Source organism: Azospirillum sp. Sh1 (genome assembly GCF_008365135.1).
GTDB classification, from domain to species: domain Bacteria; phylum Pseudomonadota; class Alphaproteobacteria; order Azospirillales; family Azospirillaceae; genus Azospirillum; species Azospirillum oryzae.
Genome location: NZ_VTTK01000001.1, coordinates 337,482 through 518,268, shown reverse-complemented (window position 1 = coordinate 518,268; position 180,787 = coordinate 337,482). Strand labels below are relative to the sequence as shown.

The window sequence follows — 180,787 nt, the reverse complement described above, 5'->3', positions numbered from 1 at the left end:
GGGCGCATAGCTCAGTTGGTAGAGCAGCTGACTCTTAATCAGCGGGTCCAAGGTTCGAGTCCTTGTGCGCCCACCATCTCTTGAACATTTCCTACGGATGGGCGCATAGCTCAGTTGGTAGAGCAGCTGACTCTTAATCAGCGGGTCCAAGGTTCGAGTCCTTGTGCGCCCACCATCCATAAGGGGCTGGAACCGAGCAGGTTCCGGCCCCTTTCCATTTCCGGGGTTCTGTTGGGGGCGAGATGCCCCCTCCTCACCTCTCTGCCTGGGCCAGGAAATCCGCGGTCACCCGGTCCATCGTCGCCAGATGGGTGTGGAACCAGTCGGGGAAGTGCTCGGTCACATACAGGCGGGCGCGGGCCTCATTGCCCTCCTCCAGTTCGGCTTCCAGGGTTGCGACCACCTTCAGGACGCGGGCGTGCTCGTCCTTGTGGCAATGCAGGGCGAAAAAGCCGTGCTGGGTCATCAGCGCGTTCTCGCGGGCGAAATGCTCGCGCAGATGCTTGGCGAAGGCGGCGAAGGGGGCCTGAAGCTGGCCGGCCGGCGCGTCGCAGGCCGCCTGAAGCAGGGCGACCGAATCGACATGGTCGCGGTCCATGACCTCATAGCCGAGCATGGGGACATTGGCAGTGGGGGCGGCAGTGGGGGCGGCAGTAGGGGCGGCGGGCGTGGTCGTCGCAAGCATGATGTTCGCTTCCAAAAAAGATGGCCTTCGGAGACGACGCTCCGAAGGCCACCATACCCGCACGCCGGTCAGGGTTTCTTGACGGCGGTCAAGACACCCGAATCGTCAGCTTTTCGCCTCGCCGGCCTCAAGCTCGTCGATGAAGCCGCGGATGACGCCGAGCCCCTTCTGCCAGAAGGCGGGGTCGGAGGCGTCGAGGCCGAAGGGGGCCAGCAGCTCCTTGTGGCGCAGCGTGCCGCCGGCCGACAGCATGGCCAGATACTTCTCGGCGAAGCCCTGCTCGGCATCCTGATAGACCGCGTAGAGCGAGTTCACCAGGCAGTCGCCGAAGGCATAGGCGTAGACGTAGAAGGGCGAGTGGATGAAGTGGGGGATGTAGGACCAGTAATGCCGGTATCCCTCGTCGAAACGCAACGCCGGGCCCAGGCTTTCGATCTGCACCGCCATCCAGATTTCGCCGATCCGTTCCGGCGTCAGTTCGCCCTCGCGCCGTTCGGTGTGGACACGGCGTTCGAAATCGAAGAAGGCGATCTGGCGAACCACCGTGTTCAGCATGTCCTCGACCTTGCCGGCCAGCATGATGCGGCGGCGTTTCGGGTCGGACTCCGCCGCCAGCAGGGCGCGGAAGGTCAGCATCTCGCCGAACACCGACGCGGTTTCCGCCAGCGTCAGCGGGGTATCGGACAGGAAGTGACCTTGGCGGCCGGCCAGGATCTGGTGGACGCCGTGCCCCAGCTCATGGGCCAGCGTCATCACATCGCGCGTCTTGCCCTGGTAATTGACCAGCAGATAGGGATGGACGCTGGGCACGGTCGGGTGGGCGAAGGCGCCCGGTGCCTTGCCGGGCCGGACCGGGGCGTCGATCCAGGGGTTGTCGAAGAAGCGTTTTCCTAAGCTGGCGAGGTCGGGGGAGAAGCGGCCATAGGCGCCCAGCACGATGTCGCGCGCCTCGTCCCAGGGGATGCTGCGGTCGGCATCTTCCGGCAGGGGGGCGTTGCGGTCCCAGTAATCCAGATGGTCCTGGCCGAACCATTTCGCCTTCATCGCGTAATAGCGGTGCGACAGCTCCGGATAGGCGCCCTTGACGGCGGAGACCAGCGCGTCGACGACTTCATCCTCGACCCGGTTTGACAGGTTACGGGCGGAGGTCGGCGTCGGATAGTTGCGCCAGTCGTCCTCGATCTCCTTGTCCTTGGCCAGCGTGTTGGTGATCAGCGAGAACAGCCGCGCATTCTCGCCCAGCACCTTGCCCACCGCTTCGCCGGCCTCGCGGCGGACGGCGGGATTGCGGTCGGACAAACGGTTCAGCGCCTCCGCACAGGTGAGGTCCTTGCCGCCCATGGGAAAGCGCAGGCTGGCGATGGTCTCGTCGAACAGGCGGTTCCAGGCGGCGCGGCCGACCACGTGCTTTTCGTGCAGCAGCCGCTCGATCTCGTCGGACAGCTGGTGGTCGCGGTAAAGGCGGACGTCGCGCAGCCACGGCTCGTAATGGCGCAGCGCCGCCGAAGCCTTGTGCTTGGCCGCCAGATCCTTTTCGTCCAGCCGGTTGATCTCCAGCGTGAAGAAGATCAGGTGGGCGGAGATGTCGTTCACCCGCTCCTGCGCCGACTGGTAGAACTTGGCGATGGCCGGGTCGATCATGTTGCCGTTGTAGACCAGCCCGGCATAGGACATGACGCGCGACAGCGTCTCGTCGATGTCCTCATAGGTGTGGATCGCCGCGGCCAGATCGTCGCCGTTCAGCGCCGCCAGCTTGCCGGCATAGCGCTCGCGGAAAGCCTTGCACTCCCGCTCCATCCGGTCGAGGTCGGTCTTCAGCTCCGGCGACTCGGTGCCGGGATAGAGGTCGCTCAGGTCCCAGGTGGGAAGCGCACCCAGATCGGGGGTGTCGTTTGCGGCCGTGGCGGCGCTGCTGGTCATCGAGTCCCTCCAGAGATTGGTTGGATCCATATAAGCGCGCACTCGGCGCGGGCAAAGCCTTCATCAGGCGGGCGGGCATCAGGCGGGCGGGCTTCCTGCCACGCCGCCGATGGGTTGCAGGGCTCGCCGTCCGGCATTCAGGACCGCGCGCGACAGCTCGGCCAGCGCGGTGCCGGCGATGCGGCTCTGTTGCCAATAGAGCGGCACGTCCAGCGGCCGGTCTGGCACCAGCTCCACCAGACGGCCGGCCGCCAGATGGTCGGCCACCAGCGGGTCGGGGTTCATTCCCCATCCCAGCCCGGCCAGCGCCCCGTCGACAAAGGCGTGGGTGGAGGGCAGCCAATGGGTGGGCGGGGTGGGCACCGGCGCCGACCCGTGATCGCTCAGCACCAGACGCAGCCACTGTGCCTGCAACTGGTCCTTGCGGTTGAAGGTCAGGCAGGGTGCGGTGGCGAGGTTTTCTGCCGTCACCCCGTCGGCGAAATGGCGGCGCAGATACTCCGGGCTGGCGGTGGCGCGGTAGCGGAGTGCGCCGAGCGGATGGCTGTTGCAGCCGGGGACCGGCGTCGCGCTGGCGGTGACGGCGGCCAGCACCTCGCCCTTGCGCAGCCATTCGGCGCTGTGGTCCTGGTCGTCCAGCACCAGATCGAACAGGCAGCCGGGCGTTTCCTCCATCGCCGCGACGAACCATGTGGCGAGGCTGTCGGCATTCACCGCGATTCGCAAGGTGACCGGACCATCCGCCGGGCTCAGCCCCGGCAGGGTGCCGCGCAGTTCGCTTTCCAGCAGCGCCACCTGCTCCACATGCTGACACAGGCGCTGGCCGGCGGCGGTGCCGGTGCAGGGCTGGCCGCGCACGACCAGGATGGTGCCCAGCCGTTCCTCCAGCAGCTTCACCCGCTGCGACACCGCCGATGGGGTGACGTGCAGCTGCCGGGCGGCTCGCTCGAAGCTGCCGGTGCGGATCACGGCGGCCAGCGCCATCAGCAGCGGGTAGTCCAACATGATTTAGTCCTGCTTAATCACGGCAAGAAGGATTAAGTACGGCAAAGGAGCGCGAGGTGGTAGCGGATTGACATCCGCCGACTCCGGAGCCGCCGAGATGACCGACTTTTCCCCCGCCGCCCTGATGCCTGCCTTCCTGCCGGGCCTGTTCCTGGGTTTCAGCCTGATCGTCGCCATCGGGGCGCAGAACGCCTTCGTGCTGCGTCAGGGCCTGCGCAACGAGCATGTGCTGGTGATCTGCGCCACCTGTGCGCTGTCCGACGCCGTGCTGATCCTGGCGGGGGTGAGCGGATTCGCCACCGTCGCGGCGCGCTGGCCCTGGCTGGAACCGCTGATGCGCTATGCCGGCGCCGCCTTCCTGCTGGTCTATGGCCTGCGCAGCGCACGGTCGGCATGGGCCGGCGGCAGCGGGCTGAACCCGGCCGATCGCGAGCCGGGCGGGCTGTTGCCGGCACTGCTGACCTGTCTGGCGCTGACCTGGCTGAACCCGCATGTCTATCTGGACACGGTGGTTCTGGTCGGCTCCGTTTCCGCCCGCTTCGCCGAGGCAAGGGGCGCCTTCGCGCTGGGGGCGATGACGGCCTCCTTCCTGTTCTTCTTCGCGCTCGGCTATGGCGCCCGGCTGCTGCGCCCTCTGTTCGCCCGGCCCGCCGCCTGGCGGGTAATGGACGGCGTCATCGCCCTGGTGATGTGGGCGATCGCGGCGGGCCTGCTGATCGGTTAGGAGCGGGCGAACAAGGCGTCGTCCTCACAGAACAGCAGCGACCGGTGCAGCGCCGTTCCGGCGATCGTGCCGGCGCCGACGGCCAGCGCCACCGATCCCGCGGCCCGTGCCGCATCGCCGCAGGCGAAGACGCCGGGGATGCTGGTTTCCTGCATCGCATCGACACGGATATGAGTGCCGAGCGGCCCGTCTTCGGTCGCACACCCGAGCTGTGCGGCCAGCGGGCTTGCAACGCGGCTTCGCGGCAGCACGAACAGTCCGGCGAAAGGCAGTGTGCGTCCGTCGGCGAGCGAGATCTCCGGTGGATCCCCGTCGATCCCGCTGATGAGTGCGGTCTCGACGGTCACCCCGCGCCGGGCCAGATGGGCCGACTGATCGGCGTCGGGTTCGAACGCCGCGTTCAGGAGCAGTGTCGTCGGCCCCCAATCCGGCAGCATCAGCGCGTGGTGCATGGATTGCCCGGACACGGCGACGACGCCGATACGGCCTTGCATCAGCTCATAGCCGTGGCAGTAGGGACAATGGAAGACGGACCGTCCCCAACCTTCAGCCAGACCGGGAATCGCCGGCAGCTCGTCGACCACGCCGACGGCGATCAGCAGCCGGCGCCCTCTGTAGGCGATGCCGTCCTGGTCGATGATTTGAAATCCCTCGCCCGTCCTGGCGGCCTCTCCGGCCCGGCCGGTCATCCAGGTGACGGTCGGATAGCGCATCAACTGGTCGCGGGCTTCCGAGGCGATTTCTCCCGGCGGACGGCCATCCTGACCGAGGAAGCCATGCGAGTGGCTGGCGAAGCGGTTGCGCCGCAGTCCCTCATCCACCACCAGCACCCGGCGTCGGGCACGGGCCAGCTGCAGCGCGGCGGCGATGCCGGCATAGCTGCCGCCGACGATGATGGCGTCATAGGTCGTCGTGTCGTATCCGTTCATACCTGTGCCTTTCCACGGATTGACCGGGCGCGCCGTTCGTGTCCGATCACGACACACGATAAGTTACATGAAAGGGGATGGTCAATGTGCCATGTAACTTATGAAGTGGCCTGAGTCGGCCGTCCGCCCGGCGTCACACCGAAGGAACCGATCACCGATGAGACAGGACAGCCGCCTTTCCCGCATGCTGCATGTGCTGCTCCACATGGACCGGCATGACGGCGCGCTGACGTCGGATGCGATCGCCGAGATGCTGAACACGAATCCGGTGGTCATCCGCCGGACCATGGCGGGGCTGCGCGAGGCCGGCCATGTGCGGTCGGAAAAGGGCCATGGCGGCGGCTGGCGGCTGGCACGGCCGCTCGACGGGATCACCCTGCTGGACATTCACCGCGCATTGGGGGAACCGGGAATCTTCGCCATCGGTCCAACGGCGGACGAGCCGAGTTGCCTGGTGGAGCAGGCCGTCAATGCCGCCCTCGACGGGGCATTGCGTGAGGCGGAGGCGGTGCTTGTCCGCCATCTCGGCCAAGTGACGCTCGCCGATCTCGCGGCCGATTTCGATCGGCGCATGAGGGCACTGGGGAAGTGCTGAGCGCGGAGTCTAGCCCGCTTTGGGCGTCTCCCCCTCCTGCGCCCGCCGGATCGCCGCTTCCACGCATTGCAGATGCAGCTTCTTGCGGGCGAGCTGGCGGGCGCGGCGCTCCTCCAGGTCGGTGGTCGCCATCGCCTCGATGATGCAGCCGCGCCAGCCGTTGGCGTCCAGGGCGCGGGCGACCTCGGCATAGCCGAAATAGCCCTTGTCCGGCTGTTCCCAGGGCGCACGGAAATCGGCGCGGCGCAGGACGAAGCGGTTGGACTGGCTGCCGCCGCCCAGATTGGTGAGACGGGCCACGATCAGGCGCTCGCCGTTGCCGTGAACGACGGTCAGGATCGGGCGAATCCCGGTGATGGGTGGATCGACGGCCATGTTCCATGCATAACGGTCCAGGGGCGTCCTGACCAGAGCGTCGCTGATCGCACTGCCGACGCTTCCTCTCGCGCCCGAATGGAGAATCGCCCATGCGTCTCTTCAACCGTCCCGTCCTGCATCATGGTCCCGGCCTGTCGTCCGCCGTCCTTTCGCTCCTTCTGCTGACCGGCCCCGCCGCGGCCCAGCTGGCGCCCGCGCCGGCGGCGTCGCCGACGGTGTGCGAGGCCTATGCGGCCGGCGCGATGATCGAGGCGCAATTGTTCTTCGGACGCAACATCGGCAACGAGCTTGGCGTCAGCGATCGCGAATGGACCGACTTTCTCGACCGGGAGGTGACGCCGCGCTTTCCCAACGGGCTGACCGTCGTCGATGCCTCCGGCCACTGGCGCGACATCCAGACCGGCCATCTGGTGCGGGAGCCCAGCAAAATCCTCACGCTGCTGGCCGATGGCGACCCGGCGACGCTACGGCTGATCCACGAAATCGTCGATCTGTACAAGGACCGCTTCCACCAACAGTCGGTCGGTCTGGCCATCCGGCCGGTGTGCGTTTCCTTCTGAAGCGGCAGGGCTATTCCAATTCCCGGAACTTCGTTTCACGAATGGGGAATGCGACAGCTCGCCGCACCCCCGACCTTCAGACATTTGCCTGCACTTATGCTTTTGTCGCAGATTGTGGAGGCTGCGTAGCGGATCGTTTCGCGGCCAAGAGGAAATACGCACCGAATAGTACTAAAATAGAACGAGGGACGCCCTGCCATGAGCGCGATCGCCAGCACCGCCACTGCCGAGCTTTTCGACCAGATGCATGCCCGCTCCTTGTCGGACCCGGCCGGGTTCTGGGGAGAGGCGGCGAAGGACATCTCCTGGTACAAGCCATGGGACAAGGTGCTGGACGACAGCAACGCGCCCTTCTACCGCTGGTTCACCGGCGGGGAGCTGAACACCTGCTACAACGCGGTGGACCGCCATGTGGAAGGCGGGCGCGGCGCCCAGGCCGCGATCATCTATGACAGCCCGGTCACCCAGACCGTCCAGACCATCACCTATGCCGAGTTGCAGGAGCAGGTCGCCCGCTTCGCCGGCGCGCTGCGCGCCCAGGGTGTGGAGAAGGGCGACCGCGTCCTCCTCTACATGCCGATGATCCCGCAGTCGCTGGTCGCCATGCTGGCCTGCGCCCGTCTGGGCGCGGTGCATTCGGTGGTGTTCGGCGGCTTCGCCCCGCACGAGCTGGCGACCCGCATCGACGACGCCAAGCCGAAGGCCATCGTTTCGGCCTCCTGCGGCATCGAGCCGAACCGCGTCGTCAAGTACAAGCCGATGCTGGACGCCGCCATCGAGCAGTCGGCCCACAAGCCGGCCAGCGTCATCGTCTGGCAGCGCCCGCAGGAAACCGCCACGCTGATCGAAGGCCGCGACGTCGACTGGGCCGAGGCGGTGGCGAAGGCCGAACCGGCGGAATGCGTGCCCGTCAAGGCGACCGACCCGCTCTATATCCTCTACACCTCCGGCACGACCGGCCAGCCCAAGGGCGTGGTTCGCGACAACGGCGGCCATGCGGTGGCCCTGCGCTGGACCATGACCAACATCTACAACGTCAAGCCGGGCGAGGTGTATTGGGCGGCCTCGGACGTGGGTTGGGTCGTCGGCCACTCCTACATCGTCTATGCGCCGCTGCTGACCGGCTGCACCACCGTGGTGTTCGAGGGCAAGCCGGTCGGCACCCCCGATCCGGGCACCTTCTGGCGCGTGATCGAGCAGCACAAGGTCGGCACGCTGTTCACCGCCCCCACCGCCTTCCGCGCCATCAAGCGCGAGGATCCGGACGCCAATTACCTGAAGAAGTACGACCTGTCGCACTTCCGCGCCCTGTTCCTGGCCGGCGAGCGCTCCGATCCCGACACGCTGCATTGGGCCGAGGACAATCTGCACGTCCCGGTGATCGACCACTGGTGGCAGACCGAGACCGGCTGGGCGATCTCCGGCAACCCGCTGGGCGTCCACCTGTTCCCGATCAAGTACGGCTCCGCCACCCGGCCGATGCCGGGCTGGGACGTGCGGGTGCTGAACGCCGAACTGAAGGAGGTTCCGCGCGGCGACATCGGCGCCATCTGCGTCAAGCTGCCGCTGCCTCCCGGCACGCTGCCGACGCTGTGGAATGCCGACGAGCGCTTCAAGAAGTCCTACCTCGCCGATTACCCCGGCTACTACCAGACCGGCGATGCCGGCTTCGTCGACGATGACGGCTATGTCTATGTCATGGCCCGCACCGACGACATCATCAACGTCGCCGGCCACCGCCTGTCGACCGGCGCCATGGAAGAGGTGCTGTCGAGCCACAAGGACGTCGCCGAATGCGCGGTGATCGGCGTCGCCGACGACCTGAAGGGGCAGGTGCCGCTGGGCTTCGTCTGCCTGAAGGCCGGCGTCACCCGTCCGCATGAGGAGATCGTCAAGGAGGTCGTCCAGCTGGTGCGCGAGCAGATCGGCCCGGTCGCCGACTTCAAGCGCGCCCTGGTGGTCGATCGTCTGCCGAAGACGCGGTCGGGCAAGATCCTGCGCGGCACCATGCAGAAGATTGCCGACAGCCAGGACTACAAGATGCCGGCGACCATCGACGATCCGGGCATCCTGCCGGAGATCGCCGACGCGCTGAAGACGCTGGGCTACGCCAAAGCCAGCAATACGCCGGCCTGACGCGCTTCATGAGAGGGGCGGCCTTCGGGCCGCCCTCTTTCATTTCGGGACCGGGATCAGCATGAGACGACCGACAGGTTTTCCGGCTCCTCGCTGCCGAGGTCGAGCAGCGGCAGGAAGCTCGCGGGTTCCTGCGCGCCGGACAGCGCGTAACGGCGATTGAAGATATAGCAGGGCACCGCCTGCAGCCCCATCTGGCGGGCCAGCGTATCGGCGGCAAGGACCGACGCCGATTCGGCATCGGTGGACAACTGGCGCCGTGTCTCGACGAAGTCCATCCCCAGACCGGCGGCGACGCTGGCCAGCGCGTCCGGGTCGCCGATGTCCACGCCCTCGACGAAATAGGCGGCGAACAGCGCATCGGCCATGGCATTGCCCAGCCCCAGGCGGCCGGCGATGCGGACCAGACGGTGCGCGTCGAAGCTGTTGGGCGTGCGCTGGATGCGGTCGAGCGCCAGCGGCAATCCGTCGCGTGCCGCCGTATCCTCCACCACCCGGTGAATCTGCCGGGCCCGCTCGGCCCCGCCGAACTTGGCGGCGAGATAGTCGTCGCGCGACATCCCGCCGCGCGGCATGTCCGGATTCAGCTGGAACGGCTGCCAACGGATTTCCGGGCGCAGGTTCGGCCGCTGCATCAGCGCCCGGTCGAGCCGGCGCTTGCCGATGTAGCACCAGGGGCAGATCAGGTCGGCGAAGGTTTCGATCAGCATGCCGCCACTATCCGCGCCTCTTCCAAATGGAGCAACCGCTTCTTCCGTCTCATCCCGCGGGCCGGAAGGGACCCGCAACCGTTTGTTAACCGAGTTGGCCCAACAGTCCTGAATAGTCCCGCCGATACTTGCAAGGTCGGCGGACACATCCCGGTGGGCGATTCCCGATGAGCAATTCCTACGTCGACGGCAAGGTGCGCGAAGCGATCCTGGCGGCCAAGGGCAGCCGGATGAATGCGCAGAAGATCCTGATGGCCTGGGCCGTCGAGGATCCCGACCTGCTGCGCGGCATCGCCCAGCCCTTCCTGAAGGCCATCGCCGCCGCCGCCATCGAACGCGCCGGCCGTCCGGCCAGCAGCAGGCCGGCCGCGCGTCCGGCCGCCGCCGGGGCGGGGGGCGGGCGTCCGTCGGCCTCCGGCCTCAGCCGCGATGCGCTCGAGAACCTGCTGAACCAGTTGGGCCGGGAGCCGGACGAACAGCCGGCTCCGCAGCGCGCAACGCCTGCCGGCAAGTCCGCGCCTGCGGGGAAGGGCGCCACCATTCACAATGCACCGGCCGGCGGGCCGAATCATGAGAAGGCGATGATGGCGATCGCCAAGGCCTTCGTCGCCAAGAAGGTGCGCTGACGCCTTACGACCCGTTGTTGGCCGTATAGGGCGTGGCGTCGTCGAACCAGCTCCGCTTGCGCGGCAGCGTACGGACGTCCGGCGGCGGACTGGCCAGCGCGGTGTTGCCGTTGCGGTAGGGATCCGGGATGTGGTGGCATTCGACGTCGGCCAGCGTGCGGTAGCAATAGACCCGCGACCGGTCGACCTCGACCTTGTCGGGGCAGTAATCGCCGTCCTTCTCGAAGCTGAGGATCGAGCAATCGCGCCCGGTGGCTGCCGACACGATATGGTCGCCTATGGTCTTCTTGGTCGCATTCAGCGTCACGACATCGGCACCCGCCGCCGCCAGCCCGAGCGGGGAGGTGCAGCCGGTCAGCGCCCACGCCGAAATCGCCAGCGACAGGACAAGCCGGGCCCGCCTGGACCCCGTTCGCGCCGCATCCCTACCTGCGCCCACCATCCTGCGATTCCTCTTGCCAAGCCCTCTTGTCTAGCAGGGGCCACCCGATCCTGCACATTGCGCGTGCCCCCGGTTAACGACCGGTGAATTCGCCGATGGGGCGTGCCTCAACGAAGCAGGGTGCAGATGCGCGCCCGGCACAGCACGACGACGAAGGCGTCCTTATCCTCGGTGCAGCCGACCTTGAAGGTTGTCGATCCTTCCCGCCCGACGGTGTAGCGAAGCACCTCGACCTTCGCCGGTGTGCAGTTGCCCATCGACTTGGCGATCTCCTTCGCTTCGGCCTGGGCGGCCGACACGTTGGCAGCCGCCATGGCGGGGCCCGCCGCCGCGAAAACGGCGACGGCCGGAAGAACGGCGACGAGACGGAAGAGAGGCGAATCGCGGAACGTCATGGCCGGACTATCGCACGGGGTAGGGCGGTTCCGGAAGGGCTGCCTCCGAAATGTCGCAGCGATGCGAATCCCGCCGCGCAGGAATGACGAAGCTGCTATTCTCGCCCGGAAATGCAAACGGGAGGGCGCCTCGCCACCCGTTGCCTGATCTGGGTGGGGAAACGCATGACCTTGAACGAACGGCGGCTCGGCGACCGCATCCTTGCCGCGCTGGAGCTGGCGCTGGAACAGAAGCATCTCGACGTTGCCGAACATCTGGCCCGCGCGCTGGAAGAGACGCTGACCCGCTTCGGCGGACCGGATGCGGTCGACCACCGCGAACTGTCCGCCGGCATGCTGCAGGCGTTCGACCGGCTGGAGGCCCTGCGTCGCGATGCCCACCGTCTGCCCTGATCGGGCGGGCGGGACATCCCGATACCGCCGGCTCCACCTTCAAAGATTTTTTTGCAATTTGGTGATTGACAGGCGGCGGCCGGGGCGACTACAAACCGCCCACCGAACGACGGGGGCCTTCAACGGTTCCGGTGAAAAACACTAAGCGGTTCAAGCCTTTGGCTGTGTGACGGCGTGGTGTTCTGAAACAAGTCGCTCTGCGCGGGTGTAGCTCAGTTGGTTAGAGCGCCGGCCTGTCACGCCGGAGGCCGCGGGTTCAAGTCCCGTCACTCGCGCCACTTCCTTTTTCAAATTGCGCGTAACGCGCCAGTATGTGCAAAGGACTCGCAAACCGCGGGTCCTTTTTCGCATGCGTATTGTCTTTCCTTTTCCCCGTTTTAAAAACGTGGTATTACCAAGCTCTCGCGCGGGGACCGGCTTGTCCTTCCGCGTGGTGAAAAGCGATTCAAAGCGCTTTCCTTGCCCACGGTCTCGGCATATATTCCGGCCCGTCTGATGGGCTAATCCAAGGCATGGCTGCCACGGCTTTGCGCTTCCGCCGATTTCCCGGCCGGAACGGCGCCCGTGGTCGTGGGCTTATGGGAGGAACGCGGTGTCGACTCCGCTGATCATTGAGTATCTTCCGATCCTGGTGTTTCTGCTGATCGGCATCGCGCTGGCGGCGGTGATGGTTGGGGCATCCTACATCATCAGCCCGAAGAACCCGGACGCCGAGAAGGTCTCCCCCTACGAATGCGGCTTCGAGCCGTTCGAGGACGCGCGCACCAAGTTCGACGTGCGGTTCTACCTGGTCTCGATCCTGTTCATCATCTTCGACCTGGAAGTCGCCTTCCTGTTCCCGTGGGCGGTTGCGCTCGGCGACATTGGGCTGTTCGGCTTCTGGTCGATGATGCTGTTCCTGGGCATCCTGACCATCGGCTTCATTTATGAGTGGAAGAAAGGAGCTCTGGAATGGGAGTAGAGGTCGCCAAGCCGCTGGCGCCGATTCCGCCCGGACCGGAACAGGACGCCTACATCCGCGCGGTCTCGGACGAGATCCAGGACAAGGGCTTCGTGCTGGCGAAGTACGAGGATCTGCTGGCCTGGGCCCGGACCGGCTCGCTGTGGCCGATGACCTTCGGTCTGGCCTGCTGCGCGGTGGAGATGATCCACGCCTACATGAGCCGGTATGACCTGGACCGTTTCGGCGTGATTCCGCGTCCCAGCCCGCGCCAGTCCGACTGCATGATCGTCGCCGGCACCCTGACCAACAAGATGGCCCCGGCGCTCCGCAAGGTCTACGACCAGATGCCGGAGCCGCGCTGGGTCATCTCGATGGGCTCCTGCGCCAACGGCGGCGGCTACTACCACTATTCCTACGCGGTGGTGCGTGGCTGCGACCGGATCGTGCCGGTGGACATCTATGTGCCCGGCTGCCCGCCGACGGCGGAGGCGCTGATTTACGGCATCCTCCAGCTCCAGAAGAAGATCAAGCGCGGCAACCGCATCGCCCGCTGATCCCAGCGGACCGGACCGGCCGGGGCCGACAAGGCTCCGGACCCGCGGACGGAAGAGAAGCGCGCTGAAGACAAGTAGGAAGGCAGGGTCCCACCCATGTCCGAACAGGCGTTGAAGGAACTCGGGGACGTCATCGCCGCCAAGATCGGCGGCGACGTCCTAAAGGTCGAGGTGAGGCTCGGCGAATTGATGGTGACGGTCAAACGGCCGGCCATCCTGGCGGTGCTGACCGCGCTGCGCGACGACCCGGCCACCCGGTTCGAGCAGCTGACCGACATCACCGCGGTCGATTACCCGGACCGCGCGGAGCGGTTCGAGGTCGTCTACCAGCTGCTCAGCTACACCCACAACCGGCGCATGCGCGTGAAGCTGGCCACCGACGAGGACACGCCCGTCCCGTCGGCCGTTGCCGTCTTCAGCGCCGCGAACTGGTTCGAGCGCGAGGTGTGGGACCTGTTCGGCATCTTCTTCGAGAACCATCCGGACCTGCGCCGCATCCTCACCGACTACGGGTTCGAGGGTCACCCCTTCCGCAAGGACTTCCCGCTGACCGGCTACGTCGAAGCCCGCTACGACGAGGACCAGAAGCGCGTGATCTACGAGCCGGTCCGTCTGACCCAGGATTTCCGCGCCTTCGACTTCCTCAGCCCGTGGGAAGGCATGACCAACGTCATGCTGCCCGGCGATGAGAAGGCGGCCCTCCAGGACGGGAGCAAGAAGCCGTGAGCATGACCGTTTCGACCGAATCGGCGACCGGCGTCGTCTCGACTGGTCCGGCTATGACTGGTCTGGGCGGGGCGATCAGCGCCTCCGGTCCGGAGACCAAGACGCAGATCAAGCCCTACACGATGAATTTCGGGCCGCAGCACCCGGCCGCCCACGGCGTGCTCCGTCTGGTGATGGAGCTGAACGGCGAGGTGGTGGAGCGTTGCGATCCGCACATCGGCCTGCTGCACCGCGGCACCGAAAAGCTGATCGAGTACAAGACCTACATCCAGGCCGTGCCGTATTTCGACCGTCTGGACTATGTCAGCCCGATGTGCATGGAGCACGCCTATGTGCTCGGCATCGAGAACCTGCTGCAGATCAAGGCGCCGCTGCGTGCCCAGTACATCCGCGTGCTGTTCTCGGAAATCACGCGCATCCTGAACCACATCCTGTCGATCACGACCGGTGCGCTGGACGTCGGCGCGATCACCCCGGCGCTGTGGGGCTTCGAGGAACGCGAAATCCTCATGGAGTTCTACGAGCGCGTGTCGGGTGCCCGTCTGCACGCCAACTATTTCCGGCCGGGCGGCGTCGCCTGGGACATCCCGGACGGCCTGCTGGACGACATCTGGGCCTTCACCGAGCGTTTTCCGAAGTTCATGGACGACCTCGAAGGCCTGCTGACCGAGAACCGCATCTTCAAGCAGCGCACGGTCGACATCGGCATCGTCACCAAGGAGCAGGCGCTCGACTGGGCTTTCACCGGCCCGATGCTGCGCGGCTCCGGCGTCGCCTGGGACCTGCGCAAGTCGCAGCCCTACGAGGTCTATGACCGCATGGAGTTCGACGTCCCGGTCGGCCTGACCGGCGACTGCTGGGCGCGCTATCTGGTCCGCATGGAGGAGATGAAGCAGTCGCTGCGCATCATCCGCCAGTGCTGCAAGGAGATGCCGGCCGGTCCCTACAAGATCGAGGACCGCAAGGTGTCCCCGCCGCCGCGCGGCGAGATGAAGCGCTCGATGGAAGCGCTGATCCACCACTTCAAGCTCTTCACTGAGGGCTTCCACGTTCCCGCCGGCGAGACCTACACCGCCATCGAGGCGCCCAAGGGCGAGTTCGGCGTGTATCTGGTGTCCGACGGCACCAACAAGCCCTACCGCTGCAAGATCCGCGCGCCGGGCTTCGCCCATCTTCAGGGCCTGGACTTCATGTCGAAGGGTCACATGCTGGCCGACGCCGTCGCCAACATCGCCTCGATGGACATCGTTTTCGGAGAAATCGATCGATGAGCGCGCCCGCTTCCGATCACGGCCACGCCGAGCCGACCAGCTTCACCTTCACTCCGGAAAACCTGGAGCTGGCGAAGCGAATCATCGCCAAGTACCCGCAGGGCAAGCAGGCCAGCGCCTGCATGCCGCTGCTGGACGTGGCCCAGCGCCAGAACGGCGGCTGGCTGCCGCGCGTCGCCATGGACGCCGTTGCCGACCTGCTGGGCATGCCGCGCATCCGCGTGTACGAGGTCGCGACCTTCTACACGATGTACAACAAGAATCCGGTCGGCAAGCACCACATCCAGGTGTGCACCACCACCCCCTGCTGGCTGCGCGGGTCGGACGACATCGTCCACACCTGCAAGAAGAAGCTCGGCATCGAGGTGGGCGAGACCACGGCCGACGGCCAGTTCACGCTGGGCGAGGTCGAATGCTCGGGCGCCTGCGTCAACGCGCCGGTTGTGCAGATCGGTGATGATTACTACGAAGACGTGGCCCCGGAGCATATGGAGCGCATCCTCGACGCGTTGGCGCGCGGCGAGACGCCCAAGCCCGGTTCGCAGATCGGCCGTCAGTCCTCGGAGCCGGTCGGCGGCCCGACGACGCTGAAGGCCTTTACCACCGCGCAAGCGGACGATTGAGGGGGAGGGGACAGCGATGCTTCGCGATGAGGACCGCATCTTCACCAACCTCTACGGCTACCAGGACTTCGGTCTCGAGGCGGCCCGCAAGCGCGGTGACTGGGACAACACGGCGTCCTTCCTGGCAAACGGCCGGGACTGGATCATCGATCAGGTGAAGGAATCGGGGCTGCGCGGCCGTGGCGGCGCCGGCTTCTCGACCGGCATGAAGTGGTCCTTCATGCCGAAGAACGTGACCGACAAGCCCGTCTACCTCGTCATCAACGCCGACGAGGGCGAGCCCGGCACCTGCAAGGACCGCGACATCCTGCGCCACGATCCGCACAAGCTGATCGAAGGCTGCCTGATCGCCGGTTTCGCCATCGGTGCCAGCGCCTGCTACATCTACATCCGCGGCGAGTTCTACAACGAGGGCTCCAACGTCCAACGCGCGATCGACGAGGCGTACGCGGCGGGGCTGATCGGCAAGAACGCCTGCGGCACCGGCTACAGCTACGACGTCTACATCCACCGGGGTGCGGGCGCGTATATCTGTGGCGAGGAAACCGCGCTCATCGAGTCGATCGAGGGCAAGAAGGGGCAGCCGCGCAACAAGCCGCCGTTCCCCGCCCAGGCCGGTCTCTATTCCTGCCCGACCACGGTGAACAACGTCGAATCCATCGCGGTTGTTCCCACCATCCTGCGTCGCGGCGCTTCCTGGTTCGCCGGCCTCGGCCGTCCGAAGAACTCGGGCACCAAGCTCTTCTGCATCTCCGGGCACGTCAACAATCCGTGCAACGTGGAAGAGGAGATGGGCATCCCGCTGAAGGAACTGATCGAGAAGCATGCCGGCGGCGTGCGCGGCGGCTGGGACAACCTTCTGGGCATCATCCCCGGCGGTTCGTCGGTCCCGGTCCTGCCGAAGTCGATCTGCGACACCGTCCTGATGGATTTCGACTCCTTGCGCGAAGTGCAGTCGGGCCTCGGCACCGCCGCGGTGATCGTGATGGACAAGTCCACCGACATCGTGAAGGCCATCGCCCGCCTGTCGCAGTTCTATGCGCATGAATCCTGCGGCCAGTGCACGCCGTGCCGCGAAGGCACCGGCTGGATGAGCCGCGTCATGCAGCGCATGGTCACCGGCAACGCGCGCATGGAAGAGATCGACATGCTGCTGCAGGTCACCAAGCAGGTCGAAGGCCACACCATCTGCGCGCTCGGCGACGCTGCCGCCTGGCCGATCCAGGGCCTGTTCCGCCACTTCCGCCCGGAAGTGGAACGGCGCATCCAGGCCTACCGCAACAGCGCCCCGCTGGCGGCCGAGTAAGGAGTTCCCGTTCCCATGCCGAAACTGACCATCGACGGGATCGAGATCGAGGTCGAGCCGGGCACCTCGATCCTACAGGCTTGCGAGCAGCTGGGGATCGAGATTCCGCGCTTCTGCTACCATGAGCGCCTCAGCGTGCCGGCCAACTGCCGCATGTGCCTGGTGGAGATGGAGCGCGCGCCCAAGCCGGTCGCGTCCTGCGCCATGCCCTGCGGCGACGGAATGGTCGTCCGCACCAACAGCGAGACCGTCCTGAAGGCCCGCAAGGGCGTCATGGAATTCCTGCTGATCAACCACCCGCTGGATTGCCCGATCTGCGATCAGGGCGGCGAGTGCGATCTGCAGGACCAGGCCATGGCCTATGGCTTCGACCGCGGCCGCTACGGCGAGAACAAGCGGGCGGTCAAGGACAAGTATATGGGTCCGGTCATCAAGACCATCATGACCCGTTGCATCCATTGCACCCGTTGCATCCGCTTCATCAACGAAGTGGCCGGTGTTCCCGATGTCGGCGCCGTCTATCGCGGCGAGCACATGGAGATCACCACCTTCGTCGAGAAGGCGATCGGGTCGGAGCTGTCGGGCAACCTCGCCGACGTCTGCCCGGTCGGTGCGCTGACCCACAAGCCCTACGCCTTCACGGCCCGTCCGTGGGAACTGCGCAAGACCGAGACGATCGACGTCCTCGACGCCGTCGGCTCGAACATCCGCGTCGACGCCCGCGGCGCCGAGGTGATGCGCGTCCTGCCGCGCGTCAACGACGACATCAACGAGGAGTGGCTGAACGACAAGAGCCGCTACTCCTACGACGGTCTGAAGCGTCAGCGCCTCGACCGCCCCTACATCCGCCAGAACGGCAAGCTGGTCCCGGCCAGTTGGGCCGAGGCCTTCACCGCCATCGCGGCGCGCCTGAAGGGCCTGTCCGGCAACCGCATCGCCGCCATCGCCGGCGATCTGGTCGATGTCGAGGCTCAGTTCGCGCTGAAGGAGCTGCTGTCGCGGCTCGGCTCGGCCAACCTGGATTGCCGCCAGGACGGTGCGCGGTTCGACACCTCGGTGCGCGCCGGCTACCTGTTCAACTCGGGCATCGCCGGCATCGAGAAGGCCGACGTCATCCTGCTGGTCGGCACCAACCCGCGCTGGGAAGGCACGCTGGTCAACGCCCGCATCCGCAAGCGCTATCTGGCCGGCGGCGTCACCATCGCCTCCATTGGCGAGCAGCGTGACCTGACCTATCCCTACAGCGTGATCGGCGCCGGTCCGGACACGCTGCAGCAGCTGGTCGACGGCAGCCACCCGTTCTCCGAGACGCTGCGCGCCGCCAAGAACCCGATGATCATCGTCGGCATGGGCGCCTTCCAGCGCGCCGACGGTCTCGCGGTACAGGCCGCCGCCCGTCTGGTCGGCGAGGCCTACGGCATGTTCCGCGACGACTGGAACGGCTTCAACGTCCTGCACACCGCCGCGGCGCGTGTCGGCGGCATCGAGGCCGGCTTCCTGCCGGGCGAGGGTGGTCGCGACACCCACGGCATCCTCGACGGCGCGTCGAAGGGCGAGATCGACTTCGTCTACCTGCTGGGCGCCGACGAGATCGACATGGCCAAGCTCGGCAATGCCTTCGTCGTGTACCAGGGCCACCATGGCGATGCCGGCGCCCACCGCGCCGACATCATCCTGCCGGGCGCCGCCTACACCGAGAAGAACGCGGTATACGTCAACACCGAAGGCCGTCCGCAGCTCGCCCGCCTCGCGGTCTTCCCGCCGGGCGAGGCTCGCGAGGACTGGAAGATCATCCGCGCCCTGTCGGAAGTCCTGGGCACCACGCTGCCCTTCGATACCCATGGCCAGCTGCGCCAGCGGCTGATGGCGGCGAACCCGATCTTCGGTGCGGTGGGCGAGATGACCCCGGCCAGCTGGGCGCCCTTCGGCGCGCAGGGCCCGGTCGACGCCGCCCCCTTCGTGACGCCGATCACCAACTTCTACATGACCGACCCGATCAGCCGGGCCTCGGTGACGATGGCCAACTGCACGGAAGCGCTGGTGGGCCCTGCTCAGGAGAGGACTGGCACCCATGGCTGAGTTCTGGAGCGGCTTCCTCCTGCCGCTGATCATTATGGTTCTGGAGATCCTGGCGATCACCGTGCCGCTGCTGGTGGCCGTCGCCTTCATGACCTATGCCGAGCGCAAGATCATGGGCGCGATGCAGCTGCGCCAGGGCCCGGCGATCGTCGGTCCCTTCGGCCTGATGCAGCCCTTCGCCGACGGCCTCAAGCTGTTCGCCAAGGAGCAGATCCTGCCGGAAGGCGCCAACCGCGTCGTGTTCTACATCGCGCCGATGCTGACCTTCTTCCTGGCGCTGATCGCCTGGGCGGTCATCCCGTTCGACTACGGGGTGGTGCTGTCCAACATCAACGTCGGCGTGCTGTACCTGTTCGCGATCTCCTCGCTGGGCGTGTATGGCATCGTGATGGCCGGCTGGGCCTCGAACTCGCGCTATGCCTTCCTCGGTGCGCTCCGCTCCGCGGCGCAGATGGTGTCCTACGAGGTCTCGATGGGCCTCATCATCATCACCGTGCTGCTGTGCGTCGGTTCGCTGAACCTGACCGACATCGTGCGGGCCCAGGAGACGGTCTGGTTCTGCATCCCGCTGCTGCCGATGTTCGTGATGTTCTTCATCTCGGCGCTCGCGGAAACCAACCGCGCCCCCTTCGACCTGCCGGAAGGCGAGTCGGAACTGGTCGCCGGCTTCATGGTCGAGTACAGCTCGGCTCCCTTCGCGCTCTTCTTCCTTGGCGAATACGCCAACATGATCCTGATGAGCGCGATGACGAGCATCCTGTTCCTCGGCGGCTGGCTGCCCCCGCTGCCCTTCGCGCCCTTCACCTGGGTGCCGGGCATCGTGTGGTTCGCCCTGAAGATCGCGTTCTGCCTGTTCACCTATGTCTGGGTTCGCGCCACCGTGCCGCGCTACCGCTACGACCAGCTGATGCGGCTGGGTTGGAAGGTCTTCCTGCCCCTTTCGCTGTTCTGGGTCGTGCTGACCGCCGGCGTCCTGGTGACCTTCGGCTGGCTGCCGAAGTAAACGACGGCGAAAGCCGGCAAACGAACCCACCATCGACATGTCGATTTGAGTGCCGGCGAGCCGCCCGACCAATGGGCGGCCACCGGCGAGGAAGGAGACGAAGAGGCCATGGCGTTCCTCGACCGCGCGGCGCGCAGCCTGTTCCTGACCGAGCTGCTGGGCGGCATGGCGCTGACCTTGCGCTACATGTTCAAGCCCAAGGTCACGATCAACTACCCCTATGAGAAGGGCCCCATCAGCTCCCGCTTCCGCGGCGAGCATGTGCTCCGCCGTTATGCGAACGGCGAGGAGCGCTGCATCGCGTGCAAGCTGTGCGAAGCGGTGTGCCCGGCTCTCGCCATCACCATCGAGGCCGAACCGCGTGACGACGGCAGCCGCCGCACGACGCGCTACGACATCGACATGACCAAGTGCATCTACTGCGGCCTGTGCCAGGAAGCCTGCCCGGTCGATGCGGTGGTCATGGGGCCGAACTTCGAGTTCTCCACCGAATCCCGTGAAGAGCTCTTCTACAACAAGCAGAAGCTGCTGGCGAACGGCGACCGCTGGGAGGCGGAAATCGCCCAGAACCTCGCGGCCGAGGCTCCTTACCGGTAAGCGGAAGCGAGAAAAACGATGATACTCCAAGGCATCGCCTTCTACGTGTTCGCCGCGCTGCTGGTGGCCTCCGGTGTGATGGTCATCTCGGCGCGGAACCCCGTTCATTCTGTCCTTTTCCTGATCCTCGCCTTTTTCCAGGCAGCCGGTCTTTGCCTCCTGATGGGGGCAGAGTTCATCGCGATGATCCTCGTCATCGTCTATGTCGGCGCCGTCGCCGTGCTGTTCCTGTTCGTGGTCATGATGCTCGACATCAACTTCCGCGAGCTGCGCAAGGGTGCGATGGAAGCGCTGCCGCTGGGTGCGCTGGTCGGGCTGATCCTGCTGGCCGAACTGGCCGCCGTGCTCGGCGGCTGGATCGTGGCTCCCAACGTGGCGGCCATCGCCGGCGCGCCGACCCCGGCCTTCGATCAGGTGTCGAACACCCAGGCGCTGGGCCGGCTGATGTACACGCAGTACGTCTACCTGTTCCAGGCGTCGGGCATCGTCCTGCTGATCGCCATGATCGGCGCGATCGTCCTGACGCTGCGGCACCGTCCGGGCGTGCGCAAACAGAATGTCGGCGCTCAGATTTCCCGTCGCCGGGAAGACGTGGTCGTCATTCGCAAGGTTACGACCGGGGAGGGCGTGTGATCATGGAGATCGGTCTCGGACATTACCTGACGGTCTCGGCAATCATCTTCACGCTGGGTGTGCTGGGCATCTTCCTGAACCGGAAGAACGTCATCATCATCCTGATGTCGATCGAGATGATGCTGCTGGCGGTGAACCTGAACCTCGTCGCCTTCTCGACCTTCCTGCACGATCTGGTCGGCCAGATCTTCGCCATGATCATCCTGACCGTCGCCGCCGCCGAGGCGGCCATCGGCCTCGCCATCCTGGTGGTCTACTTCCGCAACCGCGGCTCGATCCGAGTCGAAGACATCAACATGATGAAGGGCTGAGGCGGCGCCATGGAAGTGCTAGTCGTATTCCTTCCGCTCCTGGCGTTCCTCGTCGCCGGATCGATCGCGCTGTTCGGCGGGCCGAAGGCCGAGCCGGCAGCCGCGGGTCACGGAAGCCACGGTCATGACCATGACGATCACGGGCACGCCCGGATCGCCCATGCCCATGACGATCATGCCCACCACATCTCGCACGACGAGCTGGACCACGCGCACGACGACGCCCACGACGACCACCATGTCGTCGCCGGCCCGCCGACCGTGGGCGACCGCGTCTCGCAGTTCGTGACCGCGGGCGCCGTCATCGTCTCGGCAATCCTCTCCTGGATCCTGTTCTTCGACGTCGCCGTGCACGGCAATCCGCGCACGATCGAGCTGATGACCTGGATCCAGAGCGGCACGCTGGACGTGAAGTGGGCGCTGCGCGTCGACCAGCTCACTGCGGTGATGCTGATCGTCGTCAACACCGTCTCGGCCTGCGTGCACGTCTATTCCATCGGCTACATGGCCGAGGACCCGCAGAAGCCGCGTTTCATGGGCTACCTGTCGCTGTTCACCTTCGCCATGCTGATGCTGGTGACGGCCGACAATCTGGTCCAGCTGTTCTTCGGCTGGGAGGGCGTCGGTCTGGCCTCCTACCTGCTGATCAACTTCTGGTACGAGAAGCCGTCGGCGAATGCCGCCGCCATGAAGGCCTTCCTGGTCAACCGCGTCGGCGACTTCGGCTTCGCGCTCGGCATCTTCGCGATCTTCGTGCTGACCGGCTCGGTCCAGTTCGACACGATCTTCGCCAAGGCCCCGACGCTGACCGGTCAGACGCTGCATTTCCTCAGCTGGGACTTCAATGGCCTGACCATCGCCTGCCTGCTGCTGTTCATGGGCGCGATGGGCAAGTCGGCGCAGCTCGGCCTGCACACCTGGCTGCCGGACGCGATGGAAGGCCCGACCCCGGTGTCGGCACTCATCCACGCGGCCACCATGGTCACCGCCGGCGTCTTCATGGTCTGCCGCCTGTCGCCCGTCTTCGAATACGCCCCGACGGCGCTCGAGGTGGTGACGGTGGTCGGCGGCCTGACCGCCTTCGTCGCGGCGACCATCGGCTTCACCCAGTTCGACATCAAGCGCGTCATCGCCTATTCGACGATGTCGCAGCTCGGCTATATGTTCTTCGCCGCCGGTGTCTCCGCCTACGGCGCGGCCATGTTCCACCTGTTCACGCACGCCTTCTTCAAGGCCCTGCTGTTCCTCGGTGCCGGCTCGGTCATCCATGCCCTGCACCATGAGCAGGACATGCGGAAGATGGGCGGCGTCTGGCGCAAGATTCCCTTCACCTATGCGGTGATGTGGATCGGCAATCTGGCGCTCGCCGGTCTGCCCTTCTTCGCCGGCTACTATTCCAAGGACATGATCCTGGAGGCGGCCTTCGCGTCGGGCAGCGGGGTCGGGCGCTTCGCCTTCGCTCTCGGCATCGCCGCGGCGCTGCTGACCGCCTTCTACTCCTGGCGCCTGCTGTTCATGACCTTCCACGGCACGCCGCGGATGGACAAGGAAGTGTACGACCACGCTCACGAATCGCCCGTCGTCATGCTGATCCCGCTGGCGGTCCTGACGCTTGGCGCGCTGTTCGCCGGCTTCGGCTTCCACCAGTGGTTCATCGGCCACGACCGGATGGAGTTCTGGGGCAAGGCCATCATGACCCTGCACGAGCATGACGCCATCGAGGCCGCGCACCACCACACCCCGGGCTGGGTCGCCGTCGCCCCGCTGGTGGTCGGCCTGATCGGTATCGCCATGGCCTACATCGGCTATGTGATGATGCCGCGGCTGCCGGGCCGGATCGCCTCCACCTTCCGCGGCATCCACCAGTTCCTCTACAACAAGTGGTATTTCGACGAGCTGTACGATGCGCTGTTCACCCGTCCGGCCAAGGCCCTGGGCTACGGCCTGTGGAAGTCGGGCGACGGGGCGGTGATCGACGGCGTGGGTCCGGACGGCATCGCCGCCGCCACCCGCGACGTCGCGGCACGCGCCAGCCGGCTGCAGTCGGGGTACGTCTATCACTACGCCTTTGCCATGGTGATCGGGGTCGTCCTGCTCGTCGCCTGGCTGTCGGTCTTCGGCTGAGCGGTTTCGAAGGAGAACAACAACAATGGCTAGCTGGCCGATCCTGTCGTTCGCGACCTTCCTGCCGCTCGTGGGCGTCGCGCTGATCCTGCTGTTCTGCCGGGGCAATTCCCCGGACGTGCTGCGGAACGTGCGGTATATCTCGCTGTGGACGACCCTCGTCACCTTCGTCCTGACCCTGCTGGTCTGGGCCAACTTCGATCCGCGCAATCCCGGCTACCAGATGGTCGAGAAGGCGGGCTGGATCCCCGAGTTCGGCATCAACTACCACATGGGGGTCGACGGCATTTCCGTGCTGTTCGTCGTCCTCGCCGGTTTCCTGATGCCGCTGTGCATCCTGGCGAGCTGGGAGTCGGTGCAGGTCCGCCTGAAGGAATACATGATCGCCTTCCTCGCGCTGGAAACCCTGATGATCGGGATGTTCTGCGCGCTGGACTTCGTTCTGTTCTACATGTTCTTCGAAGGCGTCCTGATCCCGATGTTCCTGATCATCGGCATCTGGGGCGGTCCGCGCCGTGTCTATGCCGCCTTCAAGTTCTTCCTCTACACGCTGCTCGGCTCGGTCCTGATGCTGCTGGCGATCCTGGCCATGTACTATGTGGCCGGCACCACCGACATCCCGACCATCACCGCCACCCAGTTCCCGCGCAACATGCAGCTGTGGCTGTGGCTGGCCTTCTTCGCCTCGTTCGCGGTGAAGGTGCCGATGTGGCCGGTCCACACCTGGCTGCCGGATGCCCACGTCGAGGCGCCGACCGCCGGTTCGGTGATCCTGGCCGGCGTGCTGCTGAAGATGGGCGGGTACGGCTTCCTGCGCTTCAACATTCCGATCCTGCCGGAAGCGACCGAGTATTTCGCGCCGCTGATCTACACCCTGTCGGTCGTCGCCGTGATCTACACCTCGCTGGTCGCTCTCGCCCAGGAGGACATGAAGAAGCTGATCGCCTACTCGTCGGTCGCCCACATGGGCTTCGTCACCATCGGCATGTTCGCGCTGAACCAGCAGGGCATCGAGGGTTCGGTGTTCCAGATGCTGTCCCACGGCGTGGTGTCGGGTGCGCTGTTCCTGTGCGTCGGCGTCGTCTATGACCGGCTGCACACCCGCGAGATCGCCCGTTACGGCGGCCTCGTGAAGAACATGCCGAAATACGCGGTGGTCTTCCTGTTCATGACCATGGCCTCTGTCGGCCTGCCGGGCACCGCCGGCTTCGTCGGCGAGTTCCTGGTGCTGATGGGCGTCTTCCGCGACAACACCTGGGTTGCCGCCCTCGCCGCCACCGGCATGGTTCTCGGCGCCGCCTATGCGCTGTGGCTGTACCGCCGCGTTGTCTACGGCAAGCTGACCAAGCCGGACGTCAAGGCGATGTTCGACATAACCCCGCGCGAAATCGCGGTGTTCGTGCCGCTGATCGTTGTCGTCCTGTGGATGGGCGTCTATCCCAGCAGCTTCCTGAACGTCACCTCGGCGTCGGTCGAGCAGCTGATCCAGACCTACCAGACCAAGCTGGCCGCGTCGCACGCCGCGTCCGGTGTCTCGGTCGCCGCTCGGTAAGGGGTTCTTCGACATGACCGCAGTGTTTCCCGACATCTGGCCGGCCCTGCCGGAGATCTTCCTGGCACTCTCGGGCGTCGCCCTGCTGATGCTGGGCGTGTTCCGCGGCGACGGTTTCACCCGTCCCGTCTCCTACCTGGCGATCGTCTGCATGCTGCTCGCCGCCGTCCTGGCGATGGGCTATGGCAGCGGCCGCGTCGTCACCTTCAACGGCATGTTCGTGATGGATGCCTTCGGCGTCTTCATGAAGGTGCTGGTGCTGGTGTCTGCGGCCTTCGCGGTCATCCTCTCGCTCGGCTTCAACGAGCGGGAGCAGATGGCCCGCTTCGAGTTCCCGGTGCTGATGCTGTTCGCCACGCTCGGCATGCTGATGATGATTTCGGCGAACGATTTCATCTCGCTGTATGTCGGCCTGGAGACCCAGAGCCTGGCGCTTTACGTCATCGCGGCCTTCCGCCGCGACAGCGGCAAGTCGTCGGAAGCCGGCCTGAAGTATTTCGTTCTCGGCTCGCTGTCCTCGGGCATGCTGCTGTACGGCGCCTCGCTGGTCTACGGCTTCGCCGGCACGACGTCGTTCGACAAGGTGGCGGCGCTGTTCGCCGGCGGCGCGCATGTGTCGCCGGGTCTGGTGATCGGCCTGGTGTTCGTGATGGCCGGTCTGGCCTTCAAGATCTCGGCCGCTCCGTTCCACATGTGGACGCCGGACGTGTATGAGGGTGCGCCGACCCCGGTGACCGCCTTCTTCGCGGCGGCGCCGAAGGTGGCGGCCATCGCCCTGCTGACCCGCGTGGTGATGGAACCGTTCGGCCACCTCGCCGCCCAGTGGCATCAGGTGCTGGTGGCGACCGCCATCCTGTCGATGGTGATCGGTTCCTTCGTCGCCATCATGCAGACCAACATCAAGCGTCTGATGGCCTACAGCTCCATCGGCCATGTCGGTTACGCGCTGGTCGGCCTGACCACCGGGACCCAGGACGGCGTGCGCGGCGTGCTGATCTACATGGCGCTCTACATCGCCATGAACATCGGTGCCTTCGCCGTCATCCTCAGCATGAAGGCCAAGGGCCGGATGCTGGAGGAGATCAAGGACTTCTCCGGCCTGTCCAAGACCAATCCGATGCTGGCCGCGACCATGGCGATCTTCATGTTCTCCATGGCCGGCATCCCGCCGATGGCGGGCTTCTTCGGCAAGCTCTATGTCTTCCTGGCCGCCGTCGCCGCGCAGGAATACACGCTGGCCGTCGTTGGTGTGCTGACCAGCGTCGTGGGTGCCTTCTACTATCTGCGCATCATCAAGATCATGTATTTCGATGAGCCCGCGGTGGTGGTCGACAAGGTCGACGACGACGGCATGACCGGCGTCCTGGTGCTGACCAGCCTGTTCACCCTGCTGTTCTTCGTCGCTCCGGCGCCGATCCTGAACGGTGCGGCTGCTGCTGCCGCGGCCCTGTTCGCCGGGTGACATCCGACCGATGACGCTATCGCTCGAAGCGGAGGCGGCGCGTCTGCGCCTGCCTCCGGGCTTCCAGGTCAAGGCCTTCGACTCCGTCGGCAGTACGAACGACGAAGCGAAGGCCTTGTCGCGTTCCGGGGCGGCCGAGGGCACCATCGTCTGGGCGCGCCGGCAGGACAGCGGTCGTGGACGCCGTGGTCGCGCCTGGACTTCCCCCGAGGGCAACCTCTACAGCACGACCATCCTGCGGCCCGGCCTGCCACCGGCGGAGGCGGCACAGATCTCCTTCGTCGCGGCGCTCGCCATCGCGGAAACAGCCGAGTCGGTCCTGCCTGACCCGATCGGCGTTCGCTGCAAATGGCCCAACGACGTTCTGGTGCATGACCGCAAGCTGTCGGGCATCCTGCTCGAGTCGGAGCCGGCAGCCGACGGCAGGATCGCCTGGGTGGTGCTGGGGGTCGGCATCAACCTGCGGCATTTTCCCGCGACCGCCGATTACGGCGCCACCTCCCTGATCGCCGAGGGCGCTCCGCCGATGGGACCGGGCGCGCTGCTCGAGGTCTATGCGGACCATCTGGCGACTTGGTATGGCCGCTGGCGCGCCCATGGTTTCGCGCCTGTGCGCGAGGCGTGGCTGGCGCGGGCCAAGGGGTTGGGGGGGCCGATCCTGGTCAGGCTGGCCGATCGGACGATCCCCGGGACTTTCGCCGATCTGGACAGCGACGGCGTTCTGTTGCTTGATCCAACGGACGGCGGCCCGCGGCAGCGGATCGCCGCCGGCGATGTGTTCTTCGCCCCGCCTCCAGCGGGCTGAGTTCGCCAGCCGAGTTCAAACGTCCATCGCCTTCAGGACCTTGCCATGCTGCTTGCCATCGACGCCGGAAACACGAATGTGGTGTTCGCCATCTATGACGGCGACCGCCAGCGCGGCATCTGGCGCACGGCAACCGATCCCAAACGCACCTCCGACGAATACATGGTGTGGCTGACCCACCTGATGGCGTTGAGGGGGCTGAAGCCGGTCGACATCCATGGCGCCATCATCGCCAGCGTGGTGCCCGGGGCCACCTTCAACCTGAAGCGGCTGTGCAAGGATCATTTCGGCTGCGAGCCGGTGATCGTCGGCCAGCCCGGAGTCGATCTCGGTGCCAAGGCTCTGGTCGACCGGCCGGAGGAGGTGGGTGCCGATCGTCTGGTCAACACGGTGGCCGCCGCGGCGACCTACAAGACCCCGCTGATCGTCATCGATTTCGGCACGGCGACCACCTTCGACGTGGTGGATGCCGACGGCAATTACTGCGGCGGCGTGATCGCGCCGGGGCTGAACCTGTCGCTGGAAGCGCTGCAGATGGCCGCGTCCAAGCTCCCGCGCGTCGAAATCCAGCCGCCCGCCGAGGTGATCGGCAAGAACACCATCGCCTGTATGCAGTCGGGCATCTTCTGGGGGTATGTCGGGCTGATCGAGGGGCTGGTCTCCCGCATCCGTGCGGAGTACGGCGAACCGATGCGGGTGGTCGCCACCGGCGGATTGGCTGTTCTTTTCGCCAAGGCTACCCATGTGATCGAACACACCGACAACGAGCTGACGCTCCGCGGTCTCCTCCTGATCCACAAGCGCAACACGGTCCAATGACACAATCCTCCAAGACAGCCGCCGGAACGTCCGAAGCCCCGGCGGACACCTTCGTTCCGGAGGATGGCGCACTGTATTTCGTCCCGCTCGGCGGTTCCGGCGAGATCGGGATGAACCTCAATCTCTACGGCCATCGGGGCAAGTGGTTGATGGTCGATCTCGGCATTTCGTTTGCCGACGACACCATGCCCGGGCTTGACGTGATCATGCCGGACCCGACCTTCATCGCCGAGCGTCGCGACGATCTGGTCGGTCTGGTGCTGACCCATGCGCATGAGGACCATCTGGGCGCGGTGCAGTATCTGTGGCCGGAACTGCGCTGTCCCGTCTATTGCACGCCCTTCACCGCTGCCTTCCTGCGCGCCAAGCTGCATGAGAAGGGCCTGAGCAGCACGGTGCCGATCCACGAGATCCCGCTGGGCGGCACGGTGGAGGCCGGTCCCTTCTCCGTCGAGTACGTCACCATGACGCATTCGATTCCGGAACCGAACGCGCTCGCGATCCGTACCTCGGCCGGGACCATCCTGCACACCGGCGACTGGAAGCTGGACCCCGAGCCGCTGGTCGGCGAGACGGCCGACGAGGAGCGGCTGCGCGCCATCGGCGATGAAGGGGTGCTGGCGCTGGTCGGCGACAGCACCAACGCGTTGGTGCCGGGTGCCGCCGGGTCGGAGGCGACCGTCCGTGCCGCCTTGATGGAGTTGTTCGGCCGCTACCGCGACCGCCGTATCGCCGTCAGTTGCTTCGCCACTAATGTGGCGCGGCTGGAGAGCATCGCCGCCGCCGCCGCCGCGCATGACCGCCATGTGGCGCTGGTCGGCCGGTCGCTGTGGCGCATCAACGAGGCGGCGCGGGCCACCGGCTATCTCGCCGACGTGCCGAAATTCCTGTCGGAGCATGACGCCAGCTACCTGCCGCGCGAGAAGCTGGTGCTGATCTGCACCGGCAGTCAGGGCGAACCGCGGTCAGCCCTTGCCCGCATCGCCGCCAACGATCATCCGCAGATCACGCTGTCGCGCGGCGACGTGGTGATCTTCTCCTCCCGTGAAATTCCCGGCAACGAGCGCGCCATCGGCCGCATGCAGAACCAGCTGGTCGCCCAGGGCGTCGAGCTGGTGACGGCGGACGAGGCGCCGGTCCATGTCTCCGGCCACCCGGCACGGGACGAACTGGTGCGCATGTACCAGTGGGTGCGTCCGCGCATCGCCGTGCCCGTCCATGGCGAGCAGCGCCACCAGCAGGCCCATGCCGCCCTCGCGGAGGACTGTCAGGTCGCCCACAGCATCGTTCCGGCCAACGGCGAAGTCCTCCGGCTCGACGGGCCGGAGGGCGCGCGGGTGGTGGCCACTGTGCGGGCGGGACGCATGGCGGTGGACGGCAAGCGTCTGGTACCGCTCGACACCGGCATGATGCGCGCGCGCAACCGCATGGTGAACAACGGCGCCGCCGTGGTGACGCTGGTGATGACCGGAACGGGCGAACTGATGACGGCGCCGCAGCTGGCGGTGATGGGGCTGATCGACGAGGCGACGGACCGCGACCTGCTGCTGGACGTGGTGGATGCGGTGCGCGAATCGGTGGCGATGCTGCCAAAATCGGCGCGGGCCGACGACGCCCAGGTGAAGGAGGCGGCGCGGATCGCCGTCCGCCGCTGCTTCAACGCGACCCACGGCAAGAAGCCGGTGACAGAGGTCCATCTGGTCCGCGTCTGAGCGAATCCAAGAACCGAAATGATGTATAACCGGCTTATCAGAGCCCGCTAACGGGCCAGCGACAGCCAGCGAGAGGACACGCATGATCGGGAAGCTCAACCACGTCGCCATCGTCGTTCCGGACCTTCCGGCGGCGACGGCGCTCTATCGCGACACGCTGGGCGCCGCGGTGTCGCAGCCGGTGGATCTGCCGCCGCACGGCGTCACCGTCGTCTTCGTCACCCTGCCCAACACCAAGATCGAACTGCTGCATCCGTTCGGCGAGAAGTCGCCGATCGCCGGCTTCCTGGAAAAGAACCCCTCCGGCGGCATCCACCACATCTGCTATGAGGTGGAGGACATCCTGGCGGCCCGCGACCGGTTGAAGGAGCAGGGCGCCCGCGTGCTGGGCGACGGCGAGCCGAAGATCGGCGCCCATGACAAGCCGGTCCTGTTCCTGCACCCGAAGGATTTCTGCGGGACGCTGGTGGAACTGGAGCAGGCCTGAACGGCTGAAACGCGGAGGGGACGATGGACAACTGGGTGACTGGAGCCTTCGTTTACGTCGTCGTCTGGTGGGTGGTGCTGTTCGCGGTGCTGCCCTGGGGCGTCCGGACGCCGGAGAGCCCGGAGCCTGGCATGGCCTCCTCTGCGCCGGTCGAGCCGCGCATCCTGCGCAAGTTCATGATCACGTCGCTGGTCGCCCTGCTGGTGTGGCTGGTGATCTTCGGGATCGAGCGGTCCGGCATCATCTCCTTCCGGGACATGGCGCGGGACATGTTCTGACGCCAGATTGGCCAGACCATCGAGAGGAGCGAGGCGGGTGAGCCTGACCTATTGCGCGGCCGCACCCGGCCATCCCCATCACGGCCCCTACCACGACGGCGAGTACGGCTTTCCCAGCAGCGACGACCGCGTGCTGTTCGAGCGTCTGGTGCTGGAGATCAATCAGGCGGGCCTGTCCTGGCTGACCATCCTGAAGAAGCGTGACGCTTTCCGCGCCGCCTTCGACGGGTTCGACATCGACCGGGTGGCCGCCTATGGCGAGGCCGAGCGGTCGCGGCTGCTTGCGGACGCCGGCATCATCCGCAACCGCCTGAAGGTGGACGCGGTGATCGAGAACGCCCGCCGCATCGTCGCGCTGCGGGAAACCCACGGCTCCTTCGATGGTTGGCTGCGCGCCCATCATCCGCTGACCAAAGCGGAGTGGGTGAAGCTGTTCGGCCGGACCTTCCGTTTCACCGGTGGCGAGATCGTCGGGGAATTCCTGATGAGCCTGGGCTATCTGCCGGGCGCCCATCAGTCCGACTGCCCGGTTCAGGCCACCGTGCTTGCCCAGAGTCCGCCTTGGAAGGGGGCGGTGGACGCCGGGTATCGTGGATACGCGCCCATGGAATAGGCAAACCGTCGCCCAGAACGACGGCAATCGCCGAAAAGCCGGGCAGAAATGCAAAAACTTTGTGCATGAAGTGTCTCTGCCTTTGTTTTGGGCTTGCTATGGCCGTGGCTCGGGTTCACTCTTTGGGAGTGATGAGGGAGGATATTCCTCCCTTTCCGACGCCTGGTGGCGATTCCTCCCTAAACTCGACAGGCCGCGCCGCTTCTGCCGCGCGGCCTTTCTTTATCCGGCGGGCGGGAGGAGACCGGGCAGGCGCGCGGACAGAAAATTTCCGCGCTGCTCCAGAAAACGTTAACGGTTTACTTGGTAGCGTTGCTTGGCTTAGCTCGCATCGGAGATTTCCCCAATCAGGGCTATGAGCCGGGCTGCGAGATCGTCACCGGGGGGCACACCGCCGGGGCGAATCCGCTTTGCCCACTTTTCATTTGGGCCTTTGCCCGCTTCGGCGGGTGGCAGGAAAAAAGGACGACAGTCGAGGCGCCGATGGCCGCGAATGAAAACGAACGGTTCGATCAGTTCGCCGCGGTTCTGTCGACCGAACTGTTGGAGCGGACCAAGAAAAGCATGGAGTTGCTGGCGCCGGAGCTTCAGCCATGCTCGGTCTTGCCCTTCATCCAGACACCGTCCTTCGTCGAGTTCTATCAGGAGTTGGTGCGCGTCGGCATCCTGCCGGTGGTGCTCAGCCGCCGTCCGGTGCGCGCGATCGTCGGCGACGTCGATTGGGCGCGGGAGGGGCGCGAATATCTGCTGACGGTCCTCGACGACCGCTCCAACGCTGTCTTCACCGCCTGGGAATATGCCTGGGACTCGCTGTGGGACGAACGCAAGGTCGGGCAGGACAGCAGTGGCGGGACTCAGGCCAAACCGAAGAAAGGGTTCTTCAGCGCGCTGTTCGGCCGCAAGCGCGAGGAGAAGGCGGACAGAGCCGGCAGCGAGGGCGGCGAGGGCGGCGTCATGGCCGGCCTGCATACCATGCTGACCGAACTGGCGGAAAAGCGGGGTTTCCTGCCGCTGTTCCATGACGATGTCCGCATCCTGAAGGCGCTGCCGCGCCTGAAGCCCGGCCGCGTGGCGCAGGCGTGGAAGGAGATCTCGCAGTATCACCACCAGGAATTCTACCTGCCCGAACCCGAACAGGCGAAGCCGGGTGTGACCTCCGACTGCCTGCAGAAATGGCATTACAATCTGCCGGACAAGATCGGCGAGTTCCTGGTGCTGAAGGCCGCGGTGGACCTTGAGCATGTGAACAAGCCCTTCATCGGCAAATACATCCGCCAGTCGGCGCGGACCCAGGAGGAGGCGGAAAAAGGAATGCCCTACCTGTCGCTCTACTGGAAAGCCATGCGCAACCCGGCCCCGGTGGCCGAGCGGCACACGCTGTGAGCGCGCGCGGCACCCTGCACGCCGGTCTGGCGGCTGCGGCATTTTTCCTGGCGGCCTTGCCGGCATCGGCGCAAACCCAGCAGCCGCGTCCCGGGCCGATCCCGCTGACCCCTGATGCCGCCCGCGACCGGCCGGTGGTGGATCTGTCGCTGTGCCAGCGGCTGACCCGTCATGTGCCGGCCGCCGACGTGGAATACCGGCCGGGCGTGGATGTGCATGGCCGCGCGGTCGCCCCGGCCGACTTGGCCGGCAGCGCGGGCGCGCAGCCGCCGATCCCCATCGACCTGCCGCTGTCGGTCGATCTTGCCCGGCGCATGGGAATTGCCCTGCCGTCGGTGCCGTTTCTGCCCGACGATGTCACCGCGGTGTGGCTGACCGTCGTCGGGAACCAACTCTATCTGAACGGCCAACCGATCGATCCGGGCGCCGAGGAACGCCTTTACCTCTACTGCCGCTCCCGGTAGCCGGCGGCCAAGCGGGGGGCTTACAGTGGACAAGTGCGGGCGACCTTCCTAAAGTCGCTCACCCGCCGCGCCCGTGTCCGTTCCTGTCCGCAGGGGCCATGCGCGTGCGGCCTTGTCGAACACCTCGCACACGAGAGCAGAGCCATGCGGCTGTCCAGCTTCTTCATGCCGACCCTCAAGGAGACCCCGACCGAGGCGCAGATCGTCTCGCACCGCCTGATGCTGCGGGCCGGGATGATCCGCCAGACCAGCGCCGGCATCTATGCCTGGCTGCCGCTGGGCTATCGGGTTCTGCGCAAGATCGAGCAGATCGTCCGCGAGGAGCAGGACGCAGCCGGCGCGCAGGAACTGCTGATGCCGACCATCCAGTCGGCCGATCTGTGGCGCGAGAGCGGCCGTTACGACGATTACGGCAAGGAGATGCTGCGCATCACCGACCGTCACGACCGCGAGATGCTGTTCGGCCCGACGAACGAGGAGATGATCACCGACATCTTCCGCTCTTTCGTCAAGAGCTACCGCCAGCTGCCGCTGAACCTCTACCACATCCAGTGGAAGTTCCGTGACGAGATCCGCCCGCGGTTCGGCGTGATGCGCGGCCGCGAATTCCTGATGAAGGATGCCTATTCCTTCGACATCGACGCGGACAGCGCGCGCCGTTCGTACCAGAGAATGTTCCTGGCCTATCTCCGCACCTTCGCCCGCATGGGGCTGAAGGCGATCCCGATGCGCGCCGATACCGGCCCGATCGGCGGCGACCTGAGCCACGAGTTCATCATCCTGGCCGAGACCGGCGAGAGTGGCGTCTTTTGCCACAAGGATTGGATGAACCTGGACGTGCTGAAGGACGCCCCCGGCATCGAGGACGACCTGCAGCCTTTCTTCGACCGAGTCACCGCCATCTACGCCGCGACCGACGAGAAGCACGATCCGGCCAACAGCCCGGTGCCGGAGTCGGAACTGGTGTCGGCCCGCGGCATCGAGGTCGGCCACATCTTCAACTTCGGCACCAAATATTCCAAGCCGATGAACGCCGTGGTCGCCGGCCCGAACGGCGAGTCGATCCCGGTGGAGATGGGCAGCTACGGCATCGGCGTGTCGCGCCTGATGGGTGCGATCATCGAGGCCAGCCACGACGACAACGGCATCATCTGGCCGGACGCCGTCGCCCCCTTCAACGTCGGCCTGATCAACCTGAAGTCCGGCGACGCCGAGACCGACCGCGTTTGCGCCGAGCTGTATGCGAAGCTGGAATCGGCCGGCCTTGAAGTCGCCTATGACGACCGCGACGAGCGCCCCGGCGCCAAGTTCGCCGACATGGACCTGATCGGCGTTCCGTGGCAGCTGGTCGTCGGCCCGCGCGGCCTGAAGAACGGCGTCGTCGAGCTGAAGCGCCGCGCGACGGGCGAGAAGGAAGAGCTTCCGGTCGAGGCGGCGCTGGCGAAGCTGCTGGGCTGATCGGCTTAGCTCGAACAGGAAGCCCGGATCGCCCAAGTCGGCGATCCGGGCTTTGCCCTTTTCCCGCCATGCTCACGTTCTTATGTAGGGCATCGTTTCCGCCCACCTGCATGCCCTCGTCACAGGACCCCCGCCTCATGATCTTCAACGCCTTCGAACGCATGGTCGCGATGCGTTACCTTCGGGCGCGCCGCCAGGAAGGGTTCATCTCGGTCATCGCGGGGTTCTCGCTGCTGGGCATCGCGCTCGGCGTGGCGACGCTCATCATCGTGATGGCGGTGATGAACGGCTTCCGGGCGGAGCTGCTGGGCCGGGTGCTCGGCCTCAACGGGCATCTCAACGTCTACAACATGCGCGGCGGACCGCTGCCGGACTTCGACATCCTGGCCGGCAAGCTGCGCAACACGCCGGGCGTGGTCAACGTCACCCCGACCGTGGAGGGGCAGGCGCTGGTGTCGGTGCGCGGCGTCGCATCGGGCGCCGTCATCCGCGGCGTGCGGCCGGAGGATTTCCGGGTGCGCCCGACGCTCGCCAACAACATCATCCGCGGTTCGGCGGACGAGTTCGGCGAGGACCGCGTCGCCATCGGCGTGCGCATGGCCCAGCGGCTGGGCCTGAGCATCGGCGACCAGATCACGCTGATCGCGCCGCAGGGCAATGTCACCGCCTTCGGTACCGTGCCGCGGATGCGCAGCTATCCCATCGGCGCGATCTTCGACGTCGGCATGTTCGAATACGACAACAGCTTCATCTTCCTGCCGCTGGAGGAGGCGCAGGCCTTCTTCCGCACCGGCGACGCCGTGACCTCGCTTGAGGTCTTCGTGAGCGACCCGATGCAGATCGCCTCCGCCCGTGCCGCCGTCCAGTCGGTGGTGGCGGGGGAGGGCAGAGTGGTCGACTGGCAGCAGTCGAACGCCAGCTTCTTCACTGCGCTGCAGGTCGAACGCAACGTGATGTTCCTGATCCTGTCGCTGATCATCATGGTCGCCGCCTTCAACATCATCTCCAGCCTGATCATGCTGGTGAAGGACAAGGGGCGCGACATCGCGATCCTGCGCACCATGGGGGCGACGCGCGGCATGATTATGCGCATCTTCTTCCTGTCCGGCGCCAGCGTCGGGGTGACGGGGACCTTGCTGGGACTTGCGCTCGGCGTGTCCTTCGCGCTGAACATCGAGAGCATCCGACAGGTCATCCAGGGGCTGACCGGCACCAACCTGTTCAATGCCGAGATTTACTTCCTGTCCCACCTGCCGGCGAAGATCGACTGGAGCGAGGTCATTCAGGTGACGCTGATGGCGCTGGGCCTGTCCTTCGCCGCCACCATCTATCCGTCCTGGCGTGCCGCCCGGCTCGATCCGGTGGAGGCCCTGCGCTATGAGTGACGTGGTTATGCAGCCGATGCTGGAACTGAAGGGGATCGTCCGCCGCTTCGAACAGGCGGGAGAGACGCTGGAGGTGCTGCGCGGGGTCGACCTGACCGTCGGCGCCGGGGAACTGGTGGCGCTGGTCGGCCCGTCGGGTGCCGGCAAATCGACGCTGCTGCACATCGCCGGACTGCTGGAGCGGCCGACCGACGGCGTCGTGCGCATCGCCGGCACCGACGTGTCCAACCTGGACGACGGCAAACGGACCGAGGTGCGGCGGCGCTCCATCGGCTTCGTCTACCAGTTCCACCACCTGCTGCCGGAATTCTCGGCGCGGGAAAACATCGTCCTGCCGCAGATGATCGCCGGCGTGTCGAAGTCGGTCGCCCGCCAGCGCGCGGACGAGCTTCTGCGCATGGTCGGGCTGGAGCAGCGCGGCACCCACCGCCCGGCCCGCCTGTCCGGCGGCGAGCAGCAGCGCGTCGCCATCGCCCGCGCGCTGGCCAACGCCCCGTCGCTGCTGATCGCCGACGAGCCGACCGGCAACCTCGACCCGCACACGGCGGAGCACGTCTTCGCCATGTTGTCGGCCATCGTCCGGCAGGCCAAGGTCGGCGCCCTGGTGGCGACCCACAACCTGGACCTCGCCCGCCGCATGGACCGGGTTCTGGAGATGCGCGACGGGCATCTGGTGGAGTATCAGCCGTCGGAACTGGTTCCGCTGAGCGAGGTAGCGCCGGAAGCCTCATAAGCAGCGTCATAGGCCGAAAGCGGATCCGCACCCCCGGTTGCCAAGCCGGCGCGGTGCCCCCACTCTCAAGCGCGACCGCACCGGCTGAGTTGCGGAACCGAAAAGACAGGGGGCATGCGGGGATGGACCAGCGGATCATCGATCTCTACGACGAATACACCCATGCGCCGCTGCCGCGCCGGGTCTTCCTGGAACGGTTGGCGGCGCTGGCCGGCAGTGCGGCAGCCATTCCGGCGATTCTGTCGGCGATCGAGCCGAACTATGCCCGTGCCGCCGTGGTCGGCGAGAACGACACCCGTCTGGCGGCGGAAAAGGTGTCCTTCCAGGGGGCGACCGGCGACGTGTCCGGCTATCTTGCCCGGCCAAAGCTGATCGACAAGGCTCCGGCGGTCGTCGTCATCCACGAGAACCGGGGCCTGAACGCCTATGTCGAGGACGTCGCCCGCCGCCTTGCCACCGAAGGCTTCGTGGCGCTGGCGCCGGACCTGCTGTCGCCGCTGGGCGGCACGCCGCAGGACGCCGACAAGGCCCGCGACATGATCGGCCAGCTCGACCCCGACAAGACGGTCAACAATCTGATCGCGGCAATGAGCTACCTGATGGCCTACCGCTATTCCTCGGCGAAGGTCGGGGCGGTCGGCTTCTGCTGGGGCGGCGGCATGATCAACCGGCTGGCGATCAAGGCGCCCGATCTGAAGGCGGGCGTCGCCTTCTACGGCCCGACCCCCGACCCGGCGCTGGTCGGTACGGTGAAGTCGCCGCTGCTGCTGCACTATGCCGGGCTGGACCAGCGCGTGAACGCCGGCATCCCCGCCTATGACGAGGCGCTGAAGAATGCCGGCGTCGAGCATCAGATTTATGTGTACGAGGGCGTCAACCACGCCTTCCACAACGACACCTCGGCCGAGCGCTACAACAAGGAGGCCGCCGATCTGGCCTGGAAGCGCACGGTGGAGTTCCTGAAGGCGAAGCTGGCGTAGGGTGGGGGCAATCAGCCCAACAGCTCCGCGGTGTCCACGACCTTTGCATACTCCCCGTCCATGTTGGCGAGCGACAGGTCGTGGACCTCGTCCGCCGTCCACAGCCGCCCCGACCGGTCTTTCCTGGCGAAGGTGAAGCAGGCGTCGGCCACCAGGCGCACGTCGTAGCCGAGGTTGCCGGCCATCCGCACCGTCGCCTCGACGCTGTTGTTGGTGATGACGCCGGCCACCACCAGCGTGGCGATGCCGCGGGCGCGCAGCCAGTCGTCCAGGCCGGTGCCGATGAAGGCGCTGTTCACCCGCTTGCTGATAACCGTCTCGGCCGGAAACGGTATCGCCTCGTCCTTGAAGGCGTGGCCGGGGCCGCCGGGGCGGTAGCTGGAGTCGGGCTCCACCGAATCGTGGCGGACATGGACGATGGGCCGTCCGTCCCGCCGCCAAGCGGCCAGCAAGGCGGCGACGTTGGCCTCCGCCTGCGGGTTGTTGCGCGGGCCGACCCGGCTCCAGCGTGGGTCGTCGATGGCTTTCTGCAGGTCGATGACCAGCAATGCGGCGTTGGAGGAGAGGGTTTCCATGCCGACGATCCTGCCGCGATAGTCCATCGCGTGACAAGTCCGCCGGTTTCTGGCTCTAATCCGGCGCTCGACCCTCGTTTCCCGTTTCAAGCGCTCGTCCGGAGGCGCCGTGCTCGCATCCCCCCTGTCATTGCTCGCCGTCGCCGCCGGAGGTGCCGCCGGATCGGTGGCGCGTTACCTGGCGCTGCTGCTGGTCGCACAATGGATCGGCACCCGCTTTCCGGTGGGGACGATCATCGTCAATGTGATCGGCTGCACGGTGATGGGGGTGCTGTCGGAACTGGCGGTGCTGACATGGTCGCCGTCGCCGGAACTTCGAGCCTTCCTTCTGGTGGGCATCCTGGGCGGCTTCACCACCTTCTCCTCCTTCACGCTGGACATCGGCGTCCTCGTCGCCCGTGACGAGATCGCTACGGCGGCGGGTTACTTCCTCGCCTCGACGCTGTTCAGCGTGGTGGGCTTCTTTGCCGGCCTGTGGGCCGTGCGTTCTCTTGTTTCGGTGTCCATCTGATGACTGACTCTCCCAAGCCCACTGCCGATCACGCCGATACCACGTCGACTGAAGCCAAAAGCGACAGCAAGGTCGAAATCCGCACCGTGACGGCCGACGAGGCCGACATGCGGCTCGACCGCTGGTTCAAGCGGCATTTCCCCGACGTGAACCACAGCTACCTGCAGAAGCTGCTGCGCACCGGTCAGGTCCGCATCGACGGCAAGCGGGCGGAGACGTCGTCGCGGCTGGCGGCCGGGCAGGGCGTGCGCATCCCGCCGCTGGCCGCCTGGGCCGCGCCGGTCAGGGGGCCGAGTCCGGGAGCCAGCAAGCCCAAGGGCATGTCGGACAAGCAGATCGCCGAACTGCAGGCGCTGGTGCTCTACCGCGACGCCGACGTCATCGCCATCAACAAGCCGGCCGGTCTGGCGGTGCAGGGCGGCACCGGCACCTCCAAGCATCTCGACGCCATGCTGGACGCCCTGCGCTTCGACGGCAACGAGCGGCCGAAGCTGGTCCACCGGCTGGACAAGGACACCTCGGGCGTGCTGCTGCTGGCCCGCACCACCTTCGCCGCCAGCAAGCTGACGGAGCTGTTCCGCGGCAGCGCGGTGCGCAAGATCTACTGGGCCGTCACCGTCGGCGTACCGACGCCCTACCAGGGCAAGATCGACCTCGCGCTGGCCAAGGAAGGCGGCCCCCAGGGCGAGCGGGTGGCGGAGAACAAGGAAGAGGGCAAGCGCGCCGTCACCGTCTATTCGGTGCAGGAGAATGTCGGCAAGCAGGCGGCCTTCGTCGCCATGTGGCCGCTGACCGGCCGCACCCACCAGCTGCGCGTCCACATGGCCGCCGTCGGCACGCCGATCCTGGGCGACGGCAAATATGCCGGGCAGGGCGCCTTCCTGGCCGGGGCGGAGGTGGCGAAGAAGCTGCATCTGCATGCCCGCCGGCTGATCCTGCCGCACCCGCGCGGCGGGAAGACCATCGACGTCACTGCGCCGCTGCCCGACCACATGCAGGCGACCTGGAAGTATTTCGGTTTCAGCCCCAACCTGCGCGACGACCCGTTCGAGGATTTCGAATGATGGCCTCCTCGGGGAAAGCACCGCTGCGATTGGCCCTGTTCGACTGCGACGGCACCCTGGTCGACAGCCAGTTCGCCATCATCGACGCCATGACCCAGGCCTGGGCAGAGCATGGGCTGGGCGAACCCGACGCTGCCGATGTCCGCCGCATGGTCGGGCTGTCGCTGGTGGAGGCGGTGGCCCTGCTGCTGCCGAAGCGCGACGCGGACCTGCATATCGCGGTGGCGGAGAGCTACAAGCGGGCCTTCTCCAGCGCCCGCAGCCGCGGCGAGGTGGACGAGCCGCTGTTCCCCGGCATTGTCGACACGCTGGCGGCGCTGGAGGCGGCGGGCGTGCTGCTGGGCGTCGCCACCGGCAAGTCGCGGCGCGGGTTGGACGCGGTGCTGAAGGGCCACGGGCTGACCGGTCGCTTCGTCACCTTGCAGACCGCCGATGTCGGCCCCGGAAAGCCCAATCCGCACATGGTGCAGCGTGCGCTGGCGGAGACCGGTGCGGACGAGGCGGCGACGGTTGTGATCGGCGATACGACCTACGACATACAAATGGCCCGCAACGCGCGGGTGCGGTCGGTCGGCGTTTCCTGGGGGTATCATGCGGTGCCGGAGCTGGAGCGGGCCGGGGCCGACCGCATCGTTCACCGCGGGCGTGACGTCGCCACCGCGGTGCTGGAGCTTTTGGAAGGGTAAGCGATGAAGCGTTTCTACAAGGCGGCGGACGTCGGCGAGACCGAAGGCGGCTTTCAGGTCGAGTTGGATGGCCGTCCGGTGCGCAGCCCGGCCAAGGCGCCGCTGGTCTTCCCCAGCCGGCCGCTGGCCCAGGGCGTGGCGGATGAATGGTCGGCGCAGGGCGATCGGATCGACGCCCATTCGATGCCGCTGATGCAGCTGTCGAGCACCGCGATCGACCTGATCCCGGCCAAGCGGCCGGACATTGTCCAGGCCATCAGCGCCTATGCCGGCACCGACCTGCTTTGCTACCGCGCCGAACATCCCCAACCGCTGGTGGAGCGGCAGGCGCAGCATTGGCAGCCGCTGCTGGATTGGGCGGCGCTGGCCTATGATGCGCCGCTGCATGTGTGCGCCGGACTGATGCCGCAGCCGCAGCCGGAGGAGGCGCTGGGCGCCCTGCGCCGGGTGGTGGAGCGGACCGACGACTGGTATCTGTCGGCGCTGCAGACAGCGACCGGTGTCTGCGGGTCGATCATCGTGGCGCTGGCGCTGCTGGAAGGCCGCCTCAGCGCCGAAGAGGCGTTCGAGGTCTCGCAGCTGGACGAAACCTATCAGATCGAGCAATGGGGCGAAGACGCCGAGGCCACGAAACGCCGCGCCAACGTGCGCGCGGAGATCGTGGCCTGCCGGCGGTTCGTGGATCTGCTGCGGGGGTGAGGTGTGGGGGAGACAGACCCCCACACCGTCAGGAACCCCTTACTTCGTGGTGGTGGTGCCGGTGGAACCGCTGGTGGGGGCGGCGCCCGGCGCCACCTTCTCGGTCTCGGCCGGCTTCCGGTTCTTGTTCAGCGAAGTCATGGTGTCGTCGTACTTGAACTCCGGCATCGACTTCACGTCGTCGCGGCTCATGCCGGCCAGGTTCAGGCGGTTGTTCTGCGAATCCCAGTTGGCGGCGCTGTAATCGACGGCGACCTGCTTCTCCCCGATGCCGAGGAAGCCGCCGGAGCTGATGACCAACTGCTTGGCCTTGCCGCTGGCGTCGAGGATGACGTCGTCGACTTCACCGATCTTGTTGTTGTCGCGGCCATAGACGTTCTTGCCGATCAGTTCGTCGGCGCTGGCCAGCTGGCCGGCCAGGCCGCCGGACGTGGCCGCGCTGCCGGACGTCATGCTGTCCGACTTGGTGGCATCGGACTTCATCGTATCCGACTTCACCGTGCCGGTCTTGGTGCCGTCCGGGGCCGCGGAGTTGGACATGCTGGAGGTGGAGGAAGACGGGCTGCCCACGGTCGGCGAAGTGGTCTGTGCGACGGCGGCGCCGGTCATGAGAGCCAGCGAAGCGGCGGTAGCGATCAGGATGCGACGCATGGGGGTGGCTCCTTTGTCGTTGTGTCGAGGACACGGGGTTCGTGTGTCGAGAGACATCGGAACAACAGCGACGGAGCCCGTTTTATTGCACCTTCCGGGAATTCTTTTGGTGAGGGACTACCCCTTTGAGGTGTGATCCCAGTCCGGTTCGTGCGGAATCAGCGCCACCGGACCGGCATGGAAGGTCAGTCCGCTTTCGGCCGCGCGCTGCACGTCTTCCAGTCGCAGCAGGGCAAGTGCGGCACCATCGCGGGCGCTGCGCACCTCGCCGGCATCCTTGCCGTCCAGTGTCACCGGTGTGCCCGCTTCCGGCGCTGCGCCTTCGAAGGTGACGGGGAACAGCTTCTTCTTGATGAGGGCGCGGTATTTGGTGCGGGCGGTCAGTTCCTGCCCCATGTAGCAGCCCTTGTCCCAGGAGATGGCGTTCAGGGCGTCCATCCGGCTTTCCAGCGGGATCGACTTTTCCGGGATCAGGTCCAGCGTGCCGTCCGGCACGCCGAGCGACAGGCGCAGCCGGTCGTAGTCCGCCACGTCCCGCCGCGCCAATCCGGCCGACTCCAGTGCGGCGACCCCATCGGCCGGCAGGAACAGACGGGCGCCCAAAGCCGGCAGCCGCGGATCGGTGAAGGCGACTCCGCCGGCGAAGGGCCGCGCCGCGCCCGGTTCGGCCGGCAGCCCGAGCGCCTCAAGCGCGCCGACCCCGAAGGCGACGGCCACGCACAGCCGGTCCGCCCGGTCTTCCAGGGCGATCTTCGACCGCAGCTTGTACAACTTCAGCCGCCGCAGCAGGTCGGCGCGCCGGTCCGTTTCCGGATCCAGCAGCAGGACGGCGTCCTCGCCGCTGTCCGACTCGACGATGCTGAAATCATGCAGGAACTTGCCCTGCGGGGTCAGGAACAGGGCGTAGGCGGCATGGTCGGGCGTGACCCGCAGCATGTCGTTGGACACCAGCCCCTGCAGGAAGGCCTTGCGGTCCTCCCCCGAAACCGCCACCACGCTCCGCTGGTCCAGCACTGCGTAACCCGCCGACATCCTAGCCTCCCAATCACTCGATAGCCTGAAGTGTTGGGCCGAACGAGCCCGCTGGCAAGAGTCTGCCGCGTTGCAGAAGGCTGGGTTGCGGGTGCCGACTGTGGCATGATGACCAAAGCGGCAGATGCATCACCGTTGGGCAGAGGATCGGCTGTTGACGGCCGGTGGTGCCGCCGGATTACTCTGTTGGTAGCGGTGGCACGGCTTTGGCAATGCCATGCAGGTTTGACCTTTTCCCGGATTGCTCCTCCTTGCCTTCGCCCGCCGAGACCTTACCCCCGGACGCTCCGCCGCCCCGACTGGAGCTGCGCGGCATCACCAAGCGATTCCCCGGCTGCCTGGCCAACGACCATGTCGACCTCGTGCTGCAGCCGGGCGAGATCCATGCGCTGCTGGGCGAGAACGGGGCCGGCAAGTCCACCCTGGTCAAGATGATCTACGGGGTGCTGCACCCGGATTCCGGAACCATGCTGTGGCAGGGGGCGGAGACGACGGTGCCCGATCCGGCCGGTGCCCGCCGGCTCGGCATCGGCATGGTGTTCCAGCATTTCTCGCTGTTCGACACGCTGACGGTGACGGAGAACATCGCCCTCGGCCTCGACGATGCCGGGCCGATGGACCAGCTCGCCGACCGCATCCGCACGGTGTCGGAACGCTATGGGCTGGCGCTGGACCCCGGCCGCCACGTCTTCCACCTGTCGGTGGGCGAGCGGCAGCGGGTGGAGATCGTGCGCTGCCTGTTGCAGGACCCGAAGCTGCTGATCATGGACGAGCCGACCTCCGTCCTGACGCCGCAGGAGGCGGCCAAGCTGTTCGAGACGCTGCGCGTCCTGGCGGCGGAGGGCTGCACGATCCTCTACATTTCGCACAAGCTGGAGGAAATCCGCGCCCTGTGCAGCCGCGCCACCGTGCTGCGCGCCGGCAAGGTGGTGGGTGCCGCCGACCCGCGGCAGGAGACGGCACGCAGCCTTGCCGAGATGATGATGGGGGCGGAGCTGTCCACCCCCGAACGGCCGCCGCAGGGCGCCGCCGGGGCCGCCCGCCTGACGGTGCGCCATCTGTCGACGACCTCCGACAATCCATTCGCCACCAACCTGAAGGACGTCAGTTTCGAGGTGCGGGCGGGCGAGATCCTGGGCATCGCCGGTGTCGCCGGCAATGGTCAGGCGGAACTGATGGCGGCGCTGAGCGGCGAGGTGCTGCTGGCCGACGCCGACGCCGTGGTGATCGAGGGCAGGTCGGCCGGACATCTGGGACCGCGGGCGCGCCGGGAACTCGGCCTCGCCTTCGTGCCGGAGGAGCGGCTGGGCCGCGGCGCCGTGCCGGAACTGAGCCTGTCGGAGAATGCGCTGCTCTCGGGCTATGCCCGCGAGCCGCTGGTGCGTGGCGGCATGGTCCATTTCGCCCGCGCCCGCGCCTATGCCGAGACCATCATCCGCGGCTTCAACGTGGTCGCCCATGGCCATCGGGCGGAGGCGCGGTCGCTGTCCGGCGGCAATCTGCAGAAATTCATCATCGGCCGCGAAATCCTGCAAAAGCCCAAGCTTTTGGTCGTCGGCCAGCCGACCTGGGGCGTCGATGCCGGTGCCGCCGCCGCCATCCACAAGGCGCTGATCGATCTGGCGCGGTCGGGTGCGGCGGTGCTGGTCATCAGCCAGGATCTGGACGAGCTGTTCGTGCTGAGCGACCGGATTTCCGTGCTGTTCCACGGCCGCCTGTCCGACAGCCGGCCGACGCACGAGACGACGGTGGAACGCATCGGCCTGCTGATGGGCGGCCTGTTCGGCACGCCGCCGGACGAAGACGGGGAGATCACGCGTGCGGTCTGATGGGTATCTGAGCGCCGGAGACGCCGCATGAGCTTCATTCGTCTCGAGCCGCGCGGGCAGGCGTCGAAGACCATGGTCTATGCCACGCCGCTGCTGGCGGTGGCGCTGACCCTGCTCAGCGGCTTCATCCTGTTCATGGCGATGGGCTTCGACCCGCTTAAGGCGCTCTATTCCTTCTTCGTCGCACCGCTGACCTCCGTGCGTGGGTTGGGCGAGCTGGTGGTGAAGGCGACGCCGCTGGTGCTCTGCGCCGTCGGGCTCGCCATCGGCTTCCGCGCCAATGTCTGGAACATCGGCGCCGAAGGGCAGCTGACGCTGGGCGCCATCACCGGCGGCGGGCTGGCGCTGGCCTTCTATGGCGAGGGCGGCTGGTGGCTGCTGCCGATGATGGTGATCGGCGGGGCGATCGGCGGGGCGGTGTGGGCGGCGGTGCCGGCCTATCTGCGGCTGCGCTTCAACGCCAGCGAGATCCTGACCAGCCTGATGCTGAATTACGTGGCTCTGCTGCTGCTGAACTATCTGGTCCATGGCCCCTTCCGCGACCCGGACGGCTTCGCCTTCCCCGAATCGCGGCTGTTCGAGGCCGATGCGACGCTGCCGATCCTGTGGGCGGGGACCCGTGTCCATCTGGGGGCTCTGTTCGCGCTGGCGGCGGTGGCGGGCGGCTGGCTGCTGATCGCGCGCACCTTCATCGGCTTCCAGATCAAGGTGATCGGCCTGACCCCGGCCGCCGCCGGCTATGCCGGTTTCGACCAGAAGCGCATCGTCTGGCTGACGCTGCTGCTGTCCGGCGCGCTGGCCGGCATCGCCGGCATGGGCGAGATCGCCGGCCCCATCGGCCAGATCACCGCCAGCATCTCGCCCGGTTACGGCTATACCGCCATCATCGTCGCCTTCCTGGGCCGGCTGCATCCGGTCGGGATCCTGCTGGCCGCGCTGCTGATGGCGCTGTCCTTCATCGGCGGCGAGGCGGCACAGATCGCCATGGGCCTGCCCAAGGCCATCACCGGAGTGTTCCAGGGCATGCTTCTGTTCTTCCTGCTGGCGAGCGACGTGCTGATCCGCTACCGGGTCCGCTTCGGAGCGCGGAGGGCCGCGGCATGAACGACCTCGCCCTGATCGGCCCGATCCTGGCCGCCATGTTCGCCGCCGCGACGCCGCTGCTGTTCGCCGCCCTGGGCGAACTGGTGGTCGAGAAGTCGGGCGTCCTCAACCTCGGTGTGGAAGGGATGATGCTGGTCGGTGCCGTCTGCGGCTTCGCCGTGACGGTGCAGACCGGCAGCGCCACCGCCGGATTTCTCGTCGCCGCGCTGGCCGGTGCCGCCACCGCCTCGCTGTTCGCCGTGCTGACCCTGTTCCTGCTGGCCAATCAGGTGGCGACCGGGCTGGCGCTCACCCTGTTCGGCGTCGGCCTGTCGGCGCTGATCGGCCAGGGCTTCGTCGGCATCCCGCTGGACGGGCTGCCGAAGCTGTATATCCCCGGCCTGACCGACCTGCCGGTGGTTGGTCAGGCGCTGTTCGGCCAGGACATCATGGTCTATCTGGCGGTCGCCGCCGTGCCGCTGGTCCATCTGTTCCTCTATCGCACCCGCGCCGGTCTCGTCCTGCGCGCGGTGGGAGAGAACCACACGGCCGCCCATGCGCTGGGCTACAAGGTCCTGCGCATCCGCTTCCTCGCCGTGCTGTTCGGCGGCGCCATGGCCGGGCTGGGCGGCGCCTTCCTGTCGATGGACTACACGCCGATGTGGGCGGAGAACATGACGTCGGGCCGCGGTTGGATCGCGCTGGCACTGGTGGTCTTCGCCACCTGGAAGCCGGCCCGTGCCATGCTCGGCGCCTGGCTGTTCGGCGGCGTCACCATCCTGCAGCTGCATGTCCAGGGGCTGGGCATCGACGTGCCGTCGCAGCTCTTGTCGATGCTGCCGTATCTGGCTACCGTTCTGGTTCTGGTGCTGATTTCGCGGGACGTCGCCCGCATCCGCCTGAACGCGCCGGCCTGTCTGGGAAAACTGTTTCATCCCGATGCTTGACGCGTCGTTTTGAAATCGAAACAAAGCCCATATCTAAAGACACTGAAGAACAAGGAGCGTCGACGTGAACAGAAGGACGATGGGCAAGGCGGTGCTGGGCCTGGCCGGTGCCGCGGTCGCGCTGAGCGTGGGCATGGGCGCCGGTATGGGGTCCGCCTTCGCGCAGGAGAATCTGAAGGTCGGATTCGTCTATGTCGGCCCGGTCAGCGACCACGGCTACAGCTACCAGCACGATCAGGGCCGTCTGGCCGTGGAGAAGGCGCTGGGCGACAAGGTCACCACCACCTTCGTCGAGAATGTGCCGGAAGGCGCCGACGCGGAGCGCGTGATCGAGCAGCTGGCCTCCAGCGGCCACAAGCTGATCTTCACCACGTCCTTCGGCTTCATGAACCCGACGCTGAAGGTGGCCAAGCGCCATCCCGACGTGAAGTTCGAGCATGCCACCGGCTACAAGCGCGCCGAGAACGTCGCGACCTACTCCGGCCGCTTCTACGAGGCCCGCACCGTGGTCGGCGCCATCGCCGGCAAGATGACCAAGTCGAACATCATCGGCTACATCGGCTCCTACCCGATTCCCGAGGTGGTCGGCGGCATCAACGCCTTCACCATCGCGCTGCGCGAGCAGAACCCGAAGGCCGAGGTCCGCGTGGTCTGGGTCAACAGCTGGTACGACCCCGGCAAGGAGGCCGAGGCCGCCAAGGCGCTGATCGACCAGGGTGCCGACGTGATCGTCCAGCACACCGACAGCCCGGCCCCGATCCAGACCGCTCAGGAGCGTGGGCTGTGGTCGGTCGGCCAGTCGTCGGACATGACCCGCTTCGGTCCGAAGTCGCACCTGACCGCGATCGTCGAGGACTGGAACGGCTACTATGTCGACCGCGTCAAGGCGGTGCTGGACGGCACCTGGAAGCCGATCGACACCTGGGGCGGCATCAGCACCGGCATGGTCGAGCTGGCCCCCTACAATCCGGCCATCCCGGCCGACGTCGTGAAGCTGGCCGAGCAGATCAAGGCCGACATCGTGTCGGGCAAGCGCCACTCCTTCCAGGGCCCGGTCAAGGACCAGTCCGGCAAGGTCGTGATTCCGGAAGGCAAGCATGCCACCGACGAGCAGATCCTGAAGATGGACTGGTACGTCGAAGGCGTGCAGGGCAAGGTTCCGAAGTAAGCGCAGCGATCCCATGCGGCGGACCGGGGAAGAGTGCTTCCGGTCCGCCCGTGCGGATCGGCGATGTGGGGAGGTGGCGATGGACGGAAGCAGCCTCTACGACCGCGATTTCTACGCCTGGGCGAACGAACAGGCGGCTCTCCTGCGGGCCGGCAAGCTCGACGCGGCGGACATCGAGCACATCGCCGAGGAGATCGAGAGCATGGGCAAGACCGAGAAGCGGGAACTGGTCAGCCGGCTGCGCGTGCTCCTGCATCATCTGCTGAAATTGAAGCATCAACCGGCCCGCCGCGGCAACTCCTGGCGTCTTTCGGTCGCCAACAGCCGCGACGAAATCGAAACGCATCTGCGTGACAATCCAAGCCTGAAGTCGAAGCTGGGCGAATCGATCGCCGACGCCTACCGGTTGGCGCGGCGCGATGCCGCTGCCGAAACCGGCATCGACGAGGCGGCGTTCTCCGTCCAGTGCCCGTGGAGTTTCGCCGAGATCATGGATGAGGGGTTCTGGCCGGAAGGCTGAAGAGTTCCAGCCGTTCCGCCTTACAGATATTCGCCCAGCAGGCGCAGGAACGGACGCGCTTCCTGCAGGACCAGAATGGTCTGGTGGAACAGGTCCTCGGGCGACGCGTGGTGTTCCAGGCGGATTTCCGAGAACAGGATGATCTTCTGCCCGCCCTGGACGATGAAGCGGACATGCGGCAGCCCCTCGATTCCGCGCAGGACAGCCAGCAGGGCGCGCCGGCGCTCCGGCGCCTGGGCGGTGTAGGGGACATGGCCGACATCGGCCCAAATCTGGCAGATCGACCCGCCGCCTTCCTCCGGCCCCTCGTGCCGGACGGCGACGTTGAAGGGCAGGCCGTCGGCCATGAAGGTCAGCTTGCAGGGGCGGGGCGGCTTGGCGATGCCCAGCACGCCTTCCGGCGTCACCTCGATCGAACCGGGATTGATCGGCAGGGCGCCGTCCGGCACTTCGGCCAGCGATTGAATGGTCTTCAGATCGGGAACGGACAAGGCGGCACGCTCGGCTTCTGGGTCGACGGAGACGACAGCATGGGCGCTGGCCGCTAAAATTCTGTAAAGGCTCGGAACGCACAGCTAGAATGGCTGTTCGCTGTGGTCTGAAAATACGAAGAAAGCAGGCGATGTCCGCCATCGATACCGTCGTCGTCCCCATCCACCGTGCCGGCTGGCCCTTCATCGCCGGATTCGCCGTGGTTTCCCTGATCCTCGGTCTCGCCGTCTGGGCGCCGCTCGGTTGGATCGGCCTGGTGCTCACCTTGTGGTGCGCCTATTTCTTCCGCGATCCCGACCGGGTGACGCCGACGCGGCCCGGCCTGCTGGTCAGTCCGGCCGACGGGCGCGTCACCATGATCGTCCAGGCCGTGCCGCCGAAGGAGTTGGGCATGGGCGACAAGGCGCTGACCCGGATCAGCGTCTTCCTCAACGTCTTCAACGTCCACGTCAACCGCGTGCCGGCCGACGGCACCATCGTGGCGGCCGAATACCACAAGGGCACCTTCGTCAATGCCGCGCTGGACAAGGCGAGCGACGAGAATGAACGGATGGCTTTCCGCCACCGTCTGCCGGACGGGCGCGAGATCGCCTATGTCCAGATCGCCGGGCTGGTGGCGCGCCGCATCCTGTGGTGGGTGAAGGCCGGGCAGGAGGTGAAGGCGGGCGAGCGCTTCGGCCTGATCCGCTTCGGCAGCCGCACCGACATCTATCTTCCCGACGGCGTCGCCCCGCTGGTCTGCGTCGGCCAGACCGCCATCGGCGGCGAGACGATCCTGGCCGATCTGAACGGCACCGAACCGCAGCGGCAGGGGGACGTGCGGCGATGAAACGACCGCCCGTCTTCCGCCAGCAAATCTTCCGCCCGCACCGGGCCCGCCGTCCCGGCCGGCCGCACCCGCGGCTGAAAGGGCTGTCGATCAACCACCTGTTGCCGAACGTCCTGACGGTGCTGGCGCTCTGCTCCGGCCTGACGGCGATCCGATTCGCCATGCAGGGGCGGTGGGAGCCGGCGGTCATCGCCATCGTCATCGCCGCGATCCTGGACGCGCTGGACGGCCGCATCGCCCGTCTGCTGAACGGGCAGAGCAAGTTCGGCGCGGAGTTGGACAGCCTGTCGGACGCCATCAGCTTCGGCGTGGCGCCGGCCTTCATGATGTATCTGTGGGGGCTGAACGGGGCGGGCAGCCTGGGCTGGATCGCCGCCATGGCCTATGCCGTGTGCTGTGCCCTGCGTCTGGCCCGCTTCAACTCGCGACTCGGTGTCGTCGACCTGCCGCCCTGGGCCTACAACTACTTCACCGGCGTGCCGGCGCCGGCCGGTGCCGGCCTCGTGCTGCTGCCGATGATCCTGGGGTTCGAGATCGGGCCGCAATATCCCGGCCACCCGGCGGTCATCGTGCCCTGGACGCTGCTGATCGGCGGGCTGATGGTCAGCACCCTGCCGACCTTCTCCTTCAAGGGCGCGCGGGTTCCGGCCCAGTGGGTGGTCCCGGCGCTGGCCGGTGTCGGCCTGCTGGCGGCGATGATGGTCAGCCAGCCCTGGTGGACGCTGTCGATCGTCGGCACCGCCTATATGGTCACCCTGCCATTCTCCATCGTCCAGTTCCGCAAGCTGCAGCGCGCCGCGGAACTGATGCGCACGGAGATCGTCGAGACCTCGGCGGAGGGCGGAGTGGATGCCGATCCCGCTACGGACATGGACAAGGCGGATGGGACCGCCACCGTGCCGGAAGGGCCGGCCGGCGACAGGGAACCATCCAGGCCGGCCTGACTGGCGACTGGCCTGGATTGCGACCGGGCGACGGTTACGGCCGGCGGTTACTCCGCCGCAGCCAGCAGAGCGGCGGAGTCCGCGGTGATTTCCGTCACCGTGACCCGTGCGACCATGGGGATCTGGCTTAGACAGCGGCAGATGTGATCGGTTTCCGGCTGCGGCAGGTCGCCGACCTTCATTTCGATCGCCAGGCTATCGCCGATGCAATCGCTGCGCAGCGACAGGGGGACGTGGCCACGCTTGGCGACCAGTTCCAGGATGCGGGGCAGGGTGCCGGGATCGGCATCGGCCAGCAGGGAGAATGCGACCTGGCGGCCGGGGGCCGTGGGACGGGCGTCCGGCGCGGACACAGGAGTCGCGGCGGTGGAAAGCGTGTTCAGGAGGGTGGACATGACGCGGTCAGGCCTTCAATCGGGTCTGCGGAATGGGCGTGGAAAATCCCCGGCTCTCAAAGGAGAGCCGGGCCACTAATTCGCAGAATGCCGTCGAGACGAAGCGCGTTCATGCCCGCCACCCTACGGTGTTGCCGCCGGCCGGTCAACCTCGCCGGAGACGGCCCGTTTACAAAGACAGCTTGTCCAAGCCGGCGGCCACCGCGCTCTTGTTTTCGCCGGCTCGGCTGTTGCAGGGTGAGGGCGCGCCGCCGGCAACGAACTCCAGCAGGTCGTCGGGCAGTTCGTCCTCGATCGATTCGGAGGGCTGCGGCAGCACGACATGGATTTCCGACGGCCCGTCGGCGAAGATCACCGGCTGGTGGCCGGGGGGCAGGTCGACGTCGTTGCCGGTCAGGTCGAAGAACATGCGGCGCGGATCGGCCTCGGCCTGCCGCAGCAGTGCGGGGCTGCGTTCCGCCATTTCGAACAGCATGTTCTCGAAGAATTGGCGGCGGGTCCTGGCTTCCGGCACTGCGCCGCCCTGGCCCGGCGCCGGCAGGGCGAAATACATTGCGCCGGCCGGTTCCTCGTGCAGGCGGATGCCGACGTCGCCGAGCGGACGACCGAGAATCCGCTCCATGCTGTTGCGCGGGTCGCTGAGCAGGCTGGAGCGCACCGCGGGATCGGCGGCTGCATCTTCGATATGGCGCTTGTCGGCGATGCTGAGGAATGCGGTCATGATGGTCGTCTCGCGTAGCGGCTGCCTGTGTTGGAGAGCATACAATTTGCAATCCAATGATTAGCAAGTGGAACCTGCGGCCTCCCGCTCCGATACGATTGTCCAGCCAATGACCGACCCGTCCGCCGCCAACCCTCCGCTCGCGGCCTTTCCCAATCTCCGAATCGCGGCATTGGAGGGTGACGGCAACGCCTTCGCCCGGCTGACCTACCCGGCTTACCGCAGTTTCCTGGCGCCTGTCGACATGGGCACCGTCGCGATCGGCGCCTGGATCGGCGACATCCCCGCCGGATTGATCCTGGCGCGCAGCCTGGAGGAGGGCACGGCACTGCTGTCGGTATCGGTCGCTTCCGGCTGGCGGCGGTGCGGGGTCGGGGGGCGGCTGATGGAGGCGCTGGCCGCCGAGGTTCCTGCCGGGGAACGGCTGACCGCCACCTACTCCTCCCGCCTGCCGGCGCGGGCGGCATTCGAAGGGCTGTTGCGCCGGCAGGGCTGGGGCGAGCCGGTATTGCAATCTATGCGGGCGGCCGGCACGCCGCGGGCGGTCCTGGAGTGGGCGGAGGCACATTCTCCGGCGCTGCGGGTTTTGCGCGGTTACGGCCTGGTGCTCTGGCGCGACGCGACGCCGGACGATCGGGCGGAGGTGGAGCGGCTGATCGCAGCCGGGGCCATCGATGCCGACTTCAGCCCCTTTGCAATGGCCGCACAGTTCGAACATTGGTCCGACAACAGCTGGATGGTGCGTCGGGACGGAGTCGTCGTGGGCTGGATGTTCGCCCGGCTGGAGCCCCCTGACACCGTCTGGTACCACGGTGCCGCGGTACGCCGGGATATCGAGCATATCGGCCCGCTGCTGCTGATGTTCCATCGCGTCCATCAGGTCGCCGCTGAGCGGCTGGGCCCGGACAGCACATGGCGGATCGACAGCTTCCCGCGCACCCCCGCCATGCTCGCCTTCATGCGCCGCCGGATCGCGACCTTCGCCAGCTTTGTCGACGAGCTGTACCGGGTGGATCGGCCGCCGGGGTGAGCCCTCCCGCAGCCGGCATTCCGAAAGGTCGGGCATATCGCGTTCGGGGAGCGCCGGAGGTGCCGCATCCTCCCTTGGTGGTGGCGGAGGGTCACGTTCGAGCCGGACAGGAACAATCCTCTCCGAGACCTGTTCAGGTTCCGCTTGCCCGTTATGAAAGCTCTACCGGAAGGGAGAAGGCCATGCTCGGCACGATTCTGCTCATCATCCTGATTCTGCTGCTTCTCGGTGCCGTTCCGGCCTGGCCGCACAGCCGTGGCTGGGGCTATGGTCCCAGCGGCATCCTAGGCGTGCTTCTGATCGTCCTGATCGTTCTGCTGCTGATGGGCCGGATCTGATCTCCAGCCAATCTGCCTGATGCTATCTGCCGGATGCGCGGCGGGGCCGGCGGAGTGCGAACATCAGCCATCCGACCGGTCCCAGCATCAGCACCATCACCAGCCAGCCGGCGCGCGGCCCGAAGGGGCAGCGCGACCCGGCCGGCGGGCGCCATCCGCCGCCGCGGCGCGACAGCGCCACATGCAGCAGTGGCAGCCCGTAAAGGGCGAACAGCACCAGCCAGGGGATCGCGGCCCCAGGGATCCAGGCGGAAAGATCGGTATTCATCGCCTGACGATATCATCATTCCCAGACCCGTCGCGACCGATCGTCACGTCATAGTACGGGCGCATGCAGTCTCGGTTGCGCTCCGCACAGAGCAACGAGGTTGAAGCCGGCAGGGACTTTCGGCTAGGGTCGTCGGCGAGTTCGTCCGAAGGGCCTAGCCATGGCACTGGAAATCGAGCGGCGCTTTCTGGTCCGCAAGGATGTCCGGCATCTCTGCCGGGATGGCGTCCGAATCCTCCAGGGATACCTGCGATCCGACGGCGCCAGCACGGTCCGCGTCCGCATTGCGGAGGACCGCGCCACACTGACCATCAAATCGCTGAAACGGGGCGCTTGCCGGGACGAAGTGGAACACCCGCTTGCACTGGATTTCGCCTGCCAACTCCTGTTGCATGGCTGCGAAGGGCGGGTGATCGAAAAGACGCGCTACCGCCACCGCCAGGACGGGCTGTGCTGGGAGATCGACGTCTTCCACGGCGATAATGCCGGGCTCGTCATTGCGGAGGTCGAGTTGGATTCTCCCGACCAGATGGTGCCGCTGCCGGACTGGATCGGTGCGGAGGTCACCACCCTGCGCGCCTACGGCAACTCTGCCCTCTCCCGCGCGCCGATCCGGCGTTGGTCCGCCGCTGCGGCCTGACGGTGCGGAGGTCGGGCGTGCGGCTCCGCTGCCGCACGCCACTTCAAATAGTCAGGCTCTAAACGTCAGGCTGTCCGTACCTTGTTCAGGAAGCCCTGGACCTCGCCGCGCAGGCGGTCGGCCTGGGTGGCGAGCGTGCGGCTGGCGGTCAGGACCGCATCGGCGGCGCCGCCGGTCTTGGTGGCGGCGGTGGTCACCTCGGCGATGTTGCGCATCACCTGCTGGGTGCCTTCGGCCGCCTGCTGGACATTCTGGGCGATCTCGCGGGTTGCGCTGCCCTGCTGCTCCATCTCATGGGCGATGTCGGTAACGGTGCCGCTGATGGCGGTGACGGCTTCGGAGATGGTGCGGATGGCGTCCACCGCACTGGTGGTGGCGGTCTGCATCTCCGCGACCTGGGCGGAGATCTCCTCGGTCGCCTTGGCGGTCTGGCCGGCGAGGTTCTTCACCTCGGTCGCCACCACGGCGAAACCCTTGCCGGCTTCACCGGCGCGGGCGGCTTCGATGGTCGCGTTGAGCGCCAGCAGGTTGGTCTGCTCGGCGATCTCGCCGATCAGGCCGACGACCTGACCGATCCGCTCGGCGGCGAGCGACAGACCCTCGACGATGCTGTTGGTCTGCACCGCCTTGTCGGCGGCACCGGAGGCGGTGGCCGAACTGGCGTTGAGCTGTCGGGAAATTTCGGCGATGGAAGCCGACAGTTCCTCGGCCGCCGCCGCGACCGTCTGCACGTTGGCGGTGGCCTGCTGCGAGGCCGTGGCGACGGCGGTTGACTTGGCGGTGGTCAGCGCCGCGTCCGACGACATCTCCTGCGCATCCCGGCCCAGCGAGTTGGCCGACTCGGTCAGCGACATGACCACGCCCGACACCGCCTGTTCGAAGCCGTTGGCGAACTCGTTCATCGTGCGGCGGCGGTCGGCATCGATCTGGATGCGCATCTCCTCCCGCTCGCGTTCCATCCGCTGCATCTCCAGGGCGTTGTCCTTGAAGATGGTCATGGCTGCGGCCATGTTGCGCAGTTCGTCCTTGCGGTCGCTGCCGGGGATGTCGACCGTCAGGTCTCCTTCGGCCAGCCGGCCCATGGCGCCGGTCATGGCGTGCAGCGGGTGGGTGATGGCACGGTCGATGATCCAGGCCATCAGCATGCCAAGGATCAGCGCCACGGCGGCCCCCACGGCGATCACCATTCCGGCGCTGGCGCGCCCGGCTTCGCGGTCGTCGCGCTGCAGGGTGACCAGCCGGCCGACCTGGCCGCTGACCGTGGCGGACGCGTTGGCCATCGCCGCCGATGCCTCGTGCTGCTTGGCCACGGCGGACGACAGCGAGGCGAATTCCGAGTCGAAGGCCCGTGCGGCCTCGGTGATGGCAGCGATCAGAGCGCGCCCTTCCTGGTCGACCAGCACGGCGCCGGCCTGTTCGGCAAGCCCCAGGATCTCCTTCACCGCGGCGTCGGCCATGGCCTTGGCGTCGGCCGCGCCGGTCAGCAGGAAATCGCGCTGGCCGAGCATCGCGGATTGGGCGCCCTGCACCAGCCGCATCGCCAGACCGCGCAGCATCACCGCCTCGTTCACCTCGCTCTGGGCGTATTTGGAGGCCTCGCTCAGGGCCTCGGTCACCATCGCCTGATTCTGCTGCAACTCCACCGCGCGCTCCTGCACGCCGCGCGCGGCTTCGTCGAGCCCGATGGCCACCCCCGCCTCGGTGAGCGCGGCGACGCCCTTGCCGCGCAGGGACTTGACGGTATCGTGATAGGCGCGGGAATCGCCGGCGATCCGGGCGGCGAGTTCCTCGTCATTGGTGCCGACGAGGTCCTTGGCGACGGTGTCGGTGGTCTGCACCAATTCGTCCAGCGCCGCCACGATGCGGTCGGCCAGCGCCTCGTCCGCGTTGCGGCGGAGTTCGCTCTGCTGGCGCCGAACTTCCAGAACCCGTTCGATCACACGGTTCGCGCGCTCCGCCGTGTCCATGCTGTGGCGCAACTCGGCATCGGCGTCGCGCTTGCTGGTCATGTTCAGGTCATAGCGCTCGGACTGCTGCTTGCCGATCTTCTCGGCGATCTCGCGCAGCGCGCGGGCGCGCGTTTCCATACTGGCGGTGCGGGCGTGCGCCTCGCCGTCCTGTGCGACGAAATTGGCGAAGGCGGCGCGGTAGCCGTCGATGCCCGACAGAACCTCGTCCAGCAGACGCCGGCCCTCGCCCTCGGTCAGGGCGGCGCGGGTTTCCTGCGCTTCGGTCTGCAGGGCATCCAGCATTCCCGGAACATTGGTCGCAGCCTTGGCGTCGCGTTCGGTGACGAAGCGCGCCTCCTCCAGCCGGACCGACTTCAGCCGGGTGTCGAGGTCGGCGGTGTGGGACGCCAAATCGACCCGTTCGGCATAGGTGCTCAGGCTGTTCCAGCCGACGAACGCCACGCCCACGGTCAGCAGCAGCACGGCGGCGAAGCCAAGCGCGATCCGGGTTCCGATCGTCATGGATTTTGGACTCCCCGATGGCATCGCCTGTGCGGCGACCCTTTTCTCCCAATCATTGGGACGATTGAACCACAGCTCGGTTAACGTCCGGTTTGATTCAGGTCAGGAAACCCACATATTTCAGAAGCGGTCGGGCATCCACGAGGGTGCGCCGCAAAATATGCGGTGCAAACGGTCGATCATCTTTTCTTCACCATGAAGCAAACCGGCTCTCCACAATGAACGAGCGCTTGCATGCCCTGTGAACAGACTGGCGAAGGCGGAGACACCCAGGCGGATCGGCGGTTCGATGACTTGCCCCAATTCGGAGATGTTGCCCTTGGATTGAGCAACCTCAAGGTGATAGTTCCCGGAGTTACCGTGGATTAAGCGATCTTTTATCTCAAAAGTGGCAGACTCCAGCAAGCCGGCCGGATAGCCGCGTGCCTTCAGCGACAGTGCTATGTTGAGCGGGCGGATCAGCCACTCCTCGCGCAGATCCAGCGTCACGCCGTCTCCGCCCATCAGCGCCAACGTGTCGTCCGGGCCGCCGCGCCACGTAACCCGGTCGACCTGAGCGCGGAAGCCGGCCAGCAGGGCCATGGCGGGCTCCAGCGCCCGTGGCGAGGGCAGACAGGCATCCGCGACGGCAAGACGCCGCTCTTGCGGCGGTGTCACCGCAATATAGCCGTCGTCGTTGCGGAAGAGGTCGGCCGGTTCGCCATCGGGGCAGAGGGCGAGCGTCCACAGCGCCTCCGTCCGTTCCGGCAGTCCGTTCTGTTCCGCCAGCACCGGCCGCCGGAGCATCGCCAGCGGCGTGGCATCGAGCGGATCCGCGGGCAAAAGGGAGGCTGCTGTCGCTCTGGCCCGCGCGAAGGCCATCGGCGGAGCGCTCCAGCGGCAGGTGACGCCGCCGCGGCCGAAGCCGAGTCGCTGGTAAAAGGGCAGGGTGGCCGGGCAGAGGACCGAAAGCGCCGCCCCGGCATTCCGCCCCTCCATCATCAGGGCCCGCATCAGCGCACTGCCATGGCCGGCGCCGCGCAGGGCCGGGTCGACCGCCACCATGGCGATGGCCTGCACCGGAACCGGGCGTCCGCCGAACCACTGGTCCATCATCCAGTGCGCGGCGCAGGCAGCCAATACGGTGCCCGTGGCCTGTGGAACTCTCAGGACGCGGATGCTGTCGATGCCGAACAGCCCGGCATAGCGGTCGAACAGATCGCGGGACAGCCCGAATCCGAGCCGCGCAAGACGTGCGACGTCGCTCAGCTCGTCCGGAAGGGCCGGGCCGTACCCGTGATGTGGAGCGGGGAGGGAGACGGCTGGCCTCCGCTCATTCGGCGGCGGGCGGGACCGCGGCGACGCGGGTCGGGATCAGCGCGGCGAGGATGCGTGACTGCTCGTCCAGGCGGCCTTCCATCCGGCTGATGCGTTCGCCCTGATTGTGGACGGTGACCTGCAGGTCTTTGAGGCGGTGGTCGATGCCGTCCAGGCGCTGGTCCATACTGTCCAAGCGCTGGTCCATGCCGTCCAAACGCTGTTCGACCCTATCGAGCCGATGCCCGAACTGGTCGAGCTTCCGGTCGAAGTGGGTCTTCATATCCAGAATCGCGTTCAGAATTTCGGCATCGTTCGACATGCACGCCTCCGATGGAATGATAGCGCAACAGCGCGGGCGCCGACAAGTTAAGCGGGGAGTGCCGTCAGGTTGAAGAAATGCCGCTCATGCGTGTTCATTTGTCGCGCCACTCAACCTTGCCATGGCCCAGCCGGCCGCCTCGCGCACCGCGTCGCTTGCATCCTGGCGCAGAGCCTCGGCAACCGGGCGCAGCGCCGGATCGCCGCTGTTGCCGATGGCGACCAGCACGTTGCGGACGAAGCGGTCGCGGCCGATGCGCTTGATGGGGGAGCCGCTGAACACCTGGCGGAAGCCGGCATCGTCCAACTGTGCCAGATCGGCCAGCCGCGGCGCCGTCAGTTCGGCGCGCGGCAGGAAGGCGGGTTCGCTGGTCGCGCGGGCGAACTTGTTCCAGGGGCAGGCGGCCAGACAATCGTCGCAGCCATAGATGCGGTTGCCCATCAACGGCTTGAGTTCGTCGGGGATCGGCCCCTTGTGCTCGATGGTCAGATAGCTGATGCAGCGCCGGGCGTCGATCTGGTAGGGCGCCGGAAAGGCGGCGGTCGGACAGGCCACCTGACAGCGGTCGCAGGAGCCGCAGCGGTCGTGTGCCGGCGGGTCGGGCGGCAATTCCAGCGTCGTGTAGATCTCGCCGAGGAACAGCCAGGAGCCATGGTCGCGCGACACCAGATTGGTGTGCTTGCCCTGCCAGCCCAGCCCGGCCTGCGCCGCCAGCGGCTTTTCCATCACCGGAGCGGTGTCGACGAACACCTTCACCCCGGCCTTGGTCTGGTGGGCCAGCCATTGGGCCAGCGTCTTCAGCCGCCCCTTGATCAGGTCGTGATAGTCGCGGTTGCGGGCATAGACGGAGACGACGCCGCGGTCCGGATGCTCCGCCAGCCGGCGCGGGTCGTCGTGGGGGGCGTAGCTGGTGCCGAGGGCGATGACGGTGCGCGCCTCGTCCCACAGGGATTGCGGATGGCTGCGCTGGTCGCTGCGCTCGGCCATCCAGCCCATGTCGCCGTGCCGCCCCTCGGCGACGAAGCGGGCGAGACGCTCGCGCGCCTCTGGCCCCAGAGCGGCGGGGGCGAATCCCACCGCGTCGAATCCCACCGCCAGCGCGCGGTCGCGGATGGCGTCCCGCAGCCGCGCCGGGTCGGCGGAGGCCAGCGGAGCGGGTTTAGCCGCGGCCACGGTAGGTCGGAACGTCCTGCGACGGGATCCAGACGCCCTTCGGCGGCTCTCCGGTCTGGAAGAAGACGTCGATGGGGATGCCGCCGCGCGGATACCAATAGCCGCCGATGCGCAGCCAGACCGGCGAAAGCTCGCCCACCAGCCGCTTGCCGATGCCGACGGTGCAGGCCTCGTGGAAGGCGCCGTGGTTGCGGAAGCTGGTCAGGTATAGCTTCAGCGACTTCGATTCGACCAGCCAGTCGCCGGGCACATAGTCGATGACCAGATGAGCGAAGTCCGGCTGGCCGGTGATCGGGCAGAGCGAGGTGAACTCCGGCGCGGTGAAGCGCACGCAATAGGGATCGCCGGGATTCGGGTTCGGCACCCGCTCCAGCACCGCCTCTTCCGGAGTCTTGGGCTGGACGGTGGAACCGCCGAGCTGGGTCAGGCCGGCATAGATGTTCTCAGTCATCGGTCTTTTCCTCCGCCACCCGCTCTGCCTTCGGCGGATCGCTGTCTTTGCCCGCCTTCGGTGGGCGGCCTTGCTTCGGCGGCTTGCCGGGCTTGGCGATGGGGTCCACGGTCGCCTCGATGTCGCCTTCGTTCATACGGGCTTCCATTGCGCTGGCAACTTCCTCGAAATTGCCGTCCTCGATGGCCTGCCGCATCGTCCGCATCACGTCCTGGTAGTAATGCAGGTTGTGCCAGGTCAGCAGCATCGGCCCCAGCATCTCGTCCGCCTTGAACAGATGATGCAGATAGCCCCGGCTGTAGCTTCGGCAAGTCGGGCAGCCGCATTCGGCGTCGAGCGGGCGCTCGTCATGGGCGTGGCGGGCGTTGCGGATGTTGATGGTGCCGCGGCGGACGAAGGCCTGTCCGGTGCGTCCGGAGCGGGTCGGCATCACGCAGTCGAACATGTCGACGCCGCGCCGCACCGCGCCGATCAGGTCGCTCGGCCGGCCGACGCCCATCAGGTAGCGCGGGCGGTCCTTGACCATCAGCGGTTCGGTGAAATCGAGCACGCGGAACATCGTCTCCTGCCCCTCGCCGACCGCCAGGCCGCCGATGGCGTAGCCGTCGAAGCCGATATCGCTCAGGGCGGCGACGCTCTCCGCCCGCAGCTCCGGATAGACGCTGCCCTGGACGATGCCGAACAGGCCGTAACCGGGCCGCTCGACGAAGGCGTCCTTGCTGCGCCGCGCCCAGCGCATCGACAGGCGCATGGAGGATTCCGCCTGCGCCTCGGTCGCCGGGAAGGGCGTGCACTCGTCCAGGCACATGGTGATGTTGCTGTCCAGCATGTGCTGGATCTGGATGGAGCGTTCCGGCGTCAGGTGGTGGCGGCTGCCGTCCAGGTGCGATTTGAAGGTGACGCCTTCCTCCGACATGGTGCGCAGGTCGGACAGGCTCATCACCTGGAAGCCGCCGCTGTCGGTCAGGATCGGCTTGTCCCAGTTCATGAAGCGGTGCAGGCCGCCCAGCTGCGCCACCCGTTCCGCCGTCGGACGCAGCATCAGGTGGTAGGTGTTGCCGAGCAGGATTTCCGCGCCCGTGGAGGCGACCGCGTCGGTGGTCATCGCCTTCACCGTCGCCGCGGTGCCGACCGGCATGAAGGCCGGCGTCTCGATGGTGCCGTGGGCGGTGGTCACGCGGCCGCGCCGCGCCCGCCCGTCGGTCGCCAGAAGGTCAAAGCCGATGCCGGTCATGATGGGTCCGTCCTGTGCAGCAGCGAGGCGTCGCCGTAGCTGAAGAAGCGATAGTTGCGGTCGATGGCGTGGCTATAGGCCGCCCGCATGCGGTCATAGCCGGCGAACGCGCAGACCAGCATGAACAAAGTGGATTTCGGCAAATGGAAGTTGGTCCACAGCAGATCGACGATGCGGAAACGGTAGCCGGGGGTGATGAAGATGTCGGTGTCGCCGCTGAAGGGAAGCAGCGTCCCGTCAGGCTGCCCGGCCGTCTCCAGGATGCGCAGCGCGGTGGTGCCGACCGAGACGATCCGGCCGCCGGCCTTGCGCGTCTCGTTCACCGCGGCGGCGGTGTCTGCTGAGATCTCGCCCCATTCGCTGTGCATCTTGTGGTCGGCGATGTCGTCGACCTTCACCGGCAGGAAGGTGCCGGCGCCGACATGCAGGGTGACCGGCACCCGCCGCACGCCACGCGCATCCAGTGCCGCCAGCAGGTCGGGCGTGAAGTGCAGCCCGGCGGTGGGGGCGGCGACGGCGCCTTCGCGCGCGGCGAAGACGGTCTGGTAATCGGCGTTGTCGCCCTCGTCCGCCTTGCGGCGGATGTAGGGGGGCAGCGGCATCCGGCCATGGCGGTGCAGCGCCTCCATAAGCTCCGCCCCGCCGGCGGAGAAGCGCAGCCGCACCTCCATCCCGTCCTTGGCGATCACCTCGGCGCTGAAATCCTCGGCAATGACGATGGTGTCGCCGGGCTTCAGCCGCTTGCCGGGCTTGGAGAAAGTCGCCCATTCCCGCTCGCCCAGCCGCTTGTGCAGCGTGATTTCCACCGCCACTTCGCCGCGCCGACCGTCGAGCCGGGCCGGGATGACGCGGGTGTCGTTGACGACCATCAGGTCGCCCGGCTGCAGCAGCGAGGGCAGGTCCCGCACGATGAAGTCGCGCAAGGTCGGGCCCACCTCCAGCAGGCGGGCGGCGTCACGCGGCCGGACGGGATGCTCGGCGATCCGGTCGGGCGGCAGGTCGAAGTCGAAATCGGCGGTCTTCATGGGAGGGGCAAGCTATAGACTGAACGGTGGGCGGATGGGAAGGGTCTGGGGGCAAGTCATTTGTTGGATCGCAGGCTTTTTGCCCCCACTTCCTCACTCCGCCTGCGGCAACCCCTGCGCCGCCAGCGCCGCGCTCTGCCGCGCCGCCAGTTCGTTCACGTCGAAGTCGCGGATCAGCCCCTGGAACATCTGGTACCAGTTCAGCTCTGCCTTCAGATGCAGGAACACCGAGCCCAGCCCCACCGCGGCGCGGTCCATGAAAACGAACTCGCGCGGAATCTCGACGCCGCCGACGCGGCGCAGCTCCGCGTGAACCTTGCCGGCGGTCTCTCGCCCGTAATGGCCGCCGTTGGTCTCCTCGATCTTGCGCTGGCGGTCCTCCATGATCGGGGCATAGACGAAGCGTGCCCAGATGTTCAGCACGTCGACCAGCTCGTTCGACGGGTTGACGAAGCCCCAGGTGCGGTAGGCCTCCACCGCCTGTTCGCGATTCTCCGTGCGCAGCGCGTTGTAGAGGTCGATCACGCCCTTGACGAAGCTGGGCTTGAAAACGCGGATGCAGCCGAAATCAAGCAGGTTGATCGACCGGTCGGGGCGGACCGTGTAGTTGCCCAGATGCGGGTCGCCGTGGATGACCCCGTAATTATAGAAGGGCACATACCAGGCGCGGAACATGTTCATCGCCAACTCGTCGCGCGCTTCCGGATGCTCGGCGACGAACTCCAGGATCTTGCGGCCATGCTCCCAGCCCATGGTCAGCAGCCGCTTGCTTGACAGCTCCGGCACCACGTCCGGCACATGGACGCCGGGCGTGTCGGCCAGCATCGACTGATACAGGCGGGTGTGCTTGGCCTCCCGTTCGTAATCCAGCTCCTCGCGCAGGCGGGCGCCGATCTCCTTCTGGATCTGGCGGGTGGAGATGGCGCTGTCGGTGCGCTCGAAGATCGCGAAGATCAGGCCCAACTGCCGCAGGTCGGCCTCAACCGCCGAGGCCATGTCGGGATATTGCAGCTTGCAGGCAAGCTCCCGACCGTCCAGGCCGATGGCCTTGTGGACCTGCCCCAGCGACGCGGCGGCGGCGGCCGTGTGCTCGAAGTTGCGGAACCGCGACTGCCAGTCGGGACCAAGCTCGCTCGCCATCCGCCGCTTGACGAAGGGCCAGCCCATCGACGGCGCGTCGGCTTGAAGCTGCGCCAGCTCCTGGGTGTATTCCTTCGGCAGGGCGTCGGGGATGGTGGACAGGATCTGCGCCACCTTCATCAGCGGCCCTTTCAGCCCGCCGAGCGCCACCCGCAGTTCGGCCGCGTGGCGTTCCCGCTCCACGCGGATTCCCAGCACGCGCTCGCCCGCCAGCCGCGCGGCCAGCCCGCCAACGGCGGTGCCGACCCGCGCATACCGCGCGACCCGTCCGCCCCATGTGTTTTCATCCTGTTCCGGCATAGCCCTCAAGGTGGTGCGCCCGCCGCAAAAGGCCAGCCCACCCCCAGACGGAGACTGCCGACGGAAGGCCTCCGTTTGGTGCTGCGCCGCAGCGTGCGATTTTCTTGACAGCTCTGTGAAAGGAGCGCAGGCTTCGTCTTACAGTAATCGACATCGAGGTGAAGTGAGCGAGCATCGGAAACGCCTTACCGTTCAAGCAGATGACTTGGGCGGAACAGTAGAGACCGATACCAGGGAGGGTGAGTAAGATCATGACTCCACCGGCGCTTACGTGATGATGCCGAACTATTCGGCCGATATAGCTCAGTTTTATTTCGCCTGATTGGCGACATCATTTGGGCCGTTGATGCCCGATGCGAAAGCCCTCGCCCCACTTCGGAGCGAGGGCTTTTGTTTTGCTCGGAGTCTTCCGATGCAAAGTCCGCAACGCTCCCGCCAATACGTTGCAAACGATACTGTTTGCGCATGAAACCAAATCCCGCTATCCACGGACTCGAACGGTGCGGCAGGACGCCGCAGGTCGGCGCACGCACCCGTTACGCAAAAACGGGGATGGGGAGGATCGCATGGGTTGGTTTCCAAGGCCTTTCACGCTGGCGGCCCTGCTCGCCAAAACGGCGCTGTCAGGGGTGGCGTTGTCGGCTGTGGCGCTTTCCGCACAGGCGCAGACCACCCAGCCGGTGCGTATCGGCGTGCTGGCGGATGAGGCGGGCTTCGCGTCGGACATCGGCGGCAAGGGCGCGGTGCTCGCCACCCGGATGGCGGTGGAGGATTTCGGCGGCAGCGTGCTCGGCCGGCCGGTGCAGGTGCTGTCCGCCGACATGCAGAACAAGCCGGACGTGGCGTCCAACATCGTCCGCAGCTGGTTCGACGTCGACGGCGTCGACATGGTGACCGACATCCCGGTCTCCTCCGTCGCGCTGGCGGTGCAGGCGGTCGCGCGCGAGAAGAAGAAGGTGCTGATGATCAGCGCCGCGACGACGACCGAACTGACCAACGCCCAATGCTCGCCCTACAGCATCCATTGGGCCGACGACACCGCGTCGCTGGCGGTCGGCACGACCAAGGCGGTGGTGCAGTCGGGCGGCACCAGCTGGTACTTCATCACCGCCGACTTCGCCTTCGGCTCGGCGATGGAGAAGGCGGCGACCGAGGCGATCAAACAGGCCGGCGGCACCGTGGTCGGCGGCGTGCGCCACCCGATGGGCACCAGCGATTTCGGGTCCTACCTGCTCAGCGCCCAGGGCAGCGGCGCCAAGGTGGTGGCGCTCGCCAATGTCGGCGCGGAGACCATCGGCACCATCAAGCAGGCGGGCGAGTTCGGCCTGACCGAATCGGGCCAGCGGCTGGTCGGCTACATCGTCTTCATCACCGACATCCACTCGCTGGGTCTCGACCTTGCCAAGGGGCTGTACGTCACCAGCGGCTTCTATTGGGACAAGAACGACCAGACCCGGGCCTGGGCGAAGCGCTTCTTCGACCGTCACGGCAAGATGCCGACCAAGGAACAGGCCAACACCTACCTCGCCACCCTGCATTGGCTGAAGGGGGTGAAGGCGGCAGGCACCACCGATGCCGAGGCGGTCACCGCCGCGATGAAGGCGATGCCGACCGATTATTTCGGCACCCCCGGCAGCATCCGCAAGGACGGCCGCGTGCTGTACGACCTCGAACTGTATCAGGTGAAGACCCCGGCGGAGAGCAAGGCGCCGTGGGATTATTACAAGCAGGTCCGCAGCATCCCGGCATCGGAGGCCTTCCTGCCGATCGAGTCGAGCACTTGCCCGTTCGTGAAGGCCAAATGAGGTTTGTGAAAGCCAAGTGATTGGCGCAGATGTGACCTGCGGGTCGCCGCCGGCGGAAACCGAGTCGAGAAGGGTTCCCGCCGGCCCGCGATCCGGGTTACACTCCGCTCTTTAGGCACAGCGGGGACGGTACGTGGATCTACAGGTGCAAAGCGAGCGGCAGAACGACACCGGACGGTTGCGTTCGTCGGCGCTGGTGCGCCCGGTCTTCGCCGCGCTGGACCTCGGCACCAACAATTGCCGTCTGCTGATCGCCAAATCGGCGCCGGGCGGCTTCCGCGTCATCGACGCCTTTTCCCGCATTGTCCGCCTAGGCGAAGGGCTGAGCCGCAACGACCATCTGTCGGAACCCGCGATGGAACGCACCATCGCGGCGCTCCGCGTTTGCGGCTCCAAGATCGAACGCCGAGGCTGCACCGCCGTGCGCGCCGTCGGGACGGAGGCCTGCCGCCGCGCCGCCAACGGCGCCGCCTTCGTCGAGGCGGTGGAGCGCGAGACCGGCATTCCCCTGGAAATCATCTCCAGCCAGGAGGAGGGGCGTCTGGCGCTGGCCGGCTGCGCCGCGCTGCTGGAGCCGACCCATCCCTATGCCATCGTCTTCGACATCGGCGGCGGCTCGACCGAGCTGATGTGGCTGCAGGTGGAGAAGGGCAGGGCGCCGCGCCTGCTCGACCAGACTTCGATCCGCTGCGGCGTCATCGGCCTGACCGAGGAATATGGCGGCCCCAACGTCACCCGCGCCAACTACACCCAGATGGTGGAGGCGGTGGCCGACGCCATCGCCCCGTTCGAGGCGCGAAACCGCATCCAGAGCCGCATCGCCGCCGGCAAGGTGCAGATGCTCGGCACCTCCGGCACGGTGACGACGTTGGCCGGCGTGCATCTGGGGCTGTGCCGCTATGACCGGCGGGCGGTGGACGGCAGCTATCTGCGGGTGGACCATGCCCGCGCCGTGATCGACCATCTGGTCGCCCAGGATTTCGACGGCCGCGCCCGCCATCCCTGCATCGGCCAGGACCGCGCCGATCTGGTGGTCGCCGGCTGCGCCGTGTTGGATGCGCTGTGCGACGTCTGGCCGGTGGAACGGCTGCGCATCGCCGACCGCGGCTTGCGCGAAGGGATTCTGGTGGACCTGATCGGGGCCGCCGGCGAATAAACCGGTCGAAGCGACCGGATAGATGATCGGACAGGAGGGGAACGGCTCCCCGCCTGCGCCGGATGACCGAGGAACTGCAGCGATCATGACCGAAAAGACTCCGTCGACGCGCCCGGGCGGGCGCCGTGCCACGGTCCGTGTGAAGACCGCCGGCAAGCGCACGGAATCCTCCAAGCGCTGGCTGGAGCGCCACCTGAACGACCCCTATGTGGCCGAGGCGACCAAGCGCGGCTACCGATCGCGCGCGGCGTTCAAGCTGTTGCAGCTGGACGAGAAGTTCCGTCTGCTCGGCCCCGGCAAGCGCGTGGTCGATCTGGGCGCCGCTCCCGGCGGCTGGACGCAGATCGCGGTGGAGAAGGTGCAGACCGCCAAGGATGGCTGGAAGGTGGTGGGGCTGGACATCCTGCCGATGGACCCGGTCCCCGGCGCCACCACCATGCAGGCCGACTTCCTGGAGGAAGGCGCCGCGGAGGCGCTGAAGGAAGCGCTGGGCGGCCCGGCCGATTTGGTGCTGAGCGACATGGCCGCCCCCACCACCGGCCATCAGCAGACCGACCACCTGCGCATCATGGGGCTGGCCGAGGCCGCCTATGATTTCGCGGAGGAGGTGCTGGCCCCCGGCGGCGCCTTCGTCGCCAAGCTGTTCCAGGGTGGGGCGGAACGCTCGCTTCTCGACCGGCTGCGGCGCGACTTCGCCGTGGTCAAGCACGCCAAGCCGCCGGCCAGCCGTGCGGAGTCGTCGGAGACCTACGTCGTCGCCACCGGCTTCCGCGGCGGCAACGTGAACGGCTGAGCAGGCTTCTTTTCGCACTTGCATGACAGATGCTGTGTGCGCACGGGTTCACAAGCCCATGGTCTTGTGTATAAGTGCGCCACGTTTATCTTCCGGGAGATTCACACATGGCGCGCGACACCAAAATCCGCGAAGCCCTGACCTTCGACGACGTGCTGCTGGTTCCGGCCGAAAGCTCGGTCCTGCCGAACGACGTGGACACCCGGACAAGATTGACGAAGACCATCGAGCTGGGCATCCCGCTGATGTCCTCGGCGATGGATACGGTGACCGAGAGCCGTCTCGCCATCGCCATGGCCCAGGCCGGCGGCATCGGCGTCGTCCACCGCAACCTGACCATCGAGCAGCAGGCCGAAGAGGTCCGCAAGGTCAAGCGGTTCGAATCGGGCATGGTCGTCAACCCGATCACTATCACGCCGAACGCCACGCTGGCCGACGCGCTGCAGCTGATGGCCGATTACCGCATTTCCGGCATCCCGGTGGTGGAAAGCCGCGACCAGCTCGGCAGCGGCAAGCTGGTCGGCATGCTGACCAACCGCGATGTCCGCTTCGCCACCGATCCCAAGCAGCCGGTCAGCGAACTGATGACCAAGGAGCTGGTGACCGTCCGCGAGGGCGTCAGCCAGGAGGAAGGCAAGCGCCTGCTCCACCAGCACCGCATCGAGAAGCTGCTGGTCGTCGACGAGGATTACCGCTGCATCGGCCTCGTCACCGTCAAGGACATCGAGAAGGCGCAGGCCTATCCGAACGCGTGCAAGGACAGCAAGGGCCGCCTGCGCGTCGCCGCCGCCACCGGCACCGGCAGTGACGGTCTGGCCCGTGCGGAGGCTCTGTTCGACGCCGGCGTCGATGTGTTGGTGGTCGACACCGCGCACGGCCACTCGGCCAAGGTGCTGGAGCAGGTCCGCGCCGCCCGCGCCATGTCCAGCTACACCCAGGTGATCGCCGGCAACGTCGCCACCGCCGAAGCGGCCAAGGCGCTGATCGACGCCGGTGCGGACGCCGTCAAGGTCGGCATCGGCCCCGGCTCCATCTGCACCACCCGCATCATCGCCGGTGTCGGCGTGCCGCAGCTGACCGCGGTCATGGATGTGGTGGACGAGTGCGAGAAGCATGGCATCCCGGTGATCGCCGACGGCGGCATCAAGTATTCGGGCGATCTGGCCAAGGCCATCGCCGGCGGCGCCAGCGTCGCCATGCTGGGCAGCCTGTTCGCCGGCACCGACGAGAGCCCGGGCGAGGTCATCCTGTTCCAGGGCCGCTCCTACAAGAGCTATCGCGGCATGGGTTCGGTCGGCGCCATGGCGCGCGGCTCGGCGGATCGTTACTTCCAACAGGAAGTTTCGACCATGAAGCTGGTGCCGGAGGGCGTCGAAGGCCGCGTCCCCTACAAGGGTCCGGTCTCCGCGGTCATCCACCAGCTGGTCGGCGGCCTGCGCGCGGCCATGGGCTACACCGGCAGCGCCTCCATCGCCGAGATGCGCGAAAAGTGCCAGTTCGTCCGCATCACCAACGCCGGCCTGCGCGAAAGCCACGTCCACGACATCACCATCACCAACGAGTCGCCGAATTACAGGCAGGGGTAATGGTGTTTTTGGGGGTGTCGTCGCCGGAAGTCACCCGGCGACGACACCCCCCTCCGCCACCATCTTCCAAGGCTGCCAGCCGCCCAGCCGCACGCCGACGGCGAGGCTGGTGAAGGGTATCCGCAGTTCGATGTCCCGCGGTTGGAAGAAGGTCAGCCGTTCCGGCTCGCCCTTCTCGTCGAACTCCAGCCGGGCGCCCTTCGGTTCGGGCGCGTATTCGTCGCTCATCACCTGCCAGATTTCCAGGTCGCCGCCGTGGTTGGTGATCTTGTACTGGCCGCAGCGCCAAGTCGCCGATTCGCCGACGCTGCCCTCCACCACCTTCTTGTCGCCCTCCATCCGCACGTCGCCGATCCCGGCGGCTTCGCCTTTCATGGACGGCCCCTGCCGCTCGGCGCGGAAGCCCAGCCGCAGCCATGCGGAGCGGCTGTGCGGGATCAGCCGGCGCACGGCGCGCGCGTCCTCGGCGGCAAAATGGTCGGGGTCGTCGTAGAGGATGCGGTCCAGCGCGGCGGCGACGATCATGCGGTCGTCGATGCGCAGGTCCGGCGGATAGGCTTTGCTCATCAGGCCAGCGGACTCCGAAGGGTGTGCCCATAGTATATAGGGACTTGGCCCGGCCGTCGCCGAGATGCGGTCCCACCCCCGACAGACTCCCGAAACCGGTTCCCAGGCGCTATCCTGCGCGGCCCTTCTCCGGAAGCCCCCGATTCGTCACGAGACGCGCCATGCAGGACCTGTTCGACACGCCGCCCGATCCCCGCAGCATCGCCGTCGATGCCCTGACGCCGGACCAGGCCGCGGCGGATCTGGCGGCGCTGGCCGCCGAGATCGCCCATCATGACCGGCTCTACCACCAGCAGGACCAGCCGGAAATCTCCGACGCCGACTATGACGCGCTGGTCCGCCGCAACCTCGCCATCGAGGCGCGCTTCCCCGATCTCCGCCGCGCCGATTCGCCAAGCCTGCGCGTCGGCGCCGCGCCGGCCGCCGGCTTCGGCAAGGTCCGTCACGCCATCCCGATGCTGTCGCTCGGCAACGCCTTCGCGCCCGAGGACGTGGCGGAGTTCGATGCGCGCGTCCGCCGCTTCCTCGGCCTGTCCGACGACGCCCCGCTGACCTTCGTGGCGGAGCCGAAGATCGACGGGCTGTCCTGTTCCCTGCGCTACGAGCGCGGCGAACTGGTGCTGGCCGCCACCCGCGGCGACGGGGCGGAGGGCGAGAACGTCACCGCCAATGTCCGCACCATCCGCGACGTGCCGCACCGGCTCCCGGCTCCCTTCCCCGAGGTGCTGGAGGTCCGTGGCGAGGTCTATATGAGCCGCGACGACTTCCTGGCGATGAACACCTCTCGCGCCGAGAAGGGCGAGCAACTGTTCGCCAACCCGCGCAATGCGGCGGCCGGCAGCCTGCGCCAGCTCGATCCCTCCATCACCGCGTCCCGGCCGCTCTGCTTCTTCGGCTATGCGCTGGGCGAGGTGTCGGAGCCGATCGCCGAGACCCAATGGGGCATCCGCGAGCGGTTGAAAGGCTGGGGCTTCCAGTTGAACCGGCCGGCGGAGCTTTGCGACGGCAAGGACAAGCTGCTGGCCTATTACGAGGGGATCGGCCGCCGCCGCGCCGGCCTGCCCTTCGACATCGACGGCGTCGTCTACAAGGTCGACAGCCTGGAACTTCAGCAGCGGCTTGGCTTCGTCAGCCGGGCGCCGCGCTGGGCCATCGCCCACAAGTTCCCGGCGGAGCAGGCGCAGACCCGGCTGAAAGCCATCACCATCCAGGTCGGTCGCACCGGCGCCCTGACCCCGGTGGCGGAGTTGGAGGACATCACCGTCGGCGGTGTCGTCGTCAGCCGCGCCACCCTGCACAATGAGGACGAGATCGCCCGCAAGGACATCCGCGTCGGCGACCTCGTGGTGGTCCAGCGCGCCGGCGACGTCATCCCGCAGGTGGTCGAGGTGGTGCTGTCGCAGCGCCCCGCCGACTCGGTTCCCTATGTCGCGCCGGAGACCTGCCCGGTCTGCGGCAGCCTTGCCATCCGCGAGGCGGGTGAGGTGGTGCGCCGCTGCACCGGCGGGCTGATCTGCGCTGCCCAGGCGAAGGAGCGGCTGCGCCATTTCGTTTCCCGCGACGCCTTCGACATCGAAGGGCTCGGCGAGAAGATCATCGAGGAATTCTGGGACGAGGGCTTCATCAAGTCGCCGGTCGACATTTTCACCCTGGAGGGCCGCGTCGAGCTGATCGGCCGGCCCGGCTGGAAGGAGAAGTCGGTCCAGAACCTGTTCAAGGCGATCGAGCAGCGCCGCAAGGGCATCGAGTTGCACCGGGTGATCTATGCGCTCGGCATCCGCCATGTCGGCGAGGTGACGGCCAAGTCGCTGGCCCGTCAGTACAAGACCATGCAGAGCTGGGTCGACGGCATGCTGGCGGCGGAACGGGCGATGCCCCGCCAGGACTGGCGCGACCTGCACGAGTTGAAGGGCGTCGGCCGGGCCACCGCCGACGCGATCATCGCCTGGTTCACCGATCCGGAGTGCGGGGCGAAGCTCGACTTCTATGCCGGCAACGATGCGGTGCGGCTTGAGACCGTCATCGCTTCGCTGGGCATCAAGGGCGTCAAGAAGCCGGCGGCACAGGCGCTGGCCGAACGCTACGGCACCTTGGCCGAGTGGCGGGCGGCGATGGAGCGTGCGGCCGGACAGGCGCCGGGTCAGCCATGGCTCGATCTGGTCGCCACCCCCGATGTTGGTGAGGTCGCGGCGGAGGAATTGGCAGGATTCTTCGCGGAAGAGCGCAACCTCGCCATCATCCACGGCCTGATGGAGCGGCTGGCCGTGCTGGAGGCCGAGGTGCCGAAGGCCAGCAACTCTCCCATCGCCGGCAAGACCGTGGTGTTCACCGGGACGCTGGAGCGGATGACCCGGTCGGAGGCGAAGGCGCGGGCCGAGTCGCTGGGCGCCAAGGTGGCGGGCTCCGTCTCCGGCAAGACCGACTATCTCGTAGCCGGGGCCGATGCCGGCAGCAAGGCGGCCAAGGCCAAGGAACTGGGCGTCGAAATCCTGACCGAGGACGAATGGCTGGCCAGGATCGGCGGCTGACCTGACACCGATTCCCACATTCGCCAAAATGTCGCATCTCCGTTCGGTCGGATTGACGGACGGGGGCGGTGGGAGTGAAATCAGACAACGCTTATAGGAAAAGCGAAACCAAGCCGGACAGGCGGCCCGACCCTCTAGCGGAGGGCGGCACCGACGGGCGGTCAACGCCCGCACCCGCCTGCCCAGCGCCAATCAGTTGGGGGACGAAGGAAACGCCATGGAGCCAATTCAGTGGTCGCGCTGGATGAGCGTGGGCAATGACGCGTTGGACGAGGATCACCGCGTCCTGATCGCCATCGTCAACAAGCTGTATGACGAGGCCAACCGCCAGGACCCCGCCCTCATCGAAGCCATCCTCAACGAACTGATCGCCTACACCCGCCATCATTTCGCGGAGGAGGAGGCGCAGATGGAGCGGCTGAACTACCCGACCTTCGCCGCGCACAAGGCCCTGCACGACCGGCTGACCCAGCAGGTCGAAAGCTACCGCGACGATTTCCGCGCCAATGGCGGCCGGATCAGTGGCGAGGAGGTGTTCCTGTTCTGCTCCGACTGGCTGGGCAAGCACATCCTGAAGGAGGACACCCGCTTCGGCGAATATGCCGGCAATGGCGCGGAACTGGTGGTGGCGGAGTAGGGGAGAATGACGTCTCCTCCTTCCTCCTGGAGTCTTGCATAAGGAAAATTACCTAAAATACTGAAATACTTAAGAAAATAGAAAATCACCCCGAATTACGCTTAGCGCCCGTTCCGAGAGGGGAGGGCGCTTTTCTTTTGCGTGACCCATCGCGACGGCAGGGGAGGGGAGTGCGCACAAAGAAAAAGCCCTCCCCGGTAGGGGAGGGCAGGGGCAAACCCAATCGAAAACCGGCCCAATCGAAAACCAGTGGAGATCAGGCGACCGCCAACTGCTCCAGGCCGCGACGCGCGACCGGCAGCGACACCGCCGTCTCGTAACGCCAGGCGCTGCGGTCGGCGAACAGAGCGCGCAGCAGCTGGTTGTTCAGCGCGTGGCCGGAACGCACGCCGTGGAAATGGCCGACGATCGGCGCGCCGGCCAGATACAGGTCGCCGACGGCGTCCAGGATCTTGTGGCGGACGAACTCGTCCTTGAAGCGCAGGCCCTCGGCGTTCATCACCGTGTCGCCGGAAATGACCACCGCGTTGTCCAGAGAGCCGCCGCGGGCGAGGCCCATCTTGCGCAGCCCCTCGACCTCATGCAGGAAACCGAAGGTGCGGGCGCGGCTGATCTCGTCCTTGAAGCTGTCCGGGTCGATCTCCAGCGCGCGGGCCTGACGGGAGATGGCGGCGCTGTCGAAGTCGATCTCGAAGCTGTAGCTGGTGGCGTCGTCGGGCGTGAAGGACGCGCTCTTGATGCCGTCGCCGATGACGACCGGCTTCAGGATGCGGATGATGCGGCGGGGCGACTTCTGCACGGCGATGCCGGCCTGCTCGATGGCGGCGACGAAGGGAGCGGCGCTGCCGTCCATGATCGGCACCTCGATGCCGTCCAGCGACACGATGGCGTTGTCGATGCCGCAGCCGGCCAGCGCGGACATCAGATGCTCGATCGTTCCGACGGTGGTGCCGTGGTCGTTGCCGATCACGGTGCACAGGCGCGTGTCCACCACCGTGTCCCAGCGCGCCGGAATGACGGCGGCAGCCCCACGGAGGTCGGTGCGCAGAAAGGTGATCCCGGAATTCGCATCGGCCGGCGAAATCGTCAGCGTGACGATGACGCCCGAATGCAGCCCGACGCCGGCGATGGTCACCGCCTTCTTCAGGGTCTGCTGGAACATTCCGTCCGCGTTGCTGCGATTGTTGGCCACGATGTCTTTTCCATCTTGGTCGTGAAGGAGAGGTTCCCAGCAATGCCGCGCCGCAAGATCTTGGAAGATCATCACGTCGGCGGCGTTCGCTTTCGACCATGCTGATAGGTAACACCCGAGGTCGGAAATCGGCAAATCACTCATTGTTACCGTTTGTTGCAGGGCAAAAGTGGTGCGCAATACAAGCAATCAGCTTGGCCCCGCATGAAAGAGGCAACAAAAAATCCCCGGAGACGCACGATGGCGCCGCCGGGGTCCGAAAGGTTCGGTCAGGTTGTGGAGCCGCCGGCGCCGCGATTAGGAGGCTGCGGCGACGGCGGTTATCTCCGGCTTTCGCCGGGATCGGCCGGCCGCCGGAAAGGGTCCGGCGGCCAAGATCGGTTCACGTCCGGGCGGGTCCGTCCGCTCAGTTGGCCTGGCGGCGCAGGAAGGCCGGGATGTCCAGTTCCTCCTGCTCACCCGGCTTGGCATCCACCCGCGGGGCCGGAGCCTGCGGCTGCGGAGCGGCCGGATAGCCCGGAGCCTGCTGCGGCGCGCTCTGCTGCGGCGGGTAGGCCGGCTGCGGCTGCGGGGCCGCGGGATACTGGCCCGCCGGGTAGCCCTGGTGGGGAGCCTGCGGCTGCTGCGGATAGGCCGGCTGCTGCTGCGGATAGCTCTGGGGCGCGGGCTGATAGGCCTGCGGAGCCTGCTGCGGCTGGTAGGCCTGGGGGGCCGGCTGATGCACGGGCTGGGGCGCCGGCGGGTGCGCCGGTTCGGACTTGCGGCCGAGGCCGGTCACCAGACCGAACAGGAAGTTGCCCTTGCGGGCCGGCGCCGGTTCCGGCGCGGGGGCCGGGGCCGGACCGACGGACAGGCCGCCGGGATGCTGCTGATGACCCTGCGGGGCATGGTGGTGTTGCGCCATCGGCGCGGGCTGCTGCGGCTGATGCTGATGCGGCTGCTGATGACCCTGCATCTGCGGCGCCTGGGGTGCGTGCTGCTGGGGAGCCGGCTGCTGCGGAGTCGACAGCGGCGCGGCGCCGACGGTCATCGGCTGGCGCGGGGCATCGGCCGGCTTGGGCGCGAAGAAGTGGCCGCCCTGGTTCTCGCCATGCAGCGGCCCGGCCGACGGCTTCGGCGCCTCCGCATGCTGCTGGGCTGCCTGCGGGTGGGCCGGCTGCTGCTGGGCCGGGTCGTGCTGGATGGCGGCGGCACCGGCGGTGACCGGCTGCGGCGTGCGCAGGCCGGCGGCGGCGCTCGGGATCGCCGAGGCCTGGGCGGCGGCCGGAGCCGGCGCGCCGGTCAGGTTGCCGGGAGCGGCCGGCTTCTTGGCGCGGTCGCCGGGGACCAGCGACAGGTTGACCGGGTGCAAGGTGCGCGGGTTGCTCATCGCCGCGGCGTCGATGCCGGTGGCGACGACCGACACGCGCATCACGCCGTCCAGCGAGCTGTCGAAGGTCGAGCCGAAGATGATGTTGGCGTCGGGATCGACCTCGTCACGGACGCGGTTGGCCGCCTCGTCGACCTCGAACAGGGTCATGTCGTAGCCGCCGGTGATGTTGATGAGGACGCCGCGGGCACCCTTCATCGACACGTCGTCCAGCAGCGGGTTGGAGATGGCGGCCTCGGCGGCTTCGATGGCGCGGCGTTCGCCGCCGGCCTCGCCGGTGCCCATCATCGCCTTGCCCATCTCGGTCATGACGGACCGGATGTCGGCGAAATCCAGGTTGATCAGGCCGGGCATCACCATCAGGTCGGTGACGCCGCGCACGCCCGAATGCAGAACGTCGTCGGCCATCTTGAAGGCGTCCGCGAAGGTCGTCTTCTCGTTGGCGATGCGGAACAGGTTCTGGTTCGGGATGATGATCAGGGTGTCGACATACTGCTGCAGTTCGGCGATGCCGCCTTCCGCCAGCCGCATGCGGTGACCGCCCTCGAAATGGAAGGGCTTGGTGACGACGCCGACGGTCAGGATGCCGCGCTCGCGGGCTGCGCGCGCGATGACCGGTGCCGCACCGGTGCCGGTGCCGCCGCCCATGCCGGCGGTGATGAACACCATGTTGGAGCCTTCGAGATACTGGACGATCTCGTCGATCTGCTCCTCGGCCGACGCACGGCCGACATCCGGCTTGGAGCCGGCGCCCAGGCCGCGGGTGGTGCCGGTGCCCAGCTGGATGCGCTTCTCGCACAAGGAACCCTTCAGCGCCTGCGCGTCGGTGTTGCCGACGACGAAGTCCACGCCTTCCAGGTTCGACTTGATCATGTTGTTGACGGCATTGCCGCCGGCGCCGCCGACGCCGAACACGGTGATGCGCGGCTTCAGCTCGGGCTCGATCTGGGGGATGGTCACGTTGATCATTCTATTCAGGCCTCCACAACCTGTTTTCGTTGGGTTTGATGTTTGATATGCCGCGACCGGCGCCCGGTTGTGTCCGGTGTCTGTCCGATCGGGAATCGGTGATTGGCGGCGGCGGGAAGAGTCATCTACAGATTCTCCCGCAGCCACAGGCCGACACGGCCGAGGAGCCCGGTTGACGCGACCGCCTCTTGGCCGGTCACCATCAGCTCCGTCGGGTTGCGGACGGCATGTAGGAGAAGGCCCGCCACGGTCGAGAAGGCCGGTCCGCCATGCGCCTCGTTGAGGCCGGCGATCCGGGTGGGGCGGGCGATGCGGACCTGTTTGTCCAGGATGGGGGCGGCCATGTCGCGCGTGTTGGGCAGTTGGCTGGCGCCGCCGGTCAGCACCACGCGCCGGCCGACCAGCTTGGAATGGCCCGACTGCTCGATGGCGCTGCGCACCTCTTCGAAGATCTCTTCCATCCGCGCCTGGATGATGCTGACCAGGAAGGAGCGCGGGTGGCTGGCGGTGCCGCTGCCGCTGCGCTCGTCCTCGCCGATCTGCGGCACCTCGATCATCTCGCGCTCGTCGGCCGGGTTCACCCGGGCGCTGCCGTAGAGCACCTTCAGCCGTTCGGCATGGGACAGCGGCGTGGTCAGGCCGTGGGCGATGTCGTTGGTGACGTGGCGTCCGCCGAGCGGCACGAAGCCGGTCCACACCAGATTGCCTTCGGCGAAGATCGAGATGGTGGTGCCGCCGCCGCCGATGTCGACGCAGGCTGCCCCCATCTCCATCTCGTCCTCCACCAGACAGGCGAGACCCGAGGCGAAGGGGCTGACCACGACGGACTCGATGTTCAGGTGGCAGCGGGCGACGCAGGCGCCCAGCGTGAGGATCGCGCCCTTGGCCGCCGTGACCACATGCAGCTGGGTCCCCAGCGTATGGCCGCTCATCCCCTTGGGATCGCGGATGCCGCGGATGCCGTCCAGGGTGAAGCTCAGCGGGATGGTGTGGATCAGCGCCTGATCGGGGCCGGCCTGCAGGGTGCGGGCATGGGCCATGGCGCGGCGGATGTCGCCCTCCGTCACCTCCTGGCCGGAAACGGGGACGGTGGCGGTGAAGGCGTGGGAGCGGGGGTTGCCCATCGACAGGTTGACGACGACATCGTGAACCGTCTCGCCGGCCATCTGTTCGGCGGCATGCACGGCGGCACCGATCGAGGTCTCCGCCGCCTCCATGTCGATGATGGTCCCGGCGCGGATGCCCGTGGCGATCTGGTGGCCGACGCCGATCACGCGGAGGGAGCCGGGCTCCTCCATCCGCGCGATGACGCAGCACACCTTCGTCGAGCCGACGTCCAGCGCCGTGACGATCCCGCCACGGGCCGGCCGCTTCGGCTTCTTGGCACCGTTGAATCCCATCCCGAACATGCCCCCCAAGACTTCCCTTCAACTCTTGTCTGCCGGCGATAAGCGCTTCCCCACAAGGGCTTGCCGCCGGCCGGCCTTATGATTTCTTGCCGTTCTTCTTCTTCGTATCGTCGTCCCAGCCCGGAAGCTGGGCGGTGGAGGAGGTCTGGATCGCGGCGCGGTCCTGCAGGCGCATGTCGATGGCGACGATGTCGCGGTCCAGCACCCGGCTGGCCGTCTGCATCTGCTCCAGCTGGCGCAGGGCGCGGCGCATGTCGGCGGTGCCTTCCGGCAGCTTCACCGTCACGCCGTTGCTGAGCTGCAGGTTCCAGCGGCGGTCGCTGATCCAGCTGGCCGAGGACAGCATCGGCGCGATGGTCGGCGCGCCGTCCAGCGCCGACAGCAGGGTGTGGACCTGCTGCGGGGCGTTGGCGCCGATGACCTGCGGCAGCGTTTCGATCCGCTGGTTGCCGCGGCGGGCCAGTTCCGCCGCGTCGGCCAGCGGGCGGCCGGCGCGGTCGATGACGGTGAACTGGCGGTCATGCTGCCAGATCGCCATCGGCTGGCGTTCGGACAGCTGGACATAGAGGAAGCCGGGCAGCCGCCGCTCGATCGAGGCCGACGACACCCAGGGCAACTCCTCCAGCCGCTGCTTGGCATCGGCCAGATCGATCGACAGGATCGGCTCGCCCCGGCGCACGCCCAGCGCGTCGAGCACGGCGTCGCGCTCCGTCTCGCTGCGGCCGACGACCAGGATTTCCGACAGGCGGAAGCCCATGTTGCCGGTCAGCCGGACGACGCTGTCCTGCGCCGCCTCCAGCGTGTCGGCCAGGGTGCCGCGCTTCCAGGCGGAACCGGCGGCGGCGGTCAGGCCCAGCACCGGCACCAGCAGCAGCGCCGCCTTGACGGCGGAGCGGGTCCAGCGCGGCCAGGCGCGCCGCCGCTTGCCTTTCTGCGCCGACGCGGCCATGGCGCGCGGCGGGGTCGGCATCTCGTCCCGGGCGCGCGCACCGGCTGCGGCGGCGCGGAAATCCGGGTTGGCCATCAGGCGAGCTGACATGCGGCGTTCTCCACGAGCCAGCCGACCAGCGCGCCGTAGGTGATCCCCACATGCGCGGCCTGTTCGGGCACCAGCGACAGGGGCGTCATGCCCGGCTGGTTGTTGATCTCCAGGAAATACAGACCGTCCGTTCCCGGCCGGCTGTCATCCCAGCGGAAGTCGCTGCGCGACACGCCCCGGCAGCCCAGGGTGTGGTGCGCAAGCACCGCCAGCCGCTTCGCCTCCTCCGCCACCGCCTCGGGAACCGCGGCGGGGATGGTGTGGACGGCGTGGCCGGCGCTGTATTTCGCGGTGTAGTCGTAGACCTGAGCCTGAAAGACGATCTCGGTCACCGCCAAAGCGCGGTCACCCATGACGCCCACGGTCAGTTCGCGACCGGGGATGAACTCCTCGACCAGCACGCGTTCGCCAAAGGTCCCCCCGAACGAACCGTCGTCGCCGACCGGGCTGTTCTGCCCCTCGCGGACCAGGGTTACGCCAACGGTCGAGCCTTCGTCCACAGGCTTGACGATATAGGGCGCCGGCATGGGGTGGGTACCGCCGGTGATCTCCCCGCGGGACAGGACCATGCCTTTGGGGGAACGGATGCCGACGGTGTCCAGCACCCGCTTGGTCATCGCCTTGTCCATGGCGATGGCGGCGGCCTGGACGCCCGAATGGGTGTAGGGCAGGCCCAGGAACTCCAGCACGCCCTGGATCGTCCCGTCCTCGCCGCCGCGGCCGTGCAGGGCGTTGAACACCACGTCGGGCCGCGGATTGGTCAGGGCATGCATCAGCCCGGCCAGGTCGCGCTGCACGTCGACGGCGGTGACGCGGTAGCCTTCCTCCTCCAGCGCCTTGGCGACGCCGGCCCCGCTGACCAGCGACACCTCGCGCTCGGCCGACCAGCCGCCCATCAGGACGGCGACATGCTTCTTATGGGCGTGGAGCAGGGCTTCGGTCATTGGGCGGCTCCTTCGGCGGCGGGAACGCCGATGCGCTTGATTTCCCAGTCCAGCATGACGCCGCTGGTCTCGAACACGCGGCGGCGGACCTCCTCGCCCAGCGCTTCCAGCTGGGCGGCGGTTGCCGTGCCGTTGTTGATCAGGAAGTTGCAGTGCTTTTCCGACACCTGCGCGTCGCCGATGGACAGGCCGCGGCAGCCGGCCCGGTCGATCAGCTCCCACGCCTTATAGCCGTCGGGGTTCTTGAAGGTCGAACCGCCGGTGCGGGAGCGGACCGGCTGGCTGTCGGCGCGCTTGTCTGAGATCTCGGCCATCCGCCGCGCGATCTCCAGCGGGTTGCCGGGCTCGCCGCGCAGCACCGCGCCGGTGAAGATGCAGTCTTCCGGCGCCGCGCTGTGGCGGTAGGTGAAGCCCATGCCGGCATGGCTGAACTCCAGCCGCCGGCCGTCGCGCGCCACCGCGGTGGCGGAGACCAGCACGTCGGCAAGCTCGCGGCCATAGGCGCCGCCGTTCATGCGCAGCGCGCCGCCGATGGTGCCGGGAATGCCCGACAGGAACTCCAGCCCCTCGATCCCGGCATCGCGGGCGACCATCGCGACGTTGAGGTCGAGCGCCGCCGCACCGGCGGTCAGCGTCATCCCATCCGCCAGGATGTCGGTGAAACCGCGGCCGAGCCGGATGGTGACGCCCGGCACGCCGCCGTCCCGCACCAGCAGGTTGGAGGCGACGCCGATCACCGTCACCGGCACCTCGGCCGGCAGGGCAGCCAGGAAGTCGGCAAGGTCGTCGGCGTCGGCCGGACGGAACATCACCTCGGCCGGGCCGCCGACGCGGAACCACGTCACCGGCGCCAGCGAAGCGTCGGCGGTCAGCCGGCCGCGCACCGCGGGCATCCGTTCGATCAGGTGGCCGTCGGGCAAATGGCCGTCTGCCGGGCTCATGCGGGGGGCCGCCGTCATCGCGCGGCGCCGTAGAGCGACGACAGCTCGCCCGGCAGGGCGTTCGCCCACTGGGTGATGTTGCCGGCACCCAGGCAGACGACGAAGTCGCCGGGCCGCGCCATCTCGCGCACGACCTGCGCCAGTTCCTGCGGGTTCTGCAGGGCCACGACATGGCGGTGGCCGTGCATGCGCAGGCCTTCCACCAGGCTGTCGCGGCTGACGCCCTCGATCGGCGCCTCACCGGCGGCATAGACGTCGGCGACGATCACGGCGTCGGCGTCGTTGAAGCAGGTGCAGAACTCCTCGAACAGGGCGGCGAGGCGGGAATAGCGGTGCGGCTGGACCACGGCGATGGTGCGGCCGGTGCCGGCGGTGCGCGCGGCCTTCAGCACCGCCGCGATCTCCACCGGGTGGTGGCCGTAATCGTCGATGACGGTGATGCCGTTGGCCTCGCCGGTCTTGGTGAAGCGGCGCTTCACGCCCTGGAACTTGGCCATGCTGTCGCGCATCACCACGTCGGGCAGCCCCATCTCGTTGCCGACCGCGAAGCAGGCCAGCGAGTTCTGGACGTTGTGCGGCCCGTACATCGGCAGGCGCACGCCGGCGATGGCGCGGCTCTCGCCGGTGTGGCGGTCGTAGATCAGCACGTCGTACTTGGCGCCGTCCGGACCCAGCTCCACGTTCACCGCGCGGATGTCGGCCTGCGGCGAGAAGCCGTAGGTGACGATGCGGCGGTCCGACACGCGGGGGATCATCGCCTGCACCTCGGGATGGTCGATGCAGAGCGCGGCGAAGCCGTAGAAGGGGATGTTCTGGACGAAGCTGTCGAAGGCGGCCCGCGCGTTGTCGAAGGTGCCGTAGAAGTCCAGATGCTCCGGATCCATGTTGGTGACGACGGCGATGCAGGCCGGCAGCTTCACGAAGGTGCCGTCGCTCTCGTCCGCCTCCACCACCATCCAGTCGCCGGTGCCGAGCCGGGTGTTGGAGCCGTAGGCGTTGATGATGCCGCCGTTGATGACGGTGGGGTCGAGGTTGGCATGCTCCAGCATATGGCCGACCATCGAGGTGGTCGTGGTCTTGCCATGGGTGCCGCCGATGGCGATGGCCCATTTCAGGCGCATCAGCTCGCCCAGCATCTCGGCGCGGCGGACCACCGGCACCAAGGCGGCGCGGGCGGCCACCACCTCCGGATTGTCGCGCTTGACGGCGGAGGAGACGACGACAACGGCGGCCCCGGCGATGTTCTCGCCGCGATGGCCGACGAACACCTTGATGCCCAGTTCGCGCAGGCGCTTGACGTTGGCGTTCTCGGCAAGGTCGGAGCCCTGGACGGTATAGCCCAGGTTCCGCAGCACCTCGGCGATGCCGCTCATGCCGATGCCGCCGATGCCGACGAAGTGGATGGTGCCGATCGAGAGGGGGAGGGCGCGCATGTCAGGCTTACTTTCCGCGGCGAAGCATCAGGCGAAGGGTGGCGTCGACCGCCGCATCGGACAGGTCGTCGGGGAGGGGTTGCGATCCGTGGATCATCGACAGGCGGTCACGCAGGAAGCCGCCTTCGGCGAGGAAGCGCGGCACCAGCGGACAGCCCGGACGGTTGTACCAGCCACCCTCGGTCCGCGTCATGTCCGCCGGCCAATCCTGCAGCGGACGGGGAGTCGGTCGGGTCAGAGCCCTGGCTTTGATCATTCCGCGGCCCCCTTGGCGCTGGCGCCGGCGGCGGACCGCCGGGCGTTGTGGGATTGGTCGTGGTCAGTCAGGTTTGGGTCGGCGTTGTAGGAATTGGCGCGGGTGGCCGGGCCACCGTCCAGCATCGCCAGCACGGCGTCTGCCAGTGCGGTGGCGGCGTCGGCGGTGCCCCAGTCGTGTGCGGCCCGCGCCGACGCGGCGAGCGCCTGCGGGTCGGCCAGCAGGGAGGACAGCCGCCCGGCCAGCGCCTGGGCGGTGAAGGAGGGCTGCGGCACCAGCCAGGCGGCGCCGGCCTCGGCCAGATGGCGGGCGTTGGCGGTCTGGTGGTCGTCGGTGGCGTGCGGGTACGGCACCAGGATCGCCGGACGGCCGACGCAGGTCAGTTCGGCGATGGTGGAGGCGCCGGCGCGGGTGACGGCAAGGTGACAGGCGGCCAGCCGCTCCGGCACGTCGCGGAAGAAGGTCTGCAACTCCAGCCGGGCGAGGCCCAGCGGCTCCAGCGCGTCGCGGGCGGCTTCCAGGTCTTCCGGGCGGCATTGCTGCGCCAGATGGATGCGGGCGCGCATCACCTCCGGCAGCAGGGCGAGCGCCGCCGGGATCACCTCGGAAAAGACGCGGGCGCCCTGGCTGCCGCCCATCACCAGCAGCCGGATCGGGCCGGTGGCGCCGGGCGCCTCATAGGGCGAAAGGCGGCGGGCGGCGACCTGCGGGCGCACCGGGTTGCCGGTGCGGACGATCTTGGCGCGCTGCGCCTCGCTCAGCTTCTCGATGTCGGAAAAGGCGACGGCGATGCGGCTGGCCCCGGCGACCAGCATCCGGTTGGCGCGGCCCAGAACGGCGTTCTGTTCGTGCAGCAGGGCCGGCAGCTTCGACTGGATGGCGGCATAGACGGTGGGCACGGACGGGTAGCCGCCGAAGCCGACGACCGCGGCGGGATCGAGCCGGCGCATCAGCGCCCGCGCCTCCAGCAGGCCCAGCCCCATCTGCAGGGCGGCCTTCAGCTTGCCGACGATGCCGGCGCCGGGCGAGGCGGCGCGGATGCGGTGGACCGGCACCTCCGGCAGATTCTCGCCGAAGGCGTGGCCGCGCTTGTCGGTGACCAGGGTCACGGCGCGGCCACGCGACAGCAACTCGCGCGCCAGGGCTTCGGCCGGGAACATGTGTCCGCCGGTGCCGCCCGCCGCCAGCACGATCACCTTGTTGGCGCTCGCGTCGTAGGTCGTCGCGCCCAAGTCCGTCGGCCTCCTCATTCCAGGGGGCCGAAGCGTTTGCGTGTCAAAGCCAATACCATGCCCATGCCGAACCCGAGAGCGAGCAGCGAGGAGCCGCCGTATGAGATGAACGGCAGGGTCATGCCCTTGGTCGGCATAAGATGCAAGGACGAACCCATGTTGATCGCCGCCTGAAGCCCGAACTGGATCAGAAGACCGGCGGCGGCGAGCAGGACGAAGTAGTTGTTGTCGTTGAAGATGCGGGCGAATCCACGCAGAACGACAAAGGCGAACAGCGTCACCAGGCCTAAGCAGAAAATCAGCCCCAGTTCTTCCCCGGCGACCGCGAAGATGAAGTCGGCGTGGCTGTCGGGGAGATAGAACTTCACCGTGCCCTGGCCGGGGCCGGTTCCCATCAGGCCGCCGTTGGCGAAGGCCTCCAGCGAGCGGTTGACCTGATAATTGTCGCCGGCATGCGGGTCGAGGAAGCGGTCGATGCGGCTGGTGACGTGCGGCAGCGTGTAATAGGCACCGACCAGCCCGACGACACCCAGCCCGCCGAGCCCCATCACCAGCACGAGGTTCAGTCCGGCCAGGAAGAATTGGGTGAACCAGACGGCGGAGACGACGAAGGTCATGCCGAGGTCGGGCTGCAGGATCAGCCCAACCATGGTGACGCCGTACAGCACCATCGACACCAACGCGCCGGGGAAGCCCGGATTGGTGCGCGACAGCGAGAACAGCCAGGCCGCGACCACGGCGAAGGCCGGCTTGATGAACTCGGACGGCTGGATCGACAGGCCGGGAACATGGATCCAGCGGCGGGCGCCCTTGATCTCCACGCCGACCACCAGCGTGGCGTAGACCAGCGCCACCGAAATCAGGAACACCCCCAGCGCCACCCGCCGCACGCCGCGCGGGCTGAGCAGCGAGACCCCGATCATGATGATGATCGCCGGGATCAGCATCATCACGTGGCGTTCGACGAAATAGAAGGTGTCCTGGATGCCGATGCGCTCGGCCACCGGCGGGCTGGCCGCGGTGATGAGGACGGTGCCGAGGAACATCAGCAGGGCGACGGCGCCCAACTGCCAACGGTCGACGGTCCACCACCAGCGGCCGAAGATCGACTGATCGGTGCGGTCGAAGGTGATCATGCAACGCCTCCGCTGGTGCCGTCCCCGGTGTTCCCATGCGCGTCGATGATGCCCGCGACATAGGCCGCGAAGGCGTCGCCGCGCTTCTCGAAATTGGCGAACTGGTCCCACGAGGCGCAGGCCGGCGACAGCAGCACGCAAGAGCCCTCCAGCCGCTCCGCCAGCGCCATCCCGGCCGCCTTCGCGGTCGCGACATCCAGCGTTCCGCAGCGGGTATAACCAACGCCCTGCGCATCGAGCCATGCGGCGAATTGTTCTTGCGCCTCGCCGATCAGGAAGGCGTGGCGCACGCGGCCCATATAGCCCTCCAGCCCGTTCAGCCCGGTGTCCTTGGCCTGTCCGCCCAGGATCCAGTAGATCGGGTCGAAGGTCGCCAGCGCCTTTTCCGTGGCGTCGGCATTGGTCGCCTTGCTGTCGTTGACGAAGCGCACGCCGTCGAGCGTGCCGACCAGCTGCTGACGGTGGGCGAGGCCGGGGAAGGTCGCCATCGCCGCGACGATGGCCGGCACCGGCAGGCCGGCGGCCTTGCAGGTGGCGAAGGCGGCGGCGGCATTCTGCCAGTTGTGGGCGCCCAGCAGGGTCGGCAGCGCCGACAGCTCCGCCACGCGCACCGCCTCGCCGTCGGTGTCGTCGACCAGCCAGCCGTCGGCGGCATAGACGCCGCCGGCGACCGGACCCTGCGCCGAGATCGGCCAGACGCGCTGGTCGCCGGCGGCGACGAGGTCGGCGTGGATCTTCCGGCAATGTTCGTCGTCCACCCCGATCACCGCGGTGCGCGGCCAGGTCTGGCGGTGGAAAATCAGCTTTTTCGCGGCGATGTAGCCATCCATCCCGCCATGGCGGGCGAGATGGTCGGGGGTGATGTTCAGCAGGACCGCGATGTCGAAGGTGATGGAGTGGGTCAGCTCCAGCTGGTAGCTCGACATCTCCAGGACGCAGGTGTTGCCCGATCCGATCGGATCGAAGGTCAGCACCGGCGTGCCGAGGTTGCCGCCCACGGCGGCCTTGCGCCCGGCGGCGGCCAGGATGTGGCCGACCAGCGTGGTGGTGGTCGATTTGCCGTTGGTGCCGGTGATGCCGATGAAGGCGCAGTCGCGCTCCGCCCGGCCCAGCAGTTCGATGTCGCAGATCAGTTCGATCCCCAGCGCGCGGGCACGCTCGGCCACCGGATGCGGCTTGGGGAAGGTGTGGGGGATGCCGGGCGACCAGACGATGGTGGTCAGGTCCGACAGGTCGGCGGTGGCGAGATCGACGACGGCGAAACCCTCCGCCTCCGCCGCGGCGCGGGAGGCGGGGTTGTCGTCCCACACCCGCACCTCGGCGCCGCTGTCGCGCAGCGCGCGGGCGGTGGCGAGGCCGGACTTGCCCAGCCCCATCACCGCGACGGGAAGTTCCTGCATATAGAACAGGTCGATCATCGCCGGTCCCCCCTCAGCGCAGCTTCAGCGTGGACAGGCCGACCAGCGCCAGGATCGAGGCGATGATCCAGAAGCGGATCACCACCGTCGGTTCGGCCCAGCCTTTTTTCTCGAAGTGATGGTGCAGCGGGGCCATGCGGAACACCCGCTTGCCGGTCAGCTTGAAGGAGGCGACCTGCACGATCACCGACACCGTCTCCAGCACGAACAGGCCGCCGATGATGGCGAGCACGATCTCGTGCTTGGTCACCACGCTGACCGCACCCAGCGCACCGCCCAGCGACAGCGACCCGGTGTCGCCCATGAAGACCATCGCCGGCGGGGCGTTGTACCAGAGGAAGCCGATGCCGGCGCCGATCAGCGCGCCGCAGAAGATCGTCAGCTCGCCGGACCCCGGCACATGATGGATCTGCAGGTAGTTGGCGAAGATGGCGTTGCCGGAGAGGTAGGAGATCAGGGCGAAGCAGCCGGCCGCGATCATCGTCGGCACGATGGCCAGCCCGTCCAGACCGTCGGTCAGGTTCACCGAGTTCGATGCGCCTACCATGATGAAGGCGCCGAAGGGCACGAAGAACCAGGACAGCTGGATCAGGAAATCCTTGACGAAGGGGACCGCGACGCCGCCCGACAGCGGCGGGGCCGACACCCACATGATGAGCGCCGACGCGACCAGCCCGATGGCGATCTCCCAACCCAGGCGGAAACGGCCGGACAGGCCCTTGGTGTTGCGCTTGGTCAGTTTCAGGTAATCGTCGCCGAAGCCGATCAGGCCGTAGCCGATGGTCACCAGCAGGACGATCCAGATGTAGGCGTTGGTCAGGTCGGCCCACAGCAGGGTGCTGACCGTCATCGCGATCAGGATCATCAGGCCGCCCATGGTGGGCGTGCCCTTCTTCTTGAAATGGGTCTCCGGGCCGTCGGCGCGGATGGGCTGGCCTTCGCCCTGCTTGCGCTTCAGCCAGGCGATCAGGCGCGGAAAGAAGACGAAGCTGATGACCAGCGACGTCAGCACGGCGCCGCCGGTCCGGAAGGTCAGATACCGGAACAGGTTGAACGGCGTGAAGACGTCGGCCAGACCGAAGAGGAGGTTGTAGAGCATTTGGGTCCGTCAGCCTCGCGGCGCCTGCGCGGACTGCGCCGCCGCCAGTGGCTGGTTGGTGGTTCGGGAGGCGGCTTTGTCCTCGCTTTCGCGTCCGCTGTCGAGTGCCGCGAGCGCATCGACGATCAGACCTGTACGACTGCCCAAGGACCCCTTGACCATGATAACGTCGCCGCCTTTTACGGTTCCGGTCACGATGGGGGCCAACTCCACGCTGGTCTCCGTCCAGGCGCCGCGCATCGTCGCCGGCAGGCGGTCGAACAGCGCCTTCATGTGCGGGCCGCAGGCGTAGACGGCGTCCACCTGCGCGGCGCGCAGCGGCTCGGCCAGCGCGATGTGCAGCGCGTCGGCGCGGTCGCCCAGTTCGCGCATGTCGCCCAGCACGGCGATGCGCCGGCCGCCGGCGCCTGGGTCGATCTTGCCCAGCACCTCCAGCGTCGCCGTCATCGCGGCCGGACTGGCGTTGTAGCTCTCGTCGATCAGGGTGAAGGCGCCCTGCGGCAGCTGGATGCGCTTGCGGGTGCCGCGGCCCTTGACCGGCTGCAGGCTGGACAGGGAACGGGCGGCGGCGGCAACGTCGGCGCCCAGCGCCTTCACCGCCAGCAGCACCGCCAGGCTGTTCATCACCCAGTGCTTGCCCGGCAGCGACAGGCAGTATTGCAGCCGCTCGCCGCGGATGACCGCGGTCACCGCGCTGCAGGTGGCGTGCAGCGAACAGTCGACCAGCCGGGCGTCGGCCTCCTCATGGGCGCCGAAGCTCCAGATGTCGGTCAGGCCGTGGCGGCGCGCGGCGGCGGCCAGCCGGGCATATTGCCCGTTGTCGCGGTTCAGCACGGCGACGCCGTCCGCGTCCAGTCCTTCGAAGATCTCGGCCTTGGCGTCGGCGATGGCCTCGACGCCGGAGAAGAATTCCAGATGCGCCGCCTCGACCGTGGTGATGATGGCGACATGCGGCTTGACCTGCCGGGACAGGGGGCCGAGTTCGCCGGCGTGGTTCATGCCCAGCTCGAACACGCCATAGGCGCAGTCGGCGGGCAGGCGGGCGAGCGACAGCGGCACGCCCCAATGGTTGTTCAGGCTGCCTTCGGTGGCATAGGTCGACCCTTGCGCCGACAGGACGTGGCGCAGGGTCTCCTTGGTGCCGGTCTTGCCGACCGAGCCGGTGACGCCGACGAAGCGCGCGCCGCAACGCGCCCGCGCGACCTTGCCCAGCGCCGCCATCGCCTCCAGCGTGTCGACCGGGACGATCAGCAGCGGCGCGTCCGCCGGCAAGCCATCCGGCAGATGATCGACCAGCGCCGCGGCGGCCCCGGCGGCGAGTGCGGCGCCGACGAAGGCGTGCCCGTCGAAATTCGGTCCGCGAATGGCCACGAACAGGTCGCCCGGCGCCACCTTGCGGCTGTCGATGGTGACGCCGGTGGCGGTCCAGGCGGACGGGCCGGCCAGACGCCCGCCGGTGGCGGCCGCCGCGTCCTCCGCAGTCCAGAGGACCGTCTTGTCCGTCATCTCCCCGCTCATGCTCCAATCTCCGCTACGGCTTTCCGGGCCTCGTCCGCATCGTCGAACGGACGCACCTCGGTGCCGATCGTTTGTCCCTGTTCATGGCCCTTGCCGGCGATGACCAGCACGTCGCCGGGCTGAAGCTGCCGCACCGCGGTGCGGATCGCCTCCGCCCGGTCGCCGATCTCCTCCAGCCGTCCGGCCAGTTCGCCGGTGGCGCCGGCCAGCACCTGGCTCCGCACGAAGGCGGGATCCTCGGTGCGCGGGTTGTCGTCGGTGACGATGGCGCGGTCGGCCAGCCTGGCCGCCAGCGCCCCCATCACCGGCCGCTTGCTGCGGTCGCGGTCGCCGCCGCAGCCGAACACCGTCACCAGATGGCGCACGGCATGCGGCTTCAGCGCCCGCAGCACCGTTTCCAGCGCGTCGGGCGTATGGGCGTAATCGACGTAGACCGTCGCCCCGTTGGGGTGGGTCGCGACATGCTGCAGCCGGCCCGGCACACCTTCCAGCGAGGGAAGGGCGGCGAGCGCCCGCTCGGCGTCGCCGCCTGATCCGATCACCAGACCCAGCGCGCAGAGCACGTTCCAGGCCTGGAAACGACCCGCCAGCGGCAGGTCCACCGTCACGTCGCGGCCGAGCACGGACAGGGCGAGGCGCTGGCCATGGGCCAGCGGCTCCACCCCGGTCACCCGAAGCTCGACGCCGGCCAGACCATAGGACAGGACGCGGTGACCACGGTGGTTACAAATGGTGGCAAAATGTTGAAATTCCGGAGAGTCGGCGTTCAGCACCGCGACGGCGCCCGGCGGCAGGACCCGGTCGAACAGCATCGCCTTGGCGTCGCGGTACGCCTCCATGGTGCCGTGATAGTCCAGATGGTCCAGCGTCAGGTTGGTGAAGCCGGCGGCCTTGATCGCCACGCCGTCCAGCCGGAACTGCTCCAGCCCGTGGCTCGACGCCTCCATCGCCAGATGGTCGATGCCGGCATCCTTGGCGGCGGCGAGGTCGCGGTGCAGCGACTCCGGGTCCGGAGTCGTCATCCCGCCATAACCGTGCAGGCCGGGGCCGAGCAGACCCAGCGTGCCCAGGCTGCCGGCGGGCAGGCCGAGCCGGGTCCAGATCTGCGCGGCGAACTGGACGGTGGAGGTCTTGCCGTTGGTGCCGGTCACCGCCACCACCGTCTCCGGCTGGCGCCCGCCATGGAAGGCGGCGGCCATGCGCGCGAAGGCGAGGCGTGGTTGCGGGTCGGTCAGCAGGACGGCGGCGGAGGCGGCGGGCAGTTCGGTGCCCTCGGGCGCCAGCACGGCGACGGCGCCCTTGGCGATCGCGTCGGCGATGAAGGCGCGCCCGTCGGCCTTCACGCCGGGCAGGGCGGCAAAGACAAAGCCGGGCCTGACCGCGCGGCTGTCGGCGGTCAGCCCGGCGATGTCGGGATCGGCGGCGCCGACGGTGGCGTCAGCGCGGTTTGGTCTGAGTTGGGAAAGACGCAACGGTGCTTCCCTTCGACGGGGGTGGAGCGGTGACGGAGGGCATGGTCTGCTGCCAGTTGGTGGAACCGGCGGCGTTCAGGAAGGTGGAGTTGAGGATTTCCGGCGCGTTCTCGTCCACCATCGGCACGTTCAGCAGCGGGCCGATCTGCTTGACGATGCGGCCAACCGCCGGGGCGGCGACCCAGCCGCCGGTGGCGTAGCCGTAGGTCTTGGCCGTGGCCTTGGGCTCGTCCACCAGCACATAGACGATGTAGCGCGGATCGTTCATCGGGAAGGCGCCCAGGAACGACGACATGCGCGAGTTCTTCTGGTAATGCCGCCCCTTCTGCTTGTCGGCGGTGCCGGTTTTTCCACCGACGACATAGCCCTTGACTTCCGCCGACTTGCCGGTTCCTTCGGTGACCACGAAGCGGAACATGCGCCGCATCATGTCGGAGGTAGAGCGCGACACCACCTGATCGGTCGGGATCTCGTCGCCCGCCTTGCGCTTCAGCAGCGTCGGCTTGTGGAAGAGGCCGCCGTTGATGACGGACGCCGCGGCGGCCACCGTGTGCATCGGGCTGACCGAGATGCCATGGCCGAAGGAGATGGTGTAGCTGTTGACCTCGCGCCACGGATTCGGCACCAGCGGCCAGCCGCTTTCCGGCAACTCCAGACCGGTGGGCTTGGTGAAGCCCATCTTGGTCATGAAGGCCTTCTGCGCCGCCACGCCCACCTGCTGCACCATCCGCACGGAACCGAGGTTGGAGGAGTGCTGGAACACTTCCGCCACTGTCAGGGCGCGGTGCAGGTTGTGGTAGTCGTTGATGGTGAAGCGGCCGATCTTGATCGGGTGGGCCGCGTCGAACATGTCCGACACCCGGATCTTGCCGCTGTCGAAGGCCAACGCGGAGTTGAAGATCTTGAAGGTCGATCCCATCTCGTAGACGCCGAGGGTCGCCCGGTTGAACAGCGTGTCGGGGTTCAGGCCGGTCGGGTCCTGCGGGTCGAAATCGGGCAGCGAAACCATCGCCAGCACTTCGCCGTTGCGCACGTCGAAGACGATGCCGGCGGCGCCGATGGCGCTGAACTCCTGCACCGTGGCGGCCAGTTCCTTCTTCAGGACATGCTGCAACCGCAGGTCGATAGAGAGCTGCAGCGGCGTTCCCGGATCCTCGGTCAGCCGCTTGTTGAAGCCCTGCTCCATGCCGGCAAGGCCGTTGTTGTCGATGCCGGTGAAGCCGACGACATGGGAGGTCAGCGGGCCGGCGGGGTAGAAGCGGCGCTCCTCCCGCTCGAAGGCGATGCCGGGAATGCCGAGCCGATGGACGGCGGCCTGCTGCTTCGGCGTCAGGTTGCGCTTCAGCCAGACGAACCGGCGGTCGCCGACCAGCTTGCCCAGGACTTCCTTGTAATCAAGCTCCGGCAGGACGCTGACCAGCTTCTGCGCCGCCTCTTCCGGGCGCGACACCAGCTTGGGGTCGGCATAGAGCGACTGGGTGACCAGCGAGGTCGCCAGCAGGTTGCCATTGCGGTCGAGGATATCGGCACGGTTGGTGGTGGTGTTGTCCACCTCCAGCGCCACATGCTGGCGCGGCTCGCCGCCGCCCGCGAACATGGTGGCCATCGCCAGCTTGACGCTGATCGCGGTGAAGACGGTCGTGACCACGGCAGCCGTCACCATCAGGCGGTAACGGCTCTGTTCCAGCGCAACCGCCAGCGAGGTCCGCGGCTTGGCGGACTGCTGCTGGGGCGACGGAGGAAAGGGCGAGGGCGCCGGCGGCGGCACGTAGGTGCTGCCGGTGCTGGCGCCGGGCTGGCCGTAGCCGGCCGAACCGCCGTGGTCGTGACCGTTCATCGATTGGCCCCCAGGCGCGCAACGAGCAGCCCGAGGCTGTCGGTCGGCTTGGGCTGGTAGGGTTGCTGGGCCGCAGGAGCGGCAGCCTTGGGCGCCGGTGCCGGCGGTGTCGGGCGTGCCGCCAGTTCGGTCGGGCGCGAGGTCGGCGCGTTGGGCGCCAGCTTGCCGGCGGCGCGGTCGGGCGCCTTCTCGGCCGGCGCGCGGGCGGAGCCGGGCACCAGGGCGGAGGGCTTGATCCGGGTGGCGCGCGACGGGTCGGCGAGACCGCCGGAGGAGGGCAGGGAGGCGGGCACGACGACCGGCGCGCGTTCCAGCGCCTTGTCCATCGGCAGCGGCTTCGCCAGGGCCGCACCGGCCGGCATGCTGACCGGAACGATACCGCCGGCGCCGCTGTTGTTGGGAGCGGCGGGGATGCGGGCGGTAGCGACCTGCGGGGCGCCGGTGCCGGGCGCGCGCACCATCGGCGGCAGCGGGGCGGGATTGGTCTGGGCGGGACCGATCTGGGCAGGCGGCTGGACGGCGTCGCCCGGACGCATGGGGATCATGTCCATCGCCATGTACTGGCGCGGTTCGCTGGGCTGCAGCGCCAGATAGGCCTGCGCCATCTGTTCCAGCTTGGTGGGGTCGTTCAGGTAGCTCCACTCGGCCTTCAGGATCTGGATGGACTCCTGTTCCTGAATGATCTTGCGGTTCAGCCCGGCGAGCTTCTCCTCAAGATCCTGGACGTCGTAGCTGGTCTGGAACAGCACGCCACCGGCGGCCGCGATCAGGCCGCCCCAGAACAGCCAGGTCTTGCCTTTCATGCTGCCTCCTTGCCGGGCGCCGGGAACGCGGGCGCCTCGGTACGTTCAGCCGCGCGCAGCCGGGCGGACCGGGCGCGGGGGTTGTTGCGGGCTTCGGCCTCGCTCGGGTCCACGGGTTTCCGGGAGAGCAGGCGGAAGGATGGGTGATGCGCCGCGACCGCGGTCACGGGCGTATGGCGGGACGGGGAGGGCGGCGGCGACGACCGTTCCCGCAGGAACGCCTTGACCTCGCGGTCCTCCAGCGAATGGAAGGAAACGACGGCCAGACGTCCGCCGGGCGCCAGCAGCGACTCGGCGGCGGACAGGCCGCGCCGCAACTCGCCCAATTCGTCGTTCACATGGATGCGCAGGGCCTGGAAGGTCCGGGTGGCCGGGTCGATCCCGTCGCCCTTCCCCTTCGGCACCACCGAGCGGATGATGTCGGCCAGCCGACCCGTGCGCTCGATCGGCGCATCGCGGCGGGCGGCGACGATGGCGCGGGCGACGCGGCGCGCCATCCGTTCCTCGCCCAGGTGGTAGATGATGTCGGCCAGTTCCGCCTCGTCGGCGCTGTTGACCACGTCGGCGGCGGTCGGCCCATCCCGTCCCATCCGCATGTCGAGCGGGCCGTCGAAGCGGAAGGAGAAACCGCGCTCCGGCTCGTCGATCTGGGGAGAGGAGACGCCGACGTCGAGCGCCACGCCGTCGACCTTGTCGACGCCATGGTCCGCCAGCAGCCTGTCCATATCGCCGAAACGGCCCTCGATCACCTCGAGCCGGCCGGGGAATTCCTGTGCCAGGACGCGGCCGCGCTCGATCGCCGCGGGGTCGCGGTCGATGCCGATCACGCGGCAGGAGACCGACCGCAGCAGGGCGCGGCTGTAGCCGCCGGCGCCGAAGGTGCCGTCGACATAGAGACCGCCGTCGCGCGGGGACAGCGCGGCGATCACCTCGTCCAGCAGGACGGGAATGTGGATGCGGGTGTCGGCCATCATGCGCCCTCCCCGCTCCGGCTGGCGGCGCCGCGGGAGGCCTTGGCGACGATCTGGCTGAGGGAGATGTCCTTGCGCACGACCTGCTCGCGAAGCGCGGCCTCGTGGGCCTTCAGCGCGTCGGGTTCCCAGATCTGGAAGGTCTTGCGGCGGCCGATGAAGGCGGCCTCCTCGGTGATGCCGGCGAACTCCGCCAGCTCCTTGGGCAGGACGATGCGGCCTTCGGCGTCGGAGGAGACGGGGATCAGCTTTCCGAAGATGAAGGTCTCGATCATGTCGCGCTCGTCGGCATCGAGGTCGGGGGATTCGAGGCTCTCGGAGAGGACGTCGAGATAGTCCTGGTCGGCGCCTTCCAGCGCCTGGTGGTTCAGCGAAGGCCAGAGGTAGACGGTGCTGGGAGCCGACGTCTTGGCAAGCGACTGCCTGAACTGTGCCGGGATGGACACACGCCCTTTCCTGTCAACTTTGTTGACGTATGTGGACAGGAAAACGGCCATAGGCCCGGTGGTCCCCCCTGCTATCCCCCATGCGCGGTCGGGTGCCCCGCGCTAGCCCCGCTTGGCCCATTCAGCCCCCGCCCCCCGGTGTTAACCAAAATGGGTAAGAGCCCCCCTTAAATGGGCATTCTTGGGATAGCATGGGACGGCATGGGCGTCAACGGCCCCCCGAGTATTCAGACGGGGGTGTCAAGACTTTTGGGTCAGCCTGTGGCATCCGCGCAAGTTGGTGTACGAATTTTCAGAATCTTCGCAGTATTTCGCTGGACTCCCGCGATGTGGATAAAGTTATCCACACGCGTTCGTTGAACGTTCCAAAGTTTTAAGAAAATGTGATCCATCCATGGTTTGTCATGCGGCCGAATCGACCCCCTCGGACGGCATAGAACCTTGGGTGGGATGGCCAGGTCCGGCATGGGACGGCATGGGAATTCGCCCCACAGTTATCCACCGGCTGTGGATTAGTCTGGGGAAAATGTGGATGGGACCGTGCACATCCTGGGGATGGCCGCGGAAAAGCCCGGAGAGCTGCGGGGGGAGCGTGGGGAGAAGGGGCGTCCGCCCTGTGGATGACGCGGACAGCTGCCCATGCCGTCCCAGGCCGAACCATCCGATCGGGCGGGGCGGGGGCAAACGGGTGCCACCATGGGGCGCCATGGGATCATGCGCCCGACCGGGGACTCCGGATTGGGATGAACTGGGCAAAGGGTAGGGGGAAAGCGCCAGATGGCCTGTAAGCCGGGTTCTGTATCCCGCCCCAAGGGGCAGGCGATGGCCATTCGTCTGGGACGCCGGTTGCCCGGACGCCTCGCGCGACCAACCCGAGCGGCGGCGCGGAAACGCGCTTGACCCACGCCCGTCCCATTGCGGGGACGGTGGTCGGGCCGCTCCTATTCGGTCTTGCTCCCGGTGGGGTTTACCGTGCCGTCCCCGTTGCCGGGTCCGCGGTGCGCTCTTACCGCACCCTTTCACCCTTACCTGCGTCGAAACGCCGGCGGTTTGCTTTCTGTGGCACTTTCCCTAGGGTCGCCCCCGCCGGCCGTTAGCCGGCACCGTGTTTCCGTGGAGCCCGGACTTTCCTCCCCCGGTCGAAACCGAAGGCGGCCATCCGGCCATCTGGCGCGGTCGTTCATATAGGGAAGCGGCCGTGGGGGCAAATCCCAAATATGGAAGCGCCTCGATCGGACCGACGGCTCATGTGAGACATCACCGCCCGATCAGCCGCAGCAGCGCGCGCAGACGCCGCACCGTTTCGGCATCCGGCACGCCGGTCAGGCATTCGGGGTGGAAGTGGCGCTGGAAGGCCAGCAGAGCCCGCGGTTCGGCCGGGTCGTACCCATAGCGTCCCAGCAGGGTGGCGACCTCCGCATCGGTGAAGGGCCCGTCGTCGGCCTGGGACGGCGTGGGCCAAATCCCCGTTCCCTGCGCGGCGAGGCCCGGCCAGTCGAACAGCTCGCCCGGATCCTCCTTGCGGTCGGGCGCCACGTCGCTATGGCCCAGCACGTCGGCGGCGGCGATCCCGTGGCGCTTCACGATGCCCTGGCACAGCTCGGCCACCGCCGCCATCTGCGCGGGCGGGAAGGGGCGATAGCCGAACTCGTGGCCCGGGTTGACGATCTCGACGCCGATGGAGCGGCTGTTGACGTCCTCCGCCCCGCGCCAGCACGACCGGCCGGCATGCCAGGCACGCCGGTCTTCCGGCACATGGGCGAAGATGGTGCCGTCCTCGTCCACCGTGTAATGGGCGCTGACCTGGGCCGCCGGGTCGCACAGCCGGTCCAGCGCATCGGCGGCGGTGGGCATGCCGGTATAGTGCAGAATCAGCAGCTCCACCCGCGAACCATCGGCCCGTGGGCCGTGGTTGGGGGAGGGGCGGTCGATCCGGCGGAAGGCGCTCATGTCGGATTCGTGACCGTCTGGTTGACCGCCTTCGGCCCACGCCGGACGATCACCGCGACTCCGCCGATGGTCAGCAAACCGCCGATGGCGAGGTTGATCGTCAGCGGATCACCCATCAGCAGTGCACCGCTGGCGACGCCGAAGACCGGCACGGTCAGCAGGTAGGGCATGGTCTGGTTGACGGAATAGCGCCCCAGCAGCGGATACCACAGCCCATAGGCGATGATGGTGACCGCGACCGCCATGTAGACGATCGACGCCCAGCCGACCCAGGTGGAGTTGGCGAGCGCCTCCATCTGTCCATGCTCCAGCAGCAGCGACAGGCCCAGCAACTGCGGCATGGCGAACAGCGCCATCCAGCCGTTGACGGCGAAGCCGTTCACCGACCCGATCAGCTTCATCTGCACGCTCGCCACCGCGAAGGCGAAGCTTGCCGCCAGGATCAGCAGCAGCGAATAGAGCGATTCGCCCAGCCGCGGCTCGCCGGCGATCACCGCCACGCCGGCGAAGGCGGCGGCCATGCCGATACCCCGGCGCCAGCCCAGCTTGTCCTTGAACACCAGCGCGGCCAGCAGGGAGGAAAAGGGCACCTGCGCCTGCGCCGCCAGCGACGCGGTGGCGGCGTCGATCCCCTGCAGCCCGGTGAACATCATCGGGAAATGGATGCTGCCGAGCGTCACCGACAACAGCGCGATCTTCCACAGCTTGTCGCGCGGCACGCGGAAGAAGGGGATGATCAGCACCGCCACCAGGGCAAAGCGCAGGAACATGACGAAGAGCGGCGGGAATTCGGCCAGCGCCCATTTCGCCACGACGAAGTTCAGCCCCCACAGCGCCATCACCACCAGCGCCTGGAGGGTGTGGGCGAAACTCATGCCCTGCCGCCTTCCAGCTCTTCGCGCATCGCTTCCAGCTCCAGCCAGCGCTCCTCCGCCGCGGCGAGCGCCGCCTGCCTGGCGTGCAGCTGCTCGCTGGTCTTCTGGAACTTGGCGGGATCGCGGGTGAACAGGTCGGGGTCGGCCAGCGTCTTCTCCAGCTTGGCGATCTCGGTGCCCAGCCCGTCCATGCGGGCCGGAAGCTCGTCCAATTCGCGCTGATCCTTGTAACTCAGCTTGCCGCGCGGCTTGGCTGCTGCGGCCGGCGCGGCGGCGGCCGGCTTCTGTTTTGCGGCAGCGGCGGGTGCCGCCTTGGCCGGGCGCTGCACCAGATAGTCGGAATAGCCGCCGGCATATTCGGTGGCGGTGCCGTCGCCCTCCAGCACGATGGTGGCGGTCACCAGCCGGTCGAGGAAGTCGCGGTCGTGGCTGACCAGCAGCAGCGTGCCCTGATAGTCGCCCAGCACGTCCTCCAGCAGGTCCAGCGTGTCCATGTCGAGGTCGTTGGTCGGCTCGTCTAGGATCATCATGTTGCTGGGCTTGGCGAACAGCCGGGCCAGCAGCAGCCGGTTGCGCTCGCCGCCCGACAGCGCCTTCACCGGGCTGTCCAGCTGCCGGGTGTCGAACAGGAAGTCCTTGATATAGCCGGCGACATGGCGCGACACGCCGTTGACCATCACCGCGTCGCCGCCGAAGGGGCACAGCACCTTGCGGATGGTGTCCTCCGGGTCCAGTCCCTCGCGCCGCTGGTCGAAATAGGCGGTGTCGAGGCTGGTGCCCAGCTTCACCGTGCCCTCATCGGGGTCCAGCTGGCCGGTCAGCATCTTCAGCAGCGTGGATTTGCCGGCGCCGTTCGGCCCGATCAGCCCCACCCGGTCGCCGCGCAGGATGCGGGTGGAGAAGTTCTTGACGATGGTCTTGCGCCCCTCGGGCGTGTCGAAACCCTTGGAGATGCCGGTCGCCTCGATCACCAGACGGCCGCCGCGCTCGGCCTCGGCGATGGCGAGCTTGGCCTGCTGGCCGCCCTTGATCTGCTCCGCGCGCCCGGCGCGCAGGTCCAGCAGGTTGCGGACGCGTCCCATGTTGCGGGTGCGCCGGGCGGAGATGCCCTCGCGCAGCCACTTCATCTCGCTTTCGATCTTGCGGTCCAGCTTGTGGGCCGCGGCCTCCTCCGCCTCGAACACTTCGGCCTGCCAGGTCTCGAAATCGGCAAAGCCGCGGTCGGTGGCGCGCACCGTGCCGCGGTCGAGCCACAGCGTCCGCTTCGCCAACCGGTTCAGGAAGGCACGGTCGTGGCTGATCAGCAGCAGTCCGCCGCGGAAGGACAGCAACTCCTCCTCCAGCCACTCGATGGTGGGGAGGTCGAGGTGGTTGGTCGGCTCGTCCAGCAGCATGACGTCCGGATTGCCGACCAGCGTGCGGGCCAGCGCCGTCCGGCGCGATTCGCCGCCCGACAGGGTGCGGGGGTCGCGATTGCCGTCCACCTGCAAGCGGTCGAGCACCGCATCGACGCGGTGCGCCTCGTCCTGCTCGTCGGCGGGAAGACCCTGCACGACATAGTCGTGGACCGTGGCGCAGCCGGTGAAGTCCGGTTCCTGCGGCAGATAGGCGAGGCGGGCGCCCGGCTGCACGAAGACGGTGCCGCCATCGGGGTGGATCATCCCGGCCAGCACCTTCATCAGCGTCGACTTGCCCGACCCGTTGCGCCCGACCAGACAGGCGCGGTCACCGCGGCCGATGGACAGGTCGATGCCGTCGAACAGCGGACGGCCGCCGAAGGTGACGGTGACGCCCTGGAGCGCCGTGATGGGTGCGGGAGGAGCCATGGACCGTTCGTACGCCGGAAAATCGAGGGGAGGGGATGGGTTATAGCGTGCCATCCCCCTCCGCCGCGACCCGGAAAAACGGTTGGGCGGGTTGCGTCCCCCGCGATTGCCGGCCTGTTACGCGGTCCCGGTCGGCGTCGGCACCTGCTGTTCCTGCATCTTGAAGCCGAAATAGGTGCCGTTGCTGATGCCGGTCAGCGCCAGCAGGTTGGCCGACAGCTCCGGCATGCCCAGCGTGCGGGTGACCTCGTAGAGGAAGGTGATGCCCAGCACGCCGGTCCAGGCCAGCAGTTGCAGGCGGTGGATGTTGTAGCCGGCGGCGTCGCTCAGCAGGTCGGGCAGCAACCCTTGGGACGGTGGATAGACCTCGGCCAGGCTGGCGGCCATCGCCGCCTGGTCGGGCGGGTTGGCCGCGGCGGCGGCGAGGTAGGCGGCGGCATGCTGGTGGCGCCGGGTGTCGTCGTCGCTCGGCCGGCGGTCCTGGAAGGCGGCCAGGACGGAGGTGCCGCCGACGATCCCCATCAGCGCCATGGTGCCGGTGGTGATGGTGTCCATCGACCCGGTGATGGTCAGGATGGCGACGTAGGAGGCGGTGACGATCCCGCTCCACCACAACAGCTGGAAGCGGGCGAGGCTGTAGGGCGCCCGGTAGTTGGCCGGCATCGGCACGCCGGCGATCGGCGTGATGGCGTCGGTGCGGCCGAAGTGGCGGAAGAAGGCGAACAGGAACAGCGCCGCCACCAGCGCGAACCAGATCGCGGCCAGCCCCAGGTCGCGGTCGCTGGCGCCCTGGATGGAGACCATCTTCGGTGCGGTGGTCATGCCGCCGGTGGCCGGGCCGAAGGCGACCGGCAGGGACTTGGCGCCGGCAAGGCTGAAGAAGCCGCTGAAGGCGGTCTGCCACGCCGCCCGCCGCTGGGCCGCGTCATCGCCGTTGCCGGCGATGGAGGTGGAAGCGGTGCCCACCAGTTCGCCCTTGGACGAGCAGCCGAAGCTGGCGCGGGCGCCGGGAATGGTCTGGCCGTTGGCGACCAGCACCAGGGCCTGCGCGTTCAGCGTCGCGGCCTGCGTGGCGCAGTCGGTGCCGGCCGGCGGCGCCCCCAGGTTCAGTGTCAGCGGCTGTCCCAGCACCACTGTCGTGTCGGCGGCTGCCGTCGGCATCTGCGCCTGCGCGGCGCCGCCCGCCGCAATCGTCGTTCCCAAAACCGCGGCGAAGATCGTCCGGATGATCGTGCGTCGCATCATCATGTCGTCCCCAAAGCGCGCGGGCAACCGATCGCCCGCCCCGCTGGGGACGATATGTCAGGAAACGGGATAAAGCCTACGACAAAGCAATTTCAAATGATCAAAAGCTGTGACGGGACGCGACAAGTCACGACAGCGCAGCGGCTCCCTCCCGTTGGCGGCGAATACGGTCGTAGGCTGCGTTGATCAGCGCGAGCTTCTGGGTGGCAAGATCGATGAATTCCTGCGGCATGCCCTGGGCGATCAGCCGGTCCGGGTGGTGTTCGCGCACCAGCGCCCGGTGGGCGGTCTTCACCGCATCGTCATCGGCGTGACGCGACACGCCCAGCACCGCGTATGGGTCCGATTCGGCCGGGCCGCCGGCCAGATGGTGGCCGGCGACGATGCGGCGGAAGTCGGCGTCGTCGAAGCCGAAGATCGTGGCGACGGTATGCAGATACTCCACCTCCGTCTCGTGCAGTTCGTCGTCGGCTTCGGCGATCATCAGCAGGCTGTCGAGCAGCTCCTCCAGCACCGCGTGCTTGTCCTCGAACAGCTTGGCGATCTGGCGGGCATACTCATCGAACCCGCGGGTGTCGCGGCGGGCAAGGTCGAAGACGCGACCGACATTGTCCAGTTCCTCCGCCGGGACGCGGAACAGCCGCTTGAAGGTGTCGACCTCCACCCGCTTCACCACGCCGTCGGCCCGCGCCATCTTGGCGGCCAGCGCGATCACGCCGATGGTGAAGGCGACGGTCTGCTTGGCCGCTTCGGCATCGGCGTCGCTCATGCCCCGGCGCGGCTGGTCGTCCGGGCCGCAGGGCGACCACAGGTCGACCGCATGCCCGGCCAGACCGCCCAGCAGGGCGCCGATCGGCCCGCCGGTGAACAGGCCGGCCGCGCCGCCCAGGATCTTGCCCCATATGCTCATACTACGCCCTTATGTCCGCAGGCTCCCCAACCAGGGGCAGCATAGCGACCGGAAGAAGGTGGGCCAACTGTGGCGTGCCGGCAACAGGCCAGCATTGTTCGCATTGCGAAGTTCTAATAAGCGCTTGCGATTCCCGTCGCCCACGCCATGTTGCAATGCAACAAAGAGTGCCGGTGAGAGCGCCGGCCACGACAATGACGGTGCCCTCCGGTGGCGGCGCCGGAGCCTGGGGAAAAACGTTCTGCGCGAATGCGTTTTCGGATTTCGAGAACCGTGAGCAGAGCCATGCCTGTCATCCGCAAGATCCTGCCGACCGAACTGCCCCAGTACCGGGCGCATCTTCTCCGCCTCGACCGGGCGGACCGCTATGCCCGCTTCACCGGCACCCTGTCGGACGAGGCGGTGGAGCGGCACTGCGCGGCCATCGACTGGGGCCGGACGGTCATTCTCGGCGCATTCGAGAACGGCGTGCTGCGCGGCGCGGTGGAACTCTGCGGCGACCGCATCCTCTGGCCGCAACAGGCGGAGTTCGGCATCAGCGTCGAATCGACCCTGCAGGGCAAGGGCGTCGGCAGCACGCTGGTCCGCCGCATCCTGACCGTCGCCCGCAACCGCGGCATCCGCCATGTCCACATGATGTGCCTGTCGGAGAATGTCCGCATGCGTGCGCTGGCCCGCCGTTTCGGCGGCCGGCTGGCGCTGGACAGCGGCGAGATCACCTCGCGCTTCGAGCTGCCGCCGCCCAACCAGTTCTCCCTCGCCCTGGAAGCATTGGAGGATGGGACCGGCGCCTTCAACAGCATCCTGTCCGGCAACGCCATTCTCGGCCGCCTGCCCACCCCGTCGCCGCAGCGGCTTGCCGCCTGAGCGGCGGGGCCCTTCATCGGTGATCCTGTGTTCTTTCCGCCGCTTCCCAACCTCCTGATGGGGACGGGCCACTCAAGCGGTTGAAATTCGCTGCCGGATCGCGAAACTCCGGCCCACGCGCGGTGCGGTTGCCGCGCATGGAATTCGGCGGGTGCGACGATGGGTGAGACGGAGAACGCGGCGGTGGCCGGAGGGACGGTGGCCGGAGCGGCGGAGACCAGGCCGGCCCGGTGGCAGTTCTGGGTGGATCGCGGCGGCACCTTCACCGACATCGTCGGCCGCCGGCCCGACGGGTCGGTCGTGACCCACAAGCTGCTGTCGGAAAATCCGGAGCGCTATGCCGACGCCGCCGTCCAGGGCATCCGCGACCTGCTGGGCCTGAAGCCGGGCCAGCCGATCCCGCCGGACATGGTGGAGGTGGTGAAGATGGGCACCACCGTCGCCACCAACGCCCTGCTGGAACGCAAGGGCGAGCCGACCGTCCTGCTCATCACCGAAGGGCTGGGCGACCAGCTGCGCATCGGCCATCAGGCCCGGCCGAAGATTTTCGCCCGCCACATCCATCTGCCCGACCAGCTCTATTCCCATGTGGTGGAGGTGCCGGAACGGGTGATGGCCGACGGCCGGGTGCTGAAGCCGGTCGACCTGCACGCCGTCCGCCGCGGGCTGGAGGAGGCCTACCGCCAGGGCTTCCGCGCCGCCGCCATCGCGCTGATGCACGGCTACCGCTATCCGGAGCATGAACGGCAGGTCGCCTCGCTGGCCCGCGCGGTCGGCTTCACCCAGGTCTCCGTCAGCCATCTCGTCAGCCCGCTGATGAAGCTGGTCGGCCGCGGCGACACCACGGTGGCCGACGCCTACCTCTCGCCGGTGCTGCGCCGCTATGTCGACCGGGTCGCCAATGACCTCAGCGTCGACGGCACGCCGGTGCCGCTGATGTTCATGCAGTCAAACGGCGGCCTGACCGACGCCCGCCGCTTCCAGGGCAAGGACGCCATCCTGTCCGGTCCCGCCGGCGGCGTGGTCGGCGCGGTGCGCACCGCCGGGATGGCCGGTTTCGACCGGGTCATCGGCTTCGACATGGGCGGCACCTCCACCGACGTGTCGCATTATGCCGGCGAGTATGAGCGCGCCTTCGACGCGGTGGTGGCCGGCGTGCGGGTGCGGGCGCCGATGATGCACATCCATACGGTGGCGGCCGGCGGCGGCTCGCTCTGCGTCTTCGACGGCACCCGCTTCCGTGTCGGGCCGGACAGTGCCGGCGCCAATCCGGGTCCTGCCTGCTACCGCCGCGGCGGGCCGCTGACCGTCACCGACTGCAACGTCATGGTCGGCAAGATCCAGCCGCGCTTCTTCCCCCATGTCTTCGGGCCCAACGGCGACCAACCGCTGGATGCCGACGTGGTGAAGGCCCGCTTCACCGAACTGGCCGCCACCGTCAACGCCAAGCTCGGCACGACGATGACCCCGCAGGAGGTCGCCGAAGGCTTCCTGCGCATTGCCGTCGACAACATGGCCAACGCCATCAAGAAGATTTCCGTCGAGCGCGGCTATGACGTCACCGGCTACACGCTGAACGGCTTCGGCGGGGCGGCGGGCCAGCATGTCTGCGCCGTCGCCGACGCGCTGGGCATGACGCGGGTCTTCCTGCACCCGCAGGCCGGCGTTCTGTCGGCCTACGGCATCGGGCTGGCCGACACCGTCGCCATCCGCGAGCGCGCGGTGGAAGGTCCGCTGAGCGACGCCGTGGTCGACCGGCTGACCATGCTGTTCACCGACCTGGAGACCGAAGGGCGGACGGAACTGACCCGCCAGGGCGTCGCCGCCGACCGGCAGGCGATCAACCGCCGCGTCCACCTGAAGGCCGCCGGTTCCGACACCACGCTGACCGTTGCCTTCGGCTCGAAGGTGGCGATGACCAAGTCCTTCGAGGAGGCGCACCGCCGCCGCTACGGTTTCCTCACCCCCGGCACCGCGCTGGAGGTGGAGTCGGTGACCCTGGAGGCCGTCGGCCTGACCGACGTTCTGGAGGATCCGGAGCTTCCCGCCACCACCGCGGTGCTGCCGCGCCGGCTCGCCACCGTTGCCGTCCACAGCGCAGGCCAGCGCCGCGAGGCGCCGCTCTACGACCGCCGCCAGCTTCAGCCCGGCAACCGCGTCGTCGGCCCGGCGATCCTTGCCGAAGCCGTCTCCACCACCGTGGTCGAGCCGGGCTGGATGGCGGAGGTCACCCGCAAGAACCATCTGGTGCTGACCCGGCTGGAGCCGGCGACCCAGCGTCAGGCCGCCGGCATCAAGGGCGGGGCGAAGGTCGATCCGGTGATGCTGGAGGTCTTCAACAACCTGTTCATGTCCATCGCCGAGCGGATGGGCGTGACGCTGGAGAAGACCGCCCGGTCGGTGAACATCAAGGAGCGGCTGGACTTCTCCTGCGCCCTGTTCGACCGCGAGGGCGGGCTGATCGCCAACGCCCCGCACATGCCGGTCCATCTGGGGTCGATGGGCGAGAGCGTGCGTGCCGTCATCGAACGGCGTGGCGGGAGCTTCACCGCGGGCGAATGCTTTGCGCTGAACGATCCCTACCATGGCGGCACCCATCTGCCGGACATCACCGTCGTCTCCCCGGTTTTCGACGAGGCGGGCAAGGACCTGCTGTTCTTCGTCGCCTCGCGCGGCCATCACGCCGACGTCGGCGGCATCACCCCCGGCTCCATGCCGCCGGACAGCAAGACCATCGCCGACGAGGGCGTGCTGCTGGACTGTGTGCAACTGGTGGAGAACGGCCAGTTCCGCGAGGAGGCCATGCTGGAGCTTCTGCGCTCCGGCCCGCATCCGGCGCGCAATCCGGCGCAGAACATCGGTGACCTGAAGGCGCAGGTGGCGGCCAACGAGCAGGGCACCCGCGAACTGCACCGCGTCGTCCGCCTGCACGGCCTGTCCACCGTCATCGCCTATATGCGCCACGTTCAGGACAATGCCGAGGAGCAGGTCCGCCGCGCCATCGGCGTGCTGAGCGACGGCGACTTCGCGGTGACGCTGGACAACGGCGCGGTCATCAAGCTGCGGGTGTCGATCGACCATGCCGCCCGCTCGGCGATCGTCGATTTCTCCGGGACCAGCACCCAGCTGACCAACAACTTCAACGCCCCCTCGGCGGTCTGCCGGGCGGCGGTGCTGTATGTCTTCCGCTGTCTGGTGGACGACGAGATCCCGATGAACGAGGGCTGCCTGCGCCCCATCGAGATCGTCATCCCGCCCGGTTCCATGCTGTCGCCCAACCCGCCCGCCGCGGTGGTGGCCGGCAACGTGGAGACCAGCCAGTGCATCGTCGACGCGCTGTTCGGCGCGCTGGGGGTGATGGCATCGGCCCAGGGGACGATGAACAACACCACCTTCGGCAACGAGTGGCACCAGTATTACGAGACGGTCTGCGGCGGCTCCGGCGCCGGCAACGGCTTCGACGGCACCGATGCGGTGCAGACCCACATGACCAACTCGCGCCTAACCGATCCGGAGGTGCTGGAATGGCGCTTCCCGGTGCTGGTGGAGAGCTTCCGCATCCGTCGAGGCTCGGGCGGGGCAGGGCGCTGGCGCGGCGGGGACGGCGTGATCCGCCGCCTGCGCTTCCTGGAGCCGATGACCGCCGCCATCCTCGCCAACCACCGCAAGATCGCCCCGTTCGGCCTGAAGGGCGGTGCCGACGGTGCGGTCGGCCGGACCTGGGTCCAGCGCACCGACGGCAGCGTTCAGGAACTGGCCTCGCAGGACAGCACCGCCATGCGGCCGGGCGACGCCCTGGTGGTGGAGACGCCGGGCGGCGGCGGGTTCGGGGCGGTGGGGTAAGGGGAGGGGTTGAGGGCGTGATGCCCCCTCCCTAACCCTCCCCCGCCTTCGGCGGGAGAGGGGACTGCCGCCACTCCTTTGCATCACTCCCGCAAAGCTCCTGCCCCCTCTCCCGCATAGCGGGGGAGGGATGGGGAGGGGGCAAACCCGCCGCAGAAGCCCCCTCACTCCGTCCGATGCGGCGCCACGATGCCGAAGCGGTGCATCTGCCGATGGACGGTGGAACGGTCGACCCCCATCGCCCGCGCCGTCGCCGACACGTTCCAGTGGTGCCGCCGCAAAGTCTCGCGTAGCCGGGTGGCCGGGTCCTCCTCCGCCTCGGGCTTTGCCGCCACTTCCGCCGGCCAGGCCTGGAACATGCCGCTGTGCTGCACCGGCTCCGGAATGTCGTCGAGGTCGATCAGCCCGCCGTCGCTGACCGCGCAGGCATAGTCCAGCGCATTCACCAGTTCCCGCACGTTCCCCGGCCAGCCGTGGCCGCGCAGAGCCGCCAGCGCCGCCGGGGTCAGCCGGTAGCCGACGCCGTCGCGCTCCGTCCGCTCGGTCAGCAGCCGTTCGATCAGCCACTCCAGGTCACCGCGCTGGCGGAGCGGCGGCACGGTGAAGACCGCGCCATTGAGACGAAAGTACAAGTCGTCGCGGAACTTGCCGGCCTTGACCAGTTCCACCAGATCGCGGTGAGTGGCGCCGATGACGCGGACATCCACCGAAACCGCCTTGGTCCGGCCGATCGGCGTCACCTCCCGCTCCGCCAGCACCCGCAGCAGGCGGGTCTGGGACGACAGCGGCATGTCGCCGATCTCGTCCAGGAACAGGGTGCCGCCGTCCGCCTCCAGGATCAGCCCCTTCTTGCCGCGCGCCGTCGCCCCGGTGAAGGACCCGGGCTCGTAACCGAACAGCTCGCTCTCGATCAGGTTTTCCGGAAGCGCGGCGCAGTTGATGGCGACGAAGGGCTTGTTGCGGCGGATACTGGCCTTGTGCAGCGCCTTGGCCAGATGTTCCTTGCCGGTGCCGGTCTCGCCATGGATCAGCAGGCTCATGCGGGTGTTGACCAGCTTCGCCGCCCGCGTCAGCACCGCCTTCAACGCCGGATCGCCGCCGGACACCACGCGCAACGGCTCCGGAAGCGTATCGCCGCCATGGTCCGGCACGTGGCTGCGCGGCAATGACACGGCGGGCGGCGGCATCGCCTGGGCGAACAGCGGCAGGCCGGTGCGGCGCAGGCGGAGCGTGCGTTGCTCGGTCGGCAGCGAGCGGACGAAATGAACCAGATCGTCCACCTCGCAGTCGAACAGTTCGGCGAAGGACCGGCCGAGCGGCGACATCCCATCCTCCACCAACAGGTCGCGGGCCTTGTGGTTGAAGCCGACCACCCGCCCGCCGCCGTCCAGCGCCAGCACGAAATCGGGATCGACCTCCGCGAACTCCTGCGACGCCGACAGCTTCACCACCCAGTCGCGGCGGAAGTTGTTGTAGAGATTGGCGGTTTCGATCTTGTGGACATAGGCCCGCACCATCTGCAGCGCCAGATACTGGCTGATCTTCGGCTCCGGCGAATGCAGGGCGGAGATGTCCAGCACGGCGGCCAGTTCGCCGCCGCTGTCGAAGACCGGGGCCGCCGTGCAGGTCAGCGGGATGTGGGTGGAGTCGAAATGGTCGGTCTGGTGCACGGTCAGCGCCTGGGTGGTGGCGATGCAGGTGCCGACCGCGCAGGTGCCGGCATGCCCCTCGTTCCAGTCAGCCCCCAAATACAGCCCGGCCCGGCGCAGATGGTTGTCGAAGGTCGGATCGCCGATGAAGTCCACCGTGACGCCGTTGCTGTCGGTCAGCAGCAGGACATAACCCATGCCGGCCACCTGCCGGTACAGCGCCTCCAGCCCGAAGCGGGCCATGCGCAGGAACTCGTCCATCGCGTCGCGATGCTCGCGCAGCCGCTCCTGCGGCAGGATGTGCGGCTCTCGCCCGACGGTGGGGTCCAGCTTGTGGTCGGCGACGCAGCGGCGCCAGGAGCTTTCGATGATCGGATCGCGGGCGGACCGCAAGCCGGCGGAGACACGGCCAGTGGAGACACGGACGAGTTCATCGATGTGGGCCGCGCGCGCGCTGTCCATGGTCGTGGCTCCCGCAGTCATCGTCCGCTTGTCCCGCGAACATATTTATATGGAACAGTACCAACCGGCCGACCCGATAGGCAACATGTGCAAAAGCATCAGACCGCCCCACCGGCGGGGCCACGCCATGCCCGTCGGCATACCTGCGTATGACCCCCCGCCTTTCGTTATCCTTCTGCGACATCACGTTAAGGACATTTGCACAACTCGGGTCTCATGCTCCATAAACGGGCAGGGATCGCCGGGAGCTTTCGATTTGCGGATTCTGATCGTCGACGATTCACCGCGCCACCTGACCATGATGGTGTATGAGCTGAACAAGCTCGGCTACGCCACCAGCGTGGTCCACAGCGGTACCGCCGCCATCGAAGCGGTGGCGAACGAGCGTTTCGACGTGGTGATGGCCGACATCCGTCTGGCCGACATGACCGGCATCGAGCTGTGCTGGCATCTGCGCACCGCCCAGGGGCTTCGCCACCTCTATCTGATCCTGATGATCCCCGGCAGCATGACCGACCAGTTCCATGAACTGGTGGAGGCCGGCGCCGACGAGTTCCTGCGCAAGCCGCTCGACTGGAAATGGACCGCGGCGCGTCTGCTGGCGGCCTCGCGTGTCGTGGCGATGCAGCGCGACCTGGAACGGCTGGCGACCACCGACGCCCTGACCGGCGCCATGAACCGCCGCCGCTTCCTGGAAAGGGGGGCTGAAGAGTTTACCCGCTCGCGACGATACGAGCGTCCGCTGTCGGTGGTGATGCTGGATATCGACCACTTCAAGCGCGTCAACGACACCCACGGCCACGCCACCGGCGACGAGGCGATCCGCAACACCGTGCGCGCCTGCAAGGACACCCTTCGGTCCTGCGACCTCATCGGCCGTCTGGGCGGCGAGGAGTTCGCCGTGGTGATGCCCGAAACCTCGCCGGTGAATGCCTTCGCCGCCGCCCAGCGCCTGCGGCAGGCGATCGCCGCCCGACCGGTGAAGCTGGAGGACGGCGGCGAACTGTATCTGACCGTCAGCCTTGGCCTGAGCTGGCTGACCGGGCCCGACACCGGCATCGAACCGCTTCTGGCCCGCGCCGACGCCGCCCTCTACCGCGCCAAGAACGCCGGCCGCAACCGCGTGGAGGTCGAACCGCAGATCGCACTGCCGAAGTCGATCACGGGGTAGAGGGGCGATCGACTCCCGCGTTCGCCACACCACAATCGATGCAGCGACAAACTGATGGTGTGCAAAGAAAAACCCCCTGACTTCCTTCCGGAAATCAGGGGGTTTTCTGTGATGGTAGCAGCGGAGGGATTTGAACCCCCGACCAAGGGATTATGATTCCCCTGCTCTACCACTGAGCTACGCTGCCATCGTGAGCGCCGTTGTTGGCGTTTCCGCCGCCGTTGGCTACCATCGTGTCCCGTCGTTGCCGCCGGGAGCCGCTATATAGGATAGGGCGACTTGGCCTGTCAACGCGGAATTTTCAGGGGGTGCGATTTTTTTCGGCCGGTCAGCGGAAAGCTGCCTAACCCCCTGATTCAGGCCACCGTTTCACCCGCCTCCATGGCCTCGGCCGCACCCCCGGCCGTGCCGGAAATCCAGCCGCCGCCCAGCACGCGGTCGCCCTGATAGACGACGCAGGCCTGACCGGGAGCGATGCCGTGCTGGGGCTCCAGCAACTCGACCCGCGCGGTGCCGTCGGGGCCGGCACGCCACCGGGCGGGGGCGGCCGGCTGGGCGGAGCGCAGCTTCACCGACACCTCGATGCCGGTACCCTCGGCCAGATCGGGACCCAGCCAGTTCACGTCGCGCACCATCACCAGCGAGCGGGCGAGGTCGCGGCGTGGGCCGACGACGACGCGGCGGCGGGCGGGCTCCAGGCGGACGACATAGAGCGCCTCCTCCTCCTGGCCGCGGATGCCGCCGATGCCCAGCCCCTTGCGCTGGCCGACGGTGTAGTGGACGACCCCCTTGTGGCGGCCCAGCACCCGGCCGTCGACATGGACGATGTCGCCGGGCTCGACGGAGCCGGGGCGCAGCTTCGCCACCACCTCGGCATAATTGCCGTTGGGGACGAAGCAGATGTCCTGGCTGTCGGGCTTGGCCGCAACCTCCAGCCCGTGGCGCTCGGCCAGCGCGCGGGTCTCCGGCTTGGTCAGGCCGCCCAGCGGGAAGCGCAGGAACTCCAACTGCTCGCGCGTGGTGGCGAACAGGAAATAGCTCTGGTCCTTGGCCGGATCGACGGCGCGGTGCAACTCGGCACCCTGCGGGCCGGCGATGCGGCGGACGTAATGGCCGGTGGCGAGCGCGTCGGCACCCAGGTCGCGGGCGGTGTTCAGCAGGTCGCGGAACTTGACGCGCTGGTTGCAGCGCACGCAGGGGATCGGCGTCTCGCCGCGCAGATAGCTGTCGGCGAAATCGTCCATCACGTCCTGGCTGAAGCGGCCCTCGTAATCCAGGACGTAATGCGGGATGCCGATGCGGTCGGCGACCTGACGGGCGTCGTAGATGTCCTGTCCGGCGCAGCAGGCGCCCGGCTTTTGCAGGGCAAGGCCGTGGTCGTAAAGCTGCAGCGTGATGCCGACGACGTCATAGCCCTCCTCCCGCAGAACGGCTGCGGTGACGGAGGAATCCACCCCGCCGGACATCGCGACAACGACGCGGGTGTCCTGGGGGCGCTTGGAAAGACCGAGGGAGTTCATGGCGCCCTATATAAGGCGGGCAGGCGCCCGGAAAAGGTAGGAAAGCAGGGCAGGGACAGGGGAACGGCAGGAAAAGAGGGCCGCCGGGCACCACATCGCGCGACGCGGACCCCGGCGGCCGGAACAGGGTTCCCCTGGACCGTCACTTCATCGCGTTGTTGCTGCCGCCCGGCAGGCGGACGATCAGACCGTCCAACTCTTCGGTCATGATGATCTGGCAGCCCAGGCGCGAGGTCTTGGTCAGGCCGAAGGCGAGGTCCAGCATGTCCTCCTCGTCCTCCTGCGCATCCGGCAGGACGTCGAACCATTCCGGCTCGATCACGACATGGCAGGTGGAGCAGGCCAGCGAGCCCTCGCAAGCGCCTTCCAGGTCCAGGCTGTTCTTGTGCGCGATCTCCAGCACGGACAGGCCGAGCGGGGCGTCCACCTCGCGGCGGGTGCCATCGGGCTCGATGAAGGTCATCTTGGGCATGGGGTCCTCGTTCCTTTAAGGTTGCCTAGCGGTTGTAAGGGGCGGTTGTAAGAGGCGATTGTCAGGGAAAAGCGGATCAGGGCCGCGGCGGTGTCAGGGCGGCGCGGCGGTCGCGGACGTCGGCGGCCAGCGCCTCCAGCCGTTCCAGCCGGGCCAGGATGCGGGCGGCACCGTCGGAGGCCGGCGGGCTTTCCGGGCCGGAGGCCGTCTGCGCCTTGCGGAAGGCGGGGGTGAGATACTTGATGCAGGCCTCGACCCGCTGGCTGAGGTCCGCCCCGATGCGGTCCAACTCCAGCGCGTCCTCGGCGCGGGACAGCCGGGTGGCGAGGTCGGCGATCTCTTCATCCCCATTGCCGTCCGCGTCGTCGACGGCCGGCGTGGCGCCCAGCAGGGTCAGCAGCGCATGGGCGCGGCGGATTGGATCGCGCAGCACGTCATAGGCGTCGCGCAGGGCCTCGACCTGGGCCTTGGCGTTGGCCTGCTGGCGCGGGCCGCGGGCGGCGAAGCGATCCGGGTCCATGGCGCGGGTGAAGCCGGCATGCTGCTTCGACAACTGCTCCAGATCGATGTCGAAGCGGCGTTCCAGCCCCAGCCGGGTGAAGGGGTCGAGCGGCCGCGGCGGCTGGGCCGCACCGCAGGCGTGGCAGAACAGGGCGCGCGGCGCCACCGAGCGGCCGCAGGTGCCGCAGGGCTCCAGATCGCCGGCGATGGCGCCGGAAATTCCGCCGCTGCTGTTGCCGGGCGGGCCGGATTTGGAACGGGTCATGCGCACAGTCCGTCAAAACGCCGAAAGGATCGGCCGATAGGATCGATACCCCGACATCAGGCCGCCACTGCAAGCCGGCGGGCCTTCCGCGGGGTCATACCCATAAGCCGCAGCCGGCGCAATGCGCGAATGCGGACTTTCCGGGCGGGGGACAGATGGTCGCGCGGGCATGGCGGGCGGCAGGCCGCCGACAGCGGAACTCAGCCATCCGCAGACGCGCTTCGCCGCGCCATCGCGGTCCAGGCCGTCAGGAAGCGGTCGACCGCCTCGTCGTCGCTGGTCCAGCCCAGGCTGACACGGATGGCGCTGGCCGCGGACCGGTCGTCCTCGCCCATCGCCGCCAACACATGGGACGGCTTCACCTTGCCGCTGGAACAGGCCGATCCGGCGCTGACCGCCACCCCAGCGAGGTCCAGCGTCATCACCTGGGTCTCGCCGGGCAGGCCGGGCAGCATCAGGCAGCTGGTGTTGGCGACCCGCGCTGCACCGGCCCCCATCACCTGGGCGCGCGGCACGGCGGCCAGCGCCTCGCGCTCCAGCCGGTCGCGCAGGGCCGCGAGGTCGGCGGCCTCCGCCAAACCCTCCCGCGCCAGCCTTGCGGCGGCGCCGAAACCGACGATGCCCAGCAGGTTCTCGGTGCCAGCCCGCTTCCGCCGTTCCTGTCCGCCGCCGCGGATCAGCGCGTCGGGCTCCAGCCCTTCGGCCAGGACCAGCGCGCCGACGCCGGTCGGGCCGCCCAGCTTGTGGGCCGACAGCGTCATCAGGTCGACGCCGAGGTCGGGCAGCGACAGCGGCAGCCGCCCGGCGGCCTGCACCGCGTCGCAATGGACCAGCGCGCCATGGGCATGGGCGATGCGGGCGGCCTCGGCCACCGGCTGGATCACTCCGGTCTCGTTGTTGACCAGCATCAGCGAGACCAGAGCCGGACCGTCCGCAGCGGCGAGCCGGCGCTCCAGCTCCTCCAGGTCGGCGACGCCGTCGCGGGTTACGCCGAAGCGCTCCGCATCGGGCCAAGCGGCCAGCACCGACTCATGCTCGATGGCGGAGGTCAGCAGCCGTCGGCCGGGGAAGCCGCGCAGCGCGAAGTTGTTCGCCTCCGTCCCGCTGCCGGTGAACAGCACCTGCGCCGGCTTCACGCCCGCCAGTGCCGCGACGGCGGCGCGCGCCTCCTCCACCGCCCGGCGGGCGCTGCGGCCGAAGGCGTGAACGGAGGACGGGTTGCCGACCAGATCCATCGCCTGACCCATCGCCGCCTTGACCTCCGGCTTCAGCGGAGCGGTGGCGTTATGGTCGAGATAGACACCGGTCCGCCGGAAGGGGGAAACGAACGGGACGGTCACTTTTCAGGCACGCTCAGCAGCGATGGCAAATCTCATTCGGCGGCGGCGACCGCGGTGCTGTCGGCGGCCGGGGCCGGACGCAGCAGGTTCAGGCCGCTGGTGCCGATGATCCGCCGCTCCACCACGTCGGCGACGGTGACCGAGCTGAGATACATATGGATCTGGTTGCCCAGTTCTTCCCACAGGTCATGGGTCAGGCAGCGCGAGCGGTTGGTGCGACAGCCCTGCGGCGTGCCGTTGGCGCAGCGGGTGGTGCGGATCGGCTCGTCCACCGCCAGGATGATGTCGGACACGCGGGTGGCGTCGGCCGGATGGGCCAGCAGATAGCCGCCGCCGGGGCCGCGCACGCTCTTGACCAGCCCGCCCTTGCGCAGCTTGGCGAACAGCTGTTCCAGATAGGACAGCGAGATTTCCTGCCGCTCCGCGATGTCCGCCAGCGCGACCGGGCTGCCCTGGCTGGTGGCGGCCAGATCGACCATCGCCATCACGGCATAGCGTCCCTTGGTGCTGAGTCTCATCGCGATTCTCCTTGTGCTTCGTGCATCCCGCCATTGTGGGACGCCACCGTCTCTAGCGGTGTGGGTGTTGAACGGGGGAGGGCGGCGGACGGGCGGTCCGCCTCCAGCTCGCCGACACGGGCCTGCAGCGCCGTCACCTGATCGAGCAGGCCGGTCAGCGCGCGGGCGACCGGGTCGGGGATCTCGCCGCAGGGGGTGCCGTAGGGCATGAATTTCCGGGTTTCCGCGCGGTCTCGCGGCACGACCGGCTTGGCCGGGATGCCGACCACCGCGGTGTCGGCGGGCACGTCGGCCACCACCACCGCGTTGGCGCCGATGCGCGCGCCGCGCCCGATGGAGATGGCGCCCAGGATCTTGGCGCCGGCGCCGACGATCACGCCGTCGCCCAGCGTCGGATGGCGCTTGCCGGGATTGAGGGAGGTGCCGCCCAGCGTCACCCCATGATAGAGCATGACGTCGTCGCCGATTTCCGCCGTTTCGCCGATCACCACGCCCATGCCATGGTCGATGAAGAAGCGCCGGCCGATGGTGGCGCCCGGATGGATTTCGATGCCGGTCAGGGAGCGGGCGATCTGGGAGATCAGCCGGGCGGTCGTGTGCCAGCCGGCGTCGCGGGCGCGCCGGGCGATGCGGTGGAGCACGATGGCATGCAAGCCGGGGTAGCAGAGCGCCACCTCCAGCCGGGACCGGGCGGCGGGGTCCCGCGCCATGATCCCATCGATCTCTTCGCGAAGATGCTTGAACACGCCATCACCCGCCGTGGTATAGTCCGCCGCTCTCATCGGCCGCCCGCGCCCGGCTTCGGCCTGTCGGACCCTCGCGGTTCAGGACCTTTCCGGTTCGTACCCATTCGGGTTCCGGCCGGCAGGGACCCGGACTTATCGATCGGTCCAGCCAGCGCAGGGGTCGATCGGGCGGGTCAGGCGGGTTGTCCCGGAGGACGTTACGACGCATATATGATGACCAAGCAAAACGGTCAAGAATTGTGTGCGGAAAACCCCACTCCAAGACGGGAAAATCCGTGACGGGCCCGAAAGGCCCGTGCGCCGGGGCGGTTGGCCGGATGAAGGTCCGGTCGGTCGCCATGGCGGTTCCAACAACCCTTTGTCCGCGTCAGGAACGTCGTTCCCATGCCTGAAGTGCTCTTCAACGGTCCCGCCGGTCGCCTGGAAGGCCGTTACACCCACGGCAAGCAGCCGAACGCCCCGGTTGCGCTGCTGTTGCACCCGCACCCGCAGCACAATGGGACGATGAACAACAAGGTGGTCTTCACCCTGTTCCAGTCCTTCACCAAGCGCGGCTATTCGGCTCTGCGCTTCAACTTTCGCGGCGTCGGGCGCAGCCAGGGCACCTACGACAAGGGGGAGGGCGAACTGGCCGACGCGGCGGCGGCGCTCGATTGGCTGCAGACCTACAACCCCAATGCGCCGCTCTGCTGGATCGGCGGCGTGTCCTTCGGCGCCTGGATCGGCATGCAGCTTCTGATGCGCCGTCCGGAGATCGACGGCTTCGTCTCGGTCTCGCCGCCGGCCAACCTGTTCGACTTCTCCTTCCTGGCGCCGTGCCCGTCCTCGGGCCTGATCATCCATGGCGACAAGGACGAGGTGGTGCCCCAGGCCGCGGTGACCAAGCTGGTGACCAAGCTGTCGCACCAGAAGGACATCCGCATCGACCACCGCGTCGTCCCCGGCGCCAGCCACTTCTTCGTCAACCGCACCGACGATCTGGCGATCCAGGTGGACGACTATCTGGACAAGGCGCTGGGCAATCCCATCGCGGCGGTGGCGGAGTAGAGGGTAAGTTCTGCGGCGGCAGCCCCCTCCCTAACCCTCCCCCGCGTTCCGCGGGAGAGGGGACTGCCGCCGTTTCAGGATTCATTCACGTTTACAAGCATCCTGCCCCCTCTCCCGCGGAACGCGGGGGAGGGATGGGGAGGGGGCAATAAGCCTGAACCCCCACCTCACTGCTCGCAGCCCAGAACCCACACGTCGTAGATCGGGTTCTCCATCGCCGACAGGGCGGGGCTGGAAGCGAACATCCAGCCGCTGAAGACCGGTTCCGCCTGCTCGCCGGGCTTGATTTCCGTCACTTCCAGGAAAGCGGCGGATTCCGGCGTTTCGATCGGCGGGTTCTCGCGGCAGGCGCGCAGCGTGATGCGCAGGCTGCTCATCGCCTTGGTCTCTCCGACCTTGATGGTGAAGGTGGAGGTGCGGGCGGTCACCTTGTCCAACCATTGCAGTTTGGCCGCCGGCCGCTCGATCATCTGGCTCGGGACCGGTGCGGCCTGGACGGACGCGGTTGCCAGCAGGACGGCCGCCAGCGGGAGAAGTCGGAAAAGTCTCGTCACGTCGGATCGCTTCCGTAATTGCGGACGGCACTCCACGGCAGCATCCGGTCAATCATGAGACCTCTGCCGGGGCGCTCCGCCTTCTATCCCGGAAGCGGGGTCAGCGTCCAGTGGCGGGGGACGCCTGGGTGTGTTGTGTGCGGATCGGGTGCTTCAGCGCGTGACGGTGCTGCGCGAGGCGGGGGCGCTGTGGGTGGCGCCGGACCCGCTTTGGGCCTCGTTCCGGTCTTCGATCTTCTGGGCCGCCGCACCGGCGCCGGCACCCGCGGCGGCCCCGACCACGGCACCCACCGGCCCGCCGACCACCGCGCCGGCCGCGGCGCCGCCAAGCCCGCCGGTGGCCGATTTCTCTTCCATGTCGGCGCCGCAGGCGGCGATCGCCAGGGCAAGGCCGAGCACGGCCAAATGGGACAGACGCATCGCATTTCCTCCTGCCTCGTATTCCGGGAGCATCGCCATCCGGATTGCAGGAGGAACGCTTGAGCGTGGCCGTCGGTTCCGGCCACGCCCAGGGTTCGAGTGATTACAGCTTCGGCGGCTGGGCCGGCGCCTGGCCGGGAGCCTGACCCTGCTGGCCGCCGGCGGACTGGCCGTTGGCCTGGTCACCCGACTTGCTCATGCTCTGCAGCGAGAAGATGACCTGCCCCAGCAGCTGCTCCAGGCCCGGAGTGCTCTGCGTGAACTCGATCTTGCCGTTCGCCTTGATCATGTCGGGATCGCCGCCCGGCTCCAGCGACAGGAACTTGCCGCCCAGCAGGCTTTCCGACGCGATGACCGCCGCGGTGTCCTTGGGCAGCTTCACCGAGTTGTCGACCGACAGATGGACGACCGCCTGATAGGTGGTGGGGTCGAGCGTCAGCCCGGTCACCGTGCCGACCTTCACGCCACTGATGCGCACGTCGGCGCCGCTCTGCAGGCCGGTGATGCTGTTGAAGTTGGCGGTGATGTCATAGCCCTGCACCTTGCGCAGGTCGGCGCTTTTGTAGGCGAAGGCAAGGAACACGGCGGCCACGGCGAGCACGACGCCGCCCAGCACGGTTTCGATCACATTCCGGCGCATAGAGCTATCCTGCTGCGAGTTCCCGAATCGAAACCCGGCCCGAAAGGGGCCGGGCATTCCGTTCCGACGTGATGGTCAGTCCCGGCAGGGATCAGCTCGGCGTCCAGGGCTCGTAATCGCCGGTGGCCGGCACGCGCTGTCCGCCAGCCAGCACATGGCCGGGCGGACGGTAGGCCTGGACCGAGCCCGACATGTTGGGCAGATGTTCCTTCTGCCACGGCTTGTGGAAGGCGCTCGACCCCTCGGGCAGCGGCTCCTTGGTGGTGTGGTGCAGCCACCCGTGCCATTCCGGCGGGATCTTGGAGGCGTCGGGCTCACCGGCATACAGGACCCAGCGGCGCTCGCGCGTGCCGGGCTGGGTGTCCTTGGTGCGGTAATAGACGTTGCCGAAGCGGTCGCTGCCGACCTTGGCGCCCCGACGCCACGTGACGTAACGGATGTGGATGTTCGCCAGTTTGGTGAACAGGGAGATCGGCTCGCTCATCGTCGCTCACGAATTCCGGAGTCTGGCCCCGCGGACACGGGGCTGGTCGAATGCGGGCCGCACTATGACACCGCAAGTGCCGCGCGTCCACCGTTGGTGAGGCCCAATTTGCCGGCTTTCGGCTCGTTGGAGAGTGGAAGCTCCCCGGCGGCGGTCGCTCCGCGGGAACGCCCCGTTTTCCTTGACGCGCCCAGCCGATTGCCGTATGCACCCCGCGCATGCGCCGGCACCCCTGGAGGCCGGCGCCCTTTCGTTTTGGAGCATCGTCATGACCAAGATCATTCCGCTCGGCGCTGAGACGCGCGAACGGGCCGGCAAGGGGACCGCCCGCCAGACCCGCCGTGACGGCCGTATCCCGGCCGTCATCTACGGTGGTAAGCAGGCTCCTGTTACCATTTCGCTCGAGAAGTTCGAGTTCACCCGCGTCCTGCATCAGCCGGGCTTCTTCACCCACCTGTTCGACGTGACCGTCGACGGTACGGCCCATCGCGTCCTGCCGCGCGACGTGCAGTTCCACCCGGTGACCGACGTCCCGCTGCATGTCGACTTCCTGCGCGTCTCCTCCGACACCCGCATCAACGTGCAGGTTCCGGTCGAGTTCGCCGATCAGGACAAGTCGGCCGGCCTGAAGCGCGGCGGTGTGCTGAACATCGTCCGCCACGAGCTGGAGCTGAGCTGCCCGGCCGACAACATCCCCGAGCACATCACCATCTCGTGCGAAGGCTTCGACGTCGGCGATTCGATCCACATCTCCTCGGTCAAGCTGCCGGAGGGTGTGACCTCGACGATCACCGACCGCGATTTCACCATCGCGACCATCGTTGCGCCGTCGGGCCTGAAGTCGGAAGAAGGCGCCGCTGCCTGATCGGGAGCGTTCGACCTTCGAAGATGGTTACGGTGGGGGGCTTCGGCCCCCCGCTTCGTTTGTGGAGAGTGCTTTCCAAAGGGTGAGGGACATGCTGCTTCTGGTCGGATTGGGCAACCCCGGCAACGAGTATGCCCGCAACCGCCACAACATCGGCTTCATGGCGGCGGAGACCATCGCCCGACGCCATCGCTTCACCCCGTGGAAGAAGCGTTTCCAGGGCCAGACCGCCGAGGGCACCGTCGCCGGCGACAAGGTGCTGGCGCTGGAGCCCGCCACCTTCATGAACCTGTCCGGCCAGTCGGTGGTTGCGGCCCTGCAATTCTACAAATTGAAGCCCGAGAACGTCGTCGTCATCCATGACGAGCTGGACCTGCCCCCCGGCAGGATCCGGGTGAAGAAGGGCGGCGGCCATGGCGGGCACAACGGCCTGCGCTCCATCGACGCGCATATCGGCAAGGAATACTGGCGCATCCGCCTCGGCATCGGCCATCCCGGCAACAAGGATCTGGTCAGCGGCTACGTCCTGCACGACTTCGCCAAGGCCGACCAGGGTTGGATCGACCCGCTGCTGGATGCCGTCTCCGACAACCTCCCCCTGATGGTGGAAGGCCAACCGGAGCTGTTCATGAACAAGGTGACGGTGGCGACGCAGGCGCGATAAGCCGCGGCCTGCCAGTTCCTCCCCCACTTCGCGTTTGCGCTTTGTCCCCCTTCGTAGGATAAAGCGCCTCAATTCCAGAATTTCCGACGGCGAGCACCCACCCATGGGCTTCAATTGCGGCATCGTCGGCCTGCCGAACGTCGGCAAGTCGACCCTTTTCAACGCGCTGACTGCCACCCAGGCGGCGGAGGCGGCGAATTTCCCCTTCTGCACCAAGGAGCCGAACGTCGGCCGCGTCGGCGTGCCCGACACGCGGCAGGACAAGCTGGCCGAAATCGCCAAGTCGCAGAAGGTCGTCCCGACCCAGCTGGAGTTCGTGGACATCGCCGGCCTGATCCGCGGCGCGTCGAAGGGTGAAGGGCTGGGCAACCAGTTCCTCGCCAACATCCGCGAGGTCGACGCCATCGTCCATGTGCTGCGCTGCTTCGAGGACGACGACATCACCCATGTCGAGGGCAACGTCGATCCGCTGCGCGACGCCGAGGTGGTCGAGACCGAGCTGATGCTCGCCGACATGGAAAGCCTGGAACGACAGCTGACCAGCCTGCAGAAGAAGGCCAAGGGCGGCGACAAGGACAGCAAGATCAAGGCCGACCTGATGGAGCGCGCCCTCAAGGTGCTGCAGGACGGCAAGCCCGCTCGCGTGGTCGAGCTGTCGGACGAAGAGAAGCCGGTGTTCAAGCAGTTCATGCTGCTGACCGACAAGCCGGTGCTCTATGTCTGCAACGTGGAAGAGGCGTCGGCCGCCACCGGCAACGCCTTCTCCGCCAAGGTTGCCGAGAAGGCCAAGGCCGAGAACGCCGAGGTCGTCGTCATCTCCGCCGCCATCGAGTCCGAAGTCGCCCAGCTCGCCGACCCGGCCGAGAAGGCCGAATTCCTGGAATCGATGGGGCTGGAGGAAACGGGCCTTAACAAGCTGATCCGCGCCGGCTTCAAGCTGCTGGACCTGATCACCTTCTTCACCGTCGGTCCGAAGGAGACGCGCGCCTGGACCGTGCGCCGCAACGCCAAGGCGCCCGAGGCCGCCGGCGTCATCCATACCGACTTCGAGCGCGGCTTCATCCGTGCCGAGACCATCGACTACACCAGCTTCGTCACGCTGGGTGGCGAGCAGGGGGCGAAGGACGCCGGCAAGATGCGCCAGGAAGGCAAGGAATATGTCGTCCAGGACGGCGACATCTTCCACTTCCGCTTCAACGTCTGATTGGACGGAGTTTTCGAGGGGGCGGTGGCATCACCGCCCCCTTTCCACCTCCGCCGTCACCCAACTGTCATATTGTCGTAACAATCGGCGCTCCCCACCCTTCAGTTAGGGGTGCGGCCCACTCGCACTCCAGCCCGACATGGGGCCCGACACAGGGGGTGCGATGCAGGCGACGCGGGTGCTGCTGGAACTGGCCGGGAATGTCGTGCTGCTCCTGTGGGGGCTGCACATGGTGCAGAGCGGGCTGACCCGTGCGCTGGGCGGCGACCTGCGCCGCATCCTGGGGGCCGGGCTGCGCAACCGCTGGACCGCCTTCCTGTCCGGCATGGGCATCACCATGCTGCTGCAGAGCAGCACCGCCACCGGCCTGATGGCGACCGGTTTCACCGCCACCGGGCTGGTGTCGCTGATGCCGGCGCTGGCGGTGATGCTGGGCGCCAATGTCGGCTCCACCCTGATCGTGCAGATTCTGGCTTTCGACGTCGCCCATGTGGCGCCGGTCCTGCTGTTGGGCGGCTTCATCGCCTTCCGCCGCGGCGCGCGGACGCGCAGCCGCGACCTGGGCCGGGTCGCCATCGGGCTGGGCCTGATGCTGCTGTCGCTGCACCTGCTGCTGGCGACCATCGCCCCGGCGGAGAACGCGCCGATGCTGCGGCGGATGCTGGCGATGCTGACCGCCGATCCGGTGGTGGCGGTAATGCTGGCGGCGCTGCTGTCCTGGGCCGCCCATTCCAGCGTCGCCGCCATCCTCCTGATCGCTTCGCTGGCCGGCGGCGGGGTGATCGGGCCGGAGGCCGCGGTCGCCATGGTCGCCGGCGCCAATCTGGGCAGCGCCGTCAATCCGGTGATTGAGGGGCCGGGCGGCGACGGCCGCAACCCGGCGGCTAGGCGGCTGCCGGTCGGCAACCTCATCAACCGGCTCGTCGGCTGCCTCATCGTCGTGCCGCTGCTGGGGCCGATCACCGCCGGGCTGCAGGCGGTATCGCCGGACGCCACGCGGCTGGCGGCCAACTTCCACCTTGCCTTCAATCTGGCGATGGCCGGGTTGTTCATCGGCCCGCTTCCCTGGTTCGCACGGGCGCTGACCCGGATGTTCCCGGAACGGGTTGCGGTCGCCGATCCGGCGATGCCGCTCTATCTCGACCGCAGCGCGCTCCGCGTCCCCCACCTCGCCATCGCCAACGCGTCGCGGGAGGCGTTGCGCATGGCCGACACGGTGGACGGCATGCTGCGCGGCGCGCTGGACGTGATCCAGACCGAGGACCGCAAGCGGGTGCAGGAAATCCGGCGGATGGACGATGTGCTGGACCGTCTGCACGACGCCATCAAGCGCTACCTCACCCAGATCAATGTCGAGGATCTGGACGAACGCGATGCCCGCCGGGTGTCGGACGTGCTGACCTTCACCATCAACCTGGAGCATGTCGGCGACATCGTCGACCGCAACCTGATGGAAGCGGCCTCCAAGAAAATCCGGCGCAGGCTGCGCTTCTCCACCGAGGGGGCCGCCGAGATCGCCGGCATGCTGGAACGGCTGAGCGAGACCCAGCGTCTGGCCGCCGCCGTCTTCGTGTCGGGCGATGTCCGGTCCGCCCGCGCGCTGATCCATGAAAAGGAGGTGATCCGCGATCTGGAAACCAGCGCCACCGAGGCGCATTTCGCCCGTCTGCGCGCCGGCCGCAAGGAAAGTGTCGAGACCAGCGCCCTTCATCTGGACATCCTGCGCGACCTGCGCCGGATCAACGCCCATCTGGTCGCCGCCGCCTATCCCGTTCTCGATCAATCGGGGGAGCTTCTGCCCAGCCGTCTCAAACGAGGGGCAGCACGGGCGTGACCGTCCGCTCCCGATGGGGGTATGGCGCGGCTTCCGCTTCGACCTTTTCTTGTCACCGATCCAGCCACGTTAACACTTTCGTAACCATATAAAATTCGTCAAGCTCTTTCGCGACATGGTTAACAAATCGTTCCTGTGGTTGTTATGGCAGTGAGTGCCAAGGAACGGATGTCGAGAGGGAGCGGACGGTGGCGAACACGCACGCGACGTCGAACGGACCCAATGCACAGGGGGCATCCGGCGCGGGATTCGCCGAGCGGGTGCGCGACGCCATCGAGCGGCAGGAGCTTTCCCTGGTCTTTCAGCCGCAGGCGGACGTCGTCACCAGCCGCCTGACCGGCTTCGAGGCGCTGTCGCGCTGGCGCCTGTCCGACGGCACCATGCTGCCGCCCGACGTCTTCGTGCCGATGGCGGAGCAGGGGGAAGCGATCCACCTGCTGGGCGAATGGACCCTGCGGACCGCCTGCAGGGTGGCCGCCGGCTGGCTGCGTGCCGGCTATCCCGACATTCCGGTGTCGGTGAACCTGTCGGCGCGGCAGCTCGACGATCCGGGGCTGGTGTTGAAGGTGCTGGCGATCCTGGCGGAGACCGGCCTGCCGGCCGCCAACCTGAAGCTGGAGCTGACCGAAACCAGCATGTTCAGCCAGAGCGCCGACGCGCGCGAGGCCTTGTTGCAATTGCGCGGTGCCGGAATCCGGCTGGTGCTGGACGATTTCGGCACCGGCTGGTCGTCGCTGGCCACCCTGCGCCGGGTGCCGGTGGAAGCGCTGAAGATCGACAAGCAGTTCGTCCAGGCGATGGTCGAGGACCGCGACGCCGCCGCCATCGTCCAGGCGGTGGTGGCGCTGGCCCACGCGCTGGATTTGGGCGTGGTGGCGGAAGGGGTGGAGACGCCGGAACAGCGGCTCTATCTGCAGGCCTACCGCTGCGACGTTCTGCAAGGCTATTGGCTGTCGCGCCCGCTGAGCGCCGACGGGGTGAGCGAGTTCCTGGCCGAGCGGAGCGTCATCGGTACCCTGCGGCCTATGGGCTCGGGTTCCGCCGCTGGGCCGCAGACATCAGGATGACCCGCCGGGTCTCGTCCCATTCCGTCAGTTCGCCCGCCTCCTCGGCGGTGGCCCAGCAGGCTTCCAGCGCATCGTCGGCGCAGATCGGGTCGCCCTCGGCACTCTCGGCCACCACTTCGACCAGCGTATAGTGGTAATGGACGCGCCCTTCGGCATCGGGGGTGATGGCGTCGACCACGGTGACGATCCCGGTCGGCACCACCTCCAACCCGGTCTCCTCGCGCACCTCGCGCACCGCGGTCTCGAACACTGTTTCGCCGACCGATTGCGCCCCTCCCGGCAGGCTCCACTGCCCCATCCGCGGCGCCTTGCCCCGCCGGATCAGCAGCACCTTGTCCCCGCGCCAGACGACGGCCCCGACACCGACCCAGGGTCGGTCGGGATATTCGCGGCTGGAACGGTCGGGCGGGGTGGCGGGCGGATTGGAATCGATGGTCATGGACGGCAGCCTAGCGCACCGCTTGACAGCCTGTCACCCCGTGCCGAGAGTCACAGCAGTGGCTATTGATGACGGAGGACCGGCCATGGGTGTGTTGTATTCCAAAGCCGACGACCCCGGTCTGGACGCCGCCATCGAGCGCGCATTGGCAGAGGGGCCTCTGACCATTGTCCGCCCCGGCAAGCCGTCGATGGTCATGCTGTCGGCCACAGACTATGAACGGTTGCGCGGAGAGACTGTCGCCGCTCCCGAGCGCATGCCCAGGAATGTGATTGAAGCCCTACTGCGTCCCATCGATGCGACAGACATCGATCTTAACGAGGCAATCGGCGAGCGCCATGGGCCGAATACCCGCAAGCCGGTCGACTTCGCCAAAGACGCCTTATGAAGGGCTTCCTGCTGGACACCAACATCTTGTCCGAGCCAAGGCGGCCGAAACCTGACGCGCGAGCAATTGCCTGGTTGGAACGCCTTCCGCCATCGGAGGCCTTCATCAGCGTCATCAGCATCGGCGAAATTCATCGCGGAATTGCGAACCTCCGCCCAGCAAATGCCGCGAAGGCAGAACAACTCGACTTCTGGATAAAAGGCGTGGAGACCTGGACCGAGCGCATACTGCCCGTCTCGCTGACGGTGGCGACGCTCTGGGGACATCTTCGCAACGCTCACCACAACTGCGATCCAGTGGACGCACTGATCGCCGCCACGGCACAAGCACACGGTTTGACGATCGCAACCCGCAACGTCCGTGACTTCCACGCCTTTGGGATTCCTTTGCTGAACCCGTTCGAGGCCCCATGAAGCTCAACGAGATCCGCACCTTCATCGCCGTTGCCGACGCGCAGTCGGTGCAGGAGGCCGGCAACCGGCTGGGGCTGACGCAGTCGGCCGTGTCGCGGCTGATCCAGCGGCTGGAGGCCGAACTGGGTGTCGTGCTGTTCGACCGGCAGACCAAGCCGCTGGCCCTGACCCGCGACGGCGAACTGGCGTTGGCCCATGCAAGGCGCATCCTGGCGGCGACCAGCGACTTCGCCGATGCTTTCGCCGGGTCGGCCGAGCCGCGCGGGCTGCTGCGGCTGGGCACGGCGCATGTGCTGACCGCGCTGGCCACCGGCCGGCCTCTGGACGAACTGCGGGCCGGTTTCCCCGGCCTGACGCTGCGGCTGCATGCGGACTGGAGCAACCCGCTGATCGAGCAGGTCCGCGCCGGCAGCCTCGACGGCGCGCTGGTCCTGATGTGCGACGATCAGGCGCCGCCCGACGATTTGCCGGTCCGCCGGATCGGGACCGAACCGGTCAGCATCATCGCCTCTCCCGGCGACGGTTCCGCCGATCTGGCGGCCATGAACCGGCGCGGCTGGGTGTTGCAGCCGAACGGCTGCCGGTACCGCGAGGCCCTCCATCAGGCGCTGGCGCCGCTCGGCCTGCAGCCGAACGTGACGGTGGAGGCCTATGACCAGAGCCTGCTGGTGTCGCTGGTGGCGCGCGGAGTCGGTTTCGGGCTGGCGCCGATGGGGCTGATCGCGCCGATCCCCGGTGCGGTCGCCGTCCGGCCGCTCGACCTGCCCGATTTCCGGATGGCGGTGACGATCTGGCTGATCCAGGCGCGGACGACCGGCCGCATCGCCCCGGTGTTCGACCGGCTGGAGCAATCGCTGCGCCATGAGTTGTCGGCGTGGCATCGGCCCGATCGCCGGACCGCACATTCTCCCATCCTGCATTCCGCCGCGGAATGACCCGGTTGCCGATTATGAATTTGCCGAACTGTTGGTGCCCGCCTATCGTCGGGGCATAGCAGTTCCACAACACCGGCGCGCAATGCCGGCCCCTTCCGGGAGGACGCCTTGACCACCGCCACCCCCGCACCGGCGCCCTCCTGGAGGACGCCCGCACTCGTCGTCGTTTGCGGCTGCCTGATCTCGATGCTGGCCTTCGGACCGCGGTCGAGCATGGGCCTGTTCATCGGCCCGCTTTCGGAAACCCGCGGCTGGGGCCGCGACGTCTTCGCGCTGGCGATGGCGATCCAGAACATCCTGTGGGGCGCCGGCGGCCCCTTCGCCGGGGCGCTGACCGACCGCTACGGCCCGGCCCCGGTCCTGGCCGGCGGTGGCATCCTCTATGCGGCCGGTCTGGCGCTGATGCCCTACGCCACCACCAGCGTGGAGTTGTACCTGACCGCAGGCGTGCTGATCGGGCTCGGCCTGTCCGGCGCGTCCTTCGGCATCATCATCGCCGGCTTCACCCGGCTGCTGCCGCCGGAGCAGCGCAGCTGGTCGGTCGGCATCGCCACCGCGGCCGGGTCGATGGGCCAGTTCCTGTTCGCGCCGATGGGCCAAGCCTTCATCGCCGGCTTCGGCTGGCAGACCGCCCTGCTGCTGCTGGCGGCCTCGATGATCGCGGTGCCGCTGCTGGCCGGCGTCTTCCCCGGCCCGAAGGGAATTGCGGCCGGTGGCGGCCATGCGGTGACCGGGGCCAATGTCGGATTCATCACCGCCGTGCGCCAAGCCTTCCAGCACCGCAGCTATGTGCTGCTGGTCGCCGGATTCTTCGTCTGCGGCTTTCAACTGGCTTTCATCACCACCCATCTGCCGCCCTACCTGACAGAGGCGGGCATCAGCCCGACGCTGGCCGCCTGGGCGCTGGCGCTGATCGGCCTGTTCAACGTCGTCGGCTCCTACGCGTCCGGCATTCTCGCGGGCAAGGTCAGCAAGCGCTATCTGCTGTGCGGCAACTATTTCTCGCGCGGCATCGCCACGGCGATCTTCATCCTGCTGCCAATCTCGCCGGTCACCGTCATCGCCTATGCCGCGGTGATGGGCCTGCTGTGGCTGTCCACCGTGCCGCCGACCTCCGGCCTCGTCGCGCTGATGTTCGGCACCCGCTACATGGGCACGCTCTACGGCTTCGCCTTCTTCAGCCATCAGGTCGGCGGTTTCCTGGGCGTCTGGCTCGGCGGCGTGCTGTACGAGCGCACGGGATCCTACGACGTCGTCTGGTGGCTGGGCGTGGCGCTGGCCATGTTCGCGACCATCATCCACTGGCCGATCGCCGAGAAGCCGGCCCCGTCGCTGGCGGCGGCCGAGGCGAAGGCGTAAGGTAGACCACCATGAGCGACAGCCCCGCCCAATCCTCTTCCGGACTTCCCATCGGCCACGGACTTGCCGCGGCGCTGCTGGGCGGCATCCTGCTGGTCTGGGCCGGGCTGATGGGGCTGTCGCTGCAGCGCGCCGCGCTGCCGGATGCGACCGACGGGATGATGCTGGCGGTCTTCTCCCCCGGCACCAGCGATGCCGAGGCGATGACGGCGATGGTGCGGGCGGGCGGCGAGCCGGTGCGCTCCACCTGGCTCGGGTTCGCCTGGGTCGCCCGCGGGGTGGAGCCCGGTTTCGTCGGCCGGCTGAAGGCGGAAGGTGCACTGGCCGCCTTCGGCGAGCTTCCGGTCGGCCCGACGCTGGGCGGCTGCACCGCCACCCCGGTCGACGCCGCCAAGATCGCCGCCACCAGGCTGCAATAGGCCCGGCTGTAATAGGCCGGTCTGTCCGCCTTACAGGCCGGTCGGCATCGCGCGCGTATCGGCGGTGCGGGTGGCGCCCTGGTCGATCAGCGGCTGCAGCGCCGGGGCGAGGCTTTTCAGAAGCTGGGCGGGCAGGGCGCTGGTGAAGCGGTAGTTGTCGGCCTCCGGCCCATGGACGAAGGCGGTCATCGTCCCGAAGAAGCGGTCGCCGATGTAGAAGACGAAGGTCGCCGTGCGGTTGACCGCTTTCGATTCGATCAGCACGCCGCCCGGCCCCCAGCGGTCCAGCCGATGGTCGCCGGTGCCGGTCTTGCCGCCCATCGGGATCGGCATGCCGGCCGGGTCCTTGAAGGAGCCCCAGACCCGCTTGGCGGTGCCGTTCTGCGCCACGTCCATCAGGGCGCGGCGCAGGGTGGCGCACACCTCCGGCCGCAGCACGCGCTCGCCCTTCAGCGGCCCCAGCCCCAGCTTCGCCTCGTAGGGCGTGCCGGCGGCGAAATGCAGCGAGCGGATCTTCACCGTCGGCTGGCGCACCCCGTCGTTCAGGATCAGCCCCATCAGCTCCGCCAGCGCCGCCGGGCGGTCGGCCGAGCTGCCGATGGCGGTCGCCAGCGACGGCACCAGCGTTTCGAAAGGGTAGCCGACGCTGCGCCACTGGGCGGTGATGCGCTGGAACGCCTCCTCCTCCAGCCCGATGCGGATGCGGGTGTTCTGGGCGGCCATGCCCTTCTTGAACAGCCAGCGATAGCTTTCCTGGCGTTCGTCGGCGCTGGCCGCCAGCACCTCGGCCCGCGTGGCGCCGGGATGCTGCTGGAGGTAGGCGACGAGCCACAGCTCCAGCGGATGGACGCGGGCGAGATAGCCGAGGTCGTTCAGCGGGAAGCGATCCGGCCCGTATTTGGCGTAGAGCGCCGAAAGCTGCCCGTCGGACAGCGCCATCTTCGGCAGCCGGGCGCGCAGGAAGGCCGAGAATTCGGCCAGGCCGGCCTTGGGCCGCACGCTGCGGAAGATCACCGCCAGCCGGTGCGGCACCGGGCGCGAGCGGGTTGCCAGCCGGGCCAGCGCCTCGTCCGGCGTGCGCTTGCGGTAATCGTTGTAGAAGCGGTTGAGGAAGTCCGATCCCTCGCGGTCGGCGAAGCGGGCAAGATAGGCCTGCCGGGCCGGGTGGTCGGGCGAGCGCAGGATGTCGGCGCCGTCGTCGGCCCCCTCGTCCATATAGAACTGGACGACGTCGCGCATCAGCCGGATGAAGGGCAGGTTGACGCTGTTCCGCAACGCCTCCTGCACGGTCAGGATGCGGCCGTTGTCGTCCTTGTTGAAGTTCACGAAGCTGTGCTGGCCGCCGCCGGTGAAGAACACCTCGCCGGGGCCGGCGGAATAGCGCCGCTCCATCGCCGCGTCCAGCATGGCCGGCAGCCGGCGGTCTGGGGCCGAGGCCAGCCAGGAGGTGGCCCAGCGGGTCAGGTTGTCCGACGCCTCGTCCTCGACATCCGCCAGCAGGTCTTTCGGCAGGTGGGCGTAGCGGCTGTGCAGTTCGGCGACGATCTCCAGATAGGTCGTCAGCGTGCGCAGCTTGGCGGTGGAGCCGAGGTCGAGCTTCGCCCCGTCGTTGATGTCCAGCGGCTGGTCGAGATTGTCGGCCTGGACGCGCAGGTAATTGGCCTCCGGACCCCGCTCGTACAGCGTGATCGAGTAGACCAGCTTGGACAGGTCGTTGTTGCGGGCGTCGAGCAGCCGTTCGCCGGTCAACCCAAGCGAGCGGGCAAAATCGGGCTCGTTCAGCTTGCCCAGCACCTCCACCACGCGCGCCTGCGTCTCGGCATCCAGGGTGGATTGCGCGGTGAGGTCGAGCCGGTCGAGCGCATAAAGGTTGGAAACGCCGAGCATGCCCAGCAGCCGGGCGCGGATGGCGTTGGTCGCCTTCTGCTCGACGAAGGAGGTGGCGGGGGCGGTCGGCGCCTCCTCGCGGAAGGCCAGCGGCGTGGCGATGGCGGCGTCGCGCAACGCCGGATCGATCACCCCGGCCTGCGCCAGCGCCCGCAGATGGGCGTCGGCCAGCCGGTCGAGCGCCGCGCGGTCCTGGATCAGGTAATAGGAGGGCCGCCGCTGGGCCAGCAGCAGGGCCAGCACCTGCTTGTAGGCCAGCGCCTTCAGCTTCAGGGTGCGAAGGTCCGGTGCCGGTTCGGCCAGCACGCGCTTGGCGATCGACAGGTCGGTGCCGAACCAGGCCCACAGCCCGTCGCCCAACCCGTTCACCTCGCCGAAGCCGACCCTTGCCGTCAGCGGGGTGGAGTTCAGGTAATCGACCAGGATGCGGCGGCGGGCCAGCGTGGTATCCTCGCCGTCGCTATAGGCGCGGACGCTGGCCGATGCCATCTGGCGCAGCTTCTCCACGCTGCCGGTGGTCTGGCCGTCGGGAGAGTGGCGGTATTTCTCGATCTGGGTGGCGAGCGTCGAGCCGCCGGGGGAACGCTGGCCCGGCCGGACCATCTGCAGGGGCAGCATCGCCACCGCGGCGCCGAAGCGGTCCCATTCCACCGCCGGATTGCGGCGCGGCTGGTCGGCGTCCAGCAGCTCGCGATTCTCGATGAACAGCAGCGTGTCGGCGACCAGCTTCGGCACATCGTCGAAGCCGTCGAACACCCGTTCGGGATAGCGCGCCGAATACATGACGGCGCCGTTGCGGTCGAGCAGGGTCAGCCCGGCCTGCGTCTTCTCGCGATAGATCGGAAAGCCGCCGCCGGCCATGAAACGGTCGAGCGCCGGCGACAGCACCGCCTGCTGCTCGATCGCATAGACGTCATGGGTCAGCGTGTCGAGTTGGCCGGGCAGGGCGGTGTAGCCGAGCCGCTCGTTGTACGGCCCATGCTTGGGATAGCGGGCCTGCGGGTTGGGGCCTTCGCGCAAGGACACGGTCATCGACTGGGCGACGCCGGACAGCAGCCGGGCCTGGAGGCGCGAGGTCTCCATCTCCCGCCAGCCGGCATAGCCGGCAGCGGCCATGGTGGTCGCCAGCGTCACGCCGATCGCCGCCCGCCGGGCCCATGTGCCCGCCCGCGCCCAGCCTTGGACCGAACCTTGCGCCATGACACCCTGCGCCATGCCGGATGCACGCCCCCTGCCACCCGACCGATACGGCCGGTTTCGGCCCGGACAGTAGAGGTGTTTTGGTTAATATGGGTTTAAGGAGCGAAGCTCACGAGAGTTGGGGCACGCGCCACACAGCGGTTGCGATCTTGGCCATGGCCTTCTGACGCTGGCTGATTGCCCGCGGAGTCCATTCCTCATGTTTATCCGCAATTTCTCGCGTCAGGGCGTAGATGCTCTCCGCATAGATCGGACGTTTGTCAACGTATTCGGCGTTGCCAAGTCGCTTATTGGTGCTCGTTTGGAGAAGCGTCATATTTCCCAATCGGGATGTCAGTGTTTCAACCTCTTCGTCGGTAAACGCGCTCCAGCCACCGCTGGGATTCACCGGGCAGATGTGCTCGACGTTGAAACTGCTGCTTTCATAGTCCAGGTCGATGCCTGACATTTGCCGTTCCAATGAGCACAGGATATAGCAGACGATCTTGCGGTTGCGATTTTGCAGAGTTCCGATCGACTTCTCAGAAAAAGCGGCGTTGAAACTTGCATCGGAAACGTAAACTCCGCGCAGTCCTTCGAGTATCTGCTGCAGTGTTCCGTGTTCTCCCTTGCTGATCCTCTGGGCTTCCGCATGGTAAGTGCGCTCCTGCTCGGCAGGAAGAAGGCCGCCGATCACGTTGTAGCGGAATGAAATAACGACGGTGGCTTTGAGAAGCTTCTCGAAGTCCGTCTCGTTCAACCGTCTTTTGGCCGCCATCAACAACGGGAATGGCTGTCGGACGCTGAACGTCTTGATGATCCGGGCGCAGTCTTTGGCGCTTTGCGACCAATTGGAGCCCTCGGGGCTGGTCAACGCCAGATAGGTGTCGATGTCTTCATCCATGGCATTCAGAAGGGAGAAGACGTCGGATCGAACCTTGATCTCGCTGCGCACGGCCTTGAAGAGATCGGTTTGCCGGACGAAGTTGCGACGGCTGATCCAATGGAAGCGCAGGAAATCCGGAAGGCTGGCGGCGGCCAGACGTCCGACGATCCGCTCCCATCGGTTGTCCAGGACCATCAACTCGTGCTCGTGCTGCTCTTCGCGATGCAAGACCGAGAACAGGTAGTTCTTCAGAAGATCCGTTGCCGACAGCCGGACACCTCGTGCGTTCAAGGTTTCGAATACCTTGTATGCGTTCAGTTCGTCGGTCACGGTTATTACTGTGAAGAACAGGCGATCGCTCATCGTATCGATCAGACGAGCTATTTCCATTCCCGGATCTGTTGCGCCTTGCAGATAGTCCTGGAGGCGGCCTCCGAACCATTCGAATGCCCGACGAAGGAGGTTTTCCGAGGGCTTGATCCCTCGCTGTGGTGGGTTGTCGACCAGAGGCACAAGGTAGGTCTGAAAATAGGTGTCATTGTTGCGGTTCAAAGACAGCTTCGAGCGTGCGACCAGCGTCACCGGATCGAGGTATCCGATGTAGGTCTGCCGCAGGCCGTCCAGACGTTTTTGTGCCGTATCGGCGTCTCGGCCCTGTTCGACCAGTTTCTTCAGTTGCCGAAGGGCCGTGAGCACAATGATGTTCAGCGTCGTTAGACGCTGTTGTCCATCGATGACGTCATACAATTTATCATCGGAAGATTGGAGCACGAGATAGCCCATGTAGTGGGCCGGCTCTCCACCTTCCTTAACTGTTCCAATGATGTCCTGCCAGAGGTCGTCCCACTCCTCTTCCCCCCAACTGTAGTCGCGCTGGAAACGGGGCACACGGTAGGTCAGGCCGTTGCCCATCAGCTTACGGAACGTATCGTTCTTCGTATTAAAGTTCGTTGCTGACATGGCCGCGCTCGTTGGCGTTGGAACGTTGGGACGACACCGACGACTCCGGGATCGTCGGTGAAATCATCCAATGTTTATTCTATCATGCGCGGCTTCGGGCGACGACGGGGCGCCTCACCCCTCCAGCAGCGCCTTCGCCCGCGCCGCCAACTCGGCCAGCGGGACCTCGACCTGCTCGCCCTTGACCAGATGCTTCAGCGTCGCGGTGCCGCGGGCTTTCTCGTCGGAGCCCATCAGCAGGACGACGGGGATGCCGGCGCGGTCGGCGTATTTCATCTGCTTGGCGATCTTGCCGCCGTCCAGCTGGATTTCCGTGTTGATGCCGGCGGCGCGCAGCTCGCTGGCCATGCGGAAATAGTCGGCTGACAGGGCGGGGTCCATCTGGGTCACCAGCACCTGGGCGGTGGGGGCGGCGTCCTTGATGAGGCCGGCCTCCATGAGCTGGTAAAACAGGCGGGTGGCGCCGATGGAGATGCCAACGCCCGGCAGTTTCGACTTGGTGTAGTGGCTGGCGAGATTCTCGTAACGCCCGCCGGAGCAGACCGAGCCGATGCCGGGATGGTCGTTCAGGAAGGTCTCGTAGACGGTGCCGGTGTAGTAATCGAGGCCCCGCGCGATGGCGAGGTTGATGCGCACCGTGCCCTCCGGCACCTGGAAGGCCTTGAGGCCTTCGATGACGGTGGTCAGTTCGCCGACGCCTTCGCGGAAGATGGCGTTCTCGATGTCCAGCGCGCCCAGCGCCGCCAGCGTCTCGGCGTTGGTGCCCTTCATGTCGATCAGCGACAGGATGGTGTCGGCGGCATGCTCGGTGACGCCCAGGCCCAGCAGGCTGTCGCGCACCTTGTCGCGGCCGATCTTGTCCAGCTTGTCGATCTCGCGCAGCACCAGCACGCGGGTGTCGGCGTCGGCGACGCCAAGGCCGTCGAGCAGGCCCAGCAGGATCTTGCGGTTGTTCACGTTGATGGTGAAGCCGCCGAAGTTCAGCTCGGTGAAGACATGGTGGATCACCGCCGGGATCTCGGCGTCGTAATGGGCGGACAGGCTGTCCTTGCCGATCACGTCGATGTCGCACTGGTAGAATTCGCGGAAGCGCCCGCGCTGCGCCCGCTCGCCGCGATAGACCCGCTGGATCTGATAGCGGCGGAAGGGAAAGGCGAGGTCGCGCTCATGCTCCGCCACATAGCGGGCGAGCGGCACGGTCAGGTCGAAGCGCAGGGCCAGTTCCGGCTTGTTGCCCTGCTGGATGGCGCCGGTGGACTGGACGAAATAGACCTGCTTCTCCGTCTCGCCGCCCGACTTGGTCAGCAGCGTGTCCACCGTCTCGAACACCGGGGTTTCGACGGGGACGAAGCCGAACCGCTCGTAACCGCGGCGGATGGTGTCCAGCATGCGCTGGAAGGCCACCTGCTGGCGCGGCAGCAGCTCCATCGTTCCGGGCGGGGTGCGGGGCGTGATCAGGCTCATCGGAGAAGGTCCGCGCTTGGATAGGAAAAGCGTGCGTTTTCTAGCCCCTTTCGCCGGCCCCGTCACCTGCGCCGGAAAATTTTTCGGTTGGGGCGAAAATTTTTTGGAAGGGCGTGGAATGAATGGCAGCGGGGCAGCGTTCATCTAAGCACGATCCCGCAACGAGGATCGCTCACCGAAATGGAGAAACCAAATGTCCGGCACCGTCTTCGGGTCGCGTATCCGCTCGTCCGTTTCGACCTTTGCGTTTGCTGCCATGATGGCGGCAGCCCCCGTGCTGAGCGCGGGTGCCGCAACGGTCGTTCCGGCCACGCCGGCCGCGTCCGCCCCCGCCGCGACGACCGACTCCACCACGGCTCCGAAGGTCGAGCAGAAGACCGACCAGAAGGCCGTCACCAAGACCGAGGCCACCAAGACCGAAGCCACCAAGCACGAGGTTCCGAAGGTCGATGCCACCAAGGCCGATGCCGGCAAGACCAAGCATGAACAGGTCGCGGCCACCCCGAAGGCCGAGGTGACCAAGACCCAGGCCGATGCCGTCGCCAAGGAACTGGGCGCCAAGCCGACCGACCAGCTGACCGTCCAGCTCGACAAGTATCACGAGCAGATGCTGGCCGCCCATGCGCTGAAGGACAGCGCTGCCCGCGACAAGGCGGTGGCCGAGGCACGGCAGCAGCTCGCCACCATCGGCGGCAAGCCGGTGACCGCCGAGCAGGCCGCGAAGATCGACAACATCCTGGGGGTGAAGACCTCGACCACCATCCAGTAAAGTCCCGGACAGACGGCCAGCCCCCCGCCAACGCCGGCCGGCGGGGGGCTTCCGGTTTTGTCTTGTGTTTCCGGCCCATGTTTCCGGTCCGGGGCCCGCCTCTGTTGAGATGCCGCGGCGATGGCGATAGAACGTCGTCCAAGCTCACCGCCCCTCGACATCAGCGCCGGGACCCGATCCATGCCCAACGACCGCCTTGTCATCCGCCGCCCCGACGACTGGCATGTCCATCTGCGCGACGGCGCCATGCTGAAGGCGGTTCTGCCCTTCACCGCCCGCCAGTTTGGCCGCGCCATCGTCATGCCGAACCTGAAGCCGCCGGTGGCGACGGCCGCCGATGCCGTGGCCTATCGCGAGCGCATCCTGGCGGCCCTGCCGGACGGCGTGGATTTCACGCCGCTGATGACCGCCTATCTGACCGACGGCACCGATGCCGACGATCTGGCCCAGGGCTTCAAGGACGGTGTGTTCGCCGCCGCCAAGCTCTATCCCGCCAACGCCACCACCAACAGCGCCCATGGCGTCACCGACATCGCCCGCATCGCCCCGGTGCTGGAGCGCATGGCGGAGATCGGCATGCCGCTGCTGATCCATGGCGAGGTGACCGACCAGTCCGTCGACATCTTCGACCGCGAGGCGGTGTTCATCGACACCATCCTGGCCCCGCTGATGGAGCGTCATAAGACCCTGCGCGTGGTGCTGGAGCATGTGACCACGGCCGACGCCGTGCAGTTCGTCCGCGCCCATGCCGCCAGCGGCCGGATCGGCGCCACCATCACCGCGCACCATCTGCTGATCAACCGCAGCCACATCTTCCAGGGCGGCATCCGTCCGCACCTCTACTGCCTGCCGATCGCCAAGCGCGAGACGCACCGGGTGGCGCTGGTCGAGGCGGCGATCTCCGGCGAGGGGCCGTTCTTCCTGGGCACCGACACGGCCCCGCACACGGTGACCGCCAAGGAAGCCGCCTGCGGTTGCGCCGGCTGCTTCACCGCCGCCAACGCGCTGGAACTCTATGCCGAGGCGTTCGACGAGGCCGGCGCGCTCGACAGGCTGGAGGCCTTCGCCAGCATCAACGGCCCGCGTTTCTACAACATGCCGGTCAGCGAGGAGCGCGTCGCTCTGGAACGCCGCCCATCGGTCGCACCCGACCTGATCCTGGTCAGCGAGGGCGACGCCGTCCTCCCGTTCCGCAGCGGCGAGACCCTGCGCTGGAGCTTCGCCGGCGCGGTGTGACCGCGTCGGAAGCCGCGCCCGTGTCGGACGGGCGCGGCTTCCGACCTCAGAAAAGTGTCCCCTGCACCGGCACCACCCGCGGCTTGCGCGGTGTCGCCTTCTTCTCCGGCTTGGCCTCCGCCGGCGACTCGGTCTTGACCTCCGCCTTAGGGGCGCCGCCGTCGATGGTTGCGGCAACTTTGGCGTCATCGGCGAAGACGATGTTGACGCTCAGCCCCGGCGTCGCCTGATCGGCGCGGGTCACCGGGCGGCCGTCGCGGTCTTCGACCAGCGCGAAGCCGCGGGCCAGCACGCCCTTGTAGCTGTAACTTTCCAGCAGTTGGCCGAGCGACGCCAGCTTCGCCGCCTTGTCGGCGACCCCCTTGGCATAGCTGCGGTCGAGGCGCGGCGTCAGGTCGGCGATCCGGCGTTCGCCGTCCGCCAGCTTCACCCGCGCCGGGGTCAGCGACAGCCGGCCGGCGACACGCTCGAAGCGTCCGCCGGCTGTGGTCACCGCATGGCGCAGGGCCGAGTCGAACGCGCGGCTCTCCGACGCCAGCTTCTGGTCGGCCTGGGCCAGCTTCTCCCGCGGGTGGCGCAGCTTGGCGGCCAGCTCGCCGACACGGGTGCGGCGCCGCTCCAACAGGGCCGAGGCGGCGAGGTTCAGGCGTTCCGCCCGGTCGTCCAGGCGCTGGGCATGGCCTTCCAGCAGGGCGCGGGGATCGCCAAGGCCACGGGCCAGCCCCTCCACCCGGTTGCGGCGATCCGCCACCGCGCGCGAGGCGCAGGCGATGAGGCGGCGCTCATCGTCCAGGATCTGGGCCAGCAGTTCGCCACGCACCGGCACCGCCATTTCTGCGGCGGCGGTCGGGGTGGGCGCGCGCAGGTCCGACGCGAAGTCGATCAGCGTGGTATCGGTCTCGTGCCCGACGGCGGAGATCAGCGGGATCGCGCTGGCCGCCGCGGCGCGGACGACATTCTCCTCGTTGAAGGCCATCAAGTCTTCCAGCGAGCCGCCGCCCCGCGCCACGATGATCAGGTCCGGGCGGGGAATGCGCTCCCCCGGCTGGATGCGGTTGAAGCCCTCGATGGCCGCCGTCACCTCGGCCGCCGCGCGTTCGCCCTGGACGGCGACCGGCCACAGCAGGACATGGCGGGGGAAGCGGTCGTTCAGCCGGTGCAGGATGTCGCGGATGACCGCGCCGGTGGGGGAGGTGACCACACCGATCACGTCCGGCAGGAAGGGGATGCGCTTCTTGCGGGCGGGGTCGAACAGTCCCTCCGCCGCAAGCCGGCGCTTGCGCTCCTCCAGCATTTTCAGAAGCGCGCCTTCGCCGGCCAGTTCCATCGACTCGACGATCAGCTGGTACTGTGAACGGCCGGGGTAGGTCGTCATCCGTCCGGTGATGATGACCTCCAGCCCTTCCTCCGGCCTGACCGCCAGCTTTGCCATGGTACCGCGCCAGCACACCGCCTCGATCACCGCGGTGTCGTCCTTGAGGCGCATGTAGCAGTGGCCGGAGCTGTGCTTCTTCGGCTGGCTGATCTCGCCGCGGACGCGGACGAAGCCGAATTCCTCCTCGATGCTGCGCTTCAGCCGGCGGGCGAGGTCGCCGACGGTGAATTCCGGAAGGTTGGAGCCGGGGCGCGGTTCGGGGGCGATGAGGGGTGCGTTTTCGGACGTCATGGCGCTCTTGAGTTGGGGCGCCGCCATGATACAAGGCGCGCAGATCGCAACAAGGCGGAAGGAGCGCCACTCCATGAAAGTCCTCGTCGTCGGATCGGGCGGTCGTGAGCACGCGCTCTGCTGGGCCATTTCCAATTCGCCGCTGTGCGACGCGCTCTATTGCGCGCCGGGCAATGCCGGCATCGCCGATGTCGCCACGCTGGTTCCCATCGGGTCGGAGGATGTCGACGCGCTGGTGCGCTTTGTCCAGGACAACGCCATCGACTTCGTCGTCGTCGGCCCGGAAGGCCCGCTGGTGCTGGGTCTGGTCGACAGGCTGACCGCCCTGGGCGTCAAGGCCTTCGGGCCGAGCGCGGCGGCGGCGGAGCTTGAGGGTTCCAAGGGCTTCATGAAGGACATCCTGGCGAAATACGGGGTGCCCACCGCCTTCTACGAGCGCTTCAAGGACCCGGAAGCCGCCAAGGCCTATGTCCGCAAGCATGGCGCGCCCATCGTGGTGAAGGCCGACGGGCTGGCTGCCGGCAAGGGCGTCACCGTCGCCCGCACCGAGCAGGAGGCGTTCGAGGCCATCGACGACGCGCTCGTCGGCGGCCGCTTCGGCGCCGCCGGGGCGGAAGTGGTGGTGGAGGAGTTCCTGGACGGCGAGGAGGTCAGCTTCTTCGCGCTGTGCGACGGCGAGAACGCGCTGCCGCTGGCATCGGCCCAGGACCACAAGGCGGTCGGCGACGGCGACACCGGCCCCAACACCGGCGGCATGGGCGCCTATTCCCCGGCCCCGGTATTGACCGCTGACCTGCAGGACCGCGTGATGCGCGAGATCATCCTGCCGACGGTCAAGGGCATGGCGGCGGAAGGCAAGCCCTTCAAGGGCGTGCTGTTCGCCGGCCTGATGATCATGCGGACGCCGGACGGCCCGGTGCCGAAGACGCTGGAGTTCAACGTCCGCTTCGGCGACCCGGAATGCCAGACGCTGATGATGCGGCTGAAGTCGGACGCGCTGGCCGCTCTGGTGGCGGCGGCCGACGGGGTGCTGGACAGCATCGACCTGCGCTGGCACGACCAGACCGCGCTGTGCGTGGTGATGGCGGCCAACGGCTACCCCGGCGACTACGCCAAGAACACCGAGATTCGCGGTCTGGACAAGGCCGGCGCGGTGGAGAATGTGACCGTCTTCCACGCAGGCACCAAGCGCGCCGAGGACGGCCGGGTGCTGTCGGTCGGCGGCCGGGTGCTGGGCGTGACCGCTCTGGCGCCGACGGTCGCGGCGGCGCAGGCGGCGGCCTACAAGGCGGTGGATGCGCTGGACTGGCCAGACGGCTTCTGCCGCCGCGACATCGGCTGGCGGGCGGTGGGGCGGTAAAATTGAATGACCATCTGCGGTGTTGTGCGCGGATTCCATATCAGCTTGGGGCTGTATCCGTTAAACATTCTGCAGTTTTCGGAATTTCTTTGATCTTTACAATAACTGGAGAGTAATATGGCAGCTGACCTTTGTCCAAATCCAACAAAATTACGCTTAGCGCTGGATATCGCAATTTCAATAGGTTTGTTCGCGTGGATTACAGTATCGAGAGTTGATGATTTTATTAGAATGTATCCGACGGTGGCAAATCATCAAGTGGTGGCTAACAAGATATTTAGCTTCATCATTCCGATATCATTGTTCTTTGTTATCTATGTATTCTTAGGAGTTCATGCTGATTTTGTCAGAGAGCGGATATTGGCAATTGTAATTGCTATGGCGGCGGGCATTTTCCTTGGATGGTTTATGTGGTGGAGACATCGTCACCTTTCGACAAAAAGTAAGAAGGGTTGGATTCAAGAATATCTTGAGCGTCATGGCGAAGAGGTCGAATTTCGCGTGCGTGTAATCAGCATCACAGCGACAAGCGCTTCAACCTTCTGGCTCGTTGCCGGCAATGCATGCCGAATTTTCAAGTAAAAATCTGATGGTTTTCCAATATTAGGAATAATGATGGCAGGAGGGTAGGCAATATTTTGGCTTAAAAATGGCGTAACTGCCTGATCTTCTTGACGAATCCTTCAGTTTGGATCATTGCGGTCGCAGAAGATCGAGAAGGGGCGCATCGCTGCGCCCCCTTTTCATGTCCGCATTTACGCCCGCAGACGCTCCGACGCGGACGCGATGTTCTGCGACACCACCTCGATGTCGCGAACCACGCGGGTGACGCTGTGGGCGATCTCCTTGGTCGCCGATTCCTGCTGCGATACGGCGGCGGCGATGGTGGTGGAGATCTGCTGGACGTCGGTGACGATGGCGCCGATACGGCGGATGGCGTCCACCGCATGCAGTGCCTCCTGCTGGACCGAGGCGATCTGCGCCGCGATGTCGTCTGCGGCGCTGCCGCTCTGCTGGGCCAGCGACTTCACCTCGTTCGCCACGACGGCGAAGCCGCGGCCGGCTTCGCCGGCACGGGCGGCTTCGATGGTTGCGTTCAGGGCCAGCAGGTTGGTCTGCGAGGCGATGCTGTTGATCAGCTTGGTGATGGCGCCGATGCGCTCGGCCGAGGTGACCAGGGCTTCCACCGCGGCGTTGGTGCGCGACGCCTCCTCCGACGCCTTCAGCGAGGCGCCCGACGCCTCGTTGGCGCGGTTGCTGATGTCGGAAATGGAGGCCGACAGTTCCTCCGTCGCGGCGGCGACGGTCTGGGCGTTGGCGGTGGCGCGGTCGGCGGCGGTGCCGACCTCGCGGTCCAGCGATTCGGCAAGGCCGGACACGGTGCGGCGGCGCTCGCCGTCCATCTCCACCTGCCGCAGCTCGGCCAGCTTCTCCGCATCAATGTCGATCAGCGATCCGCAGGCGCGCAACGCCACGCCGTTGTTGTCGCGGGCGACGCCGCCGATGGCGCGGAACCAGCGATAGCTGCCGTCCTTCACCTTCAGCCGGTAATCGACATCGTATCCGGTGCGTCCGCTGCGGTCGTTCAGGCAGGCCATGAAGGCGTCGAAGGTCCGTTTGGCGTCGTCCGGATGCAGCCGGTCAGACCAGGAATTGACGACGTTGGGGAAGCCGCCCGTGTCGTCGCGGTCGAATCCGGCGAGACGGCGGAATTCCGGCGACCAGTGCCAGCGGCTCTGCGCATGCATCGGATCGCCATTGTGGAAGACCGCGCATCCCACAGCCCGACGCCGGCATGGCGGTCGAGCAGCTTGGCCCGCTCCAGCTCATTGCGCTCGGCATCGATGTCGATCAGGGAGCCGCAGGCACGCAGCGCCCGACCGCTGCTGTCGCGGGCGACGCCGCCGATGGCGCGAAACCAGCGATAGCTGCCGTCCTTCACCTTCAGCCGGTAATTCACGTCATAGCCGGTGCGTCCGCTACGGTCGTTCAGGCAGGCCATGAAGGCGTCGAAAGTCCGCTTCGCATCGTCCGGATGCAGCCGGTCGGCCCAGGAATTGACGACGTTGGGGAAACCAACGGTGTCGTCGCGGTCGAATCCGACGAGGCGGCGGAACTCCGGCGACCAGTGCCAACGGCTTTGCGCATGCATCGGATCGCCGTTGTGGATCACTGCGTCCCACAGCCCGACACCCGCATGGCGCCCCAGCAGAGCCAGCTCTTCGGCGGCCTGATTGTCCTGTGGCTTGCGGAACGACAACATTTGCGACTCCTGATGGCTTAAAGCGGTCAGCGCATCATCGGCATATATTCGCTGAACAAACACTTAACAGACTAATTGGTTGTTACACGTTACATCTCCGTGGTTGTTGAGGATCGGGGATCTTCATCCGTGCTCACTACGAATGAAGGCGTGCCATTTGCTGCCGCATTGAAGAAATTCTATTGCCTGACACGGGAAGCAATATTGCGCGCGCAGTCCATGATACCGGGAGGCAGGCTCACCGCCGTTCCCTGAAGAACCCCCGCAGCAGCGCGCCCGCCCGCGTCTCGCCGATGCCGCTGTAGACTTCCGGCGCGTGGTGGCAGGTCGGCTGCGTGAAGAAGCGCGGGCCGTGATCGACGGCGCCCCCCTTGGGATCATAGGCGCCGTAATAGACCCGCCGGATGCGGGCGAAGCTGATCGCCGCGGCGCACAGCGCGCAGGGTTCCAGCGTCACGTAGAGGTCGCAGCCGGGCAGGCGGGGCTGGCCGCGGGCGGCGCAAGCCTCGCGGATCGCCAGCAACTCGGCATGGGCGGAGGGGTCGCACAGCTCCTCGGTGCGGTTGCCGGCGGTGGCGAGGATGGCGCCCGTCGCGGGGTCGACGACGACGGCGCCGACCGGCACCTCGCCACGCGCGGCGGCGGCCTCGGCGGCGGCGAAGGCGAGGTCCATATAGCGGGGAGACGGCATGGCCGGGCAGGGTGCCAACCCCGCCGGGAGCGCGTCAACCGGATTCCGGTGTCCGGGCGCTGGACTCGTGTTGCGGGCGGCGCGTCCAGGCCCTATGGTCCGGCCATGGACCGCTCCGATACCGCCAAGAAATCCAAATCCGCCACCTCTGCCGCCGGCTCCGCTGCCGACGGCGGCGAACGCATCGCCAAGCGACTGGCGCGCGCCGGGCTCTGCTCGCGCCGCGACGCCGAACGCTGGATCGCCGAGGGCCGCGTCGCGGTCAACAGCCGCGTGCTCGACAGCCCCGCCTGCGTGGTCCGCTCCGGCGACATCGTGCAGGTCGACGGCAAGGTCATTCCGGAACCGGAGCCGGCCCGTCTGTGGCGCTATCACAAGCCGTCGGGGCTGGTCACCACCGCCCGCGACGAAAAGGGGCGCGAAACCGTCTTCGATCGCCTGCCGCCCGAACTGCCGCGCGTGGTCTCCATCGGCCGTCTCGATTTGACGACCGAGGGGCTGCTGCTGCTGACCAACGACGGCGAGCTGGCCCGCTTCCTGGAACTGCCGGCCACTGGCTGGACCCGCCGCTACCGCGTGCGCGTCTTCGGCGAGGTGGACGAGAGGCAACTGGCGGCGCTGGAGAAGGGGCCGACCATCGAAGGCGTGAAGTACGGCCCGATCGAGGCCGCGCTGGACCGCATCCAAGGTCGCAATGCCTGGCTGACCGTCAGCCTCAAGGAAGGCAAGAACCGCGAGATCCGCAAGGTCATGGAGTCGCTGGGGCTCCAGGTGAACCGGCTGATCCGCGTCGCCTATGGTCCTTTCCAGCTCGGCAAGCTGGAGGAGGGCGCCGTCGAGGAGGTGCCGAAGCGCGTCGTCCGCGAACAGATCGCCCCCTTCTTCGGCACGCCGGAAGGGGCGGAGCCGGCAGAATCCGGGACCAAGCAGCGCGCCAAGGCGAGAGCCGATGCGGCGGTGAAGGCCGCTCCGGCGAAGGCGGCTTCCGGCGGCCGTGCGACCGGCAAGACGGATGCGAAGGCGGACGCCAAGACGGACGCCAAGACCGCTCCGAAGCGCGCGCCGCGCTCCGCCACCAAGCGGCATGAGGCCGAAGCCGCCCGCACCGAAGAGGCGAAGCCGGCCCGGCGTGGCGCATCGACCCGCGGCACCCTGTCTCTCGGCGGTGGTGCGGCGGCCAAGCCGGGCCGTCCCGGCAAGCCGGATGGCACCCGGTCCGACGCCCGGCGGCCCGACGCGGCCCGGTCCGAGTCCCCGCGCTCCGAAGGTGCCCGTTCGCGGGATGCCAAGCCGAGGGACGCCAAGCCCAGGGACGGCAAGGCTCCGGGTTTCAAGGCGGCCGAGTCCAAGGCGGCAGGCCCCAAACCTGCCGGGCTCAAATCTGCCGGATCCAAGTCCGCTGGCCCGAAGGGGAGCGGCCCGAAGGGTGCCGGCCCGGCGCCGCGGGGCGGGCCGAAGGGTGGCGGCGACAGGTCCGGTGGCGGTGCCGGCGGACGGACGGAGCGCCCGCGTGCGGATCGTCGGCGGTAAGCACCGCGGCCGCAGTCTGGTGGCGCCGGGCGGGCGCGACACCCGTCCCACCACCGACCGCACCCGGCAAGCCATCTTCAACATCCTGGCCCATGCCGACTGGGCGCCCGAGTTCGAGGGCGTCGCGGTCGTCGACGCTTTCTGTGGCACCGGCGCGCTGGGGCTGGAAGCCCTGTCGCGCGGGGCGTCCTGGTGCGGCTTCCTCGACATGGGCTGGCCGGCGCTGGACGCCGTGCGCGCCAATGTCGAGGCGCTGCGCGAAGCGGCGAGCGCCCAAATCCTGCGCGCCGATGCCACCAAGCCACCCCCGGCGTCCCGCGCCTGCATGCTGGCCTTCCTCGACCCGCCCTATGGCCAGGGGCTGGCGCCGCGTGCGCTGGAGGGGTTGCTGCGCGCCGGCTGGCTGGCCGACGGCGCGCTCGCGGTGGTTGAGGTTGCCGATCGCGACCCCTTGCCTCTTCCCAACGGTTTTACGGCGGTCGATGAACGCCGCTATGGCGACACCCGCGTCGCCTTTCTGACGGTCCGCCACCCGGCCTGACCGCAGGGACGGACGCCGCCGCCCCATCCCCGGGGTTGCCGGTCCGCTGTTTCAATACCCCCGAGTTTCATTTTTTGCCGACCATGGCCATAGGCTCGTGGTGACGCATCCCTTGGGTTCCAAGGCTGCTGCCTGTGTTTTTCCATCATGCGGAAAGACGAAACGGACTGTTGAGTTCCAAAACAATCCGAGCAAAAGATCATGTGTCGCCGATGCGGTTCCTTATGGAAACGGCGGCATCTATCTATCTCCTAAGACTGCACACCCTCGTTCGAGGGGGCCGTGCAGGTACCGGCACGGCTTCTTTTTGCAGAACCTACGTCAAAGCAGGTGATCCGACACAAGAACCGGTGTGGACCGGGCATCCTGCGCGACACGAGTTGTAGCTTTTACTTTGTCTGTATGTATGCCTACGGCGTCGATCCGTCCGTCGGTGTCTTTTTGTCCCCGGTTTTGGCATACCAGATTACATATCTGGCATTCCTAAATCGGGACAATCGAACTCCGAGCGATTGTCGGCATCCGCGCCGAGTTCCGGAAAGGAACCGTCAACAAGAGCGGTCCGTCCGGGTCATTCCGCAATCGTGATTGGCGCGCCGGTCCCCGGGAGAGGGGCCGCGCCGCCGGCTCAGGCAAGTTAATCGGGAGGCACGATGGCTCATATGAATTCACAACCGGCGGCATCGGCGCCGCCGGTGTCCGACGCGGTCCGCTGGACGCAGATCGTCGTCGGCATCGTCTGCATGGTGGCGGCCGCCAACATCCAGTACGCCTGGACGCTGTTCGTCCCGGAAATCCAGGCGACCCATGGCTGGACTCGCGCGTCGATCCAGACCGCCTTCACCATCTTCGTCGTCGTGCAGACGTGGCTGACGCCGATCGAGGGTTATTTCATCGACAAATACGGCCCCCGCGTGATCGTCGCCGCCGGCGGCTTCTTCACCGGCCTGTCCTGGGTCGTCGACAGCTATGCCGGCTCGCTCGGAATGCTGTATGTCGGCTCGGCCATCGGCGGCATCGGCGTCGGTTGCGTCTACGCCACCTGCGTCAACAACGCACTGAAGTGGTTCCCGGAAAAGCGCGGTCTGGCGGTCGGCCTGACGGCGGGCGGCTATGGTGCCGGTTCGGCGCTGACCATCCTGCCGATCTCGGCGATGATCCACAGCAGCGGTTATCAGACCACCTTCTTCTGGTTCGGCCTGCTGCAGGGCGCCCTCATCATCGCCGCCTCGCTGTTCCTGCGCATGCCGCAGAAGGAGCAGGTCAAGGCCTCCACCAAGGTCGCGCAGACCCGCCGCGACTACACGCTGGGCGAGGCGATCCGCACCCCGGTGTTCTGGGTGATGTGGGCGATGTTCATCGGCACCGTCACCGGCGGCCTGATGGCGGTGGCCCAGCTGGGCGTCATCGCCCACGATCTGGGCGTGAAGGAAACCCCGGTCAGCGTCCTCGGCCTGACCATGGCCGCTCTGCCCTTCGCCCTGATGCTGGACCGCGTGATGAACGGCATCTCGCGCCCGCTGTTCGGCTTCATTTCGGATCACATCGGCCGTGAGGCGACCATGTTCGTCGCCTTCACGCTGGAAGGCGTCGGCATCATCATGCTGAGCCGCTTCGGCCACGACCCGATGATGTTCCTGATCCTCAGCGGCATGGTCTTCCTGGCCTGGGGCGAAGTGTACAGCCTGTTCAGCGCCACCTCGGCCGACACCTTCGGCACCAAGCATGCCGGCAAGATCTACGGCGTCCTGTACTGCGCCAAGGGTGTCGCGGCTCTGCTGGTGCCGATGGGCAACCTGCTGATGGAGGCCACCGGCACCTGGGCGACCGTGCTGTACGTCACCGCCACCATGGACCTGACCGCGGCGGCCTGTGCGCTGCTGGTCTTGAAGCCGATGCTGGCCCGCCACCATGCCCGCAACGCCGAAATGGCGCGTCGGGCGGAGCAGGGTGAAACCGGACATTCCGTCCCGGTCGGGGCCGCCGCCGGCACCGCCAACGGGTAAGGGAACGGTCGGGGGGCTCCGTACAGGACGCCGACTGACGCAAGCGGGCCGGGGATGCGCAAGTCGCTCCGGCCCGTTTCGTCATTCGATCCAGAAGGGACGGTCCTTCGCCTTGTCGGACTTGGTCTCATTCCGGGCGGCCTGCTGGAACCGCTCGGACGAGAACAGGATGCCCGGCTCTTCCTCGGCCTCGTCCTTCTCGGGCTCGATCACGGTGAAGCCGCCGCGGCCGCTGGCCATGTAGACGGCGTGGCCGATCATGCCGGTCAGCGCGAGGAACAGAAGGGCCTGGGTCTCGATCATGGCGAAAACGTCCTTATCGGGGAGGGGAGGGCGTCGACAGGAACAACAGCGCATGACCGCAAACGACCTCCCCCGCGGACGACGATTGCCCACGGTGACGGCCAAGTCATGCTGTGCCGCAACATAAGCAAACTGGCATGCCATCGCAAAAAGTTTTGCATGCCAGATGCCGGATGCCTGACCTGCAACTTTGCCGCAGGGGGGCTTGCCGCCAAAGTCCGATCGTCCCCCGCAACCAAACCGGCCCCGCCGCTGTTGCCCGCCTGTCGGCCCCGTTTCGGGCCGGGGATCGGCAAAAGGGATGGAGCGGCCATGATCCGGGACCTTTGGTACAAGAACGCGGTCATCTACAATCTGTCGCTGTCGACCTTCATGGACGCCAATGCCGACGGCATCGGCGATTTCCAGGGGCTGCTGCGCCGGTTGGATTATCTGCACGGGCTGGGGGTGACCTGCCTGTGGCTGGGGCCGTTCCAGACCTCGCCGATGAAGGACGGCGGGTATGACGTCGCCGATTACTACACTGTCGATCCGCGCTACGGCACGCTGGGCGACTTCGTGGAATTCACCCACGCCTGCGAACAGCGCGGCATCCGCGTCATCATCGATCTGGTCATCAACCACACCTCCGACCAGCATCCGTGGTTTCAGCAGGCCCGCAGCGATCCCGACAGCAAATATCGCGACTGGTACGTCTGGTCGGACAAGAAGCCGGAGAATGCCGACAAGGGCATGGTCTTTCCCGGCGTGCAGAAATCGACCTGGAGCTATGACCGCGAGGCCAAGGCCTGGTATTTCCATCGCTTCTACAAATTCCAGCCCGACCTGAACACCTCGCACCCGGAGTTGCACGCCGAACTGCTGAAGATCATGGGATTCTGGATCCAACTGGGCGTCGCAGGGTTCCGGATGGATGCCGTGCCCTTCATCATCGCGGAAAAGGGGGCGGACATCTCCAAGCCGAAGGAGCAGTTCGGCATGCTGCGCAGTTTCCGCGAATTCGTGCAGTGGCGGCGCGGCGACGCCGTGCTGCTGGCGGAGGCCAACATCCTGCCGGAAGACGACCTGGAATATTTCGGCGAGGACGGCGACCGCTGCCACATGATGTTCAATTTCCAGGTCAACCAGCACCTGTTCTATGCGCTGGCCGCCGCCGACACCGGGCCGCTGGCCAAGGCGTTGGAAGTCACCAAGCCGCGTCCGGCCACCGCGCAATGGGGCTGCTTCCTGCGCAACCACGACGAACTCGACCTCGGCCGGTTGACCGAAGAGCAGCGCCAGGCGGTGTTCGCCGCCTTCGGGCCTGAGAAATCCATGCAGCTTTATGACCGTGGCATCCGGCGGCGGCTGGCGCCGATGCTGCACGACGACCGGCGGCGGATCGAACTGGCCTACAGCCTGATGTTCACCCTGCCGGGGACGCCGGTCATCCGCTATGGCGACGAGATCGGCATGGGCGACGACCTGTCTCTGCCCGAACGCGAGTGCGCCCGCACGCCGATGCAATGGTCTGACGAGCCGCATGGCGGCTTCACCAAGTCCGACACTCCGGAAGCGCGGGCGATCAGCGGCGGCGTCTTCGGGTACGAGCGGATCAACGCCGCGATCCAGCGCCGCGATCCGGAATCGCTGCTGAACTGGACCGAGCGCATCATCCGCATGCGCAAGGAGTGCCCGGAGATCGGCTGGGGCGACTTCCGCATCCTCAAGACCGGCCGGCCGGAAGTTCTGGCGTTGCGCTATGACTGGCGCAACAACGGCGTCGTCGTGCTGCACAACCTGTCGGACAAGCCCTGCGAGGTCGTCCTGGACGTGGACGGCCATGGAGAATCCTGCCGGCTGGTCAACCTGCTGTCGGAGGACCACAGCGAACCCGACGCCGAGGGCCGCCACTGTCTGGTGATGGAAGCCTATGGCTATCGCTGGTTCCGGGTCGGCGGGCTGGATTACCTGCTGCGCCGGACGGAGTCGGACAAGAAACCTGGGGAAGACGTTTAGGCGCGGTCCTGTCTAGGGGCGGTCCTGTCTAGGCGACGTCCAGCCGGGCCGGTCCATCCTCCTCGCTGCGGTCATAGGCGGCGCGGGCGTTAAGCATCTGTGCGATGTGGGTCTCGGCCCACACCCGCAGGGGCACCAGCGTTTCGGCCAGCGTCGCGCCCAACGGCGTGATGGAATATTCGACGGTGACCGGCACGGTGGCGAAGACCTTGCGGCTGACCAGCCCGTCGCGCTCCAGGCTTTTCAGGGTCTGCGACAGCATCTTCTGCGAGATGCCCTCGATCTCGCGGCGGAGCTGGTTGAAGCGCATCGGTCCGCCTTCCAGCAATCCCAGGATCAGCACCGTCCATTTGTCGGCGATCCGGTCCAGCGCCTGCCGTGTCGGACAGGCCGAGGCATAGGCATCCGGGAGTTCATCCACCTCCGACGGCCGCTTGCCGCCCAGGCCCAGCAGGGTGTTGTCCATCGGCATCCACTCCCAGGAAAAACGGCCCCGGCGGTTACGTGCGGGTGACCATGTCACGAAAAGGTGCCTTCTTTACACCAGATTTCCAAACAGCCATCAAGTCACTATTAGAAACCTAGTGAGAGGACACCCGTCATGAACATCGCCATCATCGGCGCCGCCGGCCGTGCCGGCAGCCGCATCCAGGCCGAACTGCTGCGCCGCGGCCATAGCGTGACCGCTATCGTCCGCGACCCCGCCAAGGTCGCCGCCGCCCCCGGCCTGACCGTGAAGGCGGGCGATGCCAACGACGCCGCGACGCTCGCCCCGCTGCTGGCCGGCCATGACGCGGTGGTCAGCGCCGTGATGTTCCTGATGGGCGATGCCGACAGCCTGATCGGCGCGGTGAAGCGGTCCGGCGTGCCGCGCTATCTGGTGGTCGGCGGCGCCGGCAGCCTGGAGGTGGCGCCGGGCGTGCGCGTGCTCGACCTGCCGGAATTCCCCGAGATCTACAAGGCCGAGGCCACCAAAGGCACCGAGTTCCTCGACCGCCTGAAGGCCGAGCCGGCGTTGAACTGGACCTTCCTGTCGCCGTCCGCCGAATTCGTGTTGGGCGAGCGCACGGGCAAGTTCCGGCTGGGTGAGGACGCGCTGCTGGTGGACGGCTCGGGGCGCAGTTGGATCAGCTACGAGGACTTCGCCGTGGCGCTGTCCGACGAGATCGAGACGCCGAAGCATGAGCGCAAGCGGTTCACGGTGGGATACTGAGGGGTAGGGCCAGAGGCGGAGCAACAGCAGGGGCGCCAATTTCGCAAGCACCTGCTGGAGCACCGCCTTGGGCACCGAGCCGGTTGGGTCAAGTTGGCGGATGCGACGGTCGAGGCTTTTTACTTGATCCGCCAGCACGACACTGCCGATCCTTTTATTTAACTCATTTTCCGTACCGAGTACCTAGTCGCAGCTTTTTCTTGGAAATTGGCATCAGTTATATAAGGATTTTAAGATGATGATGCTCTGAATAGCAATAAGCAACACAATAGAAACTATATCAATAAATTTTAAAGGAAGCGTTGATTTTCTTATGATAGAATGCATTTTGCCAAGGGCGCGCTTTTTTCAGAGAGTGAATATAGATTTTCGCAACCCCCATGGTAGAATAGGATAGCAACTTCGTTGGTGAGCATAATGATTAAGAAGATTTTCCTTGATAGGCTGCTTGTGAATCAGGCGAATGATCGCCACGGAGAGCTTGAAAGTGAAGCGGCCGCCATTGCTTGGCTGTTTATGGAAAATAAGATCCATATGAAAAATCTCGCCAAAGACATTGCGCAAGAGGAAGGGCTCTTTGAGCTTCCTCTTGTCTTTCCGTATAAAGAAAAATTCATAGTTTTTGATGGTAACCGGCGCATCACATGCCTTAAGTTAATTAAAGAGCCTGTTAAAGCTCCTGATAAGAGTCTGCAGGAGTTTTTCTTTTCTCTGAAGGAGATCTGCTCTGAAGATTTTTTGAGGGAGGTTGAGTGTCAAGTTGAAGATGATCGGGACAAAATTGATGAGATTATCTATCGAAGGCACACTGGTACACAGAAGGGAGTAGGTAGATCTCGCTGGGATGGGCGAATGAGAGATAATTTCATTTCTCGAACTGGCAGGAATGTCGGATTAAATGTTGCTGACGAAATTGAAAAAAGACTACAGGAGGCGGGTATGCTTCCAGACAATAAAATACCTCGTACTAATATGAATCGTTTGCTGTCTGCGGAGACCTTTAGAAATAGGGTTGGCTTTACCGTAAAAAAAGGAAGATTCTCCTTCACGCGTGATGAGAATGCTACTCTGAAAGCGCTTTTCAGGATTGCTAATGATCTATCAGGTAAAAATTTGGTGTTGGGTGGGATTTGGGATGAAAGAGGGAAGAGGTCCTATCTTGATCGGCTGGAACGTGAAGGTATTCTCCCAAATATAGAAGGCGCAAATGCCGGCGATGGAGCAGAGAGTAGGAATTCTACCGTTGTCATTGGCAGAAAAGATCCTGCCGCACAATTAAGAAAGCCTGTGGTTGCGATTAGGAAATCTCAAAGGAAGACGCTTATCCCTAATAAAGAATACGGAATAATGTGGTCAGGTGATTTGCAGCGCCACCATAAAATTTGGGAGGAGCTTCAATTCGATCTTGAATTCCCCAGGCACTCCAACGCCATTTCTGTGCTTTTTCGCGTTCTTTTGGAATTAACGATTGACAGTTATGTGAAAAGAACTGGGATTCCCGTTTATGACGGCGATAATTTAGCTAAAAGAGTTGTAAAAGTTGCGTCTAGCCTAAAAGATAAGGGGAAAATAGACAGAAAGTATATGGAAATGATTAATAAGTTTCAAAATTATGAGCAATTGCTGTCGGCCGATACGCTAAACCGTTACATTCACTCTCCAAACTTCGCGCCTTCGCCAGAGCATTTGATGTCTTTGTGGGACTCGCTTTCTGAGCTGGTTGTATGCTGCCTGAAAGCGTAATTTCAGAGATATCATATGTTTACGTGCACCCCTACCTCCGCCCAAACAACCTCTCAATATCCGCCAGCTTCAACTCCACATACGTCGGCCGCCCGTGATTGCATTGCCCGCTGTGCGGAGTCGCTTCCATCTGCCGCAGCAGGGCGTTCATCTCGTCGACGCTCAGCGTGCGGCCGGCGCGGACGCTGCCGTGGCAGGCCATCGTCGCGCAGACCTCCTCCAGGCGCTCCTTCAGGGAGAGGGCGTCGCCCAGTTCGGACAGTTCCTCGGCAAGGTCGCGGATCAGGTTCTTCACGTCGGACTGGCCGAGCAGGGCCGGAACCTCGCGCACCATGACGCAGCCGTGGCCGAAGCCCTCGATCACCAGACCCAGTTCGGCCAGTTCGGCGCTGCGGGCCAGCAGGCGGTTGGCGGAGGGTTCGTCCAGCTCGATCAGTTCGGGGATCAGCAGGGCCTGACGCTTCACGCCGCCTTCCAGCAGGGCGGCCTTCATCCGTTCATAGACCAGCCGTTCATGGGCGGCGTGCTGGTCGACGATGACGATTCCTTCGCGGGTCTGCGCCACGATGTAGGTGGTGTGGACCTGCGCCCGCGCCGCGCCGAGCGGGTGGCTGTCGGGCGGCGGCTCGGCCCTCTGCGCCGACGGGTCGGGGACGCGGTATTCCGGCGGGCGGGCGCCGGGGGCGAAACCGTTGCCGAAACCGCTGAGGCGGCCTTGCAGGGGCGGCAACCCCGTCTGGGTCGGCGCCTGGAAGGCGGCGGAGCGCTCCGCCAGACCGCGCGGCACGGCGGTCGGGGTGTAGGAACCGCCCCAACCCCCGCCCGAACCGCCGCCGGAGCGGCCGTAGGGCAGGGGGGAGGGGGTGAAGCCGCCGTCGGTCCCGACATCGCCCGACTGCTCCGGCCGTAGGGCGCCCAGCGTGGCGAGGCCAACGGTGGTGGAAGCGCGGTGGCCGGCTTCGGCGAGCGCGTGTTTCAGCGATCCGACGATCAGGCCGCGCACCAGACCCTGGTCGCGGAAGCGCACCTCCGCCTTGGCCGGGTGGACGTTCACGTCGACCTCCTGCGGGTCGATGTCGAGGAACAGCGCCAGCATCGGGTGGCGGTCGCGCGGCAGGAAATCGGCATAGGCGGCGCGCACGGCGCCGACCATCAGCTTGTCGCGCACCGGGCGGCCGTTGACGAACAGGTGCTGGTGCTTGGCGGTCGGGCGGTGCAGGGTGGGCAGGCCGATCCAGCCGGCCAGCGACACACCCTCGCGCTGCGCCGTCACCGGGACGGCATTCTCCTGGAAATCGCGGCCCATCAGGGCGCCCAGCCGGGTCAGCCGGGCGTCCAGCAGATCGCCCTGCGCCGCGCTCAGCCGCAGGCCGCCGCGCCCGCCGTCGCTGAGGGTGAAGGCGACGCCGGGATGGGCCATCGCCAGCCGTTCCAGGCAGTCGGCGATGTGGTCGTATTCGGTGCGCGACGCCTTCAGGAACTTCAGCCGGGCCGGCACCGCGGCGAACAGGTCGCGCACCTCGATCCGCGTGCCCTGGGCCAGAGCCGCCGGCTGCGGCGACCCCTTGGCGCCGGCATCCACCGTCAGGCTCCAGGCGCTGTCGGCGCCGCGGGCGCGGCTGGTGATGGTCAGGCAGCTGACGGCGCCGATGGAGGGCAGCGCCTCCCCCCGGAAACCAAGCGAGCGGATGTCGAGAAGATCGTCGCCCGGCAGCTTGGAGGTGGCATGGCGTTCGACCGCCAGAACCAACTCGTCGGCTGTCATGCCGCAGCCGTCGTCGGTGACGGCGATCAGCGATTTGCCGCCGTCGCGCGCCACCACGTCGATGCGGGTGGCGCCGGCATCGATGGCGTTTTCCACCAGCTCCTTGACGGCGGCGGCGGGACGTTCGACCACCTCGCCGGCGGCGATGCGGTTGACCAGTGTTTCGGGGAGCAGACGGATCGGCATGCCCATAGATATAGTGGCAGCCGGCGCGCGGCACCACCATCTTCGGGCAGGTTTGCGCGCTTACAGGCCCTTCAGGGCCTTCATGTAGTCGACCAGCTTGCGTTCGTAGAAGGGCTGCGGCGACTGGTAGCGGGCGACGAGGCCGGCCTCCGCGGTCAGCTTCACCACCATTCCGATGCAGGACACGTCCACCGGATCGCCGCCGAGGTCGAACTGCAGGCGGAAGTCGAACTTCTGCTTGGCGATCAGGTCGCCGTCATAGGGACGGATGCGGAAGGAGCCGAGAACGAACTCCTCCGGCACATATTCGTGGTGGTCGATCACGATCTTGGGCAGGGTGGACGGGCGCTCTCTACGCGGTTCCGCGGCGGCTTTCGTGCCAGCCGGTTCCTTGTTGCCTCCGGAAAATCTCGACAGCCAAGACATGAAGAGCGACATCCCCTCGTTTCGAAGGCTTGAAACCGTACCGACATATTCCGACAGTTTCGGCGCCATATCCTTTAACAACGGTTAATGACGTAAGCATCGGTTACGGCACGGTAATTTCCGTATTCTGGATCCGCTCCGACGTCGATGTCTTGCGGCTTTCAGGGTTCCACCACCCTGCCGCAGAGATCGCGGCCGTGCTACGGTCGATCTTCGCCTTGTCGCTGCCCCGTGGGGAGGGTCCGCCATGCCGCTGTTGCCGGTGATCCGCGATTTCGCCGCCGAGGCGTCGGACCCACGACGCTATGCGGCGCTGGACGGCGGATGGTCGCTGGCGGTCGCCGATGTCACCGGCAGCACGCAATTGGCCGGACAAGGCCGTCACCGAGACGTGAATTTCGTCGCGGCCGGGGTGGTCGCCGTTCTGTCCGACGCGCTGCGGGTCGGGCAGGAGCCGGTGGCCTGCCAGTTCGGCGGCGACGGCGCCATCGCCGCCGTGCCGCCGGGGCGGGAGGATGCGGCGCGGGCTGCGCTTTCGGCGCTCGCCCACTGGTCGGCGGAGGTGATGGACGTGCCGCTGCGCGTCGGGCTGGTGCCGGTGCGGGCTCTGCTCGACCAGGGGCTGGAGGTGATGGCCGCCCTGCAGGATGTCGGCAATGGCAACAGCTTCGGCCTGTTCCTGGGCGCCGGGGTGGTGGCCGCCGACGCCTGGGTGAAGGAGGAGGCGCGCTGGCGCCTGCCGCAGAAGGAAGGGCCGTTGCCGGGGCTGGAGTCGGTGTCCTGCCGCTGGAACCCTGTGCCGCCGCGGCGCGGAACCGTGCTGTGCGTGATCGTCGATGCGGTCGATCCGGGCGCGGCCGGGCTGCTGGAACTGGCCCGCGTCCAGCGCGCCATCGAAGCCATCGTGCCCACCGCCGGCGCAGCCCCGCTGGGAGCGGGGGAGCGGCTGGAGGCGCGCTGGCCGCCGGATTGGCGCTCCTTGCTGATGGAGGCGCGCGGCGGCCGGGACGGCGCCGGTTTGGGCACGCGCATCCGGCGGGTGGGCAAGGCCCTGGCCGGGTCGGGGCTGCTGGTCCTGCTGCTGAGACTGGGGCTGACGCTCGGCGGCTTCGATCCGCAGCGCTACCGCCGCCACATGGCGGAGCGCACCGATTTCCGCAAATCGGCCGGCGGGCCGCGGCTGGTGCTGGACGTGACGGAGGGGGAGGCGGACGCGATCGAAAGGCTGCTGAACCAGGCGGCCCAGGCCGGCTCGATCCGCTACGGCACCGCGCGGGCCGACGCCACCACGGTCACCTGCCTGGTCGGCGACGTGACGGCCGACCGTCATGTGCATTTCGTCGATGGCGCCGGGCTTGGCTTCTGGCGCGCCTCGGTCATGCTGAAGGCGATGAAGGCGCGGGAAAAGGCCGGGCAGGAAGGCGGGGCGGCGAAGGGGATGGAAACCGCCGCCGCCTTCCTGACCGCACCGATCCCGTCGTGAAGGCGGGACCGGCGCGCCCCCGGCCAGTCAGGCGGTGATGTCGACGCCCTGAGACCCGCGCGGCGTCAGGCTGGCGAACAGCGACTGTGCGCCGGAGATGTCGCCGGAGCTGAGCGAGCTGCTCAGGCTGTTGAGGTTCTTCTTCAGGGTCCCCAGGAAGTCGGTGGAGCTGCTGTCGTCCTCGCTGCCGCTGTCGCTGTCGGCGGCGTTCTTCAGCATATCGGACAGCGCCGACAGCGACTCCTGCGCTCCCGACACGTCACCGGACTGCAGGGACTGGGCGAGGCTGCCGACCGTGCTGCGCAATTCGTCAGAGCCGCCGCCCTCGCCCGGCGGAGGGCCATCCGGCGGCGGACCACCCGCTCCGCCCGGGCCACCACCGGGGCCGCCGGCACCGCCCGGACCGCCGCTGGGCGGACCGCTCTTGGCCATCGCCTGCTGAACCTGGCTGATGTCGCCGCTCTCCAGCGCCTCTCCCACGCTGGACAGCAGCTTCGACAACGGGTCCTTGCCACTGCCGGCGCTGGTGGTCGAACTGGTGGAGGTGGTGCTGCCGCCCTGCTTGTCGGACTGCAGCTTCGAAAGCGACTCGTAGGCGGACTGGACGGCGGTCATGTCGCCGGACTCCACCGCCTTCTTCAGGCTGTCGATCCCCTCCCGGATCTCCTTCCCCGGCCCTTGCGGCCGCTGATAGGTCTGGCCGACGGCCGACGAACTCACCATGGATACCGACATGGCACTCTCCAACGGATAGCCTCACAAGAGGCAGTACGCTGGAGGGGGCCGGAGTCCTGCGCGCCGTCGCGAAGGTTTTCTCAAATTGTCGGAAATGCCGCGGGGGGCGGGATCAGAACCGTCCGGCCACCCGCCGGCCGGCATCGTCCGACGGCACGATCTCGGTTCCGATCGGCCAGAGCGCCAGCAGCGCAAGCTTCAGATGCGCCCAGGCAAAGGGCAGGCCGATGATGGTGATGGCGAGGCCGACCGCCGAGATCAGATGGCCGAGCGCCAGCCACCAGCCGGCCAGCACGAACCAGACGATATTGCCGATGAAGCCCAAGGCGCCGGTGCCCATGTCTTCGCGCCCGCGGAACTCATCACGGCGCACGGCGGTTTGCCCAAAGGGGAGCAGGGTGTAATGGGCGATGGTCAGGGCGGACCGGGCCCAGGGCAGGCCGACGATGGACAACGCCATCAGAACCCCGGCCAGCAACCAGCCCAGCGCCATCCAGATGCCGCCCGTGAACAACCACAGCACATTGAGGAGAAGACTGAGCAGAGACATGACACGAAACCCTCCCTTTCGCCGCAGATGTGGGGACGGTCGCACCGCGCGCCTAGAGGCGGGCCTTTCGGACCGTAGCCTTTTGGACCCTGTCATTTTCGGACTTCGGCTACCCCAAAGACGGGGCACCCCGTCCGGCGGCGCGAAAGAGGGGGTGGTGTATGCCATCCATGCCTTGAACCGTATCCGTTCGGTCCACAGATCCGGTACAGGCATCATGACGACGCATCCGGACGGGTCCTTCGTCGGCAGCATCGCCGACGGGCCGCCCGTTTCCGGTTTACACGGATCGGAGGCCGCATGAACGAGGCTTTGAACACCGACTCCGGCGCCGATGCGCCGAACGTCCCGGGCGACGGCGAATCGCTCTCGCCGGTGGTCGCTGCCATCCTCGGCACCGCCGTCGCGGCGGCGGCCAAGCGCGGCGGCAACGGGGACGTGGTCCGCGGGCTGATCGCCGGTCTGCGCATCCTGCGCGCCACCGTCGAGGAGGAGGCCGGCTACACCATGGCCGCCGCGGTCGACAACGCCATCCGCACCCGGTTGCTGGCCGACAACCTGTCACGCCTGCGCGTGAGCGGGGAGAAGCCGCAGGCCATCCCTTTGCCGGCCCCCGGACCGGGCGCCAGCGCCGCGGCCGCCATCTTCGAAAGCGCCGCGGAATCCTGCCTGACCGTGAATGCCCATGCCGAGGACAACGGGCCTCTGGAACATGCGGTCTTTGCCTTCACCGCACAGTTGCTGCAACAGCTGGGTGGGGCGCCGGAATGGCGCAGCCTGGCCGGCGAACTGCGCCGCCCGCTGGCGGTGGCACCGGACGGCGAGGGCGAGGAGGTGACCCTGCATTGACCGATTGCCTTGCCGGCCGTCGGCCTCTGGTCGGGACAAGCCGGCAAGTCTTGGAATTTGCTTTGCTTTTGTCGTGTTTCGGCGGCGGCTGAAACCTTTTGCGGGCAGGTCGCCTTTTGGGGCCGTTTTAAGGTTTCTGCCCGATTTATCGTACGGGACGACTTGGGTTCCGCTTCGTTAGGGTTGGCTTCGGCGATGGGACAGTCCCATCGCGGAACGCCAGCACCGGGGACCGCGACCGTGTTCTTTCACACCCAGCCTTCCACCGTCCGCGCCGGACGGGCAAATGCCGCCCGCTTTCCGGTGACCGGCTTGGCCGTGGACGGGGCCGTGGACGGGGTGGGCGACCGCACGGCCGACCGTGCCGGCGATCCTTCCGGACGACGGGTGATCTTCCTTCACCCCGGCAAGGGAGCGTGGTGGCGCCTGCTGGATCATGTGCCGACGGGCCAGGAATGGCTGACCGTGCCGGCGTCGGCCGGGGCGGCGATCCTCTCTCCCCTGCTGGTGGAGCGCGGCGGACGCCGGCCGGTGTTGGTGGCGGGGGCGGTGACGGCGCCGCTCGCCATCGCCGCGGCGCTCGATTACCCCGAGCGGGTCGGCGGCGTGATGATCGTCGACGATGTCGGCGCCGAATCACCGATGCGCCGCCGTTGGAATGCGCTGGCCGCCCGTTTCGGATGGGCGCTGCCGGCGGTTCTGTCCGGCGATCTGGGAGATCTGGTTTCCGAATTGCCGGCGGTGCGGGTGCCGGTGACCCTGATGCAGGGAAGCGACCCGGCCGGCCTCTTCGCGCGGCTGGAGGACGGGCTGACCGGCTGCCGGACCCTGACGGTCGTCGCAGTGCCCGACGCCGCCGCCGTCCGCCCCCGGACCCATGCGGCCGAACTGCGCGGCGCGCTGCTGGCGCTGGTCTCCGCGGTGGAGCGCGCCCAGCGGTAGGAGGAGCGGCGGTAGGAGGAAAAGAGGCGGCAGCGGACCTGTGCGGTGCAGGTCCTCCCCATCACAAACTGTGGCGTCACAAACTCTGGGCGGTGAGAGCGGCCTGGGTGCGGTTGCGGACGCCGAGATGCCGCAGGATCGCGGTGACGTGGACCTTCACCGTGCCTTCCGTCAGCCCCAACTCATGGGCGATCTGCTTGTTGGATTTGCCGTCGCGCAGGCGGGCCAGAACGTCGCGCTGGCGTGGAGTCAGCTGGTCGCCGTTGCCGCTCGCCAGCGCCGTGGACTCGTCCATCGTGTCACCCGAGCCGTTCGCGCCATGGCCGCCATGAATTTGATCGACACGGTCGCCGCCGCGGATCGCCTGTTCGGGAAGATAGATGCCGCCGGCAAGCACCAGCTGCAGCGCCCCCAGCAGAACCTTGGCGCTGGAGGATTTCGGAATATAGCCGGCGGCGCCGTTCTCGAGGGCCGCCAGAAGGTCGGAGCGCTTCTCCGACCCGGACACCACCACCAGAAGCGCCTTCGGCAGGCTGGCATGGATGTCGCCCAGCGCCGAGAAACCGGTCCAGCCGGGCATTCCGAGATCGAGCAGGATCAGGTCGAAGGGTCTGGTGCCATCGCAGAGCGCCCGCACCTCGTCATAGGTGCTGGCTTCGAAAAAGGTCATGTCGGCGTCGAATTGCGCCAGCAGCCGGCGCAGACCGTCTCGGAACAGCAGGTGATCGTCGGCGATCAGCACGTTCATCGCGGGCATTTCCAGAAGGTTGCGGCGATCCGACACCGGGATGGCGTCATCGGCCCGGACGTTCACATAGGAACGCCTGTTCTGACGCTGTAGTTCGCTTTTGGTCTTAGACCGCTTCCTCTATGCCCGACCCCCTTCCCTGGCCGAGGGGCAGGGTCGCACCCCGAATACAGGGTTCCGGAAACGGAAAAGCGCTGCAAAAGGCAACGCTCCGCTCCGCCGACCGCCTGCCCCGGATGGATGGGGCGGGCGGCCTGGACGGAAGGCGGGCGAGACCTTTTGGCAGAGCTGTCGGATGGATCGGAAGGATCAGACGGTGGCGGCGACGCCGGCCTCGGCAGTCTGGTCGCCGATGCCGTTGTTCAGCGCCCAGATGGCGGCCTGGGTACGGTTGGAGGCGTTGATCTTGCGCAGCAGGCTCTTCAGGTGAACCTTCACGGTGGCTTCCGTGATGTTCAGGTGGTTGGCGATCATCTTGTTGCTGTTGCCGTTCAGCAGGCAGCGCAGGATCTGCACCTCGCGCTGCGACAGCCCCTTGCGGCGGGTCGGCAACTCGGCGCCCATGTCCTCGGTGCGGCCGTTGACCAGCAGTTCGGCCAGATGGGTCGGGAACACCTTCTCGCCCATCATCACCAGCTTCAGCGACTGCATCAGCGCCTCGCAGGCGATGTCCTTCAGCAGGTAGCCGCCGGCACCGGCACCCAGGGCGGCCGACAGGCGGCGGGTTTCCAGGTCGTTGGTCAGGATGACGATCCTGATCGACGGGTGATTCTCACGCAGCGTGCGCATCGCATCGACTTCCTCATCGGCGCCGCTCGGCAGGTCGATCAGGATCAGGTCCGGATTGGTGCCGGTGTTGAGCGCCGACAGGCCCTCGCGCAGGCTGCCGGCCTCGCCGACGACGTTGAAGGGCGTGCCTTCGAACAGGCGCTTCATGCCTTCACGGAAAAGCTTGTTGGCGTCGATGAGGAAAACGTTGATGGCATCCATGGTCTCAGCCCGCCTTTTGTTCCGTTCGGATCGATGTGGCGCCGATTGGCGCTTCGGAGGCATCCCCGACCTTCCGCTCCTGCGTCCGGTCCGCTCCCCCTCAGGGTTCGGGGGTGCCTCGTTGTGATCCATAGATACCCCCGATTTGCGCCGCGCAAAATTTCGCTTAGGTAAATTTCGCGTCGAGCAATGGGCATATGCCGTAAGCCTGCATAAGACAAGATGCGGACATAAATCAGCTCGCATTGGTCAGGTGGAATAACTGTCTGTGACAGAAAAGGGGAAATCGTTAACCTGATGCCTGTGACTTCGTCGGGACACTGAACTACAACAGCGATGGACTATCCTAGCCGATAGAACCGGTGGATCAGGACTATGTCATCGCCCGTTGGTTGGAGTCCTACATCTCGATAGCTTGCCGTTCGGCATAAGCGTGGGCGCCGAGGCGCGCGGTTCCCGAAGGGGTGGGGCGCCTCTCACGGGGGGTCGTGCGGGCCGGCTCTGTGCTGTATACGTTCTGACCGCAAGACAGCATTCGCATGCTTGAGCGGAAATTCGTTCATCCCCGGACCGGGACGCCATGTCAGACGCTTTTGATGATGATCCGCTGAGCCACGCCGCTCCTGCCGCAGCCGTTCCCGCTGCCGCGCAGCGCTTCGCCTATCTGGACGGGCTGAACCCGACCCAGCGGGCGGCGGTGGAGGCTCTGGACGGACCGGTCCTGGTGCTGGCCGGCGCCGGTACCGGCAAGACGCGGGTGCTGACCACCCGGCTGGCCCATCTGCTGATGACGCGCCGCGCCGCCGCCTTCCAGATCCTGGCGGTGACCTTCACCAACAAGGCCGCCCGCGAGATGCGCGAGCGTGTGGCCCATCTGGTGGGGATCGAGCCGGAGGGCTGGTGGCTCGGCACCTTCCATGCGCTGGCCGCCCGCATCCTTCGCCGTCATGCCGAACTGGTCGGGCTGAAGTCGAACTTCACCATCCTCGACACCGACGATCAGGTTCGCCTGATCAAGCAGTTGCTGGAAGCCGCGAACATCGATTCCAAGAAATGGCCGCCCCGTCAGGTGCTGGGCGCCATCGAACGCTGGAAGGACCGCGGCCTGACCCCCGACCGGCTCGGCGACGCCGACGGCGGCGAGGTGGCCGGCGGCCGGGTGGTGGCGATCTACCGCGCCTATCAGGAGCGCCTGCGCACCCTGAACGCCTGCGACTTCGGCGACCTGCTGCTGCACAACATCACGATCTTCCAGAACAATCCGGACGTGCTGGCGGAATATCACCGCAAGTTCAAATATGTTCTGGTGGACGAGTATCAGGACACCAACGTCGCGCAGTATCTGTGGCTGCGCATCCTGTCTCAGGCGCACAAGAACATCTGTTGCGTCGGTGACGAGGATCAGTCGATCTATGCGTGGCGCGGCGCCGAGATCGGCAACATCCTGCGTTTCGAGACCGACTTCCCCGGTGCCACCATCGTCAAGCTGGAGCAGAACTACCGCTCCACCGGCCATATCCTGGCCGCCGCCAGCGGGCTGATCGCCAACAACCAGGGGCGGCTGGGCAAGACGCTGTGGACCGAGGCGGACGGCGGCGAGCCGGTGAAGGTCAAGGCGGTGTGGGACGGCGAAGAAGAGGCACGCTGGGTCGGCGAGGAGATCGAGACGCTCCAGCGCAAGGGCACGCCTCTGTCGCAGATCGCCGTGCTGGTCCGCGCCGGCTTCCAGACCCGCGAGTTCGAAGAGCGCTTCATCACGCTCGGCCTGCCCTACAAGGTGCTGGGCGGTCCGCGCTTCTACGAGCGGCAGGAAATCCGCGACGCGCTGGCCTATTTCCGCGTGGTCAATTCCGGCGACGACGACCTGGCCTTCGAACGCATCGTCAACCTGCCCAAGCGCGGAGTCGGCCCGGCGGCGATGCAGTGCCTCTACACTGCCGCCCGCGCGCGGGGTATCTCGCTGACCGAGGCCGGCTGGGCGCTGACCGAGACGGACGAGCTGAAGCCGAAGCTGCGCGCCACCCTGCGCGGGCTGCTGCAGGACTTCTTCCGCTGGCGGACGCTGATGGCGACGGTTCCGCACACCGAGCTTGCCCGCACCATCCTCGACGAATCCGGCTACACCCGCATGTGGCAAGAGGACAAGACGCCCGAGGCGCCCGGCCGGCTGGAGAACCTGAAGGAACTCATCACCGCCATGGCGGAGTTCGAGAACCTGCCGGGCTTCCTGGAGCATGTGGCGCTGGTGATGGAGAATGCCGAGGCCGCCGGGATCGAGCAGGTCACGGTGATGACCCTGCACGGCGCCAAGGGGCTGGAGTTCGACCATGTCTTCCTGCCGGGCTGGGAGGAGGGCGTGTTCCCCAACCAGCGCGCGCTGGACGAGACCGGCATCGCCGGGCTGGAGGAGGAACGGCGGCTGGCCTATGTCGGCCTGACCCGCGCCCGTCGCCGCGCCTATGTCAGCCATGCCGCCAACCGCCGGCTCTACGGCAACTGGGTCAGCGCCGTGCCGTCCCGCTTCGTCGAGGAAATCCCGCAGGACAATGTGGAGGCCGAGGCCGCCAACGGCCTGTTCGCCGGCAGCGGCGGGCGCGGCAGTTTCGGCGGCGGTTTTGGCGGCGGAGCAGGGGGGTACGGCGGCGGGGCCGGCGGATTCCAGTTCCGCGGCTCCACCCGGCAGGCGCCGGCGCCGAAGACGATCACGCTGGACCAGGGCGCCTACGCGGTGGCGCCGCGCGCACGGCCCGATGCTCCCTTCGCCAAGGGCGCGCGGGTCTTCCATCAGAAATTCGGCTACGGCACCGTCGTCGCCGTGTCGGAGGACAAGCTGGAGATCGACTTCGATCATTCCGGCAGCAAGAAGGTGATGGACAGCTTCGTCGTGCCCGCCGAGAAGGCGGGCTGAAAATAGGGGCGTGCCCGCCGAGAACGCGGGCTGATCCGACGGGCGGTCCGCTCCGTACAGGACGGGTTGCCGCACTGTGACGGCCGTCACAGCCGCGGCGGCCGGTGCGGCTCAAGATTGCAGCGGTGCAACAGAAGCCGGAGGCCATCCGCCGTGTTCGGAACGGGCAGCGTCAGTTACGAGGTGCAGAGCCGCCGCGAAGGCCGCTGGCGCATCGAGGGGGCCTACACCGACCAGGAGTCGGCGCTGTCGGCCGCCCGCTCGCAGCTGGCCGCCTCCGGGGTGGAGGAGGCGAAGGTGGTGAAGTTCCGCACCGTCGCCGGCCTGTCGCTGGAAACAGTGATCCTGCACAAGACCGCCCCGCAGGCCCCGCGCAAGGGTCTGACCCTGGGTGGCACGGCGGACGGGGCGCCGCTCTGCCGCACGCCCGACGATTTGCGCGGATTCGAGAGCCGGGTGGTGATCGGCCGGCTGCTGCGCCCTTATCTGGACGCCCAGCGCATCACCCCGACCGAACTGCTGCATTCCTGGCCGCTGTTCCGCCGGTTCGAGGAGCAAGGGGCACTGCTGGGCGCCGCCATCCATGCCGTCGCCCGCCATCATGCCGATATCCACGGCGTTTCCCATGCCGCCCGCGCCCGCGAACTGCGCCAGCTGGTGGAGGCGGTCATCGGCGCCGCCCGCGATGCGCTGGCCGAACGGCGCCGGCTGCCGCGTTTCGATGCCGCCGACCTGCCCGGCACCAGCGACCGCATCGAGGAGGCGGTGGGGCCGGCCGGCCATGACGCGTTGTTCCTGATCCTGCTGTGCCAGCATCTGGAGGCCGGCGGACCGCTGGCGGGGAAGCTGGACCTGCTGCTGGCGATGATGGGCGAGGATGCCGAACCGCGCCATCTCGCCCTGCTGGATGGTGTGGTCGCCGACATCATGGGATCGGCCGATACAGTGAAGGAACTGCTGGGCGCACAGCCCAGCCTGCATGCCGGGCTTTGCGTGCTGACCGACGGGCTGTTCGACCGCGAGCCCGATCCGGCGCTGGCGCCGATGGCCGGCTCGTTGCGCCGGGTCTGCCGCCTTGCCCTCCAGGGCCGCGCGCCGCAGAGCCGGACCGTCCTGCTGGAGCGCCTGCGCCAGAGCATCGCCGGCGACCAGCCGCTCGACCGCCGCGACGCCAAGGCGGACGGGATGCTGACCCATGACCTTGCCGACCGGTTGAAGGGGGCGGACGGCGCGCTGCTCGGCGGGGCGGCGATGGAGAAGGCGCTGGAGCGCCGATTGCTGCGCCACCGCCAGTCGGTCCTGCGTGCCCAGGGCATGCACGACATCGCCGACCGGCTGTCGGGGCGGTAGCGGGCGGCGGGATAAGGGCAGGCGAATAAGGATTCTCCCGATAACCTGAAACCTTGGTCTCTTTCCGGCTTGATGCTAAAAACGCCGCTTCTGTTCTCGCGTCGTCGTCGGAAAGCCCCTGTCATGTCGCAAACTCCGCTCTGGCGCATCGCGCTGGTCGTTCCCGAAGCCCATGCGCCCGCCTTCGCCGAGGCGGTGGGGGACCATGCCGATGCGGTGTCGACCTTCGAACTGGAGGAGGGCGGCAACTGGCTGGTGGAGGCGACGCTGTACGGCGCCCCGGACGAGGCGCGGCTGCAATCCCGCGTCGCCGTGCTGGCAAAGGCGCTGGGGATCGAGGAGCCGCGGCTGGCGATCGAGAACCTGCCGCCGATCGACTGGGTGTCGCACAGCTACCAGGGCTTCCCGCCGATTCGCGCCGGGCGCTTCTTCGTCCACGGCTCCCACCATGAGGGCATCGTGCCGGCCGGCAGCATCCCGCTGCTGGTCGACGCCGCCACCGCCTTCGGCACGGGGGAGCATGGCTCGACCAACGGCTGCCTGCAGGCGCTCGACCGGCTGTCGCGCCACCTGAAGCTGCCGCGCGGCGGCCGGCGCGGCGCGCTCGACATGGGCTGCGGCTCCGGCATCCTGGCGCTGGCGGTGGCCAAGCGCTGGCGCGTCCCGGTCACCGCCGTCGACATCGACCCGGAGGCGGTGCGCGTTACCGTCATCAACGCGGCGCTGAACGGGCAGAAGCGCATGATCCGGGCCCAGGGCGGCGACGGATACCACACCCCGATCGTCGGGCGGCACAAGCCCTATACGCTGATCACCGCCAACATCCTGGCCCGCCCGCTGTCGCGCATGGCGCCGCAGCTGCGCCGCCACCTGAAGAAGGGCGGCTATGCCGTGCTGGCCGGCCTGCTGAACCGGCAGGAACGCCACGTCATCCAGGCCCACCGGAACCAGGGCCTGCGGCTGGTGGCGCGCATTCCGGTCGGGGAATGGACCACTCTTGTGGTGAAGCGTTGAAACCAAAGGGCGGCGACGCGACTTCCCCTAGGGACGATGTTCCGACACGTTTCTGGGGAGCCACCATGCTGAACCGCATCCGGTCCTTGTTCGCAGGCGACGACGGCGCCGAGCCGGGCGAGGACGCCCTGCAGGCCGCCGCCGCCGCCCTGATGGTCGAGGCGGCGCGCACCGACAACACCATCTCCGAGGCGGAGCGCGACCGCATCATGGCCGTCGCCCGCCGTCACTTCAAACTGAGCGAGGAAGAGGCGCAGGACCTGCTGTCCGCCGCCGTTTTCGACACCGAGGACGTGTCGCCCTACCATCGCTACGTCAGTGTCATCATGGACCGCTGCCCGCCCGGCCAGCGCATCTGGATCATCGAGATGCTGTGGGAGGTCGCCTACGCCGACGGCGTGCTGAACGACCTCGAATCGAGCCTGCTGCGGCGGATCGGCGGGCTGCTGCACATCTCCGACGTGGAACGCGGCGAGGCCCGCAAGCGCGTTCTGGCGCGGCTGGGGTTGCCGGACGATGCGGGGTTGCCGGCCTGAGGGAGTGCGGGGGGCTTTGCGAGGTTGGACCTCCACCCGACCTCGCACCCTGGCTCTATCCCCCACCCCAACCGGCATAGCCGCCGCCCCCGCCGCTTGCGCGGCGCCTGCGGGGTGCCTAGCCTGTGGCCACAGGATTCACTCTTCCGAGGAACAGGTTCCGTGCCCAGCGCGATTCCCACCGCTGCCTATCGTGGCGACGACGCCCTTGCGACCCTGTTGATCGAGGCCGGGACCGGCCGGTCTCCCGCCGATGTGCGCGCGCTGCTCGCCGGCGTGCTGGCGGCACCGGAGGGGGAGGAGCCCGCCGCCTGGACGGTTCTGGTTGGGGAAAATCTCCCGCCGGCCCTGACCGAGCAACTCCAGGCGTTGAAAGCGCTGCTGGCCGCCGAGGCACCGACAAGCAAACCCGGCCCGGCCCAGCGTCTGGCCGCTTTGCGCGCCGCGCTGAAGCGCCGCGATCTCGACGGCTTCATCATTCCACGCGGTGACGAGCATCAAGGCGAATATGTGCCTCCGCGTGCCCAGCGGCTAGGCTGGCTGACCGGCTTCACCGGATCGGCCGGCAACGCGGTGGTCGCCGCCGACCGCGCGGCGATCTTCGTCGATGGCCGCTACACCCTCCAGGTCCGCAGCGAGGTGCCGGCCGACCTGTATGAGTACAAGCATCTGGTCGAAGACCCGCTGACCGACTGGATCGTTGCCGCGCTGCCGGACGGTGGACGCTTCGGCTTCGATCCCTGGCTGCACACCATCGGCTGGGTGGAAAAGACCCGCGCCGCGCTGGAACGCGCCGGCATCCTGCTGGTGGCCTGCGAGGACAACCCGCTCGATTCGGTGTGGCAGGGCCAGCCGCCGGCGCCGCTGACCCCGGTGGTGCCGCAGGACGACGCCTTCGCCGGCGAAAGCTCCGCCGACAAGCGGGCGCGGCTGGCCGACGAATTGGGGCAGAAGGGCATCGCCGCCGCCGTGCTGACCCAGCCGGACAGCATTGCGTGGTTGCTGAATATCCGCGGCGCCGACGTGCCCTGCACGCCGCTGCCGCTGTCCTTCGCCATCCTGTCCGCCGATGCGTCCGTAGAACTGTTCCTCGACCCGCGCAAGCTGGCGCCGCAGACCAGAGCCCATCTCGGCAATCAGGTGCGGGTGCGGCCGGTGGAGGAATTCGGCCCGGCGCTCGACGCCATCGCCCGCGGCTCCGCCCGGGTGCTGGCCGACCCGTCCTGCACCTCGGCCTGGATCGTCGACCGCCTGCATCTGGCCGGTGCGAGGGTGGAGCGCGACGGCGATCCCTGCGCCCTGCCCAAGGCCTGCAAGAATGCGGCGGAGCTGGCCGGCACCCGCGCCGCCCATGTCCGTGACGGCGCCGCGCTCGTCCGCTTCCTGCACTGGTTCTCGGAAGAGGCGCCGAAGGGCAGTCTCACCGAGCTGGCGGTGGTGGAGCGGCTTCTGGCCTGCCGCCGGGAGAATGACCGCTTCCGCGGCGTCAGCTTCGATACCATCGCCGGGGCCGGCCCGAACGGCGCCATCGTCCATTACCGCGTCACGCCGGAGACCGACCGGCGGCTGGAGCCGGGAAGCCTGTTCCTGCTGGACAGCGGCGCGCAATATCTGGACGGCACCACCGACGTGACCCGCACGCTCGCGGTCGGCGAGCTGGACCCGGCGTTGGCGGCGGAGATGCGCGACCGTTTCACCCGCGTGCTGAAGGGGCACATCGCCCTGTCCACCGTCCGCTTCCCGCAGGGCACGACGGGCTCGCAGCTGGACGCGCTGGCGCGTCTGCCGCTGTGGCAGGCCGGGCTGGACTATGACCATGGCACCGGCCACGGCGTCGGCAGCTTCCTGTCGGTGCATGAGGGGCCGCAGCGGGTGTCGAAGGTCGGCAACACCGTGGCATTGCAGCCGGGCATGATCCTGTCCAACGAGCCCGGCTATTACAAGACCGGCGCCTATGGCATCCGCATCGAGAACCTGATCGTCGTCCGGCCGGTGGAGCCGGAAGGCGAACCGGCCGGTGCGGAACGCCCGATGTTGGAGTTCGAGCCGCTGACCCTGGTGCCGATCGACCGGTCGGTGATCGAGCGGTCGCTGCTGAGCGACGCGGAGGCCGCCTGGGTCGACGCCTATCATGCACGGGTGCGCGAGTCGCTGTCGCCGTTGCTGGACGAGGCGGCCCGCAGCTGGCTGCATGGGGCGACCGCCCCCCTGTAACGCGGGCGGACGGCTGTATCAAATCATGGCCGGGTGCTGGGGGCGCCCCTGATTCCGCAAGATGTTGCCGTCCGTGGTAACACGTTCTTTACCAGCCTGCTGCAGTGTGACCCAAGGGGATGACTTTTGGCGGCAGTTAGGGCACTACAGTCGGCATCACTTCCCGGATTACGGCGCAGCCCCCGCGCCGGGTGGGCGTAACGGCCGGTCAGACACCGGCAACGGATTATTGCGGAGACGTCTAGATGAAGATCCTCGTCGTCGATGATTACGCCACCATGCGGCGCATCGTGCGGAACCTGTTGACCCAGATCGGCTACACCGACATCGACGAGGCCGGCGACGGCGTGTCGGCGCTGGCGAAGCTGCGCGAGAGCAAGTTCGGCCTCATCATCTCCGACTGGAACATGGAGCCGATGACCGGTCTGCAGCTGCTGAAGGAAATCCGCGCGGACGCGAAGCTGGCGGCGACGCCCTTCATCATGGTCACCGCCGAGAGCAAGACCGAGAACGTGATCGCCGCCAAGCAGGCCGGCGTGAACAACTACATCGTCAAGCCCTTCAACGCCGACACGCTGAAGCAGAAGATCCAGGCCGTCATCGGCGGCTGATCCTCGGTTTTCGTGATCGCGACTGACTGTTCGGTCCGGGCGGACGGCGGCACTTGCCGTTCGGTGCCCGGTCCATAGGGCGGCTGGCGAATCCAGTTTGGGGAGTGGACCGGTTTGGAGCAGCTTCCGCAGCTGTCCGATGAGGAGTTCGAGCAGATCGAGGACGCCATCGCCCGATCGGCGAAGGGCAGGGCGTTCCTGCGGCGGCTCCACCGGCGGTCCCTCGGGGCCGCGACGGAGGAAGTGCGCGCCATGCTCCAGGAGTTCCGCGACTCCTGGAATCGCCAGAACGAAGCGGTGGAGGCCGGCAAGCATGTCGGCGTCCTGCGCCGCGAGCTGATGGAAATGGCCGCCTCGATCGAGCAGGCGAGGCGGGAAGTGGCGGCGCTGCGGCCCCCCGACGGGTCGGGCGACAAGATCCTGTCCGCCACCAACGAACTGGACGCCATCGTCATCTCGACCGAGCGTGCGTCCTTCGAGATCCTGAACGCCGCGGAACGGCTGATGGATCTGTCGGGCAAGCTGCGGGCCAGCGGTGCCGATCCCGCGATGTGCGGCGAGATCGACACCCAGGTGAACGACATCTTCACCGCCTGCTCCTTCCAGGATCTGACAGGCCAGCGCACCAGCAAGGTCGTCAACGCGCTCCGCTACATCGAGCAGCGCGTCATGGCCATGATCAGCATCTGGGGCGAGGATGGGCTGGCCGGCATCATCGTCAAGGAAGAGCAGACGGACAGCCGTCCGGACGCCCATCTGCTGAACGGTCCGCAGCTGGACGGCCATGGCGTCAGCCAGGCCGACGTCGACAGCATGTTCGACAGTCCGGCGCCGGCACCGGTCGCGGCCCCGCCTCCTCCGCCGCCCGCTCCGGTCCAGTCGAGCCAGGCCGACATCGACAGCATGTTCGACAGTCCGGCGCCCGCACCTGCGCCCGCTGCGGCTCCTGTCCAGTCGAGTCAGGCGGATATCGACAGCATGTTCGATTCGCCCGCTCCCGCCGCCGCGCCGGCGGTGGCGAGCCAGTCGGACATCGACAGCATGTTCGACACGCCCGCACCCGCTCCGGCGAAGAAGCCGGTGCCGAAGCCGCCGGGTGCCGCACCGAAGGCCAAGGCCGCTCCCAAGCCCGCCGCCCCGCCTCCGCCGCCCGCTGCGGCGGAGCCGCCGGCGCCGCTGGATCAGGCGGCCATCGACGCCCTGTTCGGATAGGGGGCGGTCGGACTCCAGCACGGACATTCCGTCCCGGGAATTCAGGCTCTCTCCCGATTGACCGCCTCTGCCCGCCGATGGCCGGATGGCGTGCGGTCAGCCGATCCAACCGCAGAACCGACGCACGCGACCCGACATCCACCACACACAGGCCACTGGCGGCCGTTTCCGAGAGGCGGGACCGAGGATGAAGCAGATGACCAAGCCCTTCATGGCCGAGCTTCAGAAAGCCCGCAAATCCGGGCATCCCTTCCAGTCCCTGATCGAGGACGGCGCGGCGGCCCCGTCCCTTCCGGTCCCGGCCCAGGTCGTCCAGGCCGACAATACCGAGGTGCTGCGCGCCATCGGCGATCTGGGCGCCAAGCTGGACCGCTTCCTGACCATGGACGCGGCGCAGATCGACCAGATCCAGGTCGAGATCGCCGACATCTCCGGCAAGATCAAGGCGACCAAGGTGGAAATGGCGGCCATCCGCCACCCGCTGGCCGGCGACGACAAGTTCCAGCAGGCCAGCCAGGAACTGAGCGCGGTCGTCGCCGCGACGGAGGCCGCGACCAACACCATCATGGCCTGCGCCGAAGAGCTGGAAGAGGTGGTGTCGGAACTGAAGTCGTCCCTGCCGGAGGGCTATCACAACGACCGCGTCAACGACATGGTCGACGTCATCGTCCGCATATACGAGGCCTGCAACTTCCAGGACCTGACCGGCCAGCGCATCACCAAGGTCGTCCGCGCCATGTCCTTCATCGAAGAGCGCGTCGACGCGATGATGGGCCTGTGGAACAAGCGCGAGTTCGAGGCGATGCCGCTGCCGCCGTCCGTCACCAAGAAGGACGAGAACCTGGATTTGCACGGCCCGGCCGAAGCCACACCCGACAGCGGCAACATCAGCCAGGCCGACATCGACGCGCTGTTCGGGTAAGACGCCTCCGCCCATCCATTTTCCGCCAGGGGCGGGAAGGGCATATCGCCCGCCCCTGCGTTACCGCTTGCGGCGCCCTCACCCCGGCGTGCTATACAGGGGCAACTTCGAAAGCGCCCAAGACGACGATGCTTCCTCGCCCGTACCGCCTGCCGCTGACGGCCATCCTCCTGTCCGCCGCCCTGTCCGCCTGCTCCTCCACCAAGGAGGACGCGTATGTCGAACGCCCGGCCGACCAGCTTCTATCGGAAGCGGACGCGGCGATGCGCGAGGACGCCTTCAAGAAGGCCGCGAAGCTCTACGACGAGGTGGAGCGCCAGCATCCCTATTCGGATTCGGCCAGCAAGGCGCAGCTTCTCGCCGCCTATGCCCACTATCAGGATCTGAAGTACGACGACGCCATCCTGGCGCTCGACCGCTTCATCCAGCTTCATCCGGGCAGCCCGGATGTCGACTACGCCTATTACATGCGGGCGCTGTGCTATTACGAGCAGATCACCGACGTGCGCCGCGATCAGAAGATGACGCGCCAGGCGCTCGACGCCCTGCAGGAAGTGGTTCGCCGCTTCCCCGAAAGCAAATACGCCCGCGACGCAAAGTTGAAGATCGATCTGACCAACGACCATCTTGCCGGCAAGGAGATGGAGGTCGGGCGCTTCTACCTGCGTCAGCATCAGTATACCGCCGCGATCAACCGGTTCCGCGCCGTCGTTGAAAATTACCAGACCACGTCCCATGTGCCTGAGGCGCTGCACCGCCTGGTGGAGTGCTATCTGGCGCTGGGCGTGACCGACGAGGCGAAGGCCGCCGCGGCCGTGCTCGGCCACAACTTCCCCGGCAGCGAATGGTACACGGACAGCTACGCACTGCTGGTGGACGCCAATCTGCGTCCCGAGCGAAACGAGAAGTCGTGGCTCAATCGAGCCTGGAACTCCCTGTTCTAGGACGCTCCATGCTCGTGTCGCTGACGATCCGGGACGTCGTCCTGATCGAGCGGCTGAGCCTGTCCTTCCGCAAGGGCCTGTGCGCCCTTACCGGCGAGACCGGCGCCGGCAAGTCCATCCTGCTCGACGCTCTGGGGCTGGCCCTTGGCGCGCGCGCGGATTCCGGTCTGGTGCGCCATGGCGCCGATCAGGCCGCCGTCACCGCGGAATTCGAGCTGTCGGGCGACCACCCGGCCTTCGACATCCTGAAGGAACAGGGGCTGGACGCCGACTCCGGCGACTCCGCCTCCGGTTATGGCACGCTGGTGATCCGCCGCACCGTCAACACCGACGGGCGCAGCCGCGCCTGGGTGAACGACCAGCCGGTCGGCGTCGGCCTGCTGAAGACGCTGGGCGCCGAACTGGTCGAGGTGCATGGGCAGTTCGACACCCACGGCCTGCTGAACCCGCAGACCCACCGCGGCGTGCTCGACGCCTATGCCGGGCTGTCGGCCCAGGCGGCGCAGGTCGCCGCGGCGCACCGTGCCTGGAGACAGGTCGAGGATGCGCGCCACTCAGCCGCCGCCGACATCGCCCGCGCCCGCTCCGAGGAGGAATATCTCCGCCATGCCGTGGCCGAGCTGGATGCGCTCGCCCCCAAGGCCGGCGAGGAGGAGGAACTGTCGGAGACCCGCGCGGTGCTGATGCACCGGGAAAAGCTGGTCGACGGCATGAACGCCGCCTATGCCGAACTTTCCGGCGATCGTGGCGTCGAGCGCGCCCTGTCCTCCGCCATCCGCACCCTGAGCCGCATCGCCGACAAGGCCGGCGGCACGCTGGACCCGGTCATCGCCGCGCTCGACCGCGCCGCGACCGAGGCGGGGGAGGCCATCGCCGCGTTGCAGGCCGCTTCCAGCGGAGTCGACATGGACCCGCGGGCGCTGGAGAAGCTGGAGGAGCGGTTGTTCGCGCTCCGCGCCGCCGCCCGCAAGCATGGCGTCGATGTCGATGCGCTGGCCGCCCTTCGCGAGGAGATGGCCGGCCGGCTGCTGCTGATCGAGGATCAGGGCGATCTGTTGGCCAAGCTGGCGAAGGAGGCCGAACAGGCCCGCACCGCCTTCCACAAGGCCGCCGATGCGCTGAGCGCCGCCCGCCGCGAGGCCGCCGGCCGTCTGGATGTGGCGGTCGCCGGCGAACTGGCGCCGCTGAAGATGGAGAAGGCCAAGTTCCGCACGCTGGTCGAGCCGCTCGACGAGTCGGAATGGAATGCGTCCGGCATCGACCGCGTCGCCTTCCAGGTCGCCACCAACCCCGGCTCCCCGCCGGGTGCCTTGAACAAGATCGCGTCGGGCGGCGAGCTGGCGCGCTTCATGCTGGCGCTGAAGGTGGTGCTGGCCCAGACCTCCACCGTCGGCACGCTGGTGTTCGACGAGGTGGACACCGGCATCGGCGGCGCCGTCGCCGCGGCGGTGGGCGAGCGGCTGGAAACTCTGGGCCATGGCCTGCAGGTGCTGGTCGTCACCCACAGCCCGCAGGTCGCGGCGCGCGGCGCCGTTCACCTGAAAGTGCAGAAGTCGCAGAAGGGCGAGCAGGTCACCACCGGCGTCGCCGAACTGGACGGCGACGAGCGGCGCGAGGAGATCGCCCGCATGCTGTCCGGCGCCACCGTCACGGCGGAGGCCCGCGCGGCTGCCGACAGCCTGATCGCCGGCCGGGGCTGACGCCCAGAGCGAATGCTCTAAAGGATTGTCACTCCCCCGCCAGCGCCTCGGCGTGGCGGCGGAACAGCTGGACCAGGGCATCGACCACCGCGGCGACGGCCGGCGCGTCGCGCCGGCCGCGGTGGACCAGCAAATGGACGTCCTCGCGCAAGGCGGACGGCGGGTCGATGACGCGGACCAGTACCGGTTCGGCATCGCCCAGCACGCAAGGCAGCAGCGTCATGCCCATCCCGCGCCGGGCGGCGTCGAGCCGCATCGGCAACTCGCTGAGCCGCGCCACGACGCGGGCGCCGCGTTCCTGAACCGTATCGTCCACCCATCCCGATTGCGACGGCCGCCGCCGGGTTTCCGGCAGCCCGACCACTGGTGCGCCGTCCCAGCGACCGGACCAGTCGCCACGCAGGTCTTGCTTTGCATAGAGCGTGAAACCGAAGCGTCCCAGCCGGCGGGTGACCAGATCACCTTCGGCCGGCACCCGGTCCATGCGCAGCGCGATGTCGGCCTCGCGCTGGGCCAAATTCAGGGCGTTGCGGGTGCTGATGATGGTCAGGTCGGCGCCGGTCTCCGCCAGCAGATCGGATAGATGCAGGGTGAGGAAGGCGGAGACGGACGTGGTCGCCGTCACCCGCACCGGCCGGGCCGTTGCGGCCAGCCGGTCGGCATTGCGGGCGAAGGCCGCGGCGGCGTCGCCCATGGCCGCGGCGCTGTCCAGCACCGAGCGGCCCAGCACCGTCAGTTCCAGCCGGTTGGGCAGCCGGTCGAACAGCGGACCGCCCAGCGCCTCCTCCAGCCGCTTCAGCCGGCGACCCAGGGTCGGCGGGCTCAGCCGCAGCCGCTGGGCCGCGCCGGTCAGGCTGCCGCACCGCGCCGTGGCCAGAAAGGCGCGGACGTCCTCCCAATCCAGATCCGCGTCGTCGATCATCCAGTCCCCGTCCGAATCGCCCCATCCGAATTGCCCCATCCGAATTGCCCCATCCGAATTGCCTGGGCCGGCGGGGCGGGCGGATGTCGTCACCGCGGCAGCAGGCCGTGAAGGGCGGCGTGCTGCAGCAGCATGATGGTCTTGCCATCCAGGATCGCCCCGCTACCGACCATGGCAAGGGCATCGGCGAAGGTCAACTCGACCACTTCGATGTCCTCGCCTTCCTCGGCAACCCCGCCGCCCTCACTGCGGTCGGCGGCGCGGTATTCGGCGACGAAGAAGGCCAAACGCTCCGTCACCGAACCGGGGCTCATGAAGGCCTCGAACACCCGGCGCGGCGCCTGGACGGTTACGCCCAACTCCTCCGCAGCCTCGGCCCGGATCGCCTCTTCCGGACTGCGGTCGTCGAGCAGGCCGGCGCACACCTCCAGCAGAGGCTCGGCGTGGCCGTTGACGTAGGTGGGAAAGCGAAACTGCCGGGTCAGCAGCACGGTGCCACGGGTGGGATCGTACAGCAGCAGGGCCGCCCCGTTGCCGCGGTCATAGGTCTCTCGGCTTAGGGTCTGCCAGCTGCCGTCGCGGCGACGATAGTCGAAGGTGGTCTTCTTCAGCACATACCAGTCGTCGGACAGCAGAGTGACGTCGCGAATACGGATGCGCCCGTCCTCGGCAATGAAATCGTCTGTGCACGAAGGGAATGTCATGGCGGGCCCCGATGGTCGTGGAATGGCCGTAACCCTGCGCCACGACAGGTCTTCGGGCAGCCCGCCGAAGATGAAAGGGTTCAGTGCGGAATCTTGGGGGTGCCGCCGACACCGGGCTTCCAATGCTTATTTCCAGTTGAAGGTCAGCTCCGTCGTAATGATGCCGCTTTCTGTGCAGCCAAAGCCTGACGGACTCAATCACACGCGGACGCGTTCCAAATCTTATCCTATGTTAAGTTAATCGGCCTTAATCAGAGCATAGGAATAGCCATTTTGGAGCGTTGCGGCATTCCATCCTCCTGCCTAAATTGTTGATGAAATCCCTTGGCAGTGCGTGACAAACGCCGCCGGTCCAGCTTCCGCTTGAGGTCGCGTTTGTCTGAAGTCTTTGTTCGATGAGCGGCCCGGTTCCTTCGGGGTCTGTAGACCTCACCGATTGTGACCGGGAGCCCATCCATCAGCTGGGTCTTATCCAGCCCACCGGATTTCTGATCGCCGTCACTGCCGATTGGATCGTCCTGCATGTCTCGGCCAACATTGGACGCTGGCTGGGTGTGGAGCCCGACGACCTGCTGGGGCATCCGCTGTCCCGCGTGATCACCGGCGAGGCGCTGCACACCATCCGCGGCAGGCTGCAGGTCGCCCACATCAACGGCAGCGTCGAGCGCGCCTTCGGCGTCCATCTGTCCGACCTCGCTCCGGTCTGCGACGTGGCCGTCCACCTGTCCGGCTCCACCATCGTGATCGAGGCGGAACCGAGCGAGGGGGAGGGGCCGCAGGATTCGGGCTCCCTCCTGCGCTCGATGATCGCGCGGGTCCAGAACGCCCGCGGCTTCGACGGTTTCTGCCGCGAGGCGGCGCGCCAGATGCGGGCGCTGACCGGCTTCGACCGGGTGATGGTCTACCGCTTCGGCCCCGACGGGGCGGGGGAGGTGATCGCGGAATCGGCGGTGCACGGCATCGGCAGCTTCGTCGGCCAGCGCTATCCGGCCTCCGACATCCCGCAGCAGGCCCGGCGCCTGTACGAACGCAACTGGCTGCGCTGCATCGCCGACGTGAATGCGCCGCCGGTGCCGGTGGTGCCGACGCTGGATCCCATGGGCCAGCCGCTGGACCTGTCGCTCAGCCTGCTGCGCAGCGTCTCGCTGATCCATGTCGAATATCTGCGCAACATGGGGGTCAACGCCTCGCTGTCGGTGTCGATCCTGCGGCACGGCAAGCTGTGGGGACTGTTCGCCTGCCATCACCGTCATGCCCGTTCGCTCTCCTTCGAACGGCGCACCACCGCCGAACTGTTCGGCCAGATGGTTTCGCTTCTGCTCGAGGGACGCGAGCGCGAGCAGGAAAGCCAGCAGGAGGCGCAGGCCCGCCGCGCCCATGTCCGCATCATGTCGATGCTGGCCGATAGCGCATCCCCGCTGGACAGCCTCGTCACCTTCGCGACGGAGCTGCGGACACTGATCGAATGCGACGGCTTCGCCTGCTGCATCGACGGCCAACTGCACATGGAAGGCGAAACGCCGACGCGGGAGGAGACGCAGGGCGTCATGCGCTTCCTGCACCGGACGCCGCCCAGCAAGGTCTATGTGACCGACGAGCTGGGGGTGGTGCATCCGCCGGCCCGCGACTTCACCGAGCGGGCCTGCGGGTTGCTGGCTATCCCGGTGTCGCGTTTGCCGCGCGACTATCTGGTCTTCTTCCGCAAGGAGATAATCCGCACCGTCACCTGGGGCGGCGACCCGACCAAGCCGGCGCAGTATGGCCCCAACGGTCCGCGCTTGACCCCGCGCAAGAGCTTCGAGGCCTGGAAGGAAACCGTGCGCGGCCGGTCCAAGCCCTGGACCGAATTGGACGAGCGCAACGCCGAATCCCTGCGGGTGACCCTGCTGGAGGTGGTGTTGCGGCTGGCCGACGTCGCCGGCCGCACCCGCAAGGAGGCGACCGAGCGGCAGGAGTTGCTGATCGCCGAACTGAACCACCGCGTCCGCAACATCCTCAGCCTCGTCCGTGCCCTGGTGCGGCAGAGCGAGACCGGGGCGGAGACGGTGCAGCAGTTCGCCGCCATCGTCGCCGGCCGCATCGAGGCGCTGGCCCGCGCCCATGACCAGATCACCGCCGATAACTGGGGGCCGGCATCCCTGCGCGCCCTGATCGCGGCGGAGATCGGCGCCTATCTGTCGGCCAAGAGCGAGCGGGTGCGGCTGACCGGGCCGGAGGTGCTGCTGGCGCCGCAGGCCTTCTCCGTCTTCGCGCTGGTGGTGCATGAGCTGACCACCAATTCGGCCAAATACGGCGCGCTCAGCGACAGCGGCGGCTGGGTCGAGGCCGACTGGTCGATCGACGCGGGCGGACGGCTTCAGATCGACTGGCAGGAGAATGGCGGCCCGCCGGTGCGGGCGCCGTCGCGCACCGGCTTCGGCACCACGGTGATCGAGCGCTCCGTCCCCCACGATCTGCAGGGCGAGGCCGAAGTGACCTATGCCCTGTCGGGCTTGCGGGCGCGTTTCATGATCCCGGCACAGTATGTCACCGTCGCCGCCAGCCTGCCGGGCGGTGGCCGGCGCAGCCTGCCGGTGCCGGCGGCCGATTTCTCCATCGGCGGTCCGGTGCTGCTGCTGGAAGACAACATGATCATCGCCATGGCGACGGAAGACGTGCTGCTGAGCTTCAGCGCCAGCCGCGTCAACACCGCCGCCGGCGTCCGCCACGCCCTTCGGCTGATCGACGAGGACCCGCCGGTGGTCGGCGTGCTGGACATCAACCTGGGCAACGAGACCTCGGTCGCGGTCGCCGAAAGGCTGCGGGAGCTGGGGATCCCCTTCGTCTTCGCGACCGGCTATGGCGAGAGCGCCGCGGTGCCGGAGCGGTTCGCGGACGTGCCGGTGCTGAAGAAGCCTTACGGGTCGGATCAGGTGGTGCAGGTGCTGGCGTCGGTGATGGGGTAGGTAGGTTACTTGCTGAATTAGACCCCCACCTAACCTCCCCCGCCCAGCGGGGGAGGTTAGGTGGGGGCAAATCGAAGCCCATCCCTTAACCGCCCCTCACCGCCGCGTGCCGCGCGAACAGGGCCACGCTGACCGCCACCGTGGCGTTCAGCGACTCCACCGCGCCCGTCGTCGGCACCGACAGCCGCATCGCCGGGCAGTCGGCCGGTACGCCCTGGCCTTCCTCGCCCAGGATCAGCCGCATGTCGGCCGGCCAGTCGAAGCGCGTCAGATCCTCGCCGCCGCCGTCCAGCGCATAGAGCGGTCCCGCCGCGTCATTCACCGCCGCCCAGCGCGGCCCGCGCAGCAGGGTCAGCGCGAACTGCGCATTCGACGCCGCGCGCAGGCATTTCGGATGGAAGGGATGCGCCGCCCCTTCCAGCAGCACGATCCGCGACACGCCGAAGGCGGCGGCGCTGCGCAGCAGGGCGCCGAGATTGCTGGGATCGCCCAGCGCACACAGCAGCTCCAGCCCCTGCGGCGGCTGCGACAGGTCGATGGCCGGCATCTTCGGCACCGCGCCGACCAGCAGCGGAAAGCCGGTGCCCGACACGTCCAGTGTCCGGAACAGGGCGGGGGCCAGCTGCACCGGCTCCACCCCCGGCGGCAGGCGCCAGGAGGATATCTGGGCGGGGTCGGTGAACAGCAGGCGCTCGAACCGGTCGGGATGCTGGCGCAGCGCCTCCGGCACCGTCTTCAGGCCGGCCAGCAGGAACTTGCCGTTCTTCTTCAGCCCACGGCTTTCCAGCGCCGATTCCCACAGCTTGAACTGCGGGTTCTGCGGGCTTTCGATCAGCAGGGGCGGGCGGGTCATGGCAACTGGCTTTCCGGCAAGGGGATGCCCCCTGCCTAGCACAGCAGCGTCCCCAAAGTCAGGGGTTCAGGCGGCGGCCGAGGAACAGCAGGGGACCGCGCTGGCAGGCGTCGGTGAAGCCGGCGCGTTGGTAGAACTCGACATTGCGGGCGAAGACGGCGGTGACCAGATGCACGCCGGACAGGCCGTCGGCCCGGCAATCCTCGGCGAAGCGGTCGACCAGCCGGCGTCCCAGCCCATGCTGCCGCCAGCCGGGCCGGACATTCACATGGAAATGGGCGGGGTATGCCGCGAAATGGTCGGCGAATACCTCGTATTTCGGAATGCGCCGCGCCAGATCGACCGACCCGGCGCTGTCCTTGCAGCCGGTGAGATACCCCACCACCAGCCCGTCGCCCGCCACCGCCATCCAGATGTCCCGCGGCGCCTCCGCCACGAACCAGCCGGTCCAGGTGGAGAGGAAGGCGGCGCGGTCGGCATCCGACGCGAACTCCGTCCGGGTGGTGGAGGCGAAGAAGATCTCCTCCAGGGCCGACAGTGCCGCCGCGCGGTCGGGCAGGGCGGTCAGGCGCTCCAGCCGGATGTCCCCCCCAGCCGCCATCACGTCCGCCGTCATCACTTCCGCTGTGCGGTCTGGACCGACAGGGTGCGCGGGGCCAGCATGGTGTAATGGCCGCGCGCCTTCATCACGCCGGCCCCTTCCTCCGCCTGCGGGCCGTGGCCCCAGAACAGGTCGCCGCGCACCGGACCCTTGATGGCGCCGCCGGTGTCCTGCGCCACCACCAGCCGGTTGATCGCGCCGCCGGGCACCGGGGCGTCGCGCACCTCCAGCCAGAGCGGCACGCCCAGCGGGATATGCTCGACATCCACCGCGAGGCTGCGGCCGGGCGTCAGCTCCATGTTGCGGGCGCCGCGGGCGCCGACCTCGGGCTTGACCTTGAAGAAGACGTAGGAGGGGTTGAGGTTCATCACCCGCTGGGCCTCGGCCGGATGGTCCTTCAGCCAGCGGCGGATCAGCTGCAGCGACATCTGTTCCGGCGTGGCCTCGCCGCGGTCGATGATATGGCGGCCGATCGGGTAATAGCTGTGACCGTTCTGGCCGGCATAGTGGATGCCGACCACCGAGCCGTCGGCCATGACCGCCCGGCCGGAGCCCTGGATTTCCAGGAAGAAGGCGTCGACCGGGTCGTCCACCCACATGAGCTCCAGCCCCTTGCCCTTCAGCGCGCCGGCTTCGATCCGGGCGCGGGTCGGCAGGCCGCGCTTGCCGCGCGCCGGCATGCGGTAGAGCGGGACGTTGTAGCGTTCCGTCCGCGTCCAGCTGCCGTGCAGCTCGATCTCATAGTAACCGGTGAACAGGCCGTTCTCGCCGTTGCTGACGTCGCGCGGGGTGAAGAAGGTCTCGAAGAAGCGGCGGGCCGCCTCGCTGTCGCCGGGGGGCAGGTCGCGGGCGGCGGCGCAGATGGCGCGCCAGTCGTCGGTGGTGCCGGCGGCGCGCAACTGCCCCAGCGCCTTGCCCGGCGGTTGGTTCTTCACCCAGCCGCAGGTGCGCTGCACCGCGGGGACCGCCTGGGCATGGTCGTCGTCGATCCAGCCGGCGAGGTGGCGGAAGTCGGGCGACACTTGATCCCAGGTCGGGCGCTGTGCCGTGCTCCGCTGCCCGTCCACCGTCTGGACGGTTCCGGCGCAGGCCGCCAGCGTCGCCAGCAAGCCACCGAGCAGGGAAAGCCGCAGGAGCTGCCGCTCTTTGGGCCGCCTCATCTCACGCGCACACGCCACCCCAGCCGCAGCCGCCATCGCGCACTCCGCCACCAGCATCAGATCTGTCCGTCGAAGACCCGGATCGTCCGGCCGCCCTGGCGGTCCGGTCACGATAAGGTCACATCACCCGAACGTTTGTGCAGGCGGATACCCCGAGTCGTCAATCCCCAACCTGCACTTTCGGATAGGTCGCGGCTGCTTGTCACGGGTGGATGCCGGGCGGGCCGTTCTGAAGGCGAGCGGAGCAGCCGCGCGGCGGCAAGGCGTGACAGAGCGCGCCAAACGCGGTATCGACAGCCCATACGTGAAGGACCGTCCGCAACGATGCATCCCGCTCCCACCATACGCTTGGGACCAAGCGGGGGAACATGCGGGCGGCCGGTCCTGTTCGCCGCCATGAGATACCCCAAGGGACCAGACGCCATGACACCCGCCGCCCGCCTCCAGGCGGTCATCGATCTGCTGACCGAGATCGACGAGACCCCTCGCCCCGCCGACGCGGTGATGAGCGCCTATTTCCGCAATCGCCGCTACATCGGGTCGAAGGACCGCACCGCCGTCGCCCAGATGGCCTATGCGATCCTGCGCCGCCAGGCCCGCCTCGGCTGGTGGATCGAGCGCGGCGGCTACGAGCGCGCCACCCCGCGCGCCCGCGTGCTGGCCTATCTGCTGCTGGAAGAGAACCGCAACGCCGGCGTGGTGCTGGAGATGTTCAGCGGCGGCAAGTTCGCCCCCGCCCGC

The 180,787-nt window shown here is 67.4% G+C and carries 169 protein-coding genes, 4 tRNA genes, 1 other RNA gene and 1 pseudogene (1 of these 175 running past the window's edge); 94 read left to right on the top strand and 81 right to left on the bottom strand.

Annotated elements, in window-relative coordinates:
- Together FZ029_RS02455 and FZ029_RS02450 are read left to right on the top strand one after the other, a co-directional pair.
- A tRNA-Lys gene (locus tag FZ029_RS02455) sits at positions 1-76 on the top strand.
- A gap of 23 nt (positions 77-99) precedes the next feature.
- Positions 100-175, top strand: a tRNA-Lys gene (locus FZ029_RS02450).
- 78 nt (positions 176-253) lie between these two features.
- On the opposite strand, the gene FZ029_RS02445 is transcribed toward FZ029_RS02450, so the two are convergent.
- The 3 genes from FZ029_RS02445 to FZ029_RS02435 all read right to left on the bottom strand — a co-directional run bounded on the left by FZ029_RS02445 (position 254) and on the right by FZ029_RS02435 (position 3,610).
- A complete protein-coding gene (locus FZ029_RS02445; RefSeq protein WP_149267864.1) occupies positions 254-685 on the bottom strand; it encodes a hemerythrin family protein in 432 nt (143 codons plus the stop codon).
- Between the two features lie 105 nt (positions 686-790).
- The gene (locus FZ029_RS02440; protein ID WP_149267863.1) at positions 791-2,605 is read right to left on the bottom strand and encodes a M3 family oligoendopeptidase; all 1,815 of its coding nucleotides are present in this window, start codon (positions 2,603-2,605) and stop codon (positions 791-793) included.
- Between the two features lie 78 nt (positions 2,606-2,683).
- Positions 2,684-3,610 (bottom strand): LysR family transcriptional regulator ArgP, encoded by a 927-nt coding sequence (locus tag FZ029_RS02435; RefSeq protein ID WP_149267862.1) that lies wholly within the window; start codon positions 3,608-3,610, stop codon positions 2,684-2,686.
- 97 nt (positions 3,611-3,707) lie between these two features.
- Here FZ029_RS02435 and FZ029_RS02430 point away from each other — a divergent pair, with 97 nt between their 5' ends.
- On the top strand, positions 3,708-4,334 hold the full coding sequence (locus FZ029_RS02430; protein WP_149267861.1) for a LysE/ArgO family amino acid transporter: 627 nt from the start codon (positions 3,708-3,710) through the stop codon (positions 4,332-4,334).
- Here the strand turns inward: FZ029_RS02430 and FZ029_RS02425 are convergent.
- On the bottom strand, positions 4,331-5,263 hold the full coding sequence (locus FZ029_RS02425; protein WP_149267860.1) for an NAD(P)/FAD-dependent oxidoreductase: 933 nt from the start codon (positions 5,261-5,263) through the stop codon (positions 4,331-4,333). The two genes, FZ029_RS02430 and FZ029_RS02425, sit on opposite strands and share 4 nt — an antisense overlap.
- A 157-nt stretch (positions 5,264-5,420) precedes the next feature.
- Between FZ029_RS02425 and FZ029_RS02420 the strand changes: the two genes are divergently transcribed.
- Positions 5,421-5,858, top strand: coding sequence for an Rrf2 family transcriptional regulator (locus tag FZ029_RS02420; RefSeq protein ID WP_149267859.1), 438 nt, complete (start codon positions 5,421-5,423; stop codon positions 5,856-5,858).
- Between the two features lie 9 nt (positions 5,859-5,867).
- Here FZ029_RS02420 and FZ029_RS02415 read toward each other — a convergent pair whose 3' ends face one another.
- Positions 5,868-6,233: a hypothetical protein gene (locus FZ029_RS02415; protein ID WP_109074006.1), complete on the bottom strand. Its 366-nt coding sequence runs from the start codon at positions 6,231-6,233 to the stop codon at positions 5,868-5,870.
- A gap of 92 nt (positions 6,234-6,325) precedes the next feature.
- On the opposite strand from FZ029_RS02415, the gene FZ029_RS02410 reads away from it, so the two are divergent.
- Positions 6,326-6,796, top strand: a complete 471-nt coding sequence (locus tag FZ029_RS02410) for a DUF3574 domain-containing protein (RefSeq protein WP_149267858.1) — start codon at positions 6,326-6,328, stop codon at positions 6,794-6,796.
- Positions 6,797-6,994: 198 nt separating this feature from the next.
- Positions 6,995-8,932: a propionyl-CoA synthetase gene (locus FZ029_RS02405; protein WP_149267857.1), complete on the top strand. Its 1,938-nt coding sequence runs from the start codon at positions 6,995-6,997 to the stop codon at positions 8,930-8,932.
- Positions 8,933-8,988: 56 nt separating this feature from the next.
- On the opposite strand, the gene FZ029_RS02400 is transcribed toward FZ029_RS02405, so the two are convergent.
- Complete coding sequence (locus tag FZ029_RS02400) at positions 8,989-9,642, bottom strand: DsbA family oxidoreductase (protein WP_149267856.1); 654 nt, start codon at positions 9,640-9,642, stop codon at positions 8,989-8,991.
- Between the two features lie 167 nt (positions 9,643-9,809).
- On the opposite strand from FZ029_RS02400, the gene FZ029_RS02395 reads away from it, so the two are divergent.
- Entirely contained in the window at positions 9,810-10,268 is a 459-nt protein-coding gene (locus FZ029_RS02395; RefSeq protein WP_149267855.1) for a hypothetical protein, read from the top strand.
- 4 nt (positions 10,269-10,272) lie between these two features.
- Here the strand turns inward: FZ029_RS02395 and FZ029_RS02390 are convergent, their stop codons facing one another.
- Together FZ029_RS02390 and FZ029_RS02385 are read right to left on the bottom strand one after the other, a co-directional pair.
- Complete coding sequence (locus tag FZ029_RS02390; RefSeq protein ID WP_149267854.1) at positions 10,273-10,710, bottom strand: hypothetical protein; 438 nt, start codon at positions 10,708-10,710, stop codon at positions 10,273-10,275.
- A gap of 107 nt (positions 10,711-10,817) precedes the next feature.
- A complete protein-coding gene (locus FZ029_RS02385; protein ID WP_247892107.1) occupies positions 10,818-11,105 on the bottom strand; it encodes a hypothetical protein in 288 nt (95 codons plus the stop codon).
- A gap of 165 nt (positions 11,106-11,270) precedes the next feature.
- Between FZ029_RS02385 and FZ029_RS02380 the strand changes: the two genes are divergently transcribed.
- The 28 genes from FZ029_RS02380 (at position 11,271) to FZ029_RS02245 (ending at position 37,799) form a co-directional block, all read left to right on the top strand.
- Positions 11,271-11,498 carry a hypothetical protein gene (locus tag FZ029_RS02380; protein WP_085089951.1) on the top strand — a complete coding sequence of 76 codons (228 nt, stop codon included), beginning with the start codon at positions 11,271-11,273 and terminating at the stop codon, positions 11,496-11,498.
- A 201-nt stretch (positions 11,499-11,699) separates the two neighbouring features.
- Positions 11,700-11,776: transfer RNA gene (locus FZ029_RS02375), tRNA-Asp, on the top strand.
- A 314-nt stretch (positions 11,777-12,090) separates the two neighbouring features.
- Positions 12,091-12,459 (top strand): NADH-quinone oxidoreductase subunit A, encoded by a 369-nt coding sequence (locus FZ029_RS02370; RefSeq protein WP_149267853.1) that lies wholly within the window; start codon positions 12,091-12,093, stop codon positions 12,457-12,459.
- Positions 12,450-12,995: an NADH-quinone oxidoreductase subunit B gene (locus tag FZ029_RS02365; protein WP_174470176.1), complete on the top strand. Its 546-nt coding sequence runs from the start codon at positions 12,450-12,452 to the stop codon at positions 12,993-12,995. The genes FZ029_RS02370 and FZ029_RS02365 overlap by 10 nt, the downstream gene beginning before the upstream one ends.
- A gap of 96 nt (positions 12,996-13,091) precedes the next feature.
- Positions 13,092-13,721 (top strand): NADH-quinone oxidoreductase subunit C, encoded by a 630-nt coding sequence (locus FZ029_RS02360; RefSeq protein WP_109074000.1) that lies wholly within the window; start codon positions 13,092-13,094, stop codon positions 13,719-13,721.
- A gap of 53 nt (positions 13,722-13,774) precedes the next feature.
- Positions 13,775-14,992 carry an NADH-quinone oxidoreductase subunit D gene (locus FZ029_RS02355; RefSeq protein WP_174757381.1) on the top strand — a complete coding sequence of 406 codons (1,218 nt, stop codon included), beginning with the start codon at positions 13,775-13,777 and terminating at the stop codon, positions 14,990-14,992.
- A complete protein-coding gene (gene nuoE / locus FZ029_RS02350; RefSeq protein ID WP_149267852.1) occupies positions 14,989-15,615 on the top strand; it encodes an NADH-quinone oxidoreductase subunit NuoE in 627 nt (208 codons plus the stop codon). Before FZ029_RS02355 ends, nuoE begins: the two co-directional genes overlap by 4 nt.
- A 16-nt stretch (positions 15,616-15,631) precedes the next feature.
- The gene (nuoF, locus tag FZ029_RS02345; RefSeq protein ID WP_109151176.1) at positions 15,632-16,921 is read left to right on the top strand and encodes an NADH-quinone oxidoreductase subunit NuoF; all 1,290 of its coding nucleotides are present in this window, start codon (positions 15,632-15,634) and stop codon (positions 16,919-16,921) included.
- 15 nt (positions 16,922-16,936) lie between these two features.
- Positions 16,937-19,000, top strand: coding sequence for an NADH-quinone oxidoreductase subunit NuoG (gene nuoG, locus FZ029_RS02340; RefSeq protein ID WP_149267851.1), 2,064 nt, complete (start codon positions 16,937-16,939; stop codon positions 18,998-19,000).
- Positions 18,993-20,003, top strand: a complete 1,011-nt coding sequence (gene nuoH, locus FZ029_RS02335) for an NADH-quinone oxidoreductase subunit NuoH (RefSeq protein ID WP_149198179.1) — start codon at positions 18,993-18,995, stop codon at positions 20,001-20,003. Before nuoG ends, nuoH begins: the two co-directional genes overlap by 8 nt.
- 108 nt (positions 20,004-20,111) lie before the next feature.
- Positions 20,112-20,600 (top strand): NADH-quinone oxidoreductase subunit NuoI, encoded by a 489-nt coding sequence (nuoI, locus tag FZ029_RS02330; protein WP_014248411.1) that lies wholly within the window; start codon positions 20,112-20,114, stop codon positions 20,598-20,600.
- 18 nt (positions 20,601-20,618) lie between these two features.
- Positions 20,619-21,233, top strand: a complete 615-nt coding sequence (locus tag FZ029_RS02325; RefSeq protein ID WP_149198180.1) for an NADH-quinone oxidoreductase subunit J — start codon at positions 20,619-20,621, stop codon at positions 21,231-21,233.
- Positions 21,234-21,235: 2 nt separating this feature from the next.
- Positions 21,236-21,544: an NADH-quinone oxidoreductase subunit NuoK gene (nuoK, locus tag FZ029_RS02320; RefSeq protein WP_014248409.1), complete on the top strand. Its 309-nt coding sequence runs from the start codon at positions 21,236-21,238 to the stop codon at positions 21,542-21,544.
- 9 nt (positions 21,545-21,553) lie between these two features.
- A complete protein-coding gene (nuoL, locus tag FZ029_RS02315; RefSeq protein ID WP_149267850.1) occupies positions 21,554-23,668 on the top strand; it encodes an NADH-quinone oxidoreductase subunit L in 2,115 nt (704 codons plus the stop codon).
- 25 nt (positions 23,669-23,693) lie between these two features.
- The gene (locus FZ029_RS02310) at positions 23,694-25,220 is read left to right on the top strand and encodes an NADH-quinone oxidoreductase subunit M (protein WP_149198182.1); all 1,527 of its coding nucleotides are present in this window, start codon (positions 23,694-23,696) and stop codon (positions 25,218-25,220) included.
- Positions 25,221-25,233: 13 nt separating this feature from the next.
- Positions 25,234-26,682, top strand: a complete 1,449-nt coding sequence (gene nuoN, locus FZ029_RS02305; protein WP_149198183.1) for an NADH-quinone oxidoreductase subunit NuoN — start codon at positions 25,234-25,236, stop codon at positions 26,680-26,682.
- Between the two features lie 10 nt (positions 26,683-26,692).
- On the top strand, positions 26,693-27,487 hold the full coding sequence (locus tag FZ029_RS02300) for a biotin--[acetyl-CoA-carboxylase] ligase (RefSeq protein ID WP_149267849.1): 795 nt from the start codon (positions 26,693-26,695) through the stop codon (positions 27,485-27,487).
- 45 nt (positions 27,488-27,532) lie between these two features.
- Positions 27,533-28,306: a type III pantothenate kinase gene (locus FZ029_RS02295; RefSeq protein WP_149198185.1), complete on the top strand. Its 774-nt coding sequence runs from the start codon at positions 27,533-27,535 to the stop codon at positions 28,304-28,306.
- Complete coding sequence (locus FZ029_RS02290) at positions 28,303-30,018, top strand: ribonuclease J (protein ID WP_149267848.1); 1,716 nt, start codon at positions 28,303-28,305, stop codon at positions 30,016-30,018. Before FZ029_RS02295 ends, FZ029_RS02290 begins: the two co-directional genes overlap by 4 nt.
- A gap of 82 nt (positions 30,019-30,100) precedes the next feature.
- Entirely contained in the window at positions 30,101-30,505 is a 405-nt protein-coding gene (mce, locus tag FZ029_RS02285) for a methylmalonyl-CoA epimerase (protein WP_085089939.1), read from the top strand.
- A gap of 23 nt (positions 30,506-30,528) precedes the next feature.
- Positions 30,529-30,783 (top strand): DUF1467 family protein, encoded by a 255-nt coding sequence (locus FZ029_RS02280; RefSeq protein WP_149267847.1) that lies wholly within the window; start codon positions 30,529-30,531, stop codon positions 30,781-30,783.
- A 37-nt stretch (positions 30,784-30,820) separates the two neighbouring features.
- Positions 30,821-31,396 carry a DNA-3-methyladenine glycosylase I gene (locus FZ029_RS02275; RefSeq protein ID WP_149267846.1) on the top strand — a complete coding sequence of 192 codons (576 nt, stop codon included), beginning with the start codon at positions 30,821-30,823 and terminating at the stop codon, positions 31,394-31,396.
- Positions 31,397-31,879: 483 nt separating this feature from the next.
- Positions 31,880-32,779: a hypothetical protein gene (locus FZ029_RS02270; RefSeq protein WP_149267845.1), complete on the top strand. Its 900-nt coding sequence runs from the start codon at positions 31,880-31,882 to the stop codon at positions 32,777-32,779.
- Complete coding sequence (locus FZ029_RS02265) at positions 32,776-33,243, top strand: hypothetical protein (RefSeq protein WP_247892106.1); 468 nt, start codon at positions 32,776-32,778, stop codon at positions 33,241-33,243. The genes FZ029_RS02270 and FZ029_RS02265 overlap by 4 nt, the downstream gene beginning before the upstream one ends.
- Positions 33,244-33,387: 144 nt before the next feature.
- Positions 33,388-34,701, top strand: a complete 1,314-nt coding sequence (proS, locus tag FZ029_RS02260; protein WP_149267844.1) for a proline--tRNA ligase — start codon at positions 33,388-33,390, stop codon at positions 34,699-34,701.
- 137 nt (positions 34,702-34,838) lie between these two features.
- Positions 34,839-36,086: a lipoprotein-releasing ABC transporter permease subunit gene (locus FZ029_RS02255; protein WP_149198191.1), complete on the top strand. Its 1,248-nt coding sequence runs from the start codon at positions 34,839-34,841 to the stop codon at positions 36,084-36,086.
- Positions 36,079-36,819, top strand: a complete 741-nt coding sequence (locus tag FZ029_RS02250; protein ID WP_085089932.1) for an ABC transporter ATP-binding protein — start codon at positions 36,079-36,081, stop codon at positions 36,817-36,819. The genes FZ029_RS02255 and FZ029_RS02250 overlap by 8 nt, the downstream gene beginning before the upstream one ends.
- 122 nt (positions 36,820-36,941) lie before the next feature.
- Positions 36,942-37,799, top strand: a complete 858-nt coding sequence (locus FZ029_RS02245) for a dienelactone hydrolase family protein (protein WP_149267843.1) — start codon at positions 36,942-36,944, stop codon at positions 37,797-37,799.
- 11 nt (positions 37,800-37,810) lie between these two features.
- Here the strand turns inward: FZ029_RS02245 and FZ029_RS02240 are convergent, their stop codons facing one another.
- Positions 37,811-38,374 carry a cysteine hydrolase family protein gene (locus FZ029_RS02240; RefSeq protein WP_149267842.1) on the bottom strand — a complete coding sequence of 188 codons (564 nt, stop codon included), beginning with the start codon at positions 38,372-38,374 and terminating at the stop codon, positions 37,811-37,813.
- Between the two features lie 109 nt (positions 38,375-38,483).
- Here FZ029_RS02240 and crcB point away from each other — a divergent pair, with 109 nt between their 5' ends.
- From crcB to FZ029_RS02220, 4 genes are read left to right on the top strand one after another with little or no spacing between them, the layout of a single operon-like run.
- The gene (gene crcB, locus FZ029_RS02235; RefSeq protein ID WP_149267841.1) at positions 38,484-38,885 is read left to right on the top strand and encodes a fluoride efflux transporter CrcB; all 402 of its coding nucleotides are present in this window, start codon (positions 38,484-38,486) and stop codon (positions 38,883-38,885) included.
- Positions 38,885-39,949, top strand: a complete 1,065-nt coding sequence (locus FZ029_RS02230; protein WP_149267840.1) for an RluA family pseudouridine synthase — start codon at positions 38,885-38,887, stop codon at positions 39,947-39,949. Before crcB ends, FZ029_RS02230 begins: the two co-directional genes overlap by 1 nt.
- On the top strand, positions 39,946-40,635 hold the full coding sequence (locus FZ029_RS02225) for an HAD-IA family hydrolase (RefSeq protein WP_247892105.1): 690 nt from the start codon (positions 39,946-39,948) through the stop codon (positions 40,633-40,635). Before FZ029_RS02230 ends, FZ029_RS02225 begins: the two co-directional genes overlap by 4 nt.
- A 3-nt stretch (positions 40,636-40,638) precedes the next feature.
- On the top strand, positions 40,639-41,334 hold the full coding sequence (locus FZ029_RS02220; protein ID WP_149267839.1) for an ATP12 family protein: 696 nt from the start codon (positions 40,639-40,641) through the stop codon (positions 41,332-41,334).
- A gap of 39 nt (positions 41,335-41,373) precedes the next feature.
- Here the strand turns inward: FZ029_RS02220 and FZ029_RS02215 are convergent, their stop codons facing one another.
- Positions 41,374-41,985, bottom strand: a complete 612-nt coding sequence (locus FZ029_RS02215) for a PRC-barrel domain-containing protein (protein ID WP_149267838.1) — start codon at positions 41,983-41,985, stop codon at positions 41,374-41,376.
- 117 nt (positions 41,986-42,102) lie between these two features.
- The gene (locus FZ029_RS02210) at positions 42,103-43,017 is read right to left on the bottom strand and encodes a folate-binding protein YgfZ (protein ID WP_149267837.1); all 915 of its coding nucleotides are present in this window, start codon (positions 43,015-43,017) and stop codon (positions 42,103-42,105) included.
- A gap of 212 nt (positions 43,018-43,229) precedes the next feature.
- Between FZ029_RS02210 and FZ029_RS02205 the strand changes: the two genes are divergently transcribed.
- The 5 genes from FZ029_RS02205 (at position 43,230) to FZ029_RS02185 (ending at position 48,564) form a co-directional block, all read left to right on the top strand.
- Positions 43,230-44,846, top strand: a complete 1,617-nt coding sequence (locus tag FZ029_RS02205; RefSeq protein WP_247892104.1) for an ABC transporter ATP-binding protein — start codon at positions 43,230-43,232, stop codon at positions 44,844-44,846.
- Between the two features lie 27 nt (positions 44,847-44,873).
- Positions 44,874-45,950 (top strand): ABC transporter permease, encoded by a 1,077-nt coding sequence (locus FZ029_RS02200; protein WP_149267835.1) that lies wholly within the window; start codon positions 44,874-44,876, stop codon positions 45,948-45,950.
- Complete coding sequence (locus FZ029_RS02195) at positions 45,947-46,876, top strand: ABC transporter permease (RefSeq protein ID WP_149198202.1); 930 nt, start codon at positions 45,947-45,949, stop codon at positions 46,874-46,876. The genes FZ029_RS02200 and FZ029_RS02195 overlap by 4 nt, the downstream gene beginning before the upstream one ends.
- Positions 46,877-46,955: 79 nt before the next feature.
- Positions 46,956-48,044 carry a BMP family ABC transporter substrate-binding protein gene (locus FZ029_RS02190; RefSeq protein WP_149267916.1) on the top strand — a complete coding sequence of 363 codons (1,089 nt, stop codon included), beginning with the start codon at positions 46,956-46,958 and terminating at the stop codon, positions 48,042-48,044.
- A gap of 79 nt (positions 48,045-48,123) precedes the next feature.
- Positions 48,124-48,564, top strand: a complete 441-nt coding sequence (locus FZ029_RS02185; RefSeq protein ID WP_149267834.1) for a DUF29 domain-containing protein — start codon at positions 48,124-48,126, stop codon at positions 48,562-48,564.
- 20 nt (positions 48,565-48,584) lie between these two features.
- On the opposite strand, the gene FZ029_RS02180 is transcribed toward FZ029_RS02185, so the two are convergent.
- Positions 48,585-49,055, bottom strand: coding sequence for a hypothetical protein (locus FZ029_RS02180; protein WP_149267833.1), 471 nt, complete (start codon positions 49,053-49,055; stop codon positions 48,585-48,587).
- A gap of 89 nt (positions 49,056-49,144) precedes the next feature.
- On the opposite strand from FZ029_RS02180, the gene FZ029_RS02175 reads away from it, so the two are divergent.
- A complete protein-coding gene (locus FZ029_RS02175) occupies positions 49,145-49,885 on the top strand; it encodes a phosphatidylserine decarboxylase (protein WP_085089917.1) in 741 nt (246 codons plus the stop codon).
- Complete coding sequence (locus FZ029_RS02170; protein WP_247892103.1) at positions 49,882-50,829, top strand: phosphatidylcholine/phosphatidylserine synthase; 948 nt, start codon at positions 49,882-49,884, stop codon at positions 50,827-50,829. Before FZ029_RS02175 ends, FZ029_RS02170 begins: the two co-directional genes overlap by 4 nt.
- Before the next feature lie 47 nt (positions 50,830-50,876).
- Here FZ029_RS02170 and FZ029_RS02165 read toward each other — a convergent pair whose 3' ends face one another.
- Together FZ029_RS02165 and FZ029_RS02160 are read right to left on the bottom strand one after the other, a co-directional pair.
- A complete protein-coding gene (locus tag FZ029_RS02165; protein WP_149267832.1) occupies positions 50,877-51,224 on the bottom strand; it encodes a hypothetical protein in 348 nt (115 codons plus the stop codon).
- Positions 51,225-51,393: 169 nt separating this feature from the next.
- Positions 51,394-51,945 (bottom strand): hypothetical protein, encoded by a 552-nt coding sequence (locus FZ029_RS02160; RefSeq protein WP_149267831.1) that lies wholly within the window; start codon positions 51,943-51,945, stop codon positions 51,394-51,396.
- A 109-nt stretch (positions 51,946-52,054) separates the two neighbouring features.
- Between FZ029_RS02160 and FZ029_RS02155 the strand changes: the two genes are divergently transcribed.
- The gene (locus FZ029_RS02155; protein WP_149267830.1) at positions 52,055-52,975 is read left to right on the top strand and encodes a GNAT family N-acetyltransferase; all 921 of its coding nucleotides are present in this window, start codon (positions 52,055-52,057) and stop codon (positions 52,973-52,975) included.
- A gap of 182 nt (positions 52,976-53,157) precedes the next feature.
- Positions 53,158-53,313 (top strand): DUF3309 family protein, encoded by a 156-nt coding sequence (locus FZ029_RS02150; RefSeq protein WP_082860756.1) that lies wholly within the window; start codon positions 53,158-53,160, stop codon positions 53,311-53,313.
- Between the two features lie 22 nt (positions 53,314-53,335).
- On the opposite strand, the gene FZ029_RS02145 is transcribed toward FZ029_RS02150, so the two are convergent.
- Positions 53,336-53,581: a hypothetical protein gene (locus FZ029_RS02145; protein ID WP_149267829.1), complete on the bottom strand. Its 246-nt coding sequence runs from the start codon at positions 53,579-53,581 to the stop codon at positions 53,336-53,338.
- Between the two features lie 160 nt (positions 53,582-53,741).
- On the opposite strand from FZ029_RS02145, the gene FZ029_RS02140 reads away from it, so the two are divergent.
- The gene (locus FZ029_RS02140) at positions 53,742-54,221 is read left to right on the top strand and encodes a CYTH domain-containing protein (RefSeq protein WP_149267828.1); all 480 of its coding nucleotides are present in this window, start codon (positions 53,742-53,744) and stop codon (positions 54,219-54,221) included.
- A gap of 65 nt (positions 54,222-54,286) precedes the next feature.
- Here FZ029_RS02140 and FZ029_RS02135 read toward each other — a convergent pair whose 3' ends face one another.
- From FZ029_RS02135 to FZ029_RS02100, 8 genes are all read right to left on the bottom strand, one after another.
- On the bottom strand, positions 54,287-56,692 hold the full coding sequence (locus FZ029_RS02135) for a HAMP domain-containing methyl-accepting chemotaxis protein (protein ID WP_149267827.1): 2,406 nt from the start codon (positions 56,690-56,692) through the stop codon (positions 54,287-54,289).
- 120 nt (positions 56,693-56,812) lie between these two features.
- On the bottom strand, positions 56,813-57,940 hold the full coding sequence (locus tag FZ029_RS34045; protein ID WP_348771126.1) for a GNAT family N-acetyltransferase: 1,128 nt from the start codon (positions 57,938-57,940) through the stop codon (positions 56,813-56,815).
- A 64-nt stretch (positions 57,941-58,004) separates the two neighbouring features.
- A complete protein-coding gene (locus FZ029_RS02125; protein WP_149267826.1) occupies positions 58,005-58,310 on the bottom strand; it encodes a hypothetical protein in 306 nt (101 codons plus the stop codon).
- 84 nt (positions 58,311-58,394) lie between these two features.
- A complete protein-coding gene (queG, locus tag FZ029_RS02120; protein ID WP_247892102.1) occupies positions 58,395-59,483 on the bottom strand; it encodes a tRNA epoxyqueuosine(34) reductase QueG in 1,089 nt (362 codons plus the stop codon).
- Positions 59,470-59,934, bottom strand: a complete 465-nt coding sequence (queF, locus tag FZ029_RS02115; protein WP_149267825.1) for a preQ(1) synthase — start codon at positions 59,932-59,934, stop codon at positions 59,470-59,472. Before queF ends, queG begins: the two co-directional genes overlap by 14 nt.
- Complete coding sequence (gene tgt / locus FZ029_RS02110) at positions 59,927-61,168, bottom strand: tRNA guanosine(34) transglycosylase Tgt (protein ID WP_149267824.1); 1,242 nt, start codon at positions 61,166-61,168, stop codon at positions 59,927-59,929. Before tgt ends, queF begins: the two co-directional genes overlap by 8 nt.
- Positions 61,165-62,193 carry a tRNA preQ1(34) S-adenosylmethionine ribosyltransferase-isomerase QueA gene (gene queA, locus FZ029_RS02105; RefSeq protein WP_149267823.1) on the bottom strand — a complete coding sequence of 343 codons (1,029 nt, stop codon included), beginning with the start codon at positions 62,191-62,193 and terminating at the stop codon, positions 61,165-61,167. The genes tgt and queA overlap by 4 nt, the downstream gene beginning before the upstream one ends.
- Before the next feature lie 93 nt (positions 62,194-62,286).
- Positions 62,287-63,633, bottom strand: coding sequence for an AarF/UbiB family protein (locus FZ029_RS02100; RefSeq protein WP_149267822.1), 1,347 nt, complete (start codon positions 63,631-63,633; stop codon positions 62,287-62,289).
- Between the two features lie 566 nt (positions 63,634-64,199).
- Between FZ029_RS02100 and FZ029_RS02095 the strand changes: the two genes are divergently transcribed.
- The 4 genes from FZ029_RS02095 (at position 64,200) to guaB (ending at position 68,973) form a co-directional block, all read left to right on the top strand.
- The gene (locus tag FZ029_RS02095) at positions 64,200-65,438 is read left to right on the top strand and encodes an ABC transporter substrate-binding protein (RefSeq protein WP_149267821.1); all 1,239 of its coding nucleotides are present in this window, start codon (positions 64,200-64,202) and stop codon (positions 65,436-65,438) included.
- Positions 65,439-65,571: 133 nt separating this feature from the next.
- A complete protein-coding gene (locus FZ029_RS02090) occupies positions 65,572-66,594 on the top strand; it encodes a Ppx/GppA phosphatase family protein (protein WP_149198216.1) in 1,023 nt (340 codons plus the stop codon).
- Positions 66,595-66,679: 85 nt separating this feature from the next.
- On the top strand, positions 66,680-67,387 hold the full coding sequence (locus tag FZ029_RS02085; protein WP_149198217.1) for an RlmE family RNA methyltransferase: 708 nt from the start codon (positions 66,680-66,682) through the stop codon (positions 67,385-67,387).
- Positions 67,388-67,494: 107 nt separating this feature from the next.
- Positions 67,495-68,973 carry an IMP dehydrogenase gene (gene guaB, locus FZ029_RS02080; protein WP_085089902.1) on the top strand — a complete coding sequence of 493 codons (1,479 nt, stop codon included), beginning with the start codon at positions 67,495-67,497 and terminating at the stop codon, positions 68,971-68,973.
- A 30-nt stretch (positions 68,974-69,003) separates the two neighbouring features.
- Here the strand turns inward: guaB and FZ029_RS02075 are convergent, their stop codons facing one another.
- Positions 69,004-69,540 (bottom strand): hypothetical protein, encoded by a 537-nt coding sequence (locus FZ029_RS02075; RefSeq protein WP_149267820.1) that lies wholly within the window; start codon positions 69,538-69,540, stop codon positions 69,004-69,006.
- 161 nt (positions 69,541-69,701) lie between these two features.
- On the opposite strand from FZ029_RS02075, the gene ligA reads away from it, so the two are divergent.
- Positions 69,702-72,068 carry an NAD-dependent DNA ligase LigA gene (ligA, locus tag FZ029_RS02070; protein ID WP_149267819.1) on the top strand — a complete coding sequence of 789 codons (2,367 nt, stop codon included), beginning with the start codon at positions 69,702-69,704 and terminating at the stop codon, positions 72,066-72,068.
- Positions 72,069-72,285: 217 nt separating this feature from the next.
- Positions 72,286-72,705 carry a bacteriohemerythrin gene (locus FZ029_RS02065; protein ID WP_149267818.1) on the top strand — a complete coding sequence of 140 codons (420 nt, stop codon included), beginning with the start codon at positions 72,286-72,288 and terminating at the stop codon, positions 72,703-72,705.
- 256 nt (positions 72,706-72,961) lie between these two features.
- Here the strand turns inward: FZ029_RS02065 and lpxC are convergent, their stop codons facing one another.
- The 24 genes from lpxC to FZ029_RS01945 form a co-directional block, all read right to left on the bottom strand.
- A complete protein-coding gene (lpxC, locus tag FZ029_RS02060; RefSeq protein ID WP_149198222.1) occupies positions 72,962-73,897 on the bottom strand; it encodes a UDP-3-O-acyl-N-acetylglucosamine deacetylase in 936 nt (311 codons plus the stop codon).
- 406 nt (positions 73,898-74,303) lie between these two features.
- Positions 74,304-76,235: a cell division protein FtsZ gene (gene ftsZ, locus FZ029_RS02055; protein WP_149267817.1), complete on the bottom strand. Its 1,932-nt coding sequence runs from the start codon at positions 76,233-76,235 to the stop codon at positions 74,304-74,306.
- Positions 76,236-76,360: 125 nt separating this feature from the next.
- Positions 76,361-77,635 (bottom strand): cell division protein FtsA, encoded by a 1,275-nt coding sequence (ftsA, locus tag FZ029_RS02050; protein ID WP_109151242.1) that lies wholly within the window; start codon positions 77,633-77,635, stop codon positions 76,361-76,363.
- Between the two features lie 85 nt (positions 77,636-77,720).
- The gene (locus FZ029_RS02045; RefSeq protein WP_149267816.1) at positions 77,721-78,683 is read right to left on the bottom strand and encodes a cell division protein FtsQ/DivIB; all 963 of its coding nucleotides are present in this window, start codon (positions 78,681-78,683) and stop codon (positions 77,721-77,723) included.
- The gene (locus FZ029_RS02040) at positions 78,668-79,627 is read right to left on the bottom strand and encodes a D-alanine--D-alanine ligase (protein ID WP_149267815.1); all 960 of its coding nucleotides are present in this window, start codon (positions 79,625-79,627) and stop codon (positions 78,668-78,670) included. Before FZ029_RS02040 ends, FZ029_RS02045 begins: the two co-directional genes overlap by 16 nt.
- On the bottom strand, positions 79,624-80,568 hold the full coding sequence (gene murB, locus FZ029_RS02035) for a UDP-N-acetylmuramate dehydrogenase (RefSeq protein ID WP_247892101.1): 945 nt from the start codon (positions 80,566-80,568) through the stop codon (positions 79,624-79,626). Before murB ends, FZ029_RS02040 begins: the two co-directional genes overlap by 4 nt.
- Before the next feature lie 14 nt (positions 80,569-80,582).
- The gene (gene murC, locus FZ029_RS02030) at positions 80,583-82,001 is read right to left on the bottom strand and encodes a UDP-N-acetylmuramate--L-alanine ligase (RefSeq protein WP_149267813.1); all 1,419 of its coding nucleotides are present in this window, start codon (positions 81,999-82,001) and stop codon (positions 80,583-80,585) included.
- Between the two features lie 7 nt (positions 82,002-82,008).
- Positions 82,009-82,194 carry a hypothetical protein gene (locus tag FZ029_RS02025; protein WP_246457781.1) on the bottom strand — a complete coding sequence of 62 codons (186 nt, stop codon included), beginning with the start codon at positions 82,192-82,194 and terminating at the stop codon, positions 82,009-82,011.
- Positions 82,195-82,253: 59 nt separating this feature from the next.
- Positions 82,254-83,507 carry an undecaprenyldiphospho-muramoylpentapeptide beta-N-acetylglucosaminyltransferase gene (gene murG, locus FZ029_RS02020; RefSeq protein ID WP_149267812.1) on the bottom strand — a complete coding sequence of 418 codons (1,254 nt, stop codon included), beginning with the start codon at positions 83,505-83,507 and terminating at the stop codon, positions 82,254-82,256.
- Entirely contained in the window at positions 83,504-84,625 is a 1,122-nt protein-coding gene (locus tag FZ029_RS02015; RefSeq protein WP_149198230.1) for a putative peptidoglycan glycosyltransferase FtsW, read from the bottom strand. Before FZ029_RS02015 ends, murG begins: the two co-directional genes overlap by 4 nt.
- Complete coding sequence (gene murD / locus FZ029_RS02010) at positions 84,622-86,043, bottom strand: UDP-N-acetylmuramoyl-L-alanine--D-glutamate ligase (protein ID WP_149267811.1); 1,422 nt, start codon at positions 86,041-86,043, stop codon at positions 84,622-84,624. The genes FZ029_RS02015 and murD overlap by 4 nt, the downstream gene beginning before the upstream one ends.
- 13 nt (positions 86,044-86,056) lie before the next feature.
- Positions 86,057-87,142 (bottom strand): phospho-N-acetylmuramoyl-pentapeptide-transferase, encoded by a 1,086-nt coding sequence (mraY, locus tag FZ029_RS02005; RefSeq protein ID WP_149198232.1) that lies wholly within the window; start codon positions 87,140-87,142, stop codon positions 86,057-86,059.
- Between the two features lie 9 nt (positions 87,143-87,151).
- On the bottom strand, positions 87,152-88,660 hold the full coding sequence (locus FZ029_RS02000) for a UDP-N-acetylmuramoylalanyl-D-glutamyl-2,6-diaminopimelate--D-alanyl-D-alanine ligase (protein WP_247892100.1): 1,509 nt from the start codon (positions 88,658-88,660) through the stop codon (positions 87,152-87,154).
- Entirely contained in the window at positions 88,657-90,132 is a 1,476-nt protein-coding gene (locus tag FZ029_RS01995; protein WP_149267810.1) for a UDP-N-acetylmuramoyl-L-alanyl-D-glutamate--2,6-diaminopimelate ligase, read from the bottom strand. Before FZ029_RS01995 ends, FZ029_RS02000 begins: the two co-directional genes overlap by 4 nt.
- Positions 90,098-91,969 (bottom strand): penicillin-binding protein 2, encoded by a 1,872-nt coding sequence (locus tag FZ029_RS01990; protein WP_149267809.1) that lies wholly within the window; start codon positions 91,967-91,969, stop codon positions 90,098-90,100. The genes FZ029_RS01995 and FZ029_RS01990 overlap by 35 nt, the downstream gene beginning before the upstream one ends.
- A complete protein-coding gene (locus FZ029_RS01985; protein ID WP_149267808.1) occupies positions 91,966-92,772 on the bottom strand; it encodes a hypothetical protein in 807 nt (268 codons plus the stop codon). The genes FZ029_RS01990 and FZ029_RS01985 overlap by 4 nt, the downstream gene beginning before the upstream one ends.
- Positions 92,769-93,743, bottom strand: coding sequence for a 16S rRNA (cytosine(1402)-N(4))-methyltransferase RsmH (gene rsmH, locus FZ029_RS01980; protein ID WP_211104091.1), 975 nt, complete (start codon positions 93,741-93,743; stop codon positions 92,769-92,771). The genes FZ029_RS01985 and rsmH overlap by 4 nt, the downstream gene beginning before the upstream one ends.
- Positions 93,743-94,189 carry an MraZ family transcriptional regulator gene (locus tag FZ029_RS01975; protein WP_014248340.1) on the bottom strand — a complete coding sequence of 149 codons (447 nt, stop codon included), beginning with the start codon at positions 94,187-94,189 and terminating at the stop codon, positions 93,743-93,745. Before FZ029_RS01975 ends, rsmH begins: the two co-directional genes overlap by 1 nt.
- 769 nt (positions 94,190-94,958) lie before the next feature.
- An RNA gene (gene rnpB / locus FZ029_RS01970) (RNase P RNA component class A) lies at positions 94,959-95,360 on the bottom strand.
- A gap of 86 nt (positions 95,361-95,446) precedes the next feature.
- Entirely contained in the window at positions 95,447-96,139 is a 693-nt protein-coding gene (locus tag FZ029_RS01965; protein WP_149267806.1) for an N-acetylmuramoyl-L-alanine amidase, read from the bottom strand.
- Positions 96,136-97,014, bottom strand: a complete 879-nt coding sequence (locus tag FZ029_RS01960) for an EamA family transporter (protein WP_149198237.1) — start codon at positions 97,012-97,014, stop codon at positions 96,136-96,138. Before FZ029_RS01960 ends, FZ029_RS01965 begins: the two co-directional genes overlap by 4 nt.
- Positions 97,011-98,840: an ATP-binding cassette domain-containing protein gene (locus FZ029_RS01955; protein WP_149267805.1), complete on the bottom strand. Its 1,830-nt coding sequence runs from the start codon at positions 98,838-98,840 to the stop codon at positions 97,011-97,013. Before FZ029_RS01955 ends, FZ029_RS01960 begins: the two co-directional genes overlap by 4 nt.
- A 117-nt stretch (positions 98,841-98,957) precedes the next feature.
- Positions 98,958-100,088 carry a hypothetical protein gene (locus FZ029_RS01950; RefSeq protein ID WP_149267804.1) on the bottom strand — a complete coding sequence of 377 codons (1,131 nt, stop codon included), beginning with the start codon at positions 100,086-100,088 and terminating at the stop codon, positions 98,958-98,960.
- Between the two features lie 124 nt (positions 100,089-100,212).
- Complete coding sequence (locus FZ029_RS01945; protein ID WP_149267803.1) at positions 100,213-100,995, bottom strand: TerB family tellurite resistance protein; 783 nt, start codon at positions 100,993-100,995, stop codon at positions 100,213-100,215.
- Between the two features lie 285 nt (positions 100,996-101,280).
- On the opposite strand from FZ029_RS01945, the gene FZ029_RS01940 reads away from it, so the two are divergent.
- Both FZ029_RS01940 and FZ029_RS01935 read left to right on the top strand, forming a co-directional pair.
- A complete protein-coding gene (locus FZ029_RS01940) occupies positions 101,281-101,862 on the top strand; it encodes a GNAT family N-acetyltransferase (protein ID WP_149267802.1) in 582 nt (193 codons plus the stop codon).
- Between the two features lie 159 nt (positions 101,863-102,021).
- On the top strand, positions 102,022-105,705 hold the full coding sequence (locus FZ029_RS01935; RefSeq protein ID WP_149267801.1) for a hydantoinase B/oxoprolinase family protein: 3,684 nt from the start codon (positions 102,022-102,024) through the stop codon (positions 105,703-105,705).
- A gap of 164 nt (positions 105,706-105,869) precedes the next feature.
- On the opposite strand, the gene FZ029_RS01930 is transcribed toward FZ029_RS01935, so the two are convergent.
- Positions 105,870-107,816: a sigma-54-dependent Fis family transcriptional regulator gene (locus FZ029_RS01930; RefSeq protein ID WP_149267800.1), complete on the bottom strand. Its 1,947-nt coding sequence runs from the start codon at positions 107,814-107,816 to the stop codon at positions 105,870-105,872.
- 256 nt (positions 107,817-108,072) lie between these two features.
- Here FZ029_RS01930 and FZ029_RS01925 point away from each other — a divergent pair, with 256 nt between their 5' ends.
- On the top strand, positions 108,073-108,987 hold the full coding sequence (locus tag FZ029_RS01925) for a diguanylate cyclase (protein ID WP_149267799.1): 915 nt from the start codon (positions 108,073-108,075) through the stop codon (positions 108,985-108,987).
- Between the two features lie 112 nt (positions 108,988-109,099).
- On the opposite strand, the gene FZ029_RS01920 is transcribed toward FZ029_RS01925, so the two are convergent.
- The 7 genes from FZ029_RS01920 to cysE form a co-directional block, all read right to left on the bottom strand.
- Positions 109,100-109,174: transfer RNA gene (locus FZ029_RS01920), tRNA-Met, on the bottom strand.
- 169 nt (positions 109,175-109,343) lie between these two features.
- On the bottom strand, positions 109,344-110,507 hold the full coding sequence (mnmA, locus tag FZ029_RS01915; protein ID WP_149267798.1) for a tRNA 2-thiouridine(34) synthase MnmA: 1,164 nt from the start codon (positions 110,505-110,507) through the stop codon (positions 109,344-109,346).
- Between the two features lie 142 nt (positions 110,508-110,649).
- Positions 110,650-110,979, bottom strand: coding sequence for a ferredoxin family 2Fe-2S iron-sulfur cluster binding protein (locus FZ029_RS01910; RefSeq protein WP_109154173.1), 330 nt, complete (start codon positions 110,977-110,979; stop codon positions 110,650-110,652).
- Between the two features lie 76 nt (positions 110,980-111,055).
- Positions 111,056-111,745: a molecular chaperone DnaJ gene (locus tag FZ029_RS01905; RefSeq protein WP_149267797.1), complete on the bottom strand. Its 690-nt coding sequence runs from the start codon at positions 111,743-111,745 to the stop codon at positions 111,056-111,058.
- Positions 111,746-111,945: 200 nt separating this feature from the next.
- Positions 111,946-113,085: a cysteine desulfurase family protein gene (locus FZ029_RS01900; RefSeq protein WP_149267796.1), complete on the bottom strand. Its 1,140-nt coding sequence runs from the start codon at positions 113,083-113,085 to the stop codon at positions 111,946-111,948.
- Between the two features lie 32 nt (positions 113,086-113,117).
- Complete coding sequence (locus FZ029_RS01895) at positions 113,118-113,603, bottom strand: Rrf2 family transcriptional regulator (protein WP_085089868.1); 486 nt, start codon at positions 113,601-113,603, stop codon at positions 113,118-113,120.
- Positions 113,600-114,385, bottom strand: a complete 786-nt coding sequence (gene cysE, locus FZ029_RS01890) for a serine O-acetyltransferase (protein WP_149267795.1) — start codon at positions 114,383-114,385, stop codon at positions 113,600-113,602. Before cysE ends, FZ029_RS01895 begins: the two co-directional genes overlap by 4 nt.
- A 348-nt stretch (positions 114,386-114,733) precedes the next feature.
- Between cysE and FZ029_RS01885 the strand changes: the two genes are divergently transcribed.
- Entirely contained in the window at positions 114,734-115,396 is a 663-nt protein-coding gene (locus FZ029_RS01885; protein WP_109073919.1) for an alpha/beta hydrolase, read from the top strand.
- 167 nt (positions 115,397-115,563) lie between these two features.
- Here the strand turns inward: FZ029_RS01885 and FZ029_RS01880 are convergent, their stop codons facing one another.
- The 4 genes from FZ029_RS01880 to FZ029_RS01865 form a co-directional block, all read right to left on the bottom strand.
- Positions 115,564-115,950 (bottom strand): DUF2155 domain-containing protein, encoded by a 387-nt coding sequence (locus FZ029_RS01880; RefSeq protein WP_149267794.1) that lies wholly within the window; start codon positions 115,948-115,950, stop codon positions 115,564-115,566.
- 153 nt (positions 115,951-116,103) lie between these two features.
- Positions 116,104-116,370: a hypothetical protein gene (locus tag FZ029_RS01875; RefSeq protein WP_149267793.1), complete on the bottom strand. Its 267-nt coding sequence runs from the start codon at positions 116,368-116,370 to the stop codon at positions 116,104-116,106.
- Between the two features lie 103 nt (positions 116,371-116,473).
- The gene (gene mlaD, locus FZ029_RS01870; protein ID WP_149267792.1) at positions 116,474-117,010 is read right to left on the bottom strand and encodes an outer membrane lipid asymmetry maintenance protein MlaD; all 537 of its coding nucleotides are present in this window, start codon (positions 117,008-117,010) and stop codon (positions 116,474-116,476) included.
- A 91-nt stretch (positions 117,011-117,101) separates the two neighbouring features.
- Complete coding sequence (locus FZ029_RS01865; RefSeq protein WP_085089864.1) at positions 117,102-117,494, bottom strand: NADH:ubiquinone oxidoreductase subunit NDUFA12; 393 nt, start codon at positions 117,492-117,494, stop codon at positions 117,102-117,104.
- Between the two features lie 268 nt (positions 117,495-117,762).
- Here FZ029_RS01865 and FZ029_RS01860 point away from each other — a divergent pair, with 268 nt between their 5' ends.
- The 5 genes from FZ029_RS01860 to FZ029_RS01840 all read left to right on the top strand — a co-directional run bounded on the left by FZ029_RS01860 (position 117,763) and on the right by FZ029_RS01840 (position 123,128).
- Complete coding sequence (locus FZ029_RS01860; RefSeq protein WP_149267791.1) at positions 117,763-118,359, top strand: 50S ribosomal protein L25/general stress protein Ctc; 597 nt, start codon at positions 117,763-117,765, stop codon at positions 118,357-118,359.
- 91 nt (positions 118,360-118,450) lie between these two features.
- Positions 118,451-119,023 (top strand): aminoacyl-tRNA hydrolase, encoded by a 573-nt coding sequence (pth, locus tag FZ029_RS01855; protein WP_149267790.1) that lies wholly within the window; start codon positions 118,451-118,453, stop codon positions 119,021-119,023.
- Positions 119,024-119,126: 103 nt separating this feature from the next.
- Complete coding sequence (gene ychF / locus FZ029_RS01850) at positions 119,127-120,227, top strand: redox-regulated ATPase YchF (RefSeq protein ID WP_149267789.1); 1,101 nt, start codon at positions 119,127-119,129, stop codon at positions 120,225-120,227.
- A 163-nt stretch (positions 120,228-120,390) separates the two neighbouring features.
- Positions 120,391-122,061: a Na/Pi cotransporter family protein gene (locus tag FZ029_RS01845; RefSeq protein ID WP_149267788.1), complete on the top strand. Its 1,671-nt coding sequence runs from the start codon at positions 120,391-120,393 to the stop codon at positions 122,059-122,061.
- A 188-nt stretch (positions 122,062-122,249) separates the two neighbouring features.
- Positions 122,250-123,128 carry an EAL domain-containing protein gene (locus FZ029_RS01840; protein WP_149267787.1) on the top strand — a complete coding sequence of 293 codons (879 nt, stop codon included), beginning with the start codon at positions 122,250-122,252 and terminating at the stop codon, positions 123,126-123,128.
- Here the strand turns inward: FZ029_RS01840 and FZ029_RS01835 are convergent.
- Positions 123,085-123,567 (bottom strand): NUDIX hydrolase, encoded by a 483-nt coding sequence (locus tag FZ029_RS01835; protein ID WP_149267786.1) that lies wholly within the window; start codon positions 123,565-123,567, stop codon positions 123,085-123,087. The two genes, FZ029_RS01840 and FZ029_RS01835, sit on opposite strands and share 44 nt — an antisense overlap.
- Before the next feature lie 85 nt (positions 123,568-123,652).
- Here FZ029_RS01835 and FZ029_RS01830 point away from each other — a divergent pair, with 85 nt between their 5' ends.
- From FZ029_RS01830 to FZ029_RS01810, 5 genes are all read left to right on the top strand, one after another.
- A complete protein-coding gene (locus FZ029_RS01830) occupies positions 123,653-123,955 on the top strand; it encodes a type II toxin-antitoxin system Phd/YefM family antitoxin (RefSeq protein ID WP_149267785.1) in 303 nt (100 codons plus the stop codon).
- Entirely contained in the window at positions 123,952-124,368 is a 417-nt protein-coding gene (locus FZ029_RS01825) for a type II toxin-antitoxin system VapC family toxin (protein WP_149267784.1), read from the top strand. The genes FZ029_RS01830 and FZ029_RS01825 overlap by 4 nt, the downstream gene beginning before the upstream one ends.
- Positions 124,365-125,303 (top strand): LysR family transcriptional regulator, encoded by a 939-nt coding sequence (locus tag FZ029_RS01820; RefSeq protein WP_247892099.1) that lies wholly within the window; start codon positions 124,365-124,367, stop codon positions 125,301-125,303. The genes FZ029_RS01825 and FZ029_RS01820 overlap by 4 nt, the downstream gene beginning before the upstream one ends.
- A 108-nt stretch (positions 125,304-125,411) precedes the next feature.
- Entirely contained in the window at positions 125,412-126,662 is a 1,251-nt protein-coding gene (locus FZ029_RS01815) for an MFS transporter (RefSeq protein WP_149267783.1), read from the top strand.
- A gap of 11 nt (positions 126,663-126,673) precedes the next feature.
- Entirely contained in the window at positions 126,674-127,081 is a 408-nt protein-coding gene (locus FZ029_RS01810) for a hypothetical protein (protein ID WP_149198259.1), read from the top strand.
- A gap of 30 nt (positions 127,082-127,111) precedes the next feature.
- On the opposite strand, the gene FZ029_RS01805 is transcribed toward FZ029_RS01810, so the two are convergent.
- The 3 genes from FZ029_RS01805 to hisS form a co-directional block, all read right to left on the bottom strand.
- Positions 127,112-130,183: a transglycosylase domain-containing protein gene (locus FZ029_RS01805; protein WP_247892098.1), complete on the bottom strand. Its 3,072-nt coding sequence runs from the start codon at positions 130,181-130,183 to the stop codon at positions 127,112-127,114.
- Positions 130,184-130,277: 94 nt separating this feature from the next.
- Positions 130,278-131,993, bottom strand: coding sequence for a DUF262 domain-containing protein (locus FZ029_RS01800; RefSeq protein ID WP_149267782.1), 1,716 nt, complete (start codon positions 131,991-131,993; stop codon positions 130,278-130,280).
- 114 nt (positions 131,994-132,107) lie between these two features.
- Entirely contained in the window at positions 132,108-133,457 is a 1,350-nt protein-coding gene (hisS, locus tag FZ029_RS01795; protein ID WP_149267781.1) for a histidine--tRNA ligase, read from the bottom strand.
- Between the two features lie 193 nt (positions 133,458-133,650).
- Here hisS and FZ029_RS01790 point away from each other — a divergent pair, with 193 nt between their 5' ends.
- Complete coding sequence (locus FZ029_RS01790; protein ID WP_149267780.1) at positions 133,651-134,226, top strand: hypothetical protein; 576 nt, start codon at positions 133,651-133,653, stop codon at positions 134,224-134,226.
- A gap of 180 nt (positions 134,227-134,406) precedes the next feature.
- Positions 134,407-135,462 carry a dihydroorotase gene (gene pyrC / locus FZ029_RS01785; protein WP_149267779.1) on the top strand — a complete coding sequence of 352 codons (1,056 nt, stop codon included), beginning with the start codon at positions 134,407-134,409 and terminating at the stop codon, positions 135,460-135,462.
- A 46-nt stretch (positions 135,463-135,508) separates the two neighbouring features.
- Here the strand turns inward: pyrC and xseA are convergent, their stop codons facing one another.
- Positions 135,509-137,128: an exodeoxyribonuclease VII large subunit gene (gene xseA / locus FZ029_RS01780; RefSeq protein ID WP_149267778.1), complete on the bottom strand. Its 1,620-nt coding sequence runs from the start codon at positions 137,126-137,128 to the stop codon at positions 135,509-135,511.
- Positions 137,129-137,201: 73 nt separating this feature from the next.
- Here xseA and purD point away from each other — a divergent pair, with 73 nt between their 5' ends.
- Both purD and FZ029_RS01770 read left to right on the top strand, forming a co-directional pair.
- A complete protein-coding gene (gene purD / locus FZ029_RS01775) occupies positions 137,202-138,488 on the top strand; it encodes a phosphoribosylamine--glycine ligase (RefSeq protein WP_149267777.1) in 1,287 nt (428 codons plus the stop codon).
- Positions 138,489-138,605: 117 nt separating this feature from the next.
- A complete protein-coding gene (locus tag FZ029_RS01770) occupies positions 138,606-139,070 on the top strand; it encodes a hypothetical protein (protein ID WP_149267776.1) in 465 nt (154 codons plus the stop codon).
- A 173-nt stretch (positions 139,071-139,243) separates the two neighbouring features.
- On the opposite strand, the gene FZ029_RS01765 is transcribed toward FZ029_RS01770, so the two are convergent.
- The 3 genes and pseudogenes from FZ029_RS01765 to FZ029_RS01760 all read right to left on the bottom strand — a co-directional run bounded on the left by FZ029_RS01765 (position 139,244) and on the right by FZ029_RS01760 (position 141,442).
- The gene (locus tag FZ029_RS01765; RefSeq protein ID WP_247892097.1) at positions 139,244-140,236 is read right to left on the bottom strand and encodes a methyl-accepting chemotaxis protein; all 993 of its coding nucleotides are present in this window, start codon (positions 140,234-140,236) and stop codon (positions 139,244-139,246) included.
- Positions 140,237-140,376: 140 nt separating this feature from the next.
- A pseudogene (locus FZ029_RS33475) lies at positions 140,377-140,640 on the bottom strand (PAS domain-containing protein); the annotation flags it as partial.
- Positions 140,641-140,989: 349 nt separating this feature from the next.
- The gene (locus FZ029_RS01760) at positions 140,990-141,442 is read right to left on the bottom strand and encodes a nucleoside deaminase (protein WP_149267775.1); all 453 of its coding nucleotides are present in this window, start codon (positions 141,440-141,442) and stop codon (positions 140,990-140,992) included.
- A gap of 105 nt (positions 141,443-141,547) precedes the next feature.
- On the opposite strand from FZ029_RS01760, the gene FZ029_RS01755 reads away from it, so the two are divergent.
- The 3 genes from FZ029_RS01755 to oxlT all read left to right on the top strand — a co-directional run bounded on the left by FZ029_RS01755 (position 141,548) and on the right by oxlT (position 145,519).
- A complete protein-coding gene (locus FZ029_RS01755; protein WP_149267774.1) occupies positions 141,548-142,972 on the top strand; it encodes a pseudouridine synthase in 1,425 nt (474 codons plus the stop codon).
- Positions 142,953-143,513, top strand: coding sequence for a 16S rRNA (guanine(966)-N(2))-methyltransferase RsmD (rsmD, locus tag FZ029_RS01750; RefSeq protein ID WP_149267773.1), 561 nt, complete (start codon positions 142,953-142,955; stop codon positions 143,511-143,513). Before FZ029_RS01755 ends, rsmD begins: the two co-directional genes overlap by 20 nt.
- Positions 143,514-144,175: 662 nt before the next feature.
- Complete coding sequence (oxlT, locus tag FZ029_RS01745; protein WP_149267772.1) at positions 144,176-145,519, top strand: oxalate/formate MFS antiporter; 1,344 nt, start codon at positions 144,176-144,178, stop codon at positions 145,517-145,519.
- Positions 145,520-145,600: 81 nt separating this feature from the next.
- Here the strand turns inward: oxlT and FZ029_RS01740 are convergent, their stop codons facing one another.
- Complete coding sequence (locus tag FZ029_RS01740; RefSeq protein WP_149267771.1) at positions 145,601-145,822, bottom strand: hypothetical protein; 222 nt, start codon at positions 145,820-145,822, stop codon at positions 145,601-145,603.
- Positions 145,823-146,134: 312 nt separating this feature from the next.
- Between FZ029_RS01740 and FZ029_RS01735 the strand changes: the two genes are divergently transcribed.
- On the top strand, positions 146,135-147,820 hold the full coding sequence (locus FZ029_RS01735) for an alpha-amylase family protein (protein ID WP_149267770.1): 1,686 nt from the start codon (positions 146,135-146,137) through the stop codon (positions 147,818-147,820).
- Positions 147,821-147,848: 28 nt separating this feature from the next.
- On the opposite strand, the gene FZ029_RS01730 is transcribed toward FZ029_RS01735, so the two are convergent.
- Positions 147,849-148,286, bottom strand: a complete 438-nt coding sequence (locus FZ029_RS01730; protein ID WP_149267769.1) for a helix-turn-helix domain-containing protein — start codon at positions 148,284-148,286, stop codon at positions 147,849-147,851.
- 135 nt (positions 148,287-148,421) lie between these two features.
- On the opposite strand from FZ029_RS01730, the gene FZ029_RS01725 reads away from it, so the two are divergent.
- A complete protein-coding gene (locus tag FZ029_RS01725; RefSeq protein ID WP_149267768.1) occupies positions 148,422-149,033 on the top strand; it encodes an NAD(P)-dependent oxidoreductase in 612 nt (203 codons plus the stop codon).
- A 417-nt stretch (positions 149,034-149,450) separates the two neighbouring features.
- Positions 149,451-150,776, top strand: coding sequence for a hypothetical protein (locus FZ029_RS01720; protein ID WP_211104087.1), 1,326 nt, complete (start codon positions 149,451-149,453; stop codon positions 150,774-150,776).
- Positions 150,777-150,807: 31 nt separating this feature from the next.
- On the opposite strand, the gene mutL is transcribed toward FZ029_RS01720, so the two are convergent.
- Positions 150,808-152,727, bottom strand: a complete 1,920-nt coding sequence (mutL, locus tag FZ029_RS01715) for a DNA mismatch repair endonuclease MutL (protein ID WP_149267767.1) — start codon at positions 152,725-152,727, stop codon at positions 150,808-150,810.
- 60 nt (positions 152,728-152,787) lie between these two features.
- Positions 152,788-153,153, bottom strand: a complete 366-nt coding sequence (locus FZ029_RS01710) for a hypothetical protein (protein ID WP_149267766.1) — start codon at positions 153,151-153,153, stop codon at positions 152,788-152,790.
- A 247-nt stretch (positions 153,154-153,400) separates the two neighbouring features.
- On the opposite strand from FZ029_RS01710, the gene FZ029_RS01705 reads away from it, so the two are divergent.
- Complete coding sequence (locus tag FZ029_RS01705) at positions 153,401-154,636, top strand: DUF3095 family protein (protein WP_149198280.1); 1,236 nt, start codon at positions 153,401-153,403, stop codon at positions 154,634-154,636.
- Positions 154,637-154,663: 27 nt separating this feature from the next.
- On the opposite strand, the gene FZ029_RS01700 is transcribed toward FZ029_RS01705, so the two are convergent.
- Both FZ029_RS01700 and FZ029_RS01695 read right to left on the bottom strand, forming a co-directional pair.
- Complete coding sequence (locus FZ029_RS01700; RefSeq protein ID WP_149267765.1) at positions 154,664-155,371, bottom strand: hypothetical protein; 708 nt, start codon at positions 155,369-155,371, stop codon at positions 154,664-154,666.
- Between the two features lie 112 nt (positions 155,372-155,483).
- Positions 155,484-155,921, bottom strand: coding sequence for a YccF domain-containing protein (locus FZ029_RS01695; RefSeq protein ID WP_149267764.1), 438 nt, complete (start codon positions 155,919-155,921; stop codon positions 155,484-155,486).
- Between the two features lie 300 nt (positions 155,922-156,221).
- On the opposite strand from FZ029_RS01695, the gene FZ029_RS01690 reads away from it, so the two are divergent.
- Together FZ029_RS01690 and FZ029_RS01685 are read left to right on the top strand one after the other, a co-directional pair.
- On the top strand, positions 156,222-156,770 hold the full coding sequence (locus tag FZ029_RS01690; protein ID WP_149267763.1) for a hypothetical protein: 549 nt from the start codon (positions 156,222-156,224) through the stop codon (positions 156,768-156,770).
- Positions 156,771-157,010: 240 nt separating this feature from the next.
- Entirely contained in the window at positions 157,011-157,712 is a 702-nt protein-coding gene (locus FZ029_RS01685) for an alpha/beta hydrolase (protein WP_149198284.1), read from the top strand.
- Positions 157,713-157,788: 76 nt separating this feature from the next.
- On the opposite strand, the gene FZ029_RS01680 is transcribed toward FZ029_RS01685, so the two are convergent.
- On the bottom strand, positions 157,789-158,460 hold the full coding sequence (locus FZ029_RS01680) for a response regulator transcription factor (protein ID WP_149267911.1): 672 nt from the start codon (positions 158,458-158,460) through the stop codon (positions 157,789-157,791).
- Between the two features lie 309 nt (positions 158,461-158,769).
- A complete protein-coding gene (locus tag FZ029_RS01675; RefSeq protein WP_149198285.1) occupies positions 158,770-159,450 on the bottom strand; it encodes a response regulator transcription factor in 681 nt (226 codons plus the stop codon).
- A gap of 580 nt (positions 159,451-160,030) precedes the next feature.
- Here FZ029_RS01675 and FZ029_RS01670 point away from each other — a divergent pair.
- From FZ029_RS01670 to recN, 10 genes are all read left to right on the top strand, one after another.
- Positions 160,031-162,358, top strand: coding sequence for a UvrD-helicase domain-containing protein (locus FZ029_RS01670; RefSeq protein WP_149267762.1), 2,328 nt, complete (start codon positions 160,031-160,033; stop codon positions 162,356-162,358).
- 153 nt (positions 162,359-162,511) lie between these two features.
- Entirely contained in the window at positions 162,512-163,708 is a 1,197-nt protein-coding gene (locus tag FZ029_RS01665) for a hypothetical protein (protein WP_149267761.1), read from the top strand.
- Positions 163,709-163,831: 123 nt separating this feature from the next.
- The gene (locus FZ029_RS01660) at positions 163,832-164,722 is read left to right on the top strand and encodes a 50S ribosomal protein L11 methyltransferase (protein WP_149267760.1); all 891 of its coding nucleotides are present in this window, start codon (positions 163,832-163,834) and stop codon (positions 164,720-164,722) included.
- A 65-nt stretch (positions 164,723-164,787) separates the two neighbouring features.
- Positions 164,788-165,258, top strand: coding sequence for a TerB family tellurite resistance protein (locus FZ029_RS01655; protein WP_149198289.1), 471 nt, complete (start codon positions 164,788-164,790; stop codon positions 165,256-165,258).
- A 162-nt stretch (positions 165,259-165,420) separates the two neighbouring features.
- The gene (locus FZ029_RS01650) at positions 165,421-167,472 is read left to right on the top strand and encodes an aminopeptidase P family protein (RefSeq protein WP_149267759.1); all 2,052 of its coding nucleotides are present in this window, start codon (positions 165,421-165,423) and stop codon (positions 167,470-167,472) included.
- Positions 167,473-167,717: 245 nt separating this feature from the next.
- On the top strand, positions 167,718-168,083 hold the full coding sequence (locus tag FZ029_RS01645; RefSeq protein WP_012974572.1) for a chemotaxis response regulator CheY: 366 nt from the start codon (positions 167,718-167,720) through the stop codon (positions 168,081-168,083).
- A gap of 114 nt (positions 168,084-168,197) precedes the next feature.
- The gene (locus FZ029_RS33865) at positions 168,198-169,295 is read left to right on the top strand and encodes a protein phosphatase CheZ (RefSeq protein WP_149267758.1); all 1,098 of its coding nucleotides are present in this window, start codon (positions 168,198-168,200) and stop codon (positions 169,293-169,295) included.
- 196 nt (positions 169,296-169,491) lie between these two features.
- On the top strand, positions 169,492-170,217 hold the full coding sequence (locus tag FZ029_RS01635; RefSeq protein ID WP_246457797.1) for a protein phosphatase CheZ: 726 nt from the start codon (positions 169,492-169,494) through the stop codon (positions 170,215-170,217).
- Between the two features lie 128 nt (positions 170,218-170,345).
- Positions 170,346-171,161 carry an outer membrane protein assembly factor BamD gene (locus tag FZ029_RS01630; protein ID WP_109073874.1) on the top strand — a complete coding sequence of 272 codons (816 nt, stop codon included), beginning with the start codon at positions 170,346-170,348 and terminating at the stop codon, positions 171,159-171,161.
- Between the two features lie 8 nt (positions 171,162-171,169).
- Positions 171,170-172,861, top strand: coding sequence for a DNA repair protein RecN (recN, locus tag FZ029_RS01625; protein WP_149267757.1), 1,692 nt, complete (start codon positions 171,170-171,172; stop codon positions 172,859-172,861).
- A 28-nt stretch (positions 172,862-172,889) separates the two neighbouring features.
- Here recN and FZ029_RS01620 read toward each other — a convergent pair whose 3' ends face one another.
- Together FZ029_RS01620 and FZ029_RS01615 are read right to left on the bottom strand one after the other, a co-directional pair.
- Positions 172,890-173,783 (bottom strand): LysR family transcriptional regulator, encoded by an 894-nt coding sequence (locus tag FZ029_RS01620; protein ID WP_188051798.1) that lies wholly within the window; start codon positions 173,781-173,783, stop codon positions 172,890-172,892.
- 89 nt (positions 173,784-173,872) lie between these two features.
- A complete protein-coding gene (locus FZ029_RS01615; protein WP_149267755.1) occupies positions 173,873-174,487 on the bottom strand; it encodes an NUDIX domain-containing protein in 615 nt (204 codons plus the stop codon).
- A 395-nt stretch (positions 174,488-174,882) separates the two neighbouring features.
- On the opposite strand from FZ029_RS01615, the gene FZ029_RS01610 reads away from it, so the two are divergent.
- Positions 174,883-177,432: an HWE histidine kinase domain-containing protein gene (locus tag FZ029_RS01610; RefSeq protein ID WP_149267754.1), complete on the top strand. Its 2,550-nt coding sequence runs from the start codon at positions 174,883-174,885 to the stop codon at positions 177,430-177,432.
- Positions 177,433-177,517: 85 nt separating this feature from the next.
- Here FZ029_RS01610 and FZ029_RS01605 read toward each other — a convergent pair whose 3' ends face one another.
- From FZ029_RS01605 to FZ029_RS01595, 3 genes are read right to left on the bottom strand one after another with little or no spacing between them, the layout of a single operon-like run.
- A complete protein-coding gene (locus tag FZ029_RS01605) occupies positions 177,518-178,285 on the bottom strand; it encodes an RNA methyltransferase (RefSeq protein ID WP_149267753.1) in 768 nt (255 codons plus the stop codon).
- A gap of 58 nt (positions 178,286-178,343) precedes the next feature.
- A complete protein-coding gene (locus FZ029_RS01600; RefSeq protein ID WP_247892096.1) occupies positions 178,344-178,901 on the bottom strand; it encodes a GNAT family N-acetyltransferase in 558 nt (185 codons plus the stop codon).
- Positions 178,901-180,046 (bottom strand): murein transglycosylase A, encoded by a 1,146-nt coding sequence (locus FZ029_RS01595; protein WP_247892095.1) that lies wholly within the window; start codon positions 180,044-180,046, stop codon positions 178,901-178,903. Before FZ029_RS01595 ends, FZ029_RS01600 begins: the two co-directional genes overlap by 1 nt.
- A gap of 423 nt (positions 180,047-180,469) precedes the next feature.
- Between FZ029_RS01595 and FZ029_RS01590 the strand changes: the two genes are divergently transcribed.
- On the top strand, positions 180,470-180,787 hold the beginning of the coding sequence (locus FZ029_RS01590) for an RsmB/NOP family class I SAM-dependent RNA methyltransferase (RefSeq protein WP_149267750.1). The gene runs 1,083 nt beyond the window's last position; 318 of the gene's 1,401 nt are visible here — the first part of the coding sequence; it begins with the start codon at positions 180,470-180,472; its stop codon lies beyond the right edge, outside the window.

Bases quoted from the DNA above. Each gene is read 5' to 3' on its own strand.
- FZ029_RS02445 (WP_149267864.1), bottom strand. From the start codon at position 685: ATGCTTGCGACGACCACGCCCGCCGCCCCTACTGCCGCCCCCACTGCC.
- FZ029_RS02440 (WP_149267863.1), bottom strand. From the start codon at position 2,605: ATGACCAGCAGCGCCGCCACGGCCGCAAACGACACCCCCGATCTGGGT.
- FZ029_RS02435 (WP_149267862.1), bottom strand. From the start codon at position 3,610: ATGTTGGACTACCCGCTGCTGATGGCGCTGGCCGCCGTGATCCGCACC.
- FZ029_RS02430 (WP_149267861.1), top strand. From the start codon at position 3,708: ATGACCGACTTTTCCCCCGCCGCCCTGATGCCTGCCTTCCTGCCGGGC.
- FZ029_RS02425 (WP_149267860.1), bottom strand. From the start codon at position 5,263: ATGAACGGATACGACACGACGACCTATGACGCCATCATCGTCGGCGGC.
- FZ029_RS02420 (WP_149267859.1), top strand. From the start codon at position 5,421: ATGAGACAGGACAGCCGCCTTTCCCGCATGCTGCATGTGCTGCTCCAC.
- FZ029_RS02415 (WP_109074006.1), bottom strand. From the start codon at position 6,233: ATGGCCGTCGATCCACCCATCACCGGGATTCGCCCGATCCTGACCGTC.
- FZ029_RS02410 (WP_149267858.1), top strand. From the start codon at position 6,326: ATGCGTCTCTTCAACCGTCCCGTCCTGCATCATGGTCCCGGCCTGTCG.
- FZ029_RS02405 (WP_149267857.1), top strand. From the start codon at position 6,995: ATGAGCGCGATCGCCAGCACCGCCACTGCCGAGCTTTTCGACCAGATG.
- FZ029_RS02400 (WP_149267856.1), bottom strand. From the start codon at position 9,642: ATGCTGATCGAAACCTTCGCCGACCTGATCTGCCCCTGGTGCTACATC.
- FZ029_RS02395 (WP_149267855.1), top strand. From the start codon at position 9,810: ATGAGCAATTCCTACGTCGACGGCAAGGTGCGCGAAGCGATCCTGGCG.
- FZ029_RS02390 (WP_149267854.1), bottom strand. From the start codon at position 10,710: ATGGTGGGCGCAGGTAGGGATGCGGCGCGAACGGGGTCCAGGCGGGCC.
- FZ029_RS02385 (WP_247892107.1), bottom strand. From the start codon at position 11,105: ATGACGTTCCGCGATTCGCCTCTCTTCCGTCTCGTCGCCGTTCTTCCG.
- FZ029_RS02380 (WP_085089951.1), top strand. From the start codon at position 11,271: ATGACCTTGAACGAACGGCGGCTCGGCGACCGCATCCTTGCCGCGCTG.
- FZ029_RS02365 (WP_174470176.1), top strand. From the start codon at position 12,450: ATGGGAGTAGAGGTCGCCAAGCCGCTGGCGCCGATTCCGCCCGGACCG.
- FZ029_RS02360 (WP_109074000.1), top strand. From the start codon at position 13,092: ATGTCCGAACAGGCGTTGAAGGAACTCGGGGACGTCATCGCCGCCAAG.
- FZ029_RS02355 (WP_174757381.1), top strand. From the start codon at position 13,775: ATGACTGGTCTGGGCGGGGCGATCAGCGCCTCCGGTCCGGAGACCAAG.
- nuoE (WP_149267852.1), top strand. From the start codon at position 14,989: ATGAGCGCGCCCGCTTCCGATCACGGCCACGCCGAGCCGACCAGCTTC.
- nuoF (WP_109151176.1), top strand. From the start codon at position 15,632: ATGCTTCGCGATGAGGACCGCATCTTCACCAACCTCTACGGCTACCAG.
- nuoG (WP_149267851.1), top strand. From the start codon at position 16,937: ATGCCGAAACTGACCATCGACGGGATCGAGATCGAGGTCGAGCCGGGC.
- nuoH (WP_149198179.1), top strand. From the start codon at position 18,993: ATGGCTGAGTTCTGGAGCGGCTTCCTCCTGCCGCTGATCATTATGGTT.
- nuoI (WP_014248411.1), top strand. From the start codon at position 20,112: ATGGCGTTCCTCGACCGCGCGGCGCGCAGCCTGTTCCTGACCGAGCTG.
- FZ029_RS02325 (WP_149198180.1), top strand. From the start codon at position 20,619: ATGATACTCCAAGGCATCGCCTTCTACGTGTTCGCCGCGCTGCTGGTG.
- nuoK (WP_014248409.1), top strand. From the start codon at position 21,236: ATGGAGATCGGTCTCGGACATTACCTGACGGTCTCGGCAATCATCTTC.
- nuoL (WP_149267850.1), top strand. From the start codon at position 21,554: ATGGAAGTGCTAGTCGTATTCCTTCCGCTCCTGGCGTTCCTCGTCGCC.
- FZ029_RS02310 (WP_149198182.1), top strand. From the start codon at position 23,694: ATGGCTAGCTGGCCGATCCTGTCGTTCGCGACCTTCCTGCCGCTCGTG.
- nuoN (WP_149198183.1), top strand. From the start codon at position 25,234: ATGACCGCAGTGTTTCCCGACATCTGGCCGGCCCTGCCGGAGATCTTC.
- FZ029_RS02300 (WP_149267849.1), top strand. From the start codon at position 26,693: ATGACGCTATCGCTCGAAGCGGAGGCGGCGCGTCTGCGCCTGCCTCCG.
- FZ029_RS02295 (WP_149198185.1), top strand. From the start codon at position 27,533: ATGCTGCTTGCCATCGACGCCGGAAACACGAATGTGGTGTTCGCCATC.
- FZ029_RS02290 (WP_149267848.1), top strand. From the start codon at position 28,303: ATGACACAATCCTCCAAGACAGCCGCCGGAACGTCCGAAGCCCCGGCG.
- mce (WP_085089939.1), top strand. From the start codon at position 30,101: ATGATCGGGAAGCTCAACCACGTCGCCATCGTCGTTCCGGACCTTCCG.
- FZ029_RS02280 (WP_149267847.1), top strand. From the start codon at position 30,529: ATGGACAACTGGGTGACTGGAGCCTTCGTTTACGTCGTCGTCTGGTGG.
- FZ029_RS02270 (WP_149267845.1), top strand. From the start codon at position 31,880: ATGGCCGCGAATGAAAACGAACGGTTCGATCAGTTCGCCGCGGTTCTG.
- proS (WP_149267844.1), top strand. From the start codon at position 33,388: ATGCGGCTGTCCAGCTTCTTCATGCCGACCCTCAAGGAGACCCCGACC.
- FZ029_RS02255 (WP_149198191.1), top strand. From the start codon at position 34,839: ATGATCTTCAACGCCTTCGAACGCATGGTCGCGATGCGTTACCTTCGG.
- FZ029_RS02250 (WP_085089932.1), top strand. From the start codon at position 36,079: ATGAGTGACGTGGTTATGCAGCCGATGCTGGAACTGAAGGGGATCGTC.
- FZ029_RS02245 (WP_149267843.1), top strand. From the start codon at position 36,942: ATGGACCAGCGGATCATCGATCTCTACGACGAATACACCCATGCGCCG.
- FZ029_RS02240 (WP_149267842.1), bottom strand. From the start codon at position 38,374: ATGGAAACCCTCTCCTCCAACGCCGCATTGCTGGTCATCGACCTGCAG.
- FZ029_RS02230 (WP_149267840.1), top strand. From the start codon at position 38,885: ATGACTGACTCTCCCAAGCCCACTGCCGATCACGCCGATACCACGTCG.
- FZ029_RS02225 (WP_247892105.1), top strand. From the start codon at position 39,946: ATGATGGCCTCCTCGGGGAAAGCACCGCTGCGATTGGCCCTGTTCGAC.
- FZ029_RS02220 (WP_149267839.1), top strand. From the start codon at position 40,639: ATGAAGCGTTTCTACAAGGCGGCGGACGTCGGCGAGACCGAAGGCGGC.
- FZ029_RS02215 (WP_149267838.1), bottom strand. From the start codon at position 41,985: ATGCGTCGCATCCTGATCGCTACCGCCGCTTCGCTGGCTCTCATGACC.
- FZ029_RS02210 (WP_149267837.1), bottom strand. From the start codon at position 43,017: ATGTCGGCGGGTTACGCAGTGCTGGACCAGCGGAGCGTGGTGGCGGTT.
- FZ029_RS02205 (WP_247892104.1), top strand. From the start codon at position 43,230: ATGCCATGCAGGTTTGACCTTTTCCCGGATTGCTCCTCCTTGCCTTCG.
- FZ029_RS02200 (WP_149267835.1), top strand. From the start codon at position 44,874: ATGAGCTTCATTCGTCTCGAGCCGCGCGGGCAGGCGTCGAAGACCATG.
- FZ029_RS02195 (WP_149198202.1), top strand. From the start codon at position 45,947: ATGAACGACCTCGCCCTGATCGGCCCGATCCTGGCCGCCATGTTCGCC.
- FZ029_RS02190 (WP_149267916.1), top strand. From the start codon at position 46,956: ATGGGCAAGGCGGTGCTGGGCCTGGCCGGTGCCGCGGTCGCGCTGAGC.
- FZ029_RS02185 (WP_149267834.1), top strand. From the start codon at position 48,124: ATGGACGGAAGCAGCCTCTACGACCGCGATTTCTACGCCTGGGCGAAC.
- FZ029_RS02175 (WP_085089917.1), top strand. From the start codon at position 49,145: ATGGCTGTTCGCTGTGGTCTGAAAATACGAAGAAAGCAGGCGATGTCC.
- FZ029_RS02170 (WP_247892103.1), top strand. From the start codon at position 49,882: ATGAAACGACCGCCCGTCTTCCGCCAGCAAATCTTCCGCCCGCACCGG.
- FZ029_RS02165 (WP_149267832.1), bottom strand. From the start codon at position 51,224: ATGTCCACCCTCCTGAACACGCTTTCCACCGCCGCGACTCCTGTGTCC.
- FZ029_RS02160 (WP_149267831.1), bottom strand. From the start codon at position 51,945: ATGACCGCATTCCTCAGCATCGCCGACAAGCGCCATATCGAAGATGCA.
- FZ029_RS02155 (WP_149267830.1), top strand. From the start codon at position 52,055: ATGACCGACCCGTCCGCCGCCAACCCTCCGCTCGCGGCCTTTCCCAAT.
- FZ029_RS02150 (WP_082860756.1), top strand. From the start codon at position 53,158: ATGCTCGGCACGATTCTGCTCATCATCCTGATTCTGCTGCTTCTCGGT.
- FZ029_RS02145 (WP_149267829.1), bottom strand. From the start codon at position 53,581: ATGAATACCGATCTTTCCGCCTGGATCCCTGGGGCCGCGATCCCCTGG.
- FZ029_RS02140 (WP_149267828.1), top strand. From the start codon at position 53,742: ATGGCACTGGAAATCGAGCGGCGCTTTCTGGTCCGCAAGGATGTCCGG.
- FZ029_RS02135 (WP_149267827.1), bottom strand. From the start codon at position 56,692: ATGACGATCGGAACCCGGATCGCGCTTGGCTTCGCCGCCGTGCTGCTG.
- FZ029_RS02125 (WP_149267826.1), bottom strand. From the start codon at position 58,310: ATGTCGAACGATGCCGAAATTCTGAACGCGATTCTGGATATGAAGACC.
- queF (WP_149267825.1), bottom strand. From the start codon at position 59,934: ATGACTGAGAACATCTATGCCGGCCTGACCCAGCTCGGCGGTTCCACC.
- tgt (WP_149267824.1), bottom strand. From the start codon at position 61,168: ATGACCGGCATCGGCTTTGACCTTCTGGCGACCGACGGGCGGGCGCGG.
- queA (WP_149267823.1), bottom strand. From the start codon at position 62,193: ATGAAGACCGCCGATTTCGACTTCGACCTGCCGCCCGACCGGATCGCC.
- FZ029_RS02100 (WP_149267822.1), bottom strand. From the start codon at position 63,633: ATGCCGGAACAGGATGAAAACACATGGGGCGGACGGGTCGCGCGGTAT.
- FZ029_RS02095 (WP_149267821.1), top strand. From the start codon at position 64,200: ATGGGTTGGTTTCCAAGGCCTTTCACGCTGGCGGCCCTGCTCGCCAAA.
- FZ029_RS02085 (WP_149198217.1), top strand. From the start codon at position 66,680: ATGACCGAAAAGACTCCGTCGACGCGCCCGGGCGGGCGCCGTGCCACG.
- guaB (WP_085089902.1), top strand. From the start codon at position 67,495: ATGGCGCGCGACACCAAAATCCGCGAAGCCCTGACCTTCGACGACGTG.
- FZ029_RS02075 (WP_149267820.1), bottom strand. From the start codon at position 69,540: ATGAGCAAAGCCTATCCGCCGGACCTGCGCATCGACGACCGCATGATC.
- ligA (WP_149267819.1), top strand. From the start codon at position 69,702: ATGCAGGACCTGTTCGACACGCCGCCCGATCCCCGCAGCATCGCCGTC.
- FZ029_RS02065 (WP_149267818.1), top strand. From the start codon at position 72,286: ATGGAGCCAATTCAGTGGTCGCGCTGGATGAGCGTGGGCAATGACGCG.
- ftsZ (WP_149267817.1), bottom strand. From the start codon at position 76,235: ATGATCAACGTGACCATCCCCCAGATCGAGCCCGAGCTGAAGCCGCGC.
- ftsA (WP_109151242.1), bottom strand. From the start codon at position 77,635: ATGGGATTCAACGGTGCCAAGAAGCCGAAGCGGCCGGCCCGTGGCGGG.
- FZ029_RS02045 (WP_149267816.1), bottom strand. From the start codon at position 78,683: ATGTCAGCTCGCCTGATGGCCAACCCGGATTTCCGCGCCGCCGCAGCC.
- FZ029_RS02040 (WP_149267815.1), bottom strand. From the start codon at position 79,627: ATGACCGAAGCCCTGCTCCACGCCCATAAGAAGCATGTCGCCGTCCTG.
- murB (WP_247892101.1), bottom strand. From the start codon at position 80,568: ATGAGCCCGGCAGACGGCCATTTGCCCGACGGCCACCTGATCGAACGG.
- murC (WP_149267813.1), bottom strand. From the start codon at position 82,001: ATGCGCGCCCTCCCCCTCTCGATCGGCACCATCCACTTCGTCGGCATC.
- FZ029_RS02025 (WP_246457781.1), bottom strand. From the start codon at position 82,194: ATGACGCGGACCGAGGGTGGCTGGTACAACCGTCCGGGCTGTCCGCTG.
- murG (WP_149267812.1), bottom strand. From the start codon at position 83,507: ATGAGGAGGCCGACGGACTTGGGCGCGACGACCTACGACGCGAGCGCC.
- FZ029_RS02015 (WP_149198230.1), bottom strand. From the start codon at position 84,625: ATGATCACCTTCGACCGCACCGATCAGTCGATCTTCGGCCGCTGGTGG.
- murD (WP_149267811.1), bottom strand. From the start codon at position 86,043: ATGATCGACCTGTTCTATATGCAGGAACTTCCCGTCGCGGTGATGGGG.
- mraY (WP_149198232.1), bottom strand. From the start codon at position 87,142: ATGCTCTACAACCTCCTCTTCGGTCTGGCCGACGTCTTCACGCCGTTC.
- FZ029_RS02000 (WP_247892100.1), bottom strand. From the start codon at position 88,660: ATGAGCGGGGAGATGACGGACAAGACGGTCCTCTGGACTGCGGAGGAC.
- FZ029_RS01990 (WP_149267809.1), bottom strand. From the start codon at position 91,969: ATGAACGGTCACGACCACGGCGGTTCGGCCGGCTACGGCCAGCCCGGC.
- FZ029_RS01985 (WP_149267808.1), bottom strand. From the start codon at position 92,772: ATGAAAGGCAAGACCTGGCTGTTCTGGGGCGGCCTGATCGCGGCCGCC.
- rsmH (WP_211104091.1), bottom strand. From the start codon at position 93,743: ATGGCCGACACCCGCATCCACATTCCCGTCCTGCTGGACGAGGTGATC.
- FZ029_RS01965 (WP_149267806.1), bottom strand. From the start codon at position 96,139: ATGAGCGCCTTCCGCCGGATCGACCGCCCCTCCCCCAACCACGGCCCA.
- FZ029_RS01960 (WP_149198237.1), bottom strand. From the start codon at position 97,014: ATGAGTTTCGCCCACACCCTCCAGGCGCTGGTGGTGATGGCGCTGTGG.
- FZ029_RS01955 (WP_149267805.1), bottom strand. From the start codon at position 98,840: ATGGCTCCTCCCGCACCCATCACGGCGCTCCAGGGCGTCACCGTCACC.
- FZ029_RS01950 (WP_149267804.1), bottom strand. From the start codon at position 100,088: ATGATGATGCGACGCACGATCATCCGGACGATCTTCGCCGCGGTTTTG.
- FZ029_RS01945 (WP_149267803.1), bottom strand. From the start codon at position 100,995: ATGAGCATATGGGGCAAGATCCTGGGCGGCGCGGCCGGCCTGTTCACC.
- FZ029_RS01940 (WP_149267802.1), top strand. From the start codon at position 101,281: ATGCCTGTCATCCGCAAGATCCTGCCGACCGAACTGCCCCAGTACCGG.
- FZ029_RS01935 (WP_149267801.1), top strand. From the start codon at position 102,022: ATGGGTGAGACGGAGAACGCGGCGGTGGCCGGAGGGACGGTGGCCGGA.
- FZ029_RS01930 (WP_149267800.1), bottom strand. From the start codon at position 107,816: ATGGACAGCGCGCGCGCGGCCCACATCGATGAACTCGTCCGTGTCTCC.
- mnmA (WP_149267798.1), bottom strand. From the start codon at position 110,507: ATGAACTCCCTCGGTCTTTCCAAGCGCCCCCAGGACACCCGCGTCGTT.
- FZ029_RS01910 (WP_109154173.1), bottom strand. From the start codon at position 110,979: ATGCCCAAGATGACCTTCATCGAGCCCGATGGCACCCGCCGCGAGGTG.
- FZ029_RS01905 (WP_149267797.1), bottom strand. From the start codon at position 111,745: ATGACCCGTTCCAAATCCGGCCCGCCCGGCAACAGCAGCGGCGGAATT.
- FZ029_RS01895 (WP_085089868.1), bottom strand. From the start codon at position 113,603: ATGAGACTCAGCACCAAGGGACGCTATGCCGTGATGGCGATGGTCGAT.
- cysE (WP_149267795.1), bottom strand. From the start codon at position 114,385: ATGAGAGCGGCGGACTATACCACGGCGGGTGATGGCGTGTTCAAGCAT.
- FZ029_RS01885 (WP_109073919.1), top strand. From the start codon at position 114,734: ATGCCTGAAGTGCTCTTCAACGGTCCCGCCGGTCGCCTGGAAGGCCGT.
- FZ029_RS01875 (WP_149267793.1), bottom strand. From the start codon at position 116,370: ATGCGTCTGTCCCATTTGGCCGTGCTCGGCCTTGCCCTGGCGATCGCC.
- mlaD (WP_149267792.1), bottom strand. From the start codon at position 117,010: ATGCGCCGGAATGTGATCGAAACCGTGCTGGGCGGCGTCGTGCTCGCC.
- FZ029_RS01865 (WP_085089864.1), bottom strand. From the start codon at position 117,494: ATGAGCGAGCCGATCTCCCTGTTCACCAAACTGGCGAACATCCACATC.
- FZ029_RS01860 (WP_149267791.1), top strand. From the start codon at position 117,763: ATGACCAAGATCATTCCGCTCGGCGCTGAGACGCGCGAACGGGCCGGC.
- pth (WP_149267790.1), top strand. From the start codon at position 118,451: ATGCTGCTTCTGGTCGGATTGGGCAACCCCGGCAACGAGTATGCCCGC.
- ychF (WP_149267789.1), top strand. From the start codon at position 119,127: ATGGGCTTCAATTGCGGCATCGTCGGCCTGCCGAACGTCGGCAAGTCG.
- FZ029_RS01845 (WP_149267788.1), top strand. From the start codon at position 120,391: ATGCAGGCGACGCGGGTGCTGCTGGAACTGGCCGGGAATGTCGTGCTG.
- FZ029_RS01835 (WP_149267786.1), bottom strand. From the start codon at position 123,567: ATGACCATCGATTCCAATCCGCCCGCCACCCCGCCCGACCGTTCCAGC.
- FZ029_RS01830 (WP_149267785.1), top strand. From the start codon at position 123,653: ATGGGTGTGTTGTATTCCAAAGCCGACGACCCCGGTCTGGACGCCGCC.
- FZ029_RS01825 (WP_149267784.1), top strand. From the start codon at position 123,952: ATGAAGGGCTTCCTGCTGGACACCAACATCTTGTCCGAGCCAAGGCGG.
- FZ029_RS01820 (WP_247892099.1), top strand. From the start codon at position 124,365: ATGAAGCTCAACGAGATCCGCACCTTCATCGCCGTTGCCGACGCGCAG.
- FZ029_RS01810 (WP_149198259.1), top strand. From the start codon at position 126,674: ATGAGCGACAGCCCCGCCCAATCCTCTTCCGGACTTCCCATCGGCCAC.
- FZ029_RS01805 (WP_247892098.1), bottom strand. From the start codon at position 130,183: ATGGCGCAGGGTGTCATGGCGCAAGGTTCGGTCCAAGGCTGGGCGCGG.
- FZ029_RS01800 (WP_149267782.1), bottom strand. From the start codon at position 131,993: ATGTCAGCAACGAACTTTAATACGAAGAACGATACGTTCCGTAAGCTG.
- hisS (WP_149267781.1), bottom strand. From the start codon at position 133,457: ATGAGCCTGATCACGCCCCGCACCCCGCCCGGAACGATGGAGCTGCTG.
- FZ029_RS01790 (WP_149267780.1), top strand. From the start codon at position 133,651: ATGTCCGGCACCGTCTTCGGGTCGCGTATCCGCTCGTCCGTTTCGACC.
- pyrC (WP_149267779.1), top strand. From the start codon at position 134,407: ATGCCCAACGACCGCCTTGTCATCCGCCGCCCCGACGACTGGCATGTC.
- xseA (WP_149267778.1), bottom strand. From the start codon at position 137,128: ATGACGTCCGAAAACGCACCCCTCATCGCCCCCGAACCGCGCCCCGGC.
- purD (WP_149267777.1), top strand. From the start codon at position 137,202: ATGAAAGTCCTCGTCGTCGGATCGGGCGGTCGTGAGCACGCGCTCTGC.
- FZ029_RS01770 (WP_149267776.1), top strand. From the start codon at position 138,606: ATGGCAGCTGACCTTTGTCCAAATCCAACAAAATTACGCTTAGCGCTG.
- FZ029_RS01765 (WP_247892097.1), bottom strand. From the start codon at position 140,236: ATGCATGCGCAGAGCCGCTGGCACTGGTCGCCGGAATTCCGCCGTCTC.
- FZ029_RS01760 (WP_149267775.1), bottom strand. From the start codon at position 141,442: ATGCCGTCTCCCCGCTATATGGACCTCGCCTTCGCCGCCGCCGAGGCC.
- FZ029_RS01755 (WP_149267774.1), top strand. From the start codon at position 141,548: ATGGACCGCTCCGATACCGCCAAGAAATCCAAATCCGCCACCTCTGCC.
- oxlT (WP_149267772.1), top strand. From the start codon at position 144,176: ATGAATTCACAACCGGCGGCATCGGCGCCGCCGGTGTCCGACGCGGTC.
- FZ029_RS01740 (WP_149267771.1), bottom strand. From the start codon at position 145,822: ATGATCGAGACCCAGGCCCTTCTGTTCCTCGCGCTGACCGGCATGATC.
- FZ029_RS01735 (WP_149267770.1), top strand. From the start codon at position 146,135: ATGATCCGGGACCTTTGGTACAAGAACGCGGTCATCTACAATCTGTCG.
- FZ029_RS01730 (WP_149267769.1), bottom strand. From the start codon at position 148,286: ATGGACAACACCCTGCTGGGCCTGGGCGGCAAGCGGCCGTCGGAGGTG.
- FZ029_RS01725 (WP_149267768.1), top strand. From the start codon at position 148,422: ATGAACATCGCCATCATCGGCGCCGCCGGCCGTGCCGGCAGCCGCATC.
- FZ029_RS01720 (WP_211104087.1), top strand. From the start codon at position 149,451: ATGATTAAGAAGATTTTCCTTGATAGGCTGCTTGTGAATCAGGCGAAT.
- mutL (WP_149267767.1), bottom strand. From the start codon at position 152,727: ATGCCGATCCGTCTGCTCCCCGAAACACTGGTCAACCGCATCGCCGCC.
- FZ029_RS01710 (WP_149267766.1), bottom strand. From the start codon at position 153,153: ATGTCTTGGCTGTCGAGATTTTCCGGAGGCAACAAGGAACCGGCTGGC.
- FZ029_RS01705 (WP_149198280.1), top strand. From the start codon at position 153,401: ATGCCGCTGTTGCCGGTGATCCGCGATTTCGCCGCCGAGGCGTCGGAC.
- FZ029_RS01700 (WP_149267765.1), bottom strand. From the start codon at position 155,371: ATGTCGGTATCCATGGTGAGTTCGTCGGCCGTCGGCCAGACCTATCAG.
- FZ029_RS01695 (WP_149267764.1), bottom strand. From the start codon at position 155,921: ATGTCTCTGCTCAGTCTTCTCCTCAATGTGCTGTGGTTGTTCACGGGC.
- FZ029_RS01690 (WP_149267763.1), top strand. From the start codon at position 156,222: ATGAACGAGGCTTTGAACACCGACTCCGGCGCCGATGCGCCGAACGTC.
- FZ029_RS01680 (WP_149267911.1), bottom strand. From the start codon at position 158,460: ATGAACGTGCTGATCGCCGACGATCACCTGCTGTTCCGAGACGGTCTG.
- FZ029_RS01675 (WP_149198285.1), bottom strand. From the start codon at position 159,450: ATGGATGCCATCAACGTTTTCCTCATCGACGCCAACAAGCTTTTCCGT.
- FZ029_RS01670 (WP_149267762.1), top strand. From the start codon at position 160,031: ATGTCAGACGCTTTTGATGATGATCCGCTGAGCCACGCCGCTCCTGCC.
- FZ029_RS01660 (WP_149267760.1), top strand. From the start codon at position 163,832: ATGTCGCAAACTCCGCTCTGGCGCATCGCGCTGGTCGTTCCCGAAGCC.
- FZ029_RS01655 (WP_149198289.1), top strand. From the start codon at position 164,788: ATGCTGAACCGCATCCGGTCCTTGTTCGCAGGCGACGACGGCGCCGAG.
- FZ029_RS01645 (WP_012974572.1), top strand. From the start codon at position 167,718: ATGAAGATCCTCGTCGTCGATGATTACGCCACCATGCGGCGCATCGTG.
- FZ029_RS01635 (WP_246457797.1), top strand. From the start codon at position 169,492: ATGACCAAGCCCTTCATGGCCGAGCTTCAGAAAGCCCGCAAATCCGGG.
- FZ029_RS01630 (WP_109073874.1), top strand. From the start codon at position 170,346: ATGCTTCCTCGCCCGTACCGCCTGCCGCTGACGGCCATCCTCCTGTCC.
- recN (WP_149267757.1), top strand. From the start codon at position 171,170: ATGCTCGTGTCGCTGACGATCCGGGACGTCGTCCTGATCGAGCGGCTG.
- FZ029_RS01620 (WP_188051798.1), bottom strand. From the start codon at position 173,783: ATGATCGACGACGCGGATCTGGATTGGGAGGACGTCCGCGCCTTTCTG.
- FZ029_RS01615 (WP_149267755.1), bottom strand. From the start codon at position 174,487: ATGACATTCCCTTCGTGCACAGACGATTTCATTGCCGAGGACGGGCGC.
- FZ029_RS01610 (WP_149267754.1), top strand. From the start codon at position 174,883: ATGAGCGGCCCGGTTCCTTCGGGGTCTGTAGACCTCACCGATTGTGAC.
- FZ029_RS01605 (WP_149267753.1), bottom strand. From the start codon at position 178,285: ATGACCCGCCCGCCCCTGCTGATCGAAAGCCCGCAGAACCCGCAGTTC.
- FZ029_RS01600 (WP_247892096.1), bottom strand. From the start codon at position 178,901: ATGACGGCGGACGTGATGGCGGCTGGGGGGGACATCCGGCTGGAGCGC.
- FZ029_RS01595 (WP_247892095.1), bottom strand. From the start codon at position 180,046: ATGAGGCGGCCCAAAGAGCGGCAGCTCCTGCGGCTTTCCCTGCTCGGT.